Raw genomic sequence first — 230,686 nt, forward strand, 5'->3', positions numbered from 1 at the left:
AGCTTGTTCCTTTTTCAGCAACAGCTTTTAATGATTCCACAACACGCTCATTTGCATGTCCATGAATTAATGGTCCCCATGATAATACGTAATCGATGTATTCATTCCCATCGATATCGTACACTTTAGAGCCTTTTCCGCGCTCCATAAACAGCGGATTCATACCGACAGACTTAAAAGCACGAACCGGACTATTTACACCACCTGGCATTAAATCTTGCGCCGTTTCAAATGCTTCAATCGATTTATCGAACTTTTTCATTATTTTGCGCCTCCCTCTTGTAACCATCTCGCTGCATCTTTCGCATGATACGTAATGATTAAATCTGCTCCTGCACGTTTCATGCTTAATAATTTCTCAAGTACGATCTCTTTTTCGTTAATCCAACTATTTTGCGCCGCTGCTTTAATCATAGAATATTCTCCACTCACATTATAAGCAACAATCGGTAAATTGAAATTATTTTTCACATCACGAATAATATCTAAATAAGAAAGAGCTGGTTTTACAATTAAGAAGTCTGCTCCTTCCATTACATCTGATTCAGCTTCGCGGAATGCTTCCATGCGGTTTGCTGGATCCATTTGGTACGTTTTACGATCCCCAAACTGTGGAGCACCATGAGCTGCGTCGCGGAATGGACCGTAAAATGCTGATGAGTATTTCACTGCATATGACATAACTGGTACGTGCGCAAAGCCATTTTCATCTAATGCATGGCGAATTGCTGCTACAAAGCCGTCCATCATGTTAGATGGAGCAATAATATCTGCTCCTGCTTTCGCTTGGCTTACTGCTGTTTTTGCAAGGACCTCTAACGATTCATCATTTAAAATGATTCCGTCTTCAATAACGCCGCAATGTCCATGGCTTGTATATTGACATAAACATGTATCCGCAACTACTACTAACTCTGGGAATTGCTCTTTAATTTGCTTAATCGCACGTTGTACAATGCCGTGCTCACAATATGCTGAAGATCCAACTTCATCTTTTTCCGCAGGTAGACCAAAAACGATAACAGAACGAATACCTAAATCTACAACTTCTTGCATTTCAGCTTGCAGAAGATCTAAAGAAATTTGATATACATCTGGCATAGAAGGAACTTCGTTACGAACATTCTCGCCTTCTAGTACAAAAATAGGGTAAATAAAATCTTCTGTATGTAAAAATGTTTCACGTACAAGCGCACGCATACTTCCGCTTTGTCTTAAACGACGATGACGATTAAATTGTAAAGAACTCATAGATTTCTATCCCCATTCTTTTTATTTAGATTATACATTTAAATTCGGGTTGGAAATGCATTGTATTAACGATTCCACAGTGTATTTTTCCGGAACGATGACAGATGTAAAATAACGCCTTGCCTCTTGCTCTGTTATCGGCCCTATACAAGCAATTGTACATTTTTTTATCCATTCTCTCCAGTTTGTACCCTCAAGTAATTTCACAAAGCTTGCAACGGTAGAAGGGCTCGTAAATGTAACGATATCTACCTTACCTAATTCTAGAGCTGCGATGAGATCTTGCTGCTTCCCATCACTTGTTTTAGTTTCATATACGACAAACTCTTCTAAAAGCACTCCAAACTCCCGGAGCTTATTCGGAATAACATCTCTAGCTAAATTCCCTTTTGGAAATAAAATGCGTTCTGTCCCATTTAATTCTCTTACAAATTCTTCTGCAAAAGATTCAGCAACAAACACTGTTGGAACAAAATGAACCTGATAGCCTCGTTTTTCTAATTCCTGTTTCGTTTTCACACCTACTGCAGCAACGCGCACAGCAGATGGCATCCGCTTACATAAACCATCTAAAAAAAAGCTCACACCATTTTTACTCGTAAAAATAACCCAGTCATACAAGTACAATTGCTGAGAAACATCTTGAAATCTTTGCTGAGATACGCCTTCCATATGCAAAAGCGGAATCTCCAATGGAATTCCGCCCTCTTCCTTCACTGCTGCACTCATTTGTCTTGCTTGATGCTGGGCACGTGTAATCAGTACTATTTTGCCAGCAAGAGCGTTCATATTTAATGCTGCTCCTTGTTTGCAGCGAGAATGAGTTCTTTTGCACCTTGCTTAATTAAACGATCCGCCGCTTCTAATCCAACTTGCTCTGAATCAACGCCTGCTACTGTTTCTTTTAACAAGACAGAACCATCCATAGAACCAACAAGAGCTGTTAACTCAATTTCATTATTATTCTGAAGTGTTGCATATCCGGCAATTGGTACTTGGCATCCACCTTCAAGCTTATGAAGAAATACTCGCTCAGCTGCAACAGTTCGTTCTGTTACACTGTCATTCATATGTGTTAGTAATTGCAATAACTCTTCATCATCTTCACGGCATTCAATTGCCAAAGCTCCTTGCCCTACAGCTGGTACGCATAGTTTCTCATTTAAGTGCTCTGTAATCACATCATCTGCCCAGCCCATTCTCGTTAATCCAGCTGTCGCTAAAATGATTGCATCATAATCTTCTTCTTTTAATTTACGTAATCTCGTATCAATATTACCGCGAATCCATTTTACTTGTAAGTCAGGTCTTGCAGCTAATAATTGTGCACTACGCCTTAAACTGCTCGTTCCAATTACTGCACCTTCTGCTAACTCTTCGAACGATTCCCCGTTTTTTGAAATAAACGCATCACGTGGGTCTACACGCTTTGGTATACATCCAATTGTCAATCCTTCTGGAAGTACAGCTGGCATATCCTTCATACTATGTACGGCCATATCGATTTCTTTTGTAATTAGCGCATGCTCAATTTCTTTTACAAACAAACCTTTTCCGCCTACTTTTGAAAGTGTCACATCTAGAATCACATCGCCTTTTGTAACGATTTCTTTCACTTCAAATTCATATGGTAAACCAAGCGCTTTTAACTGATCAATAAACCAATTTGTTTGCGTTAATGCTAGCTTACTCTTTCTTGAACCTACAATAATTTTGCGCATAATTTTCTCTCCTCATTATAAATACCAAAAATGAAAATTGGACAAACTGCTTAATAGAAAAATATTAATTAACATAACGAGAAATGCCCCAATGTTCCAGCTGATAATCTTCTTACCTTGCAATGTGTCTGATCCACGTAAATATAGACCTGCACAATATACAAACAAAACAACAAAAGACCCGATTACTTTCGTGTCATACCAATGAAAATTATCTAATTTTGTATATCCCCATATACAGCCAAGTAAAATAGCTAACAAGAAAAAAGGAACGGAAAATAAATTCAAACCGTATGACATCGACTCAAGCTTTGGTAAGTTTCCAAGCCGTCTCAATCTTGCATTCCACTTTTTTTGTTTTAATAAGCGATATTGCAGCAAGTACATAATGGAAAAAATAAACGACACTGTAAATGTCGCATAAGAAATAATCGCCATACCTACATGCACATATACGAGTTCTGACACTAATTGATGAGCTAACACTGGCGACATTTTTCCAAGCGGAGTAAAAATAGAAAAAGCGCTTACGCCAAAAGCAACGACATTTGTAAAAAATACTAAAAAGTCAATGCGCATAACTCGATTGATTACTAATGACATTGTAATCAATAACCACACATAAAAATAAATTCCCGACAATAAAGTTAAAATCGGATGCGTTTCTGGTTCTGTCGCTCGAAGTAACATGAAAACGGAGTGTAATATCCATACAATAGAAAGTAACCAAAAGGCAATTCGGTTCGCCTTTCGGTTACTTTGGAAATAATCTATGAAATATAAACTAATGCTACAAGCATATAAAATAATTGCTATATGATAAATAATACTATTATTTAAAAAACTCATCCGATCATCCTTCCGATTATAAAGATGGAACGGATGCTGTCCATGCTCGTTTTTGTCCCGACTCTTCTATATGTTCCACGACTTCTTCTTGTACCTCTAAATCAAAAATTTTTGCAAACAAAGCAAGCTTTTCCGTAGCTTCCTCTTCTGCTGCCAACTCTTTTGCTACTAGAATTGGTTCTTTCAGCATTTGGTTAATAATACTTTTCGTATGCTTGCTAATCACTTTTCTCTCACGATCACTAAGTGTTGGAATTTTCCGTTCAAGACTTTGCATCGTATCACTTTGAATTGCTAACGCTTTATCACGAAGGGCTGAAATTAACGGCACAACGCCTAATGTATTTAACCACGCTTTAAATATGACGATTTCCTCTTCAATCATAAGCTGAATCTTCTCTGCCTCTTTCAAGCGTTCCGCACGATTAGCTTCTACTACACCTTGTAAATCATCAATATCATATAAGAAGGTACCTTCTAGTTCATCAATCGCCGGATCAATATCACGTGGGACTGCAATGTCAACCATAAATAGTGGGCGACCACAGCGCATGCGTTCCACTCGTGCCATCATTTCTTTCGTAATGACATAATCGGTAGCTCCTGTTGAACTAATTAAAATATCCGCTTCCAAGAGCGCACATTGCAACTCACTTAATGGTTTTGCATGACCCATATACTTCTCAGCCATCACTTCAGCTTTCGTAAAAGTACGGTTCATGACCGTCACTTTGCGAGCGCCACTTCCATATAAGTTTTGCAGTGCAAGTTCACCCATTTTACCAGCACCTAGAATTAAAACATGACAATCTGTTAAATCACCAAAAATTTTCTTTGCAAGTTCAACAGCTGCATAGCTAACAGACATCGCATTTTCACCAATTGTTGTCTCTGAATGAGCACGCTTCGCTAACGTGATCACTTGTTTAAACAATTCGTTAAAGATTGTGCCTGTGGCTTTTACATCCTGTGATTGCAAGAAACTATTACGAATTTGTCCTAAAATTTGTGTTTCACCAACCACCATTGAATCTAGTCCACATGTTACACGGAATAAATGTTCAGTGGCACCGTCTTGTTCAAAAATAGACAAGTACGGAGAAATCTCTTCTATCTCAAGCTGAAACCAGTCAGCTAAAAATTTCTTAATGTAATATCGTCCCGTGTGTAATTGATCGACAACAGCATAGATTTCCGTTCGATTGCACGTTGATACAATGACATTTTCTAACACGCTCTTTTGGTTTTGTAAGGTTGTCATTGCCCGCTCTAACTCTGCTGCCTGAAACGTTAGCTTCTCACGAAATTCTACAGGGGCTGTTCGATAATTTACACCAACAACAAGAATATGCACGCAGCATGTCCTCCTTCACCGTTTTTTTCACCTTATCTACTATCATAATACAACTTTCCTGTTATAAATCTGACAATCGTGTGAACACCATACAAATTTTTTATTGATTCAACAATCATTAATGAAAAAATAAGAATTTATTCACCAATGGAAGGTTCACTTTATAATCATTATAAAATAAGAACTCTATTTGTACGTTACCAAAAAAATTTGTCAGAATCAAGTGATGGAAACTATTCCATAAGAATAGAAAGATTATCTTTTTCTATCTTCGTTCATAATGAAGAAAAATATGTATGTTTGTTCCAAAATGTAACAACTGTTTTTATTTCATACAAGCAATCATTGTCCCCACCTCAAATTCCTAAGGATGAAAAAGATTGGAAATCAAATTTCTCACTGACAGTTCGTTGCAATGTATTTGACATTCTATTTCTTTTTCGGTATATTGATTTTACAAAATTAAATTGTGCACAATTTAAAAGGAGAGGTGCTCATGAAAGATAATCCTTTACATCTTGATAATCAACTTTGCTTTTCTATTTATGCTTGTTCGAGAGAAGTAACGCGTTTTTATCGCCCTTACTTAGAAAAAATGAATATTACGTATCCGCAGTACATTACTTTACTAGTCTTATGGGAGCAAGACAGATTAACCGTAAAAGAAATCGGCGAACGTCTATTTTTAGACTCCGGTACATTAACGCCCATGCTAAAGCGTATGGAAGCATTGCAGTTAGTGAAACGCGTTCGTTCGACAGAAGATGAACGAAAAGTATGCATTGAACTAACTGAACAAGGACACGCGTTAAAAGACAAAGCATGTTCATTGCCGAAAACAATGGCTACAAATTTAGGAATTACGGAACAAGAGTATCAATCCTTATTAATTCAATTAAATAAATTAATTGAAACAATGAAAACAATCAATGATAGAAAAGGGGAATAAACATGGAAAAATTATATACAGCAACAGTAACTGCAACAGGTGGTAGAAACGGAAAAGTAGTTTCAGAAGATGGCATACTAAACCTTGATGTAAAAATGCCAAAAGCATTAGGCGGTATGGGCGGAGAAGCAACAAACCCAGAACAATTATTTGCAGCTGGTTATGCAGCTTGCTTCGATAGCGCCCTGCAACTTGTTATTCGTACAAAACGTGTAAAAGTAGAAGGCACAGAAGTGAAAGCTCATGTTTCAATCGGTAAAGATACTGATGGTGGTTTTAGCTTATCTGCTGTGCTTGATGTACGTGTAGGGGGCGTTCCTCATGAGGAGGCACAGCAACTAGTAGAAGCAGCACACGGCGTATGCCCGTATTCAAAAGCAACAAGAGGGAATATTGAGGTTACATTAAACGTACTTTAAGAAGATGTTCAAAAAGTCCGGTAAAGATCGCTGCCCTATTTCTTCGTTACGTCGCCACTTCGATACTCATGTAGTTCAATCTACACTCCGTATCCTCCTGGCTTCCGTACCTCGAACTACTCGGCTCTCTTTATCCTCCTTTTTGAACACGTACTTTAAGACAAAAAAAACGCGTGACGAATCATCGTCACGCGTTTTTTGTTTTTGTAAACTTATGAATTGCTTTCCACGCTTCATCTTTCCCAAGTCCTGTTTCTGATGAAAATAGTACAACTTCATCACCCTGTTCAATATCAAGCGTTTCCTTCACAACCTTCAAATGCTTTTGCCATTTCCCTTTTGGAATTTTATCAGCTTTTGTTGCAATAATGATAGTTGGAATTTCATAATGCTTTAAGAAATCGTACATCATTACATCGTCTTTTGTTGGCTGATGACGTAAGTCAACCACTAATACAGCCGCATCCAACTGCTCACGCGTTGTAAAATATGTTTCAATCATTCTTCCCCATGCCGCTCGCTCTGTTTTCGATACTTTCGCATATCCATAGCCTGGCACGTCGACAAAATGCATCATTTCATTAATTAGGAAAAAGTTTAATGTTTGCGTTTTTCCTGGTTTTGAAGAAATACGAACTAACTTTTTGCGATTTAAAATTTTATTAATAAAGGAAGACTTTCCAACATTAGAACGACCAGCTAATGCAATTTCTGGTAAGTCCACATCTGGATATTGTTCTGGTTTTACAGCACTAATTACAATATCTGCTTTTGTTACTTTCATTTTTTCACTCCTACTAATGCGTGCTCCAATACTTCATCTAAATGAGACACAAGCACAAACGTAAGATTTTCTTTTACGCTTTCTGGAATATCATCTAAATCTTTTTCATTTTCTGCCGGCAAGATAATTTTCGTTAAGCCCGCGCGGTGAGCACTTAATGTTTTTTCTTTTAAACCGCCAATTGGTAATACACGGCCACGAAGCGTAATTTCACCCGTCATACCAACTTCTTTGCTTACAGGAATGCCTGTCAGGGCCGAAATAAGTGCCGTTGCAATCGTAATACCAGCTGATGGACCATCTTTTGGAACTGCTCCTTCTGGAACATGAATATGAATATCATGTTTTTCATGGAAATCTGGCTCGATATGAAGCTCTTCTGCACGAGAGCGAATATAGCTAAATGCAGCTTGTGCGGATTCTTTCATAACATCTCCAAGTTTTCCTGTTAAAATTAATTTCCCTTTTCCTGGCGATACAGACACTTCAATTGCAAGTGTATCACCACCAGCCGCTGTATATGCTAAACCAGTTGCCATTCCAACTTGATCTTTCGTTTCAGCTTGTCCATAACGGAATATATGTTTACCAAGTAGCTCGGTAATATTTTTTTCTGTTACAATAATACGTTTACGCTCTTCTGATACAATGATTTTTGCTGCTTTACGACAAATCTTTGCAAGTTGACGCTCTAACGTACGAACACCCGCTTCGCGTGTATAGTAACGAATAATTTCTAAGAGCGCTTCATCGCGTACTTGTAGATTACCTTTTCGTAAACCATGCTCTTTCAATTGTTTCGGAAGTAAATGTTCACGAGCAATATGCACTTTTTCAATCTCTGTATAGCCAGCAATCGAAATCACTTCCATACGATCAAGAAGCGGTCCTGGAATGCTCGCAAGCGTATTTGCAGTTGCCACAAACATCACTTTCGATAAATCATATGGCTCTTCGATGTAGTGATCGCTAAAGTTATGATTTTGCTCTGGATCTAACACCTCTAACAATGCAGAAGATGGATCACCACGGAAATCATTAGACATTTTATCAATTTCATCTAATAAAAAGACTGGATTGATTGTTTTTGCTTTTTTCATCCCTTGAATGATACGACCTGGCATTGCCCCAACATATGTACGACGGTGACCACGAATTTCAGATTCATCACGAACACCACCAAGTGAGACACGGACAAAATTACGGTTTAACGATGTTGCAATAGAACGGGCTAACGATGTTTTCCCCACACCAGGAGGGCCAACTAAACAAAGAATTGGTCCTTTTAAGGAATTCGTTAGTTTTTGCACAGCTAAATATTCTAGCACACGTTCTTTTACTTTCTCAAGTCCGTAATGGTCTCTATTTAAAATCGTTTCAGAACGAGCAAGATCGATCATATCTTCTGTTGCCTCTGTCCACGGGAGAACTAATAACCAATCAATATAATTGCGAATAACACCACTCTCTGCAGAACTTACTGGCAACTTCTCATAACGATCTAATTCCTTTAAAACTGCTTGCTTCGTTTCTTCTGGCATTCCTGCTTCTTCGATCTTGCCACGAAGTTCTTCGACTTCGCCACCTTTACCTTCTTTGTCTCCAAGCTCTGTTTGAATCGCCTTCATTTGCTCGCGCAAGAAGTATTCTTTTTGCGTACGTTCCATCGAACGTTTTACTTTTTGCCCGATTTTCTTTTCTAAACTAAGCAGTTCTTGCTCATCTTGGATAATTGAAATAAGTGTACGTAATCTTTCTTTCACTGATACAATTTCTAAAACTTCCTGCTTTTGTTTCGTCTTAATTGGTAAATGAGAAGAAACTAAATCAGCCAAACGCCCTGGTTCCTCTACATCCGCTACTGTTGCAAACGTTTCATTAGACACCTTTTTAGAAACCTTAATATATTGCTCGAAGTGTTCAAGCAATGTGCGCATAAGGGCCTTTTCTTCTAAGTCGCCTTCTTCTTCTTCTGTAACTGTACGAATGGACACATGTACCATGTTTTCTTCTTCAAGAAACTCAACTACTTCTGCTCTATGTAAACCTTCTACAAGGACACGCAGCGTTCCGTTTGGCAATTTCAACATCTGCTTTACTTTTGCTACCGTACCCACACTATATATGTCGTCTTCTTTCGGATCATCGATATTCATTTCTTTTTGCATTGCTAAAAAGATAATATTTTCATCCATTGCTGCCTGCTCTAGTGCTTGTATCGATTTATCACGCCCTACATCAAGATGCAGAACCATCGTTGGATATACGAGAACGCCTCTTAATGGTAGGAGGGGCACAATTCTTTCATTCGTATTTATACTAGACATAGTAGCACCTCCATAATAAATTAAACTCTCTGTTCAACTATTTTATATTACAATACCCCTTGATGCAATTGCAGAGATTTCTACAGCTAAAAAACTTCCATTTTTTTCTTTACCCACAAAAGAAAAAGGGACTTCGCTTAAGCATACAAACTTAAACGAAGTCTAGCAAATATTCCCTCGCTCTAACGGACAGCAGGTTTAGTGTCCCTATTAGGTAAACTGCCCGTATGAACCTTCACTTTACATTGATTGTGCATCACCTTCATCAACAGAAAAACGTACCTCTCCTTCATGATGCAATTTTTCTTGTACAAATGTGAGTGCAAATACTTCCTTGACCTTTCGAACAGGAATAATTTCGATATCTTTAATCGTATATAAAAACGGCTGCATATTTTCAGCAGGGATGAGGACCTTCTTCGCTCCAGCTCTTTTCGCCGCTTTCACTTTCGCATATACGCCACCAACTGGTTTTACTTCACCATGAATGCTTATTTCACCCGTCATCGCTACTTCATTATTTACATACATACGATGAATGGCAGAGTACACACCAGTCGCAATCGCAATTCCGGCAGATGGTCCATCAATTGGAACACCACCTGGGAAATTAATATGTATATCGTATCCTTCCGGTAACAAGTCCAGGGAACGAAGTACTGTCACAACATTATCAACAGAGCCTTTCGCCATACTTTTACGACGAATCGATTTCGTTTGACTACCAATGCTCTCTTCTTCCACAATACCGGTAACATTTACGGTACCTTCATCCCTAGCTGGAATAGCTGTTACTTCGATTTCTAGTAGAGTTCCTGTATTAGGACCATATACCGCAAGGCCATTTACAAGACCAATCTTTGGAATCGGATAAATCCGTTTTTCGTATTTTGGAGTGAGTTGACTAGAATGAAGCACCCATTCAATATCTTCATCTTTAATAAAAGAGCGCTCTTCATTAATTGCCATTCCTGCAGAAATTTGTACAAGATTAATGGCTTCCCTTCCATTACGGGCATACATCCCAATCATTTCAATACCTTGTTCTCCAAGTTTCATCTCCACTTTTTCTGCTGCGTTTTTAGCTACTTCTTGAATTTCTTCTGTATCAAGTTCACGGAAGAAAACTTCTAAGCAACGCGAGCGAATGGCAGGAGGAATTTCATCTGGAGAACGAGTTGTTGCTCCAACAAGGCGAAAATCTGCCGGTAAACCTTTTTGAAAAATATCATGTATGTAAGTCGGAATCATTGAATTTTCTTCACTGTAGTAGGCACTCTCCAAAAACACTTTGCGATCTTCTAATACTTTTAACATTTTGTTCATTTGAATTGGATGCAATTCACCGATTTCGTCAATAAACAAAATGCCGCCATGTGCATCTGTCACCGCACCTTTTTTTGGCTGTGGGATCCCTGCTTGGCCCATTGCACCTGCACCTTGATAAATTGGATCATGAACCGAACCGATTAGTGGATCAGCAATGCCACGCTCATCGAAACGAGCGGTTGTTGCATCAAGTTCAATAAATGTTGCGTTTATACGAAATGGGGACTTTAGATTTTTCTTTGCCTCTTCTAACACGAGTCGTGCCGCCGCTGTTTTTCCTACTCCAGGAGGACCATATATAATGACATGCTGTGGATTTGGTCCACAAAGCGCAGCCTTTAACGACCTAATCCCATCCTCTTGCCCGACAATATCTGAAAAAGCTGTAGGACGCACCTTTTCAGCAAGCGGTTCTGTCAAAGAAATTTCACGCATTTTACGAAGTTGTTCTAATTCTTTTTTTGATTCTCTATCAATTGAAACTTTTTGTGTTCGCTGGTTTCGGAGCAAATGCCAAAAATATAATCCGACAATTACGCCAAAAACAAGTTGAACGAGTAAAAATATATTTGTCCAGCTCATCTTCATTTCCTCCCGCTGTGTTTTACCTATCAGTATCCCCTGGGAGGAATAGAGCTAAACATAATAAGAAACAGCAATTATAAAAATTGCTGTTTCCTTCTACATTATGCAGATGTTTTTGTATCAAGTACAGTACCATCCTGAAGCACTAATTTCGGTGCCTCGTTGTCTGTTACTGTTTCTTTTGAAAGAATACACTTCTCAATATCTTGACGAGATGGGAGTTCGAACATTACCTCTAGCATTAAGCCTTCAATAATGGAGCGAAGCCCACGTGCTCCTGTTTTACGTTCAATTGCTTTTTTTGCAATTTCAATCAGTGCACCTTCTTCAAATTCCAACTCTACATCGTCAAGCTCCAATAATTTTTGGAATTGCTTCACAAGTGCATTTTTCGGTTTTGTCAAAATGTCAACAAGTGCACCTTCATCAAGCGGTTCTAAGTTTGCAATAACTGGAATACGACCAATAAATTCTGGAATTAAACCAAATCTTAAAAGGTCTTCTGGCAATACATGAGATAACACATGCTTTTCATTTACATCAGCAATTTTCTTCTCTGCGCCAAAACCAATTACTTTTTCACCAAGGCGACGTTTAATAATTGGCTCAATGCCATCAAACGCACCACCGCAAATGAATAAAATGTTTGTTGTATCAATTTGAATAAACTCTTGGTGTGGATGCTTACGACCACCTTGAGGTGGAACGCTTGCTACTGTACCTTCTAAGATTTTCAGAAGTGCCTGTTGCACACCTTCACCAGATACATCACGCGTAATTGACGGATTTTCTGACTTACGTGCTACTTTGTCAATTTCGTCAATATAAATGATTCCCTTTTCAGCTTTTTCTACATCGTAATCAGCAGCTTGAATCAGTTTTAGTAAGATGTTTTCTACATCTTCACCTACGTATCCAGCTTCTGTTAAAGATGTTGCGTCCGCAATTGCAAATGGAACATTTAAAATACGCGCTAATGTTTGTGCCAATAGTGTTTTACCACTACCTGTTGGCCCGATAAGTGCGATATTACTTTTCGCCAATTCTACATCATCAATTTTGCTATTAGAATTGATGCGTTTGTAATGATTATATACCGCCACCGCTAATGCTTTTTTCGCTTGATCTTGTCCGATTACATATTCATCTAAGATTTCACGAATTTCTACCGGTTTTGGTACATCTTTGAATTCTACTTCTTCATCCTTTGCAAGCTCCTCTTGTACAATTTCTGTACAAAGCTCTATACACTCATCACAAATGTAGACACCTGGACCAGCAACAAGCTTTCGAACTTGCGTTTGCGTTTTACCGCAGAAAGAACATTTTAATTGCCCTTTTTCATCATTAAATTTAAACATATTTTCACACCCCTTACAAAGTGCTAACATCCTGCCCTCGTATGTACACGATACATGTATCGTATGTAGATACATATTATGTCACTACGCAGCAAGAAATACAAATAATATGACTAGTTATGTACAAATAAAAACTTTTTTAAAACTTTTGAAATATGTATATTCGACTTTTGAAGGATCTTTTCCTTCTTCATCGAAAATTTTTATAAATATATTTATATTTATAAAACAAGGCACGATCAAAATCGTGCCTTGTTATTTTATTATGCAGCTTTGCTGTTATCTACTAAGAAATCTACAGCTTTGCGAACTTTAAGGTCTTCAGATAAACCTTCTAAGCTTCCAAGAGCTTGGATGATAGCATCAACTGGCATATTGTACATTGCAGCCATTTTTTCAGCCTCTTCAGTTACTTCTGCTTCTGTAACTTCGATTTTCTCAGCTTCAATGATTGCTTCAAGAACAAGATTGATTGTTACACGTTTTTGTGCATCTTCTTTCATTTGTTCTTTTAATTTGTCAGCGTCAGTACCAGTGAATTGGTAGTAAAGCTCTAAGTTCATGCCTTGTTGGCTTAAACGTTGTTCAAATTCACGAACCATACGATCTAACTCAGTGTCGATCATAGCTTCTGGAATTTCAATTTCTGCATTAGCAGCAGCTTTTTCTACCACTTCGTCGCGAACTTTATGTTCAGCTTCATGCTTTTTGCCTTCTTCTAAGTTTGTACGAATTTTTGCTTTTAACTCATCAAGAGTTGCTACTTCTTCGTCTGCATCTTTAGCGAACTCGTCATCTAAAGCAGGAAGTTCTTTTGATTTAATTTCATGAACTGTTACTTTAAATGCTGCTGGTTTACCAGCAAGTTCAGCTGCATGATACTCTTCTGGGAATGATACTTCAACTTCTTTTTCTTCGCCAGCTTTTAGACCAATTAATTGCTCTTCAAAACCTGGGATGAATGTGTTAGAACCGATTTCTAAAGAGTAGTTTTCGCCTTTTCCGCCTTCAAATGCTTCGCCATCAACGAAACCTTCGAAGTCGATTACAGCTGTATCACCGTTTTCAGCAGTGCCTTCTTCTTTAACAACAAGCTCAGCTTGACGCTCTTGTAAAGATTTTAATTCGTTTTCTACATCTTCGTCAGTTACAGTTGTTTCAACTTTTTCTACTGCTAAGCCTTTGTACTCACCTAATTTTACTTCAGGTTTTACAGTAACTTTTGCAGTGAAGATTAAGTTTTCACCTTTTTCGAACTTCTCGATGTCGATTTCAGGATGAGCAACTGGGAAGATACCAGCTTCATCGATTGCTTCTCCATATGCTTTTGGTAAGATGATGTCTAAAGCATCTTGGTATAAAGATTCAACACCAAAGCGTTGTTCGAATAACGGACGAGGCATTTTCCCTTTACGGAAACCTGGTACGTTAATTGTTTTTACAACTTTTTTGAACGCAGCGTCGATAGAGTTGTTTACTTCTTTAGCATCAACTTCGATTGTTAAAACGCCTACGTTACCTTCTAATTTTTCCCATTTTGCAGCCATTTATTCTTTCCCTCCAACTATAATAATGTATGCACATACCTCTAAAGATTGAGGTCTTTATTGTTTCTTTTTAGAAACAATAAACGCATTGAAAAGCTGATTTATTCAGCTTTGTTATCCTTTAGCAAAAGCCTTTAGATAAACAATTCTCAATCTACTATTTGTCTATAAGACAAATACGGTATATTTTGTTCGAGAATAATATGAAACATATTAAGTAAGAGAATTACGCTTCTCTTCTCTTACAAAAAGACAGAATTCAGCCTTTTGCAACCCTTACATTATAACATAGAATATTCTCGTTTCAATAACTGAACCATTCTTTTTCATAATTATACGGGTAAATACCCTTCTCTCTCAATACGTAAAAACCATTGATAGGCAATATGAAATTCTTCAATGGTGATGTTATACTCCGTCATAAGTTCCTCTTCATCAATCATCATACCGAGGCGCTTTCTTCCAATTCTCTCTAAAACAGCCGCCCACACTTCTACTTTATCAGTCAATAATGGAAACGGAAAAATACTTGTCTGCATTTCTCTCCAATATGTAACGATTGTTTCAAACATTGTTGGATTTTCACTTTCAATTCTAGCAGATAATGTATGTAAAACCTGATTAGTATATTCCTCATTACGATGTAAATGAATTGGAATAACCGTTATTCTATCCCCGAATTTTTCCACTTCTATCTCTTCTTCTACTTTATTTTCCACTAATATGTATATAATAGAAGTTTTCAAATATGGATGTTTTGTTTCATCCAATAGAAATTCACGTAAAACAGGCAACGCTTTCTTTAAATGCCTCGGTGAAAGATTATTAATCGCTCGCAATTGCTGTCCAAAACTTTCAGAATGCAATGCTTGTAAAAATTCTTCTTGATCAAACAAAGAATCCTGTTCTATTTGTATAGAACCCTCATCATTTAGCATATTTTCTGCAAACAGAGCAAGCTGAGCTAATTTTTCTCTTTTTTCTACTGTTATTTCCTTTGTTTGCAAAACAGCCTCAACAGTTTCAATCACACCTTCATAATCATTTGTTTGTACTAAAATTGTCACGTATGTTTCAAGAATGTCTCCGAATAAAGTTGTTCCGGTGTCAAGCAATTTCTCACATCGCTCTTTCGATTCTTCCATTCGCTTTAATTCTAATAAACAAATAACTGAAGCTAGTTCTGTTTGCTCCGTTCCGGCATTATACTGACTCAATATGTCAAAGCATCGTAATGCTTCTTCAAACTTCCGCTCCCGCAGCGCAATAAATCCTTCGTCAATATAACGCTTTGACAACTGTGGAAACAATACGACCGTATTTTCTTTTTTATCCATACGTTCGCCTCTTTTTCTAGATTTTAAACATACTCAAAGTAAATATAACAAATGAACGCAGAGAAAACAACATTCAGAATATATCTGTTTGAAATATAGAAATATTTAATTTATATGATGAAAAAGAGTATTATCACACAACAAACTTCTATTTATACAAAAGATCCTCAGCAAGTGATGCAGAGGATCTTTTCCATCAATGAAAAGCGCTTATAATTGCAGGATATACAAAAAGGGTAATAATTTGGAGAATAATAATTGTAACAACAATCATGCTAAAAAAGAGGATCGGCTTACTTTGCTTCATAAGAAACATAATAATAAGCATAATGCAGACAAGTAAACTCATAAAGAATAAACTTGTGGTTGAACTTAATATACCAGTTGGAACAAATAATACTAGTATGACACTACAGAACCCGATAATTCCGAATAACCATTCCATCCCATTTAACCATGCCCTTTCTCCCACATTACAAATCCTATTTATGCGACTAACTGTTTTACAACATCAATTACATCCGTTAATTTTTCATATGCAACAACTCCAAAAGCTACTGTTAAAGCTGTTACCACTAATCCTTTCATCTTTTCTTCCTCCCCGTTTCATCTTTGTTCCCCTCAATTATAAAGAATTGACCATTTGTTACCATCGAACTTTCTTACATCTACCTTACAGAATTGTAAGATTTCAAAATTATTATTAAATATGATTTTTAAACATGTTAAAATATGTTTAGCAATTCAGAATTCAAAAATAGAGGGGATGATCTATATGTTTAAAAAAGTAGCTGCTGATGTTCTTGGATTAAGCGATGTAGGTTCCGTTATTACACCAAATGATTATGATAAAGTTGATGCTGATGATTATGTGATGCATGAAGACGGGGAAAAAATTTATTTTCTCATTAAATCAAAATCGGATGAATATTGCTTTACAAACAAAGGTTTAATTCACTTAGATGGAACGAGCGCAGCAAGTAAAAAACGCACCCTTCGCCGCTATAGTTATAGCAGATATACAATTAAAAATGTGGCGTTAGAAACCGCTGGAACGATTGATTTAGATGTCGAAATAAAATTTCATATGGGCGATGAATATTATTCAATCGATGTTCATAAAAAGCACATCGAAGAGTTAAAAGACCTATATAAAGCCCTTCTAAAAATCGAGGAAATTTCACAAGAAAACAAAATTACATTGCAGTATGCACATAAAAGTTTAGACATGGCTTCTTCTACATTCAGCCGCATTACAAATGCTCAGCTCAATTTAGCTGAACAATTTAAAGAAATCAATCAAACTGCTTTTAATTGGCTTGTTGATACGAAAAAGCAATACGATGTAAAAGATTTCGGATTTGTGTTCGAGAAATTTATTAACAATTAATCCAAAATAAAAGAAAAAGGTAAAGAATCTTCCTTACAGTTCTTTACCTTTTTCTATGAATTTATAGAGGCTAATGAAATGAAACTCATCATTCCTTTGTCCTTTTATCTACTTGCAATAATAACATTCTATGCGTTTGGTTATAGTTTTCATATCGATTGGCTTACGTTCCGAAGTACGAGCTATTTTTCTAGCGGTACTTTACAATACGCTTCTCAATCTATCCTGCCGTTCGTATTAGCACTACCAATTTATTGGATTGCATCAAAACAGATAAAACCTGTAAACAAATAAAAAACCTTGTTATCAAAAGATAACAAGATTTTTTTTAGCGTCCCAGGAGAGATTCGAACTCCCGACCGACGGCTTAGAAGGCCGTTGCTCTATCCTGCTGAGCTACTGGGACATGGAGCGGGTGAAGAGAATCGAACTCTCGACCAGAGCTTGGAAGGCTCTTGTTTTACCACTAAACTACACCCGCATAATTTTGTTTGTATTTCGTAATCACGTCTTATCGACATTTCTTATTATATTCGGACATCCGAATGAAGTCAACACTTTTTCAAACACTTTTTCAAACTTTTTTTCAAAGAGGATAAAATTCTTTATCCTCTTTGAAAAGTTTTTTGTGCTACAACTTTTCCTTCTAATGTCTCAAAGCGAATTTCAATTTCCTTTGCATTCACTTCTAACAAGGCAAATGTTTTTTCGTTTCGTGAGCGTGGGAGCAAAACACTTCCAGGATTGATGAACAAAATATCATCAATAATTTCAGCTCCTAATATATGAGAATGCCCAAAACATACAATATTCGCTTTCGCTTCTTTTGCTCGATATAACAATGTTTGCAGTGTCATTTTAATATTGTATCGATGTCCATGTGTAAGCAAGAACCGTAATTCATTTACATCAGTGATGATTTCATCTTCAAATCCATTGTAAAAATCACAATTTCCTTTTACAACTTCAAATTCTTGCAAACTTGGATGCTCTGGTTTCAACTCTGAGTCGCCGCAATGAATCATGACATCTACATTTCCCGCATACGTTTCTTTTAATTGCTGTAACTCTTTCGTAGAACCGTGACTATCGCTTACAATTAACGCTCTCATCGGTCTCTCTCCCTTATTCTTCTCCTAAAAACCATACCGGGATTTTTTCTTCTAACTTACGAAGGGCACGGCCACGATGACTAATTTCATTTTTTTCATCAGAAGATAACTCAGCCATCGTACGTTTGTATTCTTCTACATAAAAAATCGGATCGTAACCAAAGCCATTTTCACCACGAGCCTGTTCTAAGATCTTACCCTCACATGTTCCGTTTACAATGACAGGTTCTTTATTGTCTTCTGGAAAAGCAACCGCTAAGGCGCAATAAAAACGAGCTGTACGTTTCTCCATCAAAACGCCTTCTAATTCTGTTAATACTTTTTGTATATTCGCTTGATCATCTTTTGGTTCACCAGCGTAACGTGCAGAACGCACACCTGGATTCCCATTTAAAGCATCTATAATGAGACCAGAATCATCAGCAATAACAATTGCATTTAATTGCTTACATAAACTATCCGCTTTTAAAATTGCATTTTCTTCAAATGTTTCACCAGTTTCCTCGGCTTCCTCAATATGAGGAAAATCATGAAGAGATTTTACTTCTAGATCAAATCTCTCAAATAGCTCGGCAAATTCACGTACTTTCCCAATATTTTTCGTTGCTACAACGACTTGTTTCATATTTCTTCACCTCTACTCTATATGAGTTACGATGTCACCTAATGCTTCCTTTTGAATTTCAACAAGCTGTAAAATACCTTGCTCTGCTGCATCTAACAATTCATTTAATTCAGTTCGGCTAAATGTTGCTTCTTCTCCAGTTCCTTGTACTTCAACAAACTGTCCTTTTCCCGTCATAATGACGTTCATATCAACATCAGCTTTGGAATCTTCCGCATAGTTTAAATCTAATACAACACCTTGTTCTTCAACGATTCCAACCGATGTTGCGGCCAAATAGTCTTTTACTGGAATTTTAGATACTTTTCCTGCTGCTAATAACTTTTCAAACGCTAATACCATTGCAACATAAGCACCTGTAATCGAAGCCGTTCGCGTTCCACCATCTGCTTGAATGACATCACAATCAATCCAAACCGTTCTTTCGCCAAGTGCTTCTAAGTCAACAACAGCACGCAATGCTCGTCCAATTAAACGTTGAATCTCCATTGTACGTCCTGTCACTTTCCCTTTACTGGACTCACGAATCGTACGCTGTTCTGTCGCACGTGGAATCATCGCATATTCCGCCGTTACCCAACCTTTTCCTTCGCCTCTCATAAATGGCGGCACACGGTCTTCAATCGTTGCTGAACAAATCACTTTTGTATCACCAACTTCAATGAGTACAGAACCTTCCGGATGTTTTAAATAATTCGTATGAAGATGTACATGGCGTAGTTCTCCTGCTTGTCTACCATCTACTCGCATAAAATAACCTCCTCGTAACTGCTACTTGTTAGTATAGCCCATTTTAAATTTATGTTATGTATAACAATAGAAGAAGAGGAACTCAAAAAGCAATTCCCCTCTCTTACATAAGTATATCAAATTATTTACGATTAAAAACTACCTGTATTCACGTTTTGTGGACGAGCAACCGGTTTTGTTAGTTTCTGCCCCTTCTCTGTAACAAGATTCGCTTTCCCATTCACTTCAACAGAGACATTTTTTACACCTTGTTTTTCCGTTAAAGATAGAACGAGGGATTGTAACACATAATTTGAAATCATATTTTTTTCTTTATTTGCGTATATATTTTCATTAAAGTTCAATGTGACCTTTCCATCTTGTAATTTCGGCTCACTTACTAGTTTCACATCAGCATTAAAATCATTTGCTAACGATGATTTAGATGGCCCGTTCAGAAGCTCTTTGACAACTGTTGCCACTTCATTTTCTGTCCCTTCTGCCACACGTCGTGTTACTGGTACATAGTACATTTGCTTATTACTTTGCGCTAAGAAATATAGTATTACTGGCTTTGTATTTGTAACATCTGCCACTTGCTCATCATCGAAGTTAATGCCATCCGCACGGCTAACCCCTTCACCAATTGGCGTACCATTTACAGGCATTGTCTCTAAATTTTTACCGTTCATTTGAAACTTGACTTGCTTAATATCTTTAAACTGCGTTAGTGTCCACGTTACCGATTCAACAATTTGACGCTCTTCTTCTTTTTTATAATTTTTAATTTCCTTTGAAAAATCAACAACCGCTGTACCATCTTTTTTCAAATCTACTGTCATGTTAGTATCCGCTGGAATAACAGCCCTGAAACCATTTGGCAACATATTTGTCACCGGACCATCCTTCACAAGATATTCCAATGTTTGTTTCACAACAGCATTCCCTTTCGGAACAGGTAATTCTACCGTCTGCGGCACAACATAACCATTTTTATCAACGAGATATAAATCTTGTTTCTTTGTTTGCCCTTGCTTCGCAGTTTCTTTCTTCTCACCGTCTGTATATGTGACCTTTTTCGGTGGATCAATTTGTTCCGTTTCCTTTTCCTTATTAAACAAACCGCATCCTGTTAATAAAGCTGCGCTTACTGTAACACAAACAAGCCATTTCAAAGTGGATTTAGGCATACCATTTCCCCCCTAAACTCTAAGTTTGTAGTATATGTATACGAGCTTTTTACAGTTTTAGAACAAGCAATGCCAACTTCTCTTACAACAAATTTATTAAAACATAATAAAAAACTACTACACACAATCGCATGTAGTAGCTCTTATTTATTATCATTGATGAATGCTAGAAAATATCACAAACTAATATGCTTTACATTCTCAATTGGTTGTCCGAACCATTTAGAAGCAATTTCTTTAAACAATTCTATTTTTCCCGTTGTTAAGAAAAGATGATCACTTTGTTCTTCGCCTTCATTTAACATTTTACTATGGTATAAAATCGTGCTCACTTCACGAGCTGTTTCATCACCAGAACTAATTAATTGCACTTTATCCCCCATCACTCGCTTAATAACTGGACCTAAAATTGGATAATGTGTGCACCCTAAAATAAGTGTATCGATTTCAGTTGTTTTTAGCGGTTGCAGCGTTTCTCTCACGACTTCATACGCCATTTCACTCTCAAAGTTTCCACTTTCTACAAGCTCAACAAACGGAGGGCATGCTAAACTTTCAACCATGACACGATTATTAATTGACTTTAGCGCATCTTCATATGCACCACTTTTTACCGTCCCAATTGTCCCAATAATGCCAACATGATACGTATTCGTCACTTTTAAAGCAGTACGTGAACCTGGGTGAATAACGCCCACTACTGGAATCGGCAATTTCTTTTGCATCTCTTCCAGTACAACTGCTGTTGCAGTATTACAAGCAATCACTAACATCTTAATATCAAGTGCCAATAAATGCTCCGTTATCTCCCATGTAAATTGACGCACTTCCTCGCGAGAACGTGGACCATACGGACAACGTGCTGTATCTCCTAAATATATAATTCGCTCTTTTGGCAGCTGACGAATTAACTCTTTCGCTACTGTTAATCCTCCTACTCCCGAATCAATGACACCTATCGCTCTATTCAAAACAATCACCTATTTTCTCATTCATAATCTTATTTTGGACATCATTATATCTTACATACTTTAATCCTATTAGGTTAAAGCACCTATTTTAATAGATTTTTCACATATGTACCTGCATATATAAATCCATTTTGATTTTTCGACATATAAGCCGCGGCTATGGATAACAAAAGGTAACCTGCACTCGTTTTCTCTCTTTGTTTTCACTATGTCTGGGCAGGAAAAGGATCTAACCGCTTCTATGCATGGCCGGATGCTCTCTCCCACCTAAAAAGAAGGATTTTATGCCGGTTTTTTTAATTTGTATTTATATAGACCAGGACTTTTTTATTTTGCTCCTTTTCTGCGTAATTTGCAAGACAGAAAAATAGCCGACCTTTTATAAAAGATCGGCTCATCTATTATAGTTCGAGTTCTCCCATACGAAGAAGCTCGACAACCGCTTGTGAACGTCCCTTAACCCCTAGCTTTTGCATTGCATTTGATATATGGTTACGTACGGTCTTTTCACTAATAAAAAGTTCACTTGCAATTTCTTTCGTCGTTTTATCTTGAACCAGTAATTCAAATACTTCTCTTTCTCTCTTTGTGAGTAACGGTTTAGATTGATATGCTTTTTCCTTCAACTGGTATAACCCTCCTTGCTTAAGCCAGAGCTGTCCGTGTGTAAGTTGGGTGTTTATTTAGTCAAGATATTGTATGAACAGAATGTGCAGGTGGTGAATGAAAATAGGCTGAATTTCATACGTTATTTAAGATTTGTTTACATTTCAAAACCAGCAAAAACCTATCACTAAATAAAAACTCTCATTTATTACATATTTCCTTGCTAAATATTAGACCTTAATACGTTCATAATAAAGTGAAACTTTGATCAGTGGGGGTTTTCTTCATCCCCACTGATTATTAGCCCTCACCAATCGGGCTTTTACGGGCAGTTTATCCCCCACCTAAAAAGAGGGGTTTTATGTCAGTTTTTTAATTTGTATTTATATAGCTATTCATCTCATATCACTCTTTCTCTTCTATGATGGATACAAAACCAACTTCATTCACAATAGACATCTATCGAAATACGACTGCAAGACCCTTCCGATGTTCGTAAGTATTTACTTCCATCAATAAGGGTCTTCTTTTTTCTCTTCTCTTACAGCACTCCATTTATTACCTCATGTTTTTTAGAAAGATTCATTCTAAAGACGCCCATACTATGAAATAGGAATCTATCCGTAAAACGACAATCAGCTTTGTATAAAAATTCATGTGTGGGTGGGATTATTATGTTTTCAGCATTCAAACGATTTTTAATCGGTAGACCACTAAAATCAACAGCACTCGGAGAACAAAAGTTAAATAAATTAAAGGCACTCGCTATCCTTTCTTCTGACGCTCTTTCTTCTGTGGCCTACGGAACAGAACAAATTTTAATTGTTCTTGCAGCATTTGGAGCCATTGCCTTTTGGTACTCGATTCCGATTGCAATCGGGGTTCTCATTTTATTAACAGCACTCATTTTATCGTACCGACAAATTATTTATTCTTATCCCCAAGGAGGCGGTGCTTATGTTGTTTCGAAAACAAATTTAGGCACAAACGCCGGACTCATCGCCGGAGGATCACTGCTCGTTGACTATATTCTTACCGTAGCAGTAAGTGTTTCAGCTGGAACAGATGCCATTACGTCTGCTTTTCCGACCCTGCACTCGTACACAGTTCCTATCGCTGTAGTACTTGTACTGTTCATTACCATTTTGAACTTGAGAGGCGTGACAGAATCAGCTTCGATTTTAGCGTACCCTGTCTATCTCTTTGTGTTAGCACTTGTTGTTTTAATTATTGTAGGTATTTTTAAAATCACTTCTGGACAAGCTCCCGCCAATTTACATACACCGATTGGGACTGTCGTACCTGGCATTACTCTGTTCTTCTTATTAAAAGCTTTCTCATCTGGATGTTCTGCTTTAACAGGAGTAGAAGCCATTTCGAATGCGATTCCAAATTTTAAAGAACCAGCTGCGAAAAATGCCGCACAAACATTAGTTATCATGGGCACGATTCTTGCTGTTTTATTCACTGGTATTACCTTTTTAGCGTATTGGTATGGAATTGTCCCAAAATCTAATGAGACTGTTGTTTCCCAAATTGCCTCCGATATATTTGGACGAAACTTTGTGTACTACTTTATCCAGGGAACAACCGCTCTTATTTTAGTGTTAGCTGCTAATACGGGTTTCTCAGCATTTCCGTTATTAGCATTTAATTTAGCATCGGATAAATATATGCCGCGTATGTATTTAATGCGTGGGGATCGACTAGGATATTCAAATGGCATTATTACATTAGGCATCAGTTCTATCCTTTTGATTATTGCGTTTCAAGGTAAAACCGAGCAATTAATTCCATTATATGCAGTCGGTGTATTTATTCCTTTCACTTTGTCACAAACAGGCATGATTATAAAATGGCTCAGAGAAAAGCCACAAGGATGGGTACCAAAATTACTAACAAACTTATTAGGCGCTCTCATCTCGTTAACCGTACTTCTCATTTTTTTCATTACAAAATTTACGCACGTATGGTCCGTTCTTATCTTCCTACCTATCATTGTTTTCATATTCCGTCGTATTCATAATCATTATGTTGCGGTAGGCGAACAGCTTCGCATCAATGAAATCACAGAAAAAATGACTGGAAATGTCGTAATTGTGCCTATTGCTGGCATTACAAAAGTAGTGGAACAATCCATCAATTATGCAGAGACGATTGGTGACCAAGTTATCGCTGTTTATGTAGCTTTCGATAAAGAAAGTGAAATGCAAATGCAGGAAAAATGGAAGGAATGGAAACCGAATGTTCGTCTTGTTACATTCATTTCCTCTTACCGAAGTTTAATGCGGCCCATCGCAAAATTAATCACTATTATTCAGCATAAAGCACAAGAAAAAAATCATTTCGTTACTGTACTGATTCCGCAGTTCATTACAAAAAAGAGCTGGCATAATGTTTTACACAATCAATCCAGCGTGTTACTCCGCGTATATCTTTTGTATAAGAAAAATGTCATTGTGACCACTGTTCCGTATCGATTTCGAAAATAGAAAGAAGGAAAATATGCACCTGAAAAGAAAAGTGTTCTACTACTTCTTTTTAGGTGCATACTGATTTAAATATCTCTCTTACAAAACTGTAATCTTTCCTCAAAAAAATGTAATATAATTCGATAGTTTCCGCACTTTTTTCCATGTAAGATAAAAATATAAGATATCACCGATACATAGAAATAGAAAATATGTTGATTAAACAAGGAGAGGATTCCATAGTGGAAAAAAAGTTACGTAAATCAGAAGTAGATAAAGTATTGTTTGGTGTATGCGGTGGTTTAGGAGAATACTTTAGTATAAGCACCAGTATGATTCGTATCCTGTGGGTAATTGCTATTCTATTTTTCGGAACAGGCTTTTTAGCTTATTTTATTTGTATGTTGCTTATGCCTCGTTCGTACTAAAAAAGCACCGGTGCCACCCGGTGCCTTTTTTATGCTAAATATTTCATTGTTAAATGTAAAACGGCGACTTCGTCTCCGTTATTTGTGTAGCTATGCTTTTTATTTGCCTCAAATTGCATCGAATCGAATTCATTTAATTCATATACATCGTCTTCAACCTGAATAGACACTTGTCCTCTCATGACTGTCACTAATTCAATTGCTCCTTCATGGTGAGGCTCTGGTTTATATTTACTTTTTGGCTGCAAACAAGCACGATGCATTTCCATACCAGTTTCTTTCGTATACCGAAACATCGTTTCTAATCGCCATGCTTGTCCTTCATCAACAGTAAACCTTTCGCCACATCTTGAAATTGCTACAGTTTCTCCTACAACCATAAGTCTTGATAATGGAATCGACAATCCTTTCGTGATTTTCCAAATCACACCTAATGTTGGATTCGTTTCACCTCTTTCAATTTTTCCTAACGTTAATTTACTAACACCTGTCTTTTTAGCCAATTCTTCTAAACTTAGCTTTTGTTCATTTCGAATTTGTCGTAACAGCTGACCAACTTGTTGAATCACTTCTTTCGTCTGCATATCCTCTTTTTCCCTCATCCTTTAGAAAAACCACCTTAAAGTATAAAATAATTTACTTTTATTTATTTTTAGTATAGCATAATATACATTATTATCTCCATTTTGAAAGGAGTGCTTACTCGTTATGCGTGCAATTTTATTAGGTCTTTTATCATCGGCCTTTTTCTCTGCTACATTTATTATTAACAGAGCGATGAATGTATCTGGAACAAGCTGGGCCTGGACCGCTTCCTTCCGCTTTTTATTCGCTTTACCTATTTTATTCCTTATCGTTCTATTCCGCAAAAATCTTGGGCCTTTATGGTCAGAAATGCGAAAACATCCTTTTGCTTGGTTAGGATGGGGCCCATTAGCCGGCATCGGGTTTTATTCTTTATTAAGCTTTGCTGCAGTTTTTAATCCAGCTTGGCTTGTTGCAGGTACGTGGCAAATTACAATATTAGCTGGTTTGCTATTATCTCCATTATTTTTTATTACAATTGAAACAAAAACAGGATCAAAACGTGTCCGCGGAAAAATTCCGCTTCGCAGTTTATTTGTCTCACTTTTCATTTTAATTGGGGTTATTTGTATGCAAGCAACAGCAGCTGGTCATATTACAGTCACTCAATTTTTATCTGGTTTTCTTCCCGTTGTCATCGCAGCCTTCTTATATCCTTTTGGCAACCGAAAAATGATGGAAGTTGCCAGTGGACGTCTTGATACATTTCAGCGTGTATTAGGAATGGCGATTGGCAGTCTTCCAATTGCCATTATTCTTGCGATATACGGCTGGTCAACAACAGGGATTCCAACCTCAGGACAAATGCTACAAGGATTTTTATTAGCATTATGTTCAGGAGTCATCGCTACAATGACATTTTTCTTCGCAACAGACTTAGCAAAAAACAACCTTGCCTTATTAGGTGCAGTGGAAGCAACACAAGCTGGGACGATGATATTTACTGTTCTTGGTGAAATCATCTTCTTAAACGGTTCATTTCCTGCAGGATTATCTCTCATCGGTATGATAATTATTATGGCTGGAATGGTCGCAAACAGCATTTTAAATCGATCAGTTCCCATTGCTAAACAAAAGAAAACGGCATAATACAGTGTAATGTTCCTCAGTAGGATTTTCTTCATCCCACTGATTATTAGTCCTCATCAATCGGGCTTTTACTGGAAATTCACTCCACTCCTAACTTCTTTACTTTCAGCAGAGGTATTATTGCCCGTTAATGCAAGGATAGACAAAAAGCATGATTCTCCTTCGAGAATCATGCTTTTTTCTATTTTATTGGCGATGTATACACTTAGCTAGGTATTATACCTTACCAGAATAATCTTTTATTTATAATTCTAATTGGGAACACATAATTATATGATATAATACGCTTCGTGTGTATTTTAAGGGGGGAAATTATGTTAAAAAAAGCAATTTCTGAATTTATTGGTACATTTGTACTAGTATTATTCGGAACTGGAACAGCTGTTTTAGGCGGCGGAATTGAAGGAATTGGAATTTTGGGAATTGCAATGGCCTTTGGGTTATCAATTGTTGCTATGGCCTATAGTATTGGAACGATTTCTGGATGTCACGTAAATCCAGCAGTATCAATTGCCATGTTTGTAAATAAACGAATGAATGCTATGGAACTTAGCTATTATTTATTAGCTCAAGTGTTAGGTGCTACTTTAGGAACTGCAACGTTAGTAACAATTTTAAAATCATCTAAACTATCTTTAAATAATTTAGGACAAAATAGCTTTGGAAATCTCGGCTTATCAGGTTCTTTTTTAGTTGAATTTATTTTAACGTTTGTTTTTGTTTTAGTGATTATCGTAGTAACAGGAAAAAATGGTAACGCCTCTTTAGCTGGACTAGTGATTGGTTTTACATTAGTTTTAGTTCACTTATTAGGCATTCCATTAACAGGAACTTCTGTTAACCCTGCACGTAGCTTAGCACCAGCTTTATTCGCTGGCGGAGAAGCTGTATCTCAATTATGGGTCTTTATCGTTGCACCACTTCTTGGTGGCATTCTCGCCGCTCTTGTAGGAAAATTCGTATTAAATACAGAAAAATAGAATTTGCAATCTTTTATTATTAGAAAACAGCAAAAAAGAAGCGAGCCTTTTTATATAGGGCTCGCTTCTTTTTATTTTTGAATCTTCGCTTCTAAATTTGTAACAAGCTGCTCGACTGTTACATTCGCAAGTACATTTTCCATCGCTTCTTGCGCTTGCATTAAAATGATTTCTAGTACCGATTGAATGTTAGCTCCAACTGGACATTCAATATTTGGATTCTCATGGAAAGAGAATAGATGCCCTTCTTCTACCACTTCCACTGCTTTATATACATCAAGTAATGTAATTTCATCTAATCCACGAGCAAGTGACGTACCACCTTTTCCAGCTTGTACATCAACAAGACCTGCTCTCTTTAACATTCCTGTAATGCGGCGAATCACAACCGGATTTGTATTCACACTACCCGCAATCCATTCAGAGGTACAGCGAGAGGTTTTATCTATCGCAAGTAACGTTAACATATGAACACCTACTGTAAAACGGCTACTAATTCCCATCTGTATTTCCCTCCTTTACGTTCATTCTATCAAAAGACGCTACCTACTATTATATACTATTTTACTTTTCTAAAGAAATGAAAAAGCATGACTCTGTGGTAGAATCATGCTTTTTTATATTATCCCGCTGTCTGTGAGCAGTAATATCCCCCACTGATTAAAGTTTCACTTTATTGACGCTTTATAAATTTCGCTAAATCTTTAAATTTCACTTTATCAGAGTAATTCATCACGCCATTTACGTAAATACGGCTTGTAACAACGTTTAAAATACCAATTGTTACTAGTAAAATGGCTAACTTGATACTAATTTCTAAAGTACCCGCTTCACCAGCTACAACACGTGAAAATGTGACCATTGGAGTAAAGAATGGGATATACGAACTAATAACAACGATAGTACTATTTGGATCTCCTAATGATTTTATACTAATGAAAAACGCAGCCATAATTAAAATCATTACAGGGAAGGAAACGGCTTGTAAATCCTCTGTTTTTGACACAACTGCTCCAGCAGCTGCATACATCATTGCATATAATAAATATCCTGTAACAAAATAGATTAGGAACATACTGATCACTTTTACATCTAATTTTGTAAAATCAATCGGAACTCCAAATAATGAAGCATTCTCTAAATTTACCCATCCCAATACATATGGAATAAGATAACCGCATGCCAATATAACGATCTGTAATAAAGCTGTTGAAACAACTGCTAAAATTTTAGCATACATCATCGTAAGCGGTTTTACTTTTGGAAGCATCACTTCCATAACACGAGATGCCTTTTCAGACGCAATGTTCATCGCAATTGCGTTTCCAAACCCGATAATAAACATGTACAGTGCGAATGTAAAGAAGTATGCAATACCGAAAGAAGTCGTACGATCTTTTATTGCTTCTTGTTTCACCGGAATTTCCATTTCCAATTGTTTCGCCACTTCTGGTGAAACATTATTTTTCGCAATCGTCACTTCTGTATATTGCCGCTTCAAATAACTCGCCATAATTGTAGAATTTGTTTGACTTGGGAAACCATTATACATATACGTCACTTCTGGAATTCCATTCTTTTCCGTCACATGAAATAAACCGTCCAATTCTCCTTCTTCGACTTGCTTACGTAACTTATCGAACTCGGATTTTTCACCTACCGTTGCTTTCGCTGATGGGAGTAACTTATTTAACTCATCTTCTTGCATCTTATATGTAGAACTCTCCATTACTACTGCAATCTTATCTTTATCCTCACTTTTATCTTTATCAGAAGTAAAATGATTAAAAGCAAAAATCCCAAACACAACTAAAAATAAAATCCCACTCGTAATCAATGATTTTTTAGAAAGAAATGATTCTCGAAAATAAAATGAAAATACATGAGAAAATTTACGCATTGTTATTTCGCCCTTTCTACAAAAATTTCGTTTAATGTCGGTTCTAACATTTTAAATTGTCGCAAACTTACACCTTGTTCTTGCAACTTTTGTAAAATCATTAGGGCTTCTGCATCATCATGAACTTTCACATAAAGCAGTCCTTGTTGTTTTTCGTACGAAATATTTAAGGCTTGTAATGCCTGTTCATTTTCTATCGTATCTTCAATTGTTAAATTACGAAAACCATATTCTTTTTTAATATCACTTAAATGCCCTTCGACAACGGCTTCACCTTTCTTCAAAATACAAACATGCTGACAAAAGGCTTCGACTTGTTCCATACGGTGACTTGATAAAATAATTGTTTTCCCTTTTTGCACTTGTTCTTCAATAATATTTGCGAGCATACCAGCATTTACAGGATCTAATCCGCTAAACGGCTCATCTAAAATAAGTAGTTCTGGATCGTGAAGGAGTGCTGCAATTAATTGGATTTTTTGCTGATTTCCTTTCGACAGTTCTCCTGCCGTTTTATACTTATATTCTGGAATTGCTAATTTATCTAACCAATGATCAATTGCTCGGTCCACTTCTTTTTTTGTCATTCCTTCTAATCTTCCAAAATAGCGAAGCTGATCGATTACTCTACTTCTTGTGTATAATCCTCTTTCTTCTGGAAGATAACCAATTGTCACACCACTTTTCGTAATCGCTTTTCCTTCCCATGTAATGGCCCCTTCATTTGGCGTTAATAAACCGAGTAACATTTTTATAGTTGTCGTTTTCCCGGCTCCATTTCGGCCAAGTAGCCCTAACACTTCACCTTTTGGTAATGAAATTTGCAATTGATTGACAGCTTTTACTTCGCCGAATATTTTCGTTAAGTTTTGAATTTGTAAACTCAAGTACAAGCCCTCCGCTTCTTATTGATTCTTTCAATCTTCTAAATGGTATGTTGAATAAAAACAAATTATATATAAATACAAATTAAAAAACTGACATAAAACCCTTCTTTTTAGGTGGGAGAGAGCATCCGCCATGCATAGAAGCGGTCATCAGATCCTTTTCCTGCCCAGACATAGTGCAAAAAAAGAGAGAAAACGAGTGCAGGTCACCTTTTGTTATCCATAGCCACGGCTTATATGTCGAAAAATCAAAATGGATTTATATAGTAATAAAAAAATAATCTTTATATTAAGATTAATAAATTTTTTATAAATCTATATCTCTGACGTACAACTTATCCTCCGTTGTTTCATCCCCAACCCATCATTTGTTTTATTTAGTTAAAATTGTAAATAACAAAATACATCTTGTCAATTATAATTGACATATTGACAAAATGTATTGTCAATATTCCATTACATTTTATCTTACTTTTCATTATCATATGGGACATACTACTTCCTATACAAATAACAATATGCAAAAATGCATATAAAAAACCCACTTAAAACATTAAATTTTAATATATAATTATAATTAATTTACTTACATCAAGGAGGATACATATGAAGAAGAAAAGAGGCATTACCACTTTATTGTCTGTAGCAGTTCTCTCTGCATCGCTAGTAGCATGCTCAGGAACAGCCGAGAAAACAGTAGCAAAAGAAGAAAAAATAAAACTAACAGATCAGCAGCTAATGGCCGACTTATGGTATCAAACAGCTGGTGAGACAAAAGCATTGTATCACCAAGGCTATAACATCGGTACGTTAAAACTTGATGCTGCTCTTACGAAAGGTACAAGTAAAAAACCAGCAATTGTACTAGACTTAGATGAAACTGTTTTAGATAACAGCCCTCACCAAGCTATGACTGTAAAGGAAGGAAAGGGCTATCCTTATAAATGGGATGAGTGGATTAATAAAGCGGAAGCAGAGGCTCTTCCTGGCGCAATTGACTTCCTAAAATATACGGAGTCAAAAGGTGTAGACATTTATTACGTTTCAAACCGTAAAACAAATCAATTAGATGCAACAATTAAAAATTTGGAGCGCGTTGGTGCTCCGCAAGCAACGAAAGAACACATCTTACTACAAGATCCAAAAGAAAAAGGGAAAGAAAAACGCCGTGAGCTTGTTTCAGAAATGCATGATATCGTCTTATTCTTCGGTGACAACTTATCAGATTTCACTGGATTTGATGGAAAATCTGTAAAAGATCGCAATCAAACTGTTGAAGAAACGAAAGCACAATTTGGTGATAAATTTATCATTTTCCCTAATCCAATGTATGGAGATTGGGAAGGCGCTTTATATGATTACAACTTTAAAAGATCTGATGCAGAAAAAGATAAAATTCGCAAAGATAACTTAAAATCATTTGAAATAAATAAATAAATGTTGAAAAATAAAGGGTGGTATATACCATCCTTTATTTTTATCCCCACTTCCTGATTTCTTCCATTCTTTTATAAACATATAAGAATAATATAAAATAAAACTTTAATCAGTGGGGGCTTTACTGCTCATTAATGCAGGATAAATAAAAACGACAAAATATAACAGTTTTTTACAATTTCTTTGCAATTCTATTACGTTATGACTCTTATATTTCTTTTTATAGTTGCTAGACTTATAATTAAAAAGACTAAATAAATACTAGGAAAGGATTGTGAGGACACAGTTTTATGAAAAAAATAATTATTATTTCTGTAGCCACTGCTGTAATTGGCATTACAGCTTTCGCTTATTTTGGTTCAAATTCTTTACTACATAATAAAGCGAAAGCTGTAGAAACATCCAAACATGCTGGGCATCTGAAAGAAGAGATGCCATCATTTCCAAAGGCAAACCATACCGCACAAAAAATAGATGAGAATTTTTCTCTTGTTAATAATCCAGATTCACTACTTGTTTTAGTAAATAAGCATCGGAAATTATCAAATTCTTACAAACCTGATGATCTCGTAAGACCAAAAGTTCCATTTGCTTATCCAAAAGATAAAGAGAAGACGTTACTTCGTAAAGATGCAGCTGAAGCACTTGAAACAATGTTTGATGCTGCAAAACAACAAGGATTAGAGCTCACGGCTGTATCTGGATTTCGCTCTTATAAACGCCAACAGTCTTTACATAACATGTACATAAAACGCCAAGGACAAGCTGAGGCAGATTCTGTAAGTGCAATCCCCGGAACAAGTGAGCATCAAACAGGACTTGCGATGGATATTAGTTCAAAATCAGCAAACTATCAGTTAGAACCTATTTTTGGTGAAACAGAAGAAGGAAAATGGGTAGCAGCACACGCTCATGAATTTGGATTTGTCATTCGTTATTTAGAAGATAAAACAGATGTTACAGAATATGCTTATGAACCATGGCATCTTCGATTTGTTGGCAATCCATACGCTACATACTTACATAAGCACCACCTTACATTAGAAGAAGCGATGGATGCAAAAAAATAAGAGAGCATATGCTCTCTTATTTTTTTGCATTCCAAACTCTATTGTAATAACCTTTGTTTCCATTCCTCTGGCCAAGGCGCTCCTTTTCCCGTTTGCTTTGAAGCTTGCACCATGGCTCCACGTCCTACTAAGCAAACATCTCCCGCTTCGTTTTTCACCATATAGTGTAAATCTAAAGAAGAATTCCCAACTGTTTCAGCTTTTACATATACCTTTAAATTTTCATCAAAGAAAATTTGTTTTAAAAAATTACATTGTAAATCAGCAACAACAATCATCGTTTCGGACGCTTTATGTGTCCACTCTTGCATAAAGCCAAGCTCTTTAAAAAATTCAATACGTGCTACTTCAAAATATGTAAAAGCAACACCATTATTCATATGCCCAAACATATCCGTTTCACAAAAACGAACTTTAACAGGAATATAAAATGAGAAATCTTCTTCCCATCTCTCAAAGTCTTCAATGTAAGAAATCATCTTCATAGCTTTCTCTCCCTTTCTTCTATTCTAATAAGTATTGTACGATCAAATTTGAATTTCAGAATAAACAAAAAATTACAGAGGTAACTATATAAATTCATTTGGATTTTTCGACATATAAGCCGCGGCTATGGATAACAAAAGGTGACCTGCACTCGTTTTCTCTCTTTGTTTTCACTATGTCTGGGCAGGAAAAGGATCGCTTCTATGCATGGCCGGATGCTCTCTCCCACCTAAAAAGAAGGGGTTTATGTCGGTTTTTTAATTTGTATTTATATAAATATTGCCTCTTCGCATCGAAGAGGCAATATTTATTAATAGTTATTGTCGCTACCAAAGAAGTCTTTAAATGATTGAATCGTTGTATCACGGTTTAATGCTGCAATTGATGTTGTTAACGGAATACCTTTTGGACAAGATTGCACACAGTTTTGTGAGTTACCACAGTTTGCAAGGCCACCATCACCCATAATTGCACGTAAGCGATCTGCTTTATGCATTTCACCAGTTGGATGTGAATTAAACAAACGAGCTTGTGAAAGCGGTGCTGGTCCAATAAAGTCCGATTTGCTGTTTACGTTCGGACATGATTCTAAGCAAACACCACATGTCATACATTTTGAAAGTTCATATGCCCATTGACGCTTTTTCTCTGGCATTCTTGGTCCTGGTCCTAAGTCATACGTACCATCAATTGGAACCCAAGCCTTAACACGTTTTAAAGCATTAAACATACGACTACGATCAACTTGTAAATCACGTACTACCGGGAATGTCTTCATCGGTTTTATACGAACTGGTTGTTCTAATTTATCGATAAGCGCTGTACATGATTGACGTGGTTTACCGTTAATTACCATGGAACAAGCACCACATACTTCTTCTAAACAGTTCATATCCCATGCAACAGGAGTTGTATCATTTCCTTTTACATCAACAGGGTTACGGCGAATTTCCATAAGAGCCGAAATAATATTCATATTTGGACGATATGGAATTTCAAATTCTTGATCAAACGGTTGTGCATTTGGTCCATCTTGTCTCGTAACGATGAGGCGGATTGTTTTCTCAGACATGTTGCTTATCCCCCTTCTCTTCACCCTTAGCAGCTACATCATGTTTTGATGAATAATCGCGCTTACGTGGTTTGATTAATGAAATATCAACGTCTTCATAATGGAATGCTGGTGCATGTTCTGCTCCCTCAAATTTCGCCATTGTTGTTTTTAAGAAGTTGTCATCATCACGATTTGGGAACTCTGGCTTATAATGTGCACCGCGGCTTTCATTACGGTTGTATGCACCAATTGTAATGACACGTGCTAACTGCAGCATATTCTCAAGTTGTCGTGTAAAGGAAGCACCTTGGTTACTCCATTTCGCTGTATCGTTAATGTTAATTCGTTTATAACGTTGAATTAACTCTTGAATTTTATCATCTGTTTCTAATAATTTTTTGTTTTCACGAACCACTGTTACGTTATCTGTCATCCATTCTCCAAGCTCTTTATGCAGAACATATGCATTTTCATTACCATTTAACGATAAAATATTGTTAAATTTCTCTGTTTCGATTAATTCATTTTGTTCATATAGAGCAGAAGAAACAGCATCAGATGATTTTGCAAGACCTTTCATATACTCGATTGCATTTGGTCCTGCTACCATACCACCGTAAATTGCTGATAATAATGAGTTAGCACCTAGTCGGTTACCACCGTGCATAGAGTAATCACACTCACCTGCTGCAAATAATCCTGGAATACTTGTCATTTGCTTATAATCAACCCATAGTCCACCCATTGAATAGTGAACAGCAGGGAAGATTTTCATCGGTAGTTTACGAGGATCATCACCTGTGAATTTTTCATAGATTTCAATGATTCCACCTAGTTTAATATCTAGTTCTTTCGGATCTTTATGAGAAAGATCTAGATATACCATGTTTTCTCCGTTAATGCCTAGCTTTTGTTCTACGCACACGTCAAAGATTTCACGCGTTGCGATATCACGAGGTACAAGGTTTCCGTATGCAGGATATTTTTCTTCTAAGAAGTACCATGGTTTACCGTCTTTATACGTCCAAACGCGTCCACCTTCACCACGTGCTGATTCACTCATCAGACGTAATTTATCGTCCCCAGGAATTGCAGTTGGGTGAATTTGAATGAACTCACCATTTGCATAATATGCACCTTGTTGATATACAGTAGATGCTGCTGTACCTGTATTAATAATAGAGTTTGTCGATTTTCCGAAGATGATACCAGGGCCCCCTGTTGCCATAATCACGGCATCAGCTTGGAAACTTTTAATCTCCATAGATTGTAAGTCTTGCGCAACGATTCCGCGGCATACACCCTCATCATCAATAACAGCACGTAAGAAATCCCAACCTTCATATTTCGTTACAAGTCCTGCTACTTCATGACGACGTACTTGCTCATCTAATGCGTACAATAATTGTTGACCAGTTGTCGCACCAGCAAATGCTGTACGGTGATGCTGTGTTCCCCCGAAGCGACGGAAATCAAGAAGTCCTTCTTCTGTACGGTTGAACATAACACCCATGCGGTCCATTAAATGAATAATACCAGGCGCTGCTTCACACATCGCTTTAACCGGCGGTTGGTTCGCTAAGAAGTCACCACCATAAATTGTATCATCAAAGTGGATCCATGGAGAATCCCCTTCACCTTTCGTATTTACGGCACCGTTAATACCACCTTGCGCGCATACAGAATGAGAACGTTTCACCGGTACTAAAGAGAATAGTTCCACGTTTACTCCTGCTTCTGCTGCCTTAATCGTTGCCATTAAGCCGGCTAAGCCACCGCCGACTACTATAAGTTTCCCTTTCATGCTCTCCCACTCCTTACTGATTTGCTAGCTGTGGATCGATGAACGCTAATAATGCACTCACACCTACATAAGATAAACCTAAGAAAATAGCTAATGTTACATAAGTAGAGATACGTTGTGAACGTGGCGATACTGTAATTCCCCAGCTAATGCAGAATGTCCATAGGCCATTAGCAAAGTGGAAAATTGTCGATACAACCCCAACTAAATAGAAGCCGAACATAGCTGGATTGCTTAAAATATCTGCCATCATATCATAATTTACCTGTGTTCCTAATGCGGCTTGAATACGTGTTTGCCAGACGTGCCAAGCTAAGAAAATGAGCGTGAACACACCTGTGAAACGCTGCAAGACGAACATCCAGTTACGGAAGTAGCTGTAAGATTTCGCATTGTTTTTTGCTGTAAACGCAATATATAAACCATATATAGCATGGTACAGCAGCGGTAAAAAGATGACAAAGATCTCTAGCGCATACCGGAATGGAAGGAGCTCCATAAAATGAGCAGCTTTGTTAAAAGCCTCCGCTCCCCTTGTTGCAAAGTTGTTTACTACTAAATGCTGCATCATAAAGACACCAACCGGGATGACTCCCATTAATGAGTGCCACTTTCGAAAAGTATACTCGCGGCCTTTCATGTCCCCATTACCCCCCTTGAATATTTAACTGCTGCTTCCAGTATTAGTTTATAGCAATAATGTTTTCTCACTATTGCTATAAGAGAAACTGAAAAAATTATTCGAAATATTTCAGCATAATTTGATAACAAATTCATTTTACTCCTATTTTTGTCGAAGCGTCAAGAAAACGTATACATAATTTGTACATAATTTACGTATTCTTTTTTTCTTCCTATATATTAGATTTTCTAAAGAAAGTTCTGTTTTTATAAATGAGAAATGTTATATAATAATTCCTATAGAAAGAGGGGAATATTGTGAACAAACATACAATCGACATGACATCTTTACAAGACATTTCATTGAACGCCTTCGCATATGAATTGTTGCGTGAAGAATTACTACCAGACTTAATCGGTAGCGAATTGGATGCCATTTTATACTGGGCCGGTAGAAACCTAGCACGAAAATATCCACTAGATACAATTGAAGAAGTCATTCACTTTTTTGAAAAGGCTGGCTGGGGCAGTTTAAGCATCATAGAGCATAAGCGCCGTGAAATGCACTTTCACCTAACAAGCCCGCTCATTACAGAGCGACAAAAACAAAAGAGACATTCTTCTTACCAGTTAGAAACTGGCTTTGTTGCAGAGCAAATTCAAAAACAACGAAACGTCGTTGCAGAATCATACGAAGAACAAAAGAAACGTTCGGATTCTATTACATTTCTTGTGAAATGGGACGTGAAAGATCCTGTCGAAGTATAGGATGCACATTGGCAGTCAACTAGACATATAGGTTTAGTTGACTTTTTATATAAATACAAATTAAAAAACCGACGTAAAACCCTTCTTTTTAGGTGGGAGGGAGCATCCGGCCATGCGTAGAAGCGGTCAGATCCTTTTCCTACCCCATTCCAAGCGAAAACAAAGAGAGGAAACGAGTGCAGGTCCCCTTTTGTTATCCATAGCCGCGGCCTACATGTCGAAAAATCAAAATGTATTTATATATAAATACAAATTAAAAAACCACATAAAACCCTTCTTTTTAGGTGGGAGGGAGCATCCGGCCATGCGTAGAAGCGGTCAGATCCTTTTCCTGCCCCATTCCAAGCGAAAACAAAGAGAGGAAACGAGTGCAGGTCACCTTTTGTTATCCATAGCCGCGGCTATATGTCGAAAAATCAAAATCGATTTATATATTTTTGTATAAGTATTCATTTTATTTTTTAAAATCTTCTGAAATTATACCAAAAAATAGAAGACATTGTAAACTACAATGTCTTCTCGTCAGTTAAATACGAGTGAATCGTCTCCGCGATATTTTGCGGCATTCCAGCTTCTACAATTTCTGCAACAGAAGCTTCTTTCATTTTTTTTAGCGAACCAAAATGTTTTAACAATACTTTTTTTCGCTTCTCTCCTACGCCAGGAATACCATCTAGTGCTGATTGAATGACAGATTTCCCATGAAGCTGACGATGAAACGTAATTGCAAATCGATGCACTTCATCTTGAATGCGCTGTAATAAATAAAATTCTTGACTATTTCGCTCAAGCATAACAGGTTCAGGTGGATTACCAATTATTAAATGAGACGTACGATGCTTATCATCTTTTACAAGTCCAGCCATTGGAATAAATAAACCAAGCTCATTTTCAAGTACATCTCCCGCCGCTGCAAGATGACCCTTCCCGCCATCAATGACAATTAAATCAGGAAGTGGCAAACTCTCCTTGAGAGCACGCGTATAACGACGACGTACTACTTCTCGCATAGATTCATAATCATCTGGTCCTTGTACTGTTTTAATTTTATATTTCCGATACTCTTTTTTCGCTGGTTTTCCATCAATAAAGACAATCATTGCTGAAACAGGATTCGTTCCTTGTATGTTCGAATTATCAAACGCTTCAATGCGATAAGGTGTTTCAATCGCCAGCTGCACTCCTAAATTTTCAACAGCCTTAATCGTACGTTCTTCATCACGTTCAATTAAATAAAATTTCTCCTGCAAAGCGATTTTCGCATTCTTGATCGCTAACTCAACAAGCTCCTTTTTCTTTCCACGCTTTGGCTGTGTCGCTTCCACTTCTAAAAATGTTTCTATCAATTGAGGGTCAATATTACTTGATACAACAATTTCTTTCGGCTTAAAGTGATTGCTTTGCTCATAAAACTGTCCAATAAATGTTAAAAATCCTTCTGCTGGTTCGTCATAAATCGGAAACATAGAGACATCCCGTTCAATCAACTTTCCTTTTCGAATGAAGAAAACTTGTACGCACATCCACCCTTTATCAACCGCATAGCCAAAGACATCTCGGTCAACTAAATCGCTCATAATCATCTTCTGCTTTTCCATAATGGCATCCATATGAGCAATTTGATCACGCAGCTCTTTTGCACGTTCAAACTCTAATTTTTCCGATGCTTCATACATTTTCACTTCTAGTTCCGATCGTACTTCTTTATGACCACCATTTAAAAACTTTGTAATTTCATCCACAATTTCTTTATTTTGTTCAGCTGTTACGTCTTGAACGCAAGGTGCCAAACATTGTCCCATATGATAATATAAACAAACTTTATCAGGCATGTTGTTACACTTACGAAGTGGATACATCCGGTCAAGCAGCTTTTTCGTTTCATATGCTGACTGTGAATTCGGATAAGGACCAAAATATTTCCCTTTATCTTTTTTCACATTTCTCGTAATCAGTAAACGTGGTTGTTTTTCTGCTGTAATTTTAATAAATGGATATGTCTTATCGTCTTTTAATTTAATGTTATATCGTGGATCATACTTTTTAATTAAGTTTAATTCTAAAATAAGTGCCTCTAAATTCGACGAGGTGACAATATATTCAAAGTCCACAATTTCTCCGACGAGACGTAATGTTTTTTCATCGTGTGAGCCAGTAAAATACGAGCGCACACGATTTTTTAAGACTTTTGCCTTGCCGACATAAATCACCGTTCCTTGTTTATCTTTCATTAAATAACAGCCCGGCTGATCTGGTAAAATCGCTAATTTTTCTTTTAAATGCTTGTGCACTCACTTTCTCCTCTCTTACTTTTTCCACTTATATAAAACTATTTTATGATAAACAGGATCAGATAATCGATTGGAATAAAAGACAGCTTCCTTTTCAACCTGTCCTTCTATATTGATCCCTTGCTTTTGAAATCCTTCAATGAGATGATTCGTAACGTATATCGTATCATTTTTATGATATTTTTTATCTTGTAAAAAATAGGAATATGTGTAAAAACGTTTATGATCATATGGCATTTGCAAATATTCCATAACCCTCGTCTCTTCCCACGTGTATACAATAAACGGCTGTTGTCTTTCCTTTAAATATGACGCAAGCTGATACGTTGCCGGCACCTCCACTTGTTGTTCCTTCATAAGCGGTATACTCATCATAAGTTGGCTGGTTGCAAACAACAACAATAAAATACCACGATTCCTTTTTAACCAAGAAATAGCAAGTACGCAAAGTAACATCGCTACAATCGGATAAGAATGACGAGGTTTATCAATATTTTGTCCAAGTAAATTCCAAAGAAAATATACACTTGCAAGAGCGATTAAAACCTTTGGATAGCAACGTATGTTCTTCCATTGTAAAACAAATAGAAACAAAAAGAAAAGAAAGAAACCTGTGAGGAAGTATGAATGCATGCCAATTCCTGCAAATACAATGTTTTCGGAAAGTAAACGAAAAAGACGTGAAATAAATGGCTCACTTGTTTCTGTAACCGCTCCGCCCCATTCGGTAAAATGACCTTCTACAAATCCGAAAGAGATTTTCCATACCCCCGTTATTCCACCGATATTCCAAATAAGTGCACCAATCCAAACGAGCTGTGAAAGAACAGCTGTGCAAAATAGGATAATACACCGCCATTTCTCTTCATGCCATTGCTGCCATAATAACAAAATAAGCGCTATCCCAAATGGTGCATATGATAAGCGTATACCCATTAATAGTGCAAAGAAAATTACTGGCCAAAATTGAGCTTGAAAATTCTTTGTACGAAAAGCTCGTTCTACACTCCATATATACCACCATACGATCGCTAACGCTGCTCCTTCTGACATAGGCTGCGTTACTAAAATAGAGAAATAGCCGCTCGTTTGTAATACAGCGACCACAATTAAAGCACTCGTCTGGCTTACATAACGACGTGCCACCCTATACATCGGAAATGCCGCACTTAGTGCCATAATTGCATTAAAAACTCCTAAGGATTTCACTGGATTTTCTATAAAAAGATGCGTCATCATTCCCCCTAAAATAAAAAAAGGATAGCCTGGGAAATGGGGCTGCATCGCTAATATGTCATATTGTTTTAGTGCAAGCGCAAAATCAACTTCGTCCCACGTTGCAGCAAACGGACTCGCATAGAAAAACCGAATACAAATCGCACTTGTAAACAGGACAACGGCCCATATACGTAATACTTGTTTCATCTCATTTCCTTTCTGCAAAAAAAGTACAAGGAAACTCCTTGTACTTTTAGCTTACTGACTTATTTTTTTCGATTATTGTTTGATTTTTTTTAACAGGCTTTTTAAAGACGATTAACATATACAACACAACAAAATACCCGATATACACAAGTATTTCTTCAAGAGATGGCATTGACGAGTATCCTAAAAATGCTTTTAAGAAAATACCAATATCACCTGAAAGGAGCGGTGCAGTACCATGATCACGCAAATAGTGAGCATAATCAATCGGGTGCTCTGGTAATAACCATGTAATATCGTATACATGTGGCATAACACTGCCGAGTATTTTTAAATCCTGAAGCATAGAAACGCCCTGTACGAGAAGACCAGCTGCAATTAAGACGATAAATGCACCTGTTATTTTAAAGAATACTTTGAGTGAAATACGCATCGTTCCTTTAAAGAATAAGTAGCTAACAACAGCTGCAACGAGTAAACCTGAAATAGCTCCCCAGCCTTTCATCGCTTCTCCGATGTTTCCTCCTGTAATCGCTGCAAAGAAAAACACTGTTTCTACACCTTCTCGAAGTACAACAAGAAAAGAGTGCATAACCATACCAATTACGTTTCCTGCCGTAATATATTGGCTCATTTTATTTTCCATGTTGTCTTTCATATTCTTACTATGTTCTGCCATCCAAAATACCATTTGCGTAAGTAAAATGGCGGAAATGAAAATAATTGATATTTTTAAATACATCTCACTTCCCATTGCGGCAAAGCCAGTAAATACAACTTGGAAAACAAGAGCGACAATATAACTTGCTACAACGGCAAGCCCTGCTCCCACCCAAACATATTTCACAAACTGCTTACTATCCGTACGTTTTAAATAGGTTGTAATAATCCCGACAATTAGCAATGCCTCTAATACTTCACGAAATGTAATGAGAAATGCCTGCAATTGCATCGCTCTTCCCCCTCATCCTTACTTACGTTTTCTTACTGCGTATACAATGACTCCACCAAGTATAAGTACAATAACTGCAATTGGAGCCCAGTTTTTCAAATTACTTAAATCTGTCCACTCTGCCTTCTCTTTTTTATCAGAAGTAGCTTTATCTTCTTGACCGCTTGCACTAAAGTGTCCCACTTTAAAGTCTTTAATTTTGAATTCGCTCTGTAAATTCTTTAGAATATTATCTTTACTTTGCTTAAACACATCTTGATTTGCTTCTTTTTGACCTACTCCAAATAACCCTGGATTTCCTAGTGATTCTAATGCTTTATTAAATTCATCCTTTAGCTTCGTATCTAACTCTTTATTACGTTCACCAACAACTGGCGATAACGCTTCATATGTAGCAAATGCTTTTGCTAATAAACGCTTGCTTGTATCATAGTCTTTAAATTTCTCATCAACATTTGTTAAACGACGATTAATATTAAGCGCAAGAATTTTTTGCATATCAGCAATAATATCCTCTTTATTTTGTTTATCGAAGTCCTTCATCATTGCTTTAGAAGGTTCTTTTCCCATATGCTGATCAATTTCTTCTTGCACATTTTCATATGCCTTTTTAGCCTCTTTAAAGTTGGCCGGATTTTCATCTAACTTTGCAACCATTTGCTTATATGCTTCAGCAACTTTTTCTTCGTTCGGGTTTCCGTACGAATAAGCAAATGCGCTCGTTTGTATGGAGAATATTAAGAAAATACTAACAAATAGTGATGTAATGATTTTTTTCATGAATGTTCCTCCCGAGGTTAATGATAATTATTATCATTTTTATTGTCAAGATAAGAAATGCTCATTATGAGCACTTCTTATCTTCTGTTAATACATATGCTTCATAGTCAATCGTAACTTTCTCCACCGGACGTGTCATCTCTTTCCAAATCGCCGGAAAAACGCGTGTCATATACTTACGAAAAGAAATAAAGGACTCCCCTGTTTCTCTTACTTTATACGTAATCGGGACTTCTTGTACGCGAAATCCTTTTCGCACTAAGTTTAAAGTAATAACTTGTGCATAGTTATAATCGTGAACAATTTCCCCATGCTTCATTGCTTGTCTAGAAAAAGCACGCATACCTGATTGCCCATCGCGAATCCATTTTCGTAGCAACAAGCATTGCAACATTGTAAAGCAGTAATTCCCAAGACGTCGATGTAATCTCATTCCTCGAATCGTCCCTCGAAAACGAGAACCCATCGTATAATCAGCTTCTCCTGCAAAAATAGGCTCAAGTACATTTGGAATTTCGTCAGCTGGGTATTCATCATCAGCATCAATCATTACACTAATGTCAGCTCCAAGGCGATAGCTTTCCTGCAAACCCGCTCGAACAGCTGCGCCAAGTCCACCGTTTTTTGCAAATGAAACGACATGATCAGCTCCTGCTTCTTTTGCAACAGCTACTGTTCGATCAGTTGAGCCATCATCGATGACAAGTACTTCTACCGTTACATTCGGATGAAAATGACGCGGCACCTTTTGAATGACATGTGCAATAGAATCCTCTTCATTTAAGGCCGGTATAAAAACAATTACTTTCATTTCTTTTCCTGCTCCTTTAACGCTTCTACTAACACAGGTCCACGACTATGGGATGGATACGGTGCTCCTAACAAATAAGCAATTGTCGGTGCCATAGAAACAAGACTTTTCTTCTCTTCTACTTTTATACCTTGAGCAATATGAGGACCGTACATAAAGAATGGTACAAACCGCTCGCCCTCGTCTAAATGACCGTGACCACCAATTCCGTCCGCTTGCCCATGATCTGCGCAAATGATGAATGTCGTACTTTCCGCTTTACCTGTTTTTTCCAAGTGCTCAATGAACTGCTTTACATGCTGATCTGCTTCATGAATTTTTTGTAAATACTCATCATATAATACGCCGCGACTATGACCTGTTTGATCTGTAGAAATAAGCTGGACGATAAATAAATCAGGATCTTGTTCATCCATAATCTTCCTTGCTTTCTCCATAATTTTCGAGTCGACAACATCATTTTTCATTACAGCCGTAAATGTTTCCACATCATCGCCAAACGCGTCGACTAAATGAGCAACTGCTAACATTTTCCCTGTTTTATCTACTTTACGAAGAGAATCGAAAATACTCTCTACATTCACTCCATGCTTCCAAACCATATTCGATTTAATACCATGCTCAAATGAATACGTTCCTGTAAACATAGAGGAGAAACATACAACCGTACGAGCTGGATATACAGTTTCCATATTTAAAAACTCGGTCCCTTGCTTTCGAAGTGAATCTAAATACGGTGTATGTGCCGCCTCAAAACGATCTTTTCGCATACCATCAATCACAATCACAACTACTTTTTCATTTAATGCCTCTTGATTTTCAGGCATATTTTCCGTATAGCTAGCAATTGCTTTTGGCTGCCAATCAAATAAATTACGGTGTAATATAAGCGTATATACGAGAAGAGCACCATAAAATATAAGAAGCGTTCTCCAATCTACACCGCTAAACGTACCGCCTTCTTGGAAGAAATCATAGTAATAATACCAAAGCGAAAGTAGTAGTAAAAACTTTGGCATTTGTTCTTGTGCATTCCCGCTTGTAGAATCACTATTTTTTAAAACAAGCTTCCAAAACCGTGTAAAGTTCAACCATGACGTACCAATTCGCAAATGATAATACAACGTTCCCCAAAATAAAATTGTAAAGAAGAAATATAACCCTAATGCAAAAAAGAATAGTGGCAAATGGACCACTTTAAATACAATTAAATAAGCAACAAACGGAAACCATAAATAGTTTCGTAAAAACAATGGAAAATCAAACAAATAATATAAAACGAGTAGCGGTACAATGAGGACAAAACTGCTAAAAAATGCTGGAACAAAACCAGGTTGTCCAAACTGTGATATAGAAAACAGCAAAAATGTACCGAATACAAAAATCGGTGTAAATGGTTTTCCCTCATTCAGTAAGTTCCAACAGCGCGCCGCCACTTTTTCAAATTTTGATGCTTTCTTTACTTCTTCCACCGGATGTTTTCTCCCTTCTGACTAACAAGTGAACGCAATTCCATCGGATATAAAACGAGTAAAAGTGCGCCCACACCATAAGAAAATATAAACTTAAATCCATGACTCATTAATGACCACTCATACGCCTCTACCGATCCTACACCAAGCGCTCTTAGTGCAAACGTCATTACCGTTTCATATGTCCCAATACCGCCTGGCGTTAATTGAAATACTTGCCCTGCGATGGTCACACTATTGACCCAAATCGCTTGTATAAATGTAAGAGAACTCGCAATTTCATATATAACAAAAGCTTCGCAAATCCAGCTCATTACAATCAGTAAGATAATGACGATCCCTTGTACTGTAAACAAAATCGCCTTTAATTGCTTCCACTGACTCTCTACAAATTGCGGTGCTTTCTTATGCAAAAGAAACAACATACCAATTCCGATACATATACAAGCGAGGATAACGGGAGCATTCAGCAAAATATCTCCCCACAGTATAAACATCCCTACGGCTCCAAATATACCAAGGATAAGCAAATCTAATATACGGAGCACAACAACTGATTGTGTTGCTTCTCCTAATGTCACTTTCTTTTCTTTTGTAATAATCGCAATGCGAACAGCGTCCCCTACTTTCAATGGAGAAACGTGGTTAATAAATAAACTATAAAACAATCCATATAAAGACTCTTTCATTGTAATATGATGGTGAAGATATAGCTTCCATGCATAAGCACGAAAGAAAAATGCAACACCATATATCATAATAAGAAGCACTACCGTATAAGGATGTTTCCATAATCCATATAGTTGTCTCCACAAAGAAGACGCTTCAAACGATTTCCACGATATGACCAAAAAAACACATAACAAGAAAATACCACAAAGATTAAACAGTATCCGGATATTGTTTCGCCCAAGCAATCGTTCGCTCCAACCCTTCTGCAAAAGATACACGAGGTTCATATCCAAGCTGTTCTTTCGCCTTCGAAATATCAGCCCACGTCGATGTCACATCCCCTTTACGATGCACCTCTCTCCTTACACGCATCAATGGGAAATGCTTTTCTAACTGCGCAAGCAATTCTGTCATTAAAATTGGGGCATTTGATCCTAAATTGTATACATCGCTTCTACTCGACTCTAACGTAAGAGAAATTCCTTCTGTAATATCATCAATGTACGTATAATCTCGGCCCGTTCCCTTTCCATATACAATAATTTCTTCGCCATTTAACAATTTTCTAATGAAGCTTGCAATTGCCATATCAGGACGACCCCATGGCCCGTATACAGTAAAGAAACGTAAAATATTCAGTTGAAATCCATACATATATTGATAAGCATGGCAAAGCGATTCTGCTCCGTACTTTGTTGCCGCATAAGGAGATAGGACACGGCCATTTGCCATTTCTTCTTGTAAAGGCATTCCCATTTGCTCTCCGTATACAGAAGAAGAGGATGCTACAATAACATGTTTTACATTTTCTTCTCCTGCACATGTTAATACGTTGCTCGTCCCTTTTATATTAATATCAACATAAGCACCTGGCATTTCGAGTGACGGCCTCACACCTGGAAATCCAGCTAAATGAATAACCGTATCAACCTTCTCTTGTTGCATAACAGCTTTCACATCTTCTTTGCACAAAATATCGCACTCGTAAAATGGAACATTCCCATAATGTTGGACCTGTTCGAGCTGAAACTGTTTTCTTGATTTTGCATAGTAGGAGTGGAAATTATCTAGTAGTACGACTTGTTTTCCTTGCTCTAACAGTTTTAAAGCAAGATGGCTTCCGATAAAACCTGCTCCTCCAGTAATTAATACTTTCATTCATTTCACCACCCTCTACCACACTATGTAAAAGAAGAAACCTTGTCAAGACAAGGTTTCTTCTAAAAGACATACGTATGAGCAGATTATTTCGCTGCTTCAACAGCTTTATTTAACGCAGCCTCAAGTTGTGGTAACAATTTATCAGCATCTTCTTTTTTCTTCGCTTTTACTGCGTCTAAATAAGATTGAGCTGTTTTTGTTAATTCTACTGTTTGCTGTTCGCCAAGTACTGTTTTCAAATCATTTTCAATGATATTAATGAATAACGCACCTTCTAATGCTGTAATAGGACCTTTATCTTTTCCAAAGTTCTCTTGGCTTTCTTTATACTCACCTAATGCAACTTTTGCAAATCCACGTACAAACGCTTGATTTACCGCTTTTGCATCAACTGTTTTCACATCAGTTTTCAAATCAAACTGCTTTAAGATATAGTCTGCATCTTCAGGAGCTGCTTTTTTCAGATACGGATAGATTGCTTGATAAAATGCCCATCCTTCCGCTTGCTCAATTTTAGCTTTTTTCTCATCTTTCTTTACTTCTTCTACCATTTTTGTAGCATAACCATTCGGCACTGCACCTGTTGCAAAATAGAATGTTTTCATTAACGTTTTATCTACAACTTGTTTTCCAAGCGCAAATGCAAGTTTGTCATCTTTGTCAATTGCAGCTGTCATTTCATCAAAGCCGCCTTGAATTTGAGAAGCCATTTGTGTACCGTACGCTGCATCACGTTTTCCAACTGTACCTTCTACACCTTTATAAAAAGCTAGAGCTTCATCCATCTCTTTTTTCACAACATCTTTTTTGCCCCAGTTTGTATCAATTTCTTTAAATTCATGGCGCATCGATTGGAAAAACTCTTTTTGCATTAATTTATCAAATAGTTGTTTTACAACTATAGGTTCCATTTCTTTCTTTTTCCCAGCTTCTAATGCAGCTGTAATTGTTTGGTCGATTTGTTCATTAAATTCACTATCACGCTTTTGAACAAGAGATTGTAATTTTTCTTTATATAACTTTGTTACTTTATCAAAGTCAACCTCTTTACCGTCTTTCGCTTTTTCAAGCTCAGCCACTCCATCTTTATAAGCTTGTACAAAATCTACTTCTTGTTGTTTCTTCTCTTCTTTCTTAACAGATTGTTCTGTCTTTTTTTCTTGTGCTTCAGATGTCTTTGTTTCCTCTTTCGCACAACCTGCAAAAAGAAGAGATGCTACTGCTGCTGCAGATAATACTTTTAACTTCAATGTCATGACTGACTTCCCCCTACGCATTTAAATGATAGTGATTTTCATTACCGTCAGACTGATTATAAAAGCGCTTATGATAAGTGTCAACAAAAATTTTATGTCCGTTGTCATATTATCAGGAGGTAATTTCGACCAATAAAAAAAGTCCAGCATATATGCTGGACTTCATGTATTAAAAGTGTTTAGAAACTAATTCTACTAACGCTTCTTTCGGCTTGTAACCTAACGCTTGGTCAACCACTTTACCATCTTTTAATACGAAAAGAGATGGAATGCTCATTACTTCAAAGTTACGAGCTGTTTCTTGGTTTTCGTCTACGTCTACTTTTACTACTTTTACTTTTTCGCCTAATTCTGCATCGATTTCTTCTAATACAGGAGCGATCATTTTACAAGGACCACACCATGGTGCCCAGAAATCTAATAATACAATACCTTCACTTGTTTCAGCTGCGAAGTTTTGGTCAGTTGCGTTTACAATTGCCATTTTATTTCCTCCTTTATGTGTTTTCTACCAAAAGTATATCATTAACTTATATACGTGGCGAATATTATGTATCGTTATGTATTGTAACAAAAAAACGTGCCATTATACTATATAAATACAAATTAAAAACCGACATAAACCCCTTCTTTTTAGGTGGGAGAGAGCATCCGGCCATGCATAGAAGCGGTCAGATCCTTTTCTTGCCCAGACATAGTGAAAACAAAGAGAGAAAACGAGTGCAGGTCACCTTTTGTTAGCCATAGCCGCGGCTATATGTCGAAAAATCAAAATGGATTTATATATATAATACTAGGTGTATACTAAAAAGGCGAGAGGCAGGGGGCCTCTCGCTCTTTCTATATATAGGGGTATTTCACTTGGAACTCAAGGGTTACTCAAATCACGAATGTACTTTTAATCTTTTAAACTCCTCCGTTAAAAGAGGAACTACTTCAAATAAGTCACCGACAATACCATAATCAGCTACTTTGAAAATACTTGCTTCTGGATCTTTATTAATTGCAACGATTATTTTCGAGTTGGACATACCTGCTAAATGCTGAATCGCGCCAGAAATACCACATGCAATGTATAAATCTGGTGTAACGACTTTACCCGTTTGTCCAATTTGCAGTGAGTAATCGCAGTACTCCGCATCACAAGCTCCACGTGATGCACCAACAGCACCGCCTAGCACATCTGCTAATTCTTTAAGCGGATTGAAGCCCTCTTCACTTTTCACACCACGGCCGCCCGCAATAATTACTTTCGCTTCAGAGAGATCAACACCTTCTGCTGTTTTGCGGACAACATCTTGAATAATCATACGTAAATCTTTTACATCAACTGTAATGGAAGACACATCACCTGTACGTGCTTCATCTTTTTCAAGCGGCGCGATGTTATTTGGACGAACTGTCGCAAACAACACACCATCTGTCACAATTTTCTTCTCAAACGCTTTACCAGAGTAAATTGGACGTGTAAATACAACATTTCCACCTGCAACTTCTAATCCAGTAACGTCAGAGACAAGACCAGCTTCTAATTTTGCAGCCAGCTTTGGTGATAAATCTTTACCTAGTGCTGTATGTCCAAACACAATTCCTTCAGGCTTTTCTTCTGCATGTACAGCAAGAAAAGCTTGCGCATACCCATCGGATGTATACGATTTCAATTTATCATGTTCAACTGTCACAACGCGATCTGCACCGTAATGAATCAGTTCATTTGCTAAAGATGCAACGCTCTCCCCAACTAGAAGACCTACAACTTCACCGCCTTCTGCAATTGTTTTTGCTGCTGCTACTGCTTCAAATGAAACGTTACGTAAAGATCCGTCACGAACTTCACCCATTACTAATACTTTACGAGCCATTGATTTTCCCTCCTGCGTATATAAATTCGTATTTTTTTAGATTACTTTCGCTTCTGTATGGAGCAACGATACAAGTTCTTTTACTTGATCTTGCAGCTCGCCTTGTAACACTTTCCCAGCATCTTTCTTAGGAGGTAAATAGATTTCAATTGTTTTTGTTTTCGCTTCTACATCATCTTCTTCTAAATCTAAATCATCTAATTCTAGTTCTTCAAGCGGCTTTTTCTTCGCTTTCATAATACCTGGAAGCGATGGGTAACGCGGCTCATTTAAACCTTGCTGCGCCGTCACTAAAAGCGGTAATGTCGTTTCAATCACTTCTGTATCCCCTTCAACATCACGCTCAATCTTCACGTTTGTACCGTCAATTTCAAGCTTCGTAATTGTTGTTACATACGGGATATCCAGTGCTTCAGCTACACGTGGTCCAACTTGTCCAGATGCACCATCAATTGCTACGTTTCCACCTAAAACTAAATCTACTTCTTTGTCTTTTAAATACTCCACAAGCACTTTTGCTGTTGTAAATTGATCGCCATTCTCAACATCATCTTCAATGTTTAATAAAACCGCTTTATCGCAGCCCATCGCTAGCGCAGTTCGAAGTTCTTTCTCACTCTCTTCACCGCCAACTGTTACAACTGTAATTTCACCGCCGTGTGCATCTCTTACTTGAATTGCCTCTTCAATCGCATATTCATCGTAAGGGTTGATGATGAATTCCGCTTCGCCATCATAAATTGCACCGTTTTTAATTACGATTTTTTCTTCCGTATCAAATGTTCGTTTCATGAGTACGTAGATGTTCATTCCATTTACCCCCTTGTTTTTCAGAAAGATTCCATCAATTTTAATATTCTGTTAATTTATGTTAAAAAATAATTGTACTACCTACCACTAAACGAAGGTTTCCGCTTTTCTAAAAACGCCACTACACCTTCTCTTCCATCTTCACTCGTAAACACTTCACCAAATAATTGTGCCTCACGCTGTACTCCTTCATAATAAAGCGAAGATTTTGTTGTTTGCAACAATTCTAGTACAGCTTGAACCGTTGCTGGACTTTTCCCAGCAATTTTCTTCGCAACTTGCAGTGTCTCTTCTAAGAGAGATTCTTCCGAAAAGACTCCGTTTACAAGTCCCCACTCTAATGCTTGTACACCAGTAATTGGAGTGCTTGTTAGCATCATTTCACAAGCCTTTGCTTTGCCAACATAACGTGGTAAACGCTGTGTGCCCGCAAATCCAGGAATTAAGCCAAGCGTTAACTCTGGCAAACCAAGCTTTGCACTTTCAGTTACAAAGCGCATATGACAAGACATAGCAAACTCAAGTCCACCGCCAAGTGCTGCTCCATGAATCGCTGCAATGATCGGTTTTGAGCACTTTTCTACACGCTCAAAGGTAACTTGTCCAAGCTGTGCTAACTTTGCCGCTTGGTTCGCTTCTTCAACAGAAGTGAATTCTGTAATATCCGCTCCTGCTGAGAAGAAGCGTCCTTCACCATGAAGAACGATAACGCGTACACTCTCATCCTTTTCGACCTGATCAATTAACTCAGTCACGTCGTGCATAACTTGTGAAGACATAGCATTAGCTGGCGGATGATTTAACTTCACAACCGCTACATGATCTTCCACTGTTATAGATAGGAATTTCAATATGATCCCTCCCATTATTGACGATAACCACAAGCTGAAACCAGCAGCTCATGCACCGTTTTTGAAAGTGCGACCAAATTATACTTATGATCGCTCATTACCCAATTGGTCACAACTTCATCTACTGTTCCAAAGATCATTTGTCTCGCTACTCGAACATTTAAATCCACTCGAAATTCTTCTTGCCTTATACCCGTTTCTAAAATTTCATCGATAACTTGTAAGTATCCTTTTAATACTTCATTTATCTTGAGGCGTAAGTCTTGGTTGGATTGGCGAAGCTCTAGTTGAGTAACGATAGCAAGAGGATCATTTTGCGAAAGCAGCACGAAGTGCGTTTCTACCAACATAAATAACTTCGCCACAGCGCTTTCAATTCCTGCTGTTTTTTGCCGAATTTTTTCGATAAATTCTCCCATCTTCTCCTGGAATAAGGATATTAATATATCTTCTTTATTTTTGAAATATAAATAAATAGTTCCATCGGCAACACCAGCTTGTTTGGCAATTTTTGAAACTTGCGCTTGATGATATCCATTTTCTGCGATTACAATAACCGCTGCATCAATAATTTGATTATATTTTGGTCGATTTTTTTTCACATTACTGTCCCCTTCGAGAAGATGACTGAATGAATAATCATTCATATTTCATATAATACTGATTATTCTCAAAATTGTCAATGACATCTTCCCAAAAAGAAAGGGCTTTTAGCCCGTTTGCTCATCCTCCTGCCTTTTCAGCTCTTCATCTACAAGAACACGACGTAATATTTTTCCAACTGTTGTTTTTGGCAACTCAATCCGGAACTCATATACTTTCGGAACTTTATACGCAGCTAAATATTTACGAGCAAACTGATCTAACTCTTCTTCAGAACAAGACTGACCTTCTTTTATTACAATAAAAGCTTTTACTGTCTCTCCGCGGTATGGGTCTGGTACACCGATGACAACAGCTTCTTGCACCTTTTCATACTCATATAATACTTCTTCCACTTCTCGAGGATATACATTAAAGCCGCTAGCAACAATCATATCTTTCTTTCTATCTTTCACATAGAAAAAACCATCTTCATCCATATAACCAACATCGCCTGTGTGTAACCAGCCGTCTTGTAATACCGCTGCTGTTTCTTCCGGTTTATTCCAATATCCTTTCATTACTTGTGGACCTTTTACAACAATTTCACCAATCTCACCAGATGACAACGCTTCTCCAGTTTCAAGTGACATAATACGAGCATCCGTATCCGGCCACGGTACACCAATACTTCCTGGCACACGTCTTTCCCACAAAAAATTACTATGTGTAACAGGGGATGATTCTGTTAAACCGTATCCTTCTACCAGCTTTCCACCTGTAACGCTCTCAAATTCCTCCTGTATTTCAACTGGAAGTGGGGCGGAACCACTAATACAAGCACGAATGGAAGAAAGATCATACTTTTGAAGCAGTGGACTATTTAAAAGCGCAATATAAATCGTTGGGGCTCCAGGAAATAATGTAACCTGATGCTTTTTAATCGCTTCAAATACCATTTTCATATCAAATTTTGGAACAATCACCATTTTATGCCCTTGCATAATTGCCAAATTCATAACAGCTGTCATCCCATATACATGAAAAAATGGAAGCACACCAAGAATCACTTCTTCTCCTTCTTGACAGTTATACAGCCAATGCACACCCATTCGTGTATTCGATACAAGATTTTTGTGCGTTAACATGACTCCTTTCGGAAATCCTGTCGTACCCCCTGTATATTGCAGGAGTGCTAAATCATTTTCAGGGTCACAAGAGACTTCCACCGCTTCATCACTTTCTCGTTCTACCGATTTCCAAATATGAATGGTGTCACTTTCACTGACTTTTACAACAAGATTGGTTTGCTTCCTTTGTACAAATGGATATAATAGATTTTTTGGAAACGGTAAAAAATCTGCAATACGCGTTGCGATAATGTGTTCAATATTGGTGGACGACTGTACATTTGTGACTTTTGGAAAGACTAAATCGAGACAAAGAATTACTTTCGCCCCAGAATCACGGAGCTGATATTCTAGCTCTCTCTCTGTATACAGGGGATTTGTTTGTACTACGATACCACCTGCGAGTAGCGTACCATAATATCCAATCACAGCTTGCGGACAATTCGGTAACATAATCGCAACTCGGTCACCTTTTTGTAACCCCAGCTTGCGAAGATAATTTGCAAACTGTCTCACCTTACGACCCAACTCTGAAAACGTAATATCCTTCCCTAAAAAATGAAGCGCTTTCTTTTCAGGATATTGAGAAGACATCTGCTGTAAATATACGTGGAGTGGCTGAATATCGTAAGAAATTGTATGCGGAATTTCCTTTGGATAACTTTGTAGCCACGGCCTTTCCATTTTCATTCCCCCTTCCTTTTCTTACACATGTAAAATGAATATCCATTCATGTTACTTATTTTCATTATATTATAGTCACAATTGCGTTACAATCATAATATTCAAACTATTGTTCCGCTATTACTTTTCCAATGTGTGAAATTTTTACCGTTTGAAGATTTATCATGATACGAATCTATCACTTCCTTCAAAAGAATAGTAAATTTTTAAATCTACATTTGAAAGCGCTACAACTAAGTGTTCTAAGTTATTCTTTTTTTCTGTCAGAATAGAAAGAATAATATTGACACTATAAAACTCTTCATAGTATGATTTCATTGTTGAGATTGATAATCTTTTTCATTTATCGGTATTCTTCATATGGGATATCCAAATAAAATCCCAAAAGCGAGTAATCGCACTGCAATTGCAGAAAAATTACAGATCATTTCAAAATAATGCATGTGGGGGAAGAAAATGAAAAAAGTTGTTAGCATTTTTATGGTTATTCTTCTTTTCGTTGTCGGATGTGGCCAGCAAAAAGAAGAAAAGAAAGAAGTAAAAACAGATGATAAAAAACAAGCCATTACAATTAAACACGCTGAAGGGGAAACAAAATTAGATAAACCAGCGAAAAAAATTGTTGTGCTTGAGTGGGTATATGCAGAAGATCTATTAGCGCTTGGCGTTCAACCGGTCGGTATGGCTGACATTAAAAACTATAATAAATGGGTAAATACAGAAACAAAACCAAATAAAGATGTTGTAGACGTTGGTACGCGTCAACAACCAAACTTAGAAGAAATCAACCGTTTAAAACCAGATTTAATTATTACAGCATCATTCCGTAGTAAAGCAATTAAAAGTGAATTAGAACAAATCGCACCAACAGTTATGTTTGATCCATCAACAAGCAACAACGATCAGTTCGCAGAAATGACAGAAACGTTCAAACAAATCGCAAAAGCAGTTGATAAAGAAGATCAAGCAAAAAAAGTATTAGCTGACATGGACAAAACATTCGCTGATGCAAAAGCTAAAATTGAAAAAGCAAACTTAAAAGACAAAAATATTGTAATGGCACAATCATTTACAGCGAAAAACGTTCCAACATTCCGTCTATTGACAGATAACTCTACAGCAATGCAAGTTACGAAAAAATTAGGTTTAACAAATGCATTTGAACCTGGTAAATCTGAGCCAGATGGCTTCAAGCAAACAACTGTAGAAGCGCTGCAAGGTGTACAAGATGCAAACTTCTTATACATCGTAGCTGATGACGATAACATCTTCGACAAGCAGCTAAAGGGCAACCCAGCGTGGGAAGAATTAAAATTCAAAAAAGAAAACAAAATATATCAATTAAAAGGCGACACTTGGATCTTCGGTGGCCCTGAATCTGCAAAATCATTAGCAAAACAAGTTGCAGATGTAATGACAGCGAAGAAGTGATTGCATGATGAATAACTTACAACATACGCTTCGAGCAAGTCTTGTATTCGGAGGAGGAGCAGCTCTCTTGCTCCTCCTTTTCTTTATTCACATCAGACAAGGACAAGCAAACATTTCTTACGACATGATTATAGAGGCTCTCTTCTCCCCGAATCAATCTCTTGAACACCAAACATTAATTATGCTGCGTCTGCCGCGAGCTGCTATTGCAATTTTAGCTGGCGGGGCCCTTGCCGTATCAGGGGTTATTTTACAAACATTAACGAAGAATCCACTTGCAGAAGCAAGTACAATGGGAATTCATTCTGGGGCTTATTTCTTCCTAATCGCTGCAACCATCTTTTTACCGAAATACTTACAAGTGCACTCCCTCCTTTTCACATTTATTGGCGGAGCAGTGACGGCTTTGTTCGTATATCGTATTTCTGGCAGTAAAAAAGGAACCCCACTACGTATGGCATTAGCAGGTATGGTTGTTACATTAATGCTTTCTGCCTTTACTGGGACACTGCAGCTTTTTTATGAAAATGAAACAGCTGGACTATTCCTTTGGGGAGCAGGATCGCTTGTTCAAAACAACTGGGATGGTGTTCAATTTGCAGTACCATTTGTCGTCTGTGCCTTTGTTGCTGTACTTTTTATGTCACGCAAATTAAATGTGCTTCTTCTTGGTGATGACGTTGCTATTTCACTTGGCGAAAAAACAGAAGTAACGCGTTTCATTGCCTTTATTGCAGCAATTTTCTTAACAGCGGTTGTCGTAACTGTCGTTGGACCAATCGGTTTTGTCGGTTTAGTCGCACCGCACTTAATGCGCCTTATTGGCTATCGTCAACACTTCACACTGCTCCTCTCCTCTTTCTTGTGGGGTGCTATTTTATTACTTGGAGCAGATGTCGTTGGTAGATTAATAGATCCAACTGGTGCTGAACTTCCTGTCGGTGCCGTTACAGCAATGATTGGGTCACCATGGCTTATTTACTTAGTTTATCGAATGATGAAATCAAAACAATATATGAATGACAACGGTGCAAACGCAGCGGGGGCTAGCTCACGTTATTTCTCTTATAAAAAGGTACTCATCATTTCGGCGGTGCTAGCCATCGTGACAATTGCATTTGGCGTCGTAATCGGTAGCAATGCTTATGTTGAAAGCATAACAAATGTGATTACAGGACAGCTTTCACAATTTGATAAAAATATGATGATGAACTTACGGTTACCAAGAATGCTCGTTGCCGCTATAGCAGGAGCCTGTCTTGCGATAAGCGGACTTGTTTTCCAAGGGATATTACGTAATCCACTCGCTGATCCATCCATTATCGGAATCTCATCCGGTGCAGGTGTCGGTGCTTTAACGATTATGTATGTTTTCCCTGCACTTCCAGGCATCTTCCTGCCAATTGGCGCATTCATTGGCGGGCTGCTTGCAGTTGGAATCGTCCTCTTCTTTTCATGGAAGTCGGGTTTTAGTCCAACAGCACTCGCTTTAATCGGAATCGGTGTCTCAGCACTTGGCTCGGCAATCATTCAAATCTTTATCGTCAGAGCGAACTTAAATGTAGCCGCTGCCTTAACTTGGTTATCAGGAAGTACTTACGCAAGAGGATGGAATCACTTAGAAAATATACTCTTATATCCATCTCTTATTCTCGTACCAACGATATTCTTCTTAATGAAGCAGCTCGACGTTCTCGTGCTCGGGGATGACTTAGCAACAGGACTTGGACAACGCGTCAACAAAACACGTTTCGCACTCATTATCCTAGCGACATTGCTCGCATCAGTAAACATTGCCGCTGTTGGTACAATCGCCTTCTTAGGACTCGTTGCACCGCACTTAGCACGCATCGTTGTTGGGATGAACCACCAGAGATTATTCGTTTGCTCAGCACTGTTTGGAGCCATTCTTCTCTGCATCGCTGACTTACTTGGTCGGACAATTGCATATCCGAAAGAAATTCCTTCTGGGCTTGTCGTTGCTGTACTTGGAGCTCCTTACTTTTTATGGTTGATGAGGCGGAGCGAGAAGAAAGTGAGTTAAATAAAAAACGAAGACTTCTTTTATTTAGAAGCCTTCGTTTTTTTATTTAATCGCCCTTATTAAAGGCATCAGTGTGGCATAAAATTAAATAGGAGAAATAAAAGCAGAAGAAACTAGAAGGAAAGACGCCACATCTCTCGAATTTACCATATGAATGTAACCATAGGGGGGATAACATGTATCAAACAATTGAGGGCTTTTTAAAAACGTGGAAATACGAGGCAGATTCTACGCAAAAGGTATTGGATTCATTAACTGATGAATCGTTAACACAAGAGATTGCACCTGGGCATTGGACTTTAGGCAAAATTGCTTGGCATATCGTTACTGCTATTCCAATCATTGTAGCGGGTTCAGGATTAAAAGTTGAAGGAGAAACGAAGGATCATCCTGTTCCAACTTCCGCTCAACTTATCGCAGATGGCTATCGTGAAGTTAACAATGCTTTTGTAGAAGCTATTCAAAGCCAATGGACAGATAAAGACTTAGCAACAATCAATGACTTCTTTGGACGTCCAATGCCAAATTCTATGTTTTTAATGACTGTCATTAACCATCAAAACCATCACCGTGGGCAAATGACTGTACTCATGCGTCAAGCTGGGTTAAAGGTTCCAGGTATTTATGGACCTGCAAAAGAAGAATGGGCTGCGGCTGGGATGGAAGCTCCAAAAATGTAAAATCAAAAAGACAAGGAAAATCAAAACCTTGTCTTTTTCTGTAACTTGTTTCATGTGAAACTTTATTCTACTATGTATACAATATTTTTTAGCAATGACATACAATCAAAATTGGTATATTCTAGTTTAAGTAGGTTTATATACAGGCATATGGAGTGAATAAAATAGATACAAAAAAAGAGAGAAAACGAACGAAAAGAAACGTAGCAATTGCATTGAGTTCTATTGTTATTGAAACTGTTGCAGTATTCTTTTATTTCGCATTTAATGGATCTCCATGGGAAAAACAAACAGCTATATCAGAATCAAAAGCTTATATTACTAATTACTTCAATCTAGATGCAGAAGTAAAAAATACTTCTTTCAATGGTAAAATGGGTACCTATACGATTTCATTTGAAACAAATGAAGGGGAGCGCTTTGATATCGGATATAAAGGACCTAATCACTTCGACATTTCTCCAGAAGTTCAAGAATATTTAAGCAAACACTATAAATCTACAGAGTAGCCATGAGACATACATACACATAAAAAAGAGTTGGTCTCATACCAACTCTTTTTTTACTTCTTTTGATCACACTGCTATATCCTCTTTTTCAATATTTCTAATTCCATAATAAGCAATCATAGCCCCAATAGCCGCAAGCCCTAACTGAAGTGGAATGAAGGTTACTACCGAGAACTGTGGTTGACTCTGATATGCAATCGCCACAACAATAAAGGAAGAGAGAATTGTGACTGGCACAGAATATTTACGCATACCAAAGTATAATGGAATGAGGCTTGTTCCTGCAGCTGCAATTGCAAAAGGAACCATTTTTATAACTTCTTTCATAAACTCATTTACCGTTATTGAATCTGGAATAATCGGAACATAACTATTTAATATAAACACTGCGCCTGCTACAACAATGTTAGATATCAAAATCGTGGTAAACGTCAGCAAAGCTGTAATTAATAGCTTACTAGCAATAAGCTTCTTTCGATTAACCGGATAGGAAAACATTATCAATATGGTTTTATTTTTATATTCTTCAATTACTAATTTTGCAATTAATACCCCTGCAAAAACAATAAACGTTCCTCGTACCATTCCACCGATTATTATAAAAGCGTCTGGGAAGCTTTTAATCATCTCGGCCCCTTCCGTTTGTTCTATGTGTTCTATATAGTTAATCAAACAAAATAATGCAATAATAATTATGTTTGTGATAATCGCACCTTTCACATACCACCCAAGCTTAAATTTCTTCATTTCTAATTTCATGAGATGTAGCATAATATCCCCCTCCTAGTTCATCTACTTTATTTAAACAAATCCACCTGCTCGATCTTTCTTACTGCCATATAAGCAATGAATAGACCAATACACGCTAACGTAATAGGAATCACGATAAAGCTAAACAATGAAACTTCCCCATCCAAACTGGTAGTTACAAAAAACATCACAATAATTGCAGATACAAACGTTGTCCGTACTGAATAATTCTTCATTCCAAAGTAGAGCGGGATTAAGCTAATTCCCGTTGCAGCTAGTGCATTTACAAATAATTTTGCACCGGTCTGGGCTAGAATCGACATCGTCAATGGTTCTTTGATCACTGGATGATACAGATTTAAGGCGTAAATGAGACTAAAGAGAATAATTCCTGAAATTACAATAGCGCAGAACGTAAAAAAAATAATAATGAGCATTTTTGCGATCATCATCTTTTTCCGATTGATTGGATACATGAACATCACTGTCATCGTCTTATTTTGAAATTCTTGAATAATAAATTTTGCAATTAAACTTGCTCCGAAAATCATAGATACCGCTCGTGAAAAAGTATCAATAAATTGAAATGCAATAGCATAGCTATTCATTTCCCCATCAAACATTATTAATATAAGAAATATAGAAACAATAAAAATCGCAAGGAGTGCCCCTCTAATAACAGACCCCATTTTAAATTTAATAAGCTCAAGTCTCATTAAATTAAGCATGGATTCCCTCTCCATTCATTAGATTTAAGAAATACTCTTCTAGTGAGCTATGCTTTTTATTGATACTTTCAATTGCCACATCATTCATGATAAGTGTTTTAGAGATTTCTTGCTGCGTTGCCGTCATTTCATAAATGCGAATCATACTTTCACTTATAATTTTGTAATTTGTTATACGAAGTTTATTTTCTAAAATATAAGCCGCACGTTTCACATCTGGAGTAGAAATTTCAATGTACTCCGTTTGTTTTCCATTAATGCTCTTCATTGAAACTTCTTTTATAAGCTTCCCATTTTGAATAACCCCAATTGTATCTGCCATCTGCTCCATTTCACCTAAAATATGACTAGAAACGAGAAGCGTGATGCCATATTCTTTACAAAGTATTTTAAATAACTCTCGTAATTCTTTAATACCGATTGGATCCAAACCGTTGATTGGCTCATCTAAAATTAATAGCTCTGGTTTTGTCGTAATCGCTCTCGCAATTCCTAATCTTTGTTTCATTCCCAGTGAAAAATCTTTTACTTTTTTATCGTCAACATTATGTAAGTTCACGAGATCTAACGCTCGGTCAATGGCCTTTTTGTCATAATAGCCCATATATTCACAATGCAAATATAAGTTTTCTCGAGCTGTTAATTTTTCATAAAAGATTGGGTATTCAATAATCGTTCCCATTCGCTTTAACACTTCATACGATGTATCTGTTAATTTCTCACCGAAAATTTCAATGTCGCCACTTGTCGGTTTGATTAAATTGGTAATCATTTTCATAATCGTTGTTTTACCAGCACCATTGGGTCCTAAAAAACCATATATTTCTCCTTTTTTCACATGCATATTAACCCCTGAAATGACTTCTTTACCTTGAAACACTTTTGTAAGTTGATTTATTTTTAATATATAAGCCATATCATTTTCCCCTTTCGCTTCCGTTCTATATGTTTATTGTAAGAAATGAACATCTCTTTTTTCTTACCCATTCCTTACAAATTTCTTACGTTCAAAAAAAGCTTGTAAACTTCTCTTTTCTACAAGCTAAAACTTCATTTTTTTTAACATAACCGTAAATATTGTTTTTTCATATGGCGTACTAGAAAGATGAATTTCTCCGCCTAATGCTTCTACAAGTCGTTTTGTAATGGTAAGCCCAAGGCCGCTCCCTTGATACAATCGATTTCGAGAATCTTCTAACGTATACATGCGCTCAAATACTTTATCGATATGTGATTCGTCAATCCCTTTCCCCTGATCCCATACATCAACATAGACATACCTGTCGTCATTCCTTAATGTCATACCGAGCATTTTTCCATCATCCCCATATGCAATGGCGTTCGAAATTAAGTTATTTAAAATTCTCCCTAACACTTCTGCATTTCCAAGTGCATATATATTTTTCTCTGGTATATCAATATGAACAGCAAATCCTTTCGAGGTAAGTAAATCATAAAACGATAAAATCTTTTCACGGCATACTTCATTCATATTAACCTTTGTCATCTCGATTCCTTTATCTCCTGATTCTAATTTAGCTAAATCAAAGAACTTATGAATGAGTTCCATGACTTCAAGTGTTTTTAAATGTACCTTTTCCAGTAACACTTTCCTTTCTTCCTCACTTATCGTTTTATCTGTATTTAACATTTCTATATACCCAAGAATGACAGTAAGCGGCGTTTTTAAATCATGCGATATATTAGAAAGCATCTTTCGCATAGAAATTTCTACTTTCGAATGATTGGCATTCGTTTTTTGTTTTTCATCTAACAAATTATTAATAGCTACTAACAACGATTGTAGCTCTCTATCATCCGTCACAACTAGTAACTTTTCACCCGTTTGCTTTTCCACTATTTCCTGCAACTTTGCATATGCATAACTTAAATTTTCACTTTTATTTTTCTGTACGCGATATTGAAAATAAATAATACCTACCAATATGAAAATAATAACCGTTAAAAAAAATAGCATGCTATATCACTTCCAGCTTATAGCCAATGCCCCATAACGTTTTAATATACTGCGGGCTTGATGGATCATCCTCAATTTTCTCCCGCAATCTTCGCATATGAACATTAATGACATTGTCATCACTATAGTATTCTTCGTTCCAAATGAAACTGTATATTTGTGCTTTTGTAAATACCCGATTTTGATTCTTCACAAATAGCTTTAAAATCTCAAATTCTTTTGAAGTAAGCTTAATTGTTTCTCCCTTTTTTTGAACGATAAAATTAGCCACATCCATTTTCAAATCACCAATCGTAATCATATCGTCTTGTTTTTTTTCTGGAGCTGAATATGTTGTAGAACGGCGAATTCCTGCCTTTACTCGTGCTGAAAGCTCAATCATGGAAAATGGTTTACATATGTAATCATCTGCTCCAAGTCCTAACCCTACCGCTTTATCAACATCCGTATCCTTTGCAGACATCATTAAAATCGGCACTGCACTTTTCTCACGAATAATTTTTACCACTTCTAAACCATCTAGTTTCGGCATCATAATATCTAAAATGATTAAATCAAATGAACCTTTTCGATATTTTATGATCCCTTCTTCTCCATCAGATGCGATTGTTATGCTAAAGCCTTCTTTTGTTAAATATTTTTCAACCATTTCTTGAATTGAAGCGTCATCTTCGACAAGCAAAATATGATGTGACATGTTTCTATCCCCTTTTTTACAAACATTAACAATTCAATTGTAACCGAAGTAGATAAGAGTGAAAAGAATTATATGAAAATTCAATCCGACTTCATTTCTTTTCACAACAATGTTATGATGGAATTCGCTACTATTGTTTATAATTAACCTAATATAAAGGAGTTTTACCATGTCAGAAAATAAAAAAGTAAGCTTAGCTGATTTAATGCGTGAACAACTTGCGAAGAAAAAGCAAGGAAGTGGAAATGGCTCAAATGCTGCAGGTCAAAATCAAGCAACAAAAAAATTACAAAGTCAGCAAACAAAGAAAACGAACAATCAACGTAGACGTACAGGTGTATAAGTGAACGGACAACAACGAGCAAACATATCACCTGGTCTTGAAGTTGATATTGTGTTAAAGCAAGATCAGCGCACTGGAAAACTAACGCGAGGCATTGTAAAGGATATTTTAACAAAATCGCCTTCTCATCCTCATGGTATTAAAGTACGATTGCAGGATGGACAAGTTGGTAGAGTTCAGCACATTGTACAATAAAAAAAGGAGCTCATCTTCAAATGAGCTCCTTTTTTTTACGATGTTATCCCTTAATTTTCTTAATGAAAACAACTTTTAAATAGTCGCCTTCTTTAAATTGATCGATCGTACGGAAATCCTCTGGTAAGGAATGTTCTTCTAAAATTTTATATTTCCCATTCATTTCTTTAAACGCTGTATCAATAAAACCTTTAAATTTTTTCATATCAAACGTACTGCAATTTGTGGAAGCAACGATAATACCATTGTCTTCTGTAATTACAATTGTCTCTTTTAACAAGTTTTTATAGTCTTTTGCCGCACTAAATGTATATTTTTTAGAGCGCGCGAAGCTTGGTGGGTCTAAAACAACCATATCAAACTTCATTTGTTTCTTCACTGCATATTTAAAGTAGTGGAATACGTCCTCTACGATAATGTCTTGTGCTTCATAATCAATTCCATTTACGCTAAACTGCTCAATTGTTTTACTTAAGCTACGATTTGCAAGGTCAACACTTGTTGTTTTTGTCGCTCCGCCAAGTGCTGCGAACACAGAGAAAGCACCTGTATAAGAAAACATGTTTAACACTGTTTTTCCTTTTGCATACTTATCACGAATTTGTTTTCTAACATTACGCTGATCTAAGAACACGCCCACCATTGCACCATCATTTAAATACACGGCAAAGTTTACACCATTCTCTTTTACGATAATCGGAAACTCGCCCCGTTCTCCGGTGACAAAGTCATCCTCTTCAATATACTTTCCTTTTGTATCAAAACGCTTCTTCTGATAGATTCCTTTGAAATTTGCTACTTTTTGAAGCGCTCCAATGATTTCATTTTTAAAGGAATAGATTCCCTCACTATACCAGCTTATTACGTAAAACCCATCGTAATAATCAATGATTAAACCGCCAAGTCCATCCCCTTCACCATTTACGACGCGGAATGCCGTTGTATCATTAGACTTGTAAAAGCTCTTTCGTTTATGTAATGCTGATTTGATTTTTCTCTCAAAGAAAGCTTGGTCGATTTGTTCCTGCTCTTTTCTCGTTAAAATCCAGCCATATCCTTTGTTTTGCTTTCCGTAGTAGCCTTTTCCAAGAAATTGGTTTTTCTCATCAAGCAGTTTGATGATCGTACCTTCTTCACTCACATCATTTACATTATGAATTGCATCTTTTAAAATAAGTGGATAACCACTTTTAAGCTCATTTATAAATTTTGTTTTTATCTTTACAATTACTTCTGATCGCATGTAATGTCTTCCTTTCAGTTTGGATGCTTTCAATTATTCAAAAAGGCATGAAAACCTTTCTATTTTAGGAAGCATTTGAAAATAAAACGGGCTTCAAAAAACAGCCTCGTTTCACTATACCATATTATTGTTTTGCTAGCACAACGAGCTCGTTTTCTCGCTTTGTTTTCACTTGGCATGGGGCAGGAAAAGGATCTGACCGCTTCTATGCGTGAACGGATGCTCTCTCCCACCTAAAAAGAAGGGTTTTATGTCGGTTTTTTAATTTGTATTTATATAATTGTTGTTCTTCTTTATTAATCTTCTGTTCTTTTCTCCAAATATGTTTCACGATATTGATATATAACTTTGTTAACTATAAATCGACGTAAAAAGCTTCCCTTTTCAGGAAACCCTTCTCCTTATAGCTGCTGCACCAGTTCTTGCAACTCTTGATCCGTTACATTCCGCCACTTTCCGGCCTCTAATCCATCAAGCTTAATATTCATAATTCGCACACGTTTTAGCCTAGTTACTGTATATCCAAACGCTCTGCTCATACGGCGAATTTGTCTATTCATTCCTTGCGTTAAAACAATTCGGAATGTCGCTCCATCTACTCTTGTCACTTTACACGGCTTCGTCATGCCATCCCTAATTTTCACGCCTTGTGACATTTCTTCAATAAACCAATCTGTAAATGGCTTATCCACTGTCACAATATACTCTTTTTCATGCTCATGATCTCCGTGTAGAATTTGATTAGCAATCGCTCCATCATCCGTTAACAAAATCAATCCCTCTGACGCTTTATCTAAACGACCAACAGGAAAGATTCTCTCTGGATGATTGATGTAATCAATGATGTTGTCTTCAATATGTCCCGCTGCGGTACAAGTAATACCAACTGGTTTGTGAAAGGCAATATAGATTTTTTCTTTAGTTATTCTTTCAACAACGTTTCCATCAATACGTACAATATCGTCATGGGCTACAATATCACCGTGTGTACAAACTTCTCCGTTAATAGAAACTCGCCCTGCTTTAATAAGCCTGTCTGTTTCTCTCCTCGAGCACGACCTCGCTTCACTTATAAATTGGTTTATTCTCATCAAGTATTCCTTTCGTATATCAACTTTAAAATATAGATTATCCAAAAAGAAAAAGCGTCAATTCTCAGCGGTATTCACATTGCCGAGAATTGACGCTCCTTTACTTCGCAAAAACCACTAAATAAATAACCCCAATTACGAAAAATGCTCCGCAACAAGCTAACAATACTTTTGCAAGTTTGTCCATAAACATATACGTTTACCCCTTTGTCGGTTTCTGCTATTTTAATTCGACAACTGTTACGCCGAGGCCTCCTTCGCCCATCTCACCGTAGCGGAAGTTTTTCACGCCTCGATGTTTTTTCAAGTAATCTTGTACACCTTGGCGCAGTGCTCCCGTTCCTTTTCCGTGAATAATTGATACACGTGGATAACTCGCAAGCTGTGCATCGTCCAAATACTTTTCTACACGTGCCATCGCATTTTCAAAGCGTTCACCACGAAGGTCAAGTTCTAACGAAACGTGATAGTCTCGTCCTTTTACTGTTGTAACTGCTTTTTTCTCAACAGGATTTGGCGTATTAATGTATTCCATATTGGATTCTTTTACTTTCATCTTCAGAATTCCAATTTGAACATTCCACTCATTATCACTTACCTTTTTAAGCAGCTGTCCTTTTTGACCAAACGTTACTACTTTCACTTCATCGCCTGGTTGTAATTGTTGTTTTGGCGCTGTATTTTTCACTTTTTCTTTTTGTTTTTTTACAAGCTCTGGCGCTGCCCCTTCTAGGCGGCTCTTCGCTTCAATCAGCTCATGATCTTTCACATTGATAAGCTGTGCCTTACGGAGCTGGCGAAGGTTGTGAATGATTTCTTCTGCTTCTTTTTTCGCAGCTTCTACTTTTTCTTCGCCTTCTTTTTGTGCTTTTAGTAATCTTTCATCACGCTCTTCGTTAAATTCAATAATTTGACGCTGCAGCTCTCGATGAAGTTTTTCAGATTGCTTCCGAAGGTCTTCTGCTTCATTTCGTTCGCGCTCTGCATTTTTCTGACTTTCTTCAAGCTTCACAATCATATTTTCTACTTTATTCGATTCTGTACTCACATGGCTACGGGCCTGATTAATGACGCGTTCTGATAAACCAAGACGTTTAGAAATTTCAAAAGCATTACTACGCCCCGGCACACCAAGTAGCAATTTGTATGTTGGGCTCAGCGTATTCACATCAAACTCAACGCTGGCGTTAATCACTTGTTCACGATTGTAACCATATGCTTTTAATTCTGGGTAATGCGTCGTTGCCACAACACGTGCCCCGCGGTTATATACTTCATCTAGAATAGAAATTGCAAGAGCTGCCCCTTCTTGTGGGTCTGTTCCGGCACCTAATTCGTCAAATAAAATTAAGCTTTCAAAATCAGCTCGTTCTAAAATATCTACAATGTTTACCATGTGAGATGAGAACGTACTTAAATTTTGTTCAATCGATTGTTCATCACCGATATCAGCAAAAATATTTTTAAACACACAAATTTCTGATTCATCGAGCACTGGAATGTGAAGACCAGACTGTGCCATTAATACACAGATTCCGACTGTTTTTAACGTAACCGTTTTACCACCTGTATTCGGCCCTGTAATAACGATTGTTGTAAAGTCTTTTCCAAGCGCGATGTCATTTGGCACAATTACTTTTGGATCAATAAGTGGATGACGCGCTTTTCGTAAATTCATATAACGATCATTATTGACGATTGGTTTTGTTGCTTTTAATCGTTTCGCATAGAGTGCTTTCGCAAAAATAAAATCAAGATTCGCAATGATATCTACATTTTCTAATACGATATCTGCTTCTACTGCCACTTCTTCCGTTAGCATCATTAAAATGCGTTCAACTTCTTGTTTTTCTTTCACACGTGCTTCCTGTAGTGCATTATTCAGTTCCACAATCACTTGTGGTTCAATAAATAACGTTTGTCCAGAAGCAGATTGATCATGAACGATACCACCGTATACACCGCGATATTCTTGTTTTACAGGAATAACGTAGCGATCGTTACGAATTGTCACAATCGCATCTGATAACATCTTCTGTGCATTTGAAGAGCGCGTCATATTTTCAAGTTTCTCACGAATGCGGCTTTCAGCACTGCGAATCTGTTGGCGTATCCCGCGCAGTTTATCACTTGCACTATCGACCACTTCACCGCCATCACCGATGCAATTTGTAATTTTCTTTTCTAAATCATATAAAGAAACAATGCCCGCTACATACGTTTCTAAAATCGGAAGCTCGACGCCATTTTCCACCATATCTTCAATGAATCGCTTCATTTGACGACTACCATACATCGTAGTTGCTATATCAAGCAGTTCATGTGGACTTAGCATACTACCAATTTTCGCACGCTTTACATTGGGACGAATATCAAAAATCCCGCCAAGCGGCACATGTCCTTTTAAACGGATGACCTTTGCTGCTTCATCCGTCGTATCTTGCATTTCAACGATTTCTTCGTAATTTGTACTCGGTACAAGTTGCTTCACTTTATCACGACCAAGTGAAGATGCAACATGCTCAAGTAATTGTTCTTTTACTTTGTCATATTCTAATACACGCAACGTTCGTTCTAACATAAGCTGCCTGTCCCCCCTGTGTTACTTATTCCGTTTAATAAAATCTAATAAACGTTCAATGTCCCATGTGTTAATTACTGTATCTTTTTGAATCCATCCTTTACGTGCAGCCGCTACACCAATTTCCATGTCTTCTAACATTTCAAGTGTATGAGCATCCGTATTAATGGCAATTTTCACGCCGGCATCTTGTGCTTGCTTAAGTAGCTTCGCACTTAAATCTAAACGGTTTGGATTCGCATTTAACTCAAGTACTGTATCCGTCTCTTTCGCGAGTTCAATTAGTAAATCTGTATCTACATCGTACCCCTCACGGCGGCCAAGTAAACGACCTGTCGGATGAGCAATCATTGTGACATGATTGTTTTCAATCGCTGCTTTAAGGCGTTTCATAATTGTTTCACGATTTTGTGAGAAACTAGAATGAATCGCACCGATGACATAATCAAGCTCCGCTAGCATCTCATCATCAAAGTCAAGCGTTGCGTCTGGTAAAATATCCATTTCAATTCCACGTAGAATTGTGATATCTGGGTATTTTTCATTAATGCGTTCAATTTCTTTTCCTTGTTCACGAAGGCGCTCTTTCGTTAATCCATTCGCTACTTTTAGGTATTGAGAATGATCGGTAATCGCCATAAATTTATATCCACGCGCACGGCATGCTTGTACCATTTCCTCAATCGAAAATGCACCATCACTCCATGTCGTATGCATATGTAAATCACCTTGCACATCAGAGAACTGAATTAAATTTGGATATTCTTTAATGAGTTCGATCTCTTTTCCGTCTTCACGCACTTCTGGCGGAATAAATGGCAAGCCAAAGTGAGCGAAAAATGCCTCTTCTGTTTCAAATGTTTTTACTTCACCTGTTTCTAAGTTTTCCACACCATACTCACTAATCTTTTCACCTTTATCTTTCGCAATTTGACGCATTGTTACGTTATGATCTTTAGAACCTGTAAAATGATGAAGTGTTGTAATAAACTCTTCAGGCTTCACAAGACGGAAATCGATTGAAATATCATATTCATATTGAAGGCGAATCGATACCTTTGTATCACCGCTTGCGATTACTTCAATCATATTGTCGAACTGTAGTAAATACTCACGTACCTTCGCAGGCTCTGTCGTTGCAATAATAAAATCTAAATCTTTCACTGTTTCGCGAACGCGTCGTAAACTGCCGGCACGAGAAAAACGAATAATTTCCTGTACATTCGACAATTTCTTCTCTATTTCCCCGGCAATAGGGAGCACCATTGCAATCGGTAAACGTTCCGGACGAGAACCAACTTGAGCGATTGCTTCTACTATTTTTTCTTCCGTCTTCTTACCAAATCCAGCAAGTGCTTGTACTTTATTTTCTTCGCAAGCTTTTTGTAATGTTTCCATATCTACAACACCAAGCTCTTTATATAACTTTGCTACTTTTTTGCCGCCAAGACCTGGTAATTTTAATAATGGCAAAAGAGTGCTTGGCACTTCTTTTTCAAGCTCTTGCAACACTTCCGATGTTCCCGCTTCGATATATTCTGCAATAACGGCTGCAGTTCCTTTTCCGATGCCTGGAATTTTCGTAAATTCTTCAATTTCAGAAAGGCTGCGATCATCGCTTTCTAATGCTGCTGCCGCCTTACGAAACGCCGCTATTTTAAATGGATTCTCGCCTTTTAACTCCATAAAAAGGCCGATTGTCTCCAGTAATTGAATGACTTGTTTTTTGTTTACTTTCATGTTTCTCCCGCCTTTCTTTCATAGAAAAAAACTCCTCTTTCTGAAAAAGAGAAGTCATACTCTGCTACCTGTCTGCCATAGTTCCTTCACCTTTTCAGAAAGAATCGGTGTATCGTCTACTATTATTTTACTAATCGATGATTTTTGTAGTGGTGTTTGCACTTGTTCAATTGGAAGTATATTCCCAACTACAATTAAGACAAACAAAATAATATACACTTCTAAAAAGCCAAGAAGAGCTCCACCAACTGCATTGACTTGTTTTAAAACTGGAATTTCCGTAAACATATTCAGTAAATTCCCAAGCAATGCGAGCGCTATTTTTGTAATAATAAATAACAAGATAAACGCAATCGCTTGATAAAAGACCGCTTCTATATTATTCGCATCAATCCATTCTGGAACGGATACACCTTTATCAAATGGATACGGAATGATTTTTTCAAGTGCTGGCGCTAAATCTTTGCAATACCAGTATGCAACAAGGTATGCGATAATAAAGCTTGTTAACTTTACAAGTTGTAATACAAATCCTCTTCTTAGGCCGAGGAAAAATCCCATAACAAGCAGTAAAATGATAATGATATCAATCATGTTATTCCATTCCTTTTTGTTTCATACTTTCTTTCAATTTCTCATATTCATCTTTTAATTTTATGTAATCGTGTACGACGTTTACCGCCGTCAACACCGCTAGTCTACTTGTGTCAAGAGAAGGATTCTTGGCATTGAGTTCGCGCATTTTATCATCCACAATCGCTGCGACCATGCGGATATGACTTGTACTCTCATCACCAACAACAGAATATTGTTGGCCATAAATTTCTACATTAATTCGACTTCGATTTCCTTTTTGTTGTGACAACTCACTGGCCTCCAATCACGTACAGAATCCTAAAGATTATCATACCATGAACCATCATAATATGGAAACAGAAAGAACAATTCGATATGATAAAAATATCAATAAATAAAAGGGAGCGACCATTTTGTCAAATTCTATCGTAATACAAACAAATTCTGCAACAATCGAGAACATGAAACAACAATACAAGCAAGCAATTAGCCCAAAGGTTCCACAAGGCGGTGTATTTATGGCGAAAGTTCCATCTTGTACAATTACTGCCTACAAATCCGGAAAAGTGATGTTTCAAGGTGGCCGTGCTCAGGAAGAATCTGCACGCTGGCAAAGCGTTTCAGAAACACCTAAATCCCTTGTCAAAAAAACGGTAAATGCACATCGTTATGCGCCCCCTACTTCCATTGGGACAATGTCCATCCTTGGATCAGATGAGGTTGGTACAGGTGATTACTTCGGACCAATGACAGTTGTTGCTGTATATGTCGATGCAAAGCAAATTCCCTTGTTAAAAGAACTTGGTGTAAAAGACTCCAAAAACTTAAATGATGCGCAAATTGCTGAAATTGCAAAACAACTACTTTCTGTCGTTCCCTATAGTTCCCTTGTACTACACAATGAAAAATATAATGAAATGTTCGAAAAAGGAAACAATCAAGGAAAGTTAAAAGCATTACTGCACAATAAAGCCATTACAAACTTACTAGCAAAAATAGCACCGACAAAACCAGAAGGTATTTTAATCGATCAATTCACACAGCCCGATACATACTATAAATATTTAGCAAAGCAAAAAAATGTACAGCGTGAAGACGTATATTTTGCAACGAAAGGCGAAAGTGTACATTTAGCGGTTGCGGCAGCATCTATTTTAGCTCGTTATTCATTCGTAAAACAGTTTGATGAGCTGAGCAAAAAAGCTGGTATGCCGCTCCCTAAAGGTGCTGGCAAGCAAGTTGATATTGCAGCGGCGAAATTGATTCAAAAACTCGGAAAAGAAAGACTTCCTGAATTCGTGAAACTTCACTTTGCCAATACAGAAAAGGCGTTTCGATTATTGAAGAAATAACTAGTTTTTAGTATCGACAGGATCTGAATGAACTAAACAAGGCGAAAAGAATTGTATTCTTTTCGTCTTGTTTTCGTTCTATCATTTTTTATATAAACTAAAAAACTTATCACTTAACATAACCCCAATAAATTCCATTTATAGTATCTTTAATGTATATCAGTTATGTACTGAAGCTAGCATATCTCATCTGAAATAAAAGGAGGCGCGCCAAATGACTCACACCAAAATCAAAAAATCACTATATATACTCGTCCATTTAATTGGTCCTCTTACCTACTTTATTGTCTCTGTTATTTTGGGAGCACTTTTCACTTCCAAATCTCTCATGGAAAACATAACAGATAACCTTTGCATTATGGCGATCTATTATGTGTTCATTAGCTTACTATGGTTTTTCTATTTCGACCGCTTAGACAAAGACGTAGATAAGGTTGTGAAAGAAATTGAAGATAAGAAAAGTAAAACCGTATAAAAAGAGTAGTCATTTCGACTACTCTTTTTATACGGTTAACTACGCTTTTGTCTCTTATTTGATGAAGATACTTTAAAGGAACCCGTTTCGTGTGTTGTAGTTCCTTGACCTTCAACTTGCGGAGAACCAAGGCTTGCTCTAGAAGGATCTTTTTTGACTTTTTTGCCCATTTTGTTCACCCCCATCATTACTTTTTGCTTAGAGGTGGTAAAGTATACAGCCTAACAATCAGAATATACATTACTTACTCAAGCAATAGAAAATCACTCTTCCACTTTCATTTCTATTAACACTAAATTTGCTTTCCTGAGGAACGAGTCTGTTCTTCACTAATGTCCCATAGACGCTTTGCGGCATCCATATCCAATGCAACCTCAGATGGTGTTTTCACTTGCCTATCGGCATAGTAACAGCCACTACGATCGGTAACATCGGTTGTTCCTGCCAGCCACACTAAAGTTTCAGCGCCCTCTTCAGGAGTACGAGAGAAAGGTTTCATTGCCGCCATAGTTAAGCGGGCTACAAAACCATTGTCCTGGTTGAAATTCGTGGCCACCAGTCCCGGGTCGAAGCAAAAGGCTGCGACACCTGTTCCCTCTAGCCGCCGCGCCAACTCAGAAGTGAATAAAATGTTAGCCAGTTTTGTCTGTCCATAACGCATCGTAGGACCACCCATTAACTTCTTAACACCACGATAAATTTGTTCTGCATCTAAATCACTGAAATCAATTCCCTTTTTAGCCATTTTGTGACCATGAGATGCGGTAGTGATGACGCGAGCAGGGGCACTTTCCTTTAAACGGTCAAGCAGCAAATTAGTAAGTAGGAATGGACCTAAATGATTAACCGCCCAGGTCATCTCCAAACCGTCCTCCGTAATCTGCCGTGTTTGAAATAAAGCACCCGCATTATTAACTAATATATCTATTCTAGGGCACTTTTCTAAAATATCAGTAGCTACTTGGCGTATAGACTGCTGGGAAGCCATATCAGCTAGAAATACGTCTACCACTGCATTCCCATCCGTTGAATCTTTAATTTGAGTCACAATATCATTTGCTTTTGCTTCGTTACGTGCAATGATTCCTAGCTTAGCACCGCGTTCTGCGAGTACCTTAGCTGCCGCTAATCCAATACCACTTGTCGCACCAGTGATTACTACATACTTGTCACGCACCGTCCACTCTAAATAACTGGTAATTCCCTCCACCACCGCAAAACCCCTCTCCCGATTTCCATAAATGATTCATTCGTTTTACTATATATGAAATGGAAAGAGAACTATGAACAATATTTTTTATCCTATCTCAAAATATTTTATAAGATTTCGGATTTAGTTCCATCCTCTTCTAATAAAAAAAGCGAGAGCAATTGCTCTCGCTTTTTTATCATCTTAAAACTCCGCAGAACCTGGAGTTCTTGGGAATGGAATTACGTCACGGATGTTTGCCATACCAGTGATGTACATTAGGAAACGTTCGAAACCAAGTCCAAATCCAGCGTGTTTTGTACCGCCGTATTTTCTAAGTTCTAAGTACCACCAGTAGTCTTCTTCATTCATGCCTAATTCTTTAATTCTGTCTACTAAAACATCCATTCTTTCTTCACGTTGGCTTCCGCCGATTAATTCGCCGATTCCAGGAACTAGAAGGTCAGTAGCAGCTACTGTTTTACCGTCTTCGTTCATACGCATGTAGAATGCTTTAATATCTTTTGGATAGTCTGTTACGAATACAGGACGTTTAAAGATTTCCTCTGATAAATATCTTTCGTGCTCTGTTTGTAAGTCAATACCCCATTCTACTGGGTATTTGAAGTCTGCACCTGATTCTTTAAGCACTTTAATTGCTTCTGTATATGTGATGCGACCAAAGTCAGCGTTGATTACGTTGTTCATACGCTCAAGAACTGTTTTATCAACAAAGCTGTTGAAGAATTCCATTTCTTCTGGTGCATGCTCTAATACATATTTCATTGCATATTTCAGCATATCTTCTGTTAAATCCATTACATCGCCTAATTCTGCAAATGCAATCTCAGGCTCAACCATCCAGAACTCAGCTGCGTGACGAGTTGTGTTTGAGTTTTCTGCACGGAATGTAGGTCCGAATGTGTATACATCGCGGAACGCTAATGCATAAGCTTCAGCTGGCAATTGTCCACTTACTGTTAAGTTTGTTTCTTTACCGAAGAAGTCTTTTGATTCATCAACTTGTCCATCTTCACCTTTTGGCACGTTATTCATGTCTTGCGTTGTTACGCGGAACATTTCGCCCGCACCTTCTGTATCACTACCAGTGATAATTGGTGTATGAACGTGTACAAATCCGCGCTCTTGGAAGAACTGGTGAATCGCGAACGCTGCGATAGAACGCACTCTAAATGTTGCAGAGAATGCATTTGTTCTTGGACGTAAATGAGCAATTGTACGTAAGTATTCAAACGTATGGCGTTTCTTTTGTAGTGGGTAATCAGAATCTGATAATCCCTCAATTTCAATTTTGTCTGCTTTAATTTCAAAAGGTTGTTTTGCACCTGGTGTTGCGATAAGAAGTCCCTCAACTGCAACTGAAGAGCTTAGTGGAAGCTTCGCAATTTCTTTAAAGTTTTCTAATTCTGTATCGAAAACGATTTGAACGCTCTTGAAGAAGCTACCATCGTTTAATTCAATGAAACCAAATGCTTTTGAATCACGTAGATTACGGATCCAACCCGATACTTTTACTTTTTGATCAACATATTTTTCTGTATCTCTATACAGACTTTTTACTAATGTGTTTTCCATATTGAATTGCTCCTTTTCCTATATTTAAATACAAAAAAACCTTTCATCCATAAAGGGACGAAAGGTTAAACTTCGCGGTACCACCCAATTTGTCATAAAGACCAACTTTAACTCGTATGTATCTACATACTTCCCGGTTTGTAACAGGCCGGCTTCCCGTCTAAGTCTACTCTTGAATACAAGATTCAATTTCGGTTAGCAACTCCAAGGTGTTCTTCACATATACCGCCTCATCAGGCTCTCACCGTCCCTGACTCGCTATGGATTATAGTATATACTACTTTTCCTTATCATCGTTTTTCATTTTGTTAAACTAAAATTAATGTACTACATTCCCGCGAAAGATGCAAGTTGTCACACATATAAAAGAGATTTCATCTTTCTCCCATGATAATTCCAGTGTCAATGTGAAACGTCTCACCTGTTTGCGCTTCAATCATCTTCACATGTCCATTCGTCTTAGGGAAAGCAGGATTGTAAAACGCACGATAACTTACATTATCCCCTTCAACCTCTTTCCACCAGGAGAATTCCATATCTAAAGCACTCGTTAAAATTTCTTTTGCTTCTTCTTTTGAAATATTTGGTTTCACAGAAATAAGAGTGAGTTCATTTTCATCGAAGCTACATGCCTTAAAATGAGTTACTTTTCCAGAGTACTTACCAACTCCAATCTTCATACTATTTACGTCCACTTTAATCTCATTATGAATACGTTGAAATTGGAAAATGTACTCAGATTCATATTCATCATCTTCTTCCCGCATACAATGATGGGATGGATGACCTTTCTCTATTATAAATCGATCACTTGCATCTGGATAAAGAGCAAATAACAATTGTAACGCTCTCTCTTTTGCTTCTGCTTCCGTTAATGCTTCTCTATTTTTCTCTTTCCGTTCATTATTGACTACACTCATATATTGACCAGTGTCTTTATCTAAGCAAACTTGAATAGCATACGATGATAATTCCCCTTCTCCTCGGACGCTATGTTGAACATGTTCTTTTCTCGCCCATAATTCTATAACTTCATTATCATTTGTGCTTGTATGAAAATTTACATACTTGTCATGTAATCCAATACACTCGCGTATTACACTTTTTGGTACTATTCGGTTTTCTATCTTTTCATATTGCGGGAGGAACCCGCCATAACCTTCTATTGTATGAATCTCTCCACTTGGCCCAATATGAAACACATAATCTTTCGGTGCATATACGAGATGATAAGCATCGTCACCATTTGCAAATGTTTCTTTATCCGCCCTTGAAATCATTAATTCAAACTCTAGTTTTTCTGCATACTTCTCTTTTGCTTCTTCTTTTGAAATTGAATTTTCCGGATAATAAATTTGATATTCATCTACTTCAGAAAACAATTGATACAGACGGCCATCTTTTGTAATATCAATCGTCACACCAGAATTCGGTAAAAATAATCCAAGTTTCTCATCTTTCTTTTCATAAACAACGTGGTACATCATATCGAATTGAATTATATATGCAAAAGGCATGGAATGTACGAGATGAGGAGTAAACATATTTATAAAAGATTGCACTTTTTCATACATTTCAGCATAGGTTAATTGATTATCTTGTACTTTCTCTAGCTCTATATACGATTGAAAATAATCCATTTCCCCATCTTCATTCAATCCATAACATGCTAGCGGCTGATCTGTATGTTTCTCAACAATCTGAAATACATTCTCATCATCTTCTAAAACGACTGTATATAATTCCGTTTGTTCATTTACTTTTAAATACGGCTTTAACCTTTCAATTATTTTGTTCATTATTTCTTATGACACAACCTTTCTCTCTACTCTATTCTTTCTAATATAATTAAAAACCTTTCACCTATGAAAAAATGAAAGGTTTTTAATTGTGTTACTATTCTATATAAATCCATTTTGATTTTTCGACATATAGCCGCGGCTATGGATAACAAAAGGTGACCTGCACTCGTTTTCTCTCTTTGTTTTCACTTGGTGTGGGGCAGGAAAAGGATTTGACCGCTTCTATGCATGGCCGGATGCTCTCTCGCCTAAAAAGAAGGGTTTTATGCCGGTTTTTTAATTTGTATTTATATAGTTACGTTTTATTTCCTAACTAATTCTACTTCTCCAAACTTCTTCATTTGGAGCTTTAATGTATTCGATTTGTTATAAGAAGTAGTTGAAAAATTAACATAGACAGTCGTTTTATGATTATCTGCCTCCATACTATACCCTTTTGATCTATATTCTTTTCCTTTCTCATCTACAATTTTCATATCCATAAAAGTATTTTCATCTTCTACTACTTCATCCACTGAAAATGTTATATTGAGCGAGGTTGGATTTGCCCTTGCAGATACAATTTGTATGTTAGGCGTTGTTTCTGCTGATATATATTCAACCGTTGACGTTGTTCCTTTTTTCGTTTTATCGCTAATCGGCAAATTCCATATTCCATCAATTGTTTTCAGTTCATCATTCTCATAAAAAACGTTCACGCTCTCTATTTCTAAAACAGCATCTTTTAATTTAGGAATAGAACCTTGATTCGACTCCCATATTGCTTCGTATAAAACTTTTCCCGTTTTCATATCTATATATGGATTATCATCTTGTCCTTCGGATATGTACAGTTTATTGCCTTTCAAAGGTTTTGTATCCGGAATCGACTCCAGAATGTATTCGCCATCTCCATTTTTTAATCGATAATCAAAAGTCACCTCTCTCACTGGTTTCTTTAATATGCTTGTATCCTCAAATGCCAATTGAAAGCTAAATCCTAGTTTATTCTCATCTGCAAAATAACGGTCAAGTGCCACTGTAATCCCTTTGTCAGCAGCCCTACTATTGCTTTTTTGTGGAAACTCTTCATCTACCGCTCGCTCGATTCCTTCATCATTAAAATTGAATAATTTGTTTATATTAGCTCGCACATGTTCATTTGTAAAAACACTCCCAGCTACAACAAGACAACAAGCCGCTGCAGCAAACTTTCTCCACATAACATTTCTTTTCTTTTTCTTTGCGTTCATTCGTATCACATCATAGGAATGATCTAAAGACTTTCTAACAATACTAGGCATTTCTTTTTCTTCGTTTAACAATCGATTAAATTCTTGTTCAAAATTATTTTTCATTTACAGTCACTCCTTCACCACTGTAATAATTGTTACGTAATATCGACTTGGCTCTGGAAAGTCTTGATTTAATCGTTCCTTCCGGTTCTTTCAAAAATACACTCATTTCTTTTATACTAAGTCCGACGATGTAATATAAAACAATCGCCATTTTATAATCCTTATTTAAACTATTTAACGCGTCTTCTAGTTCTATTTTCAAAAATTCATTTTTGTTTTGTTTTTGCTCAATCTGTTGATCTACTAACGTAATTTTTTGCCCTTTGTTTAATATGCCGTTACATGTATTGATTAATATTTTACAAATCCATGTGTTAAAGTACTCTTCCTTTTTGAGTGTATGTATTTTCTCATAAGCCACTGTGATTGCTTCTTGCATCGCATCTGCGACATCCTCATCTTTATGTAACAATCTACTTGCGACTTTGTATAACACATCCTCATAGCGCTGTACAAGAGAAACAAAAGCTTCTCCATCTCCCTTTTTAGCCTTTTTCACCAAGGCTTCTAGCTTTCCCATTCAAGAACCCCCTTGCTAATTAATCGCAATATACGTTTTTTTTAATATTCTTTACATACTATTAGATAGAGAAAACTAGTAATTGGTTGCATTGTTTTTTCTTTTCATAAAAAAAGAGGATTATCACTCCTATCATGAGTGATAATCCTCCCTTTCACACGTAAAAATTACTTACGTAACTCCGCACCAAATTTCTCTTCTACCGCTGCTAATACACGGCTATGTGCTTCTGTTACTTCTTCATCTGTTAATGTACGTTCTGGGTCGAAGTAGTTCATAGAGAATGCAAGTGATTTCTTGCCTTCTTCCATTTTTTCACCTTCGTATAAGTCGAATAGTGTTACTTCTTTTAGAAGTTCTCCGCCTGCTTCAGCAATTGTTTGCTTCATTTCACCAGCTTTTACTTCTGTTGCTACAACAACCGCCATATCACGTGTCATAGACGGGAAACGTGGAATGGCTGTGTAGTAAGTATCTTCTGTATCTGCAGCAAATACTTTTACTAGAGATAATTCAAATACGAATGTATCTTTCACATCTAATTGTTTTTGTGCTTCTGGGTGTAATTGACCGATGAAACCAATTACTTCTCCGTCTAGTAAAATGTCAGCTGTACGTCCTGGATGCATACCTTCACGTTTTGCAGGAGCATATGTGATGCTGCCCGCAACACCAAGTACGTCGAATAGTCCTTCTAACACACCTTTTGCAACGAAGAAATCAACGACTTTCTTCTCACCTTGCCATGCATGGTGAAGTGCAAGACCTGTCATAACACCAGCAAGATGTTGTTCTTCTTTTGGAAGTTCGCCTTCTGCTGTTGGCAAGAAGATAGAACCTACTTCATATAAAGCCACACTGTCGTTTTTACGAGCATTGTTGTATGAAACTGCTTCTAACAATTGCGGTACTAAGCTTAAACGAAGTTGACTGCGCTCTTCACTCATTGGAAGTGCAAGGTTCACAGGAGCTTTTTCGTTTGGCTCAACCATGTATTGTTTTGCTTTATCGGCACTTGTTAATGAATACGTAATTGCTTCATATAAACCAGCGCCTTCTAAGTAACGACGTACTTTACGACGTTTTGTTTGTGCTGCTGTTAATTTACCACGCGTCATTGTACCAGTTGGTAATGTAACTGGAATATGATCGTAGCCATATAGACGACCTACTTCTTCTACTAAGTCTTCTGCAATTGTAATATCAGGACGACGAGCTGGTACGTTCACATGGAATGTTCCTTCTACTTCTGTGAATGGGAACTTTAAGTTTGTGAAGATTGTACCCATTTCACTAGCAGAAATGTCTGTACCTAATACACGATTTACTTTTTCAGCTGTAACAGATACTGTACGCTCTTGTACTTGTAGGTTATCAACTTCTACTACGCCTTCTAACGCTTCACCACCAGCATATTTCGCCATTAAAGCTGCTGCATGCTGAATTGCTTCAAATGTACGCGTTGGGTCGATTCCTTTTTCAAAACGTGCACTTGATTCGCTGCGAAGACCTAAGTCTTTAGAAGTGCGGCGCACGGTTTGACCTGCAAAATATGCAGACTCGATTAGAACGTTTACTGTATCGTTATCTACTTCAGAGCTTGCTCCGCCCATTACACCGGCAACAGCAAGTGCTTTTGTACCATTTGTAATGACAAGGTGATGATCATGTAGTTTACGCTCTTGATCATCTAATGTTTGAATTGTTTCGCCTTCTTTTGCAAGACGAACAACGATTTCTTTTGAACCTAATTTATCATAGTCAAATGCATGTAACGGCTGACCATATTCAATTAAAATGTAGTTTGTAATATCAACTACATTACTAATTGGACGAATGCCAGCTGCCATCAGACGCGTTTGCATCCACATTGGCGATGGAGCGATTTTTACGTTTTTCACCATTTTCGCAATGTATAGTGGGTTTTGTTCTGTTGCTTCTACACTTACAGAAATGTGATCAGATGTTTTTTCTGCCGCTTCTTGTAAGTTTGCTGCTGGAAGTTTTACTTCACGGCCGTAAATCGCCGCTACTTCGTATGCAACACCTAACATATTTAAGCAATCCGCACGGTTCGGTGTTAAACCAAGCTCTAACACTTCATCATTTAAGTTTAAGATTTCTAGTGCATCTGCCCCAACTTCTGCGTCACTTGGGAAAATGAAAATTCCGTCTGCATAGTCTTTTGCAACTAATTTCCCATCAATGCCAAGCTCTTGCAGGGCACAAACCATACCGTGAGATGCTTCACCGCGTAGTTTGGCTTTCTTAATTTTGAAATTACCAGGAAGAACTGCGCCAACTTTTGCAACTGGTACTTTTAATCCTTTGGCAATGTTAGGAGCACCGCAAATGATTTGTACAGGCTCTTCTTCACCGATATCGATTTGACATTTGCTTAATTTATCCGCTTCTGGGTGTTTTTCACACTCTAATACGTGACCAACTACAACACCTTTTACACCTTTATTTAATACTTCAACGCCTTCTACCTCAATACCACTTTTCGTGATTTTATCTGCTAATTCTTGTGCCGTTACATCTTGAATATCTACATACTCTTGTAACCAACGATATGATACGAACATATTTATCCTCTCCTTCCCTTACGCTCGTTTGAATTGTTGTAAGAAACGTACATCGTTTGTATAGAAATGACGAATGTCATCCACGCCATATTTCAACATTGCAATACGTTCTGCACCCATACCGAATGCGAAACCTTGATATTCTTTTGAATCATAGCCAGCCATTTCAAGTACGTTTGGATGAACCATACCTGCACCTAAAATCTCAATCCAGCCTGTTCCTTTACAAGTGCCGCAACCTTTTCCGTGACACATCATACAAGAAATATCCATCTCAACAGATGGCTCTGTGAATGGGAAGAAACTTGGACGAAGACGAATTTCACGATCTTCACCGAACATCTTTTTCACAAATACTTGCAGTGTCCCTTTTAAGTCACTCATACGAATGTTTTTATCGATCACAAGACCTTCAATTTGCATGAACTGGTGTGAATGCGTCGCATCATCATCATCGCGGCGATATACTTTACCAGGACAAATAATTTTGATTGGACCTTTTTCTGTATTCTTTTCCATTGTTCTTGCTTGTACTGAAGACGTATGCGTACGAAGCAATGTTTCTTCTGTAATGTAGAAAGTATCTTGCATATCACGCGCTGGGTGATCCTTCGGTAAGTTTAATGCTTCGAAATTGTAGTAGTCTTTTTCTACTTCTGTTCCTTCTGCTACTTCATACCCCATACCGATAAATACATCTTCAATTTGTTCAACAACCGCTGTTAACGGATGATGACAACCTGTGTTTACAGGACGACCTGGTAATGTTACATCAATTGTTTCAGATGCTAATTTCGCTTCAATTACCGCTTTTTCAAAATGATTCACTTTTTCTTCTAAACGCGTTTGAATGGCTTCACGCACTTCATTTACTAATGCTCCCATCCGTGGACGCTCTTCTGGAGATAATTTCCCCATGCCGCGTAATACTTCTGTAATCGGGCCTTTTTTTCCTAAATACGCAACGCGTACATCATTTAAGCCCTTTAGCTCTTTCGCTTCTTCAATTAGCTCAAGTGCTTTTTGCTTAAGCTCTTTTAAACGTGCCTCCATTTTAAAACCTCCTTAAAAATGTAAATAAAAATAAAAAAACCCCATCCCCTAAAAAGGGACGAGGTAAATTCGCGGTACCACCCTAAATTGACAGAACAAGTCTGCCCACTTCGTTGTTGTAACGGCTTTTCAGCCGGAGCGCCTTTACATTTTACAAATGGTCCTGGCGTCAACTCCAGAGGTGAATTCACTTACAGCTACCATAAGAATGCTCTCAGTCTACGGCATTCTCTCCCTATATGGCGATTTTGCAAGCTACTCTTCTCTATCATCGTTTTTTTAACTATTTCACTTTTAACGGATGTTCAAAACGTTCGATACTCATGTAGTCTCTTCCTCTTGAACATGTGCTTCAACTTATTATAAGAAGTTTTTTATCGATTCGCAACCGGGCTTTGCAAATAATACGTTAAAATCCCAGCAGCTACTGCAACATTTAATGATTCTGCTGTTCCGTAAATTGGAATATATAAGTTTTGATTGCATTGAGCAAGAAGCTCCTGGCGTACACCTTTTCCTTCATTTCCAACAATTAAAGCAAAGCTTCCTGTTGGTGTCACTTCTCCATATGGAACTGCATTCTCAAGGGCTGTACCGTATACAGGAACGTTTTGTTCTTGTAAGTTCCCTACCCACTCCTCTAAGTTTCCTTTTACAATCGGTAAATGGAACACAGAGCCTTGCGTTGAGCGAAGTACTTTTCCGTTATATACATCCACACATCCTTCACCAAGAACAACAGCATCAATGCCAGCTGCATCTGCAGTACGAATGATTGTGCCTAAGTTACCAGGGTCTTGCAAACCATCTAATAATAAAAATTTCCCATTTGCAAGCTCAGCATGCTTTTCTTGCTTTTCACAAACAGCAAACACACCTTGCGTTGTTTCCGTTTCACGTAATACTTTTAAAATTGGTTCAGACACGATGTACATTTCCACATCGTCTACATTCCACTCGCTTGGAATATTTGTCATTTCACCGATAATAAGTTCTGTTACTACCTTTGCTTTTAAAGCTTCCTCTACTAAATGAAAACCCTCCACAAAAAATAGCCCTTTTTGATCGCGCTCTTTTTTCGTCTGCAGCTTTTTCCACTGCTTCACACGCGCATTTTGTACTGAATCAATGTTTTTCATTCTATGCATTCCCTCTCTTCTTGTATTCTCATTATAGCCTATTTTTTATACATATTTACATAAAAAAGAACAAAAACTAACGTCAGTTTCAATTCATATGAAGAGGTGAAAAGGATGAATTTTAATTTACGCGGTGCTGTATTAGCAAACGTATCAGGAAACACACAAGGCCAATTACAAGAAACAATTGTAGATGCGATTCAAAGCGGAGAAGAAAAAATGCTTCCAGGGCTTGGCGTTTTATTTGAAGTCATTTGGAAAAATGCTGATGAAAATGAAAAGCATGAAATGTTAGAGACGCTTGAACAAGGATTAAAACAATAGCAAGCATATAATTACCTTGGCATTAGCTGAGGTAATTTTTATTTTGACTATGAAATTTCAAACTATTATGTAATATTAGTCAATGACACTATTCATCTAAAATGTGTATAATTTTATATATAAATAAAAGAGAGGATTCGATATATGCATTCGACTACACAACTCACATATGAGCAAAAACAATCTATAACATGGGGCCAATTTATCAGTTCTGCTTTATTTGCCTTTTTCGGGACAGGACTCATAAGCGGCTTATTTACTATTCTTCCACTTATGATTTACAGCGAAGGCGTTACGGACAAAAAACAAATCGCTCTGTATGAATCAATTGGAAATACCGGAAATGCTTTATTACAGCTACTTATTTTATTATTGTTCATTTATAAATACGAACCAATTAAAAGACTGTTATTACCTGCTTTCAACTTCCAGGCACTCAAAAAAGGCAGTACATATGTATACTTACTTCTTTTCTTCGTCTTAAATATAATTCTAAGCTCACAGATACTGACACATCTATTTCCGGACGCTACACAGGAACAGTCTTCCGCTTTGAATTTAGATATATTAAAACAATATAAATTTCTATTAATTATAGGAACTGCTGTATTCATTCCCATTTTTGAAGAACTTATCTTCCGCGGAATTATCCTTCGTTTCTTCCAGCAACGCTTTCCATTTTGGCTAGCAGCAATTGGAACGAGCTTCATCTTCGGAATTGCTCATACGTATTCATTAGGTGTAATGGTCGTCACTTTCATTATGGGAATATTGATGGCTATATTATGCAAAAGAACAAACTCTATTATTCCAGCGATGTTATTCCATATGATGAATAATACACTTGCGTTTTTATGAGATACAATTTCTATGAGCAATGAGCTTCATCCACCACTGATCCGAACTGAATACACACTGCAACTAACCTATAAAACTAAAAAAGGAGCATAACTTTGCAAACACATATACAACTAGAACATCGAACCAAAACATCATGGCTTGAATTTCTTGGGATTATGTTGATGATCGTTCTCATTATGCCATTAATGAATGCAACTTTCACGATACTTCCTATCTGGTTATGTGAACATTTTAATCCAAATACAAATAAGGTTTTACTTGAATCACTTGAAAATATAAGCTATGAATTAGTAGCCTTACTCTTTGTAATACTATACATCCTGAAGTATAAACCACTTAAACACCTAGTATTACCAGCTATTGATTTTCAATGTTTGAAATCTTATCGTATGTATATCCATGTGCTCGTTTATTATGCTATCGGTATTTTTATCGATAGTTTTATACTAGATAAACTCTTCCCTGAATCAGTACAAGAACAACTGAACGCCTTAGATTTCGCTACGTTAGAACAATATAAATTTCTACTAGTTCTCGCAGTCGGAGTACTTGCACCTATTTATGAAGAACTGATATGCAGGGGTATTCTTTTACGTTTCTTCGAAGAAAAATTCTCATTTTGGCCAGCTGCAATTGTCTCAAGTCTATTATTTGGTATCGCTCATACATATTCAGTTGGGATTATGGTTAGTGCATTTATTACTGGCTTATTTGCTTCTTTGTTATATAAACAAACGAAATCTATCATTCCAGCTATTTTACTTCATATCATTATCAACACGTGTTCCTTCTTGTACTAAGCAAAACGCCGTTATGATTACATAATGGCGTTTGAATTTTTATTTTACTATTACCTCAAAGGCTTCCTCATCTAGCACCTTATCATACCTTGTCTTTTCCCCTCTTTCTTTAACAGGCATTGTATCTGGCGTAAAAATCAATTTCTTCACATTATCGCTTAACTTTTCAAAACGTACATAACTATTTTTCTCATTTGTAAAGCCTCCGGTAAATTCTAATTTATTTTCATCTTGATTCTTAGCATCAAAAAAGCAGAGAAAATTAATTCTCTGCTTTTCGATTTGGCTTATTGCCTGATTGTAAAAAGAATGATAACACCCAAGCAATGCCTGCTAATATTGTTGCGATTAAGAACGCGTCATTAATACCATTGATCGCAGATAGCTTCGAAATTTGTCCGAATAATAGTTGCGAGCTCATCGTATCTCCAGCTTGTGCTGATCCTAGGGACGCTGCTAAACTTTGCCCCATTCCATGCACTTTATCAACTAAAATTGGATTTGCCTGCGTTAACATATTTCCGTAATCTGCTACGTGCGCTGTTGTTTGCTGCGTCATAATTGTGATTAAGATCGCTGTACCAATCGAACCAGCTACTTGTCTTGACGTATTTTGCGTTGCTGTACCGTGAGAAATTAATCTCATCGGCAACGCGTTCATACCAGCTGTCATAATTGGCATCATAATGAATGACATCCCAAATGAACGTATAATATAATCCGTCATAATCACACTATACGGTGTATCCATTGATAGCTTTGTAAATTCATACGTTGCATACGTCGTAATTGCTAATCCAACTACTGCTAACGGACGAATGCCATACTTATCAAATAACTTCCCTGCAATCGGTCCCATGATCCCCATAATTAATGAGCCTGGAAGAAGCAGAAGACCTGATTCAATTGGCGTAAAGCCGCGAATATTTTGCAGATATACAGGAAGTAATAACATCCCGCCAAATAGTGCCATCGTTACAATCGCGTTAATCAATAATGTAAAAGTAAACGTTGGATATTTAAATACATGTAGATCAAGCATTTTGTTATCCGTCGTCATCTCTCTCCAAATGAATAACGCTAAACCAATTACACCGATGATAAGTGAAATAACAACTTCGGCACTGCTCCAGCTATTATTCCCTGCCTCGCTAAATCCGTACAGTAAGCTTCCAAGCCCAATACTTGAACTAATAACGCCAAACATATCCAGCTTTGTTTTAGTAACAGGCTGAACTAATGTAAAGAACTTTAAAGCTAATAATGTAATGATTAAACCAATGGCGAACATCGCGTAGAACATTAAGTTCCAGTTATAATTTTCAATGACCCAGCCTGTAACGGTTGGTCCAATAGCTGGTGCTAAAATCATCGCAACCCCAAGTAATCCCATCGCAGCTCCGCGCTTATGAGGCGGGAAAAGAGTCATGAAAATATTCATACCAACTGGCATTAAAATACCAGCACCAACTGCTTGAATCACGCGCCCTGTCATCATCATTGTGAAGTTCCCAGAGACGGCACAAACAATAGATCCTACAGTGAAAAATAGCATAGCCGCTACAAACAACTTACGATACGTAAAACGGGAAACTAAGAAGGCACTAATCGGCACTAAAATCCCGTTCACAAGCATAAATCCTGTAATTAACCATTGTGCTGTTGAAGTTGATACATTGAATTCGTTCATTAATGGTGGCAGCGCAACATTAATTATCGTTTGATTTAAAATTGAAACGAACATCCCAAGAATTAATACCGTTATAACAGCTTTTACATTTACATTAGGTAAAGGTAACTGCGCTCTCGGTTTTTCTTTTTCAATTTTAGCTGTCTCTTGCTTTGGTGTTTCTAACTCCACTACATTTGAAGCCTCTTGCTCTGGCTGTTTTACTTCTATCTTACTTACCGCTGGGACTTGTTCTTCTCCCGCGTTCGTTTTTTTCTTTCGTAAAAGACGATTTACAAGGAAGAAGACGATTATACAAAATAGTGCATACCCTGCAATTACAATTGAGGACATTTCATCTTCCCTCCTTACTTATGAATCCGAACTGTCACATTCATTCCAGGAACAACATTTACTGATTTACTATGATCTAAAGAAACTTTAACCGGTACAACTTGTGTTACTTTCGTATAGTTTGCTGTTGCATTGCTTGATGGTAGCATAGAGAACGTATTTGCTGTTGTTAATCCAACTTGTTCTACTTTCCCTGTTAACGTTGTATCAGGATATGCGTCTACGTACACATCAACCTCTTGCCCTTTTTGCACATCATCAACATCTGTTTCTTCAATATTTGCTGTTACCCATAAATCGTTCATATCGTATGCATATGCAAGCGGCGATCCAGCAGCAATATAAGAATTTATTGTCGCATTTGATTGAACAACTGTTGCATCGTGCGGGATTGTCACATCCATTGTTTGTTCACCATTCTGACTCGCTACAGAAACAGAACCTAATTTATCATTTTCATTGTAGTTCTTGCCTACTTCTGCTTTCCAGTCTGTTAATTTACCCGCTACTGGTGATGCAATTGAGATTACTTTCCCATCAATTTTTGCATTGTCTGTTTTCAAGTAATTTTCAGCCTGATTGTAATAGTAATAACCTGCGATTCCCCCGCCTACTAATACAATCAATGTGATAATGTTAATAATCACCATTCTTCGAAACTGATTCATTGCGTTCCTCTCCTTATATCGCATATAATTTTTTTACTGAAATTGTCTTATCCCTTTCGTTCATATTGTTGATTGTTAATTATATTAACCATATAACAAAAAAAGCACACCTGCCGCATAGCAAAACAATTCTTTGTTCGCATGCTAGTGGTGCTGTTTTCAAAAGGAATATCGTTTATAATTATAAATAATTATTTTGAATCTACAACCGACAATTTCCCTGCATATGTTGGTTATCCAACACGAAACCCTATGCATGTTGTTTAAATAGAAAAAATTCAGCAAGGAGACAGAAAATGTCTATTAAAAATACAAACGATCCACGTGTAAAACGAACGAGACAGTTGATACAAGACGCTTTTGTCGCTTTAGTTGGCGAAAAAGGCTTTGAGAATGTAACAGTGCAGCACATCGCTGAACGCGCTCCTGTTAATCGCGCTACCTTTTATAGTCATTATCATGATAAGTACGATTTATTGAATAAGAGTATAGAGGAAATGTTAGCAAAGTTAACTGAAGTGATTGCGCCAAAGAGGCCAAAAAAAGAAGATTTCCAACTTACGTTTGATTCCTCTCCTCCAACTACTCTAGCCTTGTTTGAACACATCGCTGAGAACGCTACCTTTTATAACGTAATGCTTGGAGACAATGCAGCAGGAAACTTCTCATTTAAAATGATGAAAGCAATTCAAACACATTTAACATTAAGCCTGTCTATTTCACAACCAAACGAAGAAGAACTCATGGTTCCGCGGGATATTCTCATTAGTTATGTAACAGGTGCACATATTGGAATAATTAGGTCCTGGTTAAAAAAAGGTATGATCTATACGCCTTACTTTATGGCGATGCAGCTATCACGTTTAATTGTTTTAGGAGCCCATAATGCAGCTGGATTAGAGAGACCTTTTTAAAATAAAAAAGCAAAGGGAAACCCCTTCGCTTTTTCTATTAATTAAATGTAATGTTATGTACAGCCTCTGTATCAAGACGTTTAACAACTTCTACAATTAATTTCACTGTATTTTCAAAGTCATCACGATGTAACATCGCTGCATGAGAGTGAATATAACGCGTTGCAATCGTAATGGCCATAGATGGAATACCGTTTACAGAAATATGGATTGCTCCTGCATCTGTTCCTCCACCAGCTATAGAATCATATTGATATGGAATCTTTAATTCATCTGCAACACCAACAACGAAGTCACGAAGACCTTTATGTCCGACAACAGATGCATCATATAAAATAATTTGTGGACCATCGCCCATTTTACCTTGTGCTTCTTTTTCTGTTACGCCCGGTGTATCGCCAGCAATGCCAACATCAACAGCAAAAGCGATGTCCGGTTTAATATAGTGAGCAGATGTTTTCGCACCGCGAAGACCTACTTCTTCCTGAACAGTTCCAACGCCATATACAACGTTTGGATGTTTTTCATCTTTTAATTGTTTTAATACATCGATTGCAATGGCACAGCCAATACGGTTATCCCATGCTTTTGCAAGCAACATTTTTTCATTGTTCATCACTTGGAATTCAAAGTATGGTACAACTTGATCCCCTGGTCGTACGCCCCATTCCATCGCTTCTTCTTTGCTAGAAGCACCAATATCAATGAACATATCCTTAATTTCAACCGGTTTTTTACGTGCTTCTACTGGTAAAATGTGCGGTGGTTTTGAACCGATTACACCAGTTACGTCACCTTTGCGTGTCACGATTGTTACGCGCTGCGCGAGCATAACTTGTGACCACCAACCGCCAACCGTTTGAAAACGAAGGAAACCTTTATCATCAATTTGCGTAATCATAAAACCGACTTCATCTAAATGACCAGCTACCATGATTTTCGGACCGTTTTCTTCCCCTACTTTTTTCGCAACTAAGCTTCCTAAGTTATCTGTAGAAAGTTCATCTGCAAACGGTTCAATATATTTTTTCATCACTTCACGAGGTTCGCGTTCGTTACCTGCAATACCGCGTGCATCCGTTAATTCTTTTAGCATCGTCAATGTCACATCTAATTTTTTCATTTCCAATACCCTCCTTTTTCTTCATTCACTTAATGGTACAAAGTAAAACGGAATGTTCAAAATTATATTAATCCCCTTGTGTTTGACGCTCATGATTCATCTGATTTTTATCTAAATATGCTTTTTCAATTTCTTCTTGTCCAAACTCAAGAGCTTGTCCCAAACGAAGATAGCTCGTAAATAATTCAATGTAATTTGTAATAGACGGCTGATCAGTAAAACGAATCACTTTCGTATATGTGTCTAAGAAAATTTCAACTTGTGTTTTGTTTGTTTGGGCACATTTATAAAACAAGAAGTTTTTATCAATTCCTAAATCAATTCCAATCGATAAAATAAAATGCAGGCCATCTACATATTCTTCTAGCACAACTGAACGCTCAGCTGCTGGTTTTTTGCTCCAATATTTAAAGCAACGCGTTTCATTTGCAAGTTCTCCAATTTCAACAAGCAGCGCTAACATTTTTTCTTTTAATAATTTCTTCGGTTGTAAGTCATGTTCTTTTATAATACGATCATCTAATTCTTTTTGTAATTTAAATAGTTGTAATAAATCCATTCTATCTTCCTCCTCCAACATCGTATCAAAAATTATACAATGTTGTTCTACCTCATAGTAATTATAAAAAAACAACAAATTGGACAATTTCATCTCGCATTAACGGATAATAAAATCCCAATCCGTTCTACTAATCATCAGTGAAGTATGAAAAAACGCTGATGAAAGTTTTACTTGATTCTTCCATTATAACAGTGTCGTTTATACTAGAAAAGGTTATAAAACTGTAAGAAAAAAGCCAGAGGAATTTCCTCCGACTTTTTCACTGTATATTCTTCTATATTATTACAACTTTTATACTTATTTTGTCATATCTAATACAACACGCCCGTTAATTTTTCCCTCTTCCATTTCTGCAAAGATGTCATTAATTTCGTGAAGATGTCGCGTTTCAATAATTGCTTTTACTTTGCCTTCTTCTGCAAATTGCAACGCTTCCTGTAAATCTTTACGCGTTCCAACGATAGAACCAACAATTTTTACTGCATTTAACACAGTATCAAAGATTGGAACTTCCATCATTTCTGGCGGTAAACCAACCGCCACACATGAGCCACCGCGGCGAACCGCACGATAAGCTTGGTCAAATGCTGGTTTTGAAACAGCTGTACAAATAGAAGCGTGAACACCATTTACCTTTTCATGAATCCAAAGAGCAGCGTCTTCTTTAAGTGGATTCACAACTAAATCTGCACCGAGTTCTTTTGCGAGTTCGAGTTTTTCATCAACTGTATCAACTGCAACTACATGTAGCCCCATTGCTTTGGCATACTGCACTGCCAAATGTCCTAAACCGCCAATTCCGAAAACTGCCACCCAATCACCTGGTTTTGCTTCTGACACTTTTAATGCTTTATAAGTTGTCACACCTGCACAAAATAGCGGTGCAGCTTCCACAAAATTTAGATTTCCTGGCACTTTCACAACATAATCAGCTGCAGCTATGCAATATTCCGCATAACCACCGTCTACAGAGTAGCCCGCATTATGTTGATCTAAACAGAGTGTTTCACGACCGGATAAACAATATTCACAATGACCGCATGCTGAATAGAGCCATGGAATTCCAACACGGTCACCCACTTTGAGATGTGTGACGCCCTCACCAACTTCTTGAACAATTCCAACACCTTCATGCCCCGGAATAAGAGGAAGCTTCGGTTTCACTGGCCAATCACCATGTGCGGCATGTAGATCAGTATGACAGACACCACAAGCTTGAATATGTACGAGTACCTCCCGCAATCCAGCTTTCGGTTTCGGTACATCTTTCACCTCTAATTGCTCTTTGAATTGATTCACAACAGCTGCTTTCAAATGAACTCCTCCTTTACTCGCCTTTTTGAAAAGGTTTTCATTAATATATTAATGCATATATCCTTATAAAAGAGGAGTTGATTCGGTTAATGTTTGAATTTTTTGTGAATTTTAGTAATAATTCTTTATTTGAAAAAATTTCAAATAAAAAAACCTTAGAAGAAAAATCTTCTAAGGTTTTTGAATAATTAGTTTAAGTTGTTTTTTGCAACTGTTGCTAATTCAGCGAAAGCTTTTTCGTCATGAACAGCTAAGTCAGCAAGCATCTTGCGGTTAACTTCGATACCAGCAACTTTTAAACCGTGCATTAAACGGCTGTAAGAAAGACCGTTAATACGAGCAGCTGCGTTGATACGAGTGATCCATAATTTACGGAAGTCACGTTTCTTTTGACGACGGTCACGGAATGCATATAGTAAAGATTTCATAACCTGTTGGTTAGCAACCTTAAATAATGTATTTTTAGAACCGTAGTAACCTTTTGCTAATTTTATAACTTTTTTACGACGTTTACGAGTAACCGTACCACCTTTTACTCTTGGCATAATATTACCTCCTATTTGTTCTATATATCAGCCGAACTTATTTTAAGTTGTCAAGCATTTGACGAATGCGTTTGAAGTCACCAGCGCTTACTACACCAGCTTTACGTAGTTTACGTTTAGCTTTTGTAGATTTGTTAGCGAATAAATGGCTTGTGTAAGCGTGTGAACGCTTAAGTTTACCAGATCCAGTTTTTTTGAAACGCTTTGCAGCGCCGCGATGAGTTTTTTGTTTAGGCATAGGTATTTCCTCCTCTATCTATTACTTATCGTTTTTCGGTGCTAAAACTAAGAACATACTACGTCCTTCCATTTTAGGCTTAGATTCAATTGTACTAACTTCAGCACAAGCTTCTGAGAAGCGATCTAAAACACGTTGACCGATTTCTTTATGAGTAATGGCACGTCCTTTAAAGCGAATTGACGCTTTAACCTTGTCGCCTTTCTCTAAAAACTTGATAGCATTACGAAGTTTTGTGTTAAAGTCGTGTTCATCAATTGTTGGACTTAAACGAACTTCTTTCATGCTGATTACTTTTTGATTTTTACGCTGCTCTTTTTCTTTCTTCTGTTGCTCAAAGCGGAATTTACCGTAGTCCATAATGCGGCATACTGGTGGTTTCGCTGTTGGAGCAACCAATACTAAATCAAGATTAAGATTTGCAGCTAAGTCTAAAGCGTCATTACGAGACTTAATACCAAGTTGATCACCATTCGCACCAACTAAACGTACTTCACGAGCACGAATTTGCTCGTTAATCATCATATCCTTGCTAATAGTAAGCCACCTCCAAGATTTTCTCAGAATAAGTTTGCGGATGCAGAACCCGAACAAAAAAAGTGCGGGCACACGGCACCCACACTTGTAAGATCTTTAGTAAGAAATACATTTACCTGTTAACTGCATATGCGTCAATCAGGTGAGAAGCGGGTGCTTCTACTTGTTCCACAAAACAATATTCTATTATCCTTGATGAGTTTACCATAGGACATAACGTCTGTCAAGATGACGTATTTTACTAACAACAAGAAATATTGTAACAAACAACACGAATACATGCAATAGTTTTTTATGATAAGTATAGTTTGGTTATTATTTCTAGTTTCGATAACCATACTTTCTTCTTACAAGAAGAAAGCAAAAGTCGCGGCATGCCGCGACTTTTTATTAGCGTTTTCCTTCTACTTTAATCATATCAACAAAGGCATCTAATGCGATTGTTTCTGATTTTTGTTCACCATATTTACGTACGTTTACGCCGTTTTCAGTAACTTCATTGTCACCTACTACAAGCATATACGGAATTTTTTGCATTTGTGCTTCACGGATTTTGTAACCGATTTTCTCTTCACGAGTATCCACTTCTACACGAATGCCAGCACGTTGTAATTCTTCTTGTACCTTCTTTGCATAGTCTAAATGTACTTGCGGAGAAACCGGAATCACTTGCGCTTGAACTGGCGCTAACCAAGTTGGGAATGCACCTTTGTACTCTTCAATTAAGAAGGCAACGAAACGTTCCATAGTTGATACAACACCACGGTGAATAACAACTGGACGATGAGGTTTACCATCTTCACCAACGTAAGTTAATTCAAAGCGCTCTGGAAGTAAAAAGTCTAATTGTACAGTTGAAAGTGTTTCGTCTTTTCCAAGTGCAGTACGAACTTGAACGTCAAGTTTCGGACCGTAGAATGCCGCTTCACCTTCAGCTTCATAGTACTTAAGACCCATTTCATCCATTGCTTCTTTTAACATACCTTGTGCTTTTTCCCACATTTCATCATCATCATAATACTTTTTAGTATCTTCTGGATCACGATAAGATAAGCGGAATGAATAATCTTCTAAGCCGAAATCTTTGTACACTTCTAAAGTTAAGTTTACAACACGTTTTAACTCTTCTTTAATTTGGTCTGGACGAACGAAAATGTGCGCATCATTTAAAGTCATTCCGCGTACACGTTGTAATCCAGATAGCGCTCCAGACATTTCATAACGGTGCATTGTTCCAAGCTCCGCAATACGGATCGGTAATTCACGATAGCTGTGAATATCGTTTTTATAAACCATCATATGGTGCGGGCAGTTCATCGGACGAAGTACTAATTCCTCATTATCCATTTCCATTGATGGGAACATGCCATCTCGGTAGTGATTCCAGTGACCAGAAGTTTCATAAAGCTCTCGGCTTCCTAATACTGGAGTGTATACATGGTCATATCCTAGGCTTACTTCTTTATCGACAATATAGCGCTCGATAATACGGCGGATTGTTGCACCTTTTGGTAACCAAAGTGGTAAACCTTGTCCTACTTTTTGGCTATTTGTAAATAATTTTAACTCTTTACCTAATTTACGGTGGTCACGCTCTTTCGCTTCTTCAAGCATACGTAGATGCTCATCTAATTCTGCTTTTTTCACGAATGCAGTACCGTAAATACGTTGTAACATTTTATTGTTGCTATCGCCGCGCCAGTAAGCACCTGCAACGCTTAACAATTTAAATACTTTAATCTTTCCTGTAGATGGAAGGTGAACACCACGGCAAAGGTCGAAGAATTCGCCTTGTTCGTAAATTGAAATAACTGCATCTTCTGGAAGATCATTAATCAATTCTAATTTCAGCTCATCACCGATTTCTTCGTAACGACGAAGTGCTTCTGCACGTGGTACTTCATGACGAACGATTTCAAAGTTCTCGTTCACAATTTTTTGCATTTCTTTTTCAATTTTTGGGAAGTCCTCAACTGTAATTGCTTCTTCCATATCGATATCGTAGTAGAAGCCATTTTCGATAACTGGACCAATACCAAGTTTTACATCTTTATATAAACGTTTTAACGCTTGTGCTAAAAGATGGGCTGTTGAGTGGCGTAGAATGTATAAGCCGTCCTCAGAATCTAATGTAATGATAGAAACTGCACCATCTTCTTCAATTGGTGTACGAAGATCTATCATTTCATCATTTAATTTACCAGCCACAGCTTTTTTCTTTAAGCCTGGGCTAATAGAAGCTGCGATTTCTTCAGTTGTTGTTCCTTTTGGAAACTCCTTCACAGCTCCATCAGGGAAAGTAATTTTAACTACATCTGCCATCACTGGTCACTCCTTTTTTTCTCATAATAAAAAACACTCATCCCGTAAAAAGGGACGAGTGTTGAATTCGTGGTTCCACCCTTGTTCCAATTAACAAAACTGTTAATTGCTCAAGTTCAACATAACGGTGTTGGCCGTTAGCAATTACTAGAAAAAAACGTTCACTGCTAAAGTTTAGAGGTGGTAAGTAATGAACTCGTACTAGGAAGCTCACACCCTAAGGCTTCCCTCTCTGAAAATCGTAGTAAATTACTCATGTCCTCATCGTGACATTTCAATATATTTCATTTATGTAGGTAATTATATGCTCAAAAACTTAGAAAATCAAGGGCGTTCCCTTTATTTTTAAATTTTTTCACGTTCTGTTCGAATTCATGCAGCGCATATAATTGGACTCGTTCTTGAAATACATTTTGAAGGGTAACAATCATATTATGATCTTGCTCTTTTGTATACAAATAGATCATTCCCGGTGCGATGGACAAAAGCGGCGCAATGACATTTGTATCAATGTGAACATCTTTTTGTGTTAATAATTCCTCATCTATATATCGGACCAGCTTCTCTTGTTTTAAACGTACCCCTTTTTCATTATAAAAAATAAAACTATCGTCAAAAACGAGATGAAGACAAGATAAACGTGGCTTTCGACTATTCACTTGTTGCCGAAGTACTTCCACAAACATTTGATACTCTTGTTCTAATTTATATTCATCAATTGCAACCTCTGCAAGACGATGCACCGCCTCCCTATATTTTTGCAAACGAAAGCGAATATAAGATGAAAAACAAAATGAAAGCGGATCGCCTAACCACCCTTTTAAAGAAGACATAATCTGAGATTCTACCATGTTACGTGTCAAATCATATGTGACGCCTTTTCGTTTTCCATTTAAAATGCAGTCTGCCATATGTAGAATTTGATTACGTTCTTCTTCCTCATCATAAAAAAACTTTTCTTTCAAAATCGCATACAGCCATTCATTTTGTTTTACATTTATAATAAATTGAACAAGTACTGGTATTAACACTTTCTCGATATAGTATGATTCACGTATCGGTATATGAACAATCACCATTTGTTCATATACATAGACGCTCGTTTCTTTATATACTTCTTCTGTTCGCTTAATAAGTTCTTGATATACGTGCACAGCATCATTTTTTTCTTCGAAGCAGATTTCAATCACTTTTGTCCCCCCTTTTATCCCGCTCTAACGGGCAGTAAGACTCCCACCTAAAGATTGTGAGGAAGCAACGGAGATTAGTAGGAGATAACTGCCCGTTAGAGCCCGATTCGTTCAACTAAACATCAGAGGAGAATGAAGCCTCCCCTCTAATGGAAGTTTCACTTTATATTCCTTGCTAATTTTATATATATTAAGGGAATGGATAAAAAATGATACAAGCTACTATGAATTTTCAGATTCATAGTAGCTTGTATCATTTTATTTTATAATTCAAATTATCAAGTTATATAAATATAAATTAAAAAACCGACATAAAACCCTTCTTTTTAGGCGGGAGAGAGCATCTGGCCATGCATAGAAGCGGTCAGATCCTTTTCCTGCCCAGACATAGTGAAAACAAAGAGAGAAAACGAGTGCAGGTCACCTTTTGTTATCCATAGCTGCGGCTTATATGTCAAAAAATCAAAATGGATTTATATATAAGAGGTAAAGATACAATGTACGAATATGAGTTTATCCCGCATTAACGGGCGGTAATACCCCACCTCAAAGTTCTGCAAGGAGCAAAGAAGTTAGGTGGGGGATAAACTGCCCGTAAAAGCCCGATTCGTTCAACTAATGATCAGTGGGGGATGAAGAAAACCCCCACTGATCAAAGTTTCACTTTATCAGAATCAAGTTAAAATCAGGTTTTGTGAAATCTAAACCCGAAGAGGAATATCAAGAAGTCATCAAAAAGTACACAAAAGAAGGATGGCGATTCGTACAAATCTTCGCCCCGGGAACGCAAGCATACGGAGTAGCTGAATATTTCGAACTAATCTTTAAAAGAAAACAAACACTATACCAAAAAAAGAGCAAGCTCTCAGCTTGCTCTTGATACCGAATCATCAGTGGGGGGTAAAGAAAACCCCACTGATTAAAGCTTCTCTTTACGTATGACGGCGATTTTTCCCTGTAATTGGAACAGGTTTCGCCATATATCTAATTCGCTCCATAATCCGGGCCGCTTTCATTTCTTCCTCTTCACCGCGCTGTGTATATGTTAAATGGTGCTCTAATTGTTTAAAGTCAAAATTGGATGTGAAAAACGTCGGTAAATTTTCAAGCATACGGAATTGTAAAATGGCTCCAAGCACATCATCACGTACAAAGCTTGACATCGCTTCCGCTCCAATATCATCTAACATTAAAACTGGTACATACTTCACCGCATCAATCTTCTCACTAATCGTATTATTTTGCAGAGAACTTTTAATTTCACGCAAAAATTCTGGTAAGTATACAATCATAGAACTTACCTTGCGCTGCGCCAATTCGTTCGCAATCGCTCCTAAAATAAACGTTTTCCCAACACCAAATGGTCCGTGGAAATATAATGCCTGTACTTTTTTACCTGGCTCATATACACCTAAAAATTCAGTAGCAGCACGAATAGCTTCAAAACGATCTCCATCTGATAAATCAAGCGAAGACATAGAAGCTTGCAGTATATCTTTTGGCATATATACACTTTGAATTAACTTCTCTTGTTTTTTTCTTTCCTCATAAGCCACTTTGCGAACACAACGATCGTACTGAATATCAATCATCTTTCCTTGAATAACAAGTTTCGGCTCGTATCCTTGAATTATATTTTTACAGGTCTCTAAGTTCGGACAATCTTCGCATCCCACACTTTGTCCAATGTATTCATACAATTTTACAAGGCTGCGTTCTACCATAGAAGTCGTCACTTCACCTTTATGTTCTTCTATAAACTCTTTTACACGAGGGTGTGCCATCACTTCTGCCTTTAACACTTCATATCTGTTCTTAAAATTTTCATTTTGCATCAACTTTGTAAATGTATTTTGCATACGTTCCATTCTTTCACCTCAAAGAGAGTTCATTCTCCTTTATTAATCATGCTTATACTTTTTCAATTCTTCTTCTAGTTTTTTTCGCTCTTCCTCTAACTTGCTTGGCTTTTCTTTTGGCGCTTCATTTTCTTGTGCTTGTTCTTGCGCTTGCTCCTTCAGCCAATCTGGTACCATTTCTTTCCGCACTGTTTTCTTCGATGTGCGCCCTTTTTTCTTCGTCTCTGCCCATTCTTGATATTGACGATTTTCTTCTTTCGCTAATGCCATTGCTTCTGCTACAGTACCAACCTTTTTTCTCGCCCAGTGGCCAGCAATTTTCTCAACATATGTTTTGGCTAACTTCATATCAGAACGTAACATCACATAATAAATAAGTACGTTGACAACGCCTGATGTAAGCTTTTGATTGATCATGACTTCTTCAACGATTTGTAAATCCGCTTTTGTTGCTTCTGCACCGCCTGAAATTTCTTTTAACAATTGTTTTGGCGAAATTTCTTCCAGCTGTTTAATTAACATTTCTTCTTGTGTAGAAGGCTCTTTCTCTTTCATCGTGCGTGCGGAAAGAGGCTGTGTCCGTTCACTTAGCACCGGAAGCGCTTGTCCGTTTTCAAATTGATACCAATCACGAGCTCCTTTTCGCAGTCGCTCCATATCAATCGTTTGCCCTTCTGTCATTGCACCAAGTACAATATTTTGCATCGACATAGAATCGACACCATACACATAAGAAAGCGTAATTACACATTCACGAACTTGGTCCGTAATCGCTTTGCGCGGTACAAGAGCCGATAGCCCTTCTGCAAATAGAGAAAAGTCAAAGAAATCATTCCAAAGTTTCGGTGCGGCCCCTTCTTCATTTCCAGGCATAACTGTTGCATTCGGAATACGAAGCTCTTCTTGTGCATGTTCAAATTGTCCTGGATTAAAAGAACCAAATACATCATTAAAGGAATGTGTAACATTTTCATAGGAAGCAAAATCAAATTCTTCTTCTAAAAAATATCGCTTTACTTGATTGTATTTCTTACGACTCAAGCGGTTATATAAAAAGATGCTCATAACAATATCATCAAAAAATTGTTTGGGTGATAACGGTGGCTGCAATTCATATATAAACATTCGAATATCTTTTTCTTTTTTAATATACACGTTTAAAAGTCCAATTGCTTCTAACTTCACCCGTTCTTCATACACTTCAGGAAGCTGCATTTGCATCGTCACCATAAGAGAGTGATGCGTATTCTCTTTTCCAAATACACGATCCTGTTCAAGCTCTCCCCAGAGCGTCATGTATAAGCTAAAAGATTTGCTACCTATTAACGGTTGGTATAACATCGTTAATACTTTTCGATCATAACTATGCAGCAATCCTTTTGTACTTACTCTATAACGGTCAATTGGCAATAGCTCCATCCATGACTGTTTTTCCATCCTTACAATTCCTTTCTTTCTTCCATTCTATCCAGTTCCCCATCCGGGTCTATTTTTCATTGTGAAGGATCTATACATCACATTCAACTTATAACCCATTAGTGAAAAAGAGCTAATAGCTTACGCTTCTAGCTCTTTTTCACCGCTATTCGCGAGCAGTAATCCCCCCACCTCAAAGTTCTGCAAGAAGAAAAGAAGTTAGGTGGGGGATGAAGCTCTCCACTGATCAAAGTTTCACTTTATTTTCGCTCTTTTTGCAATATATCTTTTAATTCTTCAATAAATACATTTAAATCTTTAAATTGTCGATACACTGAAGCAAAACGTACATAAGCAACATCATCAATAGTACGAAGTGCTTCCATTACCATTTCACCAATCATATCGCTTTGCACTTCTGACATCCCTAAGTTTCTCAGTTCACGCTCTACATTTTGCGTTACTTCCTCTAATTGTTTTAGGGATACAGGTCTTTTTTCACACGCTTTAATTAAGCCGCGTAAAATTTTCTCTTTATTAAATTCTTCTCGCGTTCCCTCTTTTTTAACCACAATAAGAGGCGGCTCTTCTACTCTTTCAAATGTTGTAAATCGATTTAAACAGCTTTCGCATTCTCTTCTTCTTCGAATGGAGCGTCCCTCGTCTACTGGACGTGAATCCAACACTCTCGTACCATTATGAAAACAGGATGGACAACGCAACTCATTCACTCCTTTGCAATTTAATCTCTACTTTCTTCGCTTCATCTACACATAAATATATATACACTATTATATAGCCTATTTGTATTTGCTTACCACTTTATAACGAGTGACAAGCCTTCAAAAACAGTCTATCCATTCTACCAGCTCATTTTTTTATAAACTAAAAAGAGGTGCATTATACACCTCTTTACATTTTAAATCAATTATGTTCTTTTTTAAAGAGCTTTCGTCTCTCTATGCTTAATTTCGAAGCTACCTGTGCCTCGAGGAAGCTCGATGCTCTCGCGCGTTTTCGCATTTAAACCTTCTGCAATATACTCTGCAGCTACATTGGGATCAATACGATCCCCGCAAGTATACACATCAATACTCGCATAACCGTGTTCTGGAAAGCTGTGAATTGTTAAATGAGATTCAGAAATAATAACAACTCCACTTACACCCTGCGGAGCAAACTTATGAAAAGCAACCTCACGCACTTCAGCACCTGCTCTTAGTGCTGCATCCACAAATAATTGTTCAATAAACGGCATATCATTAAGCTTGTCGAAATCGCAATCCCAAAGTTCAGCAATTACGTGACGACCCATAGTGTCCATAGTATCCATTCTACAGTTCCCCCTTGTAAATTTAATCTAACTGTTCGAATTGAAAACTAATTTGCAATTTGGCTTGCTCCACTACCACGGGGGAAAGTTAGTCCGGAGAGGTCCTAACCCTTTAAGTAGTGACTACCTACCTCAGCTCTTAAGTTTACGAGTGTTAGTATACTTTGTTTATTTTCATTTTGCAACAACAGTTTTTCAATTTTTCATGATGTTTTCTTCTTTACTTTTCTCGGAAAAAAATAAAAGATTCAAAAATGCAGTGTCTACAATACTTCTAAGTATGTACGATTCAAAAATTTATACTTATATAACTTTTTTCCTTTTCAGAAAAAAATAAAAAAAGACAAGCAATCGCTTGCCTTTTTTCTTATTATCATTAAATGTGTTGTACGTTTTCTTGTTTTGCTAATTCACCAACAACTAACGTCACAAGATCCACAACACGGCGAGAATAACCCCACTCGTTATCATACCAAGCAAGTACTTTCACTTTACGCTCACCCATTACCATTGTAGATAAACCATCAATGATGGCAGAATGAGGATTTGTATTAAAGTCGATAGACACAAGAGGTTCTTCGCTAAATTCCACAATCCCCTTCATTGCACCGTTCGCAACTGTTCTAAACGCTTCATTAATTTCTTCAACTGTTACATCACGTTTCACATCTACTACTAAGTCAACAAGAGACACGTTTGGTGTTGGAACGCGAAGTGCCATACCGTGAAGTTTTCCATCTAAATGCGGAAGAACTTTTGCTAACGCTTTCGCAGCACCCGTTGTTGTTGGAATAATAGACTGTCCGCACGCACGTGCTCTGCGTAAATCTTTATGTGGGTTATCAATATTTTTTTGGTCATTTGTATAAGCATGAACAGTTGTCATTAAACCGTTTTCAATTCCAAACTGTTCATCTAACACCTTAACAACAGGCGCTAAACAATTTGTTGTACAAGATGCATTCGAAATAACAGTATGCTTTGTAATGTCTAATTGTTCTTCATTTACACCAACTACAACTGTTATGTCTTCATTCTTACCAGGTGCAGTTAAAATAACTTTCTTCGCCCCAGCTTCTACATGAAGAATTGCTTTTTCTTTAGAGTTAAATTTACCTGTTGCCTCAATTACAACCTCTACTCCTAATTCTTTCCAAGGCAATTCTTTTGGATCGCGGTTATTTAGAAGGCGAATCATTTTCCCATCCACTAATAAATGATCCTCAAATGCTTCCACTGTTCCATCAAATTTGCCATGAATTGTATCATACTTGATTAAATGTGCTAGTGTTTCTGATGGATAGCTCGCATTAATGGCTACAATTTCGAATGCGCTTTCTTTTATTGCCTGACGAAATACCATTCTTCCAATACGTCCAAACCCATTAATTGCCACACGAATCATAATATGTTATCCCCCTTGAATGCGTTATACTATTTATCTCCAATCCCAATAATAGTATAACACAAAAAGAAGATATGTCACTAAACAATTTCACTAATTTTACATTTTTTTATTTAATAATGTTCCATTCCATTAAAATGTTGTGTAATTGGGCTTTCGTCTCTGCAATTGTGCCATCATTACGAATGACCTTATTAGCTAATTTTACTTTTTCTGCTAAAGGCATTTGTGAATCTATACGCGCTCTTGCTTCCTCTTCTGTGAATCCGTTACGCTTCACCAAACGCTCTAATTGCGTATCTGGATTGACAAATACAAGCAAAATTTGATCAACAAGAGCAGTTAACTTACTTTCAAACAAAAGCGGAATATCTAATACAACCGCTTGCATTCCTTCCCTTATGTACATATCCTTTTGGGCGTTCATTTCTTTTCGTACAGCGGGATGAACAATTTGATTTAACTGCAATCGTTTTTCTTCATTATAAAATACAATACTTCCTAACTTTTGACGATCCAGCTCTCCATCCGCTTGTAAAATTTCTTCCCCAAATACCTTTATAATTTCTTTATATGCTTCTTTTCCTTGTTCTACAACTTCTCTCGCAATAATATCTGCATCTATAACTGGAATTTGTCGTTCACGAAACATTTGTGAAACCGTACTTTTCCCACTTGCAATGCTTCCTGTTAATCCAATTACAACTGTCATTAAACTTCCTCCTCACAAATAAAGACGTGAAACTGATGTTCCACGCCTCCACCTACATTTTCCAAATTCCAATAATAATGAGTAAAATTCCAGGCAGGAACGTAAATTTTTGTAACCACCGCATATTTGATAAAACAGTTCCTAGCCTCATTCCGATAAACAAAAACAAAGAGCTCATAATTGCAACTAACACTGCCATCATTGCTGGCGCATATCCGAGTAAGGATGCACCAATCCCAGCTCCAAACGAATCCACCGAAAGAGCAATACCAAGAAGTAAAGCTTCTCCACCAGAAATTGTGCCTGATTTATCAAAATCAGCAACAGTCGGTTTCCGTAAAATTTGAATAACCAATCCAAGCGAAGCAATTTCCAATTTCCAAACTTTCTCTTCTTGCTGTGGATCATCTTTTTTATCACTTCGAAAAAATTGGTATAATACCCATGCACCAATGGCTATGAGAACAAACCCACCGATGCGCGTCGCAATAACTGGAGAAAAAATTTTGGCAATCATATGCCCAAGCCCCATGGATATGAGCATCACTGCCGCTGAACAAACCCCAATGATCAATATCGACTTTAATGGAATTCGCACATTCCTTAGTCCATAAGTAAGCCCTACACTACAGCTATCTAAACTTAATGTAAAAGCTAATAAAATAAGTGAGAAATAATGATACATCGGTAAGCTCCTTCCCTATACATAGCTTTGCTGTATGTATATGACAAATGCCTATCCGATGTTATTAGAAAAAATATCTTTCTTAGTCCTCAGGCTGACAATTAGGACAATAATGAGTCCCACGTCCACCAACAACTATTTTTTCAATTACAGTGCCACAAGTCACACATGGCTCACCTTTTCTTCCGTATACATTCAGAAGCTCTTGGAACGAACCAATTTGCCCTTGCGAATTGATATACGTTCGAATTGTACTTCCGCCACGCTTCACTGCCTCTGTTAAGGTTGCAACTGTTGCCGCATGAACCTTTTCTATTTCAGCTTCCGTTAAAGATGAAGCTTCTCGTTCTGGATAAATTCCAGAACGGAACAACACTTCATCTACATATATATTACCAAGCCCTACTAAAAGACGTTGATCTAGCAATACAACTTTTATTTTACGGTTTGTTTTTTGCAATCTTTCTTGTAAATATCCTGGTGTCAGTTCAGCATCAAATGGCTCTGGCCCTAAATCTGCAAGTGGCATTTGATCAAACTCTTCACCTTTTTTAAAGAGATGCATCGTACCAAACTTTCTTACATCCTTATAATGCAACTCTGTACCGTCTGTAAACTGAAAACGCACATGCGTATGTTTATCTATTTGCTCATCCTCTTGATGAAGCAAATATTTCCCTTCCATACGTAAGTGTGAAACAATTACATACTTTGTTACATAAAGAAGTAAAAATTTACCTCTTCTTTCAATCCGTTCAATCTTTTCGCCTCGTAACATTTCTTTAAAAATCTCTACATCATCCGGCCTTTTCACTAATTTCGGATACGTTACAATTACATCTTGTATCGTCTTTCCGGATACAAGGTTTTCTAACGTTCGCCTTACATTTTCAACCTCTGGTAGTTCAGGCATTTCATCACTTCCTTATTTCGCGTCATACCAAGTTGGACCGGAAGAATAATCAACTTTCAACGGAACAGAAAGTTCAACCGCATGTTCCATCACTTCAGGTACAAGCTTTTCTAGTTGCTCTATTTCTTCTTTTGGTACCTCAAAGATCAATTCATCATGTACCTGCAGAAGAAGACGTGCTTGTAATCCTTCTTCTCGCAGTCGATCATCCATAATAATCATCGCTTTTTTAATAATGTCTGCTGCGCTTCCTTGAATTGGCGTGTTCATTGCAGTACGTTCTGCAAAGCCACGTAGGTTAAAGTTACGGCTCGTAATTTCCGGAATATAGCGGCGGCGTTTTAATAAAGTAGAAACATATCCTTGCTGTTTCGCTTCTTGGACAATGTCATCCATATATTCCTTTACGCCAGGGAAGCTTTCCAAATACTTCTCAATAAACTCTCCTGCTGCTTTTCGTGTAATACCTAAGTTTTGGGACAGCCCATAATCACTAATGCCGTAGACAATTCCGAAGTTAACCGCTTTTGCTTGACGTCTCATGTTTGCTGTTACTTCTTCTTTTGTTACACCAAAAACGTCCATTGCTGTTTTCGTATGAATATCCATATCACGCTGGAACGCTTCAATTAATCCTGAATCTTTTGCGATATGCGCTAATACACGCAGCTCAATTTGCGAATAGTCCGCCGCATACATCACCCAATCTTTTTTGGACGGAATGAATGCTTGACGAATTTTTCTTCCTTCCTCTAAGCGAATCGGGATATTTTGCAAATTAGGTTCTGTAGAGCTTAATCGACCTGTTTGCGTTAATACTTGATTAAAGCGTGTATGAATCTTAGACGAATCTTCATGAACAACTTTTAATAACCCTTCAATATACGTAGAATTCAACTTACCAAGTTGACGATAATGTAAAATCTTAGGGATAATTTCATGATGCTCCATTAGCTTATCAAGGACATCAGCGGATGTAGAATAACCTGTTTTCGTCTTTTTAATAACTGGTAAATTTAAGTTCTCAAATAGAATAACACCAAGCTGTTTTGGTGAATTAATATTAAATTCCGTTCCAGCAAGCTCATAAATTTCCTGTTCCATTTCCTTCAATCGTCCGACTAGTTCATCTCCCATACTGCGCAAACGATCCGTATCAACAGTCACACCTTTTACTTCCATCTCTGCTAACACACGGCAAAGTGGCATTTCTAGCTCTGTAAACAATTCATACTGTTCATTTTTTTGCAGTTCTTCTACAAACGTTTGCTGTACATCGTATAATACGTGCACTTTTCGCGCCACATGCTCCGCTATCACATCAAGTTCAGGAACAGCACGTTTCGCTCCTTTTCCGTACACTTCCTCATCTGACTTAACAGCATGTGTCTCTTTCATTTTCGCAACAGCACGAAAATCTTTATCTGTATCCGCAGGATCAAGTAAATAGGCAGCAATTAATAAATCAAAATCAATTCCTTGAACTTCATAACCTTTCCACTTTAATGCAACGATGGCACGCTTTGCATCAAACGTGTACTTTTTCATCTCTTCATTCGCTAGCCAGTTCGTAAAGGCTTCAGATTGCAACGCAACATCGGCCTGAATAAAGTAGCAGCCATTTTCATTTTGAATACCAAACCCTTGAATATCCGCTCTATGATAATTATCTTCTTGCACTTCTACAAGTAATGCACTATCTTGCTGAAGAATTTCTTCAGTTACTTCTTCCACAATTTCAAATGAAATATCATTTAATTCAGCTGAAGGGGTTTCTTCAGCAGTCACACCAAGTTTATTTAAAAGAGATGTAAATCCTAAGTTCTCAAACATCGGGATAACGTCGTTCGCTTCATATCCTTTATATTCGATATCATCTAAGTGAACTGTAATCGGCGCATCTGTAATAATTGTCGCTAACTCTTTACTCATTAACGCTTGCTCTTTATTCGCCTCTAATTTTTCTTTTAACTTCTTCCCACTCACTTGATCTAAATTTTCATACACGGCTTCTACCGTTTCAAATTGTGTTAACAATTTGATCGCCGTCTTCTCACCGACACCTGGAACACCAGGAATATTATCTGATTGATCTCCCATAAGCCCTTTCATATCGATAATTTGCTTTGGAGATAAACTATATTTCTCAAACAGGGCCTCTTTCGTATATTCATCTACTTCAGTAATCCCTTTACGCGGAATACATACAAGTGTATTGTCAGAAACAAGCTGTAGCAAATCTTTATCTCCGGAAATGACTTTTACATGAACACCTTGTTCACTTGCTTCTGTCGCTAATGTTCCCATAATATCATCCGCTTCATAGTTCTCTAACTCATAACGCGGAACGTGAAATGCATCTAGCAATTCACGAATAAACGGGAATTGTTCAGAAAGCTCAGGTGGCGTTTTTTGACGTCCTCCTTTATAATCACTAAAAGTTTTATGACGAAATGTTGTTTTACCCGCATCAAATGCAACAAGCATATGAGTTGGTTTTTCTTCTTCTAATATTCTCATCAGCATCATCGTAAAACCATAAATTGCGTTCGTATGTATACCTTTGTCGTTATTTAAAAGCGGCAGTGCGAAAAAAGCACGATACGCGATATTATTTCCATCGACTAAAACGACCTTTTTTTCCAAATTAGAAACCTCCCCAGGCAAAATTAAAACGATTTTTTACATATAGTATGTGTTCAAAAAGGAGGATAAAGAGAGCCGAGTAGTTCGAGGCACGGAAGCCAGGAGGATACGGCGTGTAGATTGAACTACATTAGCACCGGAGTGGCGACGTAACGAAGAAATAGGGCAGCTATCTTTACCGGACTTTTTGAACATCTTCATATAGAAAAAGACCGTTTTTTCCTTCTCTCTATATTAACATGACTGAGAGAGAGAAGAAAAATAACGGTCTTTTCTAGCGTATATATTTAAACGCATAAAGGGAGATGCTTTCATAATAGTACATGCATTTGAAATATCCTCATACGATTGGTATAACAATTTGACATAAGTTACATGAAGATACTTCAAAAACAAAGATACTACTTTTTACAAAAAGGGAAGTGACGAGAATAGAGTACCTATTCTCGTCCAAAACTACTCCTTGGATGAAGGGGTTTTCACTTATTATATTAACAGAAATTTATTAATATTAAGTGAAGCTATTGTTAATATAATGTAAATATATAAATACAAATTAAAAAACCGACATAGAACCCTTCTTTTAGGCGGGAGAGAGCATCTGGTCATACATAGAAGCGGTCAGGTCCTCTTCCTGCCCCATGCCAAGTGAAAACAAAGGGAGAAAGCGAGTGCATGTCACCTTTTGTTATCCATAGCCGCGGCTTATATGTCGAAATATCAAAATGGATTTATATACCGATGAATCCCTCTCTAACAAACCATCCAACCTATGAGCGATTCACTGAATCCGTTTTCGGCAAAACAACTGTAAATGTTGTACCCTCTCCTACTTCACTATCAACAGTAATAGTTCCTTGATGCGCCTCCACTAAATGTTTCACAATCGATAAACCAAGGCCTGTTCCGCCTGTATTCCTACTTCTTGCTTTATCTACGCGATAAAAACGTTCAAAGATACGCGGAATTTCCTCTTTACTAATTCCAATTCCTGTATCAGATACTTTTATATATGCACTATTTTCATCTTGTAACAGTTGCACAGACACAGTACCTCCTGCTGGTGTATACAAAATCGCATTATTAATTAAATTGATAAAAATTTGCTTCAAACGACTTGGATCTCCTATAACTGAAACATTTCTTGGTACATCAATATGTAAATAAATTTCTTTATCTTGGGATTTATTTTCCAGCACCATTTGAATTTCTTCCAGTAATCCTTTTACCTCAACAGTGCCCATGTTTAATTTAAAACCTTGTTGTTCAATCTTAGATAAATCTAATAAATCCTCAATTAAGCCTTGCATACGCTCGCTTTCTTTTAAAATAATATGTAAGAAATGCTCGCAAAACTGCTGATTTTCCATCGCCCCATCAAGTAATGTTTCAGAAAAACCTTTAATAGAAGTAATCGGTGTTTTTAGTTCATGTGAAACATTCGCTAAAAAGTCTTTACGCATTTGCTCCAGTTTCTTTAGCTCTGTTATATCATGAAATACGAGAACAATCCCTTTCCATTCATGGTTTGTCCCGATAATCGGTGCACCGTACACTTCAAAATGCTTCCGTTCTATTCCAAGCGGTAAGAGCATTTGTTTACGCACTTTCACTTCAGTCATGAAAATTTCTTCTACAAGTTCAATAATTTCCGCATGTAGAAAAGCTTCATAATAAAGGCGATCCATATATTCTTCATCCGTTACATGGAATATTTCTTTATACGAACGATTTACAAGACTGATATAGCCGCGGCTATCAATTAAAATCATACCGCTCCCCATATTTTCAATCAGTGTATGCAAACGATCTTGCTGCATCTCTTGTTCTAGCGTCATCTCTTGTAAATTACGTGCTAAAATATTAATCGCTTTGCTTAACATCCCTGTCTCATCTGAATGGTTTTCATACGCACGAGCCTTATAATTCCCCTTCGCTAATTCAATCGCTACTTTCGTAACAGACTCAATTGGCTGAATATACTGCCCCGTAATTTTCACACCAAGAAACACAACAACAAGACAAGCAATAACAAAACCGATAATTAATAGGCCCCACGTTTTTTGATGAACATCCTTCAAAGGAGCAATTGTACTTTTTATAATGATGTATCCTTGCTTTCCTTGTTCGTCTTGAACAAACGTCGCATAGTAAAATACATTTTTTTCATTTGTTTCCTTCGTAATGACTCTATTCTTTTGTTTTGCTGTTTCAGAAGAAAGATCTTCAATCACCGCTTGATCTAATCTAGATTGCTTACTTCGATTATATTGAACTTTCTTTGCTTCATCGGCAAACGTAATTGAAACCGAAATTTGTTCTTCTAATTTTTCAAAAACATTCGGTTTTTTTAGAACGTTATCAATTCCTTCTGCTTCTACTAATACAGCAACATATCTCGTCTCTTTGGCCATTCTCTCTTGCGCCTGGTCAATATAATAGTTCTCAAACACCGTTTCCAGCAATACTCCTAGTCCGACTAAAATAAGAATAATAAGAGAAACAAATGTAAAGAGAAGCCTCGAGCGAAACTTATTCATCCCCCTTTGGCTCCTCTAATTTATAACCTAATCCACGAATTGTTTTAATATACGTTGGTTTTTTCGTATTCTTTTCAATTTTATCTCGTAAGTGACTAATATGAACATCGACAATTCTTGTATCTCCTGCAAAATCGTAATTCCATACCGCACTTAATAACTGATCACGCGTTAATACACGTCCTTTATGCTTTGCAAGATATACAAGCAATTCAAATTCTTTTGGCGTTAATTCTAATTTTTCTCCTTGGAAATACGCCTCATAAAATTCAGGTAAAATTTTCAGGTCGAAAATATTAATACTATTTTCATCCTGCACTTCTGAAGCTTGCTCATCTTGCAATTTTGTACGACGTAAAATCGCCTTCACACGTGCAACAACTTCCCTCGGGCTAAACGGCTTCGTCATGTAATCATCAGCCCCAAGTTCAAGACCTAACACTTTATCAAACTCGTCATCTTTTGCTGTTAACATTAAAATCGGCGTCATAATGCGCTGCAATCGCAATTCTTTACATACTTCCATACCATCCATTTTCGGAAGCATTAAATCTAATATAATCAGATCTGGACGCTCAGTTGTCGCTTTATGGAGTGCCACTTCTCCATCCATCGCTGTTATGACTTCGAATCCTGCTTGCTGTAAATTAAATTCAATTAAAGTTAAAATAAACTCCTCATCATCAACGACTAAAATTCGATTGCTCATTCTCTTCCTCCAAGTTATAGACTTGAAACCTTCTTCATCCTAGTATTTTCCCCACTATTCCCATCATACTAGAAAACAATTGCCCTCTCAATAGAATTGTCCATCGCCTTCATACGATTGTGCTATAGTTATACAAGAAGATAAAGTGAAATTTTAATCAGTGGGGGTTTTCTTCATCCCCCACTGATTATTAGCTCTGACCCATCGGGCTTTTACGGGCAGTAATACATAAAGTTAAATCCATTTGCCTCACTCAGGCAACAACGATAGAGAAAGGAAGTTTTTATGTTTAAAGCAGGTATTATTTTTATTGTCGCAGGATTAGCTGAAATTGGTGGCGGCTATCTCATATGGAAATGGCTGAGGGAAGGCAGTTCCATCGGAGTTGGTCTCATTGGTGGCATTATTTTATGTTTATATGGTGTTATTGCTACCTTTCAAGTATTCTCTAGCTTCGGCCGCGTATACGCAGCTTATGGCGGTGTATTTATTATCATGAGTTTACTTTTGGGGTGGATGGTAGATAAAAAAGCACCCGATGTATTTGACTGGGCCGGTGCAGCCGTTTGTCTGATTGGTGTATTTATCATACTCTGGCCTCGTGGATGAAGTGAAACTTTTCTCAGTGGAGGCATTACTACCCGTTAGTGCAGGATAAGAAAAACAGGTGATTTCTCACCTGTTTTTTAAAAATTATCTAATGTTCTTTCCAAAATCGACGTTAAATGATGTGGCGGTGTTACCGTCAATACACCTTTCACAACCACTTCTTCCTTTTCATCATAAGCGAATACACGCATATCAATCGTGTGCTCCTCTTGAGAAACTGCCACAACTTCAAAATGAATTTGCAATGTTTCATAATGGTGTACAGGCTTCACAAAAGTAAGATCTTTCCTGACAACATGACTGCCTGGACCTGGTAAATATTTCGTGACTGCTGTTGTAATCATACCCGTTAACATAATGCTTGGTACAATCGGTTTTTCATACGGAGTTTGGGATGCGTAATCATGCTGGATATATAATGGATTTGAATCATTTGTTAATCCTAAATACAATAACAAATCCTTATCCTCAATTTTCTCAGTGATGGATAACTTCTCTCCTACTGTAATTTCATCCATTCGACGACCAATTTGTACTTTTTTCTTTAACATGTTACAACCCCCTCCGAATTTTACTTTATCTCCCTATTTGCGGATATACCCCAACCTTACTATTCCAAGAGATTCAAAGAAAATAGCAAGGGAACAGGATCCTCATACTGAGAAAAGTTTTCTTTTATTATCCTACCAAAGGCGATATATTATTCGAGTCACTACTATAATGAAGCAAAGTATATTGTAAATCTAGGTTCTTAACATAGGATATAAAAATGATAGCGTTTTCATATTATTTTAAAAAAACAATCCGCTAAATAGAGGAAAAAGATTCGGGGCCCCGAATCTTTTCCTTACTTATATTCTATTAAACAAGAACCTTCATGACATTACGTACAGATTCTACAGAACGATCTAATCCTGCTTTTTCTTCAGGAAGAAGGTCTAATTCAATAATTTTTTCAATTCCGTTACCACCTAAAATAACTGGTACGCCTAAATACAAATCGCTATAACCATATTCCCCTTCAAGGTATGCGATAGCTGGCAATACACGACGTTGATCTTTTAAGATCGCCTCAGTCATCTCAACTAAAGAAGCAGCTGGTGCGTAATATGCACTACCGTTTCCTAGTAAGCTTACAATTTCGCCGCCACCTTTACGTGTACGTTCTACAATTGCTTCTAAGCGTTCTTTCGGAATTAATGTTTCTAATGGAATACCACCCGCATAAGAATAACGAACAAGCGGTACCATGTCATCGCCATGTCCACCAAGAACAAATCCTGTAATATCTTTTACAGAAAGATTTAATTCTTGTGCGATGAATGTACGGAAACGAGCTGTATCTAATACACCCGATTGACCAATAACGCGTTCTTTCGGGAAGCCTGCTTCTTTAAATACAGAATATGTCATTGCATCAACTGGATTTGTTAATACAACAATAATTGCGTTTGGTGAATGTTTTACAATATCATGCGTAATACTTTTCATAATTTTTGAGTTTGTCGCTACTAAATCATCGCGGCTCATACCTGGTTTACGTGCAATACCTGCTGTAATAACAACAACGTCAGAATCAGCTGTATCTGCGTAATCAGATGTGCCGATAATGTTAGCATCAAAACCTTGTACAGGGCTTGCCTCTAACATATCTAACGCTTTCCCTTTTGTTGGATTTTCCAGCTGTGGAATGTCCACTAGCACAACATCTCCAAGCTCTTTTTGAGCTAGTAAGAATGCTGTTGTTGCTCCTGTAAATCCTGCACCGATGACTGATACTTTTTTGCGTTTGATTGTCATAATTTCTCCCTCACTTTGAATTATGCGTTTTTGATTACTGCTCCATCCATATTGTTGATAAGAGCATCAGCAAATTCGGAACATTTCACTTCAGTTGCACCTTCCATAAGGCGTGCGAAGTCATATGTTACCACTTTTGAAGCAATTGTTTTTTCTACTGAAGCAGTTACTAATTTTGCCGCTTCATTCCATCCTAGATGTTCTAACATCAATACCCCTGAAAGAAGAACAGAAGATGGATTTACTTTATCTAAACCTGCATATTTGGGAGCTGTACCATGTGTTGCTTCAAAAATAGCATGTCCAGTAACATAGTTAATGTTTGCACCAGGTGCAATACCAATGCCACCTACTTGTGCTGCAAGTGCATCAGAAATATAGTCGCCGTTTAAGTTCATTGTTGCTACAACATCAAACTCACGTGGACGTGTTAAAATTTGTTGTAAAAAGATATCTGCAATTGAATCTTTTACGATAATTTTACCAGCTGCTTCTGCCGCTGCCATCGCTTTATTCGCTGCATCTTTTCCATCTTTTTCAACAATGCGGTCATATTCAGCCCAAGTAAATACTTTATCGCCGAATTCTTGTTCCGCAACTTCATAACCCCAGTTTTTGAACGCACCTTCTGTGAATTTCATAATGTTACCTTTATGAACTAGTGTAACAGAAGAACGTTTTTCGTTAATTGCATATTGGATTGCAGCACGAACAAGACGTTTTGTCCCCTCTTCCGAAATTGGTTTAATACCAATTCCTGATGTTTCTGGGAAGCGAATATTTTTCACACCCATCGTTTCTTGCAAGAATTCCAGCACCTTATGTGCTTCTGGGGATCCTTGTGCATATTCAATACCAGCATAAATGTCCTCTGTATTTTCACGGAAAATAACCATATCCGTATCTTCCGGACGTTTTACAGGTGAAGGAACACCTTCAAAGTAACGAACTGGACGTAGGCATACGTATAAATCTAATTCTTGACGAAGCGCTACATTTAAAGAACGAATACCACCACCAACAGGAGTTGTAAGCGGGCCTTTAATTGCAATTAAATATTCGCGAATTTCATTTAAAGTCTCTTCTGGTAACCATTCGCCTGTTTTATTAAATGCTTTTTCTCCAGCAAGCACTTCTTTCCAAACGATTTTCTTCTCACCATCATAAGCTTTTTCAACAGCCGCTTCTAGTACACGAGATGCAGCCGCCCAAATATCTGGCCCAATGCCATCCCCTTCAATAAAAGGAATAATCGGATTGTTTGGTACATTCATAACACCATTCGTTACAGTAATTTTTTCTCCTGTCGTCACTGTGATAACCCCCATGTGTGAAATTTCATATGTATGAAACTGAGGGGTTAAACCCTCAGTTCAAACCGTTAGTCAAATTTAAATATTCCAATCATTATATCTTTGCGAAAAAATCAGACTTTTGAAAGCGTATTTACACTATCCAAATAGTGGTTTTTGCTTATCGTTGTGCTAATGGAACATATCGTTGATGCGTTGGTCCATTATAATCAGCACGCGGGCGGATTAATCGGTTATTTTCATATTGTTCTAGAATATGAGCTAACCAGCCTGACATACGGCTAATTGCAAAGATTGGTGTAAATAAATCATGATCAATTCCTAAACAATGGTAAACAGAAGCAGAATAGAAATCGACATTTGGTGGAAGACCTTTTTCTTTTGTTACAATGTCTTCAATTTTGATAGACATATTATACCATTTTTCTTCCCCTAATAGCACGCATAACCTCTTAGACATTTCGCGTAAATGTTTCGCGCGCGGATCACCATGCTCATATACGCGGTGACCAAATCCCATAATCTTAACTTTATTTTGAAACGCATTATGAATATAGGATTCTACATTTTCTTCTTCGCCAATTTCTTTCAACATCTTCATTACATTTTCATTTGCCCCGCCGTGAAGAGGACCTTTCAGTGCACCAATTGCTGCAGTAATACCAGAGTATACATCTGAAAGTGTAGCAACACAAACGCGCGCTGTAAATGTAGAAGCATTTAATTCATGATCTGCATGAAGCACAAGCGCTTTATCGAAAGCTTCAATTTCTACTTCATTTGGTTCGCGGTTATTTAACATATAAACAAAGTTTGCCGCTAGCGATAAATCTTTTCGTGGCTCAACTACTTCTAAACCTTTGCGAATTCTTGCATAAGCTGCAACAAGAGTTCCTACTTGAGCCTGCAATTTAACCGCTTTCAAATAGTTGGACTTCTCATCCATTAATTCAGCGCTCTCATCGTATAATGATAACATGGAAATCGCTGTTCGTAAAACGGTCATTGGATGCGAAACCTTTAAATCTACTTGTTTTAAATATGTTAAAATCTCACTTGGAACTTTAGAATTTTCAGATAACATCTCTTTTAACCCCGTTAGCTCCTCTTCGTTTGGAAGCTTGCGGTGCCATAATAAATATATTACTTCCTCAAACGTAGCATTTTCCGCTAAATCATCAATATTATACCCAACATAAGTTAATGTATCATCAATAATAGAACTCACGGATGATGTTGTTGCTACTACCCCTTCTAAGCCTCGAATAACAGTCATGACACTCTCTCCTTTTCCTGAAAATTCTCCCAACCTTGCTCCTTTGTATCTGTTTGCTCTCCTTATAAATTATGAACGCCCGTTCACTCTTTAGGCAAGCAAAATGCACGATCATGCAAATTTGTTGTGATGTTCCCATCATGTAGTTCCATTGCTTTTCGCAAAGCATGAGCGTGAGTTTCTCCCCGAATCCTCACGCTTAGAACAACAGATGGTGAGGAAAACTAGTTTCGAAGAGTCTATGATAAAAACAACATAAAACAATATCAATAAAAAATTGTTTTATGTTGTTTTTATTTTATCTGGTGTAAATCTTTGCTGCTATGTAGCCTTTAAAAAGTTTTCTAACTCTATTATAAACAATTATCTGACTTTTGTGAATGGAAAGAATTCAAAAAATTTATATTACAATAAAATTTTTTATTTAAACATCTGTATAATGTTCATCACAGCATAAGCAATTCCAGCTCCAATTAGCGGACCAACAGCTACTCCATTAAATAACGCAACCGCAATAATTGTTCCAAATACAAGAGCAGTTGTAATATGTGGATCGTTTGTTAATAATTGCACTCCGCCTTTTGCCAGGAGGGCAACAGCTACCCCTGAAGCGAGCGCAATCCAAGCATAGTAAGATTTAGTTGCTTCAACTAACTGCTTAAAGCCAATTTCTCCCGTGGCTATAGGTACAAGAACAGCAATCGTAATAACAGTTACACCTAGATTAATTCCTTTGGTTTGAAGATAAGGAAGTAGCTTATCTCCTAAAAACGTCCATTTTAATAAGAATAAAACCCCTACAGCTACAGTTAATGATTGATTTTTTGCAACAAGTCCAATAATAAGTAATATGAATAAAAATAACGTTGATTGACTAATCATGATTGCACTTCCTTTCTGAAAATAATGAAAGCATTCACAAATGAAATTACTGTTAAACACATCGTTATACAGGATTTACACTGATTTTGTCGCTAATAGGTACTGATGATAAAATGAAACTTTTATCATCGGGGTTTTCTTCATCCCCACTGCCCGTAAAAGCCCTCATCAATCGGGCTTTTACGGGCAGTTTACCCTCCACCTAACTTCTTTTCTTTTTGCTGAATTTTAAGGTGGGGGTATTACCTCACGCAAATGGTGGGATAAACGAAACCCACCGATGAGCTAGGATCAGACATTTTTATACCAATAAACCTTCGCTCCTAGTGGAAAAGGGACGTTGCTCTTCTTTCTTTTCTTAGAAAAAACAGGTAAAATAAAAGGTAGATAAAATGAAACTTTTATCAGTGGAAGTCTCCATCCCTATTGATCATTAGCCCTCACCAATCGGGCTTTTAGGGGCAGTTATCTTCTGCATTTCTTCGCATCTTGAGGTAGGGGTGTTACTGCCCGCGAATAGCGGGATAAATCCATCATTCCAATATAACACAATACAATTCGGAATGGGAGGTAAGCACTTTTGAATCGAAATTTACTGTATATTATATTACGACTTTTATTTGTCATTGCAGTAGCAATAATTGGGTTTTATGTACTACTGTATGTTTCAGGTCTTATATACCCATTTATCATTGCCTTAGCCTTTGCTTATTTGATAAATCCAGTCGTGAATTTTCTCAATCAAAAACTTCAATTCCCCCGTGCCTTAGCAGTACTCGTCAGCTTAATTCTTGTTTTCGGTGCCATTGTGGGTCTCGTTACGTACATTGTGACAGAAGTTATTTCCGCTACAACCTACTTACTACAAGTTGTCACAGATAAACTTCCAGCCATCATACAATATGCACAACAATTTGCACTCAACGATATTATGCCTTTATATGATGATTTAATTTCTAAATTTAATCATCTTGGCGAATCACAGCAGTATACGATCACACAAAATATTCAAAATCTAGGAACAGAAGCAACAAAGCAAATGAAAGATCTGTTAACCGCTATCATAAGTGGATTAACATACTTTATTAGCGCACTTCCAACAACGTTAACAGTCCTTGTCTTCGTTTTATTAGCAACTTTCTTTATTAGTTTCGATTGGCATACACTTGCCCATAGAGTTAAAAAATCGCTTCCAAATCGTGTACATGGATATGGAAAGACCATTTTTTTCGACTTACGAAAAGCTTTATTTGGATTTGTAAAAGCACAACTTACACTTGTCTCCATGACGACAATTATCGTATTAATCGGGCTATTAATTTTACGTGTACCATACGCAATTACAATTGCTCTCATTACAGGCATTGTGGATTTACTTCCTTATTTAGGAACTGGAGCTATTTTTGTTCCTTGGATTATTTATATATTTTTCACAGGAGATACAGCGTTCGCAATCGGTTTACTCATTTTATATATCGTCGTTATTGTCCAAAGACAATTAATGGAGCCAAAAGTATTATCCTCTAATATCGGACTCGATCCATTGCCAACACTTATCGCATTATTTGTTGGATTTAAATTATATGGATTTTTAGGTTTAATTATCGGTCCAGTCATTTTAGTGCTATTAAATACATTACATAAAGCTCGTGTGTTTCATGATTTGTGGAAGTTTATTAAAGGATAAAAAAGATGAAATTAGTGAGACCGTCGAGAAAAATCTGCTTTAAATAATCAAATAGCATCCCCCTTTTCATACAGACAAAAAAAGAAGGTGATCGTCCATATACAGTGGATAATCACCTTCTTTTTTATTGAAATAGATTGTTTTTATACTACCAAAAACCAACTTTTGGTTTTTTATTCTATATTACGAATAAAGATTCTTCCCATTTATTCCTTTTTCTTCAAATGAATAAATATGCATTTTGGCTTTGGCAAAAAAAATAACACTTGAAGTAACTTCCACTTCAAGTGTTATTTTTGAACGATAATTGTCGTATTTTTACTTAATTTCCACTGTAGCCACTTTATCATCATTAGCTTAAACGGTTTTCGTGTTACAGGGAATATAAGAATAATCCCTATTACATCCGTCACATATCCAGGTACCAATAGGAGGATCCCGCCTATAAAAACAAAAATACCATCTAATACAGCATCTCCTGGCAATTCACCTCTATTTAATCGGTACTGAATCTCTCTTAATACCGCAAAGCCTTGTCGCTTTGCCAAATAAACACCTATAACACCAGTGAACACAATCATAGCAAATGTTGGCCACATTCCTATAAAATGACTCGATCCAATTAATACAGTTACTTCAATAGCCGGAATTAAAATCAAGAGAAAAAGAAACCATTTCATCCACTCACCCCTTTATCCCATTTTAACAATCAATAAAGTGAAACTTTAATCAGTGTTTTTTTCTTCATCTCTCACTGATTATTAACCCTCACCAATCAGGCTTTTACGGGCAGTTTATCCCCCACCTAACTTCTTTACTTCCTATCAAACTTTGAGGTAGGGGAATTACTGCCCTCAAATAGCGGGATAAAATCTTCAATTTAAAACTATATAAATACAAATTAAAAAACCGACATAAAACCCTTCTTTTTAGGTGAGAGAGAGCATCCGGCCATGCATAGAAGCGGTCAGATCCTTTTCCTGCCCAGACATAGTGAAAACAAAGAGAGAAAACGAGTGCAGGTCACCTTTTGTTATCCATAGCCGCGGCTTATATGTCGAAAAATCAAAATGGATTTATATAACAACCCCGTATACAAGCTTTCCATCAATAAGGAGAGGAGGAACAACCCTCATAACACTTTCTCTCACTCTAACAGGCCGTAAAAGCCCCACCGATGATAGTTTTACTTTATCAGAATATTGTCGTTTTCAAATTGTAAAAAAAAGAGAAGGATTCCCATCCTTCTCTCCATATTACTTCTTATAGCACTTCCGCATGTCCATTATAAACAATTCCACGCGCTGCATCAACTGTTACTTCTTGGCCAGAGATTAAAGTTGTTGTTACACCTTCAACACCAACGATAACTGGAATACCGATTGATACACCTACAACTGCTGCATGGCTTGTTAAGCCACCTTCTTCTACCACTAGAGCTGCAGCTTTTTCGATTGCAGGAATCATATCTTTATCAGTACTTGTTGTAACAAGGATAGAACCTTCTGTTACGTTCGCTATAGCTTCTTCAGCTGTTTTCGCTACAACTACTTTACCTTTTGCTGATTTACGGCCAATCCCTTGCCCTTTAGCAATTTGCTCACCAACAACATGGATTTTCATTAAGTTTGTTGTGCCAGTTTCAGCAACTGGTACACCAGCAGTGATTACAACCGTATCACCAACACCGATTAGATTTGCATCCATACCTGTTTGAATTGCAGTGTCTAACATTTCATCAGTAGATGCTGCACGTTTTCCAGCCATAAACGCTTGTACACCCCAAACAAGTGCAAGACGACGTCCTACTTGTTCGTCAGATGTTACAGCTACGATTGGAGATTTCGGACGGTATTTAGAGATCATTTTCGCAGTATGTCCACTTTCTGTTGGAGCTACGATTGCAGCTACATCAAGAGCAAGTGCTGTATGTGCAACAGATTGGCTAATTGCATCTGTAATTGTTGGAGTGAACTCTTTAATACGTTTTTTGAACATATCTTCATATTGTAATGATCTTTCAACACGTACTGCAATGTTAGCCATCATTGTTACCGCTTCTACTGGGTATAGACCCGCTGCAGTTTCACCAGAAAGCATGATTGCATCTGTACCATCAAAGATAGCATTCGCTACGTCACTCGCCTCTGCGCGCGTCGGACGAGGGTTACGTTGCATAGAATCTAGCATTTGTGTTGCAGTAATAACCGGCTTGCCTAATACGTTACATTTTTTGATTAGACGTTTTTGTACTAACGGTACTTCTTCTGGTGGAATTTCTACACCCATATCACCACGAGCTACCATTAAACCATCAGAAACCTCTAAGATAGAATCAATGTTATCGATACCTTCTTGGTTTTCAATTTTTGGTACGATTTGAATGTACTGCGCATTATGACCTTCTAGCAATTCACGAATTTCTAATACGTCAGACGCTTTACGAACGAAAGAAGCTGCGATGAAGTCAACCTTTTGCTCAATACCGAAGACGATGTCTTTTACATCTTTCTCAGTAATACCAGGAAGCTTAATGCTTACGTTTGGTACGTTTACACCTTTTTTATTTTTTACAGTGCCGCTGTTTAATACTTTTGTACGGATATCACCATTTGCTTTTTCTAGTACCTCTAACTCGATCAGGCCGTCATCGATTAGAATGCGAGATCCTGGATTTACATCATCATAAAGACCTGCATAGGATACAGAGAACTTTTCAGCTGTTCCTAATACTTGTTCTGTAGAAATAACAACTTCTGCACCCGTTACTAATTCAGCTTGTCCGTCTACGAAGTCATGTGTACGGATTTCTGGACCTTTTGTATCAAGTAAAATACCAACTGTTTTACCAGTTTTCTTTGAAGCTTCACGAATGTTTTTAATACGAGCTCCGTGCTCTTCATGGCTACCATGAGAGAAGTTTAAACGAGCAACGTTCATACCCGCTTCCATTAATTGCTCTAATTTCTCAATACTTTCACTAGCAGGACCTATAGTACATACAATTTTAGTTTTACGCATATTGCACCTCCGAAAATTATGAAACCGTTCCCAAATATCTGACATTAAGTCAATTAGATGGATAATTCTTTAGATAATTGATACATATCTTTATCGATTGTATGCTTTTGAGCTAACGCTTCGATAATGTCATGATCAACAAGTTTATTGTTTTGAATACCAACACAACGTCCGCCATTACCAGCAATTAATAATTCAACTGCTCTTGCGCCAAGACGACTTGCTAATACACGGTCTTGTGCACTTGGTGATCCACCACGTTGTACGTGACCTAATACAGTTACACGAGTATCAAAGTTTGTTGCTTCTTCAATGTGCTTACCGATGTCAATCGCACTTCCAACACCTTCAGCTACAACGATAATACTGTGCTTTTTACCACGTTCACTACCGCGTTTCAGACGAGCGATAACATCATTCATGTCATACTTTTCTTCTGGAATCAAGATCGTTTCGGCACCATCAGCTAAACCAGCCCATAATGCGATATCTCCAGCGTGACGTCCCATTACTTCGATAACATATGTACGTTCATGAGATGTAGCAGTATCACGGATTTTATCGATTGCATCAATAACAGTATTTAACGCTGTATCGAAACCAATTGTGAAGTCTGTTCCAGGAATATCATTATCAATTGTACCTGGTACACCGACACATGGGAATCCTTGTTCTGTTAATTTTTTAGCACCTTGGTAAGAGCCATCGCCACCAATAACAACGAGTCCTTCAATACCAAATTTCTTTAATTGCTCAATTCCTTGTAGTCGTACTTCTGGATCTTTAAACTCAGGACATCTTGCTGTATATAATTTTGTACCACCACGGTGGATAATATCGCCAACAGAACCAAGTTCTAATTTTTCAATGTGACCAGAAATTAATCCAGCGTATCCATGGTAGATACCATATACTTCTATATCATGAAAAATCGCTTTACGAACAACTGCACGAATGGCAGCATTCATACCAGGTGAATCTCCACCACTTGTTAATACACCAATACGTTTCATTTGTACTCACCTCATAAAGATTATTTACCTTATAATAAAATAACATGAAAAAATATAAAAACACAATGGAGAAGATGTGTCTTTTCACAATAAAAACGTGCATTCGCGAAGTGGAACGCACGCTTTTCTTATTTTATCCAAATGGAAGCGTTTGAAAACGAAACTTGCCCAATTTTCATATATTTTTCATAACGTTTTTCGATTAATTCATCTTTCGAAATACCGTTTAATTGTTGGAATGTTTTTTTGAGCATACAGTCAATATTTTCTGCCTGCCTCAAAATATTGCGATGTGCACCGCCTCGCGCTTCCGGAATAATTTCATCAATTACACCCAATTTTTTCAAATCCACTGCTGTAATTTTCATCGCTTCAGCAGCTTCTTTCGCTTTTCCTGCATCTTTCCAAAGGATTGCCGCTGCTCCTTCTGGGGTAATTACAGAATAAGTGGAATTTTCTAGCATATGAATGTAATCTCCTACCCCAAGACCTAACGCACCGCCACTTCCACCTTCACCAATTACAATACAAATAACAGGCACTGTCAGTCCTGCCATTTCAAATAAATTACGCGCAATCGCTTCACTTTGTCCACGTTCTTCAGCAGCTTTACCAGGATAAGCACCTTTCGTATCAATAAAGCAAATGATTGGACGATTAAATTTCTCAGCCTGTTTCATTAAACGCAGTGCTTTTCGATATCCTTCTGGATGAGGCATCCCAAAATTACGACGAATATTTTCTTTCGTATCTTTCCCGCGCTGGTGCCCAATGACTGTTACAGGCATTCCATGATATTTCGCAATGCCGCCGACGATCGCTGCATCATCGCCAAATAGACGATCTCCATGACATTCAAAAAAATCAGTAAATAAGTGCTCAATATAATCGAGCGTCGTCGGTCGTTCAGCATGACGAGCAATTTGAACGCGGTCCCATACTTTCATATTGCCGTATATTTCTTCCTCTAAATTTTCTAGCTTGTCTTCCAAAATACGAATCTCCTCACTGAAGTCCATCTGGCTGTTGTTCGTATATTCTTTCAGCTCATAGATTTTATTTCTTAGCTCAACAACTGGTTTTTCAAATTCTAGTTCTGCCATACAGCCACTTCTCCTCCCTGATGAACTTCTAAAACTTTACGGAGCGTATCTTTCATATCATCACGATGCACAACCGCATCCAATTGACCGTGCGCTAGTAAAAACTCTGCCGTTTGGAAATCATCCGGCAATTTCTCACGCACCGTTTGTTCAATCACACGTCTACCAGCAAAACCGATAAGTGCACCTGGTTCCGCTAGATTATAATCACCAAGTGAAGCGAAACTTGCTGAAACACCACCCGTTGTCGGATGCGTCATAACAGAAATAAATAATCCCCCGGCATTGCTATGCTTTTTCAAAGCTACGCTCGTTTTTGCCATTTGCATTAGGCTTAAAATGCCTTCTTGCATGCGTGCACCGCCCGATGCAGTAAAGATAATGAACGGCACTTGTAGCTCATACGCTTTTTCAACTGCACGTGCAATTTTTTCACCTACGACAGAGCCCATGCTGCCCATTCGAAATCTAGAATCCATCACTGCAATAACAACAAGCATCTCATCAATTGTTCCTTCGCCTGTCACAACTGCCTCGTTTAATTCTGTTTTCTTACGATCACTCTCTAATTTCTCCTCATAGTTTGGAAATTGGAGTGGATTTAACGAAACCATCTCTTTGTCATACTCACGAAATGAACCTTCGTCCAATACACTGTCAAGACGTTCCCATGCATTCATCGGATGATGATAGCCACAGTTCACGCATACTTTTAAGTTTTTAAGAAGCTCTTTTGTATACATGATTTTCTTACATTTCGGGCATTTTGTCATAACGCCATCCGGTACATCTCTTCGTACTTGTTCTGAAGGAATTGCAGCATATTTTTTCTTTTTTACGAATAAATCTCTTAGCACAATTTGACCCCCTTTGTTGAGAGCTAAGGTTAGGGTAGGAAGAAAACGGGGCTAACACCGAAGTTCGATGTTAGCCTTGTCTTCTCAATCTGTCTAATAGAGGATGTTCAAAAAGTCAGGTTATCCTCCTTTTTGAACACGCACTAATAACCTTTCTCTTTACGTTTAACTTTAACCGCTATGCGATAAATTGTTTGTCATAACGTGTCATGGTCATTTCGACAAATTTTATACACTACGAGTGAAACTGTATGTTTTCTACTAATTCATCATAGATTTTCAACGCTTCTTCTTCATTTTTCGCTTCTAATACTTCATACAGCTTTCTATAGATTCCTATAGATTCTAGTGAAATATGACAAGAAAGAGTTGCAACATAATCATTTACAATCATCCAAATACGATACAGCAAATAATTGTCCACTTGTTCAATAAGTGTTTTGAAAAACGTTTGATGAAACACATCAATAGAGCTTTCGTTGTCCTTAAGTACTTGGTGTAACATCCTAAGCACCACAGAAAACGTTTCCTTCGGTAAATCACATACGATGCGAAGAACATCTTTTTCAAGCAATCGTTTCGTCTGTAACAAATCACGAATTGTTTTCTCATCCTGTAGTAAAAACGGTGCAATTAATTGTACAAGGCCATTATCATAAAAGTTTCGAATAAACGTCCCTTCTCCGCGTCTTGTTTCAATTAACCCTACGAGCTCTAATGCTCGCAATGCTTCACGTACAGAAGAACGTCCCACATTTAAACGTGAGCTTAATTCTCGTTCAGACGGCAGGCGATCTCCTGCTACCAATCCATCCTCTTCCATAATCGAACGGATTTTTTTTACAATTTCGAGATATACTTTTGTATTTGATGATACCAATTGAATTTCCTCGCTTATTCTTTACCAATCATCGCTAATTTTTTTGTCTTCTCAGCTACTTCATTTGGATCTACTTGACGACGAGCTACACCTGTCTCCATCGCAGCTTTTGCAACGTAAGCTGCCACTTGCGGCGCTACACGCGCATCAAACGGACCTGGAATGATATAGTCCGCGTTTAATTCATCAGCTGTTATAAGCTCTGATATGGCTTGTACAGCCGCTACTTTCATTTCTTCATTAATTTGTGTTGCATGTACATCAAGTGCACCGCGGAAAATACCAGGGAACGCTAGTACATTGTTTACTTGGTTTGGAAAATCAGAGCGTCCAGTTCCAACAACAGCTGCTCCTGCGGCTTTTGCAATTTCCGGCATAATTTCTGGAACCGGATTTGCCATTGCAAAAATAATTGCATCTTCGTTCATAGTACGAACCATTTCCTCAGTTAACGCACCTGCTGCAGATACACCGATAAATACGTCTGCTCCTTGAACGACTTCTGCTAAAGAACCTTCTACACGATCTTTATTCGTATATTTCGCAACCTCGTCTTTTACAGGGTTCATGCCGACAGAACGACCTTCGTAAATCGCGCCTTTTCTGTCGCACATAATAATGTCGCGTACACCATAACGATATAAAAGTTTAATAATCGCAATACCCGCTGCTCCTGCACCGTTTGCCACAACTTTAATATTAGACATTTTCTTTCCAACTAACTTAAGTGCGTTTACAAGACCCGCTACTGTTACGATAGCTGTTCCATGTTGATCATCATGGAATACAGGAATGTTTGTTTCTTTTTTCAAGCGCTCTTCAATGATAAAGCAGTTTGGTGCTGCAATATCCTCTAAGTTTACGCCACCAAAAGTTGGTTCCATTAATTTTACAGTTTCAACAATTTTATCTACATCGTTTGTATTTAAGGCAATTGGGAATGCATCTACGCCAGCAAAGCTCTTGAATAATACTGCCTTACCTTCCATTACTGGAAGAGATGCTTCTGGTCCGATGTTTCCAAGACCAAGCACAGCTGTTCCGTCAGTTACAACTGCTACCATGTTACCCTTCATCGTATATTCATATACCTTACTTTTATCGTCATAAATATCTTTACAAGGTTCTGCAACCCCTGGAGAATACGCAAGACTTAAATCTTTTGCATTTTCTACTTTTACTTTTGATACAGTTTCTAATTTTCCTTGATGCACTTTATGCATGTGAAGTGCTTCTTCACGAAGTGTTGACAAACTATCCACTCTCCTCAATTTGTTCTTGCTGCATATCATTCTCTCCAAGTGGTCTGACCACGAACGCTACTACTATAATAATCGAAAAATAGGGAAATTGTCCATTATATTTTCACAACAACATTTTCCTCACCAACGATTTCGCGAAGCGCTTGTAAACATTCTTCACTTGGATGGATTGACAAACTACGAGACAATTGTACCATTTTATGTTCCTTTTCATAATAAATTAGTACTTTCGCAAAACCTGAATAATGAAATAATATTTTCGTGACATTGTTTAATACTCTTTTTTCATACTGAGATGGTATTTTCACATAAATAGACGCTTCTTCCATTTCATCGTAAACATCCATCTGTTCTAACCGATAAATACCATTCACGATCCATTGCAATTTATGGTTTCGCTGTTCAATAGTCCCTTCTAGTAGAACAACCACTCCTTCTTGTAGCCTCTCAGCAAAATGAACATACGTCTCTGGAAATACAACCGCTTCCATTTCATCATTTTGATCACAAAACGTTACAAACGCCATTTTTTGCAATTTTTTCGTCCGAATGACTTTTATACTTGTCAAATATACAATTGTTCGCTGCACTTTCCGCTGCTGCTTCATCGCTTGTGCAAGCGTCGGAATCCCCAGTTGCTTAATTAATTTTGCATACTGCGCAGTGGGATAACTTGATAAATAAAAGCCCAGTGCCTCTTTCTCTTTATCTAATTGCTCAATGAAAGATAGATCTATCTCTTGCGCATACTCTGACTTCGGTACAAGGTCTTCACCGATTTCACGAGCTAAACTCGCATATTCTAATGCGCCCTTAATACTGCCAAAAAGGGATGCACGTGACACTTGAAAATCATCGAAACAGCCAGCCCAAATCAGCGTCTCCAAATTACGCTCGGTCACAAACTTTGCCGGCATACGTACGCAGAACTCAAATAAATCTTGAAACGGCTTTTTCTGTCTCTCCTCAATCACCGCGTTTACTGTCGCCATCCCTATATTACGGATTGCAAGCAAACTATACAGAATTGCATTTCCTTCCACCTGAAAATGATCACTACTTCTATGAAGGGATGGAGATAAAACACGAAAACCTTTTCGCTTTGTTTCACGGATATACTGAACAATCTTATCTTCATTTCCAATTGCACTTGATAATAGTGCTGTCATAAATTGCAATGGATAGTTTGCTTTCAAATAAGCAAGCTGATAGCCAATCATACTGTACGCGACAGCGTGACTTCGGTTAAAACCATAATTCGCAAAGCGAACGATTAAGTCATACATTTGCTGCGCCGATGTTTCATCGTATCCATTTCGCAAACAGCCTTGTACAAAATGCGTCCGTTCCTGATCCAAAATGTCCCGATTTTTCTTACTAACAGCACGTCGTAGTAAATCCGCTTCTCCAAGTGAAAATCCTGCTAAGCGCGAGGCGATTTGCATTATTTGTTCTTGATATACAATAACGCCATACGTACTTTCTAAAATTGGTTTCAAATCCGGATGTAAATAATGAATTTGTCGCTTCCCGTGCTTTGATTCAATAAAAACTGGGATTTGCTCCATCGGCCCTGGACGATATAAAGCGTTGACAGCCACAATATCTTCAAACTCATTTGGCCTTAATGTACGTAATACGCCCCGCATTCCCGCTGACTCAAGCTGAAAAACGCCTGTCGTATCTCCCCTTCCAAGCAACTGAAATGTTTTTTCATCCTGAAGAGGTAAACGTCGTATATTCACTTGTTTCCCCGTTGTTTCAACAATAAAATTACAAATATTCTCAAGTAGCGTTAAATTGCGAAGACCGAGAAAATCCATTTTTAACAATCCGAGTTCTTCTAATGCTTCCGCTGGATACTGCGTTACATATACATCGTTATGTCCTTCCTGAATCGCAACACTTCCCGTCAGAGGTTCCTGACTCATAATAACTCCAGCTGCATGAATAGAAGTATGGCGCGGCAAGCCTTCTACACGTTTTGCAATTTCAAAAACACGTTCATATAACAAATTACTTTGCACATACTCACGAAGTCCCTGCGACTCTTCATATGCCTCTTCTAGTGTAATACCAACGCGAGACGGAATGAGTTTTGAAAATAAATCTATATCTTTCGGCTGAAGCCCCATTACACGCGCAATATCTCGAATCGCTGCTTTAGCAGCAAGTGTTCCAAACGTAACAATTTGAGCAACGCGAAGCTGACCATATTTATCCTTTACATAACGAATCATTTCATCACGTCTGATATCCGGAAAATCAATATCAATATCTGGAAGTGTAACGCGCTCAGGATTTAAAAATCGTTCAAATAATAAATCATACTGAATCGGATCAATATCTGTGATTTCTAATACGTAAGAAACGAGTGAACCCGCCGCTGAACCACGACCTGGCCCCGTTAAAATACCATTCTCATGAGCATACTTCATAAAATCCCAGACAATGAGGAAATAATCGCTAAATCCCATGCGAGAAATAACCTCGAGTTCATGATCCAAACGATTCTTATGTACCGCTTCTATCACTTGATATCGCTTCTGTAAGCCCTCTTCACAAATACGGCGCAAATAAGCATCAGATGTCCCGTTAGCAGGGACCGGAAATTTCGGCAATTGATTGACATGAAACGGAATCTCCACATGACAACGCTCCGCAATAACAGCTGTATTATGAAGTGCTTCTTCCATGGAAGAAAATAAGGCTTCCATTTCAGCAGATGACTTAAAATAATACTGATCCGTCTGCAATCTTGGCCTGTCTGGGTCGGTCATTTTCGTTCCGCTATGAACCGATAATAAACACTCCTGTACAAGCGCATCGCTCTGTTTTACATAACGAACATCATTTGTAGCAACGACTGGAAGTTTCATAGAGCTTACAAATTGCAGTAATTTCTCTTGCAGCAATAACTCATCTTGAATCGCATGATGCTGCAAACTCATATAAAAGCTCCCAAACATATTTTTATACGTACTAGCTACTTCTTCAGCAGCCTCGTCTTTTCCTTGTAATAACAGCTGTTCAATTTCCCCATCTTTTCCCGGAGAAATAGCAAGTACTCCTTCCGCATAATGAGCAAGCCACTTTTTCAGAATTCCGTCTTTTGACTTTGTCATAATCGTACTAGAAATTTTCAATAAGTTCTCGTAACCGGCTTCATTTTCCGCAAGTAAAACGAGCGGATATGACTGGTCTTCCTCTTCATTTAAAACAGATGCCGTTAATCCAATAATGGGCTGAATACCAGCTTTCTTACATGCTTTATAAAATGGAATCACACCGTACATCACATTTTCATCTGTAATTGCTAACGATGAAAAACCAAGCTCTTTTGCTCGACTTACAAGCTCATCAATTTTACAAGCACTTTTTAACAAACTATAAACGGTTTGACATTGTAAATGCACAAACTTCACTTTTGTACCCTCTCTTTACCTGTATGACTACTTTCATTATAGGTGATGACGAAAGCGGAAATCAAAACATACTTCTTATACTTTGTCCATATACATGAAGAAGAAAGGGGAATGATGATGGATGTAAGACAAACTTTTTTCTCTCTTCTCATCACAAGTTACTTTATTGCCTTTGGGGTAATGCTTGGTGGTTCTTTAATCGGAGGAATTGGAGCATTCCTTGTCGGAAAGCCACCACTTACAATGATTAATCAATTCTCACAAAATTTACGAATTTGGGCACTCGTTGCGGCAATTGGCGGAACTTTTGATACATTTTATAGCTTTGAACGAACCTTTTTTGAAGGGGCTACAAAAGATATTGTGAAACAAATTTTACTCATTTTATTTGCAACAGGCGGCATGCAAACCGGATTTGTTATTATTAAATGGATTACACAGGAGCATGTATGAAAGTTCCAAGTGCTTCTATCGCTAAACGGTGGTATTTATTTTTAGGAGGAGCTGCTGTTGGAGGCATTTTAAGCTGGATTATTTTCTTGTACATATATGGCGTTTTTCAGGAGGATCAAGCACGTACAATTGGGAAACAAGAAAAAATAATTAATGAACAAAAACAGAGGCTACATGTCCTCCTAGAAGATCGTAATAAATTAAACGAAGAAAATAAAAACCTCTTAACAATCCAAGAAATTAAAATTGAAATTTCGAATCATGATAAATATGACTTAGACAGCCTTACTCTTGAAAATATTACAACCTCTATCCAAAACGACCTCCGTCACCTCTTAACAAAACATGTGCAGAGCGTAGCAAAAAATAAAGAACTACTAAAGAAAACAATTGAAAATAAAGTATATAAACATTATGACCGAAGCTATCGTTTCAAAATTGAAACGATTTCTTTTGATACTGTACTCGAAATTAGCATCAATATAAAACAAGAAAGGTAGAGCGATGCTCTACCTTTCTTGTCATTTACATATTTCACGTAAGTCAGCAAAGATACGATCTGCTTCTTCCCAAGAAAATGCTTTTGCACCAGAAGCCATCGGATGACCTCCGCCGTTATATCGCATTGCTAACTTATTGATTACTGGACCTTTTGAACGAAGACGTACACGAATCACGTCTTCTTCCTCTAAAAATAGAACCCAAGCTTGTAACCCTTCGATATTTCCAAGCGCTCCAACAACACCAGATGCCTCAGAAGGAAGCACATTAAACTGCTCTAGCACTTCTTTTGTAAGCTTTATATATGCAGCCCCTTCTTCTGTCATCGTAAAGTTTTGTAAAATGTATCCATTTAAACGAGCAATCCGTTCTTTTGTCTTATACATTTCATTATATAATGCAGGAAACTCCACACCCATTTCAACAAGCTCAGATGCAAAGCGAAGCGTTCTTGCAGATGTATTTGGGAATAAAAAACGCCCTGTATCTCCAACGATACCTGCTAAAATAAGACGGGCTGATTCTTTTGTTAGCGTTAAACCTTTATCTTTTCCGTAAGAATAAAACTCATAAATGAGCTCACTTGTAGAGCTTGATGTCGTATCGACCCATGTAATATCTCCATACGGATCTTCATTTGGATGATGATCGATTTTAATGAGCATCTTCCCTTTCGTATAACGCTGATCACAAACACGTTCTTGATTTGCTGTATCACAAACGATAACAAGGGCATCTTCATACACTTCATCATCGATTTCATCCATCACACGTAAATAAGATAAAGATGGTTCACTGTATCCAACCATATAAATCTTTTTCTCTGGAAACGATTGCTGTAGCATCGTTCCAAGGCCACATTGAGATCCTAACGCATCCGGGTCTGGACGCACGTGACGGTGAATAATGATTGTATCAAACTGTTTAATCGCTGCTAAAATTTGTTCATGCATATGTACTAGTCTCCTTTTAATCGATTTCCACACAATTTATTATAAAAGTCTCACTTTATCCTTCATTATAACGTAAAACAATTTATACAAGGAGACAATTGCTTTATAATAACAGTGTGAAAGTTCCGATAATTTTTTCTCTTATCTCCATTCACTTCCTTGCCAACACATAAAACACATTTGGAGATACATTCTATACAAAACGATGGAGGATTGTATCATGCCAGTATTAGTCTTTTGTATTATCATCTCATTTATGTTGTATCTCTTCTATAAAACAAAATATTTTCGTACAAACCGTCCGATGGAAAAAGGATGGCTTTCAGGAAAATCAGCAATGGCACTCGGCTTATTTGTTGCATTATTTGGAGTGAATCAATTTTTCTTAGATGCTTCCACCGTGCGCATCGTAGTTGGTATTTTATTTATAGCGTTTGGTGGAGCGAGTATTTTCAACGGATTTCGCCAATATAAACACTTCTTGCCACTTGCGGCGGAAGAAGCAGAAGCCTATAAAACAATGTAAAAAAGCATCAGAGATTTATTCTGATGCTTTTTTACGTCCTTTCATTTTCAAAATCATATATGCAACAAATGCAGGGGGTATATTAAAAGAGTTTCCCTGCACATAAAAATGCAATTGCTCTTCTTCAAAAGACATATTTTTATAAAGTTCTTGCTGTGAAAGTCTTGTTCTTTGTCTTTGTTCATTTAACCCTTCAATATAAAGATACTGAATAGGTATCATAATAAGAAAATAAAACAATGCAATACTACCAAAAAAGAGCCAAGCTGATGACATATTGAACACCATCCTTTTTCTTTTTATATACCAATTATTTGGTAATTTAATTATACTATAATCAAATTACCAGATGAAGGGAAAATTGATTATTTCGATTGATTAAATTAATCCTTTTCTTATGTAACTATTCATTGTCCCTCTTGTCTCCATTGGCTTAGGTGTATTGGTTTCTATATTTATGAAGAAAATTTTCGTAGCCCCTATTATAACCTTCATTCTAAATGGTCTATATGAAGTTTGGTATATGAGACATTACGATTCCGACTCTAATATTACCTTCACTTCATGGAATATAACCTTCCCACAATCTCATTATTATTAACTGTATTCATACACTTTTATAAAGTAAAGCTTTACTCAGTAGGGGGTCTTCATCCCTCACCTAACTTCTTTGCTCTTGTCGAAATTTGAGGTGGGGGTATTACTGCCCGTTACTGCGGGACAAAAAAATAGCTGAATGAACTTCCCACTAAAAAGGAACTCTGCATTCAGCTATTTCTTATGCTTAACGATCAATTAATTGCACCATTAACAATGCTCTCCCAACCACATTTCCTTCGTGATGTACTTCAACATCGACTTTACCAAATTTACGTCCAATTTCTAATACTTTCGGATGCACGGATACAATATTATCAATTTGAACTGGCTTTACAAAATAAATTGTTAAGTTTTCAACAATTAAATCGCTTTTTTTCTGTGCACGAATCACGCGGTTCGTCGCTTCCGTTACAATCGTTGTAAACACACCGTATGATAATGTTCCAATTGAATTCGTCATTTGCGGTGTCACAGAAAATTGATAACTCTGTTCTTGTTTTGCTTCTTTCGGATTTACAAATTGATTCGTCACAATATCATCAATCGTTTCTCCTACTTGTGGTTGACGTTGAATCATTTGCAATGCTTGTAATACGTCTTGACGACTAATAATCCCCTGAAGTTTATTTCCCTCTTCGACAACAGGAAGAAGTTCAATCCCTTCCCACACCATCATACGTGCCGCAGCTGCAACTGACATTTTCCCATTTACCGTAATCGGCTGCTTTGTCATTACCTTTTCAATCGGCATTTCTTTTGCTACACCAATCATATCTTTTGAGGTTACAATACCTAGCACCTTATTTGTTTCATCAACAATTGGATAACGCCCATGCATCGTCTCTTCATTATACACATGCCATTGCGCTACTGTATCGCTAGGCTTTAAACATAAAGTCTCTTCAATCGGTGTTAAAATATCTTCAACGAGTACAATTTCTTTTTTTATAAGTTGATCATAAATTGCACGGTTAATAAGCGTCGCCACAGTGAACGTATCATAGCTACTCGAAATAATCGGTAACTTTAACTCATCTGCTAATCTTTTCACATGTTCTTCTGTATCAAATCCACCTGTAATTAATACAGCAGCTCCTTCTTCTAACGCCAATTGATGTGCTTGCGTACGATTCCCAATGATAAGCAAGTTCCCTGCTTCTGTATAACGCATCATCGCTTCTAACTTCATCGCCCCGATGAGAAATTTATTTAATGTCTTATGTAGTCCTTCTCTTCCGCCAAGTACTTGACCATCAACAATATTGACAACTTCTGCAAAAGTCAGTTTTTCAATATTCTCTTTTTTCTTCTGTTCAATACGTATTGTCCCAACCCGTTCAATTGTACTAACATACCCTTTATTCTCCGCATCTTTAATCGCACGGTAAGCTGTCCCTTCACTTACACTCAATTCTTTTGCAATTTGACGCACAGAAATTTTATGCCCTATCGGCAGACTATTGATATATTCTAAAATTTGATTATGTTTGGTAGCCAAATGGTTTCACCATACTTTCTTTTCCCTAAATTCTTCGTGTGCTGTATTTCAGTATACTATATTTTCCAAACTGTTACACTGTATCTTTATATACCTGTACTATTTTTTTTATAACAAAATGACTCTTACAACAGTGTAATGCTATTGTCATCTCATTCGATAGTTTGTCCCTAACTTCAGAGGTACAATAAAGACAAGAAATCAAACAAAGGAGCGATGCGATATGAAAAATTTTTTAGAAGTTGTAGGTGCAGTATTCTTAGCATTCGTAGACGGAAAAAGAGTTGCAATGGAGTTAAATGAAACACCGAAACAAGAATTGCAAAAAACGAAAGAAACACCTAAACAAACACAGACTTTCAAACCTATACTACACACGTAAAAAACCCTTCACTTTGTATCCAAATGAAGGGTTTCTTTTTTATAATGTAATAGCCTCCCCGGCTTCTAACACTTTTCCGGTACTACCTATTAATTTCCCTATAAAAAGATATGGATCTTGTTCAATAACAGGGAACGTATTATAGTGCATTGGGACAACGATTTTCGCCCCAATCCATTCTGCTGCAAGCACAGCATCTTCTGGTCCCATTGTAAAATTATCACCAATTGGTAAAAATGCCACATCGATTTGATTGAGAGAGCCAATCAGTTTCATATCAGAAAATAACGCCGTATCCCCTGCATGGTACACTGTTTTGTCTTCTGCCGTGAATAAGATTCCTGCTGGCATCCCTGTATATGTAATCGTTTTGTTATCTTCATCAATATAACTAGAACCATGGAATGCTTGTGTAAATTTCACTTTTCCAAAATCAAATACATGTGAACCACCAATGTGCATTGGATGCGTATTTACACCTTGCCATCCTAAAAATGTCGCAAGTTCAAACGGTGCAACAACAACCGCATTATTTTTCTTTGCAAGTGCTACTGTATCGCCGACATGATCACCATGACCGTGGGATAAAATAATTGCATCCACTTTTACCTCTTCAGCTTTTAAATCGGTTTTCGGATTACCTGTCAGAAACGGATCAATTAAAATAACTTTTCCATGCGTTTCAATTTTCACAACTGAATGGCCGTGATAAGATATTTTCATTCTTTACATTCCTCCCTTATTTACATTCACACCTTTTATTCTACATGAGTTCACAATTTCCTGTCTTTTCAAATAGCGATTCACTTGTCATAACGCTTTCATCCGATGTAAAGTTATACATGTAACGGAAATCTCGGAGGTGCAAATATATGAATACTAGATTAGAAAAATTAACGCAATGGCTACAAGAACAAAACGTGGAAGCTGCATTCTTAACTTCTACACCGAACGTCTTCTACATGACGAACTTCCATTGTGAACCACACGAAAGACTACTCGGTCTATTTGTATTCCAAGAGAAAGAACCAATTTTAATCTGTCCTAAAATGGAAGAAGGCCAAGCTCGAAACGCTGGCTGGGCACACGAAATCATTGGATTTACTGACACAGACAAGCCATGGGACATGATTGCGAAAACAATCGCAGATCGCGGCATTGATGCAAATGCAGTTGCAATTGAAAAAGAACATTTAAATGTAGAACGCTATGAAGAATTAACAAAATTATTCCCAAAAGCAGCTTTCAAATCTGCTGAAGAAAAAGTACGCGAACTTCGTTTAATTAAAGATGAAAAAGAACTTTCTATTTTACGTCAGGCCGCTTACATGGCAGACTTTGCTGTTGAAATTGGTGTAAATGCCATCGAGGAAAACCGCAGTGAATTAGAAGTTTTAGCAATTATCGAGCATGAGTTAAAGAAAAAAGGCATACATAAAATGTCCTTTGACACAATGGTATTAACAGGCGCAAATTCTGCACTACCACACGGTATACCAGGTGGAAACAAAATGCAGCGCGGCGACTTTGTACTGTTTGACTTAGGTGTAATTATTGATGGTTACTGTTCTGACATTACACGTACAGTTGCGTTTGGCGATATTTCAGAAGAACAAACTCGCATTTATAACACTGTACTCGCAGGACAATTACAAGCAATTGAAACATGTAAACCAGGCGTTACATTTGGCGAAATCGACCGTGCCGCTCGCTCTGTTATCGCAGATGCAGGTTACGGCGAATTCTTCCCACACCGCCTTGGTCACGGACTCGGCATTAGCGTACACGAATATCCAGATGTAAAAGAAGGCAACCAATCTCCATTAAAAGAAGGAATGGTCTTCACAATCGAACCAGGTATTTACGTACCAAACGTAGGTGGCGTTCGTATTGAGGATGATATTTACGTAACAAAAGACGGCGTGGAAATTTTAACAAAATTCCCGAAAGAATTACAGTTTGTGAAATAAAGAAAAAAGGTAGCTTAGTCGCTACCTTTTTTCTTTAAAACTATCATTTCTCTCTACTATTTCAAATTTCTTAACAATCATTTGTCCTGGATAACTTGTAAATACCTCAGAAGACCATACTTTTACTTTATAACCTGATTTCAACTGTTTATATGCGCTTTTATCATCAAATTTTAGAATCATGTCAGCTGGAACTTTCTCATTTATTTGTCGATCCATATAACTTTGTAACTCTTCTTTTGTTTCAAAATTTTTATTAGTAATGAAATATACAGTATCATTTCTCAACATCACGTAGCCTTCTTCTGTAGCAGTTTGTTTAAATGTACATGATGTTAATATTGTAAGAGAAGGGCCCAACAAAACGAACATACAAATCATTGAGATTTTCTTCTTCATTTCATCCTCCTTAGCAACTCTTCTCATTATTCATTGTGTACAATTCATTTTCATCACAACATTAAAATTAAGAATATTCCCACTAAAGGAAGGTAAAATTATAAAACAACTTCAGCAGCAACTAGAGGAGTTACGCTTGAATCATTACACGATAGATTCTACGATTAACCTAGATGAATTAAGTTCGAACATGCTCCAACATATCGGTACACGAGATGGCTATTTACGAGACAAATTAATCTATACGACCTTTTGGCATCTCATCACAAACGACCATATTGCACACACGCAATTACAGCAATTATTATCACAAAGTGTAAGCGAATAATAAATTGAAACGTTGTTAAAAGAATTCCGCAAATACTACTAAAAACGAAGGCACTCAGAAAGTACCTTCGTTCATTTCACTAATCTTTAATTGAAAATGCACGATCCAAACTGAGAAAAGGTGTACAAAAATAGCAATTGCCATACACATCCCGCTCAAAAAAGCCCAAACTGGATGCGAATAATACTGTCCTAAACAATAAGATGCCCCAATAAAAATCATCGTTATGTATAGATAAATTGCCCCATGTATTTGCTTCATAAAAGCCCCCTTTTCCCATATTATAACATATATCATTAACTCCTTTCTAACCGAGCAGTAATCCTCACTTTATTGTTTCTCAACCGTTACACAGCTTTTCCAAAAAATTTCTACAAACAAAAAAACACATCACATTTGATGTGTTTACCAATCTACATTCACATTCAAAAATATCATTGTATTACTTCATCGCTTCTTTTACACCGTCTTGAATCATAACAACTTCAGTTTTCATATCAACAGCAGGTGTTTCCTCATCAATACATTCATACCAAAACTCTAAATGCTTCTTATCAATTTCATACTGAGAATTTTCGACATCCGTCCCGCCTTCGCCTTGAACAGAGTACCAATATAAATACTCCTCCCCATCTTTTATTTCCCGGAAAATTGTCTCAACATACATTTTCTCGTCGTTTAATGTCAAAAGAACTTCTTTCATATGATTGTTAAGTAGCTTCATCCACTCATCAACGCGATGACTCTTCCCTTGTTTCACTTTGAATCTTGTTAATTCGACGTTCATCTTTTACTCCTCCACTTTCTTGTGCACATATAAAACGTATTCTACTGGATTATCAAAACCTAGTTTACTAGCTAACTTTTGCGAAGGAATGTTATCAACATTACAATCCCAGCACGGCGTAATATCATTTTGTATGCAATGTTCTATGAAATAAGCTGCGACTAATTGAGCAAATCCTCTTCCTTGATAATCTGGATGTGTTGCAATATCAATTTCAGCCAAACGATTACTTTTAAAAATCGAGACACATTCAGCAACTACTTTTTGATCTTGTAGAACACAAAATCCAACACCACCATTTAAAAAAGCTTCTTTTGAACCCCAATATTCTTTATAATACTGCTCCGTAAATTCAGTACTTTTTTCTATTATGTTTTTATTAATACGCATAATTTTATATGTGGAATCATCTAATTCTCTTTTTCTATCTTCAAATCTATCCCTCTGAAATAGAAATGTTTTTCGAGGTATTTTCATAAAATAATCACTGAAATGATTTTCAATAACAGTCTCCCACTCTATACTAGAAACAAATAATGTGAATCGCTTATTCTTTGTTAAAACGTCATTTTGAATATAAGAAAACAAAGTATACTGAAATTCCTGATCATGAGTATCTCCAAATAGATAATAAATCCCATTAGCAGTCGCAATCATTCCTGCTGTTAATCTCTCGTTTACAAAAATTTCACCGTCTATCATTCGATCACATACTGCATAGGCAAAGGTAGATGTTCGTTTGTTACCTTCTAAAACCGGAAGAATCGTATAATATTCTGCTAAAGCTAACCTTCTCATACATTCTCCACAATAACCGTATCCGCTTCTAAGTTTTCAAAACAAAGATTAACAGTTCGCTGTAGCGCCCTCGTTCGATGAATTGTACCTGCCGGAATCAAAATAGAATCGTTCGGTTTTAGTACAGCTGTATCCTTATCTTGAAAATCGATAAGCAATTCTCCCTCTAATACGATAAATAACTCATCCGAATTAGAATGAAAGTGCCAATCATATTCCCCTGTAAAAACCGCAATCCGTAAACAATGGCTATTCACATTTGATACGACAAAATTTTTATGTTGTTCTGTAATATCTTTTGTGAATTTTAATAGGTTTACTTTTTCCATCTTTATCCCCACCCCTTAATTCATTTACTACTTCCCCCAAAACCATCCCAGTGCAATAATAGTCATACAAACCCAAAAGCCTATTGTTCCAAAATCAATATCTTTTTCCTGTTTCTTCTTCCTGACCTTTTTCACTTCTTCTTTTAATTCCTGTACAGTTCGTTCTAAACTAACGATAGCTTCCTTCATCTCATTCTATTCATTTTTTCTTTTACTCTCTCCTGTGGTTCTTTTGCTAAATTCATTGCTGTACACCCTTTTTGCGACGTTCTATTCCATTCTAATGATCTCGTTTTTTCCTAAACTATTTTTTATTAGCCATCTCTTTCAAAATCGCCTCATTTCATTCTGAATAATGAAATATTTCAAGGTGAATTGCTTTCATTTTTAATCTCCACCACCTCCACAATCTCCTCCTCCATCACTTGAACTACTACAGTCGTTACTGCTGTAGTCCATAAATCCGCTTGAAGAATAAGAAGAACCTTTTTTCCTCTTTGAACTCCCTTTATCCCTTCCAGACGACAGTAATTCTACAAACACTAGAACATATAAGGCAATTGCTATTAATATAAAAACAACAATTAATAGTATATGTAAAGAAACGGATGGGACCTCTAAATTCCCTAAATAAACAAAGATACAGATCCCAGTAACAAAATAAATAATGCTCGCTGCATCTATAAGACCATTTACAAATTTAGATCTGGGCTTCTTTTTTACTACAATGTTGCCATTTTTATTGGAACCCGTATAACCTTGTTTCTTTCGCTTTTTCCGGTTACTCTTTCTCCGGTTACTCTTTCTCCCCATCAAATCCCCTCTTCTAATACAGATATTTTCTATATAATTCCAAATTATCATAAAAAGAATCGCATTAACAAGAGAAAATATACACACCAAATGATAAAATTCCAGTAATATATCCCTGCTACCTATAATTCCTTTCATTTAAACTGCACAATATGTTTTCTAATATTTAAATAACAAAAAAGACCCTCCTTATCCAAGGAAGGTCTCACAATTTTTCTATTATGATAAAGCAGGAGCCTTTTCAAGAAGCTCTTTCGCATCAGCGTATTGTAAGCCATGTGCTTCCGCAACTGCTTCGAATGTTACATAGCCGTCTAATGTATTAATACCTTTTAATAATGCAGAGTTGCTTAGGCAAGCTTGTTTGTAGCCTTTGTTTGCAATTTGTACTGCATATGGTACTGTTACGTTCGTTAATGCAAGAGTTGATGTACGTGGAACTGCACCAGGCATGTTTGCAACTGCATAGTGAACAACGCCGTGTTTTTCATAAGTTGGGTTATCATGAGTTGTAATGCGATCAGTTGTTTCAAAGATACCACCTTGGTCAATCGCAATATCTACTACAACAGAACCCGGTTCCATCGATTGAATCATTTCTGTTGTTACAAGTTTTGGTGCTTTTGCACCTGGAATTAATACTGCACCAATGACAAGATCAGATTCTTTTACAGCTTGTGCAATGTTGTATGGATTAGACATTAACGTTTTTACTTGGTTGCCAAAAATGTCATCTAATTGACGAAGACGTTCTGCACTTAAGTCGATAATCGTTACGTCAGCCCCTAAACCTACTGCGATTTTCGCTGCGTTTGTACCAGCTTGGCCACCGCCGATAATTGTTACTTTTCCGCGTTTTACCCCTGGAACACCTGCAAGTAAAATACCTTTGCCGCCTTTATTTTTTTCAAGGAATTGTGCACCAATTTGCGCAGACATACGACCAGCTACTTCACTCATAGGTGCAAGTAGTGGTAAAGAACGATTATCTAATTGTACTGTTTCATAAGCGATTGATACAACTTTGTTATCAATTAAAGCTTTTGTTAATTCCGGTTCTGGAGCTAAGTGTAAGTATGTGAATAAAATTAAACCTTCGCGGAAGTAATTATATTCGCTTTCAATTGGCTCTTTTACCTTCATAACCATATCTTGATTCCATGCTTCTTCAGCCGTTTCAACAATTTTCGCTCCAGCTTGTACGTATTCTTCATCCGTAAAACCAGATCCTAAACCTGCACCCTTTTGGACAAAAACTTCATGACCATTGTGTACTAAATGTACAGCACCAGCTGGCGTCATTGCCACGCGGTTTTCATTGTTTTTAATTTCTGTTGGAATACCGATACGCATTACTAATTCCCCCTTGAGTTATAAAATGACCCCTGAATTATAGTTTTTAAAGCGCTTTCTCTACTCTTATATTTTAACATAAAATTTCAATATTTGACAAAAATAATGCAAGTTTTCCGATAGAATTTACCCCGCATTAACGGACAGTAATATTCCCCTCTCAAGATGAAAAAAAGAAAAGAAACTAGGTGGGGGATACACTGTCCGTAAAAGCCCGATTGGTTCGCCCCACTCACTTTATCTATATAAATCTATTTTGATTTTTCGACATATAGCCACGGCTATGGATAACAAAAGGTCACCTGCACTCGTTTTCTCTCTTTGTTTTCACTATGTCTGGGCAGGAAAAGAATCTGACCGCTTCTATGCATGGCCGGATGCTCTCTCCCACCTAAAAAGAAGGGTTTTATGTCGTTTCTTTTATTTATATTTATCTATTTTTGTCGATAACGATGAATAACATCAACTGCCCCTGTTACTTCTATAATTGTACCTGTAATCATATCCGAATCTTCTTCACATAAAAATGAAATCGTTCGAGCAATATCTTCTCCTGTTCCCGATCTACCAATAGGCGTCCGGTCATCTTGCATCGTACGTGCTTCTTGAATGGTCGCTTCTTTCATCTCACCAATAATATCCCCTGGACAAACCATATTAGATGTAATGCCATACTCTGCTTCCTCATACGCAACTGTTTTTGTTAACGAAACAAGTCCTACCTTCGAAGCTGCAAATGCTGATCGATACATCCACCCAGGCGCACTATCTGCCCCTTGAAATCCATAATTGATAATGCGGCCAAAATGCTGTCTCCTCATAACAGGAACGACGAGCTTTAATAAACGGAATACGGCTGTTAGGTTTCCTTGTATCATTTCATCCCATTCATCTTCTTCGTAATCAATTAACTTTTTTCGTTCAAATACATAAGGACCTGCATTATTAATTAAAAAATCGATTTTGCCAAATCGGCCGATTGCTTCTTCTACTATTTTATGTAAATCTTCTTTTTTCGTGACATCCGCTTGGACAAATTGCAGCCGTTCTTCTATATGTTTATATTTTTCTCGCATTTTTTCTACAGCTTTTACATCGCTGTGATATGTTACGGTTACTGAATATCCTTTAGCCAATAATTTCTCTGTTACTTGCTTTCCTAAACCTTTCGTACCGGCTGTAATGAGCGCGTGTCTCACAAACATGCCTCCTTTTAAATTGCTATACTTCATATGTAACAAGTTCTTACTACAATTACAACTAAAAAGAATTGAAACAGACTTTTCAAAATTCTGTAACGTTTCCGGTAAGCACGTTACCATATTTTGTTTTATAATCAAGTTGTAAAGGGTTATAAAAAAGAATTGGGAGGAATCTACTATGAATAATACATATACAAATATTTTAATTGCAGTGGACGGTTCCAAAGAAGCAGAAAAAGCATTTAAAAAAGCCATTCAAGTTGCGAAACGTAACAACGCAACATTAACAATTGCTCATATCGTTGATGTAAAAGCATACTCTGCAGTAGAGGCATATAGCCGTGCAATTGCGGAACGTGCAAATCTATTTGCAGAAGACTTATTAGAAGACTACAAAAAGACTGCAGTGGAAGCTGGTCTTGAAAAAGTAGAAACTGTATTAGAATTCGGCAATCCAAAATCTAAAATCTCAAAAGTAATTGCTCCAAACCATAAAGTGGATTTAATTATGTGTGGTGCGACTGGTTTAAACGCTGTAGAACGTTTCTTAATCGGTAGCGTCTCTGAACATATTATTCGCTATGCGAAATGCGATGTCCTTGTTGTTCGAGGTGAAGAAGAGCAAGGTGAAATTTAACATATATAAACTGAAAACACTAAGTCCATGTAAGACTTGGTGTTTTTTATTTTACATATTTTCCAATAAACATAAGGCATGCTATGACGACTATGACAATCGCATACAAATATAGAGGTAGAAACTTGAGCGACCAGAATCCCATCATAAGCGTAGCTACTACCAAATATGTCTGCTTAGCATCCTCCGTCATTTTCCTTCGAAGCAAAAGCACATAGATGTAGCCAATTGGCGGAATTATAAAATGAATATGCTTCATCATTCATCCTTTCCTTTTATTCCAATAATTACATTAACATACATAATTTAGAATACCAAGGGTAGAATATATCTGTTTGGTTACATTAATAAAAAAGAAACGAGGGATAATGTATGGGAGATCATGAACGTATTATTTTGGATGTAAGTGAAAAAGAAATCAAAATGCTTGATACAATTTGCTCGCACTTCAAAGAAAGACATGGTGTTGAAGTAAGTCATGGGGCTCTTTTGCGTGATTTAATGGATATTGAGTATATACGTATTACAGAGGATAAACACAAGTATGAATAATGAAAAAGTGTACAGTTGCAGTTTATTAAGACCGAACTGTTAATAACACGTGAATGACCCCTCCTACCACCTGAGCTATGCCCTGCACGTGCTTGAGGAAGGGGACTTCTGTTGGAGTACTGTTAAAAATCAAGCCTGAAACATATTAGATATAACAAATATGCTTCAGGCTTTTATTTTATCCCGCATTAACGGGCAGTAAGACCCCAAGCTTATCAAACTTAGATTTTCAAGCATACTATCTTATATGAACTAGAGTTGTTCCAACATACATCCCATTCCGAAACAAAAAATAGTTACAATAATGTTATAATTAGGAAAAACAGAATGGATACATAAATTCATCTCACCTTATCGATAGAACGTCACTTGTCACATGCTTGAAGATTTAGTGTGTAATAGAATGGAGGATTCTGATAAATGAAATCTGAAAGTATATCAAAACATTTTCACGCATTACATCAGCAAAGATGTCTATTTCTCCCTAAAATGCAATCACTGTCACACGAAAAGCTATGGTATCGAAAAGAAGATGGAAAATGGTCTATTGGAGAGCATTTATATCACTTATATTTAATTTTAAGAATGCTTAAAGTCGCGACTAAATTTTCTTTAGTCCTTATTCCATATGCCAAAATGAAAAGAAATACGCTCTTTGCAACTGAAATACATGACATTTATGCAGAATTTAAAGAAAAAAACGGAAGAGGGATGAAAGCCCCTTGGATTTTAGTACCATCAAAAAAAATACGCCATTCTATGGATGTGAAAGAATTAGAGAGATTACTGTTGAACGAGACAAATGAAATAAAAGCATTAGTTAAAAATATAGAAGAAGATATCGCGGGACATATTGTATTTTTAGATCCGATAGCTAAGTATCCTAACCTAATTCAGGCAATTCAACTTTTAGCGATACATGAGAAACATCATTTTATAATTATTGAAAATAATTATAAAATGATGCATGAATATAGTATAGAAATCTAAAGGTATTGCCATACATTTTATAATAAAAAAAGAGGATATATGCTCTTGGATTGAACATAGTATCCTCTAATAATTATTAAGTATAGATTTAGCTCTTTACAGTTTCTCCCACTAACACCTTCGCTTTTTGGAGCGCTTTTTCTATTTGAGTAAATCCTGTTCCCCCTGCACTATTACGGCGCTTCACTGCTGCATAAGGTGAAAGAACTTCATATAAATCCTCTTCAAATAGTGGGCTCATTTCTTGATATGTTTCTAGTGGTACATCTAATAGGTAGATTCCTTTTTGCGTGCAATGAAGCACAAGCTTCCCGACAATTTCATGCGCCTGACGGAATGGGAGTCCTTTACTTGCTAAATAATCTGCGATTTCTGTCGCATTGGAGAAGTCCTGTTTTACAGCTTGCCCCATTTTTTCCTTATTCACAGTCATTGTTTCTAACATGCCAGCCATAATATGCAGACAACCTTCTACGGTTTTAACTGTATCAAACATTCCTTCTTTATCCTCTTGTAAATCTTTGTTGTAAGCAAGCGGCAATCCTTTCATTACCGTTAATAAACTAAATAGATTTCCGTATACTCTTCCTGTTTTACCACGAATAAGTTCTGCCATATCAGGATTTTTCTTTTGCGGCATAATGCTGCTTCCTGTTGCATATTGGTCGCTCATTTCAATAAATTGAAACTCCTGACTGCTCCACAAAATAAGCTCTTCACAAAATCTTGATAAGTGCATCATTAACATGGACGAATTGCTAAGAAACTCTAATATAAAATCACGATCACTCACCGCATCTAAACTATTTTCATAGATTCCCTCAAAGCCAAGGAGCTCCGCGCTATATTCTCGGTCAATTGGAAATGTCGTCCCTGCAAGAGCACCTGCTCCAAGCGGAGAAACATTAATACGTTTCAGTGAATCTTCATAGCGATTTACATCGCGCTCTAACATCCAGAAGTATGCAAGTACATGGTGAGCAAATGAAATCGGCTGAGCACGCTGTAAATGTGTATATCCTGGCATAATTGTTTCAATATGTTCCTCTGCTTGATGAACGAGAACCTTCTGCAATTGTTTTGCAGCCTTTATGATGTCCTGCACTTTTTCTTTTAAATATAGGTGCATATCTGTCGCAACTTGATCGTTACGACTTCGGCCTGTATGAAGTTTGCCTCCAACTTCACCAATTTGTTCAATTAACATCTTTTCAATATTTAAGTGGATATCCTCAGCTTCTATAGAGAAGTTAAGCTTATTTTCTTTTGCTTCTTCTAATAGATATTGCAAGCCTTCCTTTATCTTCTCTGCCTCATCTTTCGTTACAATTCCCTGCTTTGCAAGCATTGTAACATGTGCGATACTTCCTTCAATATCTTGATTCGCTAATTGTTGGTCAAAGGAGATGGATGCTCCAAACTCCTCGACCCACTCTTCTGCTTTTTCTGTAAAACGGCCGCCCCAAAGCTTGCTCACGCTTCCACCTTCTTTTGATTCACTTGACTATATACTTTTGTTGGAAGACCAAATAAAGAAATAAAGCCAACTGCTGCATCGTGGTTAAATTCATCATCTACTGTATATGTTGCTAATTTTTCATCGTATAGAGAGTACTCTGATTTACGACCTTCTACGATTGCATGACCTTTAAACAATTTCACACGTACTGTACCTGTTACGGATTTTTGTGTTTCTTGTAAAAAAGCAACAAGTGCTGGTTTTAAAGGTGAGAACCATAAACCGTTATAAATTAACTCTGTTAATTTTTGCCCAATCATTGGTTTAAAGTGAGCTACTTCTTTTACAAGCGTTAAATCTTCTAGCTCTTTATGTGCTGTAAGTAATGTCATTGCCGCTGGGCATTCATATACTTCACGTGATTTAATACCGACAAGGCGGTTTTCTACATGGTCAATACGTCCTACGCCGTGTTTTCCAGCAAGAGAGTTTAACGTTTTAATTAATTCTGAAAATGAATAAGTAGTACCATTTAATGTTGTTGGTACGCCTGCTTCAAATCCAATTTCCACAAACTCTGGTTTATTTGGTGTATCTTCTAATGCTAATGTCATTTCATATGCTTCTTCTGGCGGTGCTGCCCACGGATCTTCTAAAATACCACATTCATTGCTGCGTCCCCATAAGTTTTGGTCAATGGAAAACGGGCTATCTAAATTGATTGGGATTGGGATATCATTTTCTTTTGCATACGCAATCTCTTCTTCACGAGACCACTTCCACTCACGTACCGGAGCAATCACTTCTAAATACGGATTTAATGCTTGAATTGACACTTCAAAACGAACTTGATCATTTCCTTTTCCCGTACATCCATGTGCTACTGCACTTGCTCCTTCGAGTTCTGCAATTTCTACTAGTTTTTTCGCAATTAACGGGCGAGATAATGCAGAAACAAGTGGATATTTACCTTCATATAACGTGTGGCCTTGCAATGCCATCAATGCATATTCATTCGCAAACTCTTCTTGAACATCAATCATATAAGATTTACTAGCACCTACTGAAAGTGCTTTTTCTTTAACAAACCCTAAATCTTTTCCTTCCCCTAAATCCAAACAAAGTGCAATAACATCGTATTCTTTCTCTTGTAACCATTTAATTGCAACGGAAGTATCAAGACCTCCGGAATAAGCTAACACAACTTTTTTCTTCTCCATTTTATATCCCCCTAAAGAATAAATATTCATTGTTATTAATATTAATTCAAACTTTATCATCTTTTACAAAATGAATCAAGTGATATTAGTAAATATTTTTTCAAATAATTCCGTCGAACTTCTTTCTTTTTTTCGGTACAATAGAAAAAGGAAATGGAGGTATGTGTATGGAACACTATTTCACATATGATGAACGTCTCGAGATTGAAATACCCGACTTTCAAGAACAATGGGAAGAAATACCTGAAGAAATACAACATGCCATTTTATTAAAGTGGGAACAAATTCGCGGGAAAATACCTGATCGTATAAAAGATCTTGAACATAGCATTAATAAAAAACAACACCGATTAAGTCATGAAGAAAACTTTAAAATTTCCTGTATACTTAATTCAGAAATCGCTGACCTCGCCTCCATCATTAACGATTTATGGCTTTGGTATCGTCTCACTCAAAATGTGTCTGCGGGAAAGGCACATCAATAAAGTGAAACTTTTCTCAGTGGGGTTTACTGCCCGTTAATGCGGGATAAAACACATCATATTCGCTCTCTTTATTGAAAAAAAATCCAAACAAAAAAGCATCTACGTATAGATGCTTTTTTTAATAAAAATTCCAACCTTTTTCATATAGGTCCAATAAATTCGGTTCATTCAAACGGTTAACAGGTAATTCAATGGTTTTCCCATCTATTGTAATTGTTTCATCTTCATCTTTCCCAAATTGAAATAAGGATGGAATCATTTCTTCTGATAAATATTCGGTATCTACAGATAGTTTTATATTGTTCATTTCAAACGAATCCCTAGACGCAACTGTAAAGCCCCAATTTCCAAATGAAGGAATATCTAAATGATAATTTTTCACATGTAGTCCTGTAGACTTCACCGTCTTACTAATGGTCCAAAAGGCTTCCGTTGCAAATACTGGCGAAGTAGATTGTATAGAGACAAACCCCGACGGAGCTAAATGATTTCTAACAAGACTATAAAATTCCCACGTGTACAGTTTATTCAATGCTTCATTATTTGGATCAGGCAAATCAATGATGATAACATCATAAAGCTTATGTGTTCGTTTTAAAAAATTGAATGCATCATCATTAATAATATTCATTTTATTCGAATCAAACGACTTTTGATTTAATCGTAGTAAATGAGGATTTTCTTTTGCCAGCTTAATCATCTCTGGATCCAAATCAACTAAAGTGATTGTTTTTACCTCTTTATATTTTAAAAGTTCCCTCGTCGCTAAACCATCTCCGCCACCGAGCACTAAAACGTTTTGTTTTTGAGGAGCGAGAGACATCGGTATATGTATTAATGCTTCATGATATCTGTGCTCATCTGCCTCTGAGAATTGCAGCTGTCCATTTTGATATAATCGAACATCTCCAGGGCCTTTTGTCATAATAATATTTTGATATTTCGTTTCTTTTTTTAGTACAATTGGATCCCGGTATAACTTATTTTCCAATGTATAAGCGTACTTTTCTCCAAACAGAAAACCTAGTCCAATTAAAATCGTTAAGACAATACCAGTGTAACGCAAATAGGTATGACTCATTTCTTTTTTAAAGACAAAACTTAGCCATACTGCAACAATAATATTAATAAATGCAATTAAAAAAGCGGTCTTAATAAGACCTAACATTGGTCTCAATAACAAGGCAAACGTCACTGTTCCAATTAAACTTCCCGCATAATCGAAGAAAAGCACTTTTGCTGTAGATTCTTTTAAATCCGCATTAATTTCTTCTGATTTTCGAATCAAAAGCGGTAATTCTAAACCCGTTAAATAGCCTGTAATAATAATGATAGAATATAAGGTTATTTTTGCTGTTCCATCACCGAAGTGAGCTTGCATAAAGAAAACCATAAAAATGGAAAATCCGCCGATAATTGCAATGAGATACTCTGTCACAATAAAGGTTGATAATAAATGGCTGTGAAACTTTTCACTGTGCATGGCACCGATACCCATTCCACTTAAAAAAAGCCCGATTGTCAAACAGTAAAAGAGTGTAGAATCTCCAAATAAATAGCCACCAGCTGCACCATAAAGGACTTGATATACAATACCACAAATCGATACAATCCCTGAAGAAGTGAAAATTCTTCTTTTTTGAATTGCTTTTTCTTTTTCTGTCATATCCACACTCCCTTTGTAAAAACTTCTCGTTAGATCGGGATAGATACATTCACTGCTTCATAGAAAAAAGAACCTACACTGGCAGGTTCTTCTACGAAATAGCTCCTGATGTAATCAATGCCACCGCTAAAGAAATACTAGCCGCAATAATACCTACAGCAACATTTCCATTTTCAATTTCTTTATCAACACGAAAGCGCGGAGTAAGAAACTCAAAGATGAAATAGCCAATTAACATAAGTACAAAGCCAATAACTCCCCAAATAGCTGCTCCAAGAAGAGAATCATTCGTAGCAATAGCTGATTTCATAATCAACGTAATCCCTACAATTTTTCCAAGAAACTGAATGGCAACAGCTTTATTTCCTTTTAACAACTGCTCTCGATCGTTATACGGTGTAATCATTTCAAAAATAAACATACAAACGAGTGTAACACCTGATAAAACTACAAAGTAGAGAAGCGTATGTAATACTTCTTGTATATCTAAAATTTCTTCAAACATGAACTCTATTCCCCCTATTTCCCTGCTCCTGGACCACCGCCACGAACTGAATTTCCACTTCGTATGGAGCCATTCTCAGATGATTGTTTTACAACACTCATGGAATAACTTCCACTTGATCCCGAAGAACCCGAACTTTCTTCTTCTTCCTTTTGGAAATAAGCAGGATTATTTCTTAAAGCACTCATGTATCCTTTATAACCACTTTTTTTCTTCTTAAAATCAAACTCTGCTTTATTCCATCCATACAGCGTAGTAGCAATTCCTAATACACCCATTGTTTCTAACAAAGAAAAATCATAGCTACTTTCAGCAAAGTCTTCATCAGCTACTTCAACAATTGTATGATTCAGATTTGCTGGATCCTGAGTAATTTGTATAAATTCTTCACCGGAACCTTCAGGGTACAAAATAAACATTTCAGTATTACTTTCTTTTGACACATACTTTGGTTTTTCATCAGCAATAATTTCTTGTGCCACTTCTTTCACAGATTTATTTTCCGCAGTGTACACTTCAGCGATATCGCCTACATCATTTTCCATTGTTTCCATATATTCATAATTAGACGAAACAAATCCCCCCGTATTACTACAAGCTGTCAAGATTAATAGTAATGATGAGATAATCAAAAGAATTTTTTTCATTGTGAACGATGTTACCCCCTACAATAAATTCTATTTTTAATTATAATTGGATTATATAGGGAAAACTACTAAAATATTATATCATAATAAATTATTCTTCCCTTTATGAAAAAATACTCTTCATTTCACTTTGTCAAAGCAAGCTTTACAATATACCTCTCTTGCCGATTTTGCTAAACATACATCAAAGCGCCCAATCCACATGTTCTTTTCTGGCGGTAACTTTACACATGCAACAAGCTCTTCTTCGTATTGAATCGTTTTCTGGCAAGCAGAACATTTCAATTCTTTTTTTTGAACATATTTTTTAACATTATTACAACCTCACCTTTTTATCTTCCTATACAAATATACTCTCGAAATTATTTATTTTTGTAAAAAATATTTATACACAAAACGCTAACAAGCAGTTATCATCCACCTACTCTACTCAATTTTGAGATGAGTCATATTGCTCGTTAAATCGGGATAAATAAAGTTATATTACAAAAGTAAGAGGAACTAAAAACCACACCCTATCAAACTGCAAATTATGTAGGCTTTTCTTCGGTTATTGTCGATTTCCATCAACATACATTTTCAGAAAGTATGATATAATAGTATAAAATCTTTTACAGAAAGGATTTAGATATCATGATCGCTCGAAGGAGCATGTGGCATCGAATTGACGAATCTTACACGTAGCGTGTTTTTCAGCTTAGATACTTTTGTCTAGCGAAAAAAATACGAGAGTGGGGAAATTATGATTGCCCGAAGGATAATTTGGCAAAAAAAAGACTCTTCTTACACATAGCGTTTTGTTTAGGTTGTTATATACTCGCTAAGCTAAGCAAAACAAAGAAGAGAGCAGGATTGCTAAATGACAAATCCTACTCCAAGTTTTGTTTAGTCTACTTTAAGCCTAAACTAAAACGAAAGTAGGGAGAATTGATGGACGAGAGGATAATTCGTTATTTCTTCAGTGATATATAGCGTAGTTAGACGTATATGAACTAACTAGCTGTTATGTAGGCGTAGTTAGTTTATAAAAAAGCAATGAGCTACTAACTACGGAAAGAAGGAATAACGATGAGGAACATCCAAAGTCGACAATTTATTAAAGAAATTTTTATGGTTTTAATCGGTTCATTTATTTTATCTGCAACGCTATATCACATTCATTTTCAAAACCACTTAACAGAAGGTGGCTTTGTAGGAATCGCGTTATTTATACAAAACTTTTTTGACATTTCACCGTCCATTTCAACTGTTTTAATGGATATTCCAGTCATTTTACTATGTGCTACATTTTTAGGTAAAAAAATGGTCGGTTATTCATTTATGGGTTCGATTTCATTTGGAGTATTTTATTCTTTAATGGAAAACTATTCTCCTTTCACGGTAGATTTATCCAATAATTTATTTGTAGCCGCAGTAGTAGGCGGAGCGTTAGCTGGTATTGGACTCGGTTTTATATTGCGATTCGGTGGTGCAACTGGCGGAGACGACATTTTAACGATTGTGTTGAGTAACAAAACACGATTTACAGTTGGTCAAATTTTCTTCGTCTTTGACGCGCTTGTCATTGCACTTTCATTATATTATTTAACATGGACAGAAATTGCCTTTACAATTCTTTCAATTGCCGTTCAAGCAAAAGCATTGGATTTGATCTATTATCCAAGAGCAGAAAAGAAAACAGTATCTATTCCAATGTCAAAAAAACATGCAACAAACTAAAAAAAGCGAAAGGCTCCGGCCTCTCGCTTTTTTCATGCTTTTTCCTTTTCTAATATGTAACGCACTTGATAAAATCGATTTGCAAATTCCGTTACATTACGTGTTAAGCGGTAATTCACCGTGGATCCAATCGCCATCCCCAATACTGGAATCCCTTGAAATAACTTACGACGCAGCGCATAAATTGAAAATGTCTTCATAATTTGTTTTAACACAACTTGTACAGAAGCTGGGTTTAATACTTCTTCGTCCCCTTCATAAAAGAACGGTGCTGCCTCTTCTTGTTCTAGCTCCTGAAGCAAATTATACCAAGCATATTGCTGTAACCGTGCCGGCAATAACGATGCATGGAATACCTTTAATGCAAGCATCATTTCATACGGCTTATTTACATCATGACCAAATGATGTCGCAATGAGCTGAACGGCTTTCACATTTAGCCCGATCATCACTGGGAAATCTGCGGTTAATAATAACAAGCCACCGACTCCTGCTACACCGCCCTGTACAAAGGAATAAAGACGATGTCGTGCTGTCTGCTGCTCTGCTATGTATGCTAATTGGTCGATTGATAATGACTTCATATCCTCCATTTGCTCAATGGAATCATCAAATAATCGTGCCGTTCCTAAAATACGATTGCGTGCATCAAGCTGTGACTGCGAGCTTTGAATAAATGCATGGAGATGGAATAACCATCCATCTGCTTTCATCATAAAATCGTTGCGCTTTTTCTCCGGCAATTTGGCAAATGTAACATGCAACCATTTATCAAACATCTTTTGAAAATCGGTAGACTCTTGTTCCAACAATTGCTGTTCCCAATGTTTAATATCTTGTAAAATGGCTTGTTCTCGCTTCGATAGCATCGTAACAACCACCTCGCTCAATTTTTTTCTATTGTAACATATTTCCGCTTTTTCTTTGCAAACCTGCTAAGCTAAATATATATTTATCCAATACATGGGGGAATGTTTGTGTATCCACGCGCAAAGGCATTTGGAATCATACTTCACAATGAACGAATTCTCGTTCAAAAGTATCTTATGGAAAGTGAAACTTATTATAGACCACTCGGCGGTTCCATTGAACTTGGAGAAAAATCAACCGAAACAGTGATTCGTGAATTTAAGGAAGAGCTTAGCACACAAGTAGAAGTTATAAATTACTTAGGATGTCTTGAAAATATCTTTTATGTAAATGAAGAGATCGGACACGAAATCATTCAATTATATTCTCTTCGTTTTATAGATGCATCGCTATATGAAATCGAAATGATTCCTATACTGAAAGAGGAACCACATGTATATGCAAAGTGGATTCCAATTACAGTATTTCTAAATCAGGAAAAAACATTGTATCCAAATGGATTAGCAGAGTTTCTTACAACAAAAATAAAAGGCGGAACCCTATAGGATCCCGCCTTTTTCAAATATATTAACCAATGTCTCCAAGACGTAATACGTCACGAGCAATCATAACTTCTTCATCAGTTGGAATTACGATTACTTTTACTGGAGAATGAGGGAAGCTGATGAATGCTTCTTCACCGAATACATTGTTACGTTTTGCATCAAAGTACACACCCATAAATTCAAGGCCTTGTAGTACACGCTCACGAATGACAGCACTGTTTTCACCAATACCAGCAGTAAAGATGATTGCGTCAACACCTTTCATACGTGATGCGTAAGAACCGATATATTTATGAATACGGCTTGCGAATACATCTAATGCTACTTTCGCACGGTGATCGCCTTCTTCTTCTTTCGCGATGATGTCACGTAAGTCACTAGAGAATCCAGTAAGACCTAACATACCACTTTTCTTGTTTAACACGTTAACAACTTCTTCTACACTTTGTCCTGTTTTTTCCATAATGTATGGAATTAACGCAGGGTCAATGTTACCAGAACGTGTCCCCATTGTTACACCCGCAAGTGGAGTGAAGCCCATAGAAGTATCGATAGATTTTCCGCCTTCTACAGCTGCAATACTTGCACCGTTACCTAAGTGACAAGAAAGTAAACGTAAGCTTTCAATTGGACGACCTAATAATTCAGCCGCACGCTCAGTTACATACTTATGAGAAGTACCGTGGAAACCGTATTTACGGATGCCGTATTTCTCATAATATTCATATGGTAAGCTGTATAAGAAAGCATCTTCTGGCATTGTTTGATGGAATGCTGTATCAAACACTGCTACTGCAGGTACGTTTGGAAGAACTTCTTGGAATGCTTTAATACCAACGATGTTTGCTGGGTTATGAAGTGGTGCTAAGTCGCTTAATTCTTCGATATCTGCTAATACTTGATCGTTAATTAAAATAGAATCAGCAAATTTTTCACCGCCGTGTACAACACGATGACCGATACCGCCAATCTCATCAAGAGATTTCACGATTCCGTTTTCAGTTAATTTGTTAAGAAGCATATTAACTGCTACTGCATGATCTGGAATATTTGTAACTTCTTTTTGTTTTTCGCCGTTCACAGTAATTGTGAAGATACTATCTTCTAAACCGATACGTTCTACTAAACCTTTTGTTAATACTGTTTCACTTGGCATTTCGAATAATTGGAATTTCAAGGAAGAGCTTCCTGCATTAATCGCGATGATTTTTGACATCTAGTCTTTCGCCCCTTTTTCTCTTGGTAGTTGTGTGGATGAGACCACAAACCGCTCTGTTTTATCTGATTAAAGTCAACAGAAATGAAAACGTTTCACTTCTAGTAACTTTTATACTCACGAGTTTAATTTAAACATCGTACGACATATATTTCAAGTGAAAAAATTGTAACACCAAGAAAAAATATATATTACAGATTCAAAAAAAATTCACTTTTATCGTGTATATATTCAGAGTTGTTGTACACAATACAAAACTGTACTATATAAATAGCTAATACTGTTACACACATAACTATTTATGCGCTGCAAACCAGTTGTTCATTTGTGACATCATATTCTCCATAGCTTTCATATTGGAAAACTTAGGTAATTCCACTAACAACGCTTGTTTTGGCATCGTTACATTCGGACCTTTCTTTTGGAGAACAAATATACTTTTTGCATTTTTTTCGTTTTTAAACATGGAAACAGGAAGCTGCAATAGTCCTTGAATAAAACATGTTTCTTTGAAAAATGCATGAAGTTTCGGTGCTTGGTCACTTTCAAAAATGAAGTTTGGTACTAGGAAAAATAAATAGCCACCTTCTTTTGTATGCTTTACACTTTGCTCAATAAAAAGATGATGCGCATAAGACATACCTTCATCTGCTTTTAAAGTATATTCACTTGCACCAACTTCGTTTGGATAATACCCGATTGGTAAATCACAAACAACTGCATCAACTGGATCAATGTAAAGCGGTGCTAGTCCATCCTGATTGAAAAATTCGATGGATTGTTTTTGTAAATTCGCATTGACTAGGGAAAGTTTAACGAGCAAGTCATCTACATCTACCCCAAATCCACTTACATTTGTGCCTTCTAGGCAGCCATTAAAGATTGTCGTCAATAAATTTCCTGTTCCGATTGCAGGATCTAAAACAGTTATTTCCTTTTGATCTTTCATAAATTTATGGAACAAGTAGCTCATAAACATACCAACTGCATCAGGCGTCATTTCATGATTGGCTTGTACGCCCTCTTTCATTCCTTTTAAAATGGCAAGCTGAAATGCTTTGCGAATTTCTTCGCTTTTATATGTTTCTTCATTAAATTTGCTGTATTCACGATTTAATCGTTCAATTGTCGATTCTGATAATTCTTCTTGTAAGATTGTTCCTTCAAACAGGTTATCTCCCGTTTCTACAAGCGCTTCTAAATATGTTACATCTAATTCTTTACGTAAAATTACGGTAGAAGAATCAAAAATAGAAAATAATGTTTCTACTGTAGAACTCACATAAATTCCTCCTTCTGTCAAATACACATAACTTATATCATACCACAATCTGATTTTTTCCCAAAAGAAAAAGCGACCTCTTTTTAAGAGCTCCCTTTTCAGATTGCATGTTATATCGACGCTTTTCCGAATATATCGACCGTTCGACAATATACAACACATCTTATATAAAAAACGACCTCTATAAGAGGTCGTCTTCATTACTTCGCAGCTTTTGCTGCTTCTAATGCTGCTTCGTAGTTTGGATGGCTTGTGCCTTCGCTTACGTATTCTACGTAAACAATTTTATCGTTGCTGTCTACTACGAATACTGCACGAGCAAGTAAACGAAGCTCTTTCATTACAACGCCATAAGCTTCACCGAAAGAAAGGTCACGGTGGTCAGAAAGTGTTGCTACGTTTTCTAAACCGTTTGCTGCACACCAGCGTTTTTGAGCGAATGGTAAGTCAACGCTAATTGTTAATACTTTTGCGTTTTCAATGCCAGCTGCATCTTGATTAAAACGACGAGTTTGTGCATCACATACACCTGTGTCGATTGATGGTACAACGCTAATTAATTTTACTTCACCTTTGTATGTTTCTAAACTTACCGGAGATAAGTCGTTTGCTAACACTTGGAAGTTTGGCGCTTGATCGCCTACTTTAACTTCTGTTCCAACTAAAGTGATTGGGTTACCTTTAAAAGTTACGTTTGCCACTTAAAAATCCTCCCTTATTTAAACAAAATATGTACACTGTAAATGATAGTTTGTCCCTATGCAGAATGCAAATAAAATCGCTCTATTTACAAAAAAATAAAGAAGCTAACCAATCGATTAGCTTCTTTCCACTACTAAATTTGAAATTCTGGTTCGTCACCTTTACGTTTCTCCATCATTTCTTTCACTTTATCGACAGCTTGCGGTGCTAATTCAATTATTTTATCAATAACATGTGTTTGCTTGTCTAAATGAAGGACTTTCACACCTTCTCCATTTACAACTAAAAATGCAACTGGATTAATGGAAACACCACCGCCGCTTCCTCCGCCAAATGGATGACGGCCAGTGCTTTCTATTTTTCCAAACTCACTCCCGCCAGCTGCAAAACCAAAGCTAACTTTCGAAACCGTTAAAATAACACTTCCGTCTGCTGCTTTAATGGGGTCACCAATAATTGTATTTACATCAGTCATTTGTTTTAAATGCTGCATTGCTGTTGTCATCAATCCTTGAATTGGGTGTTCCATTATATCCCTCCTATGTTTGAACAGATTTTTCTGTCACGCTTGATCGTTGTTTTCTCATAAATACGAGCAATTTCACTGCAGCTGTTACTGTACGATATATATGAAATGACGCTGTTAATTCACATTTCGATGCGAATCCCTTTCCTTGAAAAACAGGTGTAATTTCAAACTCTGGTATACCAATAATATGCATATATTGTCCTATAACTCCGGCCGCCATTCCCTTTGTCGACCAAGCATAACCTGTTACGATTCCAGTGCTAGCTGCATCCCCTGTTCCAATTTGCGAATGCCATCTCCACTTATTGATTTTCACTTTTTTTAGAAAATCTTTAATAATAGTATGGATCTCTTGAAACCTTTTTATCAATTCACCGATCGTATCAAGCTGCGCCATTATTTTATTTTCAACACCGCCATCTTCTTCTGCTTTTCCAATTTTTTGTTCAACCTTTTTTTCCATTTTTTCCATTCTTTCTAAACCATCAAACGTATAGTGAATCATCCATATTTTCAATTGAATTAAACACTGTTTTTCCATTTCTGAATATAAGAGCGTCACCTTGAGCGATATTTTCGACAACAATATAATTAAAATAAGCAATATAACAATCCCAATTCCGATTGCAAGCCACTTCATCCGTACCATCCTTTCATTCCATATCCATTATCGACATGTTTAAATAAGATTAAACAAATTAAAACAAAATTGAATATAGGAATTTTTCTAAAAATAAAGAGGGATTTTGGCATTTTATATCGAAATATACTATTTGAGCATATCATCAGGATGCATTTTTCTCACTGACGATTTATTGCTCTAATGGATACCTATACGAAACCATTAGGACCAGAAAATTTTACTGCAATGGAGGGATACATAATGGCAGATCGTCGCAATTTATTTTTCTTTTATGGTGATGATAAAGCAACACTTATCGAAAAAATGAAGCCAATATATCGTACTTTAGAGGAGAATGGATTTACCATATTAGATCATCCAAAAAATGCAAACGCTATCGTCAGTGTTGGGGATGATGGGACTTTCTTACAAGCCGTTCGTAAAACCGGTTTCCGAGAAGATTGCTTATACGCAGGCGTTTCCACAAAAGATGAAATTTCTTTCTACTGCGATTTCCATATTGACCATGTTGATAATGCCCTTCAAGAAATTACAAAAAATGAAATTGAAGTGCGCAAATATCCAACAATTCAAGTAGATGTTGATCATACTACATCATTCTATTGTTTAAATGAGTTTTCTTTACGCTCAAGTATCATTAAAACATTTGTAGTCGATGTACACGTGGATGATCTATATTTTGAAACGTTTAGAGGCGATGGTTTAGTCATTTCTACACCGACGGGAAGTACCGCATATAACAAATCATTGCATGGTGCAGTTGTCGATCCATTAATCCCATGTTTCCAAGTAAGCGAACTTGCATCTTTAAACAACAACACATACCGTACACTTGGATCACCATTCATTTTAAATCACGAGCGAACATTAACATTGAAACTCGCTCCAGACGGTAACGATTATCCTGTTATTGGAATGGATAACGAGGCACTTAGCATTAAGCAAGTCGAAAAAGCCGTTATTCGCTTAAGTGATAAAGAAATTAAAACAGTAAAACTAAAAAATAATTCGTTCTGGGAAAAAGTACAGAGAACGTTTTTATAAGAACAAAATAAAGATTGCCGGGAAATCCCCCGGCAATCTTTATTTTGTGTATACAACTTGACCATCTATCACCGTCATCTCAGCTTGTACATCTTTTATTTCTTCTGCCTCTATTTCAAATATATTACGATTAAGTATTGTAAAATCCGCTTCATATCCTTTTACAATTTTCCCGCGCTTGTTTTCTTTTCCAATTGCATATGCACTTCCAGTCGTAAATAAGGAAACAGCTTCAAATACCGATAGTCTTTCTTCTTGTATGTAACATGTTCCATCAATAAAACTTTTCCGCGTTACCGCACTATAGATTCCTAAAAGCGGATTTACTTGTTCAATTGGTGCATCTGATCCACCGCTGCAATGTAGTCCTGCACCGAGAAGTGTTTTCCAGGCATACGCATACCGAAGACGACGCTTCCCTAATTTTTCAATAACTGATGGAAAGTCAGACGAGGCAAATACAGGCTGAATGTCGACAATGACTTGTAAATGTTTCATACGCTCGATTAACGCTTCACGAGCAAGCTGACAATGGATAATGCGGTCACGCAATCCTTCTTCTGGAGGATATAATTCTAACGCATCGATTACATATTGAAGCGATAAATCACCGATTGTATGAATCGCAACTGGCATATGTAAATTACGAGCCTTTTTCACTAATTCCGCAAGCTCTTCACGAGAAAAAATCGCCACGCCATTTGTTTCCTTCGCATCTTCATACGGCTCGCTTAATAGCGCTGTTCGTCCGCCTAAGGAACCATCTGAAAAAATCTTCATCGCTCCAAATTCAATATAATGCTGGTTCTCATATTCTTTTCGTTCCTCTGCTACCTTATGGTGTACAAGCAAATGAGCTTTAAATGGCAGTTCCTTTATTACGTGTGAAAAGGCGTTATATGTTTTTTGAAAACCACCGTAATAGTTTAAATCTTCGGTATGTCCTCCTACTAGACCATATTTCCAACAATCTTGAACCGCTGTTTGCAATGCTCTTTGTAAATACGCTTCATTGATTTCAGGCTGAATGTGCTTAATTAAATCTTGTGCTTGTTCATATAACAGTCCCGTCAGCTCATTGGATGAGCCACGACCAACCTTCCCGCCCTTTGGATCTGGCGTTTCTGATGTTATCTTCGCTTTTTCTAGTATATAAGAATTTACCCATGTAACGTGGCGACAAACGCGCTTTAATAAAATTGGATGCTCTTTAGAAATAGCATCTAAATCACGTACATGGACACTTTTTGTATCCGTGAAATTATTTTCGTTCCAGCCTTCGCCAATAATCCATGTATCCTCTGTCGTTTCTTTCACTCGCTCTGCGACAAGCACAAGCATTTCCTGATAAGATGTACAAGAAGAGACATCTAACCGAAGCAGTCTCTCTCCATGTCCAATGAGGTGCATATGACTATCAACAAGACCTGGAATCATCGTTTTCCCCTCTAAACGCTGCACTTTTTCAGGCTGATAACGTCTCTCTAAGTCCCCTTTATTACCTGTATCAATAATAACCCCGTCTTCCACATAAACCGCTTCCACTTTTTCCTTCTCTTCCTGCATCGTATAAATATTTCCGCCGTGCCAAATCTCCCCCATCTTCTCATCTCCTTTTCTTTTTAGTTTACGAAATTGAAGCAAAGAAAAAAAGCAGATAATCCTCCTATAAATCGAAACTTTAATTAGTAGGAATTTTCTTCGTCTCTCATGAAATATATTTGCCTTTACTGCATTTTGAGGTGAAGCCATTACTGCTCTCAATTTGACCTATAAAACACTCGACACCTGGTTAATTGAAGAAGAACGATAACTTTACATACAAAAAAAGCACCACTTTGAGTAATATGGTGCTTTTTAAAAAGAGAATTAATTATTATCAGCAACAAGTGTTGAAATTTGCCATTCCATGCCAAATTTATCTTTTACTTGTCCATATGATGGGCTCCAGAAAGTTTCCTGAAGTGGCATTACTACTTGACCACCATCTTGTAATTTTCCAAATACTTCTTTGGCTTTTTCTACATCGCTGATTCTGATTGCTATCGTTACTTGTGATCCAGTTTCGTATGGTTGACCTGGGAATGTATCAGAAATCATAAGATCAGTGTTACCAACTTTTAAATGCGCATGTAAAATACGGTCTTTCGCTTCATCTGAGATAGGGTATTCTGGATTTTCAGGCATTTCTCCAAAAGTTTGAATGACTTCAACTTTTGCATCCAATGCATTTTCATAAAATTTAACTGCTTCTTGTCCATTACCATTCAAAACTAAATACGGGTTAATACCTAAAATCATAAAAGACACCTCTTTTTTAAATTTTTTGGGTAGCTGTTAAACAATCATATTTAACCACAAAAACGGAACGTATGTTCCGTTTTTGATGATATCATATATTACATACGTATACAACAACTTAATACAACTATCCTGCCTTTTTAAGCGTAAAAATGAAATATTACTAGTTTGCTAATAATTAGTAATTTTCTGTATTAACACCATCTTTCTTACTTTGATGCGAGTCCCATTTCTTGCTTTCTTAATTCAATACGGCGTATTTTCCCAGAAATTGTTTTTGGTAGTTCGTCTACAAATTCAATTTTACGAGGATATTTATACGGCGCTGTTAACTCTTTAACATGTTCTTGAAGTAACGGGATTAATGTTTCTTCGTTTTCTTGTACGTTTTCTCTTAAGACGATAAATGCTTTCACGACGCTCCCGCGTATTTCATCTGGACTTCCCACAACGGCACACTCTCTTACATACGGATGCTTTACAAGCGCATCCTCCACTTCGAATGGTCCAATTGTATAGCCAGAACTGATAATAATATCATCTCCACGACCTTCAAACCAAAAATAGCCGTCTTCATCTTTTTTTGCTTTATCACCTGTAATATAATAATCACCGCGGAATTGCATCGCTGTCCGCTCATCATCTTTATAATATTGCTTAAAGAGTGCTGGTGTTTCAATATGAACAGCAATATCTCCAACTTCGCCTGAAAGTACAGGCTGTCCCTCTTCATTTACGATATCTACATGATTACCTGGCGTTGGTTTTCCCATCGATCCTGGCTTAATCTCCATCCCTTTCATTACGCCAACGAGCAATGTATTTTCCGTTTGACCGTAACCATCTCGAACTGTAACGTTAAAATGATTTTGGAATGTTTCAATTACCTCTCGGTTTAGCGGTTCTCCTGCCGATACCGCACTATGTAAAGCCGCCAAATTATACCGCTGTAAACTCTCTACTTTTGCCATTAAGCGATATTCTGTCGGCGTACAGCAAAGTACATTTACTTTATTGTCATCTAATAACTGTAAATATGTTTTTGGTTCAAATTTACCGTGGTATACAAATCCCGTTGCCCCTGAACCGAGCGTCGCTAGAAACGGACTCCAGATCCATTTTTGCCAACCTGGACTAGCCGTTGCCCATACAACATCATTCTCTTCAATTCCAAGCCAATTTGGAGCGCTTGTACGCAAATGTGCATATGCCCATGCATGTGTATGGACGACCCCCTTTGGATTCCCTGTTGTTCCTGATGTATAAGACAAAAAGACCATATCTTCTCGGTCCGTTTTTGCGATTTCTAATTCATCACTTTCTGTTTCTAATGCCTCTTGTAAATTGATCCATCCCTCTACTGACTGCTCGCTCAATACGAATTTTTGAAGGGAGTCCATCATCTCGACACCTTCAAATTGTTCGATATAAGGCTCGTAACTAACGATCGCTTTTACTTCCCCATGACGAATACGGTATTCAATATCTTTTTTTCGGAGCATCTCTGAACTTGGAATGACCACAAATCCCGCTTTAATCGCCGCAATATATGTCATATAGGCTTCAATAAGACGCGGCATCATAATGAGAAGCTTGTCCCCTTTTTGCAATCCGCTCCTTATAAAAGCGTTTCCAATTTTATTCGCACCTTTTATTAATTCAAGATATGTAACCTCTCGTCTATTCCCTTCTTCATCTTGCCAAATTAAAGCAAGCTTCTGCTTTTCATTTGTATATTTTTCTATCTCCGCAACTAAATTATAAGACGGCGGTGCTAACAATTCTTCTCTATTCACAATCCTCATCCTCCTTTATCTCTATGCCTCCCTTCTATAATAAAGAATTTTCAGTTAATTTTAAACCTACTTTTTTTGACAAATTTTTTAACGAAATGTCGATAAAGTGAAACTTTTCTCAGTATGAACAAAAAGAAGGAGCGGGAAAACCCGCTCCTTCTCAGCCATGATATATGGGATTATTTTTGGTAACCGCCTAATTGTTGTTCAGCTAGTGAAACTAGACGTTTTGTAATTTCGCCACCAACAGATCCGTTAGCGCGAGATGTTGCATCTGCTCCAAGTTGAACACCAAACTCTTGTGCAATTTCATACTTCATTTGATCTAATGCTGATTCAGCACCAGGAACTGCTAATTTGTTTGTGCTTCTTGCCATATGGTATCACCTCCTTGTGAGTATAGAGTGTGATAAATCATATGACTTCATACATACCTACATATGGTAATTTATGGTTTTAAAGGATATTCAAAAAGTCCGGTAAAGATAGCAGTCGCATTTCTTCGTTGCATCGCCACGAACCGCTCGGCTCTCTTTATCCTCCTTTTTGAACAAGCACTTTTAGAATAAATCTTCAAACTGCTCTTCTTCAGTCACTTCTACTGTTTGCAATACCATTTTTTCTGTATTCGCAACAGCTTCCTCAATAAGTGGTGTAAAGTCATAATACGATTCAAATCGATTTGCTTTTTCACGCTTTGGTTTTGTTGTCGGACTTGCTGGTGTAAATACTGTACAGCAGTCTTCGTATGGGCGAATTGAAATGTCATACGTTCCAATTTCATTTGCAATTTTAATAATTTCTAACTTATCCATTGTAACAAGTGGACGGATAACTGGATAGTTTGTCACTTCGTTAATTGTATGCATACTATCTAACGTTTGACTTGCTACTTGTCCAAGACTTTCCCCAGTTGTTAAAGCCAGCGCATTACGCTCTTCTGCAATACGTTCTGTAATACGCATCATCATACGGCGCATAATCGTCATTGAATAACTAGATGGAATTTCTTTATTAATCGTTTTTTGCACTTCTGTAAACGGAACAAGGTGAAGCGTCACACGTTTACAATACTTTGTTAGCTCTTGCGCTAAATCAATTACTTTTTGCTTTGCGCGCTCACTTGTAAACGGCGGACTATGGAAGTGAACTGCTTCCACTGATACACCGCGTTTCATCGTTAAGAATGCAGCTACTGGGCTATCAATTCCGCCAGAAAGTAGCACCATTACTTTTCCGCCGACACCAACTGGAAGCCCACCTGCTCCCATGCGCTCATCACACATAATATAGCTATAACCGCTGCGAATCTCTACGCGAACATTCACATCTGGATTATGAACATCTACTGTAATGTCCTCTGTATTTTCTAGAATATACCCACCAATCTCCGGAAGTAACTCCATCGTTTGCATTGGGAATCGCTTATAAGAACGGTGCACTGTAATTTTAAATGTTTTCACATCGCCTTTGACTTGTAAGAAAGCAGCAAGCGCACCTTTTTTAATTTCTTCTAATTCTGACGGTACTTTCATCGCTAAGTTAAACTTATGAATACCAAACACATCTTGTAATCTCTCTGCAATTGCCTCATGGTCTTCACCATTTAACTCGATATACATACGGTCATGTGTTGCATCGATTTTGATGTTTGGGAACTTCTTTAATTTAAATTTAACGTTATCTTTTAACGTACTCACAAACTTAGAACGGTTTTTTCCTTTTGTCGTCATTTCACCATAACGAACTAAAATATATTCATATGTCATCATATTTCTTTACCTCATCACTTCATATAATTTTTGCAACGTTTCTTTTATAATGCCTTCGAATTGTGTTACTTCTTCCATCGTATTCTCCGGTGCTAAACTAATGCGAATGGCACTTGCTGCAGCAGCATACGGCACTCCCATTGATACTAACACACGGCTCACTTCATTCGCCTTTGAGGAACAAGCTGATTTTGTTGATACGTATACATCATGTTCTTCTAGAGCATGAACCACTACTTCCGGTTTTAAACCGACGAATGATACATTTAAAATATGCGGTGCTGCATATTGAAGCGATGTATTAATTGTTACGTCTTTCATTTCCTTAAAGAAGCGTACCAATTCTGCTTGTAACTTCTGTAAATGGGCCGTCTTCTCCCCTATATGTTCCATTGTCATACGCAGTGCCTTTACCATCGCTACAATGCCTGGTAAGTTCTCCGTGCCTGAACGATAACGAAGCTCTTGCTGACCACCTGATAAAATTGGATCTAATCTTACGCCATCGCGTACATATAGAAGTCCAGTTCCCTTTACGCTATGAAATTTATGCCCAGATATTGAACAAAGATCAATATGAGAAGCATATAGATCAAGCGGTACTTTTCCAATTCCTTGTACATGATCCACATGGAATCTTACTTTCGGATAATCGGTTAACAATTCACCAATTTCAGAAACAGGTTGAATCGCCCCTGTTTCGTTATTGACATGAATAACGGAAACAAGGATTGTATCCTCACGAAGTGCTCGTTTCACATCTTCTACAGACACAATACCATGCTCATTTACAGGTAAATAGGTAACCTCAAAACCGAGTCCTTCTAATTGTTTATATGCTTCAAACACAGACGCGTGTTCAATATTTGTTGTAATGACATGTTTGCCACGAGAACGATTCTTCATCGCTATTCCTTTAATCGCAAGGTTATTTCCTTCCGTTCCGCCCGATGTAAAGATAATCTCTGAAGGCTTAACACGAAGAAGCTGTGCTGCAATCGTTCGAGATTGCGTTAATAAGCGCTCTGCTTCTCCTCCAAGCGAATGAATAGAAGAAGGATTTCCAAAATATTTTCCGGCAACCGTTACGTAAGATTGAAGGACTTCTGGAAATGGTTTCGTCGTCGCACTATTATCAAAATAGATCATCGTTCTTCCCCTTTCAGCGATATCGCATCGTACAATCATATCACAAGTACATGCAGTTACGCTAAAGATACTCGTAGGTTCCATTCTTTAAATACCGAAGCATACGTTTGTATTTTGAAACGAAAAACCGTCCGGTATTCCGCTATTTATTATAGCAACATCATCTCAAAATTTACACAACATGATAAAGTGAAACTTTAATCAGTGGGGGTTTTCTTCATCCCCCACTGATTATTAGCCCTCACCAATCGGGCTTTTACAGGCAGTTTATCCCCCGCCTAACTTCTTTGCTTTCTTCTGAACTTTGAGGTGGGGGTATTACTGCCCGTTAATGCGGGATAAAAAAACAAACCCCTTTTTCATTAAGGGGTTTGTTCACCATCAACAAATTCAGCAATTTTTTGTACAACTCCAGGCTCAAGTTGTTCTAGAACCGAAGCTGCTTGCTCTAAAGCTGCATCATATTCATATTCACGGAACAATCTCTCTGCCTCATCTAAGCTATATGCAAGCTCCAGATCATGACTACGATAACGGTTACCGTATTGAATTAATTTTTCTACTAAATGTGCCTGTCCAATTAACTCCTGTGTCATTTCATACACACCATTTACCATGGTAAATGCTTCTTCTAACATGCTATTTACAACATTCATATTCAGTGGTTTTAATTCTAACTGTTCATAAACACCTTGCATCGCTTGCTGTCCTCTTTGCAAATCATCCATAATACTATCTGGAAGACCTGGCAAGTTAGACTTTTGCATAAAGCGTTTTGCTTCTACAATCATTTGGCGTATTTCATGTAATGTTTCACGCGCTTCAAACTCTTCCTTACGCATCATTTGTAACATGTCCTTATATTCAACATGAAGAACCTTCAATGTTTCACATTGCTCATAAATTTCTTCTAGCTCTTCGCGAATAACAGAGAACGCAATATCTTGCTCAGCAATACGTAATTGCAACACTTCAAAACGTTTCATTAAAATGTGCATTTGTTTTTCAATGATTTTTTGTGATTCGATATCTTTATCTTGCAATTGATAGCTTTGCTTAACAAATTGTGTTTCCGATTTTGTTTCAATTGTTTGTTCGCGCATTTGCTCTAAATCTTCGTATACAGTAACAGTCTTTTGCTCCACGTAATGCTTCGCATGCACTTCTTGTTCTAACTGATCATACAGCGTATCTAAATTCGTTTTTAAAGCTTCTATTTTTTCTGTTGCTTCTGTTATATGTAACTCTTGCAAATCCATCAGACATGTTTGTAGTTGTTTATTCATATCTCTTACTTCTTTAGGGATTTCCAAATGATTTAATACATACGCTTGCTTCTTCATATCGTCATGACCTTGTAATAAATCATCTAATTGTACCGGTAATGTCGTTTGACACTCTACTAACAAATCAGGAATTTCATGAATGATGATTTCTAAATTTGATAATCCATCTTCTAAGCTTATTACAATGTCGCGTGCTTTTAAGTAATCACCATTTTCTGTTGCTTCTTCAAACGTTTGGAACTTGTTTGATTCTGCATCAAGCAGCTCTTCAATTTTCTTTTCTGCTTCGCCAAACATATGGCGATGAGCGAGGACACTCTTTTTCATACTGCGATATGTATCACGTAAGCCGTCAATTTCCGAACTATTCTTCTCATAGCTCTCTAACAATTGTTGCAACTCGTTTAAAATATCTGTAATGCGGTTATCCGCTTCATCTAAACCACTAATGGATTCATTCATCGCATGTTTTGCTTTTCGGAAGGAAAATTGTGAGGCTGATTTTTGTGCACTTTCCAATGCTTTCTCAGCTTTTGGAAGAAGGTTTGCAACAATTTCATCCCATTCTTCGCGCCATTTTTCAAATAGTTCTTCAGTTTGCCCTGTCATATTTAACTCTTTAACCCGTTTCAATTCATCTGCAACAGGTTTATCTTTTATTTCTTGTTTCCACTGCTCTAGTGCTTCAAGATCTTTATATAAACGATTTCTTATCACGAGCTCTATCATGAGCAGTAATAGAATAGAGCTTACTACAATGATAACGATCGTCAGGATAGAATCCATGTAAAAAAGCCTCCTATTATACCTCTTTTTTTGTCCGTTCCGTTTATGAAATGGAAGGCATTATGTATAAAAAGGGAAATCCCCTATATTTAACAACTAACAATGTTCTAATCATATCATGTAATGACGTGTTTTTGACCTAGTTTTTTAAAATTTCATGTTTCTTTTGTTACTTTTGTAACATCCCCTTTTGGGAATTTCTGTATCTTTCTTTTTCACATCTATTTTCGTCTTTTCACAATTTGATCATCACCTCGGTTATACATACCTTTATCCCGCTATTCGCGGGCAGTAATACCCCCACCTCAAGTCCATTAGGTGGGGGTATTTCAAATATGAACAGCTCTTGGCAAAGGATAATACACTTGTTCTAAACAAAGTGCTAGTTCCATCCACTGCTCAACTTCCTTCGTATACATTTCCAAAAAGAATGTTTCTGACGGAAATGAATGTAGCACTTCCGTTATATATTGCGGATACAAATATGGCATGTTCATCATGCCCTTTAGCTGTGTCATAAACATTGTAAAAGATACTTTTTGAAACTCTTTCTTCACTTGCCCTTGTCTAATTACTTGCTCTATATAATATCTTTCTTTAGAAAAATAAATAGTCATTACTTCTCGAATTAACGTTGTATCCAATGAAAGTTCCCGGTAGAAGAAACGAGTGAGCTCTCGATTTTCAAACTGATAGCGTAAAATCCCTCGTACAATTTGTAACATAACTTCCTTTGACGACAAATACTCCCGTTGTTCAAATGACCGTTCAATCACTTTGAGATATCCCTCTAAAAAGTCCGTTATAAGCTGTTCTAATAACCCTTGCTTTCCAGAAAAATAATACGAAATATTAGCCACATTGACATCCGCTCGCTTTGCGATATCACGCACCGACGTTCCATCATATCCTTTTGCATAAAACAAAGAAATTGCCGCATCGATAATCTTTTGTTTCGTCTGCTTCATGTGCTCACTTCCTTTCATGGAACAGCTATAGATTAAATTTCTTGACTTTTAAGACAAATTCCTTTAATTTTCTATCGACAAAGTCATATGAAATACAGCGTATTTCGCTATGATTTTACATTTCTTGATAGAAAGGATGACGTTTCCATGTTTACAAAAGAAAGCTATACAGGTTCACGTGAACAGCAATATGAAACTGTAATTAAACAAATTGATGCACTACTTACAGACGAATCAAATGTAGTCGCAAATTTAGCAAATGCTTCTGCACTACTCAATCAGTTTTTAGAACGGATTAACTGGGTTGGTTTTTATGTAACCGAAGGAAATCAATTGGTGCTCGGGCCATTTCAAGGAATGCCCGCATGTGTTCGCATCCCATTCGGACGCGGTGTTTGCGGAGTAGCAGCTGAAACAAAAACAACACAGCTCATTGCAGATGTTCATCAATTCCCAGGTCATATCGCTTGCGATAGCGCCTCTAATTCCGAAATTGTTGTACCGCTTATTAGGGACGGTGAAGTCATCGGTGTACTAGATATTGATAGTCCCGAAAAAAATCGTTTCGACAAAGTTGATCAACATTATTTGGAGAAATTTGTGGAAACGCTCCTAAAACATATGTAGTGAAGTTTAACGAATAAGATAAAGTGAAACTTTGATTAATTAGCCCGCACGAATCCCATGAATAGCGGGCTAAAAAAGCCATCAGTTCGCGCATACCGCTTACTGATGGCTTTTTTACTTTCACTGCCCATTTACATGAGAAAACGCAGCCTCTCTTTTTTGCAACGCTTGCGCTAGATCACCAACAATATCCTCCCATGCTTCTAAGCCGATAGACAATCGTAATAAGTTATCGTAAATACCCATCTTATGACGAACTTCTGCTGGAATGACAGCATGTGTCATTGTTGCTGGATGTTGAATCAATGTTTCTGTATCCCCTAGACTGACTGCAATCGTAATAAATTGCAATTCATTCATCAAAGCCTGCGCCTCATCTTTTCCACCTTTCACTGCAAATGAAATAACACCGCCCCCACGTTTCATTTGTTGAGCTGCTAGGTCTCCCTCTGGATACCACACCGCTTCTACACTTTCATGATTTTGTAAAAACTTCACGACTTTTTCAGCGTTATCACAGTGTCGATCCATTCTTACCGCTAGCGTCTTTAATCCTCGTAGTAAGAGCCATGCATCAAACGGTGCCATAATTCCACCAATGTCCTTTCGAATCGGGCGAATCTTTTCAGCTAAGTCTTTCGTTTTACAAACCGTAACACCGGCAACAACATCCCCATGCCCACCAATATATTTTGTAGCGCTATGGAGAACGACATCGCACCCTAACGCAAGAGGCGTTTGTAAGTACGGCGAACAAAATGTATTATCTACAATAACAAGTAAGCCATTTTGTTTTGCCACTTTGATAACCTTCTCTAAATTAATAAGCTTCATCGTGGGATTAATCGGTGTTTCTACAAAAATCAATTTTGTATTTGGACGAATTTTCGTTTGAATATCCTTTTCCGTTTCCATATCGCATAATGAATGAGTAATCATGAATTTATCTTCTAATACTTCCAAAAATCCATACGTACATCCATACAATCCATTTGAACAAATAATATGATCTCCAGCACGTAAAAACGCAAGCAGTGTAGCAGAAATAGATGCCATTCCAGATCCAAACGCCAGAGCAGCTTCTCCCCCTTCTAAAGCTGCCATTCGGTCTTCAAACAATTCAACAGTCGGATTTCCAAGCCTCGAGTAAATATAAGATGCGTCCTGCCCAGCAAAACTTGCTTCTCCTTGCTGCGCTGTTTCAAATGTATACGTTGAAGTTTGAAATAGCGGAGGCGTTAAGCTCCCCTTATGCAAAGTAGGATTATAACCATGATGAATGAGCTCCGTTTCCATATGCTTCTTTTTCATACAAACATCCCCCTTATACTTTCTATTTTATGTAAGCGTTTTCTGTTTGTTGCTACTCTTTCCATAGCGTTGTTTTGAATTCCTTCTTGTATTTTCCCAAAATTTAGATGTATAAAACAAAAAACAACTCCCTTGACGAAAGTTCGTCAAAAAGATATAATAGCGTTTGTGTAAAATAAAAAGGCAGCCTTGTAATATGAGTTTATCGTTTGTATTTTGTTCCTCTACTTGAGGTGTATCTCGTAACTCCCTGCTGCTGGAGCGAAGGTACATGAAAACAAAATGCGCATAAATGTCAATTACGCCTGTTTTTATTTTACGAAAATAAAAACACTAAAGGAGGAGTCAATTATGGCTCGTTATACAGGTCCAGCATGGAAACTCTCTCGTCGTCTTGGAATTTCTCTAAGCGGCACAGGTAAAGAATTAGAAAAACGCCCTTACGCACCAGGTCCACACGGTCCGAACCAACGTAAGAAACTTTCAGAATACGGTTTACAATTACAAGAAAAACAAAAACTTCGTCACATGTACGGCATGACTGAGCGTCAATTCCGTCGCACATTTGATCAAGCTGGTAAAATGCCAGGTAAACACGGCGAAAACTTCATGATCCTTCTTGAAGCTCGTCTTGACAACCTAGTTTACCGCATGGGATTAGCTCGCACTCGTCGCGCTTCTCGTCAATTAGTAAACCACGGTCACATCATGGTAGATGGCGCTCGCGTAGATATCCCATCTTTCCGTGTAAAACCAGGTCAAACTATCAGCGTTCGCGAAAAATCTAACAACCTTGTTGTTGTTAAAGAAGCGATCGAAGTTAACAATTTCGTACCTGAATACTTAACTTTCGATGCTGATAAATTAGAAGCTACTTTCAATCGCTTACCAGAGCGCGCTGAATTAGCTGCTGAAATCAACGAAGCGTTAATCGTAGAGTACTACTCTCGTTAATGACAAAAAGCCGATCCCTTGGATCGGCTTTTTTCGTTATTATATATAAAATAGGCTTATTTACTGTCGTCTTGTTTTTCTATATACACATATTCATCCTTTGGGTTCTGTTGAACCTCACCTTGAGTGTTCCCTGCTAACTGACCTGCGTTCAGCAACGAAAAGATAATTAACGCTTCTAGTGACATAATTTTTTATCACACCCTTCTATCAATTGGAATACACACATCATACCTCTTTCTTATGAATTCCATATGAACATACAGAAAATTTTAAAACAAAAGACTTTGCAGATTCTCTCTGCAAGGCCTTCTCTTCAAATTGTTACGCGATAATATTTTTCTAACCGTTTATTCAATAACGGAATTAAAACTGGAGCTAACACAAAATAAAATCCGAAATTACCTCCTGCATGGTATATATCAAACGGGATTCCAGCAAGCCAATATGCCCAAAAATATTTGAAGCCGTAAATTGGTGCTTGCCAAAGTGCCATAATGAAACCATATAATAACCCCATACATGCAGCATATAAACTCATTACAATATGTGGGATACGTTCAAATAAAGAACGCATTATGCTACCAGTTAACAATGCAATAATTGAATATCCAATAATTTGCGAAATGGTCCACCATCCCATTCCTAATACTAAATTAGATAAAATCATTGATAGTATAGCTATAATGATCCCATATTTTCTCCCCATTATAAGTGATATAATAATTATAATCGCTGTCATCGGTTGCACATTTGGAATAAATGCAAATATAAGGCGTCCCGCAACTGTTAAACTAGCTAACATTGCTACTAATACAATACTTCTCACATTAGTTAATGGGATATACTGAAACTTATTACTTAGCTTCATGCAAATCCCAAGTAATCACATCACCATCTTTTAACTCGATATCTTTTGCACCTTTCATTGCTGGTTCTTTATTCACATCAAACATCCAATATTTCTTTGCATTCACATCTTGTTGTTTTCCTTCAATAGATGTAATCATGCCATTTTGATCTTCAATCTTAAAATTTTCTTTCATTGCATCGTATAATTTCTCGCCATTTTTCACTTTTACTTTTTCTTTCGCAACAGTTTCTTTCCCGTTGTCCATTGTTACTTCAATTGTTACTTGAGGCGTTTTCGTATCTGTTTTCTTTACCTCATCTTGCTTACCTTGTTGACATCCCGCAAAAACAAACATCGTTATAATCATTAATAAGGATGTAATAAATAATTTACTTTTTCTCATTTTTCTTCTTTCTCCTCTCTTGGTACTGATAATGGATCGATATAGCTTGTGCCACCGACTTATTCAATCGTCATTATAACATAGCACTCTCCATCCCCTAGCATAAACAGCTTATATAAAGGGAAACTTTGATCCGTAGAGGTTTACCTCATTCACCACTTAGAATTTTGAGGTAGGGATATTACTATCTGCAAATAGCGGGATAAAAACACCTCTTATTTTTCTTTTATTTTAATTGATTTTCATTCTCAATATCCTTGATCTATATCAAGAAAAGTAAAGAATTGCTGTACATCACACCAATGAATTTTTAAAGAGAATAAAAAAACGTGTACACTTTCTTGTACACGTTTCTTTCACATTACCGCTTTTTTTCACCTAATAGGTAGTTCGCTACTCTCGAGTTTAGCAAATTGATTTACAGACTGGCAATCAATATCGTAATGAAAGAAAGAAGGGGAACACTTGCTAATAGAGATATATGAAAAACGATTGATAGATCGTTGCCAATCGTCGCTTCAATCGGGTCTTTCGCAGGCGATGCTAAAAAACGTAAAAATCGATCTCCGAAATTAGTCTTCCTTGGAAATTCAGGAACATCAACATGATCGCTATCTAAATGCTGCTGCAATGTATACTCTTTATCAAAGGGATTTTCGTTCAATTTCATCCACCTCCAGCAGCTGTTTTAATTTTTTGATACCATTATGCAGTCTCGATTTAACTGTTCCCACTGGGATATCAAGTACGGCTGCAATTTCTTTATGAGGCATATCATGGTAGTAAGAAAGAATAATAACGGCGCGCTGTTCTTCAGGGACTTTCAAAACAGCTTCTCGAACAGTAAGACGATCTTCATTTGAAAATTCCTTCTCTTGAATCGGAACAAAAAACGGGAGAAGAGACCGCCATTTTTTTCTGCGATTCAATTTATTAATCATGAGCCGGTATGCAATTTGAAACAAATATGTTTTGATCTTTCCTTTGTTAAGCTCATACATATGTTTCTTCCGTTCTAATGTAAGAAACGTATCTTGAACGAGATCTATACTTAATTGCTCATCACGATTAAAACGATATAAAAAAATATATAACGCTGGTTTGATTAAGACATATAGTTTTTCTCCCGCCTGCTTATCTCCATTTTGATATGCAAGCATGAGTTCTTCCTCAATCCCAATCTACGCCATGTTTTTTAATCTCCTTTATTCCCTTTAACGTTAAAGAGACTCGGCTAATTAAATATCCGCTCGCAACAATTGTCCATGCTTGTGATTGATTCGTAAAAAACTGTACATACGGGTTTTGAATTGTAAATCCACTTGAAACTAATAAATTGAGCACCTGGACACATATACAAGCATACACCGCAACACAGACGGAAATTGTATCAAATACATTCCAACGAAAATACACTTTTGTTCGAACGATATATTTCCTATCAAAAGGTATCACAATTCCAAGAATAACAATCATCATAATTCCTACTACAGCCGCTGAAACAATAAACCCAATTTGCATGTAAGTCGCCCCCTAATCTATCAAGTCATAAACTTATACAACCGACAGAGGCAAACGGTTCAAAAGAAATTATTTTATTTTTTTAATCACTTGTGCAGGATTTCCTCCTACTACTACATTATCAGGCACATCCTTTGTTACGACAGCACCTGAGGCAATAACTGCATTATGTCCAATCGTTACACCAGGATTAATAACAGCCCTTCCACCAATCCATACGTTATCACCAATTATGACCGGCTTTCCAAATTCAGTACCACTAGCTCGTTCAATCGGATCAAGCGGATGTGTTGCCGTATAAATATGAACACCCGGAGCTAACATACAATTCTTACCTATCGTAACAGGACATACATCTAGAATGACACAATCAAAATTCGCATAAAAGTTTTCTCCAACATGAATGTTAGAGCCATAATCACATCTAAAAGAAGATTCAATATGAATGTTATCACCAGTTGATCCAAATAACTCTTTTACGATTAAACGACGTTCTTCGTATTTTATTTCTACCGTTTCATTTAGTTTTCTTGTTAATATGCGAGCATGCTCTCTTTCTTGTACTAGCACCGGATCAGCAGGTACATACATTTCGCCTTGTATCATCTTTTCTTTTTCCGTTTTCACAGTATCCTCCCCTTTAACACGTATATATAAGTTCACACTTATTATAATAGCACAAAAAAAGAAAGGTCTGAACGAGGTATACATTCAGACCTTTCTTTCTTAATCTTCCATCGTAGATAAGTCGCCTGTTGGTAAGTTTAACTCCCACGCTTTTAAAACGCGTCTCATAATTTTACCGCTTCTTGTTTTCGGTAATTTATCCCGGAATTCAATTTGTCTCGGCGCCGCATGAGCTGCAAGGCCTTTTTTCACAAATTGACGAATCTCTTCTTTCAACTCATCAGATGCTTCGTATCCTGCACGTAGTGCGATAAACGCTTTAATAATTTCTCCGCGCACCGGGTCTGGAATACCAATTACACCAGCCTCCGCTACAGCAGGGTGTTCAATTAATTTACTTTCTACTTCAAATGGACCAACGCGCTCGCCAGATGTCATAATTACATCATCAATACGTCCTTGGAACCAGAAGTAACCATCTTCATCCATATATGCAGAGTCACCTGATACATACCAATCACCTGGCATAAAGTAAGACTCATATTTTTGCGGGTTGTTCCAAACTGCGCGCATCATCGATGGCCAGCCTTTCGCAATCGCTAGATTCCCCATTGTATATGGCGGTACTTCATTGCCTTCATTATCAACAATTGCTGCCTTCACACCTGGAATTGGTTTCCCCATTGATCCAGGGCGAATTTCCATACAAGGATAGTTACAAATAACTTGTCCACCTGTCTCTGTCATCCACCATGTATCGTGAATACGAAGGCCAAATGCGCTCATTCCCCAGCGAATTACTTCTGGATTTAACGGTTCACCAACACTTAACACGTGGCGCAGCGCTGATAAGTCGTATTTCTTAATCGCTCCTTCTCCTGCTCCCATCAACATGCGGAATGCTGTTGGTGCACTATACCAAACAGTTACACCGTAATCTTGCAACGCTTCATACCATGCCTCTGGACTAAAACGTCCTCCTAAAACAACATTTGAGCCGCCTACTAACCATGGTGCAAAAATACCATAAGCAGTTCCTGTCACCCAGCCTGGATCAGCAGTGCACCAATATACATCGTCTTCTTTTAAATCAAGCACCCATTTTGCCGTTTGATAATGCTGTACCATTGCATTTTGTGCATGAAGAACACCTTTTGGCTTTCCTGTAGAACCAGACGTATAATGAAGAATTAATCCATCCTCTCGGTCCAGCCATTCGATTTGCAGCTTATTAGAAGCTTGCTCAAATAATGAGTTAAAGGCAACAAGCTTTCCGCCTTCTTCTACATTTTCTCCAACAAGAAAGACCGTTTTTAATGCTGGTAAATCGTTAAGCGGTACACGCTCTAACAATTCTGGTGTCGTAATGAGAACTTTTGCTTCACTATCTTCTAAGCGATCACGCACCGCCCCTTCCATAAACGCTTCAAATAATGGACCAACAATCGCCCCTAATTTCACTGCACCAAGAAGTGCAAAATATAATTCTGGTGAACGTGGCATGAAAATAAAAACGCGATCTCCTTTTTCCACATCACCATAATTTTTCAGAACATTACCCGCTTTGTTAGAGAATTCCTTCATTTCTTTAAATGTATATTTTTCTTTGCGCGAACCATCTTGATAATAAAGCGCCACTTTATTTTTTCTATCAGATTTCGCATGTTTATCAATTGCCTCATATGCCATATTTACTCGGCCTGTTTCATACCAAGAAAAATTTTTATTAACCTCTTCCCAGTTAAAATTTGCATATGTTTCTTCATAATTCAACAAATTATTTTCTCCTTTAATGACAGGAAGTGTTTCTACTTTCATACTTTACATCCCCCTTCTATGTATTCTATTATCTATTATAATAACATTATTTAAAATTTTCAGTATTTTTGTTGATTTTTAGACAAATTTTTACTGACAAAATTCGATTCACATCGCATATATTATAAAGTACGATATATAGTAGATTCACAAACCCTCAAGGTGGTGAGTAAAATGTTGATTCATAAAAAAATATATAATGCAAGAAACTTAAAAACAGCAAGAGGAACCTTAGTGATTGAAGGCCCTGTGTCTACTCATAAACTCGAAATGTATGAATTCCATCCGGACTTAATTGCCTTTCGACCTGCTGATCAACAATATAAAGCAATTGTCGAAATTTCTAAATTACCAGAAGCTCGTCTCATTATTGCGAGACACGAACAAACAATTGTTGGCTATGTTACATACCTATATCCCGATCCACTAGAACGATGGTCGGAAGGAAACATAGAGAATTTAATTGAACTTGGGGCAATCGAAGTCATTCCAGCATTTCGTGGATGCTCTGTCGGAAAAAATTTATTAGAAGTTTCCATGATGGATGACCATATGGAAGATTATATTATATTAACGACCGAATATTATTGGCACTGGGATTTAAAACAAACTGGTTTAAATGTTTGGGAATACCGCAAAGTGATGGAAAAAATGATGAATGCCGGTGGCTTAGAATGGATGGCAACAGATGATCCAGAAATTTGTTCGCATCCTGCCAACTGTTTAATGGTTCGCATCGGCAGCCGCGTTGATACAAATTCCATCCAAGCATTTGACCGCTTACGCTTTCAAAATCGTTTTATGTACTAAGAAAGGAGGTCCTGCAATGATTGTTGAAGAAATTATGAATCAAGATGTAATAGCGTTGCACCCAGATGACACGATTGAAACAGCACTGCGAACATTGAATGCGAAAAGCATTCGTCACATTCCCATTGTTAATCATGATAACAACGTAGTCGGTATTATTTCTGATCGGGATGTTCGCGATGCAAGCCCATCGATTCTTGACGAACGAGTTTCCATTGATACGCTCAAGCAACCGATTAAATTGATTATGAAACAACCGGTGATGACGTGTCATCCACTTGATTTTGTTGAAGAAATTGCTACTTTATTTTTCGAAAATAAAATTGGCTGCCTCCCTGTTACAAAATCCGGAAAGCTCGTTGGAGTCATATCAGAATCTACAGTCTTACATACACTCGTCAAACTTACAGGTGCCTATCAACCAAGTTCACAAATTGAAATTCAAGTAAAAAATGAACCTGGTATTCTCGGAAAAGTAGTCGCTATTTTTAGTGAGCTCCATATTAATATCGTGAGCGTTCTCGTCTATCCAGCAAAAGACGAGAGCGCTAAAGTACTCGTTTTCCGCATTCAAACGATGAATCCTCTAAGGGTAATTGAAGAGTTAGAACAAAAAGGCTACCGTGTATTATGGCCAAACATAATGGGGATGCAAACATGAAGAGCGCCTTCATTTATTCAGATGATTTTCGGGGCTATTCCTTTAGCCCTGAGCATCCTTTTAATCAACTTCGTGTAACACTCACCTATGACTTATTAGTAAAGGGCGGTTTCATTCATCCTTCCCAAGTCATTCCACCTCGAATGGCGACGGATGAAGAAATTGCTTTCATTCATACAGAGGAATACATAGATGCGGTAAAACGTGCTGGAGAAGGAAAATTAGAGAAGTCGATAGCAATGTCCTACGGGCTTGGAACAGAAGATACACCAATGTTCCCTCACATGCACGAAGCTAGCGCCCTGCTTGTTGGTGGAACATTAACCGCGGTCGATGCAATACTTTCAGGTAAAGCAAAACACGCTTTAAATTTAGGTGGTGGTTTACACCACGGTTTTCGCGGCAAAGCATCTGGCTTTTGCATATACAATGATAGTTCTATCGCAATTAAATATATGCAGAAAAAATACGGTCTTCGTGTTTTATATATTGATACAGATGCGCATCACGGTGATGGTGTACAATGGTCCTTTTATGACGATCCCAACGTTTGTACGATTTCACTACATGAAACAGGACGCTATTTATTCCCTGGAACAGGCGCCGTAAACGAACGTGGTCAAGGTGTTGGCTACAGTTACTCGTTTAACGTTCCACTAGATGCCTTTACAGAAGATGAATCCTTTTTACAATCCTATCGTACCGTTGTAAGAGAAGTAGCCGCTTACTTTAAACCAGATATTATTTTAACGCAAAACGGAGCAGATGCTCACTATTATGATCCTCTTACTCATCTTTGTTCAACTATACAAATTTATCGTGAGATTCCAAAGCTTGCACGCGAAATTGCCAATGAATACTGCGGCGGTCGCTGGATTGCCGTTGGCGGTGGTGGTTATGACATATGGCGCGTCGTCCCAAGAGCATGGGCACTCATTTGGCTAGAAATGAACAATATATCTAACATCTCAGGCTATCTCCCTCCAGAATGGATTGAAGCTTGGAAAGGACAAGCACCTACTGAACTTCCCCTTACATGGGAAGACCCAAACAACATGTATAATCCTATTCCACGAAAACCAGAAATCGAAGAAAAAAATGAATTAACGGTGGCAAAATCTCTCGAAATTATTCGGAATAATACGAAAAAGGCTTTGTATTAAATCATTAGAATAGGAGATCTCTCCTATTCTAATTTCATGAAGGATGATATTTATGTGGAAACAGCAATTGATACACACGAAACGCGGTATTTTTGAAATCTTTATACAGGGAAATGGTGAACCGCTCTGCGCTACACACAAAAATGCTTGAACTTCACATACAGAAGCTCAAGCATTTTCCATTTCTATATGAGTAAACTCACGCAACACTAAATTTTTGTTTCTATTCACTAGCTATGCTACATTAAATTTGTCACACATAACTACAAGATTAGACAACAGATATAAATTCATAATAGGGTGGGAAAACACATGAACAAACCTCGTATTGGTATGGTTGGACTTGGTAGCATTGCTCAAAAAGCATATCTTCCAACACTTACAAAAGAAACTGATTGGAATTTCGTAGGAGCGTTTACACCGAATGCTGAAAAACGCAAGCAAATTTGTCAGCATTATCGTATTCAAGAATTCTCTAACTTACAAACACTCGCTTCAGAATGCGACGCAATGTTTGTACATAGTTCCACTGCGACTCATTATGAAATCGTTTCTGAACTTCTTCAAAGAGGAATCGATGTTTATGTCGATAAACCACTAGCCGCTACTGTTGAACAAGCTGAAAAACTAGTAGAACTTAGTGAAAAGTATAATCGAAAACTTATGGTGGGCTTTAACCGCCGCTTCGTCCCGATGTATGTTGCAGCAAAAGAACAAGCAAATGATCTATCATGGATTCGTATTGAAAAACATCGTACAAACAAAGTGGGACCATATACATATGACTTTACAATGCTTGATGATTATTTACATATCGTCGATACAGCTCGCTGGTTAGCAAATGGTGACCTTCACCTCGTACACGATATGATACAAGTAAATGAAAAAAATGAACTCCTTTATGGACATCACACCTATACAAGTACGAACGGTACATTACTATCTACCGCTATGCATCGCCATGCTGGTACGAATTTAGAACAAATCGAGCTTGTTACAACTGGTAAAATTATTCGTGTGAAAAATATGAATACATTAGAAGTAGAACAAAATAATAGCGTTACACAAAATGGGTCACCTTCATGGGAAACAACGTTAAAACAGCGTGGTTTTGAAGGTGCTGTATACCATTTCATCGATTGTGTACAAGGTAATACAAAACCAATGGTTGATGGATTAGAAGGGTTAAAATCACAGCAGATGCTTCAGTCACTATTACAATCTCATATAGAAAGATAATGTGAACTTTAATCAGTGGGGGTTTTCTTCATCCCCCACCTAACTTCTTTGCTTTCTGCAGAAATTTGAGGTGGAGGTATTACTGCCCGTTAATGCGGGATAAAGTTAATTACAAAATTTAGATTTTATAGAATAAAACGGATACAGTTTTCTGAATTTACTTTCATTCCCATTCACCCTTTATTTCTATCACAAATTTTTATAGAATGTGTTGATAGGAATTATAAATTTCATACTGAATCGTGGAAAGGATGGGAATCACAAATGTGGAACGAGTTTAAAAAGTTCGCCTTAAAAGGGAATGTTGTTGATTTAGCTGTCGGGGTTGTAATCGGTGGTGCATTTGGTAAAATTGTTACTTCATTAGTAAATGATGTTATTATGCCATTGATCGGAATTTTACTAGGTGGCGTTGATTTCAAAGGTCTATCCTACCCTGTGGGGAAAGCAACATTAAAATACGGTGCGTTCATTCAAACCGTTTTTGACTTCTTTATTATCGCCTTCTCTATCTTCATGTTCATTAAGCTCTTCAACAAGCTATCATTCAAAAAAGAAGAAGAAAAAGCAGAAGAAGTTCCAGAACCAACAAAAGAGGAAGTACTTCTTGGCGAAATTCGCGACCTATTGAAGCAACAAAATGCATCAAAAGACAACGCATAATTGAACGGACAAAAGGCATGAACATCAAGGATGTTCATGCCTTTCTTTATTTATCACACTCTGAAGTAGACCCCTCAGATGAAATTTTCATCTTATAATGTTTCCGAATTCATATGAATAAACATTATAATACCAGCAACCATTAAAACCACTATTGCACCTGCAAACGATGTAATCGAAAAAAATACAAAACTTGCGCTCCAACCTACTGAAATATTTTCAATAAAAATAGAAGCTACATATGTGATAAGGGCAATTCCTGCAAGAATACTTCCTGGAATAAAGCGCTTTAGGCCACTTTGTATTAACGTCATATATGCAAAAAAAGCTGTCATACAAAGCGTAATCATCCAAAGAACGATCATCTCTTTTCCCCCCTCACATACCTTTTATCATTATTATACATGACATATTACAAGAATAGTGAAATTCTATTCTTGTGAAGGTAGTGTTCCAAAAAATGTTGTAACTGAACTTGATCGGTACAACCATTTTTTTCCTTCTATCCTCATCCTATCTAATAAAGTATTAGACAAGATTGTAATTACATAATTTACATAAGGGAAATAAGAGATGAACCTTTTTGTTGATACCGATAAGTGAGGTTATAGTAACTCGTACAATATTATAGTTAACATTTTTTTATTTTATCAAAATATAAGTGGTACACTATATACAAATGTTGTCGTTTTGTTATAAAATTGGAAATGACTTAAAGATAATATCTTAAAGTATTTTAGGGAAAAGGCGGGGACATAATATGCAAATGAAAAAGTTCATGGGTGTTTGTCTTGCAACTCTTCTTACAGTAGGTTTTGTAAGCGGGTGCAATTCATCAAAAAGTTCGACAGAAGCAAAAGAATCAAAGAAATCAAAAGAATCAAAAGTATATGAAGTAGGTGACACTGCAAAATCAAAAAATCTTGAACTTGAATTAGAAAGTGCAGCGTTTGTGTTACCAGAACAATATTCAAAACCATCAAACGAAAAAATTCTAAAAGTTGAAGTGAGTTTAAAAAATATAGGTGATAAGACAATTCAAATAATGCCATCTGATTTTTCACTGTATGAAAATGATGAAAAAATGAAAACTTTTTACATGGGTGATCAAGATTTGTTAAAATCAGGTGATGTGGATAAAGGGAAAAAAGTATCAGGAACAATTTATTATGATGTAGACGAAGCTTCTTCTTATGAATTAGTTTACAAAAAATACAGTATTGATCCGAAAAAAGATAAAGAAGAGAAGGTTTCCTTTAAAATTCAAGGAAAAGAATTAGCGAAAAAATCAAAAGAGTTACAAAAACCTGCTGAGGCTCTAACTGCATATTTAAATGCTGCCTATTATAATAAAGACGTTGAAAAAATTAATGATTTGACAGGTGAAGAAGGTGCTCAATTTGTTCGTGATGTAGAAGATGGTTTTAAACAATCAACTGCACGAACATATAGCAATCAACTTGATGAACAAGCACTTATAAATTACTATAATGTTATAAAAATAGCATTTCAGCAAAATGTAAAATTTGAAACGAAAGTATTATCTACGAGAGATGATAAAGCACAGGTGGAATTAAAAGCTAAACCACTTATGCTAAGTGAGTTGGAACCTAGAATTGAAAGCGAAGGTAGAATGATTGCAAGTCAAAATCCAAATATTAGCCAAGATGAATTAGAAAAACGTTTATTTGATTATTTAATAAGATTAATACCAGAAGCAAAAACTTCAGGTACCGAAGAAATAGTAACGATTGACATGATCAAATTCGGGAAAAATCAATGGCGTTTGGATACAAATTCAGCAGATGAGATAATGAAAGTATTTGTTAAATAGTTATAATATATGATGATGGATTAAGTTATTTATGTGAAAATAAAACCCCTTTAGGAAATCTGAAGGGGTTTTTAGATTATTGAATTAAATACAAAATGTATTCCATATTTGGAAAACACATTTTCAGCTTACAACTATTTTTTTACTAATGCTTTATTCTATAGTCTAAAACATTTTTTAATGAAACAGATAGCGTTACTTTCTATCGCTCCCGTTGAAAATAAAAACTCACAGTGTAATACTGTGAGTTTTTCCTACTCCTACTTTGTTGAACTTCTAAATTGAATACGGTGAGGTAAAATAACCGTATGATCTTCTACGTTTTCTTTGTTCATATATTTTGTTAATAAGCGCATTGCTACCGCTCCGATATCATACATTGGTTGTACAACTGTAGAAAGCTGCGGACGAACCATGATTGCAAGGCGAGTATTGTCAAAGCCCAATACTTCTATATCTTCCGGTACATTTAATCCAGCATCTTGTGCAGCATGGATGACACCTAATGCCATTTCATCTGAAGATACAAAGATTGCTGTTGGTTTTTGATCAAGTTCCCATAGCTTTTCAAATGCTTCTATACCTGAATCATATGTGTAATCTCCATCGATTACAAGAGATTCATCATATGCGATGCCAGCTTCTTCTAACGCTTTTTTGTAGCCTTGTAATTTTTTTGCACTTCCTGCTTTATCCACATAAGGACCTGAAACGAAACCAATACGTGTTTGACCTTGATCTAAGAAATGCTTCATTGCATCGTATGCAGCTTGCGCATAATCAATATTTACAGACGAGGTTTCATTTTTCTCATCAAATGATGCTGCAAGTACGATTGGTACAGGAGACTTTTTAAACTCTTCTACATGAATATCTGTAATATCTTCTCCCATAAATACAATACCGTCCACTTGTTTACCAAGCATTGTATTTAATAAGTGAAATTCTTTTTCTTTGTTTTGGTCAGAGTTACTTAAAATGATGTTATATTTGTACATTGTTGCAATATCTTCAATCCCACGTGCAAGTTCTGCATAAAACGTATTAGAGATATCTGGAATAATAACACCCACTGTTGTTGTCTTTTTACTTGCAAGTCCACGTGCAACTGCATTTGGGCGATAGCCTAGTTGTTCAATTGCTTCTAATACTTTCTTTCTTGTTGTAGGCTTTACGTTTGGGTTACCGTTTACAACACGTGATACGGTTGCCATTGAGACATTTGCTTCGCGCGCTACATCATAGATTGTTACGTTCATCTCTTCGCACACTCCTTATATATATGTTATCTATATTTATGTATCGGTTCACTTGAATGAAAAAAAGACATCAACTCTACCTGAAGATGTCACCAATCGTCCCGAGTCCTTTTACTAATGATACGATATAAATACGGGCTCATACAATATGTTCCCGCAAAGTTTCGAAAAAATTCGCTTTTTTTCTTATATTTTCGTATTTTTTATGTAAAAAAGGGCATTTTTTGAAAAAAGTCTATGCAATAAGTACCGCATAGACCTTGTATGCACTTTAGATTATCTGCCGCGAAATGCTTTTAATTCTTTCATAAACTCATTGAACTCTGGAATATCCATTTGTTGTGCTGAATCAGATAATGCGACAGCTGGGTCTGGATGTACTTCAGCCATAACCGCATCAGCCCCGATTGCCATCGCTGCTTTCGCAGTTGGTAATAAGAGGTCGCGTCGACCCGTAGAATGCGTTACATCCACAATGACAGGTAAATGTGTTTCCTTCTTCAAAATCGGCACAGCGGAAATGTCTAGCGTGTTACGCGTTGCCCTTTCATAAGTACGAATGCCGCGTTCACATAAAATAATGTCGCTGTTTCCTTGGGCAATAATATATTCTGCCGCGTACATAAATTCTTCAATTGTTGCTGATAAACCGCGTTTTAATAATACTGGTTTCTTCACAGATCCAGCAGCTTTCAACAGTTCGAAGTTTTGCATATTACGAGCACCGATTTGAATCACATCAACATAATCCAGTGCCATCTCAATATCATTTGGATTTAAAATTTCACTAATAACCGCTAAATCATATTCATCAGCGACTTGACGTAAAATTTTCAGACCTTCTAGTCCAAGACCTTGGAAATCATATGGTGATGTACGAGGTTTAAACGCACCGCCGCGCATCAGCTTCAATCCTTGTGCTTTCATCGCTTCTGCAACTTGGCGCACCTGTTCGTAACTTTCTACGGCACATGGACCCATAATAAAGTGTGGATTACCATCACCGATTTTTTCACCTTTAATATCAACAATCGTATCTTCTGACTTTTTCTTACGTGAAACAAGAAGCGCTTTACGATGATCATCTTCTTGTAATTCTAACCCAGTTTTAAAAATTTGCTTAAAAATATGTTGAAGTGTAGATGTTTCAAACGGTCCGTTATTCTTTTCCGCAATTAAATCAAGCATTTTACGCTCGCGTACAGGATCAAATCGTTTTACACCCTGTACTTCTTTTAATTTACCGACCTCTTGCACAAGACGTCCTCGTTCATTTAGTAATTCTAACATTTTCATGTTAATCTCATCAATTTGAGAACGTAAGCGATCTAGCTCTTGTGATGCCATAGAAAAGCCACCTCTTTCAAAGTTATATATATGTGAAAATACGTAATTATCATTCGTAAGATAAAGTGAAACTTTTCTCAGCGGGGCTTCATCCCCCACTGAAAATCAGTTGAACTAATCGGGCCCTTATGCCCGTTAGTGCGGGATAACTTATTATATACAATACATATGCAGTTGTCACATGATATACTCCGCCATGCACTGCATATCGAATCGTTTCTTTCCCTTACTTTAATTCGAAATAATAGCGATCACCAATGCCATTTTCGAAAATAAAAAAAGCAAGCGAATTCGCTTGTTTTTTCTACTTCACATTCTCTTCTAACGATTGCTTTTTAATCTTCCAATGGGACGTATGCCATGCGACTGTTCCATCTTTTATATACAATACTTGCGGTGATTCATGTTTAATTCCAAAGTGCTCTGCAATACGATTCGAAACGGATCTCGCATCTTGTACGTATAAATAATAAGCAGGAGCTATTTGTCCGTCCTGACAATATGCTTGAAACTCTGTAAAAGCACCTTGGCTAATTGGACATGTCGTACTATGTTTAAAAAGAATATAAGGCTCTTTCGTTTCTAATAACGCTTCAAATTGTTCAATCGTTTCTACTTTTATCATGCTCATTTTACTCACCTCTCATACGAATTGGAAGCCTAGATCGCTTCTCTTTTTTCTCTGCTTTTTCCAGCTTTTTCTCAGCCTTTTCTATTTTCTTCTCTTGCCTATTAGCCCGAAAATGATTATACACTTCAATTGCTGCACTACTCCATTGCACGACTTGTGCAACTTTATCTGCATTGTTCTCAATTTCATTTGTAACAGAATCTGATACATTACGAAGTTTCGTATTTAGAGAATGAATTGTTGTTCCAATTCCATCTACACCTTCTACCACTTTATTTAACGACTGAGATTTCTGTTGAATATCGTCAGCTAATGCGTTCGTCTTATGTAATAATTGCTCCGTCTCTACGCTTATCCCTTGCATTTGCTTTTCTAATCCTTCCAGTGTACTCGCAACATTTTCCAATGTCTTCTGAACAGATAGTAACGTTCTACATACATACACCACCAATACAACAAAAGCAACTGCAATAATGGCTGCACTTACGTATAAAAGAACTTGCATTTCATCACTTCCTTTATCTTTTTCATACTTTCTCCTATTATACAATCATTTTCCGTTTCGTTCTAATCCTTACAGTTTCGCGAGAATTTTCATATTTGTTTGTCAAATGTAACACAAACCATTAAACAAATTCCAGCAAGTAGGTTACAATATAGGAGGATACATAAAACGAAACTTCTATTAGTAGGAATTTTCTTCATCTCCTACTGATAGAGAGATTTCACCAACCTTGCTCTAATGTGCAGCTATCTCCCTTCCCTGAATTTTGAGGTGGGGGTTTTACTATCCATTAGAACGGGATAACTAGTAGGGAGGCTTTATACATGAAAGACCCACGTATTGAAACATTAGCGAAAAATTTAATTAACTACTCAATCCGCTTACAAAAAGGCGAAAAAGTATTAATCGAAAACTTCGGTTTACAAAAAGAACTTGTAACAGCACTTGTAAAAGAAGCATATGCAGCTGGTGGTTTCCCATTCGTTTCATTAAAAGATCATCAAGTAGACCGCTCTTTATTGATGGGTGCAACAGAAGAACACTTCGAGCAAATCGCTGCCTATGAAGCAAGCGTAATGAAAGATATGGATGCTTATATCGGCCTTCGCTCTGGTGACAACATTAACGAACAAGCTGATGTTCCAAGTGAACGCATGAAAATTCATGGTCAAACAGTTGGTAAAAAAGTTCATAGAGACATCCGCGTTCCAAAAACTCGCTGGGTTGTTCTTCGCTACCCAAATGCATCTATGGCACAGCTTGCTAAAATGAGTACAGAAGCGTTTGAAGACTTCTACTTCGAAGTATGTAACTTAGATTACGGTAAAATGGATAAAGCAATGGATAACCTTGTTGAGCTGATGAACAAAACAGATAAAGTTCGTCTTGCTGGACCTGGAACTGACTTAACATTCTCTATTAAAGATATTCCAGCTATTAAATGCTCTGGTCATTTAAACATTCCAGATGGCGAAGTATATTCTGCACCAGTTCGCGATTCTGTTAACGGTACAGTATCTTACAACACGCCATCACCTTACAGCGGCTATACATTTGAAAACGTACAACTTACATTTAAAAATGGTCAAATCGTTGAAGCAACAGCAAACGATACAGAGCGCATTAATAAAATTTTCGATACAGATGAAGGCGCACGTTACGTTGGGGAATTCGCAATCGGCGTAAATCCATACATCTTACATCCAATGGGCGACATCCTATTTGATGAAAAAATCGATGGTAGCTTCCACTTCACACCTGGACAAGCTTACGACAATGCATGGAACGGCAACAACTCTAACATCCACTGGGATTTAGTATGTATCCAACGCCCTGAATACGGCGGCGGCGAAATTTACTTCGACGACGTATTAATCCGTAAAGATGGCCGTTTTGTTGTACCTGAATTAGAAGCGTTAAATCCTGAGAACTTAAAATAAAATGAAGAAGAGCTCTCCTTTTAAAAAGAGGGCTCTTTTTTGTATGCCATATTTCGCCGAAGAATCGATATATTATGTCGAATCGCCGATATATCATGAGAAACAGTCGATGTATTCGAAAAAGCGCCGATATTATTTTTCTACTTTATGCCCCTTACTTCGGGTTTGACGAGAATGATAATAAAACAAAAGCACAACTGCTAAAATGCCTACTCCTATCGACAAATATAATGGCCACCCCCAGCGTACATGTCCTCTGACACAAACGACCAGTACCATCAATAACTCAAAACAAAATAACAGCCTAATATGCTTCATTACTCGCCTCCCATTATGCCTTCACATCTATTTTCACATGTGGATTCGCTTTTTGAATGAGTGACAACAACTTTTCTTTCTCTTTCGGTATTGCAATCATATGTACTTTATATTGATTTGTTGTAATTTCAAGTGATTTACCAACTTGGCGTACAATTCTTATATCAGATAATACGATGTCATCATTCAATATGCCATATCTCAATACACCGTTTCCCACTGTATGTTTCTTAATAAAAACATCCCAAACAAGCGGCACATTTACAATGAGACAAATTGTTCCTCCTATCAGTGCTGATCCCCAACTTCCTTTGTTTGTAATAAGCATTCCGATTGGTAAAACAATCATAAGAATCAGCATTATACTCACAACAGTCATAATTGGTGTGCTTCTTTGAATTGAAAAGTTCATATCATCACCTCTCATCCAAATTATACCACATTTTTTTGAATACACCTTTGATTATAAAATAGACATCATTCATAATTTGAATGATGTCTATTTTTCACACACTGTACTTATAAAATTTCTTATCCACCTGAAGTACTGGAAAACTCTCTGGCAACTCTTCCATCCTAATACTCTGAAATCCATTCTTCTCATAGAAGCAATGCGCTGCCACAAACTGTAATGTTGTTCCCAGATAGATTCCTTCTAACCCTTTTTCTTTTGCCCAAGAGATTGCAGTTTGTAGTAAAAGGTTCGCGGTATTCCATATCTTTCCCCGGTACTCTTTTTTCACAAACATCTTTCGCAGAGCTACTTGCCCGTTTCCAATATCCAACAAGGCTATCGTACCAACTACTTTTCCATCATGCGTTGTCACCCAAAAGTTTCCGTTATCCCTTTGATAAAACTGCTCTATTTCTAGTAAATCCGGTTGCTCTTCCTTTGTAATTGGTACATTATATTCCTTTTGTTGAATATGAACAATTAAATCGACTACTTCAAATTGGTACTTACTTTCATATGGCGTAATGCAAATAGTATTGTTCATCGAATCTCCTTCCATTCTGAAGTTAATAAACTATACACTGCAACATCATGAAAATGATCGTACAACCATTCTCCGTCACGCATAATGCCATCTAATTTAAAACCAAGTCGCTCAGGAATTCCCCGGCTTTTCTGATTCTCTACTCCGCAATGAATTTCTATTTTATTCAATTTTAATTCCTCAAACGCATAGCAAAGCACCGCTTTTACACTTCGCGTCATAATGCCTTTTCCGCCTGCCTCTTCTGCGAGATAATATCCAAGACCCGTTGCTTTCTTAGCCCAGTTCACCTCATGGATACCAATCATTCCAACAAGTTTCCCCTTATACCGTATACCTGCTTCAAAGCCGTTTCCAGCTGCAAATTGCTTCAGCCACATCGGAAAAATTTCATCATATGCATCAGCTGATTTTGTGAAATCCACCCATGGTAACCATTCTCTTAAATGCTCTCGGTTTTGATCTACTAATTGATACAACTCTTCTTTATGATGTGTTTCTAATAATTGAAGCTCGATTTCATCATCGACTCGAAGTGTGAACATTCCTCTATCCCCTTTTTTATTTTCTTATTATTCTAACATTTAAGGATATAGATTGTTAAGGATTATATATTCATGTGAAGAATTTGATCTTCAGTGTTATGTACATCTTCTTATTACAACAGCAATACAAAAAGAACACACACTATCAACATATCAGCGCTTTTTAAAATATATCGACCATTTCTCACCATATATCGGCGCTTCGACACAAAAAAAGACGTGCAACAATAGCTGCACGTCTTCTCTTTATTACTTCTCCGCCACTTTCACTTCTTTCACGTAAGCAGCTTCGAATTTTTGAATGTCACCAGCACCCATGAAAATAAGAACGCCGTTTTCATATTTCTTTAATACATCTGTCGTTGTATCTGTAATCAATTCTGCACCGTCAATACGCTGCTGCAGGTCTTGAATTGTTAATTCACCTTTATTTTCACGTGCTGATCCAAAAATATCACATAAGTATACTTGGTCAGCTTTGCTTAGGCTTTCTGCAAACTCATCTAAGAATTTTTGCGTACGTGAGAATGTATGAGGCTGGAATACAGCGACAATTTCACGCTCTGGATATTTTTGACGAGCAGCCTCAATCGTCGCATTAATTTCTGTTGGATGGTGTGCATAATCATCAATGATGACTTGTTCTCCCATCGGTTTCTCATTAAAGCGACGCTTTACGCCTCCAAAGGTTGTTAACTGATATTTTACTGCTTCGACATCAATGTGTTCATAATGACAAAGGGCAATAACCGCTAATGCATTTAGTACGCTATGATTGCCGTAACCTGTAATTTTAAATGTTTCATAATACGTGTTACGAACGAATACATCAAACACGGTACCATCTGTTCTCTTTTGAATGTTACGTGCTTGGAAATCGTTATCTTCACCAAAACCATAGAAAATAACAGGTACTTTCGCTTGAATTTTTTGAAGTTCTTCATCATCACCACATGCAATAATTCCCTTTTTCACTTGCAATGCCATCTCTTGGAACGCATTAAATACATCATTAATGTCTGCAAAGTAATCTGGGTGATCAAAATCAATATTTGTCATAATTGCATAGTCTGGATAGTACGACAAGAAATGACGACGGTATTCACATGCTTCAAACACAAAATACTTACTATTTTCTACCCCATGCCCTGTTCCATCTCCAATAAGATAGGATGTTGGGTGTGCACCTTGCATCACATGAGCTAATAAACCTGTTGTTGATGTTTTTCCATGTGCACCTGTTACGGCAACACTTGTATACTTACTCATAAGTTCCCCTAAAAAATGATGGTAACGATGTACAGGGATATTTAATTCTTTTGCTGCTACAATCTCTTCATGCGTATCAGGAAACGCGTTTCCTGCGATAACCACTTGTCCTTCTTCAATATTATTTTTGTCAAAAGGAAGAATGGAAATTCCACGTTTTTCCAACGCTGCTTGTGTAAAGAAACGCTTTTCAAAATCAGAACCTTGAACAGTGTGCTTCATGTCATGAAGAATTTGTGCTAATGAACTCATTCCTGTTCCTTTAATTCCTACAAAATGGTAAACTGTCATCTTAAAGAACCTCCAACATTTCGAACTAATACAACGGTCTATCTATAAGACAGTATATGAATCTTTTCTTATTTTGGTAATCAACTTACATTTTTAATCAAACATGTACGTACTTCTTATATGTCCATAACAAACCTATTATAGCAAAAAACAATCCGTTATACTATGATAACAGAAAAACTGATAGGGTCAATTCCCTATCAGTTTTTCCTTTCATTCCATGTTTTTACTTTTTTGCAATTGAACGCGTTCCAAACGTGGATTTGGACGATACTTACGGCCAGCTTTCGCTTCTGGTTTCCCATTTAACTCCACATTATCGCCAGTAAAGCCAATATTCATTTTTAATAAGCTGCTTCCTACTCCATATATATCTACAGGAACATTTTGCGCTTCAAAATCACGAATACGTTTTTCATCAAATCCGCCACTTACAACAATATTCACATGCTGGTATCCTTCTTCATCAAGCGCCTTGCGAAGTGCAAAAATTAATGATGGGTTTACACCACGTGGATCAAATGTTCCAAGCACTTCTGGATGACGAATAAAGTGTTGATCTATCATCGTACGGGACGTATCGACACGCACACCCTTTAATTCCGATCCAAATTCACGTGCAACTCGAAGCGCGTCCGTAATGACATCATTGTTATAATCAATGAGTACAACTAAATCATCTTCTGGGAACTTTTTATAGTATGCTTTTGCAGCTTCTACAACGTCCCCATTAAACATTTGAATTAGTGCGTGAGGCATTGTCCCCATTCCACTTCTGCCCCACCATTCATTCATCGCATGCGTTGCTTGTGCACTCATACCACCAATATAAGCCGCATAGCCATCGCCAGCTTGCTGTGTATAGTGATCATCACGGTCACCCATGAAAATAACTGGTTTTTCTTTTTCACCGCTACGTGCTGCTTGTACAACATTATATACATTCGTTGCAACAGATGTACGACGACCTAAAATCCCATCAATTACACCTTCTAAAAATCCGAAATATTCATACGGTCCTTGAATTGTTAAAACCGTTTCAAATGGACTGACTTTATCGCCATCCTTTAAAGAGTGAATTTCCAACTCTTCCGGATGTTCCGCAAATGTTTGTAAGAGTGCTAATACTTCATCTGTTCCACAAAGTACCGCATGCTCTTTCTGGAAAAATTGCATCGTCACAAAGCTGTTTGGGCGAAATTCTTGAATAATATCACGAGTTTTTAAAAAGTAAACGGCAGAAAACCAACCTTCTCCCACTCGTTCATCAAATTTAAATGTTTTATTTGTTAGTCGATTGATTTCACCTTGTAATTTTAATTCTATTTCTTTCATGTCGTTTTACTCCCTACCTTACTATCCAACATTTTCTCTTAGTATACAGCAAAACATTTCCTTATACATTCGTATCCTGCATAGCAGCAAATTCATCTTCTGTAATAAGGACATCCCTCGGTTTTGTTCCGCGTGCTTCTGAAATAATCCCTTGTGCTTCCATCTCTTCAATAAGACGTGCCGCACGATTATAGCCGATGCGGAATCTTCTCTGCACAGAAGATGTGGACGCTCCCCCTTGGTCTACAACAAATTGACAAGCATCAAAAAACAGCTCATCTTCCGCTTCATGTTGTTCTGTTTTTGCCAACAAATCGTCTTGCTTAAATAAATAATTTGGTTTCATTTGGCTTTTCACATGAGCGACCGATTTTTCAATTTCTTCATCTGAAACGTATACCCCTTGCACACGAACTGGTTTTGACGTACCGTTTCCTAAAAATAGCATATCACCACGACCAAGTAATTTTTCGGCTCCACCAATATCAATGATCGTACGTGAATCTACTTGCGATGATACCGTAAATGCAATACGCGTTGGAATGTTTGACTTAATTAAGCCTGTAATAACATCCACAGAAGGACGCTGCGTTGCAACTACTAAATGAATTCCACAAGCACGTGCTTTTTGAGCGATGCGGCAGATTGCTTCTTCTACATCACCAGGAGCGACCATCATTAAATCTGCTAACTCATCAATGACAATCACAATATACGGTAATGTCTCACCTGGAATCTCCTGTCCACTCATAATCGTGTTATAACGAGTTAAATCACGTGCACCTGCATGTGCAAATAATTCATAGCGACGTTCCATTTCCTCTACAGCCCATTTTAACGCTACTGTTGCTGCCTTCACATCAGTAATAACCGGTGCAACGAGATGTGGTATAGAGTTATACGGTGCCAGTTCAACCATTTTCGGATCAATAAGCATCAACTTCACTTCATGCGGTTTCGCCTTATATAAAATGCTCGTTAATATCGCGTTAATACATACACTTTTCCCTGATCCAGTCGCACCGGCAATCAATCCGTGCGGCATCTTACGAAGATCTGTTACGATTGGTGCTCCAGAAATATCAAGTCCAAGCGCAACTGTGAGCGGTGATTCACTCTTTGTAAACACAGGACTTCTCAAAATTTCTCGTAGAAATACCGGCTTACTTTCTTTATTTGGCACTTCAATTCCGACTGCACTCTTCCCTGGAATTGGTGCTTCAATTCGGATGTCTCGCGCCGCTAAGTTTAATTTAATATCATCACTTAAGTTTGTAATTTTATTTACTTTCACGCCAGGTTCCGGTTGCACTTCAAAACGAGTTACAGCGGGTCCTTGTGTTACATTTACAACATTAGCCCCCACATGAAAATTATTAAATGTTGTATTTAATAATTCCTTTTGTTCTTCTAACCATTCCGTATTATTCGTTGTCGACTGACTCGGAATCGTCAAAAGTGTTAACGATGGGAATTCATATTTTGGCGGCGTTTGTAAAACATTACGTATATCATGATGCTCTTGTTGTTTTACAACGTACTCTTTTTCTTGCCCTTGTGTAGCTTGTGTTTCTGCTACTGCTTGTTGTACTGGTTGCTCTTTCGCAAACGTTTCTACTACCACTTGTTGTACTGGTTGCTCTTTCACAAGCGCTTCTACTACCACTTGTTGTACTGGTTGCTCTTTCGCAAACGTTTCTACTACCACTTGTTGTGCTAGTTGCTCTTTTGCAAACGTTTCTGCTTCCACTTGTTGTACTGGTTGCTCTTTTGCAAACGTTTCTGCTTCCACTTGTTGTACTGGTTGCTCTTTCACATATGTTTGCTCAGCAAAAGTATTTGATTCCTGCTTCACAATTTGTTGTGTAGGAGCTTGTGATACTTTCATTCCTGCTACATTTTTCTCTATAAGTTTACGTTTATCTTGTTTTAACATCACAACATTAAATGGTACATGACGCTTTTTCTCACGCTTCGGTTCTTCTATTTGCTTCACAGGCTGCTCCAAAACAACTTCTTGTTTCTCTTCTGCTTCTTCTATTAATACATCTGCAAAATTTTGAACAGCTTCTTTTGTTTGTTCATCTGCTACGGCAGACGGTTGTAACACACTTCTTTCTGTTTCAGAAACGATTGTCTCTTGTGCAGAAATCACCGTTTGTTCTATGATAATTGTGCCTTCTAAAGACTCTTGCTCTATTGATTCTTCGCTTACTTGAACAGGCATCTCTTCTTCCGGTTCTTCGGCTGTTTCAACGGACGCTTCTTCCTCGGATTCTTCTACTGCTTCAACTAGCACTTCTTCCTCGGATTCTTCTACTGCTTCAACTAGCACTTCTTCCTCGGATTCTTCTACTGCTTCAACTAGCACTTCTTCCTCAGGTTCTTCTACTGTTTCAACTAGCACTTCTTCCTCGGATTCTTCTACTGCTTCAACTAGCACTTCTTCCTCAGGTTCTTCTACTGTTTCAACTAGCACTTCTTCCTCAGGTTCTTCTACTGTTTCAACTAGCACTTCTTCCTCGGATTCTTCTACTGCTTCAACTAGCACTTCTTCCTCGGATTCTTCTACTGTTTCAACTAGCACTTCTTCCTCAGGTTCTTCTACTGTTTCAACTAGCACTTCTTCCTCGGATTCTTCTACTGCTTCAACTAGCACTTCTTCCTCGGATTCTTCTACTGCTTCAACTAGCACTTCTTCCTCAGGTTCTTCTACTGCTTCAACTAGCACTTCTTCCTCGGATTCTTCTACTGCTTCAACTAGCACTTCTTCCTCAGATTCTTCTACTGCTTCAACTAGCACTTCTTCCTCAGATTCTTCTACTGCTTCAACTAGCACTTCTTCCTCGGATTCTTCTACTGCTTCAACTAGCACTTCTTCCTCGGATTCTTCTACTGCTTCAACTAGCACTTCTTCCTCGGATTCTTCTACTGCTTCAACTAGCACTTCTTCCTCGGATTCTTCTACTGCTTCAACTAGCACTTCTTCCTCGGATTCTTCTTTTATTTCTTTCTTACACTCATTTTCTTCTGTTAATGCTGTATTCATACTCTCTACAGTAGGATCTATTACTTCATCTTGTAAAGATTCTTCCTCCACTTCGTCACCATGTTGTGATAACGCCACTACATCTGATTCATGCTCAGCCGAATGTATGGTTCCAACAGTATGCTCTTTTTTTCCTACCTCTGTGCTTTCGTGCTCTCCAATTTGTTTTTCAACTGAGATTGCACTAGAATGAGCAAATGCATCCACATCTTCCTGTTCCTCTGATGCAGTAAGATCGGAAACATAACCGTTTTTCTCCAGCCATTTATCAACAACTGATTGCTCTTCTGTCGAGCTCTTTTGTTGTTCCGCAGCATCATGTTCTGGCATATCCTCTTGTTGCTGCTTCTCGGAAGATTGATTAGGTGCTGCTGATACATCAGACAGAGAATATCCTTTTTTCTCCAACCAAGCATCAACGACTGCTTTTCCTTCTACGCATATTTCAAGATCTTCCAGTCCGTTTTCTTCCTCCTGAACCTCCTGATTTTCTACCGATGGACGATTATATCCAAAGATAGGCGAAATCATTTCTGTTGGACGAAACGGTCTTCGGCTACTCTCTTGTACTGGTATAGAAGTCTTCTTCACGACATGTTCAACTACCGGCTCTATAACTGTATCGGTTTGTTCTACTTCTACATGTCGGTGCCTACGTCTCTCCCTATTCGATGTTGGTCGTTGTACAAACTGCTGCTGAAAATGCAACGTTTCTTCTACATTCTCCTCAGCGAATCCCTCATCAGGTATTAATGGGAAACGGCATTTTACACCTGCATTTCGACTAGACATTTGCGCTTCTCTTACTTCAGTGTAGTGGTTTACACGAGGAATTCTTGGCTTACCTTCAGTTTGTATCGATGTTTCTTTATTAACCACTGTTTTTTCTTCCTGTTGTTCCTCTTTGTTAAACAGCTTTTTCATCCAATCTAACATGCTTACCACTCTTTCTACTAAATAGTAACACCCTTTATTGTATCAGCATTCGGCAAAAAGTGCAGGTAAAATTACGCTCCTGCATTTTATCCTATGATATTCGAATTTTCTAGCCAAATTGTTCATAAGTGCTGCAGTAAAAAAACAGCAGTCTCAAATAGATAGGACTGCTGTTTAGCTCTTACTTTTCTGATATTCTTCTACGCCATCCGCTACACTTTGCAATAAAGGATCTAAATAGTTCTGATCTGATAGTTTCTGATCTTCTTCAGAATTGGACATAAAGTGAAACTTTGATCAGTGGGGTTTTTCTTCATCCCCACTGATCATTAGTTGAACCAATCGGGCTTTTACGGGCAGTTTATCCCCCACCTAACTTCTTTGCTTCCTGCCGAACTTTGAGGTGGGGGTATTACTGCCCGTTAATGCGGGATAAACCCAAGCTCAAGTAAAACACCCGGAACTTTTGACCAATTGAATCCTGACAGGTCATCACGGAACTTGATCCCGTTTACTTGTACTTGTTTGTTTTCTTTCGTACGACAACATTTTACACAAACTATACGTGTCAAAATAGATGGCAATTCATCTCCACCTTAAACAGGGCTATTCCCTTCACGTTTTGAAGATGGAGTTTTCTTGTCTATTTTTTGATAAAAAAATGGCCTCATTATAGAATGAGACCATTTTCTTATTATATGAAATTAAAATGTAAACTCTTGTCCAACTTCATAGCCATCTTCTAACACAAGAATTCCTTTTTCTTGCGGAGCATCCGGAAGCTCTAATTCACGTGCAGAGCAAATCATTCCAGCGGATGGAATACCGCGAAGCTCAGCTGGCTTAATTAGCATACCACTTGGCATTACAGCACCGATTTTTGCGACAACAACTTTTTGTCCCGCATCAACGTTTGGTGCACCACATACGATTTGTAATGTGTCTGTGCCAATTTCTACTTTACAGATATTTAGCTTATCTGCATTTGGATGTTTTTCTTTCTCTGCTACATAGCCAACAACAAATTTCGGTGAAAGATCTGCTTCCACTTTCTCTTCAAAGCCATTCTTTTCTAGAATTTCATTTACTTTTTCAACAAGCTCTTTTGTTAATGTAATATGTCCAACTTCATTTACCTCTACATAAGAAGATACATTGAAAATGTTAAATCCTGCTGTTACGTTGCTTTCACGATCAAAAACGCGTGCAACATCTCCTTTGCGGTCAAATGTACGATTTTCTAATGTAATATCTTGCAAGGCAACAATTAATGTATCGCCAATTCCTTCAAGGTTGTAAAAAACGTTCACTTCGTTCATCCTTTCTCTTTTCCATTTGTCTGCTTCCGATTTTTCGCTAAAATAAAGATTGGCTCAAAGTCCCCATCTTCATATACGAATGAAAGTGATGTAATCGGAACATGACCTTCTGCAAAAAACTTCATTGTCATTTGTGCAATAATATCATAACCGATTTCGTTCACGATATCAGCAACAATTAATACATCTTGGTGCGGAACAGCCACAACCATGTCGCCAGAAATCTTCTCACGCATCGTTTGTAATAACGATTCATTTAAAATACGACTCGCATCATAGCCATCATTTGTATTTAGGAAATAAAATGTATTTCCCGCTACTTCATCTTGTTTAAACGTATGACTTAATGAACGAACGTTAAACAATGCCATCTCACGTACTTGCTGCTCTGTAAGTCCTAGTTTTTGTAATAAGCGCTCATCAATGAGTCGATACGTTTTATTCGAGTCTAATGCATAATAAATGCGCGTTTCTGCTGTATGATCCGTCATTACGAATGGATTTCCTTCTTCCGCTTGCTTTGGAAAAGAAGTAGAGCGAATAACCGGTAAAATTTTTGCTGCACTACTTTCTTCTTTATGCATAGCAAGCAATGCCTCTTCTACGTAATACGCAACCTCTTCAATCGCAGTTTCTTTTTTCACTTCCCATTTTGCCACAACTCCTGGGAGCGAAACGTTAATTCCTTTTTTCGTATCTTTTTGTTCAATACGAAGTGTATCTTTTTCGCTATCATAATGAAATTCCCATTCTGGACGAGCCAATCTAGTCATTAACTCTTCTTTCATCTTTTTACTTGTCATTTTCATTTCGTTTGCCTCCCTTCCAAAAAAACAACCTCCCCCGCGAAGGTAGAGGTTGTTTCTTACAATTCAATTGGCACACTGCCTTATTTTAAACCTTCAATAAACTCTTCGATTTGCTCTTGTGTTTTTCGATCTTTATTTACATAGCGTCCAGTTTCTTCACCTTTATTGTACGCTACAAAACTTGGAATGCCAAATACATCTAGTTTTACACAGAGATCAATAAATTCATCACGATCTACATAGTAAAATAAGAAGTCATTATATTTTTCTTCTACTTCTGGCATAAATGGGTCAATAAAACGGCAATCTGGGCACCATTCTGCTGAAAACATAAAAATGACTTTCTCTTCATTTTTTAACTCTTGAAATTGCTCCATGCTTTCTAATGATTTCATCTATATTTCCTCCTCTAACGAAGTGTTTTTTTCATCTCTAATCTTCTTTTATACTACCATACATCACGCACGGTGCAAGGTTTATGCTTGTTTTTCATCATACTTATATTGCCCAACTAATAGCTTTACAACGTGTACAAATAATTGTGTCCGATCGACGTAATGATCTGTGAAGATTCCAATTGCCCCTTCATGGCTACGAATATCTTTCCGCTTTACAAATGCCTCTATTACTTCACTTAGCTCTTTTCCACTTTCAAGAGGGGCAAGAAAATCATCTGGCAACTTAATTCTCGCTCCGCCTGCAACAAACACTTTCCCTTCACTCGTCGCTAAAGCTCCCCAGTTGCACATAAATAAACCGTGATTTGTTTTCATTACGCCGCCTTCTAGTCCAATTCCGATATCAGCTCGTTCTTCTTGCAGTGCTCGCTTCGCTCTATTGATTGCCCCTTGCATCGTTTCTTCATCAGAAAATGGCTGCGCTGCTACTCCTGAAGGAACAGAAATTGAAGTAATACTTACCTCTTTCCATACTTCTTTTACCGCTCCTACTTTTGTTTGATTTTTCGATCCGACTGCTACTTTCATATTGTTCACCTCTATATAAATCAGTACTACAAAGAACCAAAGATAATTGACACTCTTATTCTTTCTTTATCAGTTCTTCACCATATATCCTTTTTGATTTCCCAACATATCAATTGCGGCTACGAAAACAAAAGAAGACCCCCACTCGTTTTCTCCTTTTGGTTTCACATGGCATGGGGCTAAAAAAGGCACTGACCGCCTCTATGCATGGTCGGATGCTCTCTCCCACCTAAAAAAAGGTTTTATGTCGGTTTTGTAATTTGTATTTATATATACGAAAAGAAAAGACCGAAGACGGCCCTTTCTTTTAAGCGTTGTTTTTAATTGTTTCTAATGTTGTTTTATCTGTTGCTTTTACAAGCTTCGTAATCAATTCTTTTGCTGCCGCATAATCATCAACATGTAAGATAGAAGCATGTGTATGAATGTAACGAGCACAAACACCAATTACTGCTGATGGAATACCCGAGTTGCTTGTATGTACACGACCTGCATCTGTACCACCTTGTGAAATGAAGTATTGGTACGGAATATTATGTGTTTCTGCTGTATCTAAAATAAATTCACGCATTCCTCTATGTGTTACCATTGTACGGTCATAAATACGAAGCAGTGCTCCTTTTCCTAACTGACCGAACTGCGTTGTATCACCAGATGCATCATTTGCAGGACTTGCATCAAGCGCATAGAAAATATCTGGCTGAATCATATTAGCAGCTGTTTGTGCCCCGCGGAGACCTACTTCTTCTTGAACAGTTGCACCAGAGTATAACGTGTTTGGCAATGTTTCATCTTTTAACTCTTTTAATAATTCAATCGCAAGACCACAACCATAGCGGTTGTCCCAAGCTTTCGCCATGATTTTCTTTTCGTTTGCCATTGGCGTAAATGGACAAATTGGAACGATTTGCTGTCCTGGCTTTACACCAATTTCAAGTGCTTGCTCATAGCTATCTGCACCGATATCGATTAACATATTTTTCATATCCATCGGTTTAGCACGCTGCGCGTCACTTAATAAATGAGGTGGGATAGAACCAATAACCCCAATGATTGGTCCATTTTTCGTCATAATTTGTACACGCTGCGCTAGCAATACTTGACTCCACCAGCCGCCTAGCGTTTGAAAACGAATCATCCCGTTTTTTGTAATTTGCGTGACCATAAAGCCAACTTCATCCATATGACCAGCCACAAGAACGCGTGGGCCGTTTTCATCCCCTTTTTTCAAACCGAACACACTACCTAAGCCGTCTTGTACAATTTCATCTGCATATTTACTTAACTCTTGTTTCATAAAGTGGCGTACATCATGTTCAAATCCTGAAGTACCTTGTAATTCTGTTAATGTACGAAATAATTCTAATGTCTCTTTATTCACGAAATTCCCTTCCTTCAAACATTAGTAGAATGCTTCTTTTATTGTAACGAAATTTTCGAAATGTTTCTAGTTTCTTCTTTTTTCATTTGAATTGCATTATACTTATTATTGACATACTATTTCATAGAATTGAGGTGAATATATGAACTGGAAGGGTTTACTAGCTGGTCTTGGAGTAGGATTTGCAGCTGGTTATCTTGTTGCAAACAAAGTTCAAGAACAATCCCATATTTCTTCAGAAAAAGCATTAAAAATGGCGAAACAAGCATTAAGTCATAAAGGTGAAGTTACTGGCTCTTGGGTACATATGGTTCCAGAGACATTTGAAAAATACGATGTCGCATACGAAGTATATCGTGGCGGTCTCACAACAATGATAAATGACATACAAGAACGATTTGAATTTTTAGTAGATGCAAAAACAGGTACTGTTTTAGAAGTAAAAGCTGCTTAAAGAACTCGGAAAATCCGAAAACATAAAGTGAAACTTTGATCAGTGTGGGTCTTCTTCCCCCACTAATCATTAGCCCTAACCAATCGGGCTTTTACGGACAGTAATAATCCCACCTAACTGCTTTGCTTTTCTTGCAGAACTTTGAGGTGAGGGTATTACTGCCCGCGAATAGCAGGATAACAGCGTGCAGATGAATTTCTGCACGCCTTTTCACATTCTTTCAATTATCATCGCTGTTGACATCCCATGTCCGATGCAAATTGTCAGTAGGCCGTACCTTCCCTTCCGCCTCTCCAATTCATGAAGAAGAGAAGTCATTAATTTTGCACCAGTTGCCCCAAGTGGATGGCCTAATGCAATCGCACCACCGTTAACATTCACCTTTTGTAAATCTGCTTCCATTTCCTTTTGCCATGCTAAAACAACCGATGCAAATGCTTCATTGATTTCTACAACATCCATATCATGAATTGCTAAATTTGATTTTTGCAACACTTTTTTCGTCGCAGGGATAACGCCATCAAGCATTATCGTCGGATCAGAACCAACAACCACTTGATTAACAATACGAGCACGCGCTTTACAACCTAGCTCTTTAGCTTTTTCACTATCCATCAGCAAGATTGCTGCAGCACCATCACTAATTTGACTTGCATTCCCTGCTGTAATCGCTCCATTTTCTTTAAATACTGTTTTTAAATTGGCTAACGCTTCGTAAGAAGTATCCCTTCTCGGACCTTCATCATTTTCAACTAATATTTCATTACCTTCTTTATCTACACCGCGCAGTGGTACAATTTCTCGCTGAAAGTGTCTAGATTCAATAGCTTGAAGTGCTCGTCTATGACTTTCTAGCGCATAAGTATCTAACTGTTCACGGGTAATGCCATATTTTTCAGCAATCATCTCAGCAGATACACCTTGATGCACAAATTGATACTTTTCATGAAGACTATTTGGGATTGTCTGTTCATTTCCATCACTTAAAATAGGAACTTTCGTCATATGTTCAACACCAGCCGCAATCGTAATGTCCATATCCCCTGATTTAATTTCTTGCGCGGCAAAGTGAATAGCTTGTTGCCCAGAACCACAAAGCCGATTAATCGTTACCGCTGGAACTGTAATAGGAAAACCCGCTTCAAGTGCCGAAAGTCTCCCAATATTAAAACCTTGCTCGTTAATTGGCGTTACACACCCCATAACAATATCTTCTACGAGTCCTTTCTCTATATTCCCCCGTTTTGTTATTTCACCCAGTGCAACTGCCGCAAGTTGCACTGGGTGAAGTAAACGAAACGCACCATTTCTTTTACCAACTGGCGTACGTATAGCTTCAACAATGACAACGTCCCGCTTCATATTTTCTCGCCTACTTTCCCTTTTTGATAATCATAAAAACCTTTCCCAGTCTTTCTTCCAAGATGTCCTGCTTCTACAAGTTTCACAAGTGTTTGCGGTGCTCTAAACCTATCACCAAATGCTTCCATTAGTCCTTCGCTCGCAAATAGCATCGTATCTAGCCCTACATAATCTGCTAATGCAAATGGTCCCATTGGATAGTTCAAACCAAGCTTAATCGCCTTATCAATGTCCTCTTTACTTGCGATTCCTTCTTCATACATACGCATGCACTCTAACATATGAATAGCAATTGCCCGTGACGTCACAAATCCCTGCATATCTTTCACAACAACCGTTTCTTTCCCGCTTTCTTCTGACACTGTTCTTACTGCTTGTATCGTACTTTCTGCCGTAACCACTCCTCGTACAATTTCAACAAGCTTCATAACAGGAGCAGGATTAAACCAATGCATCCCCACTACTTTTTCTGGACGATTTGTTACACTGGCAATCGCAGTTACACTTAATTCTGACGTATTCGTTGCTAGAATAGTAGATTGCGATGTATACAAATCTAGCTTTTGAAAAATATCCTTCTTTAACTGTAATTTTTCTGGTACCGCTTCAATAACAAGCTCTACATTTTGACAAGCTTCTTCCAATATAACTGTAGAAGTAATATGAGTTAGAATGCTATTCTTATCTTCCTCTGTCATACGCCCTGCGTTCACGAACCGACTCAAGCTTGTCGTAATAGCTCCATACGCTTTTTGTAAACTTTCTTCTGATACGTCATACATTTTCACATATTTGCCGCCCATCGCTAACGCTTGGACAATCCCACTCCCCATAATCCCTACACCAATTACTCCGATATTTTGAATCATTATTTCCCTCCTATAATTATTTTCCATATAAGTCCATTTTGATTTTTCGACATATAAGCCGCGGCTATGGATAACAAAAGGTGACCTGCACTCGTTTTCTCTCTTTGTTTTCACTATGTCTGGGCAGGAAAAGGACCTGACCGCTTCTATGCATGGCCGGATGCTCTCTCCCACCTAAAAAGAAGGGTTTTATGTCGGTTTTTTATTTGTATTTATATATTTACTCCTTTAGAATTTATTTCAAAAACGAATCATTTTTTCGAAATGTTCTTACACATTAGCGAACAATGGATCAATTATTCATACACGAACTCGCCCAATCACATCTAATTGTTCCAACCTCTCAATCTCTAACTTCGATAATCCAAGTTTTTGCAACACTTCTTCTGTATGCTCACCAAGCTTTGGTGGATTCGTAAATGTATGGCCCGTATGTGTAAATACATATCCTTTCTCGTTTACTAGATGTCTTGTAAATGGTGACGACGATAATTCATTTGTCTCCAAAACAGGCGCCAAACAACAATCCACTTCCATCGCAAATTTCGTCCAATACGCCAATGGCTTACTAGCAAAGATCGCTTTCATTTGCTCATAAATGATTTGACCATCTTGAGCTAGTTCATATTGCTTATCGCTCCATTCTACTCTTCCTACCGCTTCACAAAAGGAATGCCAAAATTTTTGTTCAACTGCTCCAAACGCAACAAACCTTTCATCACTCGTTTCATAGATGGAATAACATATAATCTTACCGCTAAGTAAATCTAACCCATGACGTTTGTTATACATTTTTTCAAGCATAATATGATTGTTCATTAACATCATTAAGCTATCTGCAAGGGAAATATCGAGATAACTCCCTTCCCCAGTTCGCTCTCTTTGAAACAATGCTGCCATAATTTTTTCTGAAGTCATCATTCCGCCTACCTCATCTCCAAGGGTAATTTTGGGATGAACCGGGATGCCTTCTTGATCTTTCAACTGCGCTAATACGCCGCTTACTGCCATAAAATTTATATCGTGGCTTGCAAGGTTCGAATGTTCTTTCTTTTGTCCATATCCAGTTAATGAAGCATAAATGACACTTTTATTTATCCGTTTAACTTCTTGATATCCAAGGCCAAGACGGTTCATTACGTTAGGCCGGAAGCTTTCTATTAAAACGTCAGCTTTTTGAAGAAGTTTTTTCACTACTGCTACTCCTTCTGGATGCTTTACGTTTATTGCAATACTTTTCTTATTACGATTATTTGCATAAAAAAACGCCTGATTATCTGACTCCAATCCTCTTGCTAAATCACCATAAAGCGGTTCTACTTTTATCACTTCTGCACCTAAATCAGCAAGGCGCAGCGCGGCATACGGACCTGGTAAGTAATGAGAAAAATCAACAACTGTTATTCCTTTCAGCATCATAAGCCCATACTTTTCGCAATAATATTTTTCATAATCTCATTCGTTCCAGCATAAATCGAGCTTACTGGAATATCACGATAACGTCGCGCAATCTCATATTTTTCCATATAGCCATATCCGCCGTGCAGCTGTACGCACTCTGCTGACACTTTTTTTGCAAGATCTGTTAACCACCACTTCGCCATCGATACTTTTGTCACGATGTTCTCACCATTCATATGAGCAGTAATACAGTCATCTACAAATGTTCTACCAATTTCAATTTCTGTATACATCTCTGCTAATCGAAACTGTACCGTTTGAAAATCGCTTATATTTTTCCCGAATGCTTTTCGCTCTTGTACATAGTTTTTCGTTATATGTAGCATCACTTCTGCCGCTGTTTTAGCAGCAATTGCAACGATAAGACGTTCTTGCTGCAACTTTTCCATAAGATAATAAAAGCCTTTCCCTTCTTCTCCTAACAAATTTAAAGCAGGAACTTTTACATCTTCAAAAATAAGTTCTGCTGTATCTTGACTATGTAAGCCGATTTTTTCAAGTTTTTTCCCTCTCTTAAATCCTTCCATTCCTCTTTCTAAAACGAGTAAACTCATGCCTCGATGAGCTGGTTTGACACTTGTATCTGTCTTACAAACAACAACGACTAAATCCGCATGAATACCATTTGTAATAAATGTTTTTTCACCATTCACGACATAATAATCGCCTTCTTTTCTTGCAGTTGTTCGAATACTCGCCAAATCAGAACCTGTCCCTGGCTCCGTCATCGCAATTGCAGTTATATATTCGCCGCTTACGCATTTTGGTAACCAACGCTTCTTTTGTTCTTCTGTTCCATACTGCGTGAAGTATGGAACGACAATGTCATTATGTAAACCAATTCCAATTAAACTTGATCCAACCTTTTCAAGTTCCTCGTTAATGACAACCGAATATCCAAAATCAGCACCCGCTCCACCATACTGCTCATCTACCATTGGACAAAGAAAACCTTTATTCCCCATACTTTTCCATAAAGAACGAGGAATAATTCTGTCTTTTTCCCATTCGTTATAGTATGGATATGCTTCCTTTTCTAAAAATTTTTGAAAGGCATCACGAAAAATGTGATGCTCTTCCTGTAAATACTTATGTTTCATCATATTCTCCCCTTCGCCTTCGCTTCTGCCCCTTGGCTGCGTAAAATAAATTTTTGAATTTTACCGCTCGCATTTCTTGGCAGTTGTTCAACAAATACATAGCGGCGCGGACGTTTATAATCAGCAAGCTTATCACTTGTTTTACAATACTCATCTAACACCTCTTCGGTAAGAGACTGATCTTTTGAAACAATGTATGCGAGGACACGTTCTCCCCAAAGCTCATCTTTTTCTCCAAGCACCGCAACATCTAAAATGCTTTCATGTGTATACAAAAAGTCCTCGATCTCACGTGGATAAATGTTTTCTCCGCCACTAACGACCATATCATCAACGCGGTCTGCAATGTACAAATAACCATCTGTATCTACATAACCTAAATCCCCTGAATGGTACCAGCCTTTATATAATGCTTTTGCTGTCGCCTCTGCATTGTTGTAATATCCTTTCATCAAACAGGAACCCCGCATAATAATTTCTCCGATTTCATACGGTCGTAATATATCATTTGGTTCAGATAGCCCTTCTTCATTTGGACGAACAATACGAATTTCATGATTATAGGCAGCCTTTCCTGCAGAACCTACTTTAGAAAGCTGCTCATTCTCTCGTAAAAAAGTAACTGCCGGTCCCATTTCTGTCATACCATAAGCTTGTACTAATGAAACGTTCAATTTTTCATCACAAGCTTTTACAAGTGCCGGCGCCATTGAAGCTGCCCCATATAAACCGTACCTGAGAGAAGATAAATCATACTGTACTAAATCTTCTTGCAACATCATATTCCACATTGTAGGTGCCGCAAACATAACAGTAACCTTCTCTTTTTCAATCGTTTCAAGCACGTTTTTCGCATCAAAATGGTGCAGAATAATATTCGCTCCACCGCTATGTACCCTTGGAACAAAGCAACAATGCAACTCAGCACAATGAAACATCGGCGCTGTTACAAGACCACGACTATTTTCTGTATAATGTAAATATGCAATCCCCATCAAACTTTGATCAATAATTTCTCGATGACGGTGGAGTACTCCCTTCGGATAACCAGTTGTTCCACTTGTATACATAATGGAACAAATATCATCTTCTTTTACTTCTACTGTTTCAAATTTCGGCAATGCTTTGGATAATTTTTCTTCATAAGAAATAGAAAACGGTGGATGATTTTGGTCAATGTACCAGAACTGAATATGAGGAAATTGTTTATGAATACTTTGTACTTGAGAGGATAATTGCTGTTCAAAAAGTACGATTTTTGGAGAAACATCTTCTAATATATAAATGAGTTCTTGTGGTTTTAGCCTAAAATTAATTGGGTTAAATATGGCTCCAATTTTTGCACAAGCGAAACATGTAGTTGCTAGTTCACTACTATTAAAAAGAAATGTCGAGACGCGGTCACCTTTTTGTATACCACTTTTTTGAAGTGCATGAGCTAGCTTGTCCACCTGTTCATTCCATTCTGTATACGTCCAGCGAATCTTTTTTTCCGGTTCGACAATCGCTTCTTTATCTGGATAATTTCCAGTAGTCAATTCAAGCAACTTTCCAATTGTCATATACAATATGCTTCCCCCTTCCAAATAAAACGCTTATATTATCGCATTGTGGAACACATAATAATGCAGTAACTCAGGGATATTATAACAATTTTCAGAATATTTTAAAGGTGATTCTTTCGACAAATAGTTACAATTACGTATTTGGCAGTTGAAAGGAAATATAAAGTGAAACTTTAATCAGTGGGGGTCTCCCCCCACTTCACACTTCGATCTTTCTTACACTTCACTTGGTACATCCGCTTCTTTTCGCTCTACCTTCTCTACCATAGTTCCTTCCTCGTCCCATTTCACAGCCCGGTAATAAGCATCATGGTAAAATGTAAACCATGCCTTTTGCTCCGTGCCATACTTTATCCATTTTTGCTTATGTTCAATTGATGTCATTGGATAATCATCGTACGCCATAACCCACAGTACATTTTGATGGGCATGCGTTGGTAAAAGATCCGCTAAATGTAGCAACGTTTCTTCCTTACTTTGAACAACAATAACAGCATGTCCATCGCTGTGACCACCTGTATGTACCATTTTTACTTCATCCGTCACATGAATCTCCTCTGAGAAAGTAACGACTTGCTGCACAATTGGCTCCCAATTTTCCTTCCAATATGTATTTCGCGAACGAATATTAGGATCTCTCATTTCATTCCATTCCGTTTGTGACACATATATTTTTGCATTTGGAAATGTTGGAACAAGCTTATCATCTTCCCATTTTGTTAAGCCTGATGCATGATCAAAATGAAGATGCGTCATTAGCACATAATCAATATCTTCATTTTTCAGGCCAAGCTTGCTAAGTGACTGTTCAACCGATGATTCTTCTGTCACTCCTTGATTTCGCTTCATCTTCCCATTCATTTTATTGTTTCCTATGCCTGAATCAATCAGCATATTTCCATCTTTCGTTTGTAATAACAATGGATCTGTTCGTAAACAAATATGATTTGTATCATTATGTTTATATTTGCGTGACCAAAGCACTTTCGGTACAACGCCGAACATCGCTCCTCCATCTAAATGCGTATTTCCTCCGCTTAACCATGTCACTTGTATTTCTCCCACTTGTAAACGTTCCATTTTCCACTCCCCTTTTTCCTTTAATACTAACATAAAATTCAGAAAAAAAAGTTTTTATACATTATAAAAACCTGCGCATCACTGCACAGGTTCCGTACGATACTTCGCTTCTACGCGATAAATACGATTTCCTTTACTAGAAAACTTCTCTTCGTATTCTGTCATAATATTACCTTCAAAATCGCTCTTATGGAGATCTAAGCTAAGGAATGTTAATAACATGCCATACTCGGCCATGCTCATAAGTGAGTATTCGAATAACGCTTGGTTATCCGTTTTAAAATGAATCTCCCCGCCTTTTACAAGCACTTCTTCGTAATTACGTAAAAATGTTTTAGATGTTAAACGACGTTTTTCATGACGATTTTTCGGCCATGGATCTGAGAAGTTTAAATAAACACGGTCAATTTCACCTTCTGCAAAAAAGACAGTTAAATCTTCAGCGTCTTTATTAATTAACTTTAAATTCGGTACTTCTTCTTCAATCAATTTATCTAGCGCATCTACAATCACACTTGTGAATTTTTCAATTCCAATGTAATTAATATGTGGATTTGCTTTCGCCATTTCATAAACAAAGCGACCACGTCCTGTTCCAACTTCGATATGAATCGGGTGATCATTTCCAAACAACGCTTGCCAATCGCCGCGGTGCTCCTCCGGATTTCCAATTACAAACTGCGAATACTCATTGATTCGATCCATTGCATATGGTTTATGTCTTAAGCGCATAGTTGTCTTCCTCTCTTTATTTAGCTATTGTAGAATGTTCTTTTCCCCAATCGTTTCTTGAATCACTCATATTTTTACATTAGATCGCTTTCTTGCAGAACTTTGAGATGGGGGTATTACTGCACGCGAATAGCGGGATAAAAAATGAATATATCAAACAAAAAACCAAGTACGTACGAGCACTCGGTCCGTTTTTTTCAAGTATAAGATGTACCATTTTGATAAAGACTATAAAGAGCATACAACGAAACTTCCATTCAGATACAGAAGTTTTGTTAGCCTATGATTAACTACTCCATGACGAAACAGAACACTTCTCTTACTTGTTCAAGTAGAACAACAATCGAAAGGATGATCCAGTCATGCCGATTAATCAAAAACATCAATTAGAAATTTTAAAAGATATTTTAGTCAATCACCAAAGTGATTGCTGTGGAACAGTTTCTGAATGCGAACAATTAGAACGACTCATTCAATCATTGCTTGCAAACGATAATGTGAATAGCGATGTGAAAACAATGCTAAACGATGTATATTATTATAGTCAATCGGGTAAATACTCTCCTGATTTAGACAATCATATTTCCAACAATCAAGAGCAACTTTCACAATGGATTTCTGGAATGGATAGTTTTTCTTAAATTTACTCAGAAGCAAGTAGTTGTTTTAAATATTGATGCCAATATTTAACTTCTACTTGTTGATTTTTTGTCGTATGCCATTGAATAGAAATGATAGACTGTGCCACAACATACCACTTCATACGATAAAGCAGTGAGTCAGTCATTTCAATATCATAATACCCTAGCCATTCGTCCCACTGCTCACGGGGCACATACCAATATAATAGCATACCGATATCAAGGGCAGGATCGGCAATGACCGCCCCATCCCAATCAATTAAAAACAATTCATTTTCATCTGATAATAACCAATTGTTATGGTTTACATCACAATGACAGACGACAAGCTCATCATATTCCACATTCACAAGGGACTTCTGTAAATACTGAAGTCCTTTATGAATGATTTCGTCTTTTTTTATATCATCTTTTAAAGTAAAATGTACTTCTTGCAGCAAATCTTGTGCATGTAACGGCTGCTTACCAAGCCTTTGTATCATCTGCACAAGCGCTTTAGAAGAATGTATTTTTTTTAAAAGCTTCGCAACACGTTCTAGCTTCATGTCCTCTGGCTCTAGTTTCTGTCCTGGTAGCCATTTTTGTGCTGAAATCACATCACCATTTGTTACTCTTCTTGTCCAAAGTAACTTTGGAACAATTCCCTCTGCTGACAATACCGCCAAGAAGGGCGATGTATTCCGCTTTAAAAATAATTTTTGTTGCCCATTCTGTGCAATATAAGCGTCACCTGTCGCCCCACCAGCTGGTATAATTCCCCACTCTTCTCCTAATAATTGTTCCAACCATTCCATATTCATTACCCGTTAACAAATCCTTATCTTTTATAGTTATGAAAAGAAAAACCGCAACATCTTTTGAATCTGTTGTGGATTCATATAAATATTTTTTACTGTAAGAGGATGTTCAAAAAGTCCGGTACTCGTGTAACTCCATCTACACTCCGTATCCTTCTAGCTTCCGCGCCTCGAACTAATCGGCTCTCTTTATCCTCTTTTTGAACACGCACTGTAATTGAATGAAAGAAAAAGAAATCTTGGCGCATGCCAAGAAAGTAGGACAAACAAAATGTCCAATCTTTTACTTTATTTTATAAAATCAATGATAGAATGGCAACTTATCAAAATCGTCACCTTTATCAATTCTACATTTATTACATTCTCATCGTCAAGTGGCGATTTGTCACATTATCGCCACTATATACGAACTAATCGGAGCTATTTGCAGCTCATTTCCTTGAAATGAAGAAATCGGCTGTACATTTGCTACTTTATCATCTGCTAATACATACCACGTTTCATTTTTTGGTAGAGAAATCGTTTCTGATTGTAATCCGCTATGAAACAAAACAACAATCTCCTTCCAAGGCCCAAATTGTTCAACATGCTGCAGATGGTAAGCGACGATAGAAGAAGGTGTTTGCAAAAAGGTCATATGTTCCTTTATTAAATCAGAATTGGGTAAACGAAATGCCCCGTGCGCCATGCGAATTGCGATGATTCCTTGTATATAAGCAATCGCTTCCATTTCTCTTTCTTTTCGATCCCAATCTATTTGATTAATCTCATCAAGCGCATTATAACTGTTTTCATTTCCATTCTTTGAACGGTAAAATTCTTGTCCTGCATGCAAAAACGGAATACCTTGTGCGAGCAACGTCATTACTGTCGCTAAACGATGACGACGTTTTTGTATATGTTCGGCTTCTTGATTACTGCACACCAATTTATCCCACATCGTCATATTGTCATGGCATTCGACATAATTAATTGTTTGAACAGGTTCTATAAATAGCCCTTGTTCTTTTACATGCGAAAGGCTCCCCGTTAAAACATATTGCAGATGCTTCGGATCTATACTTCCTCCGAATGCAAATCCACGCTTATCCACATCAAACGTGCTGCCTTTTATCGCATCACGAAATTGATCGTTAAACTGTGCAATTTTTGGAATCTTATTCGCATTATATAGCACTGCCTTTTCTTCTGCTGGAAGTGGCGTTTGTAAATCCCACCCTTCTCCTAATAACAGCGCATCCTTTTTTTTAGCCGTTACTTTCTTTTGCAATACATTCATTGTTTCTACATCTAAAATTCCCATTAAATCAAATCGAAAACCATCTACTCCATATTCAGTAAGCCAATACAAAACAGAATCAATGATAAATTTCCGCACCATTTTTCGTTCGGATGCTAGATCATTCCCGACTCCAGTTCCATTTGAGGGCATACCATTTTCATCGTGCCGAAAATAGTATCCTGGTACGAGTTTTTCAAAGGAAGACGTTTCGCGTTCATATACATGATTGTACACAACATCCAAAATCACTCGAAGTCCATGTTTATGAAACATCTGAATGAGCTGTTTACACTCTAGAATTCGGTTATAAGGATCGAATGGATCTGTTGCATATACTCCCGTTGGAGCGTTGTAATATAATGGGTTGTATCCCCAGTTATAAGATTCAAGTGGGTTTGCTTCATCCACTCCTGCAAAATGATGCAGTGGTAATATTTCAACGTGCGTGACACCTAATTCTTTTATATATGAAAAAGAAGTTGCCGTCCCCAGCTTTCCCTTCGTATTCTCTTCCGCTAATCCAACATACGTCCCTTTTTGTTTCACACCACTATTTGGATGCATTGTAGCATCGCGAATATGCACTTCATAAAGAATTGCATCCGTTGGAGAAGCAAGTTCAGTTAATGATGTTTGTTCTTCCATACATGTTTTCGTAAGGTCGATCACAATTCCATACGTACCATTCACTGATACAGATTTCGCATATGGATCTACAGCTTCTCGCCATATTAAATTAATACAAACGAGAAACGTGTATTGTGCCCCATCCCAATCACCATGTAAATCTTGAAACCAAACACCATTCTCTTCCCTTTTCATTTCATAATCTGTATATTCTTTATCATTTTTATAAATTCGCACTTTCGCGAGTAGCGCAGTCGGTGCCCACACTTTAAAAGTCGTTGCTTCATTTCTGTAACAAGCTCCTAAATCCGTACCGTCATAATAATATCTCTCATCGAATGCAGCTGTCCGAATAACCGCTCCGATTTGTAAATCTGTTTCCTCATTCCGCTCATCTCGCACTGTATAAGATTGGCCTACATCAAGCGGATGCTCTATATAACTTTCATACTTTGTTACACCTGAAAGAGAAAGCGTTTGAACAATAGAAAGCTCCCACACATGATTTCCATCATGTACAAAAAATGTCCGGCTTGTTCCATACGCATGCGGGAGCAAAATTGTAATCTTATTCACTTCATCTAAATAGGCTTCAAATGGACGTTGCACTTTCAGCATAAAAAATCACCATCATTCTCGGAATTAAAGTGAAACTTCATTTAGAAGAAACTTGTTTCTCCTAAAGATGAATTGAACCAATCAGACTCTAAATACCAAATAACTATTTTCTATAGTATATTCACAATTATAAGAAACGTTTTTAAGCTTTACATGTATGTAACTTTATTTCATAAATCGGCTTATATTTCGGGGTTTGATTAATTTGCGATTCATATAATGTAACAGTATCAGTTTGAAACAAAACCGTTTCTATTTGTTTCAAACTCTTAAGATCAAATTGATTTTCCCCAAGCCACTTACGAGCAACGGTAATATGTGGATGATACGGACGTGTTTCTAAGGTAAAACCGTTTCTCTCACACATCGTATGTACTTGCTTTTGTAGTTGAAATAAAGCTGAATTTTCTTTCACACCTGCCCAAAACACACGCGGACGCTCCGCAACCCCAAATGTAGAAAATCCTTGCAATGTAAGGGAAAATGTTTCCGTAGATATGAGTTGTTGTAAACTCCTCTCTACTCCTGCAAGCTGATCCGCACTTGCACTCCCTAAAAAAGCAAGTGTAATATGATAATCCTCTTGATGTACCCATGAGCGAAATGGTAACTCACCTTTCATTTCCTCTTTAAAGCTCCCAAGCATCTCTTTTATATGCTGCGGTAAAGTAACCGCCACAAAATAATGTTTCACCATTTTCATCTTCTCCTTTCTGTTATTGTTGCTTTCCTTCTTTATCTCATTCATATAAAGTGAAACTTTAATCAGTGGGGGTTTTCTTCATCCCCCACTGATTATTAGCCCTCACCAATCGGGCTTTTTCGGGCAATTTATCCCCCAAGCTAACTTTTTTTCTTCTTGTAGAACTTTGAGGCGGGGGTATTACTGTTCGTTAATACGGGATGAAATGCAGTAATACAGAACTTCATTGGCAAATTAGTAAACAAGAAAAAAGTAAAAAGAATCCGCTCTCTAAATAGAGAGCGGTCATGTATCGTTACAAACGAAACTAGCCGTGGGGGGATGTAGCCCCGCCGATAGAAGTTTCACCTTATTTTGCTAGTTCATAAATTGCTTCTGCATAAATCGCTGTTGCTTTTAATAAATCTTCAATTTCAATATATTCATCTTTTTGATGAGCAAGTTCTTCTTTTCCAGGGAACAACGGACCAAATGCTACACCTGCTTGTAATGAACGAGCATATGTACCACCACCAATCGCTAATAGTTCCGCTTTCTCTCCCATTTGCTCCTCGTATACACGCTGTAATGTGCGAATTAACACATGCTCTTTATCAACATGATGGGGGCGCGAATTAGAAAAATCAGCCACTTGGAAATCTTTTGCGCTAACATAGTCTCTTAGTTTTTGCACTGTCTCTTCAAAATTTGTTGTTACCGGATAACGTACATTTAAACCTAGTTTACCGCCTTCTTCTTTCGTATAAGAGAGACGACCTACATTAACTGTTAGCGGCCCGCTAATCTCATCTTCATAAGCAATACCTGCTTTTTCTCCAAGTGTATCATCCGTAAATGTTTCAGCTACAAATGTAGCAAATGATGCACCTTTTCCATCAAGAGCAATCTTTTTTAAAAAATTGACTAGCAATAAACCAGCATTTTCTCCTTTTTCAGGCGTAGAACCGTGTGCTGAAATTCCTTCTGCTTGCAATGTAACAGTATTTCCTTCTACATTTGCCGCACCTGTTTTCCCAGCTTTCTGCAAGTATTGTTCATACGCAGCTTTAGCTTTTGCCACGTTCTCTCCTACAAGAACTGCTTCCGCGAAGTCAGGAACCATATTTAAACGACGACCAGAAGAGAATGAAACTAATTCATATTCTCCACCTGTTGTTTCCGTATGATTTTGCACAACTTGTATATCAGAAATTCCTTTTTCAGCATTAATAATTGGAAAATCTGCATCTGGTGCAAATCCCATCGTCGGCATTTCTTCATGTTTAAAATAATGATCTACACACTTCCAATTACTTTCTTCATCCGTTCCTAAAATCATGCGAACACGTTTAGAAAGCGGTAATCCTAGTTCTTTTACAATTTTCATTGCATAATAAGCCGCCATTGTCGGCCCTTTATCATCAATTGCACCACGTGCAAAAATCTTTCCATCACGAATATCCGCGCTATAAGCAGGCGTTGTCCAACCGTCTCCTTCTGGCACAACATCAACATGACAAAGAATACCGATTAGTTCTTCTCCTTGTCCCATTTCAAGGTGGCCTGCATAGCCTTCTAAATTTTTGGAAACAAACCCATCTGCTTCTCCTTTATGTAACATGAAAGATAATGCTTTGGCTACACCATCTCCAAACGGTGCACCTTCTTTCGCTGTTTCTTCTTCCCATACACTTTTAATTTGTAAAAATTGCTGTACATCATGAATCATTGCATCTTTTTTCTTTTCAACTTCTTGTGTCCAGTTAATTGCTGACATAACCCTTTCACCTTCTTCTCTATTCTCTCTCTCATCATAGCAAATGAAAATCTCTTATGCCAATATGAGTATATTAGATAATGAACAATTTTAACATTTCAGATAATTTTCATTAGTTTTTCTTTTATTTTTCTAAAAAATTTTGCAGGAATTTGACGTTTTACGTAGAAATTTATGTGGTAGTTGATACGAGAGACATAGAATATCAGCTTCCAATATTTTGGGATTTCATTATTTGTTAAACTTTTGTAAAATTTAAGTAAGTTAGAGCATGAATTTTGTCATATGGAGTACAATGTAAGTAAGGACCTTCTTTCCTGAATGGGTCAAAAAAACTAGTAGAGGAGCGGTTTTCTCTTGAAACCTACAACTACTCGTATGCTAACACGCATTAAATCAATTTATATGTACATTAACGAAAATGGTACGGTAACGACGAAAGACCTTGTAGATGAGTTCGGGATCACACCACGAACGATACAACGTGATCTGAATGTGTTGCAGTTTAATGAGCTCGTGTATAGCCCTTGCCGCGGTAAGTGGACAACAACAGGAAAGAAAGTGAGAATGACTTCGTAATGTAAATAATTGTATCCAAAATATAATACATACCCCTTTCTAACAATTAAGAAAGGGGTTCTTTTTATTCTTTGGAATCGGTCTCAATACGAAACTCTTTCAGCATTTCCACTTCTTCATCTGTCAATTCACGATATTCACCAAGCTCTAATTCTTCATCTAACACTAAAGGTCCCATCTCTGTTCTCTTTAAATAGACAACTTTTTTTCCAACAGCTTCAAACATACGCTTCACTTGATGGAACTTTCCTTCTGTAATTACAAGTTCAATTTCAGAGACATCATCACTTTTTAAAATTGTAAGATATCCTGGCTTTGTTTCATAGCCATCATCTAAAATAACTCCTCTTTCAAATGCCTCTACATCTTCTTCCGTTACTTTCCCAGCTATTTCTGCATAATACTTTTTCGGTACGTGTTTTTTCGGAGCTAACAATTGATGTGCTAGCTTCCCGTCATTTGTTAATAAAAGAAAACCTTCTGTATCAATATCAAGTCTTCCTACTGGAAATGGATCGAAAATAGCATCTTCCAATTCTAATAAATCAACAACTGTTTCATGATTCTCATCTTCTGTTGCTGAGATTACACCTTGAGGTTTATGCATCATTAAGTAGACAAATTCTTTATACTCAACAGTCTCACCGTGAATTGTAACTTCTTGTTCTTCTACATTCACATGAAATTTCGCATCTTTCACTGGTGTCCCGTCTATTTTTACAACACCATCTTTTAATAATTTCTTCACTTCTTTTCTACTACCATATCCCATGTTTGCTAATAATTTATCTAATCTCACTTCGTTCACCTTCTTTATTCATCATAGAAAAAGGGAGCGTTATTACGCCCCTTTCGCTTTTATTTTCAATTTTAGTTTACTGCCAAGTTTGCGTTGAATCTTTTCTAAAAACTCTCCGCCAAATACTCTTTCAAGTACACCTGTACGAAGTGCTAAATATCCATATACAACAGCACCAAATACTGCACAAACCGCAACGGTAACAAGGGCTGCAAAGCGGCTTGTCTCATATGGAAGTATGAAAGAAAGCATCCATTGTGATAGTTTAACAGCAATAACCATTGCAACTGCCAATACTGCAATTTGGAATGTTCTCTTATATACAACACCAAATGAATAGTGTGCGTATTTTCGAATTTGTTTATTCGTATACCAAATGGAAACTAAGAATCCAACACCTGTTGCCACGACCGCCCCAATTGGTCCAAAATAACGAATCAAAACAACATTACATAGAAACTTTAAAATAACTCCCATACCAAGAGCAATGATTGCATGTTTTTGTTGGTTAATCCCTTGCAAAATTGCCGCTGTTACTGTAAATAAAGCAAATAACAAAGCAACTGGCGCATACCACATGAGTATTTGTCCACCTAACGGATCAGCTTCGTAAAAAGCTGTATAGATTGGATAAGCCAGTGTAGAAATGCCGACAACTGCAGGTAATGTTAGAAACATATTTGCCTGGAATGTTTGCGTAATTTGTAGTTTCAAATATCGAAATTGTCTCTCTGTAAATGATTTTGTAATAGCTGGGACAAGCGTTAAACTAAATGCTGTCGCAAGTGAAACTGGAATCATAATTAATTTATGGGTCCACATTGTAAAAATACCAAGAGCACGCTCTGCAATGTCACCTTGTCCAATCGCTTGCATAATGGAGTTAAACGTCAGTGTATCGATTTGTTGATACAGAGGAATCGTTAAACCAACCACAACATACGGAATCGCATAAGCAAATAATTCTTTAAATAATTGAACTGTACTTACTGTCGATTCTGGTGCGGTTTGTTCAATTAAATATTGATCTAAATGATTTTTGCGTTTCATCCAATACCAAATTAGTACACCGAGTGCACCAACTGCTGAAACGAAAGCTGCAAACGTCGCAACCCCAACAGCTGCTGCTACCGATCCGCCTATAACTTTAATCACGATAAAACTACCCGCTAATAAAAAGACAATACGAATAATTTGTTCAATGATTTGCGAAACGGTCGTTGGCCCCATTGATTGGTGACCTTGGAAATAACCACGAATTAAACTTGCTGCCGGTACAACAATAAGTGCAAAACTAACGAGACGAATAATCATCGTAACGTCTTCTATACTATTGTGTAAACTTTTTTTACCAAGCATTGCCTCTGCAAATAATGGTGCAGTCATATAGAGCACTAAGAAAGAAAGCATCCCAGTTATAATCATCATGATCATTCCCGAACGGAACATTCTCCGGCTCGTTTTATAATCTCCAAGTGCATTATATTTCGAAACAAACTTGGAAACGGCAAGCGGTACCCCGGCCGTTGCGATACTTAAAAAGATGGTGTATGGAATATACCCATACGTATATAGCGTTCCGCCTTCTGTGCCAACTAATGCATGAAACGGAAAGACGTAAATCATGCCTAAGAACTTTACTAAAAATGTTCCTAGTGTCACAATAAGCGTTCCGCGTAGAAATTTTGAATCGGACATATAATGTATCCTCCTACATATAAAAAACGCTGAACTCTAACTTTTGTATTGTACCACAATTTCTCATAGAAACAGTACTTCACCTCATTTTTCTTTTCAATGAAAACATGCTATTCTTTTAGGCAGTGAATGAAGAAAATGAGGTCGATATATTATGCATTATGATGTTATTGTCATCGGCGGCGGTCCTTCAGGATTAATGGCCGCTATCGGTGCTGCTGAAGAAGGCGCACGCGTCTTGCTTCTTGATAAAGGGAATAAACTTGGACGTAAACTTGCTATTTCTGGTGGTGGACGCTGTAATGTCACGAATCGCTTACCACTCGATGAAATTGTCAAACATATACCAGGAAACGGACGCTTTTTATACAGTGCTTTTTCTATCTTTAATAATGAAGATATTATTCAATTCTTCGAGAAGCTTGGTGTACAGCTAAAAGAAGAAGATCATGGTCGTATGTTCCCGGTATCAAATAAAGCACAATCTGTTGTTGACGCTTTATTAACAAGAATGAAGGAACTAGGCGTTACGATGCGTACCAATACACCTGTTCAAACAGTAGAATATGAAAATGGGCAACCGAAAGCCGTTGTGCTGCAAACTGGTGAAGTTCTTGAAACAAAACATGTGGTTATCGCTGTTGGCGGAAAATCCGTACCTCACACAGGTTCCACTGGAGACGGATATGCTTGGGCTGAAAAAGCTGGGCATACCATTACAGAGCTTTTTCCAACTGAAGTACCCATTACTTCTAATGAACCATTTATCCGTGAACGTACACTACAAGGATTGGCTTTACGTGATGTAACACTAAGCGTATTAAACCCAAAGGGAAAAGTTGTTGAATCACATACGATGGATATGCTTTTTACCCATTTCGGTATTTCTGGACCTGCCGCTCTTCGCTGCAGCCAGTTTGTTATTAAAACGATGAAAAAGTTTAAAACAAATACTGTGCAAATGAGTATCGATGCACTTCCAGACGAAAATAGTGAACAGCTCTTCCAGCGCATGATGAAACAAATTAAAGAAGAACCGAAAAAAGGAATCAAAAATGTTTTAAAAGGTTACGTTCCGGAACGTTATTTCTTGTTCCTATTAGAGAAAAATGAAATCGACGGTAGTGGGCAGGCCGGACAAACTTCTCATGAGAAAATCCGCGCACTTGTCAAAGACTTCAAGGAATTTACGTTAACAGTAAATGGAACACAGCCGCTTGAAAAAGCATTCGTTACAGGTGGTGGTGTCTCCGTAAAAGAAATTTATCCGAAAGAAATGTCTTCCAAACTAATGAATGGATTATACTTCTGCGGAGAAATTCTAGATATTCACGGATATACAGGTGGATATAATATTACTTCTGCTCTTGTCACTGGTCGAATCGCCGGAACAACTGCAGGGCAAAACGCAAAAATACAGTACTAAAAAAGAAACATGGGTGGATTCTTTCCACTCTTGTTTCTTTTTTGTTGCTTTATATAGCTTAGTACCTTTATATTTTATAATGTTGAATATTCGAAAAGGGATAAAGTGAAACTTTCATCAATGGGGGAGTTTCTTCATCCCCCATTGATGGTTAGTTGAACGAATCGGGCTTTTACGGGCAGTTGTCTCCCACCTATCTTCCTCGTTTCTCTCTGAACCTTGAGGTGGGGGTATTATTGCCCGTTAACGCGGGGCAAAGGGGTAATTATATGAGAAAAAAAATCATGATATCTTTAATGTTAATGACGTTCCTTTCCGCTGTTGAAGGAACAATTGTTAGTACAGCTATCCCTCGTATAACGAGTGATTTATCTGGCGTCGAACTTGTTAGCTGGGTGTATGCGATCTATATGTTAGCAACAGCTGTCTCGACTCCAATCTATGGAAAGCTAGCCGATTTATTCGGACGTAAAAAAGTACTGCTAATTGGTGCAGCTATCTTTTTAATCGGTTCTGCGCTGTGCGGAGTCGTGACGTCTATGGAGCAATTAATTCTCTTCCGTGCTCTGCAAGGTATAGGTGCCGGTGCCGTTATGCCAATTACAATGACGATTATTGGTGACTTATATAGCGAGGCGAAAGACCGTGCAAAAGCACAAGGCTGGATGAGTGCTGTTTGGGGCGTTTCAGGTGTTGTTGGACCGTTAGTAGGTGGATTTTTAGTTGATTCCCTTTCTTGGCGCTACATCTTCTTCTTAAACGTTCCATTTGGAATTCTTGCTTGCGCCATGATTGCAATTTTCTACAAAGAATCGATTAAACCAGCAAAGCACCATATCGATTATCCTGGTGCTCTTATCTTCTCACTTAGCACAATTGCTTTGCTATATGCACTCTTAACAGGAAGCAGTAAGCAAAACTGGGGAGACATCACAATTATTGGTCTATTAGTCTTTGCAGTTGTTTCATTCATCATTTTCTTATTTGTTGAGAAAAAATCTCCGGAGCCATTAATTCCGTTAGCACTTTTCTCTAATCGTACGTTATCAACTGTAAACATATTAACACTTATTGCTGGTGCGATGATTATTAGTATTACGATGTACTTACCGATTTGGAGCCAAGGTGTATTAGGAAAAAACGCTACAGAAGCTGGCCTTATTCTTATGCCAATTCCTGTTCTTTGGACAGTCGGTGCCATTCTTTCTGGTAATTTAGTTGGTAAGTTACAAACAAAGCAAATTATTTTACTTGGAGCCAGCATTTTATCAATTGCTACCTTCTTATTGTTTACATTATCGACTCATTCACCAGCATTTCTTATTTATGTTGCAGTAGGGCTGTTCGGTTTAGGAATGGGACTCATCACACCAATTTACATGGTAACAATTCAAGCAGCTGTCCCAGCTCATACACGCGGAACAGCAGTCGGTTTAAACACATTTATTAATACATTCAGCCAAACATTAGGTGCAGCTGTCTTTGGAACAATCTTTAATACGATGATTCATGCACGAGGCATCAAAAACCTTGATCTTGTATCTTCTGGAGGTCATGGGACTGCAACGAACGTAGTAACAGAATCACAAGAAGCATTGGCTTCGAGCGTGCACGTGATTTATATGTCAACATTCGTATTAGCACTGCTTACATTATTCATCGGATGGCTCATGTTAAAACCAGCTACAAATAAAACGGAAGCTACCGGACAATAATTACCGATAAAGTGAAACTTTGATTAGTGGGGGTCTTTATCCCCCACCTAACTTCTTGACTTCCTGCCGAATTTTGAGGTGGGGGTATTACTGCCGCGAATAGCGGGATAAAAAAGAGGATGATCGCTATGAACGATCATCCTTTTCTATTACAATAACTTGCAATTCTTTTTCTCCATCATTTTCAACCACATGTTTGAGCATCGACAACTTATTATTCCAAAATTGCTCGTAAAACGAAAGCCACTGTTTTAATTCTGCTAACGGTTCAGGTTGTAACCGATACAGCTTTTCTCTTCCTACCTTTCTTCCACTTACTAATTTTGCTTCTGAAAGAATGTGAAGGTGCTTCGCAACGGCTGTACGGCTCATCGGAAAATGAGCTGTTATTTTAGAAATCGGTAATTCTTTTTCAATCAATAAACGGAGTACTTCTCGACGGGTTGGATCAGCAATGGCTTGAAAAACATCATATTTTGCTGCTGATGAGGACACTTATCCCTCGACAACCTTTTTCAGTTTTTCGTTTACAATTGCTACCCAGCCATTACCCATTCTATCGCGAATCACAGAGCTTTTCTCGTTCGCTTTCGGAAGAATTTCATCAGGTTGTTTCCATCCGCCATGAATAAGAGTGAACTCCGTCTTATCGCCTAATTCTTTTAGAACAAATGAAATCATCCAACCATCTGTATCCCAAGAAAAAGATAAACGATGAGGTTCATCAATTTCTAACACCTTACATGGAGATGGTCCAAAAGGTGATTGCACATGAAATTCATGTCCTACCTTTGGCTCAAAATCATTTGGCATAAACCAAGACGCAATCCCTTCCGAAGTAGATACCGTACTCCATACTTTTTGAATAGACGCTTCAAAAATAACCGTTTGCTTAATGTCTTGTAATGTATTTTGATGATTTGTTTCCATAATAGCTCTCCTTCATTTCCACTTAAAATATAACACCTTTTGGTTTCGTTTTTTATAATATAACACCTTTTGGTTTCATGTCAAGATATGTCTATATGAAAAGAAATAAGCCATTTTGTTCCATACGAAGCCCAATAATGATTTCACTGTATTACATCTCTTTTTCAAATACATGATCTGTTCGTTCCACCACTTTTTTTGGAACCAATAGCAGTCTTCCTCTAATTCATGTTTCCATTCATTCATATATGAACGAATTCCCCCTCCATACCGCTTAAAGAACATAAAAAAGAGCTGGCTCCCCAGCTCTTTTTTATGTTTTATAGACAACCATCGCCGAAAAACAATAAATTTGATTTTCATCATCATTAATGGATACACCAACTTGATACTTAATATCTACAAGTTGTTCGTCATTCAGCTTCTTCAAAAATGTATTCACGGAGTCTTCCAAGTCCTTTTCATGACTTTCATCAAACACTTTGACGCGAATCATATTAACACCATCCTAGATCGCAGCCCTCTACTGCCGGATTCCTACCACGGTGCGTATCTATGATGCGATAAAACTTACCATCCTCATATAAGTATCCGTCTTCTAACACATATTGCTTCTCTTTATCTTTAGTATAGACATAAAACTTACCAATCATAAATGCACTAGAATATAATTCCAAATAATCCGTTTTAAATTTTGCAACTACCTTATTCGTAATATCAATTTTAATTGTGCGCCCCACCTTCAAGCCTCCTTTCGAAAAGGAACGGATTTAAATTTATTTTATTAGCGATTTTACATTTTATGAATAAAAATCCATCATGACTCTTTGTCTTTTTTCCTATATGCAACCCTCTCCTCATTCTTGTGACATTTGCACTTTTTGACAAAATAAAACCTTCTTTTCCTTCATCTCCGCCACGTTTTCAGATGACATTTTTACCACCCAACATAACAAATAAAAAATATGCAAAATGACCACAAAAAACATTTGACATTAACATCAAATTCATGATAATATAATAAATTTGATATTTCCACCTCCATATGTTATACTTGAGAAGGTTACCACATATGGAGGTGGATGATTTGTTTCAAATTGGTGATAAAATTGTTTATCCCATGCATGGGGCAGGTGTAATTGAAGCGATCGAGGATAAAGAAGTGTTAGGAAAAACACGTCAGTATTGTGTTATCAAGATGCTCATTAGTGATATGCAAGTGATGATTCCTATGGATAAAGTCGAAAGTTCAGGCATACGTTGTATTGTCGACAAAGATACATTAGAAAATGTATTATGTGTCGTTCACAATGGAGAACCCGACCACTCACTCTCATGGAAGCAAAGATATACGCTAAACATGGAAAAAATGAAAAAGGGCGAAATACAAGAAGGCGCTGAAGTGGTTCGTGATTTAATACACCGAAATAAAGAAAGAGCGCTAAATGCGAGTGAGAAACAAATGCTAGATAATGCACGAAAAATTTTAATTAGTGAAGTCGCACTCGTACAAGACGTCTCTGAAAATCAAGCAACTGATTTGTTGTATGATACGATGAATCATTAAAAAACGTTTCCTATTTTTCAAATAGATAGAAGCTTTATATGTAAACTAAAAATAGCCGAAAGCTATTTTTTTTTGCATACAGAAGGCTCTCTATATATCCATTTTGATTTTTCGACATATAAGCCGCGGCTATGGATAACAAAAGGTGACCTGCACTCGTTTTCTCTCTTTGTTTTCACTATGTCTGGGCAGGAAAAGGATCTGACCGCTTCTATGCATGAATGGATGCTCTCTCCCACCTAAAAAGAAGGGTTTTATCCCGCATTAACGGGCAGTAATACCCCCACCTCAAATTTCTGCAGAAAGCAAAGAAGTTAAGTGAGGGATAAACTGCCCGTAAAAGCCCGATTGGTTCAACTAATAATCAGCAGGGGATGAAGAAAACCCCCACTGATTAAAGTTTCACTTTATGTCGGTTTTTTAATTTGGATTTATATAAATACAAAAAGATGCCTGTATCAGTGATCATACAGACATCTTTTTTCTATTTTCTCTAAACGAATCATCCATACCGATGAGTGACAATCGCTTATTCTATTTCATATTATTTACGATTCAACACCATTAACAACTTTTCTTGACTATACATCCACACTGTAATAATTAAACAAGCAAGTGCGACTTCTGATAACGCCATAAATCCAATCGCATAATGACCTGTTAATTGGAATAATAGAGTTAAAATTAATGGTGGGAAGAAACCACCTAATCCTCCTAAAGCTGAGACAAGTCCATTCACGATTCCCGCTTGCTCAGAAAAGTACATCGGCACAAGTTTGAAGATTGTTCCATTTCCAATTCCTGCACAGAATGCAACAAGTAGGCAACCAAATGTATACACGTTCATACTTGGCATAAACGATAAAATAATACCAGATAGTGTTAAACCAATGAATACAAAGATTAATATCTTAAATGGATTAAATTTATCACCAAGCCAACCACCAATTGGACGCATTACTGTTGCTAATAAGATGAATCCAGCTGTCCGCATGCCTGCATCTACTTTTTCTAATCCAAAGTGAGATACTAAAAAGTTTGGTAGATATACTGTAAATGCAACAAACGATCCAAATGTTAAAAAGTAGAAAATACATAAGAACCAAAGCTTTTCATTTTTGTATACACCTTTTATTTGTTCCATTAATGGTGTATTCACTTTTTTCTCCTTGCGATCACCTAATAAAAAGTTCATAAGTGCAAACACGGCAAGTAAAATTAAATAGCACTGTACAGTTGTTCTCCAACCAAATGAAGTTGCAATCACAGGTGCTAAGAAAGAGGTAATTGCTGTTCCAGCGTTACCCACACCATAAATGCCGTTTACAAAACCATGACGCTCTTTCGGATAATATTTCGGCAGGGAGGTTACACCTACGGAGAACACAGCTCCGCCAATCCCTACAAATAAACCACCAATAATTAAATCCATCATAGAGCTCGCAATACTAATATAAAAGACAGGGAATAATAAAATAATAAAGCTTATAAAAAATAATTTTCTCGCTCCGTAACGATTGGTCCAATAACCAATTGGGATCCGAAGTACCGATCCTAAAATAACAGGTACTGCTGTAACAAGGGAAATTTGTCCTACCGTTAACGCAATGTCTACTTTAATAAACGGCATTAACGAAGATAAAATCACCCATACCATAAAACCAATAACAAGATTAGAAGTTTGTAAACTTAACTGAAAATTCGGACTTCTCATCTCTTTCGCCTCCTATTTTGTTCAATGTTTCACAATGCATATTAATTCCCTCCAGTCTAATCACGTACTTCCATGATTAGACTGGAAAAAATCAACCACCGCTCACTGGTGGAATTAATGCTACAACATCACCAGCTTGTATTTTGTCATCTTCATTTGCATATTCTTCATTTACAGCAACCATAATCTGCCCTGAAACTGCTATATGATGTTCCTTTGTAAGGATATCTTTTAATTCTGCAACGGTAATATTTTCACAATCTATTTTTAGCTCATTTGTTCCCGCTTCTTCTTGCAAATGTGCAAATAATAATACTTGAATCATTTTCTCATCTCCTTTCCAGGTTCTCCGTTTGGATACGGTGTTTTTTCTAATTGATCACCAATCCATGAATCGCCATCTTCCCAAAACTCCTTTTTCCAAATCGGAACAATTTGTTTAATGCGTTCCATGATGTATTCATTTGCTTCATAGGCTGCTTTTCGGTGCGGTGTTGATACAGCAACAACAACGGCAATATCAGAAATTTGTAATGTACCGATGCGATGTGTAATCGCAACATGTGTCCCAGGCCATTTCTCTTTCACTTCAGCGCCAATTTTCGCAAGCATTTTTTCTGCCATTGTATGATAAGCTGCGTACTCTAAATATAATGTACGACGCCCTTTCGTAAATTCTCTCACAGTGCCAATAAAAGTTGTCACAGCACCGCATTCACGACGAATCACTTTATTTGTTACCTCTTCAATCGAAATAGGTGTATCTATTACTTCATAATGCGTTTGTGTCATTTTGCACCCCTTACCATTTGGACGAACCATTCCATATATAATTCTTCCTCTGTTATATGAAATGTTTTATATGTTTTTTGTAGCCTTTGTGTAACTTCATTCCATGTAATGACTGCCATCACATTCTCTACTTTATCTAGCAAAGCAAGATCTTCATCTGTTCGAAGCAACACTATCTTTGGATACGTTTCTTTTTTGTACCCTTCAATCAAAATCATGTCTACTTCGAAAAATGTATATAAACGAATGATTTCTTGTAAGGACCACTTATCATGAAGAGCAGATAGTGATAATAATCCCGCTCCTTCTACGCTACTCACGACAGCTCCCGCTTGCAAGTGGCGTTCACTATCTTTTTTCGGTATTTCCGGATAGCCACCATGTCCGTGATGCTTAATTGTGGCAACTTTCATTCCTTCATATGTCAAAACTTGAATCAGCTTCTCCACAAGCGTTGTTTTCCCGCTATTTTGATAACCTACTATTTGTAAGATTGGAGCGGTTCTGCCCATGGCCACTCACTTCCTCGGCTCGATTCTAGTAATAATACCGAAACTGTCATTCCTGCCTCAAACCCCCTGGTTCCTCCTGGCAATACAATAAAAGCCGTCGCATCTGCAAGAGAAGAAACTGCGCTTGATTTATCTAAACCAACTGGCATCGCTTGCAACTGACCATTGACGATTTCTACTTTTCCT

General features: G+C 37.3%; 231 protein-coding genes, 2 tRNA genes, 5 pseudogenes and 4 other annotated features (2 of these 242 running past the window's edge). Of the genes and pseudogenes, 56 read left to right on the forward strand and 182 right to left on the reverse strand.

What is annotated here, in order from left to right:
- The 6 genes in view from hemL to hemA are tightly spaced (at most 30 nt apart) and all read right to left on the reverse strand, a layout consistent with a single transcriptional unit that may run on beyond the window.
- On the reverse strand, positions 1–262 hold the 5' portion of the coding sequence (gene hemL / locus QRE67_RS20910; protein ID WP_286122117.1) for a glutamate-1-semialdehyde 2,1-aminomutase. It extends 1,028 nt beyond the left edge of the window; only the first 262 of its 1,290 coding nucleotides appear in the window; the start codon lies at positions 260–262; its stop codon lies off the left edge, out of view.
- Entirely contained in the window at positions 262–1,251 is a 990-nt protein-coding gene (gene hemB, locus QRE67_RS20915) for a porphobilinogen synthase (RefSeq protein WP_286122118.1), read from the reverse strand. The genes hemL and hemB overlap by 1 nt, the downstream gene beginning before the upstream one ends.
- 30 nt (positions 1,252–1,281) lie before the next feature.
- Positions 1,282–2,040 (reverse strand): uroporphyrinogen-III synthase, encoded by a 759-nt coding sequence (gene hemD, locus QRE67_RS20920; RefSeq protein WP_286122119.1) that lies wholly within the window; start codon positions 2,038–2,040, stop codon positions 1,282–1,284.
- A 2-nt stretch (positions 2,041–2,042) separates the two neighbouring features.
- Entirely contained in the window at positions 2,043–2,972 is a 930-nt protein-coding gene (hemC, locus tag QRE67_RS20925; RefSeq protein ID WP_286122120.1) for a hydroxymethylbilane synthase, read from the reverse strand.
- Positions 2,973–2,987: 15 nt separating this feature from the next.
- The gene (locus QRE67_RS20930; protein WP_286122121.1) at positions 2,988–3,821 is read right to left on the reverse strand and encodes a cytochrome C assembly family protein; all 834 of its coding nucleotides are present in this window, start codon (positions 3,819–3,821) and stop codon (positions 2,988–2,990) included.
- 16 nt (positions 3,822–3,837) lie between these two features.
- Entirely contained in the window at positions 3,838–5,175 is a 1,338-nt protein-coding gene (gene hemA / locus QRE67_RS20935) for a glutamyl-tRNA reductase (RefSeq protein WP_286122122.1), read from the reverse strand.
- Between the two features lie 496 nt (positions 5,176–5,671).
- Here hemA and QRE67_RS20940 point away from each other — a divergent pair, with 496 nt between their 5' ends.
- Positions 5,672–6,124, forward strand: coding sequence for a MarR family winged helix-turn-helix transcriptional regulator (locus QRE67_RS20940; RefSeq protein ID WP_286122123.1), 453 nt, complete (start codon positions 5,672–5,674; stop codon positions 6,122–6,124).
- A 2-nt stretch (positions 6,125–6,126) separates the two neighbouring features.
- Positions 6,127–6,543: an organic hydroperoxide resistance protein gene (locus tag QRE67_RS20945; protein ID WP_286122124.1), complete on the forward strand. Its 417-nt coding sequence runs from the start codon at positions 6,127–6,129 to the stop codon at positions 6,541–6,543.
- Between the two features lie 187 nt (positions 6,544–6,730).
- Here QRE67_RS20945 and ysxC read toward each other — a convergent pair whose 3' ends face one another.
- The 7 genes from ysxC to QRE67_RS20980 form a co-directional block, all read right to left on the reverse strand.
- Positions 6,731–7,327 (reverse strand): ribosome biogenesis GTP-binding protein YsxC, encoded by a 597-nt coding sequence (ysxC, locus tag QRE67_RS20950; RefSeq protein ID WP_033672761.1) that lies wholly within the window; start codon positions 7,325–7,327, stop codon positions 6,731–6,733.
- Positions 7,324–9,654, reverse strand: coding sequence for an endopeptidase La (lon, locus tag QRE67_RS20955; protein ID WP_286122125.1), 2,331 nt, complete (start codon positions 9,652–9,654; stop codon positions 7,324–7,326). The genes ysxC and lon overlap by 4 nt, the downstream gene beginning before the upstream one ends.
- Positions 9,655–9,894: 240 nt before the next feature.
- Positions 9,895–11,565: an ATP-dependent protease LonB gene (gene lonB / locus QRE67_RS20960; protein WP_286122126.1), complete on the reverse strand. Its 1,671-nt coding sequence runs from the start codon at positions 11,563–11,565 to the stop codon at positions 9,895–9,897.
- Between the two features lie 104 nt (positions 11,566–11,669).
- Positions 11,670–12,929: an ATP-dependent protease ATP-binding subunit ClpX gene (gene clpX / locus QRE67_RS20965; protein ID WP_286122127.1), complete on the reverse strand. Its 1,260-nt coding sequence runs from the start codon at positions 12,927–12,929 to the stop codon at positions 11,670–11,672.
- Between the two features lie 263 nt (positions 12,930–13,192).
- Positions 13,193–14,476, reverse strand: a complete 1,284-nt coding sequence (gene tig, locus QRE67_RS20970) for a trigger factor (RefSeq protein ID WP_286122128.1) — start codon at positions 14,474–14,476, stop codon at positions 13,193–13,195.
- A gap of 332 nt (positions 14,477–14,808) precedes the next feature.
- Positions 14,809–15,813, reverse strand: a complete 1,005-nt coding sequence (locus QRE67_RS20975) for a hypothetical protein (RefSeq protein ID WP_286122129.1) — start codon at positions 15,811–15,813, stop codon at positions 14,809–14,811.
- Positions 15,814–16,009: 196 nt separating this feature from the next.
- Complete coding sequence (locus QRE67_RS20980; protein ID WP_286125346.1) at positions 16,010–16,258, reverse strand: hypothetical protein; 249 nt, start codon at positions 16,256–16,258, stop codon at positions 16,010–16,012.
- A gap of 330 nt (positions 16,259–16,588) precedes the next feature.
- On the opposite strand from QRE67_RS20980, the gene QRE67_RS20985 reads away from it, so the two are divergent.
- Together QRE67_RS20985 and QRE67_RS20990 are read left to right on the forward strand one after the other, a co-directional pair.
- Positions 16,589–17,203 (forward strand): PH domain-containing protein, encoded by a 615-nt coding sequence (locus tag QRE67_RS20985; RefSeq protein ID WP_286122130.1) that lies wholly within the window; start codon positions 16,589–16,591, stop codon positions 17,201–17,203.
- 78 nt (positions 17,204–17,281) lie between these two features.
- A complete protein-coding gene (locus QRE67_RS20990) occupies positions 17,282–17,497 on the forward strand; it encodes a hypothetical protein (RefSeq protein WP_286122131.1) in 216 nt (71 codons plus the stop codon).
- Positions 17,498–17,535: 38 nt separating this feature from the next.
- Here QRE67_RS20990 and QRE67_RS20995 read toward each other — a convergent pair.
- The 8 genes from QRE67_RS20995 to gerE form a co-directional block, all read right to left on the reverse strand.
- A tRNA-Arg gene (locus QRE67_RS20995) sits at positions 17,536–17,609 on the reverse strand.
- Between the two features lies 1 nt (position 17,610).
- Positions 17,611–17,684 (reverse strand) — tRNA-Gly (locus QRE67_RS21000).
- A 124-nt stretch (positions 17,685–17,808) separates the two neighbouring features.
- Entirely contained in the window at positions 17,809–18,315 is a 507-nt protein-coding gene (locus QRE67_RS21005; RefSeq protein WP_286122132.1) for a metallophosphoesterase, read from the reverse strand.
- Positions 18,316–18,328: 13 nt separating this feature from the next.
- Positions 18,329–18,940 (reverse strand): XTP/dITP diphosphatase, encoded by a 612-nt coding sequence (locus tag QRE67_RS21010; protein ID WP_286122133.1) that lies wholly within the window; start codon positions 18,938–18,940, stop codon positions 18,329–18,331.
- 12 nt (positions 18,941–18,952) lie between these two features.
- Entirely contained in the window at positions 18,953–19,690 is a 738-nt protein-coding gene (gene rph, locus QRE67_RS21015) for a ribonuclease PH (RefSeq protein WP_286122134.1), read from the reverse strand.
- A 131-nt stretch (positions 19,691–19,821) separates the two neighbouring features.
- A complete protein-coding gene (locus tag QRE67_RS21020; RefSeq protein WP_286122135.1) occupies positions 19,822–20,859 on the reverse strand; it encodes a GerMN domain-containing protein in 1,038 nt (345 codons plus the stop codon).
- A 176-nt stretch (positions 20,860–21,035) separates the two neighbouring features.
- On the reverse strand, positions 21,036–21,836 hold the full coding sequence (racE, locus tag QRE67_RS21025) for a glutamate racemase (RefSeq protein ID WP_286125347.1): 801 nt from the start codon (positions 21,834–21,836) through the stop codon (positions 21,036–21,038).
- A gap of 395 nt (positions 21,837–22,231) precedes the next feature.
- The gene (gene gerE, locus QRE67_RS21030) at positions 22,232–22,456 is read right to left on the reverse strand and encodes a spore germination transcription factor GerE (protein ID WP_000659494.1); all 225 of its coding nucleotides are present in this window, start codon (positions 22,454–22,456) and stop codon (positions 22,232–22,234) included.
- A gap of 654 nt (positions 22,457–23,110) precedes the next feature.
- Here gerE and kimA point away from each other — a divergent pair.
- Together kimA and QRE67_RS21040 are read left to right on the forward strand one after the other, a co-directional pair.
- Positions 23,111–24,928, forward strand: coding sequence for a potassium transporter KimA (gene kimA / locus QRE67_RS21035; protein WP_286122136.1), 1,818 nt, complete (start codon positions 23,111–23,113; stop codon positions 24,926–24,928).
- A 221-nt stretch (positions 24,929–25,149) separates the two neighbouring features.
- A complete protein-coding gene (locus QRE67_RS21040; RefSeq protein WP_286122137.1) occupies positions 25,150–25,335 on the forward strand; it encodes a PspC domain-containing protein in 186 nt (61 codons plus the stop codon).
- Positions 25,336–25,364: 29 nt separating this feature from the next.
- Here QRE67_RS21040 and QRE67_RS21045 read toward each other — a convergent pair whose 3' ends face one another.
- A complete protein-coding gene (locus QRE67_RS21045) occupies positions 25,365–25,937 on the reverse strand; it encodes a helix-turn-helix domain-containing protein (protein WP_286122138.1) in 573 nt (190 codons plus the stop codon).
- A gap of 106 nt (positions 25,938–26,043) precedes the next feature.
- Here QRE67_RS21045 and QRE67_RS21050 point away from each other — a divergent pair, with 106 nt between their 5' ends.
- Together QRE67_RS21050 and QRE67_RS21055 are read left to right on the forward strand one after the other, a co-directional pair.
- Positions 26,044–27,009, forward strand: a complete 966-nt coding sequence (locus tag QRE67_RS21050) for a DMT family transporter (RefSeq protein ID WP_286122139.1) — start codon at positions 26,044–26,046, stop codon at positions 27,007–27,009.
- Between the two features lie 314 nt (positions 27,010–27,323).
- On the forward strand, positions 27,324–27,989 hold the full coding sequence (locus tag QRE67_RS21055; protein ID WP_286122140.1) for an aquaporin: 666 nt from the start codon (positions 27,324–27,326) through the stop codon (positions 27,987–27,989).
- Positions 27,990–28,060: 71 nt separating this feature from the next.
- Here QRE67_RS21055 and QRE67_RS21060 read toward each other — a convergent pair whose 3' ends face one another.
- The 3 genes from QRE67_RS21060 to QRE67_RS21070 all read right to left on the reverse strand — a co-directional run bounded on the left by QRE67_RS21060 (position 28,061) and on the right by QRE67_RS21070 (position 30,776).
- Positions 28,061–28,492 carry an Rrf2 family transcriptional regulator gene (locus QRE67_RS21060; protein ID WP_286122141.1) on the reverse strand — a complete coding sequence of 144 codons (432 nt, stop codon included), beginning with the start codon at positions 28,490–28,492 and terminating at the stop codon, positions 28,061–28,063.
- A gap of 170 nt (positions 28,493–28,662) precedes the next feature.
- Positions 28,663–29,889 carry an ABC transporter permease gene (locus QRE67_RS21065; protein WP_286122142.1) on the reverse strand — a complete coding sequence of 409 codons (1,227 nt, stop codon included), beginning with the start codon at positions 29,887–29,889 and terminating at the stop codon, positions 28,663–28,665.
- A gap of 2 nt (positions 29,890–29,891) precedes the next feature.
- A complete protein-coding gene (locus QRE67_RS21070) occupies positions 29,892–30,776 on the reverse strand; it encodes an ABC transporter ATP-binding protein (protein WP_286122143.1) in 885 nt (294 codons plus the stop codon).
- Positions 30,777–31,382: 606 nt separating this feature from the next.
- Between QRE67_RS21070 and QRE67_RS21075 the strand changes: the two genes are divergently transcribed.
- Together QRE67_RS21075 and QRE67_RS21080 are read left to right on the forward strand one after the other, a co-directional pair.
- Positions 31,383–32,213, forward strand: coding sequence for a 5'-nucleotidase, lipoprotein e(P4) family (locus QRE67_RS21075; RefSeq protein WP_286122144.1), 831 nt, complete (start codon positions 31,383–31,385; stop codon positions 32,211–32,213).
- Positions 32,214–32,503: 290 nt separating this feature from the next.
- Positions 32,504–33,283, forward strand: coding sequence for a M15 family metallopeptidase (locus tag QRE67_RS21080; protein ID WP_286122145.1), 780 nt, complete (start codon positions 32,504–32,506; stop codon positions 33,281–33,283).
- A 38-nt stretch (positions 33,284–33,321) separates the two neighbouring features.
- Here the strand turns inward: QRE67_RS21080 and QRE67_RS21085 are convergent, their stop codons facing one another.
- The 4 genes from QRE67_RS21085 to QRE67_RS21100 all read right to left on the reverse strand — a co-directional run bounded on the left by QRE67_RS21085 (position 33,322) and on the right by QRE67_RS21100 (position 37,267).
- Positions 33,322–33,768, reverse strand: a complete 447-nt coding sequence (locus tag QRE67_RS21085; protein ID WP_286122146.1) for an acyl-CoA thioesterase — start codon at positions 33,766–33,768, stop codon at positions 33,322–33,324.
- A 311-nt stretch (positions 33,769–34,079) separates the two neighbouring features.
- Positions 34,080–34,841: a succinate dehydrogenase iron-sulfur subunit gene (sdhB, locus tag QRE67_RS21090; protein WP_286122147.1), complete on the reverse strand. Its 762-nt coding sequence runs from the start codon at positions 34,839–34,841 to the stop codon at positions 34,080–34,082.
- Positions 34,834–36,627, reverse strand: coding sequence for a succinate dehydrogenase flavoprotein subunit (sdhA, locus tag QRE67_RS21095; protein WP_286122148.1), 1,794 nt, complete (start codon positions 36,625–36,627; stop codon positions 34,834–34,836). The genes sdhB and sdhA overlap by 8 nt, the downstream gene beginning before the upstream one ends.
- Positions 36,628–36,640: 13 nt before the next feature.
- Positions 36,641–37,267, reverse strand: coding sequence for a succinate dehydrogenase cytochrome b558 subunit (locus tag QRE67_RS21100; protein ID WP_286122149.1), 627 nt, complete (start codon positions 37,265–37,267; stop codon positions 36,641–36,643).
- Positions 37,268–37,566: 299 nt separating this feature from the next.
- Between QRE67_RS21100 and QRE67_RS21105 the strand changes: the two genes are divergently transcribed.
- Positions 37,567–38,016: a YslB family protein gene (locus QRE67_RS21105; protein ID WP_286122150.1), complete on the forward strand. Its 450-nt coding sequence runs from the start codon at positions 37,567–37,569 to the stop codon at positions 38,014–38,016.
- A 506-nt stretch (positions 38,017–38,522) separates the two neighbouring features.
- Here the strand turns inward: QRE67_RS21105 and uvrC are convergent.
- From uvrC to QRE67_RS21180, 15 genes are all read right to left on the reverse strand, one after another.
- Positions 38,523–40,307, reverse strand: a complete 1,785-nt coding sequence (gene uvrC, locus QRE67_RS21110; protein ID WP_286122151.1) for an excinuclease ABC subunit UvrC — start codon at positions 40,305–40,307, stop codon at positions 38,523–38,525.
- A gap of 15 nt (positions 40,308–40,322) precedes the next feature.
- A complete protein-coding gene (locus QRE67_RS21115) occupies positions 40,323–41,732 on the reverse strand; it encodes a glycosyltransferase family 39 protein (RefSeq protein WP_286122152.1) in 1,410 nt (469 codons plus the stop codon).
- Between the two features lie 46 nt (positions 41,733–41,778).
- Complete coding sequence (locus QRE67_RS21120; RefSeq protein WP_286122153.1) at positions 41,779–42,684, reverse strand: FTR1 family iron permease; 906 nt, start codon at positions 42,682–42,684, stop codon at positions 41,779–41,781.
- Positions 42,685–42,702: 18 nt separating this feature from the next.
- Positions 42,703–43,464, reverse strand: coding sequence for a hypothetical protein (locus QRE67_RS21125; protein ID WP_286122154.1), 762 nt, complete (start codon positions 43,462–43,464; stop codon positions 42,703–42,705).
- Between the two features lie 64 nt (positions 43,465–43,528).
- Positions 43,529–44,275: a glycosyltransferase family 2 protein gene (locus QRE67_RS21130; protein ID WP_286122155.1), complete on the reverse strand. Its 747-nt coding sequence runs from the start codon at positions 44,273–44,275 to the stop codon at positions 43,529–43,531.
- Positions 44,272–45,747 carry an alkaline phosphatase family protein gene (locus tag QRE67_RS21135; protein ID WP_286122156.1) on the reverse strand — a complete coding sequence of 492 codons (1,476 nt, stop codon included), beginning with the start codon at positions 45,745–45,747 and terminating at the stop codon, positions 44,272–44,274. Before QRE67_RS21135 ends, QRE67_RS21130 begins: the two co-directional genes overlap by 4 nt.
- Positions 45,735–46,613 (reverse strand): lysylphosphatidylglycerol synthase transmembrane domain-containing protein, encoded by an 879-nt coding sequence (locus QRE67_RS21140; RefSeq protein ID WP_353507045.1) that lies wholly within the window; start codon positions 46,611–46,613, stop codon positions 45,735–45,737. Before QRE67_RS21140 ends, QRE67_RS21135 begins: the two co-directional genes overlap by 13 nt.
- 16 nt (positions 46,614–46,629) lie before the next feature.
- Positions 46,630–47,577 carry an SDR family NAD(P)-dependent oxidoreductase gene (locus QRE67_RS21145; protein WP_286122157.1) on the reverse strand — a complete coding sequence of 316 codons (948 nt, stop codon included), beginning with the start codon at positions 47,575–47,577 and terminating at the stop codon, positions 46,630–46,632.
- An 86-nt stretch (positions 47,578–47,663) separates the two neighbouring features.
- Positions 47,664–48,836 (reverse strand): hypothetical protein, encoded by a 1,173-nt coding sequence (locus tag QRE67_RS21150; protein WP_286122158.1) that lies wholly within the window; start codon positions 48,834–48,836, stop codon positions 47,664–47,666.
- A 169-nt stretch (positions 48,837–49,005) separates the two neighbouring features.
- Positions 49,006–49,320 carry a thioredoxin gene (trxA, locus tag QRE67_RS21155; RefSeq protein ID WP_286122159.1) on the reverse strand — a complete coding sequence of 105 codons (315 nt, stop codon included), beginning with the start codon at positions 49,318–49,320 and terminating at the stop codon, positions 49,006–49,008.
- 400 nt (positions 49,321–49,720) lie between these two features.
- Positions 49,721–50,698, reverse strand: coding sequence for an electron transfer flavoprotein subunit alpha (gene etfA / locus QRE67_RS21160; RefSeq protein ID WP_286122160.1), 978 nt, complete (start codon positions 50,696–50,698; stop codon positions 49,721–49,723).
- A 36-nt stretch (positions 50,699–50,734) separates the two neighbouring features.
- Positions 50,735–51,508, reverse strand: coding sequence for an electron transfer flavoprotein subunit beta (gene etfB / locus QRE67_RS21165; protein ID WP_286122161.1), 774 nt, complete (start codon positions 51,506–51,508; stop codon positions 50,735–50,737).
- A 77-nt stretch (positions 51,509–51,585) separates the two neighbouring features.
- A complete protein-coding gene (locus tag QRE67_RS21170) occupies positions 51,586–52,362 on the reverse strand; it encodes an enoyl-CoA hydratase (protein WP_286125349.1) in 777 nt (258 codons plus the stop codon).
- Between the two features lie 11 nt (positions 52,363–52,373).
- Positions 52,374–52,961, reverse strand: a complete 588-nt coding sequence (gene fadR / locus QRE67_RS21175) for a fatty acid metabolism transcriptional regulator FadR (RefSeq protein WP_483298692.1) — start codon at positions 52,959–52,961, stop codon at positions 52,374–52,376.
- A gap of 108 nt (positions 52,962–53,069) precedes the next feature.
- The gene (locus QRE67_RS21180; protein ID WP_286122163.1) at positions 53,070–54,755 is read right to left on the reverse strand and encodes a long-chain-fatty-acid--CoA ligase; all 1,686 of its coding nucleotides are present in this window, start codon (positions 54,753–54,755) and stop codon (positions 53,070–53,072) included.
- A gap of 456 nt (positions 54,756–55,211) precedes the next feature.
- Between QRE67_RS21180 and fpuA the strand changes: the two genes are divergently transcribed.
- The 4 genes from fpuA to QRE67_RS21200 all read left to right on the forward strand — a co-directional run bounded on the left by fpuA (position 55,212) and on the right by QRE67_RS21200 (position 59,419).
- The gene (fpuA, locus tag QRE67_RS21185; RefSeq protein WP_286122164.1) at positions 55,212–56,186 is read left to right on the forward strand and encodes a petrobactin ABC transporter substrate-binding protein FpuA; all 975 of its coding nucleotides are present in this window, start codon (positions 55,212–55,214) and stop codon (positions 56,184–56,186) included.
- 7 nt (positions 56,187–56,193) lie between these two features.
- Positions 56,194–58,230 carry a Fe(3+)-hydroxamate ABC transporter permease FhuB gene (gene fhuB, locus QRE67_RS21190; RefSeq protein ID WP_286125350.1) on the forward strand — a complete coding sequence of 679 codons (2,037 nt, stop codon included), beginning with the start codon at positions 56,194–56,196 and terminating at the stop codon, positions 58,228–58,230.
- A gap of 176 nt (positions 58,231–58,406) precedes the next feature.
- Entirely contained in the window at positions 58,407–58,910 is a 504-nt protein-coding gene (locus QRE67_RS21195; RefSeq protein WP_286122165.1) for a DinB family protein, read from the forward strand.
- 164 nt (positions 58,911–59,074) lie between these two features.
- Positions 59,075–59,419, forward strand: coding sequence for a YfjL-like protein (locus QRE67_RS21200; RefSeq protein ID WP_483298714.1), 345 nt, complete (start codon positions 59,075–59,077; stop codon positions 59,417–59,419).
- Between the two features lie 66 nt (positions 59,420–59,485).
- On the opposite strand, the gene QRE67_RS21205 is transcribed toward QRE67_RS21200, so the two are convergent.
- From QRE67_RS21205 to QRE67_RS21225, 5 genes are all read right to left on the reverse strand, one after another.
- A complete protein-coding gene (locus tag QRE67_RS21205; RefSeq protein ID WP_286122166.1) occupies positions 59,486–60,190 on the reverse strand; it encodes an ABC transporter permease in 705 nt (234 codons plus the stop codon).
- Between the two features lie 26 nt (positions 60,191–60,216).
- A complete protein-coding gene (locus QRE67_RS21210; RefSeq protein WP_286122167.1) occupies positions 60,217–60,897 on the reverse strand; it encodes an ABC transporter permease in 681 nt (226 codons plus the stop codon).
- Positions 60,890–61,813: an ABC transporter ATP-binding protein gene (locus QRE67_RS21215; protein WP_286122168.1), complete on the reverse strand. Its 924-nt coding sequence runs from the start codon at positions 61,811–61,813 to the stop codon at positions 60,890–60,892. The genes QRE67_RS21210 and QRE67_RS21215 overlap by 8 nt, the downstream gene beginning before the upstream one ends.
- A 126-nt stretch (positions 61,814–61,939) precedes the next feature.
- Positions 61,940–62,875, reverse strand: coding sequence for a HAMP domain-containing histidine kinase (locus QRE67_RS21220; RefSeq protein WP_286122169.1), 936 nt, complete (start codon positions 62,873–62,875; stop codon positions 61,940–61,942).
- Position 62,876: 1 nt separating this feature from the next.
- Complete coding sequence (locus QRE67_RS21225; protein WP_286122170.1) at positions 62,877–63,572, reverse strand: response regulator transcription factor; 696 nt, start codon at positions 63,570–63,572, stop codon at positions 62,877–62,879.
- A 169-nt stretch (positions 63,573–63,741) separates the two neighbouring features.
- On the opposite strand from QRE67_RS21225, the gene QRE67_RS21230 reads away from it, so the two are divergent.
- Entirely contained in the window at positions 63,742–63,915 is a 174-nt protein-coding gene (locus QRE67_RS21230) for a hypothetical protein (RefSeq protein ID WP_286122171.1), read from the forward strand.
- Complete coding sequence (locus tag QRE67_RS21235; protein ID WP_286122172.1) at positions 63,916–64,110, forward strand: YwbE family protein; 195 nt, start codon at positions 63,916–63,918, stop codon at positions 64,108–64,110.
- A gap of 43 nt (positions 64,111–64,153) precedes the next feature.
- Here the strand turns inward: QRE67_RS21235 and QRE67_RS21240 are convergent, their stop codons facing one another.
- From QRE67_RS21240 to zapA, 6 genes are all read right to left on the reverse strand, one after another.
- Positions 64,154–65,353: a class I SAM-dependent rRNA methyltransferase gene (locus QRE67_RS21240; RefSeq protein WP_286122173.1), complete on the reverse strand. Its 1,200-nt coding sequence runs from the start codon at positions 65,351–65,353 to the stop codon at positions 64,154–64,156.
- A 401-nt stretch (positions 65,354–65,754) separates the two neighbouring features.
- Complete coding sequence (locus QRE67_RS21245) at positions 65,755–66,444, reverse strand: 23S rRNA pseudouridine(2604) synthase RluF (RefSeq protein WP_286122174.1); 690 nt, start codon at positions 66,442–66,444, stop codon at positions 65,755–65,757.
- Positions 66,445–66,664: 220 nt separating this feature from the next.
- Positions 66,665–69,025: an endonuclease MutS2 gene (locus tag QRE67_RS21250; protein WP_286122175.1), complete on the reverse strand. Its 2,361-nt coding sequence runs from the start codon at positions 69,023–69,025 to the stop codon at positions 66,665–66,667.
- Between the two features lie 21 nt (positions 69,026–69,046).
- Positions 69,047–70,765 (reverse strand): DNA polymerase/3'-5' exonuclease PolX, encoded by a 1,719-nt coding sequence (polX, locus tag QRE67_RS21255; protein ID WP_286122176.1) that lies wholly within the window; start codon positions 70,763–70,765, stop codon positions 69,047–69,049.
- Between the two features lie 54 nt (positions 70,766–70,819).
- Positions 70,820–71,359: a CvpA family protein gene (locus QRE67_RS21260; RefSeq protein WP_286122177.1), complete on the reverse strand. Its 540-nt coding sequence runs from the start codon at positions 71,357–71,359 to the stop codon at positions 70,820–70,822.
- A gap of 1 nt (position 71,360) precedes the next feature.
- Positions 71,361–71,630 carry a cell division protein ZapA gene (gene zapA, locus QRE67_RS21265; RefSeq protein WP_286122178.1) on the reverse strand — a complete coding sequence of 90 codons (270 nt, stop codon included), beginning with the start codon at positions 71,628–71,630 and terminating at the stop codon, positions 71,361–71,363.
- 124 nt (positions 71,631–71,754) lie between these two features.
- Between zapA and rnhC the strand changes: the two genes are divergently transcribed.
- Positions 71,755–72,693, forward strand: a complete 939-nt coding sequence (gene rnhC, locus QRE67_RS21270; protein ID WP_286122179.1) for a ribonuclease HIII — start codon at positions 71,755–71,757, stop codon at positions 72,691–72,693.
- A gap of 214 nt (positions 72,694–72,907) precedes the next feature.
- A complete protein-coding gene (locus tag QRE67_RS21275; protein WP_286122180.1) occupies positions 72,908–73,168 on the forward strand; it encodes a hypothetical protein in 261 nt (86 codons plus the stop codon).
- Between the two features lie 35 nt (positions 73,169–73,203).
- Here QRE67_RS21275 and QRE67_RS21280 read toward each other — a convergent pair whose 3' ends face one another.
- The 9 genes from QRE67_RS21280 to QRE67_RS21320 all read right to left on the reverse strand — a co-directional run bounded on the left by QRE67_RS21280 (position 73,204) and on the right by QRE67_RS21320 (position 84,392).
- Positions 73,204–73,338 (reverse strand): YuzL family protein, encoded by a 135-nt coding sequence (locus QRE67_RS21280; protein ID WP_286122181.1) that lies wholly within the window; start codon positions 73,336–73,338, stop codon positions 73,204–73,206.
- A 122-nt stretch (positions 73,339–73,460) separates the two neighbouring features.
- Positions 73,461–74,378 carry an SDR family oxidoreductase gene (locus QRE67_RS21285; protein WP_286125352.1) on the reverse strand — a complete coding sequence of 306 codons (918 nt, stop codon included), beginning with the start codon at positions 74,376–74,378 and terminating at the stop codon, positions 73,461–73,463.
- A 183-nt stretch (positions 74,379–74,561) separates the two neighbouring features.
- Complete coding sequence (gene asnS, locus QRE67_RS21290; protein ID WP_286122182.1) at positions 74,562–75,953, reverse strand: asparagine--tRNA ligase; 1,392 nt, start codon at positions 75,951–75,953, stop codon at positions 74,562–74,564.
- Positions 75,954–76,003: 50 nt separating this feature from the next.
- Positions 76,004–76,256, reverse strand: a binding site (T-box leader).
- Between the two features lie 71 nt (positions 76,257–76,327).
- Entirely contained in the window at positions 76,328–77,752 is a 1,425-nt protein-coding gene (locus tag QRE67_RS21295; RefSeq protein ID WP_286122183.1) for a YcdB/YcdC domain-containing protein, read from the reverse strand.
- Between the two features lie 305 nt (positions 77,753–78,057).
- A complete protein-coding gene (locus tag QRE67_RS21300; RefSeq protein ID WP_286122184.1) occupies positions 78,058–79,092 on the reverse strand; it encodes a DUF4179 domain-containing protein in 1,035 nt (344 codons plus the stop codon).
- Entirely contained in the window at positions 79,082–79,612 is a 531-nt protein-coding gene (locus QRE67_RS21305; RefSeq protein WP_286122185.1) for a sigma-70 family RNA polymerase sigma factor, read from the reverse strand. The genes QRE67_RS21300 and QRE67_RS21305 overlap by 11 nt, the downstream gene beginning before the upstream one ends.
- 167 nt (positions 79,613–79,779) lie before the next feature.
- Complete coding sequence (gene pheT / locus QRE67_RS21310; protein ID WP_286122186.1) at positions 79,780–82,200, reverse strand: phenylalanine--tRNA ligase subunit beta; 2,421 nt, start codon at positions 82,198–82,200, stop codon at positions 79,780–79,782.
- 18 nt (positions 82,201–82,218) lie between these two features.
- Positions 82,219–83,253, reverse strand: a complete 1,035-nt coding sequence (gene pheS, locus QRE67_RS21315) for a phenylalanine--tRNA ligase subunit alpha (protein WP_286122187.1) — start codon at positions 83,251–83,253, stop codon at positions 82,219–82,221.
- Between the two features lie 51 nt (positions 83,254–83,304).
- Positions 83,305–83,534, reverse strand: a binding site (T-box leader).
- Positions 83,535–83,627: 93 nt separating this feature from the next.
- Complete coding sequence (locus tag QRE67_RS21320) at positions 83,628–84,392, reverse strand: TrmH family RNA methyltransferase (protein ID WP_286122188.1); 765 nt, start codon at positions 84,390–84,392, stop codon at positions 83,628–83,630.
- A gap of 114 nt (positions 84,393–84,506) precedes the next feature.
- Between QRE67_RS21320 and sspI the strand changes: the two genes are divergently transcribed.
- The 3 genes from sspI to QRE67_RS21335 all read left to right on the forward strand — a co-directional run bounded on the left by sspI (position 84,507) and on the right by QRE67_RS21335 (position 86,377).
- Positions 84,507–84,716 (forward strand): small acid-soluble spore protein SspI, encoded by a 210-nt coding sequence (gene sspI / locus QRE67_RS21325; protein ID WP_286122189.1) that lies wholly within the window; start codon positions 84,507–84,509, stop codon positions 84,714–84,716.
- Between the two features lie 144 nt (positions 84,717–84,860).
- Positions 84,861–85,574 (forward strand): CPBP family intramembrane glutamic endopeptidase, encoded by a 714-nt coding sequence (locus QRE67_RS21330; RefSeq protein ID WP_286122190.1) that lies wholly within the window; start codon positions 84,861–84,863, stop codon positions 85,572–85,574.
- Positions 85,575–85,669: 95 nt separating this feature from the next.
- The gene (locus QRE67_RS21335) at positions 85,670–86,377 is read left to right on the forward strand and encodes a CPBP family intramembrane glutamic endopeptidase (protein WP_286122191.1); all 708 of its coding nucleotides are present in this window, start codon (positions 85,670–85,672) and stop codon (positions 86,375–86,377) included.
- Between the two features lie 39 nt (positions 86,378–86,416).
- On the opposite strand, the gene QRE67_RS21340 is transcribed toward QRE67_RS21335, so the two are convergent.
- Genes QRE67_RS21340 through QRE67_RS21350 form a run of 3 tightly spaced genes read right to left on the reverse strand, consistent with a single transcriptional unit; the run spans position 86,417 to position 89,068 of the window.
- The gene (locus QRE67_RS21340; RefSeq protein WP_286125391.1) at positions 86,417–86,704 is read right to left on the reverse strand and encodes a hypothetical protein; all 288 of its coding nucleotides are present in this window, start codon (positions 86,702–86,704) and stop codon (positions 86,417–86,419) included.
- A complete protein-coding gene (locus QRE67_RS21345) occupies positions 86,640–88,400 on the reverse strand; it encodes a DHA2 family efflux MFS transporter permease subunit (protein WP_286122192.1) in 1,761 nt (586 codons plus the stop codon). The genes QRE67_RS21340 and QRE67_RS21345 overlap by 65 nt, the downstream gene beginning before the upstream one ends.
- 14 nt (positions 88,401–88,414) lie before the next feature.
- Positions 88,415–89,068, reverse strand: a complete 654-nt coding sequence (locus QRE67_RS21350; protein WP_286122193.1) for an HlyD family secretion protein — start codon at positions 89,066–89,068, stop codon at positions 88,415–88,417.
- Positions 89,069–89,364: 296 nt separating this feature from the next.
- On the opposite strand from QRE67_RS21350, the gene QRE67_RS21355 reads away from it, so the two are divergent.
- A complete protein-coding gene (locus tag QRE67_RS21355) occupies positions 89,365–89,982 on the forward strand; it encodes a TetR/AcrR family transcriptional regulator (protein ID WP_286122194.1) in 618 nt (205 codons plus the stop codon).
- A gap of 37 nt (positions 89,983–90,019) precedes the next feature.
- On the opposite strand, the gene QRE67_RS21360 is transcribed toward QRE67_RS21355, so the two are convergent.
- The 8 genes from QRE67_RS21360 to ytxC form a co-directional block, all read right to left on the reverse strand.
- Entirely contained in the window at positions 90,020–91,105 is a 1,086-nt protein-coding gene (locus QRE67_RS21360; RefSeq protein ID WP_286122195.1) for a M42 family metallopeptidase, read from the reverse strand.
- A 67-nt stretch (positions 91,106–91,172) separates the two neighbouring features.
- A complete protein-coding gene (locus QRE67_RS21365; protein ID WP_286122196.1) occupies positions 91,173–91,664 on the reverse strand; it encodes a dUTP diphosphatase in 492 nt (163 codons plus the stop codon).
- A 300-nt stretch (positions 91,665–91,964) separates the two neighbouring features.
- Positions 91,965–92,981, reverse strand: a complete 1,017-nt coding sequence (gene adhP / locus QRE67_RS21370) for an alcohol dehydrogenase AdhP (RefSeq protein WP_286122197.1) — start codon at positions 92,979–92,981, stop codon at positions 91,965–91,967.
- Positions 92,982–93,169: 188 nt separating this feature from the next.
- Positions 93,170–93,526 carry a 50S ribosomal protein L20 gene (rplT, locus tag QRE67_RS21375; protein WP_033672858.1) on the reverse strand — a complete coding sequence of 119 codons (357 nt, stop codon included), beginning with the start codon at positions 93,524–93,526 and terminating at the stop codon, positions 93,170–93,172.
- Between the two features lie 37 nt (positions 93,527–93,563).
- Positions 93,564–93,764 carry a 50S ribosomal protein L35 gene (gene rpmI / locus QRE67_RS21380; RefSeq protein WP_001125945.1) on the reverse strand — a complete coding sequence of 67 codons (201 nt, stop codon included), beginning with the start codon at positions 93,762–93,764 and terminating at the stop codon, positions 93,564–93,566.
- Positions 93,765–93,785: 21 nt separating this feature from the next.
- Positions 93,786–94,289, reverse strand: coding sequence for a translation initiation factor IF-3 (infC, locus tag QRE67_RS21385; protein ID WP_286122198.1), 504 nt, complete (start codon positions 94,287–94,289; stop codon positions 93,786–93,788).
- Positions 94,290–94,351: 62 nt separating this feature from the next.
- Positions 94,352–94,472: a sequence feature (ribosomal protein L20 leader region), on the reverse strand.
- 219 nt (positions 94,473–94,691) lie between these two features.
- Complete coding sequence (thrS, locus tag QRE67_RS21390) at positions 94,692–96,623, reverse strand: threonine--tRNA ligase (protein WP_286122199.1); 1,932 nt, start codon at positions 96,621–96,623, stop codon at positions 94,692–94,694.
- Positions 96,624–96,670: 47 nt separating this feature from the next.
- Positions 96,671–96,900 (reverse strand) — a binding site (T-box leader).
- A gap of 31 nt (positions 96,901–96,931) precedes the next feature.
- Entirely contained in the window at positions 96,932–97,813 is an 882-nt protein-coding gene (gene ytxC / locus QRE67_RS21395) for a putative sporulation protein YtxC (protein WP_286122200.1), read from the reverse strand.
- Between the two features lie 667 nt (positions 97,814–98,480).
- On the opposite strand from ytxC, the gene QRE67_RS21400 reads away from it, so the two are divergent.
- Complete coding sequence (locus tag QRE67_RS21400) at positions 98,481–98,693, forward strand: DUF4177 domain-containing protein (protein ID WP_286125353.1); 213 nt, start codon at positions 98,481–98,483, stop codon at positions 98,691–98,693.
- Between the two features lie 52 nt (positions 98,694–98,745).
- Here QRE67_RS21400 and dnaI read toward each other — a convergent pair whose 3' ends face one another.
- The 11 genes from dnaI to QRE67_RS21455 form a co-directional block, all read right to left on the reverse strand.
- Complete coding sequence (dnaI, locus tag QRE67_RS21405; RefSeq protein ID WP_286122201.1) at positions 98,746–99,681, reverse strand: primosomal protein DnaI; 936 nt, start codon at positions 99,679–99,681, stop codon at positions 98,746–98,748.
- Between the two features lie 33 nt (positions 99,682–99,714).
- Positions 99,715–101,109, reverse strand: coding sequence for a replication initiation and membrane attachment family protein (locus tag QRE67_RS21410; RefSeq protein ID WP_286122202.1), 1,395 nt, complete (start codon positions 101,107–101,109; stop codon positions 99,715–99,717).
- Positions 101,110–101,348: 239 nt separating this feature from the next.
- Positions 101,349–101,810, reverse strand: coding sequence for a transcriptional regulator NrdR (gene nrdR / locus QRE67_RS21415; RefSeq protein ID WP_286122203.1), 462 nt, complete (start codon positions 101,808–101,810; stop codon positions 101,349–101,351).
- Positions 101,811–102,028: 218 nt separating this feature from the next.
- Complete coding sequence (gene speD / locus QRE67_RS21420; protein ID WP_006096185.1) at positions 102,029–102,412, reverse strand: adenosylmethionine decarboxylase; 384 nt, start codon at positions 102,410–102,412, stop codon at positions 102,029–102,031.
- 385 nt (positions 102,413–102,797) lie between these two features.
- Positions 102,798–103,826, reverse strand: coding sequence for a glyceraldehyde-3-phosphate dehydrogenase (locus tag QRE67_RS21425; RefSeq protein WP_286122204.1), 1,029 nt, complete (start codon positions 103,824–103,826; stop codon positions 102,798–102,800).
- A 109-nt stretch (positions 103,827–103,935) separates the two neighbouring features.
- Positions 103,936–104,538 (reverse strand): dephospho-CoA kinase, encoded by a 603-nt coding sequence (gene coaE, locus QRE67_RS21430; protein ID WP_286122205.1) that lies wholly within the window; start codon positions 104,536–104,538, stop codon positions 103,936–103,938.
- Between the two features lie 52 nt (positions 104,539–104,590).
- Entirely contained in the window at positions 104,591–105,223 is a 633-nt protein-coding gene (ytaF, locus tag QRE67_RS21435) for a sporulation membrane protein YtaF (RefSeq protein ID WP_286122206.1), read from the reverse strand.
- An 82-nt stretch (positions 105,224–105,305) separates the two neighbouring features.
- Positions 105,306–106,136, reverse strand: coding sequence for a DNA-formamidopyrimidine glycosylase (gene mutM / locus QRE67_RS21440; protein ID WP_286122207.1), 831 nt, complete (start codon positions 106,134–106,136; stop codon positions 105,306–105,308).
- Between the two features lie 12 nt (positions 106,137–106,148).
- A complete protein-coding gene (polA, locus tag QRE67_RS21445) occupies positions 106,149–108,782 on the reverse strand; it encodes a DNA polymerase I (RefSeq protein ID WP_286122208.1) in 2,634 nt (877 codons plus the stop codon).
- A gap of 770 nt (positions 108,783–109,552) precedes the next feature.
- On the reverse strand, positions 109,553–111,322 hold the full coding sequence (gene pnpS / locus QRE67_RS21450) for a two-component system histidine kinase PnpS (RefSeq protein WP_286122209.1): 1,770 nt from the start codon (positions 111,320–111,322) through the stop codon (positions 109,553–109,555).
- Positions 111,315–112,031 (reverse strand): response regulator transcription factor, encoded by a 717-nt coding sequence (locus QRE67_RS21455; RefSeq protein ID WP_286122210.1) that lies wholly within the window; start codon positions 112,029–112,031, stop codon positions 111,315–111,317. The genes pnpS and QRE67_RS21455 overlap by 8 nt, the downstream gene beginning before the upstream one ends.
- Positions 112,032–112,316: 285 nt before the next feature.
- Between QRE67_RS21455 and QRE67_RS21460 the strand changes: the two genes are divergently transcribed.
- Complete coding sequence (locus QRE67_RS21460) at positions 112,317–112,640, forward strand: YnfA family protein (RefSeq protein ID WP_286122211.1); 324 nt, start codon at positions 112,317–112,319, stop codon at positions 112,638–112,640.
- A 77-nt stretch (positions 112,641–112,717) separates the two neighbouring features.
- Here the strand turns inward: QRE67_RS21460 and QRE67_RS21465 are convergent, their stop codons facing one another.
- From QRE67_RS21465 to QRE67_RS21485, 5 genes are all read right to left on the reverse strand, one after another.
- A complete protein-coding gene (locus tag QRE67_RS21465; RefSeq protein ID WP_286122212.1) occupies positions 112,718–113,191 on the reverse strand; it encodes a MaoC/PaaZ C-terminal domain-containing protein in 474 nt (157 codons plus the stop codon).
- Positions 113,192–113,501: 310 nt separating this feature from the next.
- Positions 113,502–114,440, reverse strand: coding sequence for a malate dehydrogenase (gene mdh, locus QRE67_RS21470; RefSeq protein ID WP_286122213.1), 939 nt, complete (start codon positions 114,438–114,440; stop codon positions 113,502–113,504).
- 20 nt (positions 114,441–114,460) lie between these two features.
- Positions 114,461–115,753, reverse strand: a complete 1,293-nt coding sequence (gene icd, locus QRE67_RS21475) for an NADP-dependent isocitrate dehydrogenase (RefSeq protein ID WP_286122214.1) — start codon at positions 115,751–115,753, stop codon at positions 114,461–114,463.
- A gap of 160 nt (positions 115,754–115,913) precedes the next feature.
- Entirely contained in the window at positions 115,914–117,062 is a 1,149-nt protein-coding gene (gene citZ / locus QRE67_RS21480) for a citrate synthase (protein ID WP_286122215.1), read from the reverse strand.
- A gap of 387 nt (positions 117,063–117,449) precedes the next feature.
- On the reverse strand, positions 117,450–117,911 hold the full coding sequence (locus QRE67_RS21485; RefSeq protein ID WP_286122216.1) for a DUF441 domain-containing protein: 462 nt from the start codon (positions 117,909–117,911) through the stop codon (positions 117,450–117,452).
- A 580-nt stretch (positions 117,912–118,491) separates the two neighbouring features.
- Between QRE67_RS21485 and ytvI the strand changes: the two genes are divergently transcribed.
- Positions 118,492–119,598 carry a sporulation integral membrane protein YtvI gene (gene ytvI / locus QRE67_RS21490; protein WP_286122217.1) on the forward strand — a complete coding sequence of 369 codons (1,107 nt, stop codon included), beginning with the start codon at positions 118,492–118,494 and terminating at the stop codon, positions 119,596–119,598.
- A gap of 290 nt (positions 119,599–119,888) precedes the next feature.
- Here ytvI and QRE67_RS21495 read toward each other — a convergent pair whose 3' ends face one another.
- The 8 genes from QRE67_RS21495 to dnaE all read right to left on the reverse strand — a co-directional run bounded on the left by QRE67_RS21495 (position 119,889) and on the right by dnaE (position 131,159).
- Positions 119,889–120,278, reverse strand: coding sequence for an FxsA family protein (locus tag QRE67_RS21495; protein ID WP_286122218.1), 390 nt, complete (start codon positions 120,276–120,278; stop codon positions 119,889–119,891).
- 583 nt (positions 120,279–120,861) lie between these two features.
- Complete coding sequence (gene pyk, locus QRE67_RS21500; RefSeq protein ID WP_286122219.1) at positions 120,862–122,619, reverse strand: pyruvate kinase; 1,758 nt, start codon at positions 122,617–122,619, stop codon at positions 120,862–120,864.
- Positions 122,620–122,672: 53 nt separating this feature from the next.
- Positions 122,673–123,632, reverse strand: coding sequence for a 6-phosphofructokinase (gene pfkA, locus QRE67_RS21505; RefSeq protein ID WP_286122220.1), 960 nt, complete (start codon positions 123,630–123,632; stop codon positions 122,673–122,675).
- A 128-nt stretch (positions 123,633–123,760) separates the two neighbouring features.
- Positions 123,761–124,735 (reverse strand): acetyl-CoA carboxylase carboxyl transferase subunit alpha, encoded by a 975-nt coding sequence (gene accA, locus QRE67_RS21510; RefSeq protein WP_286122221.1) that lies wholly within the window; start codon positions 124,733–124,735, stop codon positions 123,761–123,763.
- Positions 124,723–125,592, reverse strand: coding sequence for an acetyl-CoA carboxylase, carboxyltransferase subunit beta (gene accD, locus QRE67_RS21515; RefSeq protein ID WP_286122222.1), 870 nt, complete (start codon positions 125,590–125,592; stop codon positions 124,723–124,725). The genes accA and accD overlap by 13 nt, the downstream gene beginning before the upstream one ends.
- Positions 125,593–125,827: 235 nt before the next feature.
- A complete protein-coding gene (locus QRE67_RS21520) occupies positions 125,828–126,472 on the reverse strand; it encodes a FadR/GntR family transcriptional regulator (protein WP_286122223.1) in 645 nt (214 codons plus the stop codon).
- Positions 126,473–126,486: 14 nt separating this feature from the next.
- Positions 126,487–127,764: an NADP-dependent malic enzyme gene (ystJ, locus tag QRE67_RS21525; RefSeq protein ID WP_286122225.1), complete on the reverse strand. Its 1,278-nt coding sequence runs from the start codon at positions 127,762–127,764 to the stop codon at positions 126,487–126,489.
- 65 nt (positions 127,765–127,829) lie between these two features.
- Complete coding sequence (dnaE, locus tag QRE67_RS21530) at positions 127,830–131,159, reverse strand: DNA polymerase III subunit alpha (RefSeq protein ID WP_286122226.1); 3,330 nt, start codon at positions 131,157–131,159, stop codon at positions 127,830–127,832.
- A 42-nt stretch (positions 131,160–131,201) separates the two neighbouring features.
- Here dnaE and ytrH point away from each other — a divergent pair, with 42 nt between their 5' ends.
- Positions 131,202–131,612, forward strand: coding sequence for a sporulation membrane protein YtrH (gene ytrH, locus QRE67_RS21535; RefSeq protein WP_286122227.1), 411 nt, complete (start codon positions 131,202–131,204; stop codon positions 131,610–131,612).
- On the forward strand, positions 131,609–132,112 hold the full coding sequence (ytrI, locus tag QRE67_RS21540) for a sporulation membrane protein YtrI (protein WP_286122228.1): 504 nt from the start codon (positions 131,609–131,611) through the stop codon (positions 132,110–132,112). Before ytrH ends, ytrI begins: the two co-directional genes overlap by 4 nt.
- A 21-nt stretch (positions 132,113–132,133) precedes the next feature.
- Here ytrI and QRE67_RS21545 read toward each other — a convergent pair whose 3' ends face one another.
- Positions 132,134–133,066, reverse strand: a complete 933-nt coding sequence (locus tag QRE67_RS21545) for a DHH family phosphoesterase (protein ID WP_286122229.1) — start codon at positions 133,064–133,066, stop codon at positions 132,134–132,136.
- A gap of 220 nt (positions 133,067–133,286) precedes the next feature.
- Here QRE67_RS21545 and QRE67_RS21550 point away from each other — a divergent pair, with 220 nt between their 5' ends.
- On the forward strand, positions 133,287–133,592 hold the full coding sequence (locus tag QRE67_RS21550; protein WP_286122230.1) for a YtpI family protein: 306 nt from the start codon (positions 133,287–133,289) through the stop codon (positions 133,590–133,592).
- Between the two features lie 15 nt (positions 133,593–133,607).
- Here QRE67_RS21550 and QRE67_RS21555 read toward each other — a convergent pair whose 3' ends face one another.
- Positions 133,608–133,868: a DUF3949 domain-containing protein gene (locus tag QRE67_RS21555; protein WP_286122231.1), complete on the reverse strand. Its 261-nt coding sequence runs from the start codon at positions 133,866–133,868 to the stop codon at positions 133,608–133,610.
- Positions 133,869–134,001: 133 nt separating this feature from the next.
- On the opposite strand from QRE67_RS21555, the gene QRE67_RS28720 reads away from it, so the two are divergent.
- Complete coding sequence (locus tag QRE67_RS28720) at positions 134,002–134,193, forward strand: DUF2651 family protein (protein WP_353507086.1); 192 nt, start codon at positions 134,002–134,004, stop codon at positions 134,191–134,193.
- Between the two features lie 183 nt (positions 134,194–134,376).
- Here the strand turns inward: QRE67_RS28720 and QRE67_RS21560 are convergent, their stop codons facing one another.
- Positions 134,377–135,690: a DRTGG domain-containing protein gene (locus QRE67_RS21560; protein ID WP_286122232.1), complete on the reverse strand. Its 1,314-nt coding sequence runs from the start codon at positions 135,688–135,690 to the stop codon at positions 134,377–134,379.
- 223 nt (positions 135,691–135,913) lie between these two features.
- On the opposite strand from QRE67_RS21560, the gene QRE67_RS21565 reads away from it, so the two are divergent.
- Positions 135,914–136,072, forward strand: a complete 159-nt coding sequence (locus tag QRE67_RS21565) for a hypothetical protein (RefSeq protein ID WP_286122233.1) — start codon at positions 135,914–135,916, stop codon at positions 136,070–136,072.
- 39 nt (positions 136,073–136,111) lie between these two features.
- On the opposite strand, the gene QRE67_RS21570 is transcribed toward QRE67_RS21565, so the two are convergent.
- On the reverse strand, positions 136,112–136,795 hold the full coding sequence (locus QRE67_RS21570) for a metal-dependent hydrolase (RefSeq protein WP_286122234.1): 684 nt from the start codon (positions 136,793–136,795) through the stop codon (positions 136,112–136,114).
- A gap of 149 nt (positions 136,796–136,944) precedes the next feature.
- On the opposite strand from QRE67_RS21570, the gene pepQ reads away from it, so the two are divergent.
- Entirely contained in the window at positions 136,945–138,042 is a 1,098-nt protein-coding gene (gene pepQ / locus QRE67_RS21575; RefSeq protein WP_286122235.1) for a Xaa-Pro dipeptidase, read from the forward strand.
- Between the two features lie 21 nt (positions 138,043–138,063).
- Here pepQ and QRE67_RS21580 read toward each other — a convergent pair whose 3' ends face one another.
- Positions 138,064–138,441 (reverse strand): DUF3221 domain-containing protein, encoded by a 378-nt coding sequence (locus QRE67_RS21580; RefSeq protein ID WP_286122236.1) that lies wholly within the window; start codon positions 138,439–138,441, stop codon positions 138,064–138,066.
- 100 nt (positions 138,442–138,541) lie between these two features.
- On the opposite strand from QRE67_RS21580, the pseudogene QRE67_RS21585 reads away from it, so the two are divergent.
- Positions 138,542–138,766, forward strand: a pseudogene (locus QRE67_RS21585) (DUF2785 domain-containing protein); the annotation flags it as partial.
- A 57-nt stretch (positions 138,767–138,823) separates the two neighbouring features.
- On the opposite strand, the gene QRE67_RS21590 reads toward QRE67_RS21585, so the two are convergent.
- The 8 genes from QRE67_RS21590 to QRE67_RS21625 form a co-directional block, all read right to left on the reverse strand.
- Entirely contained in the window at positions 138,824–139,030 is a 207-nt protein-coding gene (locus tag QRE67_RS21590) for a hypothetical protein (protein WP_286122237.1), read from the reverse strand.
- A gap of 181 nt (positions 139,031–139,211) precedes the next feature.
- Positions 139,212–139,556, reverse strand: a complete 345-nt coding sequence (locus QRE67_RS21595) for a DUF6176 family protein (protein WP_286122238.1) — start codon at positions 139,554–139,556, stop codon at positions 139,212–139,214.
- A gap of 3 nt (positions 139,557–139,559) precedes the next feature.
- Complete coding sequence (locus tag QRE67_RS21600) at positions 139,560–140,354, reverse strand: GNAT family N-acetyltransferase (protein ID WP_286122239.1); 795 nt, start codon at positions 140,352–140,354, stop codon at positions 139,560–139,562.
- Entirely contained in the window at positions 140,351–140,683 is a 333-nt protein-coding gene (locus QRE67_RS21605; RefSeq protein ID WP_286122240.1) for a cupin domain-containing protein, read from the reverse strand. The genes QRE67_RS21600 and QRE67_RS21605 overlap by 4 nt, the downstream gene beginning before the upstream one ends.
- A gap of 27 nt (positions 140,684–140,710) precedes the next feature.
- Positions 140,711–140,872: a phosphodiesterase gene (locus QRE67_RS21610; protein ID WP_286122241.1), complete on the reverse strand. Its 162-nt coding sequence runs from the start codon at positions 140,870–140,872 to the stop codon at positions 140,711–140,713.
- Between the two features lie 198 nt (positions 140,873–141,070).
- Positions 141,071–141,634: a YxzE family protein gene (locus tag QRE67_RS21615; protein ID WP_286122242.1), complete on the reverse strand. Its 564-nt coding sequence runs from the start codon at positions 141,632–141,634 to the stop codon at positions 141,071–141,073.
- A gap of 81 nt (positions 141,635–141,715) precedes the next feature.
- The gene (gene ald, locus QRE67_RS21620; protein WP_286122243.1) at positions 141,716–142,849 is read right to left on the reverse strand and encodes an alanine dehydrogenase; all 1,134 of its coding nucleotides are present in this window, start codon (positions 142,847–142,849) and stop codon (positions 141,716–141,718) included.
- 434 nt (positions 142,850–143,283) lie between these two features.
- Entirely contained in the window at positions 143,284–144,081 is a 798-nt protein-coding gene (locus QRE67_RS21625) for an SDR family oxidoreductase (RefSeq protein ID WP_286122244.1), read from the reverse strand.
- Between the two features lie 148 nt (positions 144,082–144,229).
- On the opposite strand from QRE67_RS21625, the gene QRE67_RS21630 reads away from it, so the two are divergent.
- Entirely contained in the window at positions 144,230–144,688 is a 459-nt protein-coding gene (locus tag QRE67_RS21630; protein ID WP_286122246.1) for a universal stress protein, read from the forward strand.
- 46 nt (positions 144,689–144,734) lie between these two features.
- Here QRE67_RS21630 and QRE67_RS21635 read toward each other — a convergent pair.
- Positions 144,735–144,932: pseudogene (locus QRE67_RS21635) on the reverse strand (hypothetical protein); the annotation flags it as partial.
- Positions 144,933–145,060: 128 nt separating this feature from the next.
- On the opposite strand from QRE67_RS21635, the gene QRE67_RS21640 reads away from it, so the two are divergent.
- Positions 145,061–145,240: a ProA domain protein gene (locus tag QRE67_RS21640; RefSeq protein WP_286122247.1), complete on the forward strand. Its 180-nt coding sequence runs from the start codon at positions 145,061–145,063 to the stop codon at positions 145,238–145,240.
- Between the two features lie 420 nt (positions 145,241–145,660).
- Positions 145,661–146,230 carry a DinB family protein gene (locus QRE67_RS21645; protein ID WP_286122248.1) on the forward strand — a complete coding sequence of 190 codons (570 nt, stop codon included), beginning with the start codon at positions 145,661–145,663 and terminating at the stop codon, positions 146,228–146,230.
- Between the two features lie 88 nt (positions 146,231–146,318).
- Here the strand turns inward: QRE67_RS21645 and argH are convergent, their stop codons facing one another.
- Positions 146,319–147,707, reverse strand: a complete 1,389-nt coding sequence (gene argH / locus QRE67_RS21650) for an argininosuccinate lyase (protein ID WP_286122249.1) — start codon at positions 147,705–147,707, stop codon at positions 146,319–146,321.
- On the reverse strand, positions 147,704–148,909 hold the full coding sequence (locus QRE67_RS21655) for an argininosuccinate synthase (protein WP_286122250.1): 1,206 nt from the start codon (positions 148,907–148,909) through the stop codon (positions 147,704–147,706). The genes argH and QRE67_RS21655 overlap by 4 nt, the downstream gene beginning before the upstream one ends.
- 167 nt (positions 148,910–149,076) lie before the next feature.
- Between QRE67_RS21655 and QRE67_RS21660 the strand changes: the two genes are divergently transcribed.
- Positions 149,077–149,394, forward strand: coding sequence for a radical SAM protein (locus QRE67_RS21660; protein WP_286122251.1), 318 nt, complete (start codon positions 149,077–149,079; stop codon positions 149,392–149,394).
- A gap of 118 nt (positions 149,395–149,512) precedes the next feature.
- Here the strand turns inward: QRE67_RS21660 and QRE67_RS21665 are convergent, their stop codons facing one another.
- From QRE67_RS21665 to QRE67_RS28940, 4 genes and pseudogenes are all read right to left on the reverse strand, one after another.
- Complete coding sequence (locus QRE67_RS21665) at positions 149,513–151,060, reverse strand: polyamine aminopropyltransferase (RefSeq protein WP_286122252.1); 1,548 nt, start codon at positions 151,058–151,060, stop codon at positions 149,513–149,515.
- A gap of 91 nt (positions 151,061–151,151) precedes the next feature.
- Positions 151,152–151,565 carry a DUF350 domain-containing protein gene (locus tag QRE67_RS21670; RefSeq protein ID WP_286122253.1) on the reverse strand — a complete coding sequence of 138 codons (414 nt, stop codon included), beginning with the start codon at positions 151,563–151,565 and terminating at the stop codon, positions 151,152–151,154.
- 14 nt (positions 151,566–151,579) lie between these two features.
- Positions 151,580–152,212, reverse strand: coding sequence for a DUF4247 domain-containing protein (locus tag QRE67_RS21675; protein WP_286122254.1), 633 nt, complete (start codon positions 152,210–152,212; stop codon positions 151,580–151,582).
- A 120-nt stretch (positions 152,213–152,332) separates the two neighbouring features.
- Positions 152,333–152,526, reverse strand: a pseudogene (locus QRE67_RS28940) (hypothetical protein).
- 754 nt (positions 152,527–153,280) lie between these two features.
- Here QRE67_RS28940 and QRE67_RS21680 point away from each other — a divergent pair.
- Positions 153,281–153,931 carry a YitT family protein gene (locus tag QRE67_RS21680; protein ID WP_286122255.1) on the forward strand — a complete coding sequence of 217 codons (651 nt, stop codon included), beginning with the start codon at positions 153,281–153,283 and terminating at the stop codon, positions 153,929–153,931.
- A 32-nt stretch (positions 153,932–153,963) separates the two neighbouring features.
- On the opposite strand, the gene QRE67_RS21685 is transcribed toward QRE67_RS21680, so the two are convergent.
- Positions 153,964–154,800, reverse strand: coding sequence for an EcsC family protein (locus tag QRE67_RS21685; protein ID WP_286122256.1), 837 nt, complete (start codon positions 154,798–154,800; stop codon positions 153,964–153,966).
- 108 nt (positions 154,801–154,908) lie between these two features.
- Between QRE67_RS21685 and QRE67_RS21690 the strand changes: the two genes are divergently transcribed.
- On the forward strand, positions 154,909–155,346 hold the full coding sequence (locus QRE67_RS21690; protein ID WP_286122257.1) for an NUDIX hydrolase: 438 nt from the start codon (positions 154,909–154,911) through the stop codon (positions 155,344–155,346).
- A gap of 22 nt (positions 155,347–155,368) precedes the next feature.
- On the opposite strand, the gene QRE67_RS21695 is transcribed toward QRE67_RS21690, so the two are convergent.
- The 5 genes from QRE67_RS21695 to QRE67_RS21715 form a co-directional block, all read right to left on the reverse strand.
- Entirely contained in the window at positions 155,369–156,562 is a 1,194-nt protein-coding gene (locus tag QRE67_RS21695) for an acetate kinase (RefSeq protein ID WP_286122258.1), read from the reverse strand.
- A 295-nt stretch (positions 156,563–156,857) separates the two neighbouring features.
- Positions 156,858–157,844 (reverse strand): class I SAM-dependent methyltransferase, encoded by a 987-nt coding sequence (locus tag QRE67_RS21700; protein ID WP_286122259.1) that lies wholly within the window; start codon positions 157,842–157,844, stop codon positions 156,858–156,860.
- 200 nt (positions 157,845–158,044) lie between these two features.
- Positions 158,045–158,545, reverse strand: a complete 501-nt coding sequence (tpx, locus tag QRE67_RS21705; RefSeq protein WP_286122260.1) for a thiol peroxidase — start codon at positions 158,543–158,545, stop codon at positions 158,045–158,047.
- Positions 158,546–158,679: 134 nt separating this feature from the next.
- Positions 158,680–159,075: a GerW family sporulation protein gene (gene ytfJ, locus QRE67_RS21710; RefSeq protein ID WP_286122261.1), complete on the reverse strand. Its 396-nt coding sequence runs from the start codon at positions 159,073–159,075 to the stop codon at positions 158,680–158,682.
- 10 nt (positions 159,076–159,085) lie between these two features.
- Positions 159,086–159,724 (reverse strand): DUF2953 domain-containing protein, encoded by a 639-nt coding sequence (locus QRE67_RS21715; RefSeq protein WP_286122262.1) that lies wholly within the window; start codon positions 159,722–159,724, stop codon positions 159,086–159,088.
- A 234-nt stretch (positions 159,725–159,958) separates the two neighbouring features.
- On the opposite strand from QRE67_RS21715, the gene QRE67_RS21720 reads away from it, so the two are divergent.
- A complete protein-coding gene (locus QRE67_RS21720; protein WP_286122263.1) occupies positions 159,959–160,762 on the forward strand; it encodes an NAD kinase in 804 nt (267 codons plus the stop codon).
- A gap of 39 nt (positions 160,763–160,801) precedes the next feature.
- Here QRE67_RS21720 and QRE67_RS21725 read toward each other — a convergent pair whose 3' ends face one another.
- The 8 genes from QRE67_RS21725 to refZ all read right to left on the reverse strand — a co-directional run bounded on the left by QRE67_RS21725 (position 160,802) and on the right by refZ (position 170,820).
- Positions 160,802–162,364 carry an amidohydrolase gene (locus QRE67_RS21725; RefSeq protein WP_286122264.1) on the reverse strand — a complete coding sequence of 521 codons (1,563 nt, stop codon included), beginning with the start codon at positions 162,362–162,364 and terminating at the stop codon, positions 160,802–160,804.
- 267 nt (positions 162,365–162,631) lie between these two features.
- Complete coding sequence (locus QRE67_RS21730; RefSeq protein WP_286122265.1) at positions 162,632–163,063, reverse strand: VOC family protein; 432 nt, start codon at positions 163,061–163,063, stop codon at positions 162,632–162,634.
- A 209-nt stretch (positions 163,064–163,272) separates the two neighbouring features.
- Complete coding sequence (gene mbcS, locus QRE67_RS21735) at positions 163,273–164,859, reverse strand: acyl-CoA synthetase MbcS (RefSeq protein ID WP_286122266.1); 1,587 nt, start codon at positions 164,857–164,859, stop codon at positions 163,273–163,275.
- 179 nt (positions 164,860–165,038) lie between these two features.
- Complete coding sequence (locus QRE67_RS21740; RefSeq protein ID WP_000124491.1) at positions 165,039–165,236, reverse strand: alpha/beta-type small acid-soluble spore protein; 198 nt, start codon at positions 165,234–165,236, stop codon at positions 165,039–165,041.
- Positions 165,237–165,419: 183 nt separating this feature from the next.
- On the reverse strand, positions 165,420–166,631 hold the full coding sequence (gene thiI, locus QRE67_RS21745; RefSeq protein WP_286122267.1) for a tRNA uracil 4-sulfurtransferase ThiI: 1,212 nt from the start codon (positions 166,629–166,631) through the stop codon (positions 165,420–165,422).
- A 6-nt stretch (positions 166,632–166,637) separates the two neighbouring features.
- A complete protein-coding gene (locus tag QRE67_RS21750) occupies positions 166,638–167,780 on the reverse strand; it encodes a cysteine desulfurase family protein (RefSeq protein WP_286122268.1) in 1,143 nt (380 codons plus the stop codon).
- Positions 167,781–168,142: 362 nt separating this feature from the next.
- Positions 168,143–169,852 carry a septation ring formation regulator EzrA gene (gene ezrA / locus QRE67_RS21755; RefSeq protein WP_286122269.1) on the reverse strand — a complete coding sequence of 570 codons (1,710 nt, stop codon included), beginning with the start codon at positions 169,850–169,852 and terminating at the stop codon, positions 168,143–168,145.
- Positions 169,853–170,181: 329 nt separating this feature from the next.
- Positions 170,182–170,820 carry a forespore capture DNA-binding protein RefZ gene (gene refZ / locus QRE67_RS21760; protein WP_286122270.1) on the reverse strand — a complete coding sequence of 213 codons (639 nt, stop codon included), beginning with the start codon at positions 170,818–170,820 and terminating at the stop codon, positions 170,182–170,184.
- A 147-nt stretch (positions 170,821–170,967) separates the two neighbouring features.
- Here refZ and msrC point away from each other — a divergent pair, with 147 nt between their 5' ends.
- Positions 170,968–171,447: a free L-methionine (R)-S-oxide reductase MsrC gene (gene msrC / locus QRE67_RS21765; protein WP_286122271.1), complete on the forward strand. Its 480-nt coding sequence runs from the start codon at positions 170,968–170,970 to the stop codon at positions 171,445–171,447.
- Positions 171,448–171,567: 120 nt separating this feature from the next.
- Here the strand turns inward: msrC and megL are convergent, their stop codons facing one another.
- The gene (megL, locus tag QRE67_RS21770) at positions 171,568–172,758 is read right to left on the reverse strand and encodes a methionine gamma-lyase (protein ID WP_286122272.1); all 1,191 of its coding nucleotides are present in this window, start codon (positions 172,756–172,758) and stop codon (positions 171,568–171,570) included.
- A gap of 351 nt (positions 172,759–173,109) precedes the next feature.
- On the opposite strand from megL, the gene rpsD reads away from it, so the two are divergent.
- On the forward strand, positions 173,110–173,712 hold the full coding sequence (gene rpsD / locus QRE67_RS21775) for a 30S ribosomal protein S4 (RefSeq protein WP_286122273.1): 603 nt from the start codon (positions 173,110–173,112) through the stop codon (positions 173,710–173,712).
- 56 nt (positions 173,713–173,768) lie between these two features.
- On the opposite strand, the gene QRE67_RS21780 is transcribed toward rpsD, so the two are convergent.
- From QRE67_RS21780 to acsA, 8 genes are all read right to left on the reverse strand, one after another.
- The gene (locus tag QRE67_RS21780; protein WP_286122274.1) at positions 173,769–173,900 is read right to left on the reverse strand and encodes a transporter; all 132 of its coding nucleotides are present in this window, start codon (positions 173,898–173,900) and stop codon (positions 173,769–173,771) included.
- Positions 173,901–174,028: 128 nt separating this feature from the next.
- The gene (locus QRE67_RS21785; protein WP_286122275.1) at positions 174,029–174,583 is read right to left on the reverse strand and encodes an ECF transporter S component; all 555 of its coding nucleotides are present in this window, start codon (positions 174,581–174,583) and stop codon (positions 174,029–174,031) included.
- Positions 174,570–174,968: a DUF4430 domain-containing protein gene (locus tag QRE67_RS21790; RefSeq protein ID WP_286122276.1), complete on the reverse strand. Its 399-nt coding sequence runs from the start codon at positions 174,966–174,968 to the stop codon at positions 174,570–174,572. Before QRE67_RS21790 ends, QRE67_RS21785 begins: the two co-directional genes overlap by 14 nt.
- Before the next feature lie 418 nt (positions 174,969–175,386).
- Entirely contained in the window at positions 175,387–175,632 is a 246-nt protein-coding gene (locus QRE67_RS21795; RefSeq protein WP_286122277.1) for a hypothetical protein, read from the reverse strand.
- Positions 175,613–176,128, reverse strand: coding sequence for an RNA polymerase sigma factor (locus tag QRE67_RS21800; RefSeq protein WP_286122278.1), 516 nt, complete (start codon positions 176,126–176,128; stop codon positions 175,613–175,615). The genes QRE67_RS21795 and QRE67_RS21800 overlap by 20 nt, the downstream gene beginning before the upstream one ends.
- A 10-nt stretch (positions 176,129–176,138) precedes the next feature.
- Positions 176,139–176,489 (reverse strand): hypothetical protein, encoded by a 351-nt coding sequence (locus QRE67_RS21805; RefSeq protein WP_286122279.1) that lies wholly within the window; start codon positions 176,487–176,489, stop codon positions 176,139–176,141.
- A 69-nt stretch (positions 176,490–176,558) separates the two neighbouring features.
- A complete protein-coding gene (locus QRE67_RS21810; RefSeq protein WP_286122280.1) occupies positions 176,559–177,116 on the reverse strand; it encodes a maltose acetyltransferase domain-containing protein in 558 nt (185 codons plus the stop codon).
- Between the two features lie 99 nt (positions 177,117–177,215).
- Complete coding sequence (acsA, locus tag QRE67_RS21815; RefSeq protein ID WP_286122281.1) at positions 177,216–178,934, reverse strand: acetate--CoA ligase; 1,719 nt, start codon at positions 178,932–178,934, stop codon at positions 177,216–177,218.
- A gap of 177 nt (positions 178,935–179,111) precedes the next feature.
- On the opposite strand from acsA, the gene QRE67_RS21820 reads away from it, so the two are divergent.
- The 6 genes and pseudogenes from QRE67_RS21820 to mscL all read left to right on the forward strand — a co-directional run bounded on the left by QRE67_RS21820 (position 179,112) and on the right by mscL (position 183,470).
- Positions 179,112–179,744 (forward strand): GNAT family N-acetyltransferase, encoded by a 633-nt coding sequence (locus QRE67_RS21820; protein ID WP_286125354.1) that lies wholly within the window; start codon positions 179,112–179,114, stop codon positions 179,742–179,744.
- Positions 179,745–179,760: 16 nt separating this feature from the next.
- Positions 179,761–180,405, forward strand: a complete 645-nt coding sequence (locus tag QRE67_RS21825; protein ID WP_286122282.1) for an acetoin utilization AcuB family protein — start codon at positions 179,761–179,763, stop codon at positions 180,403–180,405.
- Positions 180,402–181,568 carry an acetoin utilization protein AcuC gene (locus QRE67_RS21830; RefSeq protein WP_286122283.1) on the forward strand — a complete coding sequence of 389 codons (1,167 nt, stop codon included), beginning with the start codon at positions 180,402–180,404 and terminating at the stop codon, positions 181,566–181,568. The genes QRE67_RS21825 and QRE67_RS21830 overlap by 4 nt, the downstream gene beginning before the upstream one ends.
- Before the next feature lie 52 nt (positions 181,569–181,620).
- Positions 181,621–181,707: pseudogene (locus QRE67_RS21835) on the forward strand (alpha/beta fold hydrolase); the annotation flags it as partial.
- A gap of 173 nt (positions 181,708–181,880) precedes the next feature.
- Positions 181,881–182,807 carry a Gfo/Idh/MocA family protein gene (locus QRE67_RS21840; RefSeq protein WP_286122284.1) on the forward strand — a complete coding sequence of 309 codons (927 nt, stop codon included), beginning with the start codon at positions 181,881–181,883 and terminating at the stop codon, positions 182,805–182,807.
- 264 nt (positions 182,808–183,071) lie between these two features.
- Positions 183,072–183,470 carry a large conductance mechanosensitive channel protein MscL gene (gene mscL / locus QRE67_RS21845; protein WP_286122285.1) on the forward strand — a complete coding sequence of 133 codons (399 nt, stop codon included), beginning with the start codon at positions 183,072–183,074 and terminating at the stop codon, positions 183,468–183,470.
- 92 nt (positions 183,471–183,562) lie between these two features.
- Here the strand turns inward: mscL and QRE67_RS21850 are convergent, their stop codons facing one another.
- Positions 183,563–183,835, reverse strand: coding sequence for a DUF3917 domain-containing protein (locus QRE67_RS21850; RefSeq protein WP_286122286.1), 273 nt, complete (start codon positions 183,833–183,835; stop codon positions 183,563–183,565).
- A gap of 395 nt (positions 183,836–184,230) precedes the next feature.
- Here QRE67_RS21850 and QRE67_RS21855 point away from each other — a divergent pair, with 395 nt between their 5' ends.
- The gene (locus QRE67_RS21855; RefSeq protein WP_286122287.1) at positions 184,231–185,304 is read left to right on the forward strand and encodes a DUF5105 domain-containing protein; all 1,074 of its coding nucleotides are present in this window, start codon (positions 184,231–184,233) and stop codon (positions 185,302–185,304) included.
- A 260-nt stretch (positions 185,305–185,564) separates the two neighbouring features.
- Here the strand turns inward: QRE67_RS21855 and ccpA are convergent, their stop codons facing one another.
- The 4 genes from ccpA to QRE67_RS21875 all read right to left on the reverse strand — a co-directional run bounded on the left by ccpA (position 185,565) and on the right by QRE67_RS21875 (position 189,091).
- The gene (ccpA, locus tag QRE67_RS21860; protein ID WP_286122288.1) at positions 185,565–186,563 is read right to left on the reverse strand and encodes a catabolite control protein A; all 999 of its coding nucleotides are present in this window, start codon (positions 186,561–186,563) and stop codon (positions 185,565–185,567) included.
- Positions 186,564–186,839: 276 nt separating this feature from the next.
- Positions 186,840–187,910: a bifunctional 3-deoxy-7-phosphoheptulonate synthase/chorismate mutase gene (locus tag QRE67_RS21865; RefSeq protein WP_286122289.1), complete on the reverse strand. Its 1,071-nt coding sequence runs from the start codon at positions 187,908–187,910 to the stop codon at positions 186,840–186,842.
- Positions 187,911–188,214: 304 nt separating this feature from the next.
- On the reverse strand, positions 188,215–188,541 hold the full coding sequence (gene ytxJ / locus QRE67_RS21870; RefSeq protein WP_286122290.1) for a bacillithiol system redox-active protein YtxJ: 327 nt from the start codon (positions 188,539–188,541) through the stop codon (positions 188,215–188,217).
- 1 nt (position 188,542) lies between these two features.
- Positions 188,543–189,091 (reverse strand): DUF948 domain-containing protein, encoded by a 549-nt coding sequence (locus QRE67_RS21875; protein WP_286122291.1) that lies wholly within the window; start codon positions 189,089–189,091, stop codon positions 188,543–188,545.
- Positions 189,092–189,369: 278 nt separating this feature from the next.
- Here QRE67_RS21875 and QRE67_RS21880 point away from each other — a divergent pair, with 278 nt between their 5' ends.
- Complete coding sequence (locus tag QRE67_RS21880; protein WP_286122292.1) at positions 189,370–190,485, forward strand: aminopeptidase; 1,116 nt, start codon at positions 189,370–189,372, stop codon at positions 190,483–190,485.
- Between the two features lie 132 nt (positions 190,486–190,617).
- Here the strand turns inward: QRE67_RS21880 and QRE67_RS21885 are convergent, their stop codons facing one another.
- The 13 genes and pseudogenes from QRE67_RS21885 to QRE67_RS21950 form a co-directional block, all read right to left on the reverse strand.
- The gene (locus QRE67_RS21885; protein WP_286122293.1) at positions 190,618–190,803 is read right to left on the reverse strand and encodes a hypothetical protein; all 186 of its coding nucleotides are present in this window, start codon (positions 190,801–190,803) and stop codon (positions 190,618–190,620) included.
- A gap of 13 nt (positions 190,804–190,816) precedes the next feature.
- A complete protein-coding gene (locus QRE67_RS21890) occupies positions 190,817–191,215 on the reverse strand; it encodes a PH domain-containing protein (RefSeq protein WP_286122294.1) in 399 nt (132 codons plus the stop codon).
- A gap of 94 nt (positions 191,216–191,309) precedes the next feature.
- Positions 191,310–191,801 (reverse strand): GNAT family N-acetyltransferase, encoded by a 492-nt coding sequence (locus QRE67_RS21895; protein ID WP_286122295.1) that lies wholly within the window; start codon positions 191,799–191,801, stop codon positions 191,310–191,312.
- Positions 191,798–192,346: a GNAT family N-acetyltransferase gene (locus QRE67_RS21900; protein ID WP_286122296.1), complete on the reverse strand. Its 549-nt coding sequence runs from the start codon at positions 192,344–192,346 to the stop codon at positions 191,798–191,800. Before QRE67_RS21900 ends, QRE67_RS21895 begins: the two co-directional genes overlap by 4 nt.
- Before the next feature lie 249 nt (positions 192,347–192,595).
- Positions 192,596–193,906, reverse strand: coding sequence for a UDP-N-acetylmuramate--L-alanine ligase (gene murC / locus QRE67_RS21905; protein WP_286122297.1), 1,311 nt, complete (start codon positions 193,904–193,906; stop codon positions 192,596–192,598).
- A gap of 213 nt (positions 193,907–194,119) precedes the next feature.
- The gene (locus tag QRE67_RS21910) at positions 194,120–195,241 is read right to left on the reverse strand and encodes a nicotinate phosphoribosyltransferase (protein ID WP_286122298.1); all 1,122 of its coding nucleotides are present in this window, start codon (positions 195,239–195,241) and stop codon (positions 194,120–194,122) included.
- Positions 195,242–195,302: 61 nt separating this feature from the next.
- Positions 195,303–199,226, reverse strand: a complete 3,924-nt coding sequence (locus QRE67_RS21915) for a DNA translocase FtsK (RefSeq protein ID WP_286122299.1) — start codon at positions 199,224–199,226, stop codon at positions 195,303–195,305.
- Between the two features lie 431 nt (positions 199,227–199,657).
- Positions 199,658–199,768: pseudogene (locus QRE67_RS21925) on the reverse strand (N-acetylmuramoyl-L-alanine amidase); the annotation flags it as partial.
- 162 nt (positions 199,769–199,930) lie between these two features.
- Entirely contained in the window at positions 199,931–200,545 is a 615-nt protein-coding gene (ytpR, locus tag QRE67_RS21930) for a YtpR family tRNA-binding protein (protein WP_286122300.1), read from the reverse strand.
- Positions 200,542–201,354, reverse strand: a complete 813-nt coding sequence (locus tag QRE67_RS21935) for a DUF1444 domain-containing protein (RefSeq protein ID WP_286122301.1) — start codon at positions 201,352–201,354, stop codon at positions 200,542–200,544. The genes ytpR and QRE67_RS21935 overlap by 4 nt, the downstream gene beginning before the upstream one ends.
- Before the next feature lie 80 nt (positions 201,355–201,434).
- Entirely contained in the window at positions 201,435–201,749 is a 315-nt protein-coding gene (locus QRE67_RS21940) for a thioredoxin family protein (RefSeq protein ID WP_286122302.1), read from the reverse strand.
- Between the two features lie 81 nt (positions 201,750–201,830).
- Positions 201,831–202,340: a DUF84 family protein gene (locus QRE67_RS21945; RefSeq protein ID WP_286122303.1), complete on the reverse strand. Its 510-nt coding sequence runs from the start codon at positions 202,338–202,340 to the stop codon at positions 201,831–201,833.
- Positions 202,341–202,647: 307 nt separating this feature from the next.
- Positions 202,648–203,721: a M42 family metallopeptidase gene (locus QRE67_RS21950; RefSeq protein WP_286122304.1), complete on the reverse strand. Its 1,074-nt coding sequence runs from the start codon at positions 203,719–203,721 to the stop codon at positions 202,648–202,650.
- Positions 203,722–203,863: 142 nt separating this feature from the next.
- Between QRE67_RS21950 and QRE67_RS21955 the strand changes: the two genes are divergently transcribed.
- Positions 203,864–204,175 (forward strand): PepSY domain-containing protein, encoded by a 312-nt coding sequence (locus QRE67_RS21955; RefSeq protein ID WP_286122305.1) that lies wholly within the window; start codon positions 203,864–203,866, stop codon positions 204,173–204,175.
- Between the two features lie 210 nt (positions 204,176–204,385).
- Here QRE67_RS21955 and QRE67_RS21960 read toward each other — a convergent pair whose 3' ends face one another.
- From QRE67_RS21960 to trmB, 7 genes are all read right to left on the reverse strand, one after another.
- A complete protein-coding gene (locus QRE67_RS21960) occupies positions 204,386–205,537 on the reverse strand; it encodes a thiolase family protein (RefSeq protein WP_286122306.1) in 1,152 nt (383 codons plus the stop codon).
- Complete coding sequence (locus tag QRE67_RS21965) at positions 205,534–206,406, reverse strand: 3-hydroxyacyl-CoA dehydrogenase family protein (RefSeq protein ID WP_286122307.1); 873 nt, start codon at positions 206,404–206,406, stop codon at positions 205,534–205,536. The genes QRE67_RS21960 and QRE67_RS21965 overlap by 4 nt, the downstream gene beginning before the upstream one ends.
- Before the next feature lie 300 nt (positions 206,407–206,706).
- Entirely contained in the window at positions 206,707–207,822 is a 1,116-nt protein-coding gene (locus QRE67_RS21970; RefSeq protein ID WP_289396234.1) for a CaiB/BaiF CoA transferase family protein, read from the reverse strand.
- Positions 207,822–208,967 (reverse strand): acyl-CoA dehydrogenase family protein, encoded by a 1,146-nt coding sequence (locus tag QRE67_RS21975; RefSeq protein WP_286125355.1) that lies wholly within the window; start codon positions 208,965–208,967, stop codon positions 207,822–207,824. The genes QRE67_RS21970 and QRE67_RS21975 overlap by 1 nt, the downstream gene beginning before the upstream one ends.
- Positions 208,967–210,535 (reverse strand): fatty acid--CoA ligase, encoded by a 1,569-nt coding sequence (locus tag QRE67_RS21980; protein ID WP_286122309.1) that lies wholly within the window; start codon positions 210,533–210,535, stop codon positions 208,967–208,969. Before QRE67_RS21980 ends, QRE67_RS21975 begins: the two co-directional genes overlap by 1 nt.
- Positions 210,536–210,748: 213 nt before the next feature.
- Positions 210,749–211,612: a YtnP family quorum-quenching lactonase gene (locus QRE67_RS21985; RefSeq protein WP_286122310.1), complete on the reverse strand. Its 864-nt coding sequence runs from the start codon at positions 211,610–211,612 to the stop codon at positions 210,749–210,751.
- Positions 211,613–211,690: 78 nt separating this feature from the next.
- Entirely contained in the window at positions 211,691–212,344 is a 654-nt protein-coding gene (gene trmB, locus QRE67_RS21990; protein WP_286122311.1) for a tRNA (guanosine(46)-N7)-methyltransferase TrmB, read from the reverse strand.
- Positions 212,345–212,706: 362 nt separating this feature from the next.
- Between trmB and QRE67_RS21995 the strand changes: the two genes are divergently transcribed.
- A complete protein-coding gene (locus QRE67_RS21995; protein WP_286122312.1) occupies positions 212,707–212,985 on the forward strand; it encodes a YtzH-like family protein in 279 nt (92 codons plus the stop codon).
- A 2-nt stretch (positions 212,986–212,987) separates the two neighbouring features.
- On the opposite strand, the gene QRE67_RS22000 is transcribed toward QRE67_RS21995, so the two are convergent.
- The 4 genes from QRE67_RS22000 to pepV form a co-directional block, all read right to left on the reverse strand.
- A complete protein-coding gene (locus QRE67_RS22000; RefSeq protein WP_286122313.1) occupies positions 212,988–213,785 on the reverse strand; it encodes a phosphotransferase family protein in 798 nt (265 codons plus the stop codon).
- A 382-nt stretch (positions 213,786–214,167) separates the two neighbouring features.
- Positions 214,168–216,309, reverse strand: coding sequence for a type I pullulanase (pulA, locus tag QRE67_RS22005; protein WP_286122314.1), 2,142 nt, complete (start codon positions 216,307–216,309; stop codon positions 214,168–214,170).
- 142 nt (positions 216,310–216,451) lie between these two features.
- Positions 216,452–217,006 (reverse strand): RNA 2',3'-cyclic phosphodiesterase, encoded by a 555-nt coding sequence (gene thpR, locus QRE67_RS22010; protein WP_286122315.1) that lies wholly within the window; start codon positions 217,004–217,006, stop codon positions 216,452–216,454.
- A gap of 355 nt (positions 217,007–217,361) precedes the next feature.
- Positions 217,362–218,768 (reverse strand): dipeptidase PepV, encoded by a 1,407-nt coding sequence (pepV, locus tag QRE67_RS22015; RefSeq protein WP_286122316.1) that lies wholly within the window; start codon positions 218,766–218,768, stop codon positions 217,362–217,364.
- Between the two features lie 357 nt (positions 218,769–219,125).
- On the opposite strand from pepV, the gene QRE67_RS22020 reads away from it, so the two are divergent.
- Complete coding sequence (locus QRE67_RS22020; RefSeq protein WP_000805512.1) at positions 219,126–219,347, forward strand: DeoR family transcriptional regulator; 222 nt, start codon at positions 219,126–219,128, stop codon at positions 219,345–219,347.
- A gap of 64 nt (positions 219,348–219,411) precedes the next feature.
- Here QRE67_RS22020 and QRE67_RS22025 read toward each other — a convergent pair whose 3' ends face one another.
- On the reverse strand, positions 219,412–220,146 hold the full coding sequence (locus QRE67_RS22025; RefSeq protein WP_286122317.1) for a pseudouridine synthase: 735 nt from the start codon (positions 220,144–220,146) through the stop codon (positions 219,412–219,414).
- A 42-nt stretch (positions 220,147–220,188) separates the two neighbouring features.
- Positions 220,189–221,844 (reverse strand): putative polysaccharide biosynthesis protein, encoded by a 1,656-nt coding sequence (locus QRE67_RS22030; protein WP_286122318.1) that lies wholly within the window; start codon positions 221,842–221,844, stop codon positions 220,189–220,191.
- A 154-nt stretch (positions 221,845–221,998) separates the two neighbouring features.
- Between QRE67_RS22030 and QRE67_RS22035 the strand changes: the two genes are divergently transcribed.
- The gene (locus QRE67_RS22035; protein ID WP_286122319.1) at positions 221,999–223,270 is read left to right on the forward strand and encodes a BaiN/RdsA family NAD(P)/FAD-dependent oxidoreductase; all 1,272 of its coding nucleotides are present in this window, start codon (positions 221,999–222,001) and stop codon (positions 223,268–223,270) included.
- 269 nt (positions 223,271–223,539) lie between these two features.
- Positions 223,540–224,985 (forward strand): MDR family MFS transporter, encoded by a 1,446-nt coding sequence (locus QRE67_RS22040; RefSeq protein WP_286122320.1) that lies wholly within the window; start codon positions 223,540–223,542, stop codon positions 224,983–224,985.
- A gap of 126 nt (positions 224,986–225,111) precedes the next feature.
- On the opposite strand, the gene QRE67_RS22045 is transcribed toward QRE67_RS22040, so the two are convergent.
- The 4 genes from QRE67_RS22045 to QRE67_RS22060 form a co-directional block, all read right to left on the reverse strand.
- Complete coding sequence (locus QRE67_RS22045) at positions 225,112–225,480, reverse strand: ArsR/SmtB family transcription factor (RefSeq protein WP_286122321.1); 369 nt, start codon at positions 225,478–225,480, stop codon at positions 225,112–225,114.
- Complete coding sequence (locus QRE67_RS22050) at positions 225,481–225,915, reverse strand: SRPBCC family protein (protein WP_286122322.1); 435 nt, start codon at positions 225,913–225,915, stop codon at positions 225,481–225,483.
- A 313-nt stretch (positions 225,916–226,228) separates the two neighbouring features.
- Positions 226,229–226,411, reverse strand: a complete 183-nt coding sequence (locus QRE67_RS22055; RefSeq protein WP_286122323.1) for a sporulation protein Cse60 — start codon at positions 226,409–226,411, stop codon at positions 226,229–226,231.
- A gap of 1 nt (position 226,412) precedes the next feature.
- Positions 226,413–226,655 (reverse strand): DUF2553 family protein, encoded by a 243-nt coding sequence (locus QRE67_RS22060; protein ID WP_286122324.1) that lies wholly within the window; start codon positions 226,653–226,655, stop codon positions 226,413–226,415.
- 332 nt (positions 226,656–226,987) lie between these two features.
- Between QRE67_RS22060 and QRE67_RS22065 the strand changes: the two genes are divergently transcribed.
- Positions 226,988–227,482: a CarD family transcriptional regulator gene (locus QRE67_RS22065; RefSeq protein WP_286122325.1), complete on the forward strand. Its 495-nt coding sequence runs from the start codon at positions 226,988–226,990 to the stop codon at positions 227,480–227,482.
- A gap of 544 nt (positions 227,483–228,026) precedes the next feature.
- On the opposite strand, the gene narK is transcribed toward QRE67_RS22065, so the two are convergent.
- The 5 genes from narK to QRE67_RS22090 form a co-directional block, all read right to left on the reverse strand.
- A complete protein-coding gene (narK, locus tag QRE67_RS22070) occupies positions 228,027–229,196 on the reverse strand; it encodes a nitrate transporter NarK (protein WP_286122326.1) in 1,170 nt (389 codons plus the stop codon).
- Between the two features lie 91 nt (positions 229,197–229,287).
- Complete coding sequence (gene moaD / locus QRE67_RS22075; protein WP_286122327.1) at positions 229,288–229,521, reverse strand: molybdopterin converting factor subunit 1; 234 nt, start codon at positions 229,519–229,521, stop codon at positions 229,288–229,290.
- Entirely contained in the window at positions 229,518–229,988 is a 471-nt protein-coding gene (locus tag QRE67_RS22080) for a molybdenum cofactor biosynthesis protein MoaE (RefSeq protein ID WP_286122328.1), read from the reverse strand. Before QRE67_RS22080 ends, moaD begins: the two co-directional genes overlap by 4 nt.
- A complete protein-coding gene (gene mobB, locus QRE67_RS22085; protein WP_286122329.1) occupies positions 229,985–230,506 on the reverse strand; it encodes a molybdopterin-guanine dinucleotide biosynthesis protein B in 522 nt (173 codons plus the stop codon). Before mobB ends, QRE67_RS22080 begins: the two co-directional genes overlap by 4 nt.
- Positions 230,470–230,686 carry the 3' portion of a molybdopterin molybdotransferase MoeA gene (locus QRE67_RS22090; protein ID WP_286122330.1) on the reverse strand. The gene runs 1,073 nt beyond the window's last position, so the window shows 217 of its 1,290 coding nt (coding positions 1,074–1,290); the start codon falls outside the window, past its right edge — the gene reads right to left on this strand; the stop codon is at positions 230,470–230,472. Before QRE67_RS22090 ends, mobB begins: the two co-directional genes overlap by 37 nt.

It is taken from the genome of Bacillus sp. DX3.1, from assembly GCF_030292155.1.
Classification (GTDB): Bacteria; Bacillota; Bacilli; order Bacillales; family Bacillaceae_G; genus Bacillus_A.

Bases quoted from the DNA above. Each gene is read 5' to 3' on its own strand.
- hemB (WP_286122118.1), bottom strand. From the start codon at position 1,251: ATGAGTTCTTTACAATTTAATCGTCATCGTCGTTTAAGACAAAGCGGA.
- hemD (WP_286122119.1), bottom strand. From the start codon at position 2,040: ATGAACGCTCTTGCTGGCAAAATAGTACTGATTACACGTGCCCAGCAT.
- hemC (WP_286122120.1), bottom strand. From the start codon at position 2,972: ATGCGCAAAATTATTGTAGGTTCAAGAAAGAGTAAGCTAGCATTAACG.
- QRE67_RS20930 (WP_286122121.1), bottom strand. From the start codon at position 3,821: ATGAGTTTTTTAAATAATAGTATTATTTATCATATAGCAATTATTTTA.
- QRE67_RS20940 (WP_286122123.1), top strand. From the start codon at position 5,672: ATGAAAGATAATCCTTTACATCTTGATAATCAACTTTGCTTTTCTATT.
- QRE67_RS20945 (WP_286122124.1), top strand. From the start codon at position 6,127: ATGGAAAAATTATATACAGCAACAGTAACTGCAACAGGTGGTAGAAAC.
- ysxC (WP_033672761.1), bottom strand. From the start codon at position 7,327: ATGAAAGTAACAAAAGCAGATATTGTAATTAGTGCTGTAAAACCAGAA.
- lon (WP_286122125.1), bottom strand. From the start codon at position 9,654: ATGTCTAGTATAAATACGAATGAAAGAATTGTGCCCCTCCTACCATTA.
- lonB (WP_286122126.1), bottom strand. From the start codon at position 11,565: ATGAGCTGGACAAATATATTTTTACTCGTTCAACTTGTTTTTGGCGTA.
- clpX (WP_286122127.1), bottom strand. From the start codon at position 12,929: ATGTTTAAATTTAATGATGAAAAAGGGCAATTAAAATGTTCTTTCTGC.
- tig (WP_286122128.1), bottom strand. From the start codon at position 14,476: ATGGCTGCAAAATGGGAAAAATTAGAAGGTAACGTAGGCGTTTTAACA.
- QRE67_RS20975 (WP_286122129.1), bottom strand. From the start codon at position 15,813: ATGGATAAAAAAGAAAATACGGTCGTATTGTTTCCACAGTTGTCAAAG.
- QRE67_RS20980 (WP_286125346.1), bottom strand. From the start codon at position 16,258: ATGGAATGGTTATTCGGAATTATCGGGTTCTGTAGTGTCATACTAGTA.
- QRE67_RS20985 (WP_286122130.1), top strand. From the start codon at position 16,589: ATGTTTAAAAAAGTAGCTGCTGATGTTCTTGGATTAAGCGATGTAGGT.
- QRE67_RS20990 (WP_286122131.1), top strand. From the start codon at position 17,282: ATGAAACTCATCATTCCTTTGTCCTTTTATCTACTTGCAATAATAACA.
- QRE67_RS21005 (WP_286122132.1), bottom strand. From the start codon at position 18,315: ATGAGAGCGTTAATTGTAAGCGATAGTCACGGTTCTACGAAAGAGTTA.
- QRE67_RS21010 (WP_286122133.1), bottom strand. From the start codon at position 18,940: ATGAAACAAGTCGTTGTAGCAACGAAAAATATTGGGAAAGTACGTGAA.
- rph (WP_286122134.1), bottom strand. From the start codon at position 19,690: ATGCGAGTAGATGGTAGACAAGCAGGAGAACTACGCCATGTACATCTT.
- QRE67_RS21020 (WP_286122135.1), bottom strand. From the start codon at position 20,859: ATGCCTAAATCCACTTTGAAATGGCTTGTTTGTGTTACAGTAAGCGCA.
- kimA (WP_286122136.1), top strand. From the start codon at position 23,111: ATGTTTTCAGCATTCAAACGATTTTTAATCGGTAGACCACTAAAATCA.
- QRE67_RS21045 (WP_286122138.1), bottom strand. From the start codon at position 25,937: ATGAGGGAAAAAGAGGATATGCAGACGAAAGAAGTGATTCAACAAGTT.
- QRE67_RS21050 (WP_286122139.1), top strand. From the start codon at position 26,044: ATGCGTGCAATTTTATTAGGTCTTTTATCATCGGCCTTTTTCTCTGCT.
- QRE67_RS21055 (WP_286122140.1), top strand. From the start codon at position 27,324: ATGTTAAAAAAAGCAATTTCTGAATTTATTGGTACATTTGTACTAGTA.
- QRE67_RS21060 (WP_286122141.1), bottom strand. From the start codon at position 28,492: ATGGGAATTAGTAGCCGTTTTACAGTAGGTGTTCATATGTTAACGTTA.
- QRE67_RS21065 (WP_286122142.1), bottom strand. From the start codon at position 29,889: ATGCGTAAATTTTCTCATGTATTTTCATTTTATTTTCGAGAATCATTT.
- QRE67_RS21075 (WP_286122144.1), top strand. From the start codon at position 31,383: ATGAAGAAGAAAAGAGGCATTACCACTTTATTGTCTGTAGCAGTTCTC.
- QRE67_RS21080 (WP_286122145.1), top strand. From the start codon at position 32,504: ATGAAAAAAATAATTATTATTTCTGTAGCCACTGCTGTAATTGGCATT.
- QRE67_RS21085 (WP_286122146.1), bottom strand. From the start codon at position 33,768: ATGAAGATGATTTCTTACATTGAAGACTTTGAGAGATGGGAAGAAGAT.
- sdhB (WP_286122147.1), bottom strand. From the start codon at position 34,841: ATGTCTGAGAAAACAATCCGCCTCATCGTTACGAGACAAGATGGACCA.
- sdhA (WP_286122148.1), bottom strand. From the start codon at position 36,627: ATGAAAGGGAAACTTATAGTAGTCGGCGGTGGCTTAGCCGGCTTAATG.
- QRE67_RS21100 (WP_286122149.1), bottom strand. From the start codon at position 37,267: ATGAAAGGCCGCGAGTATACTTTTCGAAAGTGGCACTCATTAATGGGA.
- QRE67_RS21115 (WP_286122152.1), bottom strand. From the start codon at position 41,732: ATGAAACAAGTATTACGTATATGGGCCGTTGTCCTGTTTACAAGTGCG.
- QRE67_RS21120 (WP_286122153.1), bottom strand. From the start codon at position 42,684: ATGCAATTGCAGGCATTTCTCATTACATTTCGTGAAGTATTAGAGGCA.
- QRE67_RS21125 (WP_286122154.1), bottom strand. From the start codon at position 43,464: ATGAAAAAAATCATTACATCACTATTTGTTAGTATTTTCTTAATATTC.
- QRE67_RS21130 (WP_286122155.1), bottom strand. From the start codon at position 44,275: ATGAAAGTAATTGTTTTTATACCGGCCTTAAATGAAGAGGATTCTATT.
- QRE67_RS21145 (WP_286122157.1), bottom strand. From the start codon at position 47,577: ATGAAAGTATTAATTACTGGAGGAGCAGGTTTTATCGGAAGCCATCTT.
- QRE67_RS21150 (WP_286122158.1), bottom strand. From the start codon at position 48,836: ATGACATTGAAGTTAAAAGTATTATCTGCAGCAGCAGTAGCATCTCTT.
- trxA (WP_286122159.1), bottom strand. From the start codon at position 49,320: ATGGCAATTGTAAACGCAACTGACCAAAACTTCGCAGCTGAAACAAGT.
- etfA (WP_286122160.1), bottom strand. From the start codon at position 50,698: ATGGCTCGTAAAGTATTAGTAATGGGTGAAGTTCGTGACGGATCTTTA.
- etfB (WP_286122161.1), bottom strand. From the start codon at position 51,508: ATGAACATCTACGTACTCATGAAACGAACATTTGATACGGAAGAAAAA.
- QRE67_RS21180 (WP_286122163.1), bottom strand. From the start codon at position 54,755: ATGGAAAGGCCGTGGCTACAAAGTTATCCAAAGGAAATTCCGCATACA.
- fpuA (WP_286122164.1), top strand. From the start codon at position 55,212: ATGAAAAAAGTTGTTAGCATTTTTATGGTTATTCTTCTTTTCGTTGTC.
- fhuB (WP_286125350.1), top strand. From the start codon at position 56,194: ATGAATAACTTACAACATACGCTTCGAGCAAGTCTTGTATTCGGAGGA.
- QRE67_RS21195 (WP_286122165.1), top strand. From the start codon at position 58,407: ATGTATCAAACAATTGAGGGCTTTTTAAAAACGTGGAAATACGAGGCA.
- QRE67_RS21205 (WP_286122166.1), bottom strand. From the start codon at position 60,190: ATGCTACATCTCATGAAATTAGAAATGAAGAAATTTAAGCTTGGGTGG.
- QRE67_RS21210 (WP_286122167.1), bottom strand. From the start codon at position 60,897: ATGCTTAATTTAATGAGACTTGAGCTTATTAAATTTAAAATGGGGTCT.
- QRE67_RS21215 (WP_286122168.1), bottom strand. From the start codon at position 61,813: ATGGCTTATATATTAAAAATAAATCAACTTACAAAAGTGTTTCAAGGT.
- QRE67_RS21220 (WP_286122169.1), bottom strand. From the start codon at position 62,875: ATGCTATTTTTTTTAACGGTTATTATTTTCATATTGGTAGGTATTATT.
- QRE67_RS21225 (WP_286122170.1), bottom strand. From the start codon at position 63,572: ATGTCACATCATATTTTGCTTGTCGAAGATGACGCTTCAATTCAAGAA.
- QRE67_RS21230 (WP_286122171.1), top strand. From the start codon at position 63,742: ATGTCAGAAAATAAAAAAGTAAGCTTAGCTGATTTAATGCGTGAACAA.
- QRE67_RS21240 (WP_286122173.1), bottom strand. From the start codon at position 65,353: ATGCGATCAGAAGTAATTGTAAAGATAAAAACAAAATTTATAAATGAG.
- QRE67_RS21245 (WP_286122174.1), bottom strand. From the start codon at position 66,444: ATGAGAATAAACCAATTTATAAGTGAAGCGAGGTCGTGCTCGAGGAGA.
- QRE67_RS21250 (WP_286122175.1), bottom strand. From the start codon at position 69,025: ATGTTAGAACGAACGTTGCGTGTATTAGAATATGACAAAGTAAAAGAA.
- polX (WP_286122176.1), bottom strand. From the start codon at position 70,765: ATGAAAGTAAACAAAAAACAAGTCATTCAATTACTGGAGACAATCGGC.
- QRE67_RS21260 (WP_286122177.1), bottom strand. From the start codon at position 71,359: ATGATTGATATCATTATCATTTTACTGCTTGTTATGGGATTTTTCCTC.
- QRE67_RS21275 (WP_286122180.1), top strand. From the start codon at position 72,908: ATGACTCACACCAAAATCAAAAAATCACTATATATACTCGTCCATTTA.
- QRE67_RS21280 (WP_286122181.1), bottom strand. From the start codon at position 73,338: ATGGGCAAAAAAGTCAAAAAAGATCCTTCTAGAGCAAGCCTTGGTTCT.
- asnS (WP_286122182.1), bottom strand. From the start codon at position 75,953: ATGGAAAACACATTAGTAAAAAGTCTGTATAGAGATACAGAAAAATAT.
- QRE67_RS21295 (WP_286122183.1), bottom strand. From the start codon at position 77,752: ATGAACAAAATAATTGAAAGGTTAAAGCCGTATTTAAAAGTAAATGAA.
- QRE67_RS21300 (WP_286122184.1), bottom strand. From the start codon at position 79,092: ATGAAAAATAATTTTGAACAAGAATTTAATCGATTGTTAAACGAAGAA.
- QRE67_RS21305 (WP_286122185.1), bottom strand. From the start codon at position 79,612: ATGGGAAAGCTAGAAGCCTTGGTGAAAAAGGCTAAAAAGGGAGATGGA.
- pheT (WP_286122186.1), bottom strand. From the start codon at position 82,200: ATGTTCGTATCATATCGTTGGTTACAAGAGTATGTAGATATTCAAGAT.
- pheS (WP_286122187.1), bottom strand. From the start codon at position 83,253: ATGGAGGCACGTTTAAAAGAGCTTAAGCAAAAAGCACTTGAGCTAATT.
- QRE67_RS21320 (WP_286122188.1), bottom strand. From the start codon at position 84,392: ATGAAAAACATTGATTCAGTACAAAATGCGCGTGTGAAGCAGTGGAAA.
- sspI (WP_286122189.1), top strand. From the start codon at position 84,507: ATGAATTTTAATTTACGCGGTGCTGTATTAGCAAACGTATCAGGAAAC.
- QRE67_RS21330 (WP_286122190.1), top strand. From the start codon at position 84,861: ATGCATTCGACTACACAACTCACATATGAGCAAAAACAATCTATAACA.
- QRE67_RS21345 (WP_286122192.1), bottom strand. From the start codon at position 88,400: ATGTCCTCAATTGTAATTGCAGGGTATGCACTATTTTGTATAATCGTC.
- QRE67_RS21350 (WP_286122193.1), bottom strand. From the start codon at position 89,068: ATGAATCAGTTTCGAAGAATGGTGATTATTAACATTATCACATTGATT.
- QRE67_RS21355 (WP_286122194.1), top strand. From the start codon at position 89,365: ATGTCTATTAAAAATACAAACGATCCACGTGTAAAACGAACGAGACAG.
- QRE67_RS21360 (WP_286122195.1), bottom strand. From the start codon at position 91,105: ATGAAAAAATTAGATGTGACATTGACGATGCTAAAAGAATTAACGGAT.
- QRE67_RS21365 (WP_286122196.1), bottom strand. From the start codon at position 91,664: ATGGATTTATTACAACTATTTAAATTACAAAAAGAATTAGATGATCGT.
- rplT (WP_033672858.1), bottom strand. From the start codon at position 93,526: ATGCCAAGAGTAAAAGGTGGTACGGTTACTCGTAAACGTCGTAAAAAA.
- rpmI (WP_001125945.1), bottom strand. From the start codon at position 93,764: ATGCCTAAACAAAAAACTCATCGCGGCGCTGCAAAGCGTTTCAAAAAA.
- infC (WP_286122198.1), bottom strand. From the start codon at position 94,289: ATGATGATTAACGAGCAAATTCGTGCTCGTGAAGTACGTTTAGTTGGT.
- thrS (WP_286122199.1), bottom strand. From the start codon at position 96,623: ATGGCAGATGTAGTTAAAATTACTTTCCCTGATGGAGCTGTGAAGGAG.
- dnaI (WP_286122201.1), bottom strand. From the start codon at position 99,681: ATGGAACGTATGCAAAATACATTTACAAAGTTGATGCAAAATGAAAAT.
- QRE67_RS21410 (WP_286122202.1), bottom strand. From the start codon at position 101,109: ATGGAAAAACAGTCATGGATGGAGCTATTGCCAATTGACCGTTATAGA.
- speD (WP_006096185.1), bottom strand. From the start codon at position 102,412: ATGGACACTATGGGTCGTCACGTAATTGCTGAACTTTGGGATTGCGAT.
- QRE67_RS21425 (WP_286122204.1), bottom strand. From the start codon at position 103,826: ATGATTCGTGTGGCAATTAATGGGTTTGGACGTATTGGAAGAATGGTA.
- coaE (WP_286122205.1), bottom strand. From the start codon at position 104,538: ATGACAGTTGTAATTGGATTAACAGGAAGCATTGCAAGTGGGAAAAGT.
- ytaF (WP_286122206.1), bottom strand. From the start codon at position 105,223: ATGTATCATTATTTCTCACTTATTTTATTAGCTTTTACATTAAGTTTA.
- mutM (WP_286122207.1), bottom strand. From the start codon at position 106,136: ATGCCTGAACTACCAGAGGTTGAAAATGTAAGGCGAACGTTAGAAAAC.
- pnpS (WP_286122209.1), bottom strand. From the start codon at position 111,322: ATGAATAAGTTTCGCTCGAGGCTTCTCTTTACATTTGTTTCTCTTATT.
- QRE67_RS21455 (WP_286122210.1), bottom strand. From the start codon at position 112,031: ATGAGCAATCGAATTTTAGTCGTTGATGATGAGGAGTTTATTTTAACT.
- QRE67_RS21460 (WP_286122211.1), top strand. From the start codon at position 112,317: ATGTTTAAAGCAGGTATTATTTTTATTGTCGCAGGATTAGCTGAAATT.
- QRE67_RS21465 (WP_286122212.1), bottom strand. From the start codon at position 113,191: ATGTTAAAGAAAAAAGTACAAATTGGTCGTCGAATGGATGAAATTACA.
- mdh (WP_286122213.1), bottom strand. From the start codon at position 114,440: ATGACAATCAAACGCAAAAAAGTATCAGTCATCGGTGCAGGATTTACA.
- QRE67_RS21485 (WP_286122216.1), bottom strand. From the start codon at position 117,911: ATGATTAGTCAATCAACGTTATTTTTATTCATATTACTTATTATTGGA.
- QRE67_RS21495 (WP_286122218.1), bottom strand. From the start codon at position 120,278: ATGAAATGGTTTCTTTTTCTCTTGATTTTAATTCCGGCTATTGAAGTA.
- pyk (WP_286122219.1), bottom strand. From the start codon at position 122,619: ATGCGTAAAACTAAAATTGTATGTACTATAGGTCCTGCTAGTGAAAGT.
- pfkA (WP_286122220.1), bottom strand. From the start codon at position 123,632: ATGAAACGTATTGGTGTATTAACAAGTGGTGGAGATTCACCTGGTATG.
- accA (WP_286122221.1), bottom strand. From the start codon at position 124,735: ATGGCAGAACTAGAATTTGAAAAACCAGTTGTTGAGCTAAGAAATAAA.
- ystJ (WP_286122225.1), bottom strand. From the start codon at position 127,764: ATGATATGCAGCAAGAACAAATTGAGGAGAGTGGATAGTTTGTCAACA.
- ytrI (WP_286122228.1), top strand. From the start codon at position 131,609: ATGAAAGTTCCAAGTGCTTCTATCGCTAAACGGTGGTATTTATTTTTA.
- QRE67_RS21545 (WP_286122229.1), bottom strand. From the start codon at position 133,066: ATGCATGAACAAATTTTAGCAGCGATTAAACAGTTTGATACAATCATT.
- QRE67_RS21550 (WP_286122230.1), top strand. From the start codon at position 133,287: ATGCCAGTATTAGTCTTTTGTATTATCATCTCATTTATGTTGTATCTC.
- QRE67_RS21555 (WP_286122231.1), bottom strand. From the start codon at position 133,868: ATGTCATCAGCTTGGCTCTTTTTTGGTAGTATTGCATTGTTTTATTTT.
- QRE67_RS21565 (WP_286122233.1), top strand. From the start codon at position 135,914: ATGAAAAATTTTTTAGAAGTTGTAGGTGCAGTATTCTTAGCATTCGTA.
- QRE67_RS21570 (WP_286122234.1), bottom strand. From the start codon at position 136,795: ATGAAAATATCTTATCACGGCCATTCAGTTGTGAAAATTGAAACGCAT.
- pepQ (WP_286122235.1), top strand. From the start codon at position 136,945: ATGAATACTAGATTAGAAAAATTAACGCAATGGCTACAAGAACAAAAC.
- QRE67_RS21580 (WP_286122236.1), bottom strand. From the start codon at position 138,441: ATGAAGAAGAAAATCTCAATGATTTGTATGTTCGTTTTGTTGGGCCCT.
- QRE67_RS21590 (WP_286122237.1), bottom strand. From the start codon at position 139,030: ATGAAGCAAATACATGGGGCAATTTATCTATACATAACGATGATTTTT.
- QRE67_RS21595 (WP_286122238.1), bottom strand. From the start codon at position 139,556: ATGAACGTCGAATTAACAAGATTCAAAGTGAAACAAGGGAAGAGTCAT.
- QRE67_RS21600 (WP_286122239.1), bottom strand. From the start codon at position 140,354: ATGAGAAGGTTAGCTTTAGCAGAATATTATACGATTCTTCCGGTTTTA.
- QRE67_RS21605 (WP_286122240.1), bottom strand. From the start codon at position 140,683: ATGGAAAAAGTAAACCTATTAAAATTCACAAAAGATATTACAGAACAA.
- QRE67_RS21610 (WP_286122241.1), bottom strand. From the start codon at position 140,872: ATGAAGGAAGCTATCGTTAGTTTAGAACGAACTGTACAGGAATTAAAA.
- QRE67_RS21615 (WP_286122242.1), bottom strand. From the start codon at position 141,634: ATGAAAGGAATTATAGGTAGCAGGGATATATTACTGGAATTTTATCAT.
- ald (WP_286122243.1), bottom strand. From the start codon at position 142,849: ATGCGTATCGGTATTCCAACAGAAATTAAAAACAATGAAAACCGCGTG.
- QRE67_RS21625 (WP_286122244.1), bottom strand. From the start codon at position 144,081: ATGAAGTATAGCAATTTAAAAGGAGGCATGTTTGTGAGACACGCGCTC.
- QRE67_RS21630 (WP_286122246.1), top strand. From the start codon at position 144,230: ATGAATAATACATATACAAATATTTTAATTGCAGTGGACGGTTCCAAA.
- QRE67_RS21640 (WP_286122247.1), top strand. From the start codon at position 145,061: ATGGGAGATCATGAACGTATTATTTTGGATGTAAGTGAAAAAGAAATC.
- QRE67_RS21645 (WP_286122248.1), top strand. From the start codon at position 145,661: ATGAAATCTGAAAGTATATCAAAACATTTTCACGCATTACATCAGCAA.
- QRE67_RS21655 (WP_286122250.1), bottom strand. From the start codon at position 148,909: ATGGAGAAGAAAAAAGTTGTGTTAGCTTATTCCGGAGGTCTTGATACT.
- QRE67_RS21660 (WP_286122251.1), top strand. From the start codon at position 149,077: ATGGAACACTATTTCACATATGATGAACGTCTCGAGATTGAAATACCC.
- QRE67_RS21665 (WP_286122252.1), bottom strand. From the start codon at position 151,060: ATGACAGAAAAAGAAAAAGCAATTCAAAAAAGAAGAATTTTCACTTCT.
- QRE67_RS21670 (WP_286122253.1), bottom strand. From the start codon at position 151,565: ATGTTTGAAGAAATTTTAGATATACAAGAAGTATTACATACGCTTCTC.
- QRE67_RS21675 (WP_286122254.1), bottom strand. From the start codon at position 152,212: ATGAAAAAAATTCTTTTGATTATCTCATCATTACTATTAATCTTGACA.
- QRE67_RS21680 (WP_286122255.1), top strand. From the start codon at position 153,281: ATGAGGAACATCCAAAGTCGACAATTTATTAAAGAAATTTTTATGGTT.
- QRE67_RS21685 (WP_286122256.1), bottom strand. From the start codon at position 154,800: ATGCTATCGAAGCGAGAACAAGCCATTTTACAAGATATTAAACATTGG.
- QRE67_RS21695 (WP_286122258.1), bottom strand. From the start codon at position 156,562: ATGTCAAAAATCATCGCGATTAATGCAGGAAGCTCTTCCTTGAAATTC.
- ytfJ (WP_286122261.1), bottom strand. From the start codon at position 159,075: ATGGAACACCCAATTCAAGGATTGATGACAACAGCAATGCAGCATTTA.
- QRE67_RS21715 (WP_286122262.1), bottom strand. From the start codon at position 159,724: ATGGTACGGATGAAGTGGCTTGCAATCGGAATTGGGATTGTTATATTG.
- QRE67_RS21720 (WP_286122263.1), top strand. From the start codon at position 159,959: ATGGCAGATCGTCGCAATTTATTTTTCTTTTATGGTGATGATAAAGCA.
- QRE67_RS21725 (WP_286122264.1), bottom strand. From the start codon at position 162,364: ATGGGGGAGATTTGGCACGGCGGAAATATTTATACGATGCAGGAAGAG.
- QRE67_RS21730 (WP_286122265.1), bottom strand. From the start codon at position 163,063: ATGATTTTAGGTATTAACCCGTATTTAGTTTTGAATGGTAATGGACAA.
- QRE67_RS21740 (WP_000124491.1), bottom strand. From the start codon at position 165,236: ATGGCAAGAAGCACAAACAAATTAGCAGTTCCTGGTGCTGAATCAGCA.
- thiI (WP_286122267.1), bottom strand. From the start codon at position 166,631: ATGATGACATATGAATATATTTTAGTTCGTTATGGTGAAATGACGACA.
- QRE67_RS21750 (WP_286122268.1), bottom strand. From the start codon at position 167,780: ATGATCTATTTTGATAATAGTGCGACGACGAAACCATTTCCAGAAGTC.
- ezrA (WP_286122269.1), bottom strand. From the start codon at position 169,852: ATGGATTCTATCCTGACGATCGTTATCATTGTAGTAAGCTCTATTCTA.
- refZ (WP_286122270.1), bottom strand. From the start codon at position 170,820: ATGAAGCAGACGAAACAAAAGATTATCGATGCGGCAATTTCTTTGTTT.
- msrC (WP_286122271.1), top strand. From the start codon at position 170,968: ATGTTTACAAAAGAAAGCTATACAGGTTCACGTGAACAGCAATATGAA.
- megL (WP_286122272.1), bottom strand. From the start codon at position 172,758: ATGAAAAAGAAGCATATGGAAACGGAGCTCATTCATCATGGTTATAAT.
- rpsD (WP_286122273.1), top strand. From the start codon at position 173,110: ATGGCTCGTTATACAGGTCCAGCATGGAAACTCTCTCGTCGTCTTGGA.
- QRE67_RS21780 (WP_286122274.1), bottom strand. From the start codon at position 173,900: ATGTCACTAGAAGCGTTAATTATCTTTTCGTTGCTGAACGCAGGTCAG.
- QRE67_RS21785 (WP_286122275.1), bottom strand. From the start codon at position 174,583: ATGAAGCTAAGTAATAAGTTTCAGTATATCCCATTAACTAATGTGAGA.
- QRE67_RS21790 (WP_286122276.1), bottom strand. From the start codon at position 174,968: ATGAGAAAAAGTAAATTATTTATTACATCCTTATTAATGATTATAACG.
- QRE67_RS21800 (WP_286122278.1), bottom strand. From the start codon at position 176,128: ATGCTTGCATATCAAAATGGAGATAAGCAGGCGGGAGAAAAACTATAT.
- QRE67_RS21805 (WP_286122279.1), bottom strand. From the start codon at position 176,489: ATGCAAATTGGGTTTATTGTTTCAGCGGCTGTAGTAGGAATTATGATG.
- acsA (WP_286122281.1), bottom strand. From the start codon at position 178,934: ATGAAAGTAGAAACACTTCCTGTCATTAAAGGAGAAAATAATTTGTTG.
- QRE67_RS21825 (WP_286122282.1), top strand. From the start codon at position 179,761: ATGATTGTTGAAGAAATTATGAATCAAGATGTAATAGCGTTGCACCCA.
- QRE67_RS21830 (WP_286122283.1), top strand. From the start codon at position 180,402: ATGAAGAGCGCCTTCATTTATTCAGATGATTTTCGGGGCTATTCCTTT.
- QRE67_RS21840 (WP_286122284.1), top strand. From the start codon at position 181,881: ATGAACAAACCTCGTATTGGTATGGTTGGACTTGGTAGCATTGCTCAA.
- mscL (WP_286122285.1), top strand. From the start codon at position 183,072: ATGTGGAACGAGTTTAAAAAGTTCGCCTTAAAAGGGAATGTTGTTGAT.
- QRE67_RS21850 (WP_286122286.1), bottom strand. From the start codon at position 183,835: ATGATCGTTCTTTGGATGATTACGCTTTGTATGACAGCTTTTTTTGCA.
- QRE67_RS21855 (WP_286122287.1), top strand. From the start codon at position 184,231: ATGCAAATGAAAAAGTTCATGGGTGTTTGTCTTGCAACTCTTCTTACA.
- ccpA (WP_286122288.1), bottom strand. From the start codon at position 186,563: ATGAACGTAACAATCTATGATGTAGCGCGCGAAGCAAATGTCTCAATG.
- QRE67_RS21865 (WP_286122289.1), bottom strand. From the start codon at position 187,910: ATGGCATCACAAGAGCTAGATCGCTTACGTTCTCAAATTGATGAGATT.
- ytxJ (WP_286122290.1), bottom strand. From the start codon at position 188,541: ATGAGCATGATAAAAGTAGAAACGATTGAACAATTTGAAGCGTTATTA.
- QRE67_RS21880 (WP_286122292.1), top strand. From the start codon at position 189,370: ATGAAAGACCCACGTATTGAAACATTAGCGAAAAATTTAATTAACTAC.
- QRE67_RS21885 (WP_286122293.1), bottom strand. From the start codon at position 190,803: ATGAAGCATATTAGGCTGTTATTTTGTTTTGAGTTATTGATGGTACTG.
- QRE67_RS21890 (WP_286122294.1), bottom strand. From the start codon at position 191,215: ATGAACTTTTCAATTCAAAGAAGCACACCAATTATGACTGTTGTGAGT.
- QRE67_RS21895 (WP_286122295.1), bottom strand. From the start codon at position 191,801: ATGAACAATACTATTTGCATTACGCCATATGAAAGTAAGTACCAATTT.
- QRE67_RS21900 (WP_286122296.1), bottom strand. From the start codon at position 192,346: ATGTTCACACTTCGAGTCGATGATGAAATCGAGCTTCAATTATTAGAA.
- murC (WP_286122297.1), bottom strand. From the start codon at position 193,906: ATGACAGTTTACCATTTTGTAGGAATTAAAGGAACAGGAATGAGTTCA.
- QRE67_RS21910 (WP_286122298.1), bottom strand. From the start codon at position 195,241: ATGAAAGAAATAGAATTAAAATTACAAGGTGAAATCAATCGACTAACA.
- QRE67_RS21915 (WP_286122299.1), bottom strand. From the start codon at position 199,226: ATGTTAGATTGGATGAAAAAGCTGTTTAACAAAGAGGAACAACAGGAA.
- ytpR (WP_286122300.1), bottom strand. From the start codon at position 200,545: ATGAACGAAGTGAACGTTTTTTACAACCTTGAAGGAATTGGCGATACA.
- QRE67_RS21935 (WP_286122301.1), bottom strand. From the start codon at position 201,354: ATGAAAATGACAAGTAAAAAGATGAAAGAAGAGTTAATGACTAGATTG.
- QRE67_RS21940 (WP_286122302.1), bottom strand. From the start codon at position 201,749: ATGAAATCATTAGAAAGCATGGAGCAATTTCAAGAGTTAAAAAATGAA.
- QRE67_RS21945 (WP_286122303.1), bottom strand. From the start codon at position 202,340: ATGAAAGTAGCAGTCGGATCGAAAAATCAAACAAAAGTAGGAGCGGTA.
- QRE67_RS21955 (WP_286122305.1), top strand. From the start codon at position 203,864: ATGAACTGGAAGGGTTTACTAGCTGGTCTTGGAGTAGGATTTGCAGCT.
- QRE67_RS21960 (WP_286122306.1), bottom strand. From the start codon at position 205,537: ATGAAGCGGGACGTTGTCATTGTTGAAGCTATACGTACGCCAGTTGGT.
- QRE67_RS21965 (WP_286122307.1), bottom strand. From the start codon at position 206,406: ATGATTCAAAATATCGGAGTAATTGGTGTAGGGATTATGGGGAGTGGG.
- QRE67_RS21970 (WP_289396234.1), bottom strand. From the start codon at position 207,822: ATGCTGAAAGGAATAACAGTTGTTGATTTTTCTCATTACTTACCAGGT.
- QRE67_RS21975 (WP_286125355.1), bottom strand. From the start codon at position 208,967: ATGAAACATAAGTATTTACAGGAAGAGCATCACATTTTTCGTGATGCC.
- QRE67_RS21985 (WP_286122310.1), bottom strand. From the start codon at position 211,612: ATGGAACGTTTACAAGTGGGAGAAATACAAGTGACATGGTTAAGCGGA.
- trmB (WP_286122311.1), bottom strand. From the start codon at position 212,344: ATGCGCTTAAGACATAAACCATATGCAATGGATCGAATCAATGAGTAT.
- QRE67_RS21995 (WP_286122312.1), top strand. From the start codon at position 212,707: ATGCCGATTAATCAAAAACATCAATTAGAAATTTTAAAAGATATTTTA.
- QRE67_RS22000 (WP_286122313.1), bottom strand. From the start codon at position 213,785: ATGAATATGGAATGGTTGGAACAATTATTAGGAGAAGAGTGGGGAATT.
- pulA (WP_286122314.1), bottom strand. From the start codon at position 216,309: ATGCTGAAAGTGCAACGTCCATTTGAAGCCTATTTAGATGAAGTGAAT.
- thpR (WP_286122315.1), bottom strand. From the start codon at position 217,006: ATGGTGAAACATTATTTTGTGGCGGTTACTTTACCGCAGCATATAAAA.
- pepV (WP_286122316.1), bottom strand. From the start codon at position 218,768: ATGTCAGCAATTAACTGGACACAAGAAGTTGAAAAGAAAAAAGATGCA.
- QRE67_RS22030 (WP_286122318.1), bottom strand. From the start codon at position 221,844: ATGTCCGATTCAAAATTTCTACGCGGAACGCTTATTGTGACACTAGGA.
- QRE67_RS22035 (WP_286122319.1), top strand. From the start codon at position 221,999: ATGCATTATGATGTTATTGTCATCGGCGGCGGTCCTTCAGGATTAATG.
- QRE67_RS22040 (WP_286122320.1), top strand. From the start codon at position 223,540: ATGAGAAAAAAAATCATGATATCTTTAATGTTAATGACGTTCCTTTCC.
- QRE67_RS22050 (WP_286122322.1), bottom strand. From the start codon at position 225,915: ATGGAAACAAATCATCAAAATACATTACAAGACATTAAGCAAACGGTT.
- QRE67_RS22055 (WP_286122323.1), bottom strand. From the start codon at position 226,411: ATGATTCGCGTCAAAGTGTTTGATGAAAGTCATGAAAAGGACTTGGAA.
- QRE67_RS22065 (WP_286122325.1), top strand. From the start codon at position 226,988: ATGGAGGTGGATGATTTGTTTCAAATTGGTGATAAAATTGTTTATCCC.
- narK (WP_286122326.1), bottom strand. From the start codon at position 229,196: ATGAGAAGTCCGAATTTTCAGTTAAGTTTACAAACTTCTAATCTTGTT.
- moaD (WP_286122327.1), bottom strand. From the start codon at position 229,521: ATGATTCAAGTATTATTATTTGCACATTTGCAAGAAGAAGCGGGAACA.
- QRE67_RS22080 (WP_286122328.1), bottom strand. From the start codon at position 229,988: ATGACACAAACGCATTATGAAGTAATAGATACACCTATTTCGATTGAA.